The organism is Bradyrhizobium sp. 17 (assembly GCF_023073515.1).
GTDB lineage: Bacteria > Pseudomonadota > Alphaproteobacteria > Rhizobiales > Xanthobacteraceae > Bradyrhizobium > Bradyrhizobium canariense_D.
In genome coordinates this window covers 113,889-303,034 of sequence record NZ_JADPJQ010000065.1, presented here as the reverse complement: position 1 = coordinate 303,034, position 189,146 = coordinate 113,889, and the positions used below count along the sequence as shown (strand labels likewise).

General features: G+C 64.0%; 169 protein-coding genes, 1 tRNA gene, 5 pseudogenes and 1 riboswitch (1 of these 176 only partly in view). Of the genes and pseudogenes, 93 read left to right on the top strand and 82 right to left on the bottom strand.

Going from position 1 to position 189,146, the window contains the following annotated elements:
* The first annotated feature begins 117 nt into the window (after positions 1–117).
* Positions 118–1,308, top strand: a complete 1,191-nt coding sequence (locus tag IVB13_RS11190; RefSeq protein ID WP_247488911.1) for an adenylate/guanylate cyclase domain-containing protein — start codon at positions 118–120, stop codon at positions 1,306–1,308.
* Between the two features lie 47 nt (positions 1,309–1,355).
* Here IVB13_RS11190 and IVB13_RS11185 read toward each other — a convergent pair whose 3' ends face one another.
* The 8 genes from IVB13_RS11185 to IVB13_RS11150 all read right to left on the bottom strand — a co-directional run bounded on the left by IVB13_RS11185 (position 1,356) and on the right by IVB13_RS11150 (position 6,162).
* Entirely contained in the window at positions 1,356–2,525 is a 1,170-nt protein-coding gene (locus tag IVB13_RS11185; protein ID WP_256467688.1) for an HWE histidine kinase domain-containing protein, read from the bottom strand.
* 61 nt (positions 2,526–2,586) lie between these two features.
* A complete protein-coding gene (locus tag IVB13_RS11180; RefSeq protein WP_247488907.1) occupies positions 2,587–2,853 on the bottom strand; it encodes a hypothetical protein in 267 nt (88 codons plus the stop codon).
* A gap of 190 nt (positions 2,854–3,043) precedes the next feature.
* Entirely contained in the window at positions 3,044–3,238 is a 195-nt protein-coding gene (locus IVB13_RS11175; RefSeq protein WP_247369219.1) for a hypothetical protein, read from the bottom strand.
* Positions 3,239–3,416: 178 nt separating this feature from the next.
* Positions 3,417–3,722 carry an ATP-dependent Clp protease adapter ClpS gene (clpS, locus tag IVB13_RS11170; RefSeq protein ID WP_007594672.1) on the bottom strand — a complete coding sequence of 102 codons (306 nt, stop codon included), beginning with the start codon at positions 3,720–3,722 and terminating at the stop codon, positions 3,417–3,419.
* Positions 3,723–3,765: 43 nt separating this feature from the next.
* The gene (locus tag IVB13_RS11165; RefSeq protein WP_247488905.1) at positions 3,766–4,107 is read right to left on the bottom strand and encodes a DUF190 domain-containing protein; all 342 of its coding nucleotides are present in this window, start codon (positions 4,105–4,107) and stop codon (positions 3,766–3,768) included.
* A 2-nt stretch (positions 4,108–4,109) separates the two neighbouring features.
* Positions 4,110–4,538, bottom strand: a complete 429-nt coding sequence (gene crcB, locus IVB13_RS11160) for a fluoride efflux transporter CrcB (protein ID WP_247488903.1) — start codon at positions 4,536–4,538, stop codon at positions 4,110–4,112.
* 6 nt (positions 4,539–4,544) lie between these two features.
* On the bottom strand, positions 4,545–4,943 hold the full coding sequence (gene crcB, locus IVB13_RS11155; RefSeq protein WP_249810704.1) for a fluoride efflux transporter CrcB: 399 nt from the start codon (positions 4,941–4,943) through the stop codon (positions 4,545–4,547).
* Between the two features lie 7 nt (positions 4,944–4,950).
* The gene (locus IVB13_RS11150; protein ID WP_247488900.1) at positions 4,951–6,162 is read right to left on the bottom strand and encodes an MFS transporter; all 1,212 of its coding nucleotides are present in this window, start codon (positions 6,160–6,162) and stop codon (positions 4,951–4,953) included.
* A 124-nt stretch (positions 6,163–6,286) separates the two neighbouring features.
* A riboswitch (Fluoride riboswitch) is annotated at positions 6,287–6,364 on the bottom strand.
* A 284-nt stretch (positions 6,365–6,648) separates the two neighbouring features.
* Here IVB13_RS11150 and IVB13_RS11145 point away from each other — a divergent pair.
* Together IVB13_RS11145 and IVB13_RS11140 are read left to right on the top strand one after the other, a co-directional pair.
* The gene (locus tag IVB13_RS11145) at positions 6,649–7,533 is read left to right on the top strand and encodes a DUF1194 domain-containing protein (RefSeq protein ID WP_247488898.1); all 885 of its coding nucleotides are present in this window, start codon (positions 6,649–6,651) and stop codon (positions 7,531–7,533) included.
* A 175-nt stretch (positions 7,534–7,708) separates the two neighbouring features.
* The gene (locus IVB13_RS11140; RefSeq protein ID WP_018456252.1) at positions 7,709–8,341 is read left to right on the top strand and encodes a hypothetical protein; all 633 of its coding nucleotides are present in this window, start codon (positions 7,709–7,711) and stop codon (positions 8,339–8,341) included.
* A gap of 39 nt (positions 8,342–8,380) precedes the next feature.
* Here IVB13_RS11140 and IVB13_RS11135 read toward each other — a convergent pair whose 3' ends face one another.
* The 3 genes from IVB13_RS11135 to IVB13_RS11125 all read right to left on the bottom strand — a co-directional run bounded on the left by IVB13_RS11135 (position 8,381) and on the right by IVB13_RS11125 (position 10,246).
* Positions 8,381–8,557 carry a hypothetical protein gene (locus IVB13_RS11135; RefSeq protein WP_247488896.1) on the bottom strand — a complete coding sequence of 59 codons (177 nt, stop codon included), beginning with the start codon at positions 8,555–8,557 and terminating at the stop codon, positions 8,381–8,383.
* Positions 8,545–8,862, bottom strand: coding sequence for a hypothetical protein (locus IVB13_RS11130; RefSeq protein WP_247488894.1), 318 nt, complete (start codon positions 8,860–8,862; stop codon positions 8,545–8,547). The genes IVB13_RS11135 and IVB13_RS11130 overlap by 13 nt, the downstream gene beginning before the upstream one ends.
* A gap of 325 nt (positions 8,863–9,187) precedes the next feature.
* Entirely contained in the window at positions 9,188–10,246 is a 1,059-nt protein-coding gene (locus IVB13_RS11125; protein WP_018456255.1) for a class I SAM-dependent methyltransferase, read from the bottom strand.
* 168 nt (positions 10,247–10,414) lie between these two features.
* On the opposite strand from IVB13_RS11125, the gene IVB13_RS11120 reads away from it, so the two are divergent.
* A complete protein-coding gene (locus tag IVB13_RS11120; protein ID WP_247488892.1) occupies positions 10,415–11,017 on the top strand; it encodes a hypothetical protein in 603 nt (200 codons plus the stop codon).
* Here the strand turns inward: IVB13_RS11120 and IVB13_RS11115 are convergent, their stop codons facing one another.
* The 8 genes and pseudogenes from IVB13_RS11115 to IVB13_RS11080 all read right to left on the bottom strand — a co-directional run bounded on the left by IVB13_RS11115 (position 11,018) and on the right by IVB13_RS11080 (position 20,140).
* On the bottom strand, positions 11,018–12,265 hold the full coding sequence (locus IVB13_RS11115; RefSeq protein ID WP_247488890.1) for a methyltransferase: 1,248 nt from the start codon (positions 12,263–12,265) through the stop codon (positions 11,018–11,020).
* On the bottom strand, positions 12,258–12,992 hold the full coding sequence (locus IVB13_RS11110; protein ID WP_247488888.1) for a TlyA family RNA methyltransferase: 735 nt from the start codon (positions 12,990–12,992) through the stop codon (positions 12,258–12,260). Before IVB13_RS11110 ends, IVB13_RS11115 begins: the two co-directional genes overlap by 8 nt.
* Positions 12,993–13,084: 92 nt before the next feature.
* Positions 13,085–13,573: pseudogene (locus tag IVB13_RS11105) on the bottom strand (nucleoside 2-deoxyribosyltransferase); the annotation flags it as partial.
* Positions 13,574–13,606: 33 nt separating this feature from the next.
* A complete protein-coding gene (gene dxs / locus IVB13_RS11100; protein ID WP_247488885.1) occupies positions 13,607–15,535 on the bottom strand; it encodes a 1-deoxy-D-xylulose-5-phosphate synthase in 1,929 nt (642 codons plus the stop codon).
* 598 nt (positions 15,536–16,133) lie between these two features.
* Complete coding sequence (locus IVB13_RS11095; protein WP_007594646.1) at positions 16,134–16,385, bottom strand: exodeoxyribonuclease VII small subunit; 252 nt, start codon at positions 16,383–16,385, stop codon at positions 16,134–16,136.
* Between the two features lie 73 nt (positions 16,386–16,458).
* Complete coding sequence (locus tag IVB13_RS11090) at positions 16,459–17,388, bottom strand: histone deacetylase family protein (protein WP_247488883.1); 930 nt, start codon at positions 17,386–17,388, stop codon at positions 16,459–16,461.
* 134 nt (positions 17,389–17,522) lie between these two features.
* Positions 17,523–19,181: a bifunctional metallophosphatase/5'-nucleotidase gene (locus tag IVB13_RS11085; protein ID WP_247488881.1), complete on the bottom strand. Its 1,659-nt coding sequence runs from the start codon at positions 19,179–19,181 to the stop codon at positions 17,523–17,525.
* Between the two features lie 200 nt (positions 19,182–19,381).
* A complete protein-coding gene (locus tag IVB13_RS11080) occupies positions 19,382–20,140 on the bottom strand; it encodes an enoyl-CoA hydratase-related protein (RefSeq protein WP_018456264.1) in 759 nt (252 codons plus the stop codon).
* 246 nt (positions 20,141–20,386) lie between these two features.
* Between IVB13_RS11080 and IVB13_RS11075 the strand changes: the two genes are divergently transcribed.
* A complete protein-coding gene (locus IVB13_RS11075; protein WP_085395572.1) occupies positions 20,387–21,628 on the top strand; it encodes an MFS transporter in 1,242 nt (413 codons plus the stop codon).
* 91 nt (positions 21,629–21,719) lie between these two features.
* Here IVB13_RS11075 and IVB13_RS11070 read toward each other — a convergent pair whose 3' ends face one another.
* Positions 21,720–23,498: an acyl-CoA dehydrogenase gene (locus tag IVB13_RS11070; RefSeq protein WP_247488879.1), complete on the bottom strand. Its 1,779-nt coding sequence runs from the start codon at positions 23,496–23,498 to the stop codon at positions 21,720–21,722.
* A 254-nt stretch (positions 23,499–23,752) separates the two neighbouring features.
* On the opposite strand from IVB13_RS11070, the gene IVB13_RS11065 reads away from it, so the two are divergent.
* Positions 23,753–23,827: transfer RNA gene (locus IVB13_RS11065), tRNA-Gln, on the top strand.
* Positions 23,828–23,849: 22 nt separating this feature from the next.
* Here the strand turns inward: IVB13_RS11065 and IVB13_RS11060 are convergent.
* On the bottom strand, positions 23,850–25,112 hold the full coding sequence (locus IVB13_RS11060) for an ROK family protein (RefSeq protein ID WP_247488878.1): 1,263 nt from the start codon (positions 25,110–25,112) through the stop codon (positions 23,850–23,852).
* 257 nt (positions 25,113–25,369) lie between these two features.
* Between IVB13_RS11060 and IVB13_RS11055 the strand changes: the two genes are divergently transcribed.
* From IVB13_RS11055 to IVB13_RS11040, 4 genes are all read left to right on the top strand, one after another.
* Entirely contained in the window at positions 25,370–26,335 is a 966-nt protein-coding gene (locus IVB13_RS11055) for a sugar-binding protein (RefSeq protein ID WP_085352214.1), read from the top strand.
* Between the two features lie 65 nt (positions 26,336–26,400).
* On the top strand, positions 26,401–27,927 hold the full coding sequence (locus tag IVB13_RS11050) for a sugar ABC transporter ATP-binding protein (protein ID WP_085352050.1): 1,527 nt from the start codon (positions 26,401–26,403) through the stop codon (positions 27,925–27,927).
* The gene (locus IVB13_RS11045) at positions 27,924–28,985 is read left to right on the top strand and encodes an ABC transporter permease (RefSeq protein ID WP_204510524.1); all 1,062 of its coding nucleotides are present in this window, start codon (positions 27,924–27,926) and stop codon (positions 28,983–28,985) included. The genes IVB13_RS11050 and IVB13_RS11045 overlap by 4 nt, the downstream gene beginning before the upstream one ends.
* A 136-nt stretch (positions 28,986–29,121) precedes the next feature.
* Positions 29,122–30,471, top strand: coding sequence for a carbohydrate porin (locus tag IVB13_RS11040; protein WP_247488875.1), 1,350 nt, complete (start codon positions 29,122–29,124; stop codon positions 30,469–30,471).
* 109 nt (positions 30,472–30,580) lie between these two features.
* On the opposite strand, the gene IVB13_RS11035 is transcribed toward IVB13_RS11040, so the two are convergent.
* Complete coding sequence (locus IVB13_RS11035; RefSeq protein ID WP_018458262.1) at positions 30,581–31,468, bottom strand: hypothetical protein; 888 nt, start codon at positions 31,466–31,468, stop codon at positions 30,581–30,583.
* A gap of 166 nt (positions 31,469–31,634) precedes the next feature.
* On the opposite strand from IVB13_RS11035, the gene IVB13_RS11030 reads away from it, so the two are divergent.
* On the top strand, positions 31,635–32,822 hold the full coding sequence (locus tag IVB13_RS11030) for a CoA transferase (protein WP_018458263.1): 1,188 nt from the start codon (positions 31,635–31,637) through the stop codon (positions 32,820–32,822).
* On the opposite strand, the gene IVB13_RS11025 is transcribed toward IVB13_RS11030, so the two are convergent.
* Entirely contained in the window at positions 32,819–33,604 is a 786-nt protein-coding gene (locus tag IVB13_RS11025; protein WP_018458264.1) for a DUF72 domain-containing protein, read from the bottom strand. The genes IVB13_RS11030 and IVB13_RS11025 overlap by 4 nt on opposite strands.
* Between IVB13_RS11025 and IVB13_RS11020 the strand changes: the two genes are divergently transcribed.
* Complete coding sequence (locus tag IVB13_RS11020; RefSeq protein ID WP_018458265.1) at positions 33,603–33,914, top strand: hypothetical protein; 312 nt, start codon at positions 33,603–33,605, stop codon at positions 33,912–33,914. The genes IVB13_RS11025 and IVB13_RS11020 overlap by 2 nt on opposite strands.
* A gap of 6 nt (positions 33,915–33,920) precedes the next feature.
* Here the strand turns inward: IVB13_RS11020 and IVB13_RS11015 are convergent, their stop codons facing one another.
* From IVB13_RS11015 to IVB13_RS11000, 4 genes are all read right to left on the bottom strand, one after another.
* Complete coding sequence (locus IVB13_RS11015; protein WP_204510527.1) at positions 33,921–35,069, bottom strand: amidohydrolase; 1,149 nt, start codon at positions 35,067–35,069, stop codon at positions 33,921–33,923.
* Between the two features lie 105 nt (positions 35,070–35,174).
* On the bottom strand, positions 35,175–36,263 hold the full coding sequence (locus IVB13_RS11010; RefSeq protein WP_085352056.1) for a mandelate racemase/muconate lactonizing enzyme family protein: 1,089 nt from the start codon (positions 36,261–36,263) through the stop codon (positions 35,175–35,177).
* A 74-nt stretch (positions 36,264–36,337) separates the two neighbouring features.
* Positions 36,338–37,531 (bottom strand): M20/M25/M40 family metallo-hydrolase, encoded by a 1,194-nt coding sequence (locus tag IVB13_RS11005; RefSeq protein WP_247488873.1) that lies wholly within the window; start codon positions 37,529–37,531, stop codon positions 36,338–36,340.
* A gap of 24 nt (positions 37,532–37,555) precedes the next feature.
* Positions 37,556–38,809 (bottom strand): MFS transporter, encoded by a 1,254-nt coding sequence (locus tag IVB13_RS11000; protein WP_247488871.1) that lies wholly within the window; start codon positions 38,807–38,809, stop codon positions 37,556–37,558.
* 143 nt (positions 38,810–38,952) lie between these two features.
* Between IVB13_RS11000 and xylB the strand changes: the two genes are divergently transcribed.
* The 7 genes from xylB to IVB13_RS10965 all read left to right on the top strand — a co-directional run bounded on the left by xylB (position 38,953) and on the right by IVB13_RS10965 (position 48,651).
* Positions 38,953–40,398: a xylulokinase gene (xylB, locus tag IVB13_RS10995; RefSeq protein ID WP_247488869.1), complete on the top strand. Its 1,446-nt coding sequence runs from the start codon at positions 38,953–38,955 to the stop codon at positions 40,396–40,398.
* 210 nt (positions 40,399–40,608) lie between these two features.
* Positions 40,609–42,144 carry a sugar ABC transporter ATP-binding protein gene (locus IVB13_RS10990; RefSeq protein ID WP_247488867.1) on the top strand — a complete coding sequence of 512 codons (1,536 nt, stop codon included), beginning with the start codon at positions 40,609–40,611 and terminating at the stop codon, positions 42,142–42,144.
* The gene (locus IVB13_RS10985) at positions 42,137–43,192 is read left to right on the top strand and encodes a ribose ABC transporter permease (RefSeq protein WP_018458272.1); all 1,056 of its coding nucleotides are present in this window, start codon (positions 42,137–42,139) and stop codon (positions 43,190–43,192) included. Before IVB13_RS10990 ends, IVB13_RS10985 begins: the two co-directional genes overlap by 8 nt.
* Before the next feature lie 153 nt (positions 43,193–43,345).
* The gene (locus tag IVB13_RS10980; RefSeq protein WP_247488865.1) at positions 43,346–44,293 is read left to right on the top strand and encodes an ABC transporter substrate-binding protein; all 948 of its coding nucleotides are present in this window, start codon (positions 43,346–43,348) and stop codon (positions 44,291–44,293) included.
* Between the two features lie 247 nt (positions 44,294–44,540).
* Positions 44,541–45,920, top strand: coding sequence for a TadE/TadG family type IV pilus assembly protein (locus tag IVB13_RS10975; protein ID WP_247454674.1), 1,380 nt, complete (start codon positions 44,541–44,543; stop codon positions 45,918–45,920).
* A 349-nt stretch (positions 45,921–46,269) separates the two neighbouring features.
* Positions 46,270–47,217: a phosphatase PAP2 family protein gene (locus tag IVB13_RS10970; protein ID WP_085352062.1), complete on the top strand. Its 948-nt coding sequence runs from the start codon at positions 46,270–46,272 to the stop codon at positions 47,215–47,217.
* A gap of 387 nt (positions 47,218–47,604) precedes the next feature.
* On the top strand, positions 47,605–48,651 hold the full coding sequence (locus IVB13_RS10965; protein WP_240544099.1) for a PAS domain-containing sensor histidine kinase: 1,047 nt from the start codon (positions 47,605–47,607) through the stop codon (positions 48,649–48,651).
* A gap of 9 nt (positions 48,652–48,660) precedes the next feature.
* Here the strand turns inward: IVB13_RS10965 and IVB13_RS10960 are convergent, their stop codons facing one another.
* From IVB13_RS10960 to IVB13_RS10925, 7 genes are all read right to left on the bottom strand, one after another.
* Positions 48,661–49,080: an adenylate/guanylate cyclase domain-containing protein gene (locus tag IVB13_RS10960; protein WP_247488863.1), complete on the bottom strand. Its 420-nt coding sequence runs from the start codon at positions 49,078–49,080 to the stop codon at positions 48,661–48,663.
* Positions 49,037–49,360 (bottom strand): HAMP domain-containing protein, encoded by a 324-nt coding sequence (locus tag IVB13_RS10955; RefSeq protein ID WP_247488861.1) that lies wholly within the window; start codon positions 49,358–49,360, stop codon positions 49,037–49,039. The genes IVB13_RS10960 and IVB13_RS10955 overlap by 44 nt, the downstream gene beginning before the upstream one ends.
* A gap of 103 nt (positions 49,361–49,463) precedes the next feature.
* A complete protein-coding gene (locus IVB13_RS10950; protein ID WP_247488859.1) occupies positions 49,464–49,808 on the bottom strand; it encodes a hypothetical protein in 345 nt (114 codons plus the stop codon).
* A 335-nt stretch (positions 49,809–50,143) separates the two neighbouring features.
* Positions 50,144–51,550: an invasion associated locus B family protein gene (locus tag IVB13_RS40400; RefSeq protein ID WP_204510535.1), complete on the bottom strand. Its 1,407-nt coding sequence runs from the start codon at positions 51,548–51,550 to the stop codon at positions 50,144–50,146.
* Between the two features lie 358 nt (positions 51,551–51,908).
* Complete coding sequence (locus IVB13_RS10935) at positions 51,909–52,259, bottom strand: hypothetical protein (protein ID WP_231188750.1); 351 nt, start codon at positions 52,257–52,259, stop codon at positions 51,909–51,911.
* A 406-nt stretch (positions 52,260–52,665) separates the two neighbouring features.
* Positions 52,666–52,947, bottom strand: coding sequence for an HGGxSTG domain-containing protein (locus IVB13_RS10930; protein ID WP_204510536.1), 282 nt, complete (start codon positions 52,945–52,947; stop codon positions 52,666–52,668).
* Positions 52,944–53,600: a hypothetical protein gene (locus IVB13_RS10925; RefSeq protein WP_247488857.1), complete on the bottom strand. Its 657-nt coding sequence runs from the start codon at positions 53,598–53,600 to the stop codon at positions 52,944–52,946. Before IVB13_RS10925 ends, IVB13_RS10930 begins: the two co-directional genes overlap by 4 nt.
* Before the next feature lie 441 nt (positions 53,601–54,041).
* Between IVB13_RS10925 and IVB13_RS10920 the strand changes: the two genes are divergently transcribed.
* Entirely contained in the window at positions 54,042–55,016 is a 975-nt protein-coding gene (locus tag IVB13_RS10920) for a tripartite tricarboxylate transporter substrate binding protein (RefSeq protein ID WP_026233321.1), read from the top strand.
* Here the strand turns inward: IVB13_RS10920 and IVB13_RS10915 are convergent.
* Positions 55,003–55,485: an NUDIX domain-containing protein gene (locus IVB13_RS10915; protein ID WP_085352065.1), complete on the bottom strand. Its 483-nt coding sequence runs from the start codon at positions 55,483–55,485 to the stop codon at positions 55,003–55,005. The genes IVB13_RS10920 and IVB13_RS10915 overlap by 14 nt on opposite strands.
* 102 nt (positions 55,486–55,587) lie before the next feature.
* On the opposite strand from IVB13_RS10915, the gene IVB13_RS10910 reads away from it, so the two are divergent.
* Positions 55,588–56,712, top strand: a complete 1,125-nt coding sequence (locus IVB13_RS10910) for a DUF1236 domain-containing protein (RefSeq protein ID WP_018457184.1) — start codon at positions 55,588–55,590, stop codon at positions 56,710–56,712.
* Between the two features lie 49 nt (positions 56,713–56,761).
* Here IVB13_RS10910 and IVB13_RS10905 read toward each other — a convergent pair whose 3' ends face one another.
* Positions 56,762–57,718 carry a lytic transglycosylase domain-containing protein gene (locus IVB13_RS10905; protein ID WP_018457183.1) on the bottom strand — a complete coding sequence of 319 codons (957 nt, stop codon included), beginning with the start codon at positions 57,716–57,718 and terminating at the stop codon, positions 56,762–56,764.
* 179 nt (positions 57,719–57,897) lie between these two features.
* Between IVB13_RS10905 and IVB13_RS10900 the strand changes: the two genes are divergently transcribed.
* Positions 57,898–58,932 (top strand): L,D-transpeptidase, encoded by a 1,035-nt coding sequence (locus tag IVB13_RS10900; protein ID WP_026233320.1) that lies wholly within the window; start codon positions 57,898–57,900, stop codon positions 58,930–58,932.
* Between the two features lie 346 nt (positions 58,933–59,278).
* On the opposite strand, the gene IVB13_RS10895 is transcribed toward IVB13_RS10900, so the two are convergent.
* Together IVB13_RS10895 and IVB13_RS10890 are read right to left on the bottom strand one after the other, a co-directional pair.
* A complete protein-coding gene (locus IVB13_RS10895; protein WP_018457181.1) occupies positions 59,279–60,136 on the bottom strand; it encodes a VOC family protein in 858 nt (285 codons plus the stop codon).
* A gap of 147 nt (positions 60,137–60,283) precedes the next feature.
* A complete protein-coding gene (locus IVB13_RS10890; RefSeq protein ID WP_247488855.1) occupies positions 60,284–61,474 on the bottom strand; it encodes a urate hydroxylase PuuD in 1,191 nt (396 codons plus the stop codon).
* 234 nt (positions 61,475–61,708) lie between these two features.
* Here IVB13_RS10890 and IVB13_RS10885 point away from each other — a divergent pair, with 234 nt between their 5' ends.
* Positions 61,709–63,049, top strand: coding sequence for a sorbosone dehydrogenase family protein (locus IVB13_RS10885; protein ID WP_247488853.1), 1,341 nt, complete (start codon positions 61,709–61,711; stop codon positions 63,047–63,049).
* A 168-nt stretch (positions 63,050–63,217) separates the two neighbouring features.
* Here the strand turns inward: IVB13_RS10885 and IVB13_RS10880 are convergent.
* The 3 genes and pseudogenes from IVB13_RS10880 to IVB13_RS10870 form a co-directional block, all read right to left on the bottom strand.
* A pseudogene (locus tag IVB13_RS10880) lies at positions 63,218–64,018 on the bottom strand (SDR family oxidoreductase).
* 1 nt (position 64,019) lies between these two features.
* A complete protein-coding gene (locus IVB13_RS10875; RefSeq protein ID WP_018457177.1) occupies positions 64,020–64,574 on the bottom strand; it encodes a carboxymuconolactone decarboxylase family protein in 555 nt (184 codons plus the stop codon).
* Positions 64,575–64,588: 14 nt separating this feature from the next.
* A complete protein-coding gene (locus IVB13_RS10870; protein WP_247488851.1) occupies positions 64,589–65,401 on the bottom strand; it encodes an SDR family oxidoreductase in 813 nt (270 codons plus the stop codon).
* Positions 65,402–65,632: 231 nt separating this feature from the next.
* On the opposite strand from IVB13_RS10870, the gene IVB13_RS10865 reads away from it, so the two are divergent.
* The 4 genes from IVB13_RS10865 to cyoD are packed head-to-tail and all read left to right on the top strand — an operon-like array spanning position 65,633 to position 69,483.
* Complete coding sequence (locus IVB13_RS10865; protein ID WP_018457175.1) at positions 65,633–66,466, top strand: ubiquinol oxidase polypeptide II; 834 nt, start codon at positions 65,633–65,635, stop codon at positions 66,464–66,466.
* Positions 66,456–68,456, top strand: a complete 2,001-nt coding sequence (gene cyoB, locus IVB13_RS10860) for a cytochrome o ubiquinol oxidase subunit I (RefSeq protein ID WP_247488929.1) — start codon at positions 66,456–66,458, stop codon at positions 68,454–68,456. Before IVB13_RS10865 ends, cyoB begins: the two co-directional genes overlap by 11 nt.
* Complete coding sequence (locus IVB13_RS10855; protein ID WP_018457173.1) at positions 68,456–69,097, top strand: cytochrome (ubi)quinol oxidase subunit III; 642 nt, start codon at positions 68,456–68,458, stop codon at positions 69,095–69,097. Before cyoB ends, IVB13_RS10855 begins: the two co-directional genes overlap by 1 nt.
* Positions 69,094–69,483, top strand: coding sequence for a cytochrome o ubiquinol oxidase subunit IV (cyoD, locus tag IVB13_RS10850; protein WP_247367096.1), 390 nt, complete (start codon positions 69,094–69,096; stop codon positions 69,481–69,483). Before IVB13_RS10855 ends, cyoD begins: the two co-directional genes overlap by 4 nt.
* Positions 69,484–69,702: 219 nt before the next feature.
* Here the strand turns inward: cyoD and IVB13_RS10845 are convergent, their stop codons facing one another.
* Positions 69,703–70,491 carry a thermonuclease family protein gene (locus tag IVB13_RS10845; protein WP_247488849.1) on the bottom strand — a complete coding sequence of 263 codons (789 nt, stop codon included), beginning with the start codon at positions 70,489–70,491 and terminating at the stop codon, positions 69,703–69,705.
* 196 nt (positions 70,492–70,687) lie between these two features.
* On the opposite strand from IVB13_RS10845, the gene IVB13_RS10840 reads away from it, so the two are divergent.
* From IVB13_RS10840 to IVB13_RS10825, 4 genes and pseudogenes are all read left to right on the top strand, one after another.
* On the top strand, positions 70,688–72,286 hold the full coding sequence (locus IVB13_RS10840; RefSeq protein WP_247367093.1) for a GMC family oxidoreductase: 1,599 nt from the start codon (positions 70,688–70,690) through the stop codon (positions 72,284–72,286).
* Between the two features lie 7 nt (positions 72,287–72,293).
* Positions 72,294–72,743 (top strand): hypothetical protein, encoded by a 450-nt coding sequence (locus IVB13_RS10835; RefSeq protein WP_018457169.1) that lies wholly within the window; start codon positions 72,294–72,296, stop codon positions 72,741–72,743.
* A gap of 91 nt (positions 72,744–72,834) precedes the next feature.
* Entirely contained in the window at positions 72,835–73,854 is a 1,020-nt protein-coding gene (locus IVB13_RS10830) for a trypsin-like peptidase domain-containing protein (RefSeq protein WP_247478924.1), read from the top strand.
* A 59-nt stretch (positions 73,855–73,913) separates the two neighbouring features.
* A pseudogene (locus IVB13_RS10825) lies at positions 73,914–75,635 on the top strand (FAD-dependent oxidoreductase).
* Between the two features lie 205 nt (positions 75,636–75,840).
* On the opposite strand, the gene IVB13_RS10815 reads toward IVB13_RS10825, so the two are convergent.
* Positions 75,841–79,317 carry an indolepyruvate ferredoxin oxidoreductase family protein gene (locus IVB13_RS10815; RefSeq protein ID WP_247363501.1) on the bottom strand — a complete coding sequence of 1,159 codons (3,477 nt, stop codon included), beginning with the start codon at positions 79,315–79,317 and terminating at the stop codon, positions 75,841–75,843.
* A gap of 176 nt (positions 79,318–79,493) precedes the next feature.
* Between IVB13_RS10815 and IVB13_RS10810 the strand changes: the two genes are divergently transcribed.
* The 3 genes from IVB13_RS10810 to IVB13_RS10800 all read left to right on the top strand — a co-directional run bounded on the left by IVB13_RS10810 (position 79,494) and on the right by IVB13_RS10800 (position 83,035).
* Entirely contained in the window at positions 79,494–80,462 is a 969-nt protein-coding gene (locus tag IVB13_RS10810) for a hypothetical protein (RefSeq protein ID WP_247367091.1), read from the top strand.
* Positions 80,463–80,667: 205 nt separating this feature from the next.
* The gene (locus IVB13_RS10805; protein ID WP_018457164.1) at positions 80,668–81,369 is read left to right on the top strand and encodes an isochorismatase family cysteine hydrolase; all 702 of its coding nucleotides are present in this window, start codon (positions 80,668–80,670) and stop codon (positions 81,367–81,369) included.
* A 10-nt stretch (positions 81,370–81,379) separates the two neighbouring features.
* Positions 81,380–83,035, top strand: coding sequence for a regulator (locus IVB13_RS10800; RefSeq protein ID WP_247488846.1), 1,656 nt, complete (start codon positions 81,380–81,382; stop codon positions 83,033–83,035).
* On the opposite strand, the gene IVB13_RS10795 is transcribed toward IVB13_RS10800, so the two are convergent.
* From IVB13_RS10795 to IVB13_RS10750, 10 genes are all read right to left on the bottom strand, one after another.
* Complete coding sequence (locus IVB13_RS10795) at positions 83,036–83,860, bottom strand: carbohydrate ABC transporter permease (RefSeq protein ID WP_247488844.1); 825 nt, start codon at positions 83,858–83,860, stop codon at positions 83,036–83,038.
* Positions 83,857–84,795, bottom strand: a complete 939-nt coding sequence (locus IVB13_RS10790) for a sugar ABC transporter permease (RefSeq protein WP_247367088.1) — start codon at positions 84,793–84,795, stop codon at positions 83,857–83,859. The genes IVB13_RS10795 and IVB13_RS10790 overlap by 4 nt, the downstream gene beginning before the upstream one ends.
* Positions 84,792–86,114, bottom strand: coding sequence for an extracellular solute-binding protein (locus tag IVB13_RS10785; protein ID WP_247296350.1), 1,323 nt, complete (start codon positions 86,112–86,114; stop codon positions 84,792–84,794). Before IVB13_RS10785 ends, IVB13_RS10790 begins: the two co-directional genes overlap by 4 nt.
* 78 nt (positions 86,115–86,192) lie before the next feature.
* Positions 86,193–86,972 carry a sulfur oxidation c-type cytochrome SoxA gene (soxA, locus tag IVB13_RS10780; protein WP_247488842.1) on the bottom strand — a complete coding sequence of 260 codons (780 nt, stop codon included), beginning with the start codon at positions 86,970–86,972 and terminating at the stop codon, positions 86,193–86,195.
* Positions 86,969–87,286 carry a thiosulfate oxidation carrier complex protein SoxZ gene (gene soxZ, locus IVB13_RS10775; RefSeq protein ID WP_018457158.1) on the bottom strand — a complete coding sequence of 106 codons (318 nt, stop codon included), beginning with the start codon at positions 87,284–87,286 and terminating at the stop codon, positions 86,969–86,971. Before soxZ ends, soxA begins: the two co-directional genes overlap by 4 nt.
* Entirely contained in the window at positions 87,286–87,753 is a 468-nt protein-coding gene (locus tag IVB13_RS10770; RefSeq protein WP_026233314.1) for a SoxY-related AACIE arm protein, read from the bottom strand. The genes soxZ and IVB13_RS10770 overlap by 1 nt, the downstream gene beginning before the upstream one ends.
* 8 nt (positions 87,754–87,761) lie before the next feature.
* The gene (gene soxX / locus IVB13_RS10765) at positions 87,762–88,214 is read right to left on the bottom strand and encodes a sulfur oxidation c-type cytochrome SoxX (RefSeq protein ID WP_247367075.1); all 453 of its coding nucleotides are present in this window, start codon (positions 88,212–88,214) and stop codon (positions 87,762–87,764) included.
* Positions 88,207–89,478, bottom strand: coding sequence for an NAD(P)/FAD-dependent oxidoreductase (locus IVB13_RS10760; RefSeq protein ID WP_247367074.1), 1,272 nt, complete (start codon positions 89,476–89,478; stop codon positions 88,207–88,209). Before IVB13_RS10760 ends, soxX begins: the two co-directional genes overlap by 8 nt.
* Positions 89,479–89,532: 54 nt before the next feature.
* Positions 89,533–91,719 carry a molybdopterin cofactor-binding domain-containing protein gene (locus IVB13_RS10755; protein WP_247488840.1) on the bottom strand — a complete coding sequence of 729 codons (2,187 nt, stop codon included), beginning with the start codon at positions 91,717–91,719 and terminating at the stop codon, positions 89,533–89,535.
* 11 nt (positions 91,720–91,730) lie between these two features.
* Complete coding sequence (locus IVB13_RS10750) at positions 91,731–92,180, bottom strand: (2Fe-2S)-binding protein (RefSeq protein WP_007594050.1); 450 nt, start codon at positions 92,178–92,180, stop codon at positions 91,731–91,733.
* A gap of 257 nt (positions 92,181–92,437) precedes the next feature.
* Here IVB13_RS10750 and IVB13_RS10745 point away from each other — a divergent pair, with 257 nt between their 5' ends.
* The gene (locus IVB13_RS10745) at positions 92,438–94,057 is read left to right on the top strand and encodes a B12-binding domain-containing radical SAM protein (protein ID WP_018457153.1); all 1,620 of its coding nucleotides are present in this window, start codon (positions 92,438–92,440) and stop codon (positions 94,055–94,057) included.
* Positions 94,058–94,061: 4 nt separating this feature from the next.
* On the opposite strand, the gene IVB13_RS10740 is transcribed toward IVB13_RS10745, so the two are convergent.
* Entirely contained in the window at positions 94,062–95,450 is a 1,389-nt protein-coding gene (locus IVB13_RS10740) for an MFS transporter (RefSeq protein ID WP_247488837.1), read from the bottom strand.
* A gap of 169 nt (positions 95,451–95,619) precedes the next feature.
* On the opposite strand from IVB13_RS10740, the gene IVB13_RS10735 reads away from it, so the two are divergent.
* Both IVB13_RS10735 and IVB13_RS10730 read left to right on the top strand, forming a co-directional pair.
* On the top strand, positions 95,620–96,681 hold the full coding sequence (locus tag IVB13_RS10735; protein WP_247300302.1) for an isocitrate/isopropylmalate family dehydrogenase: 1,062 nt from the start codon (positions 95,620–95,622) through the stop codon (positions 96,679–96,681).
* Between the two features lie 237 nt (positions 96,682–96,918).
* Positions 96,919–97,272: a UBP-type zinc finger domain-containing protein gene (locus IVB13_RS10730; protein ID WP_081747934.1), complete on the top strand. Its 354-nt coding sequence runs from the start codon at positions 96,919–96,921 to the stop codon at positions 97,270–97,272.
* Positions 97,273–97,382: 110 nt separating this feature from the next.
* Here the strand turns inward: IVB13_RS10730 and IVB13_RS10725 are convergent, their stop codons facing one another.
* Positions 97,383–98,126, bottom strand: a complete 744-nt coding sequence (locus IVB13_RS10725) for an SDR family oxidoreductase (RefSeq protein WP_085352088.1) — start codon at positions 98,124–98,126, stop codon at positions 97,383–97,385.
* A gap of 162 nt (positions 98,127–98,288) precedes the next feature.
* On the opposite strand from IVB13_RS10725, the gene IVB13_RS10720 reads away from it, so the two are divergent.
* The 5 genes and pseudogenes from IVB13_RS10720 (at position 98,289) to IVB13_RS10700 (ending at position 104,426) form a co-directional block, all read left to right on the top strand.
* On the top strand, positions 98,289–99,059 hold the full coding sequence (locus IVB13_RS10720; RefSeq protein ID WP_247488836.1) for a methyltransferase domain-containing protein: 771 nt from the start codon (positions 98,289–98,291) through the stop codon (positions 99,057–99,059).
* A 184-nt stretch (positions 99,060–99,243) separates the two neighbouring features.
* The gene (locus IVB13_RS10715; RefSeq protein WP_247488834.1) at positions 99,244–100,245 is read left to right on the top strand and encodes a DctP family TRAP transporter solute-binding subunit; all 1,002 of its coding nucleotides are present in this window, start codon (positions 99,244–99,246) and stop codon (positions 100,243–100,245) included.
* Between the two features lie 67 nt (positions 100,246–100,312).
* A pseudogene (locus IVB13_RS40395) lies at positions 100,313–100,870 on the top strand (TRAP transporter small permease); the annotation flags it as partial.
* A gap of 222 nt (positions 100,871–101,092) precedes the next feature.
* Positions 101,093–102,373, top strand: coding sequence for a TRAP transporter large permease subunit (locus IVB13_RS40390; protein ID WP_247488927.1), 1,281 nt, complete (start codon positions 101,093–101,095; stop codon positions 102,371–102,373).
* Between the two features lie 121 nt (positions 102,374–102,494).
* Entirely contained in the window at positions 102,495–104,426 is a 1,932-nt protein-coding gene (locus tag IVB13_RS10700) for an alkyl sulfatase dimerization domain-containing protein (protein ID WP_247488832.1), read from the top strand.
* A gap of 175 nt (positions 104,427–104,601) precedes the next feature.
* Here the strand turns inward: IVB13_RS10700 and IVB13_RS10695 are convergent, their stop codons facing one another.
* Positions 104,602–105,672 (bottom strand): glycosyltransferase family 4 protein, encoded by a 1,071-nt coding sequence (locus tag IVB13_RS10695; protein WP_027516640.1) that lies wholly within the window; start codon positions 105,670–105,672, stop codon positions 104,602–104,604.
* 277 nt (positions 105,673–105,949) lie between these two features.
* Here IVB13_RS10695 and IVB13_RS10690 point away from each other — a divergent pair, with 277 nt between their 5' ends.
* Genes IVB13_RS10690 through IVB13_RS10675 form a run of 4 tightly spaced genes read left to right on the top strand, consistent with a single transcriptional unit; the run spans position 105,950 to position 111,855 of the window.
* Positions 105,950–107,713 carry an ABC transporter ATP-binding protein gene (locus IVB13_RS10690; RefSeq protein WP_247488925.1) on the top strand — a complete coding sequence of 588 codons (1,764 nt, stop codon included), beginning with the start codon at positions 105,950–105,952 and terminating at the stop codon, positions 107,711–107,713.
* A 56-nt stretch (positions 107,714–107,769) separates the two neighbouring features.
* Positions 107,770–109,974: an amylo-alpha-1,6-glucosidase gene (locus IVB13_RS10685; RefSeq protein ID WP_247488830.1), complete on the top strand. Its 2,205-nt coding sequence runs from the start codon at positions 107,770–107,772 to the stop codon at positions 109,972–109,974.
* Between the two features lie 22 nt (positions 109,975–109,996).
* Positions 109,997–110,518: a PRC-barrel domain-containing protein gene (locus IVB13_RS10680; protein WP_026233310.1), complete on the top strand. Its 522-nt coding sequence runs from the start codon at positions 109,997–109,999 to the stop codon at positions 110,516–110,518.
* A 23-nt stretch (positions 110,519–110,541) separates the two neighbouring features.
* Positions 110,542–111,855, top strand: a complete 1,314-nt coding sequence (locus IVB13_RS10675; protein WP_166517750.1) for an MFS transporter — start codon at positions 110,542–110,544, stop codon at positions 111,853–111,855.
* A gap of 38 nt (positions 111,856–111,893) precedes the next feature.
* Here IVB13_RS10675 and IVB13_RS10670 read toward each other — a convergent pair whose 3' ends face one another.
* The 4 genes from IVB13_RS10670 to fixL form a co-directional block, all read right to left on the bottom strand.
* Positions 111,894–112,595: a helix-turn-helix domain-containing protein gene (locus IVB13_RS10670; RefSeq protein ID WP_247488828.1), complete on the bottom strand. Its 702-nt coding sequence runs from the start codon at positions 112,593–112,595 to the stop codon at positions 111,894–111,896.
* Positions 112,596–112,698: 103 nt separating this feature from the next.
* Complete coding sequence (locus IVB13_RS10665; RefSeq protein WP_018457138.1) at positions 112,699–113,121, bottom strand: response regulator; 423 nt, start codon at positions 113,119–113,121, stop codon at positions 112,699–112,701.
* A 59-nt stretch (positions 113,122–113,180) separates the two neighbouring features.
* Positions 113,181–113,798: a response regulator FixJ gene (gene fixJ, locus IVB13_RS10660; protein WP_018457137.1), complete on the bottom strand. Its 618-nt coding sequence runs from the start codon at positions 113,796–113,798 to the stop codon at positions 113,181–113,183.
* 3 nt (positions 113,799–113,801) lie between these two features.
* Entirely contained in the window at positions 113,802–115,319 is a 1,518-nt protein-coding gene (gene fixL / locus IVB13_RS10655) for a sensor protein FixL (protein WP_085362240.1), read from the bottom strand.
* 205 nt (positions 115,320–115,524) lie between these two features.
* Between fixL and IVB13_RS10650 the strand changes: the two genes are divergently transcribed.
* The 10 genes from IVB13_RS10650 to ccoS all read left to right on the top strand — a co-directional run bounded on the left by IVB13_RS10650 (position 115,525) and on the right by ccoS (position 124,936).
* On the top strand, positions 115,525–116,358 hold the full coding sequence (locus IVB13_RS10650) for a universal stress protein (protein WP_247394561.1): 834 nt from the start codon (positions 115,525–115,527) through the stop codon (positions 116,356–116,358).
* A 38-nt stretch (positions 116,359–116,396) separates the two neighbouring features.
* Complete coding sequence (locus tag IVB13_RS10645; protein WP_085362242.1) at positions 116,397–116,822, top strand: CBS domain-containing protein; 426 nt, start codon at positions 116,397–116,399, stop codon at positions 116,820–116,822.
* Between the two features lie 210 nt (positions 116,823–117,032).
* A complete protein-coding gene (ccoN, locus tag IVB13_RS10640) occupies positions 117,033–118,682 on the top strand; it encodes a cytochrome-c oxidase, cbb3-type subunit I (RefSeq protein ID WP_007607681.1) in 1,650 nt (549 codons plus the stop codon).
* A 10-nt stretch (positions 118,683–118,692) separates the two neighbouring features.
* The gene (gene ccoO, locus IVB13_RS10635) at positions 118,693–119,427 is read left to right on the top strand and encodes a cytochrome-c oxidase, cbb3-type subunit II (protein ID WP_247300297.1); all 735 of its coding nucleotides are present in this window, start codon (positions 118,693–118,695) and stop codon (positions 119,425–119,427) included.
* Between the two features lie 13 nt (positions 119,428–119,440).
* Complete coding sequence (locus tag IVB13_RS10630) at positions 119,441–119,605, top strand: CcoQ/FixQ family Cbb3-type cytochrome c oxidase assembly chaperone (protein WP_018457132.1); 165 nt, start codon at positions 119,441–119,443, stop codon at positions 119,603–119,605.
* Positions 119,606–119,611: 6 nt separating this feature from the next.
* Positions 119,612–120,487, top strand: a complete 876-nt coding sequence (gene ccoP / locus IVB13_RS10625) for a cytochrome-c oxidase, cbb3-type subunit III (RefSeq protein WP_247488826.1) — start codon at positions 119,612–119,614, stop codon at positions 120,485–120,487.
* Between the two features lie 110 nt (positions 120,488–120,597).
* The gene (gene ccoG / locus IVB13_RS10620) at positions 120,598–122,064 is read left to right on the top strand and encodes a cytochrome c oxidase accessory protein CcoG (protein ID WP_247488824.1); all 1,467 of its coding nucleotides are present in this window, start codon (positions 120,598–120,600) and stop codon (positions 122,062–122,064) included.
* A gap of 15 nt (positions 122,065–122,079) precedes the next feature.
* Positions 122,080–122,565 carry a FixH family protein gene (locus tag IVB13_RS10615; RefSeq protein WP_247488821.1) on the top strand — a complete coding sequence of 162 codons (486 nt, stop codon included), beginning with the start codon at positions 122,080–122,082 and terminating at the stop codon, positions 122,563–122,565.
* Between the two features lie 11 nt (positions 122,566–122,576).
* Positions 122,577–124,769: a cation-translocating P-type ATPase gene (locus IVB13_RS10610; protein ID WP_247488819.1), complete on the top strand. Its 2,193-nt coding sequence runs from the start codon at positions 122,577–122,579 to the stop codon at positions 124,767–124,769.
* Positions 124,769–124,936: a cbb3-type cytochrome oxidase assembly protein CcoS gene (gene ccoS, locus IVB13_RS10605; protein ID WP_007594007.1), complete on the top strand. Its 168-nt coding sequence runs from the start codon at positions 124,769–124,771 to the stop codon at positions 124,934–124,936. The genes IVB13_RS10610 and ccoS overlap by 1 nt, the downstream gene beginning before the upstream one ends.
* Here the strand turns inward: ccoS and IVB13_RS10600 are convergent.
* Entirely contained in the window at positions 124,933–126,135 is a 1,203-nt protein-coding gene (locus IVB13_RS10600; RefSeq protein WP_247488817.1) for an MFS transporter, read from the bottom strand. The two genes, ccoS and IVB13_RS10600, sit on opposite strands and share 4 nt — an antisense overlap.
* A 100-nt stretch (positions 126,136–126,235) precedes the next feature.
* Positions 126,236–126,718, bottom strand: a complete 483-nt coding sequence (locus IVB13_RS10595) for a cupin (RefSeq protein ID WP_247488815.1) — start codon at positions 126,716–126,718, stop codon at positions 126,236–126,238.
* 242 nt (positions 126,719–126,960) lie between these two features.
* Between IVB13_RS10595 and IVB13_RS10590 the strand changes: the two genes are divergently transcribed.
* Both IVB13_RS10590 and IVB13_RS10585 read left to right on the top strand, forming a co-directional pair.
* Positions 126,961–127,245 (top strand): hypothetical protein, encoded by a 285-nt coding sequence (locus IVB13_RS10590; RefSeq protein WP_247394530.1) that lies wholly within the window; start codon positions 126,961–126,963, stop codon positions 127,243–127,245.
* A gap of 80 nt (positions 127,246–127,325) precedes the next feature.
* Positions 127,326–128,042 (top strand): peroxiredoxin-like family protein, encoded by a 717-nt coding sequence (locus tag IVB13_RS10585; RefSeq protein WP_085362251.1) that lies wholly within the window; start codon positions 127,326–127,328, stop codon positions 128,040–128,042.
* 24 nt (positions 128,043–128,066) lie between these two features.
* On the opposite strand, the gene IVB13_RS10580 is transcribed toward IVB13_RS10585, so the two are convergent.
* Complete coding sequence (locus IVB13_RS10580; RefSeq protein WP_247488812.1) at positions 128,067–128,954, bottom strand: LysR family transcriptional regulator; 888 nt, start codon at positions 128,952–128,954, stop codon at positions 128,067–128,069.
* Positions 128,955–129,131: 177 nt separating this feature from the next.
* Between IVB13_RS10580 and IVB13_RS10575 the strand changes: the two genes are divergently transcribed.
* The 3 genes from IVB13_RS10575 to IVB13_RS10565 all read left to right on the top strand — a co-directional run bounded on the left by IVB13_RS10575 (position 129,132) and on the right by IVB13_RS10565 (position 132,196).
* Positions 129,132–129,947 (top strand): 3-hydroxybutyrate dehydrogenase, encoded by an 816-nt coding sequence (locus tag IVB13_RS10575; RefSeq protein WP_247488923.1) that lies wholly within the window; start codon positions 129,132–129,134, stop codon positions 129,945–129,947.
* 68 nt (positions 129,948–130,015) lie between these two features.
* Positions 130,016–131,161: a patatin-like phospholipase family protein gene (locus tag IVB13_RS10570; protein WP_018457121.1), complete on the top strand. Its 1,146-nt coding sequence runs from the start codon at positions 130,016–130,018 to the stop codon at positions 131,159–131,161.
* An 84-nt stretch (positions 131,162–131,245) separates the two neighbouring features.
* Entirely contained in the window at positions 131,246–132,196 is a 951-nt protein-coding gene (locus IVB13_RS10565) for an oxygenase MpaB family protein (RefSeq protein ID WP_247488921.1), read from the top strand.
* Between the two features lie 128 nt (positions 132,197–132,324).
* Here the strand turns inward: IVB13_RS10565 and glgA are convergent, their stop codons facing one another.
* Positions 132,325–133,740 carry a glycogen synthase GlgA gene (gene glgA / locus IVB13_RS10560; protein WP_256467287.1) on the bottom strand — a complete coding sequence of 472 codons (1,416 nt, stop codon included), beginning with the start codon at positions 133,738–133,740 and terminating at the stop codon, positions 132,325–132,327.
* Positions 133,741–133,935: 195 nt separating this feature from the next.
* Here glgA and IVB13_RS10555 point away from each other — a divergent pair, with 195 nt between their 5' ends.
* From IVB13_RS10555 to IVB13_RS10545, 3 genes are all read left to right on the top strand, one after another.
* A complete protein-coding gene (locus tag IVB13_RS10555) occupies positions 133,936–135,132 on the top strand; it encodes a CoA transferase (protein ID WP_247488808.1) in 1,197 nt (398 codons plus the stop codon).
* A gap of 184 nt (positions 135,133–135,316) precedes the next feature.
* Positions 135,317–136,384: an alcohol dehydrogenase gene (locus IVB13_RS10550; RefSeq protein ID WP_018457117.1), complete on the top strand. Its 1,068-nt coding sequence runs from the start codon at positions 135,317–135,319 to the stop codon at positions 136,382–136,384.
* A 127-nt stretch (positions 136,385–136,511) separates the two neighbouring features.
* The gene (locus tag IVB13_RS10545; RefSeq protein WP_085362255.1) at positions 136,512–137,591 is read left to right on the top strand and encodes an isocitrate/isopropylmalate dehydrogenase family protein; all 1,080 of its coding nucleotides are present in this window, start codon (positions 136,512–136,514) and stop codon (positions 137,589–137,591) included.
* 33 nt (positions 137,592–137,624) lie between these two features.
* On the opposite strand, the gene IVB13_RS10540 is transcribed toward IVB13_RS10545, so the two are convergent.
* The 5 genes from IVB13_RS10540 to IVB13_RS10520 form a co-directional block, all read right to left on the bottom strand.
* Complete coding sequence (locus IVB13_RS10540; protein WP_085352111.1) at positions 137,625–137,909, bottom strand: hypothetical protein; 285 nt, start codon at positions 137,907–137,909, stop codon at positions 137,625–137,627.
* Positions 137,910–138,090: 181 nt separating this feature from the next.
* The gene (locus tag IVB13_RS10535; RefSeq protein WP_018457114.1) at positions 138,091–138,912 is read right to left on the bottom strand and encodes an enoyl-CoA hydratase; all 822 of its coding nucleotides are present in this window, start codon (positions 138,910–138,912) and stop codon (positions 138,091–138,093) included.
* 111 nt (positions 138,913–139,023) lie between these two features.
* Positions 139,024–140,373 carry a L,D-transpeptidase family protein gene (locus IVB13_RS10530; RefSeq protein ID WP_247488806.1) on the bottom strand — a complete coding sequence of 450 codons (1,350 nt, stop codon included), beginning with the start codon at positions 140,371–140,373 and terminating at the stop codon, positions 139,024–139,026.
* 374 nt (positions 140,374–140,747) lie between these two features.
* A complete protein-coding gene (locus IVB13_RS10525; RefSeq protein ID WP_026233304.1) occupies positions 140,748–141,119 on the bottom strand; it encodes a helix-turn-helix transcriptional regulator in 372 nt (123 codons plus the stop codon).
* A gap of 29 nt (positions 141,120–141,148) precedes the next feature.
* Complete coding sequence (locus IVB13_RS10520; protein ID WP_018457111.1) at positions 141,149–142,195, bottom strand: LysR family transcriptional regulator; 1,047 nt, start codon at positions 142,193–142,195, stop codon at positions 141,149–141,151.
* Positions 142,196–142,711: 516 nt separating this feature from the next.
* On the opposite strand from IVB13_RS10520, the gene IVB13_RS10515 reads away from it, so the two are divergent.
* Positions 142,712–142,978: a hypothetical protein gene (locus tag IVB13_RS10515; protein ID WP_018457109.1), complete on the top strand. Its 267-nt coding sequence runs from the start codon at positions 142,712–142,714 to the stop codon at positions 142,976–142,978.
* A gap of 202 nt (positions 142,979–143,180) precedes the next feature.
* Positions 143,181–143,912 (top strand): cytochrome c biogenesis protein CcdA, encoded by a 732-nt coding sequence (locus IVB13_RS10510; protein WP_247488804.1) that lies wholly within the window; start codon positions 143,181–143,183, stop codon positions 143,910–143,912.
* Here the strand turns inward: IVB13_RS10510 and IVB13_RS10505 are convergent.
* From IVB13_RS10505 to IVB13_RS10495, 3 genes and pseudogenes are all read right to left on the bottom strand, one after another.
* Positions 143,909–145,044, bottom strand: a pseudogene (locus tag IVB13_RS10505) (mandelate racemase/muconate lactonizing enzyme family protein). The gene IVB13_RS10510 and the pseudogene IVB13_RS10505 overlap by 4 nt on opposite strands.
* Positions 145,045–145,057: 13 nt before the next feature.
* Positions 145,058–146,515 (bottom strand): sensor histidine kinase, encoded by a 1,458-nt coding sequence (locus IVB13_RS10500; RefSeq protein WP_247488919.1) that lies wholly within the window; start codon positions 146,513–146,515, stop codon positions 145,058–145,060.
* Positions 146,516–146,861: 346 nt separating this feature from the next.
* Positions 146,862–147,206: a DUF1236 domain-containing protein gene (locus IVB13_RS10495; RefSeq protein ID WP_018457104.1), complete on the bottom strand. Its 345-nt coding sequence runs from the start codon at positions 147,204–147,206 to the stop codon at positions 146,862–146,864.
* Positions 147,207–147,343: 137 nt separating this feature from the next.
* Here IVB13_RS10495 and IVB13_RS10490 point away from each other — a divergent pair, with 137 nt between their 5' ends.
* The 4 genes from IVB13_RS10490 to IVB13_RS10475 all read left to right on the top strand — a co-directional run bounded on the left by IVB13_RS10490 (position 147,344) and on the right by IVB13_RS10475 (position 150,866).
* Complete coding sequence (locus tag IVB13_RS10490; protein WP_026233301.1) at positions 147,344–147,577, top strand: hypothetical protein; 234 nt, start codon at positions 147,344–147,346, stop codon at positions 147,575–147,577.
* Between the two features lie 374 nt (positions 147,578–147,951).
* On the top strand, positions 147,952–148,950 hold the full coding sequence (locus IVB13_RS10485; RefSeq protein WP_018457102.1) for a TRAP transporter substrate-binding protein: 999 nt from the start codon (positions 147,952–147,954) through the stop codon (positions 148,948–148,950).
* A gap of 84 nt (positions 148,951–149,034) precedes the next feature.
* Positions 149,035–149,550: a TRAP transporter small permease gene (locus tag IVB13_RS10480; RefSeq protein ID WP_085352116.1), complete on the top strand. Its 516-nt coding sequence runs from the start codon at positions 149,035–149,037 to the stop codon at positions 149,548–149,550.
* Positions 149,547–150,866: a TRAP transporter large permease gene (locus IVB13_RS10475; RefSeq protein ID WP_018457100.1), complete on the top strand. Its 1,320-nt coding sequence runs from the start codon at positions 149,547–149,549 to the stop codon at positions 150,864–150,866. Before IVB13_RS10480 ends, IVB13_RS10475 begins: the two co-directional genes overlap by 4 nt.
* Positions 150,867–150,915: 49 nt before the next feature.
* Here IVB13_RS10475 and IVB13_RS10470 read toward each other — a convergent pair whose 3' ends face one another.
* Positions 150,916–152,190, bottom strand: a complete 1,275-nt coding sequence (locus IVB13_RS10470) for a serine hydrolase domain-containing protein (protein ID WP_247488802.1) — start codon at positions 152,188–152,190, stop codon at positions 150,916–150,918.
* A 169-nt stretch (positions 152,191–152,359) separates the two neighbouring features.
* Between IVB13_RS10470 and IVB13_RS10465 the strand changes: the two genes are divergently transcribed.
* On the top strand, positions 152,360–153,277 hold the full coding sequence (locus IVB13_RS10465; RefSeq protein ID WP_247394474.1) for an intradiol ring-cleavage dioxygenase: 918 nt from the start codon (positions 152,360–152,362) through the stop codon (positions 153,275–153,277).
* 31 nt (positions 153,278–153,308) lie between these two features.
* Here IVB13_RS10465 and IVB13_RS10460 read toward each other — a convergent pair whose 3' ends face one another.
* Positions 153,309–154,202: a LysR family transcriptional regulator gene (locus tag IVB13_RS10460; protein WP_247488800.1), complete on the bottom strand. Its 894-nt coding sequence runs from the start codon at positions 154,200–154,202 to the stop codon at positions 153,309–153,311.
* 100 nt (positions 154,203–154,302) lie between these two features.
* Between IVB13_RS10460 and IVB13_RS10455 the strand changes: the two genes are divergently transcribed.
* The gene (locus IVB13_RS10455; RefSeq protein ID WP_247488798.1) at positions 154,303–155,172 is read left to right on the top strand and encodes an NmrA/HSCARG family protein; all 870 of its coding nucleotides are present in this window, start codon (positions 154,303–154,305) and stop codon (positions 155,170–155,172) included.
* Between the two features lie 42 nt (positions 155,173–155,214).
* A complete protein-coding gene (locus IVB13_RS10450) occupies positions 155,215–155,889 on the top strand; it encodes an SDR family oxidoreductase (RefSeq protein ID WP_247300278.1) in 675 nt (224 codons plus the stop codon).
* A gap of 23 nt (positions 155,890–155,912) precedes the next feature.
* Here IVB13_RS10450 and IVB13_RS10445 read toward each other — a convergent pair whose 3' ends face one another.
* Complete coding sequence (locus tag IVB13_RS10445; RefSeq protein WP_247488916.1) at positions 155,913–157,649, bottom strand: bifunctional protein-serine/threonine kinase/phosphatase; 1,737 nt, start codon at positions 157,647–157,649, stop codon at positions 155,913–155,915.
* Between the two features lie 55 nt (positions 157,650–157,704).
* A complete protein-coding gene (locus IVB13_RS10440) occupies positions 157,705–158,544 on the bottom strand; it encodes a formate/nitrite transporter family protein (protein WP_018457093.1) in 840 nt (279 codons plus the stop codon).
* 675 nt (positions 158,545–159,219) lie between these two features.
* Between IVB13_RS10440 and IVB13_RS10435 the strand changes: the two genes are divergently transcribed.
* The 11 genes from IVB13_RS10435 to IVB13_RS10385 all read left to right on the top strand — a co-directional run bounded on the left by IVB13_RS10435 (position 159,220) and on the right by IVB13_RS10385 (position 172,806).
* Entirely contained in the window at positions 159,220–160,539 is a 1,320-nt protein-coding gene (locus IVB13_RS10435; protein WP_085352121.1) for a CmpA/NrtA family ABC transporter substrate-binding protein, read from the top strand.
* Between the two features lie 60 nt (positions 160,540–160,599).
* Positions 160,600–161,496 (top strand): nitrate ABC transporter permease, encoded by an 897-nt coding sequence (gene ntrB / locus IVB13_RS10430; RefSeq protein ID WP_085352122.1) that lies wholly within the window; start codon positions 160,600–160,602, stop codon positions 161,494–161,496.
* Positions 161,497–161,508: 12 nt separating this feature from the next.
* Entirely contained in the window at positions 161,509–162,303 is a 795-nt protein-coding gene (locus IVB13_RS10425; RefSeq protein WP_085362269.1) for an ABC transporter ATP-binding protein, read from the top strand.
* Between the two features lie 338 nt (positions 162,304–162,641).
* Positions 162,642–164,021, top strand: coding sequence for an MFS transporter (locus tag IVB13_RS10420; protein WP_018457089.1), 1,380 nt, complete (start codon positions 162,642–162,644; stop codon positions 164,019–164,021).
* A gap of 119 nt (positions 164,022–164,140) precedes the next feature.
* Entirely contained in the window at positions 164,141–164,569 is a 429-nt protein-coding gene (locus IVB13_RS10415) for a globin family protein (protein ID WP_026233298.1), read from the top strand.
* 10 nt (positions 164,570–164,579) lie between these two features.
* Positions 164,580–165,797, top strand: a complete 1,218-nt coding sequence (locus IVB13_RS10410; protein ID WP_085385885.1) for an FAD-dependent oxidoreductase — start codon at positions 164,580–164,582, stop codon at positions 165,795–165,797.
* A gap of 15 nt (positions 165,798–165,812) precedes the next feature.
* Positions 165,813–168,518, top strand: coding sequence for a nitrate reductase (locus tag IVB13_RS10405; protein WP_247488796.1), 2,706 nt, complete (start codon positions 165,813–165,815; stop codon positions 168,516–168,518).
* A 234-nt stretch (positions 168,519–168,752) separates the two neighbouring features.
* Positions 168,753–169,655 (top strand): SMP-30/gluconolactonase/LRE family protein, encoded by a 903-nt coding sequence (locus IVB13_RS10400; protein ID WP_247488914.1) that lies wholly within the window; start codon positions 168,753–168,755, stop codon positions 169,653–169,655.
* Positions 169,656–169,700: 45 nt separating this feature from the next.
* On the top strand, positions 169,701–170,540 hold the full coding sequence (locus IVB13_RS10395) for an aldo/keto reductase (protein WP_247488795.1): 840 nt from the start codon (positions 169,701–169,703) through the stop codon (positions 170,538–170,540).
* A gap of 185 nt (positions 170,541–170,725) precedes the next feature.
* Positions 170,726–171,667 carry a DMT family transporter gene (locus IVB13_RS10390; RefSeq protein ID WP_018457082.1) on the top strand — a complete coding sequence of 314 codons (942 nt, stop codon included), beginning with the start codon at positions 170,726–170,728 and terminating at the stop codon, positions 171,665–171,667.
* A gap of 59 nt (positions 171,668–171,726) precedes the next feature.
* A complete protein-coding gene (locus IVB13_RS10385) occupies positions 171,727–172,806 on the top strand; it encodes a zinc-binding dehydrogenase (RefSeq protein ID WP_085352129.1) in 1,080 nt (359 codons plus the stop codon).
* A gap of 4 nt (positions 172,807–172,810) precedes the next feature.
* On the opposite strand, the gene IVB13_RS10380 is transcribed toward IVB13_RS10385, so the two are convergent.
* Positions 172,811–173,272 carry an Lrp/AsnC family transcriptional regulator gene (locus IVB13_RS10380; RefSeq protein ID WP_014497003.1) on the bottom strand — a complete coding sequence of 154 codons (462 nt, stop codon included), beginning with the start codon at positions 173,270–173,272 and terminating at the stop codon, positions 172,811–172,813.
* A gap of 133 nt (positions 173,273–173,405) precedes the next feature.
* Between IVB13_RS10380 and IVB13_RS10375 the strand changes: the two genes are divergently transcribed.
* Together IVB13_RS10375 and IVB13_RS10370 are read left to right on the top strand one after the other, a co-directional pair.
* Entirely contained in the window at positions 173,406–175,769 is a 2,364-nt protein-coding gene (locus IVB13_RS10375) for a transketolase (RefSeq protein ID WP_247488793.1), read from the top strand.
* A 208-nt stretch (positions 175,770–175,977) separates the two neighbouring features.
* Positions 175,978–177,408, top strand: a complete 1,431-nt coding sequence (locus tag IVB13_RS10370; protein ID WP_247488791.1) for an aldehyde dehydrogenase family protein — start codon at positions 175,978–175,980, stop codon at positions 177,406–177,408.
* 168 nt (positions 177,409–177,576) lie between these two features.
* Here the strand turns inward: IVB13_RS10370 and IVB13_RS10365 are convergent, their stop codons facing one another.
* Positions 177,577–178,554: an SMP-30/gluconolactonase/LRE family protein gene (locus IVB13_RS10365; RefSeq protein WP_247488790.1), complete on the bottom strand. Its 978-nt coding sequence runs from the start codon at positions 178,552–178,554 to the stop codon at positions 177,577–177,579.
* A gap of 89 nt (positions 178,555–178,643) precedes the next feature.
* Here IVB13_RS10365 and IVB13_RS10360 point away from each other — a divergent pair, with 89 nt between their 5' ends.
* Positions 178,644–179,468, top strand: coding sequence for an NAD(P)-dependent oxidoreductase (locus tag IVB13_RS10360; protein ID WP_085362272.1), 825 nt, complete (start codon positions 178,644–178,646; stop codon positions 179,466–179,468).
* Positions 179,469–179,506: 38 nt separating this feature from the next.
* On the opposite strand, the gene IVB13_RS10355 is transcribed toward IVB13_RS10360, so the two are convergent.
* On the bottom strand, positions 179,507–180,778 hold the full coding sequence (locus IVB13_RS10355; protein ID WP_085362273.1) for an MFS transporter: 1,272 nt from the start codon (positions 180,776–180,778) through the stop codon (positions 179,507–179,509).
* A gap of 298 nt (positions 180,779–181,076) precedes the next feature.
* Here IVB13_RS10355 and IVB13_RS10350 point away from each other — a divergent pair, with 298 nt between their 5' ends.
* Entirely contained in the window at positions 181,077–181,490 is a 414-nt protein-coding gene (locus tag IVB13_RS10350) for a hypothetical protein (RefSeq protein ID WP_247488788.1), read from the top strand.
* 66 nt (positions 181,491–181,556) lie between these two features.
* Here IVB13_RS10350 and IVB13_RS10345 read toward each other — a convergent pair whose 3' ends face one another.
* A complete protein-coding gene (locus tag IVB13_RS10345; protein WP_247488786.1) occupies positions 181,557–181,973 on the bottom strand; it encodes a DUF1236 domain-containing protein in 417 nt (138 codons plus the stop codon).
* A gap of 180 nt (positions 181,974–182,153) precedes the next feature.
* Positions 182,154–182,855 carry a GntR family transcriptional regulator gene (locus tag IVB13_RS10340; RefSeq protein ID WP_085352224.1) on the bottom strand — a complete coding sequence of 234 codons (702 nt, stop codon included), beginning with the start codon at positions 182,853–182,855 and terminating at the stop codon, positions 182,154–182,156.
* A gap of 175 nt (positions 182,856–183,030) precedes the next feature.
* Here IVB13_RS10340 and IVB13_RS10335 point away from each other — a divergent pair, with 175 nt between their 5' ends.
* From IVB13_RS10335 to IVB13_RS10320, 4 genes are all read left to right on the top strand, one after another.
* Positions 183,031–184,761 (top strand): IlvD/Edd family dehydratase, encoded by a 1,731-nt coding sequence (locus IVB13_RS10335; RefSeq protein ID WP_247488784.1) that lies wholly within the window; start codon positions 183,031–183,033, stop codon positions 184,759–184,761.
* Between the two features lie 62 nt (positions 184,762–184,823).
* On the top strand, positions 184,824–185,831 hold the full coding sequence (locus IVB13_RS10330) for a TRAP transporter substrate-binding protein (RefSeq protein ID WP_204510592.1): 1,008 nt from the start codon (positions 184,824–184,826) through the stop codon (positions 185,829–185,831).
* Positions 185,832–185,980: 149 nt separating this feature from the next.
* Positions 185,981–186,562, top strand: coding sequence for a TRAP transporter small permease (locus tag IVB13_RS10325; RefSeq protein ID WP_247488782.1), 582 nt, complete (start codon positions 185,981–185,983; stop codon positions 186,560–186,562).
* Positions 186,559–187,899 (top strand): TRAP transporter large permease, encoded by a 1,341-nt coding sequence (locus tag IVB13_RS10320; RefSeq protein WP_204510594.1) that lies wholly within the window; start codon positions 186,559–186,561, stop codon positions 187,897–187,899. The genes IVB13_RS10325 and IVB13_RS10320 overlap by 4 nt, the downstream gene beginning before the upstream one ends.
* Before the next feature lie 17 nt (positions 187,900–187,916).
* On the opposite strand, the gene IVB13_RS10315 is transcribed toward IVB13_RS10320, so the two are convergent.
* On the bottom strand, positions 187,917–188,711 hold the full coding sequence (locus IVB13_RS10315; RefSeq protein ID WP_247488780.1) for an enoyl-CoA hydratase/isomerase family protein: 795 nt from the start codon (positions 188,709–188,711) through the stop codon (positions 187,917–187,919).
* 225 nt (positions 188,712–188,936) lie between these two features.
* Between IVB13_RS10315 and IVB13_RS10310 the strand changes: the two genes are divergently transcribed.
* Positions 188,937–189,146, top strand: partial view of an FAD-dependent oxidoreductase gene (locus tag IVB13_RS10310; RefSeq protein WP_247488778.1) — the beginning only. It continues 1,011 nt past the right edge of the window; 210 of the gene's 1,221 nt are visible here — the first part of the coding sequence; it begins with the start codon at positions 188,937–188,939; its stop codon lies beyond the right edge, outside the window.

Here is a 189,146-nt window from a genome sequence, read left to right as displayed (position 1 = left end):
GAAACTTCTTGGCCGCCGTCCACCTCGCCGCTCTCGTCGCTTATTGGATCAATTGAGTCTGAACCCTAGCCCACCGCGCAGCTTGACGATCCCACAACTTCTTCCGCAAATGCGCGCATGGAAAGCTCCGAGCTCCAACGTATCACCAACTGGCTGATCAACGGCGCCTGGTCGTCGAAGGCCCCGGCCGAGATGACGGCGGAAGCCTGCGAACGGATGGTTGCAGCCGGTCTGCCGCTATGGCGGTTCGGCATCTTCATCCGCACGCTGCATCCCGAAATTTTCGGCCGCAACTTCATCTGGCGGGAGGGCGAGGAGGTCGAGATCGGCACGGTCGATTTCGAGATCCTGGAGACGCCGGAATTCGCCAGAAGTCCGCTGCGGGTCGTGTTCGAGCAGGGACTTGAGGTGCGGGGGCGCATGGACGATCCCGGCAGCAAGCATTTTCCGTTTCTCGACGACATGCGGGCCGAAGGCGTAACCGACTACGTCGCGATGCCAATGCAGTTTCTCGACGGTTCGGTCCACGCGACGAGCTGGACCACGCGCCATCCAGGCGGCTTCACCGATGAACATATCGCGGCGATTCACACCATCGTCAAACCGCTCGCGCGCATCACCGAGATCATCAGCCTGCGCCGCACCGCCGAGATGCTGCTCGACACCTATGTCGGCAATCGCGCCGGCGCGCGCATCCTTGGCGGTCAGATCCGCCGCGGCCACAACGACACCATGCAGGCTGCGATCTGGCTCTCCGATCTGCGCGGCTTCACCGCACTGTCGGACCGGCTGCCGGCCGAGACCGTGGTCGAGATCCTCAACCATTATTTCGACTGCCAGGTCACTGCGATCCGCGGCCATGGCGGCGAGGTGCTGAAATTCATGGGCGACGGTCTGCTCGCGGTATTCCCGATCGACGAATATGTCGGCGATGCCGCGCATGTCTGCACGCGGGTGCTGGAGGCAGCGCGCGAATCCCGCGCCAGCGTCAATGCGCTCGCGTATCCTGTCGGCGACGTCGTCGAGCGCTTCCGCTTCGGCGTGGCGCTCCACGTCGGGAATATCCTCTACGGCAATATCGGCGGCGGCAACCGCCTCGACTTCACCTGCATCGGCCCCGCCGTGAACCTTGCCGCCAGGCTCGAGAAGATCACGGGTCGCCTGGGGCGGACCGTCGTGGCTTCAGAAGGCTTTGCCAATGTTTGCCGCCACGACTGGCACGAGCTCGGCGAATTCCCGATCGCGGGCTTTTCCAAGGCGCAGCGCGTGTACGGGCTGACGGAGGAGGCGCCGGTGGTGATGGCCTGAGGTCGTCGTCCTCGGATGTCCACCGCCGTCAACCCGGTGAGCAGAATTCAGGCGTTCGACGCCATCACCGACTTCAGCGGTACATCCAGCTGATAGACAAATCCGGACGGTTCGTAGGCCAGCCGCACCTGCCCGTTCAGTTGCTGGCCGAGCGACTCGATCATCCGGGTGCCATAGCTCCGTCGTGTTGGCGGCGCCACCATGGGGCCGCCGCTTTCGCTCCACTTCAGGCGCAGCCTTTGCTCGATCTCGTCCACCGTCCACGCGATCTCGACATGCCCGGAGGAACTGGACAGCGCGCCGAACTTCGTGGTGTTGGTGCAGAGCTCGTTGAACGTCATCGCGAGCGCTATCACGGCACCGGACGTGATCCGGAGGTCCGGCCCATTGAAATGGAATCGTCGGCCCCCCTGACTGTCAAAGGGATCTGTGGCGCCGCTCAGGGTATGAGTGAGGCTCGCATTTGACCAGCTGACCTGTATCAACAGGTCGTGGGCACGCCCCAACGCCAGCAAGCGGCCATCCATGGCTTTTTGGCCTTGCTCGAGATTGATTGCGGCCCGGAAGCTCTGGGCTGCGATTGCGCTCACTGTCGCAAGCGTATTCTTGATGCGATGATGCAGCTCTCCGAGGATCAGCTTTTGCAACTTGTCGGCCGCCTCGCGTTCGTGGGCTTCGATGCCGGCTTGAGCGAGCAGGACCTTGGCGTCGGTGTCGGCCTGCTCCAGCAACAGGCGCAGATTGTCGTTCTCCGCCACCAGAACCGATTCCTGTGGGGATCGAGCAACCCCAAGGTTTTCCCCGGGATCTGTCGTTGTGTTCGGAAGGATTTTTAGCGCGCCCGCTCCGATCATCGTCTGCAACTGCGAGATCATTTCGTCGACGGCGAGCGGCTTGCGAAAGAAGCGGCTGTCCGCCGGCGTTTCGGTTTCAGACGGCTTTACCTGACCCGAAACCAGCACGATCTTGATGGCAGGCCAGCGATCGTGCACCGCGTGGGCCAGCTTCAAGCCGTCCATGGTCCCGGGCATCTGGATGTCGCTGAACAGGAGCGAGATGTCCGACCGCGACTCGAGGATCGAGATGGCTTCGTCGGCGTTGACGGCCTCAACAGGGCAGAAGCCTGCATCCTCTACGATGTCGACCGCGCGCATGCGCAGGATCATCTCGTCTTCGACGACGAGAACGTTCGGCAAGGAGGTTGGGGGCGTTGACATCTGTGCACGACACTTTCCTGGATCATCCGACAAGCTCGGCCGGCGCTTTGCGATTGTTGGTCTAGCGGCGCGCAGTGACCAAACGAGCTTCATGAACCCCGGCATCGGATTCACCTCGGCGCAGACACGATGCTTCGAAATCCGGCCAGACCTGGCCCAGGCAATTCCTGGCCGCCGGATGGCTCGCCAGCCGGTCCGCCTTCGCCAAAGCAACGGTTTCGCGCGCTTTCACTGGTGGAGCAAAACCGGGCAACGCAATTGCGGTTACTCCCAGCAGCGCGAAGATCGCCAGGCCCGTCAGGGATTTGGCTGTCAGTGATTTCATCATCGGGGGCTGCTTTGCTGTTGGCTGCTCCCGCTGCGTTCGGGGAACGCTATCTCAACAATCAAAACAAGATATCGTTCACCATGTGCAACTTATATTTGAGTCCGGTTTGCCGGCAATGCGGCGCCGGCGCTCAACTGGCACTGCTGCCTTGGGCTTCCGCTCGATCGGTAGCCCGGTGCCGCCTTCGCGACTAGCGCGGCGCCTTCAGACCGGGCGAACTGAGCCAATCATGAATGTGCGAGGCCGTTTCACTCAATCGCGCCGCCTTGAGCAGCGATTCGCGCTGAACGCCGGGCGGGGCAATCTCTGCGCGACGGCGAGCCTCGGCTGCCAATTGGGCAAGGCGATTGCTCAGCGGGATGGTGCGCTTGGTGGGGTCTTGCATAGGACGCTCCGCATTGGGCGGGAGCGCAAAGACTCTCTCAGTCACCGATGGATGCCGTGATGAGCCGGTGATGGCTCACCATGCGCCTGTTGACGGCCAATAGATACACTTTCGGCAGAGCAGATTCGGCGCCGACATCGAAAGCGGGCGCCAAAGTACCAAAGCCGGACCGGTGCCGCTATTCCTCCGGCTCCGTGGTGAACAGCAGGGGATAGCCCTTGGTGCGGCCGGCATCCGTTGCGCGGGTAGCCTTGGTCTCGGCGACGTCCTTGGTGAAGACCGCGACCACGCAGGCGCCGAGCTTGTGGGCGGTGATCATCACCTTGTAGGCCTGATCCTCGGTCATGCGGAACTCGGCCTTGAGGATCATCGTGACGAATTCGCGGGGCGTAAAGTCGTCGTTGATCAGGATGACCTTATGCAGCTTCGGCCGCTCGACCTTGGTCTTCGTCCTGGTTTTCGGTTTGGCAACGGTGTCGTTCATTCCGCCTCCCGGATATGGCGGGCTCGGGTTCCTGCCGGCGCGCTCAGCGCGCGGCCTTCTCACCATATTGCAGGACCTGCACCTTCTCCAAGGTGATCAGGCCGCTCGACATCATGCCATCCAGGATGGGCAGGAATGCATTGATGTTGTCCTCGCTGTCGACGATCTCGATCAGCAACGGCAAGTCTTCCGAGAGCCGCAGAATCTTGGAAGTGTGGAGCCGGCTCGACTTGCCAAAGCCCATCGGGCCGCGCAGCACGGTGGCGCCGGCCAAATGCCGCTCGCGCGCCGTCATCACGATCGCTTCATAGAGTGGCTTGCCGTCGAATAGGTCGTTCTCGCCAATGAAGATCCGGAGCGAAACTGCCTGATTGGGGATTTGCATGGTCAGCTCCTTCGCAAGCGGTTGGTGCCGCTGGCCATCATATGGCCTGTCCATACCGACACCAGCCAGCAAATGACGGATGCCGCGATATAGGCGAGTGCCGTATATTTCATGCCGCCGTGGAACAGGCGGAAGGTCTCCAGGCTGAAGGTCGAAAAGGTCGTGTAGCCGCCGCAGAACCCGGTCATGACGAACTGCCGGTGCTCGGGCCGCGCCAGCAGGCGGCCGTCGGGCCCGGTCAGCGTTGCGTAGAAGCCGATGATCAGTGAGCCCGTGGCGTTGATGAACAGCGTCGCGACCGGGAAGCCGGAGCCGGTGTCGAGCGCAAGCCCGACCAGATAGCGCGTCAGCCCGCCGACCATGCTGCCGGCGGCAATCCAGGCATAGAGCGTCGCGGTGCGCCAGCGATCGGCAGAGGAGGGGGACTTCATCTGCCTCTAGCCCCCCAGAGTGTCCGCGAGAAGGAAGCCGCAACTGACGGCTGCGAGGCAGAGCACGACCGAGACCGCGACATTCCCGAGCGCGTGCATCGCCTCGCCGTTGCGCGCCAGCGTCAGCGTTTGCAGGCTGAACGAGGACACCGTGGTGTAGCAGCCAAGAAAGCCGGTGACCGCGAACAGCCATGGATCTGGCGCGGCGAAGACCGAGCCGGGATGGGTCGCCAATGCGCCAAAAATGCCGATCAGGAAGGCGCCGGTGACGTTGATGGTCACGGTGCCCCACGGAAACGTCTCGCCCAGCCGCCGCGCGATCGCGCCGGAGATGAAATAGCGCGCACAGCCGCCCAGCACGCTGCCCATCATAATCGCAAGCACTCCGCTCAGCACGGCGAACAGCCCTCCGTCATCGTTTCTCCTCCGTTGCCAGCCCGTTACCGACGGCAAATAGTCCCATGAGCGCGACCAGCGCGAAGCCGAGCCCCGCCAGGAACGTGCCGGCCGGACCATAGGCATCCCACAAGGCGCCGGCGATCACGCTTGCGGCCAGCAAGGCAAGGCCGGTGAACAGGTTGAAATAGCCGAACGCGGTGCCGCGCAAGCTCGGTGGCGCTGCGTCGGCGACCAGGGCCGAGAGCAGGCCTTGCGTCAATCCCATATGCAGTCCCCACAGCACGACGCCCAGGGCGAGGCCGCCAAGGTTTGGCAGCAGCGCGAGCGCGAGATCGGCGCCGGCGAGGAAGACGAGGCCGAGCGCGAGCAGGCCGGTGCGGTTGATCCGGTCCGAGAGCACGCCGGCCGGATAGGCCGACAACGCATAGACGATGTTCATCAGCACCAGCACGGCCGGCACCCACATCGCATTGAGCCCGATATTCTGCGCACGCAGGATCAGGAAGGCCTCGCTGAAACGTGCCAGCGTGAACACGACGCCAACCGCGACCACGCGCCAGTACACGGACCCGAGCTGGCGCATCGCAGCGGTATTCAGTGGATTCCTTGACGGCTCCCGGCCGGGGTCCGGCTCCGGCTCGCTCACCGCGAACGCGATCAGTCCGAACGACAGGAAGCCCGGCAGCACGGCCACCCAGAACACCATCGTAAAATTGTCCGCCGTCCACCACATCAGGCCGATCGCCATCAGCGACCCGACGAACGCACCGATGGTGTCGAGCGACTGCCGCAGGCCGAAGCTCGCGCCGCGCAGGCCGATAGGTGCGATATCGGCGATCAGCGCATCGCGCGGCGCGCCGCGAATGCCCTTGCCGACGCGATCGATGAAGCGCGCGGCAACCAGCCATTCGACGCTAGGGGCAAGCGGGAACAGCGGTTTTGTCAGCGCGGCCAGCCCGTAGCCGAGCGCAGCGAGCAATTTGCGCCGACCGAGCCAGTCGGACAACGCGCCGGAGAAGATCTTCGTGATCGAGGCGGTCGCCTCGGCAATGCCCTCGATGAAGCCGACGGTGAGCGTGGAGGCGCCGAGCACGGTGACGAGATAGACCGGGAGCAGTGCGTGGATCATCTCGGAAGAGACGTCCATCAGCATCGAGACGAAACCGAGCACCCAGATCCCCCTGGGCAGCCCCGCACGTGCAGCATTCGGTGTTGTCGTCGTCACGTCCAGGATTTCTCCTCGGCCTTCCTTGACCTCTCCTCGGCCATCGCGTCCAGGCAACAAAAAACCCGCCGGCGGCGGGTTCGTCCATGCTCCCGCCGAAGGCAGAGGCCTAGAAATTGCCCCTCCTCAAGCAGGAGTCATCAGCCCACTACGGTCACAGACCGCCGGGCGGTTGTCGGGGGACTCCATCCCCATCTGTCCGGCCAGCCTAACATGGAAATCGCGCCGGACAAGTGGGCGAGGTGCTCTGTCCAGTGGCCCGTCAGTCCGGGAGCACACCGCACTAGTGTATGCCTGTGCCCACGATCGCGCAGTCAGCGGCGCGAGCGCGGCAACATGGCGGCAGCTTTGCGTAACGCTTCGCAATTCCCGCCTGCAAATGCCTAACTGGCAAATGCCTAACCGGAATGTGAAGCGCGAGCGATCTTCGGACTTTGCGGCAAGGCGATTGCATGTCACCATCAGGTCATACGACGGGAGGCTGCGATGCGCTTGCTGTTCTCGATCGGGGCTGTGCTGGTGACCGGCATGTTCGCCGGAGGGGACGTCGCGGGCATCGCGGCACCAGGACCCAAGTTTGAGTCGCCCAGACTGGGGCTACTCAAAAATCAGCCGCAGCGGCAAGCAGCCGACAGAGACGCGCAGACGGTCGATGTCGAGCTGATCCTCGCCGTCGACGTCTCCTACTCCATGGACATGGACGAGCTCGCGGTCCAGCGTGAAGGCTATGCGCAGGCGATCCAGTCGAAGGAATTCCTGCAGGCGCTGAAGCTGGGCCCGAACGGCCGGATCGCGGTGACCTATTTCGAGTGGGCCGCCTCGACCGACCAGAAGATCATCATTCCGTGGCGGCTGGTCGACGGACCGGAGACCGCCGATGCCGTCGCCGCCGAAATCCTGAAGACGCCGATCCGGCGTGCCTCGCGCACCTCGATCTCCGGCGCGATCAGTTTCGCGATGCCGCTGTTCGACGAGGATCCCTATCGGGGCTTGCGCCGCGTGATCGACATTTCCGGCGACGGTCCCAACAACAATGGCACTCCGGTCACGATTGCGCGCGACGCAGCGATCGAGAAGGGTATCGTCATCAACGGCCTGCCGATCATGGTCAAGGAACCCTCCTATTCGACCATGGATATCGACAATCTCGATTTCTACTATGAGGATTGCGTCATCGGCGGCCCCGGTTCCTTCGTCATCACGATCAAGGACCGCGATAAGTTCAAGGAAGCCATCCGCACCAAGCTCTTGATGGAGGTTGCGGGCCGTATGCCGGAGCGTCCCGTGATGCGGGTTGCGGAGAAGGACAAGGAGCCGCGTGTGAACTGCATGATCGGCGAGAAGATCTGGTCAGACCGCTGGGGTCGCTGAGCGCGGCCACCGGACGAGACCTTTTGCCCTATTTGCCGGCGATGGAATTTTAACCATGCGTTAACCGTTGCGTGGCCCTAATCGGCTGCTTTCATTTGTTTCCGGATAAGGTTCTGACGTTGCTGTCGGGGCGCGAAAGAAGCGGGCCTGTCAGACACATCCGCCGAGCAACCCAATGGCCATCGTCACCTCGAGCACCAGCCAGATTTCTCCCGCTCTCGAGCGAGTGTATCACCAGAGCTCCCTGCTCGGTGAGTGGAAGGGCAATTGGGCTGGCAACAACCAGCCCGTCAGCTTCAAGGTCGTGAACATCCGCGGGGCCCGGGCGCAAGTCGAGTACACCCATAACGGGCGCACCGAGCGCGGCTTTGGCGAGGTCGCCGGTTCGCTTCTCACCTTCGGCACGGTCACGGTCGGCACCAAGGACGGCAAGAGTCTGGTGCTGTTGTCATCTGCAGGCGCGGGCAAGCAGACCGCGACTCTCGAGAAGCAGGCGCCGCCGGCCTCCGACAGCCGCCTGATGGGAAGCTGGGGCGGCTATTCCAGTGACAATGGCAAGAGCGCGAGCTTCAGGGTGCTCGCTGTCAACGGCAACGAAGCGCAGGTCAGCGTCACCACCGATGGCGTCACCCGTCAGGGCACCGGCACCGTCTACAAGAACGTCATCATGTTCGGGCAGGCGCAGATTGCGACCGATGACGGGCAGAACGGCAAGATCATCTACCAGGTCCGCAACAAGTCCTTCGTGGTGCCCGTGACGAAATATCCGCCGTCGGATACATCGTCCTCGGTGGACAGGACGGCGTAGCAGATCACGGCTGCTGCTCGCTGGACCGCGTCAGCGCCTTCAATTGCCGGTCGATCTGACGCAAGACGTCGCAGCGGTCGCCAAAGCGCCATTGCCGATCAGTCGCCAGATCTCCGTCGCCTGCTCGTCCAGATGCGGAATTGTCAGCGGTAACCGCGCTGCTTCCAATAGCGCACCCTTCTCGTTGATGAGATAGCGCTCGTTCAGTGCGAACACGATCTGCGCAATGCAGGCCAGCGACCGGTAGCCGCATCCGGCGATATGGTCTGCTCGTTACGTGCGGCCGCAAGCTCCGCATTCTCGATGCCGAAGAGGATTTCCCACTGGAAGCGCCGGATCAGGGCATCCCGCAACGGTTGCGGGTAGGGCAGCGCGATCGATTTCAACCGGTTGATCAGGTCTTGCGGATCGCGCAGTGGTTGGCAATAGGCGATCTCGCCCATCCAGCTCGCCGAGCAGAAGCCGTGTGGATGGCCGGGCTGGTAGTCCATGGTGATGATGCCGGCCCGACAGGATTCCATGACGACACAGCGTCGGCGTTGCGATAGAGCAGGTCGACCCTTTGTCCGCCAACGGACAGCCAGGCACCTCCGATGATCCACGGCCCCCATTCCCCTATCTTCGTCACCGCCGTGACGGCAGAATTGTCGGCGATTTCCTTTGCGGCGGCCAGCAAGCGTTCGGTCTCCAGCGGAAGCGCTGCTTTGAAGTACAGCCCGATGTCATAGTCGGACGCGGCGTGCCCGCTGCCTTACGTTGCGGCGCGAGCGAGGGAGGGTATCGGCGCCGGGCGTGGCTGCAGCATCGGCATGGCATATGCCGCGGCCACGCGCCGGAATCGGAAGATCAGATCCGCGCCTCCAGAATCAGATTGAAGGGCGTTTCAGCGGCGCGGCGGAAGCGCGTCAGTCCGCCCTCTCGCGCGACCTTGCGCAGCCTTGCCTCGCCCGCTTGCGCGCCCAGTGCGAGGCCCACCTCCTGGTCGAGCGAGGCCGGCGTGCAGATCATGGTCGACGCCGCATAATAGACCCGCCCGACCGGGTTGAGATTGTCCTCGAGGCGGTCGCCTGCGAACGGCTCGACCAGCATGCAGGTGCCGTCCTTTGCCATGGTCTCGCGCACGTGGCCGATGGCGCCGACGGGATCGCCCATGTCATGCAGGCAATCGAAGAAGCAGACGAGATCATAGCCCTCGGCCGGATAGGTCTTGGCGGAATGAACAGCGAAGCTGACCCGGTCGCCCAATCCGGCTTCGGTGGCCGCCTTTCGCGCGGCCTCGATCGAACCCTCGTGATAGTCGAAGCCGTAGAAGCGGGAGTTCGGGAAGGCTTCCGCCATCAGCCGTGTCGAGACGCCGTGCCCGCAGCCGACATCGGCGACCTTGGCGCCGCGCTTCAGCTTGTCCACGACGCCGTCGAGCGCGGGCAGCCATTCCTGCACCAGATGATGCATGTACCCGGTCCTGAAGAAGCGGGCGGTGCCGCAGAACAGGCACTCGCTGCGCCGGTTCCAGCCGACGCCCTTGCCGGATTTGAATGCGTCCGAGATCTTCGGCTCGTCGAGAAACGCCGAGGCAATGACATTGCCGAACGCGCCGAGGAACACCGGACTGTCCTCATCGGCAAGCGCCATCGCCTGCTCCGGTAGCATCGAGAATTTTGCCGAAGCGGAATCGTATTCGATGTAGCCGGACGCCGCCTGACTCGCGAGCCATTCGCGGACGTAGCGCTCCGCCGTCCCGGTGGCGCTTGCGAGCTCGGACGAGTTCATCGGTCCCTTGGCGGCAAGGGTACGGTAGAGACCGAGCTTGTCCCCGAGCAGGACCAGCGACGCATTCATCGCCGCCCCGAATTCGGTGACCATCTTGCCCATAAAGGCATTCAACTTGTCGGAATTGACCTCCATGACAGCCTCCGTGCTGACGCGCCCCCTTAGGTGGGTCAATCCGGCATGCGGGAAGTTCAAATTGGCAGAAAAACGTGATCCCGGAACTCAGGGGAAGAATGGTGTCGTTATGCTGGCATTCATGATGTCTGGTGGATATAATTCGCAAGCTTTTCGACGGTTATTTGAATGTTCAGGCTTACACCCTCTTGCGGTCTCGCGGTTTTTCTTGCCCTGCTCTGCCTCGGCGAAGCGCCGGCTCATGCGCAAGCCGCACCCCTGCAATATTGGATCCCCGGCGGACCTTTTGGATTCGGCGGTGTTGCCGGCCAGAGCGCCGATAGCTACGGCATTTTCCCGAGCTTCAATGGCGGCGACGCAAGCGGCCGCAGCGGTTCTGCGAACGGCTTCTTTGTCGGCAGCCAGCATGGCAATCTCAATTGGAGCGGCCTCAGCCCGGCCGGACTGAGCGGCAATTTCAGCGCGCTCTCCTACGACAGCACGCAGTTCGGCTACAACACCAAGACCGCGGGCGGCATGCCCATCACGTTCTTTGCCGGTTTCGACACCCTGAAATACGGCGGCGGCATTGGCAGCTCGCTTGCGCCGCTCACGTCCAGCGCCTCGCCCGGCTACGGCGCATTTGCGGGTGTCGAGTTCAAGCCGACCTCCAACCTCAGCCTGTCGTTTGGGGCCGGGTTCACCCAGCAGGACTCGGGCCGCATGGATAGCGATCTCAGATCGAACATGCTGCCCGGCGAGTCGCCGGCGTTGAGTGGCCTTCGGCGCTAACTAGCGCGTGAACTTCGCAACGAGCTCGACATGCGGCGTGTGGCGGAACTGATCCACCGGCACGACTACGTCGATCTTGTACCCGCCATCGATCAGCAGCCGCGCGTCGCGGGCAAAGGTCGCGACGTTGCAGGAGACCGCGACCACCACCGGCCCCTTGCTCGCGGCGAGCTTCAAGGCCTGCGCCTGCGCGCCCTGACGCGGCGGGTCGAACACGACGGCGTCGAAATCGCGCAGCTCCGGTGCCACCAGGGGACGGCGAAACAGATCGCGCGGCTCGGCCTTGATCGGCTTGAGACCCGGCGTGCGCGCGGCTTTTTCGAGCGCTGCAATGGCGCCGGCGTCGTTGTCATGGGCGGTGACGCGGGCCTTCTCGGCGAGCCGCAATGCAAACGGCCCGACGCCGCAGAAGAGATCGAGAACGTTCTTCGCCTTGCCGATGCGCTCGGCGACAAGCGACGCGAGCGTCTCTTCGCCGGCGACGGTCGCCTGCAGGAACGAGCCCGGCGGCAGCGTCACCTCGGCGCGGCCCATCTGCAGGGTCGGTGGCAGGCGTTGCAGCACCAGTTCGCCGTGCCGTGTCAGCCGCGCCAGGCGGTGCTGCTCGGCGACGCGCGACAGCGCCGTCACGAGCGACGTGGGCAGCGGGCCGGAGCCGCGCACGTCGACATCGAGACCGTTGGCGGTCGCGGTGACCTGAATGTCCAGCGGTTTCGTCACCGGCATTTTGGACGTCAGCAGCTCGGCGAGCGCCCAACCGGCATCGAGTGCACCCTCGAGCCCGGGATCGAGGATCGGGCAGCGATCAATCGGGATGACGTCGTGCGCGCTGGCAGCCGAAAAGCCGACCTTGAGGATGTCATGGGTGCCGAACCGGCCGTGCAGCGTGATGCGTCTGCGTCCCGCACCGTGGGCATCAACCAGCGAGGCTACCTCGCAGTCGATGCCGGCCTGGGCCAGGGTCTGGACCACGATGCCGCGCTTCCAGGCGTGATACGGTTCGGCCGCCCAGTGCTGGATCGCGCAGCCGCCACAGACGCCGAAATGCGGACAGAACGGCGCGACGCGCTCGGGGCTGGCGACGTCCACCGCCAGCAGCTTGCGGCGGTCGGGATGATTGCCGACGACATGATCGACCTCGACGGTCTCGCCACCGAGCGTGTAGGGCACATAGATGGCATCGCCAGCATCGAGCGAGACGCCGTCGCCGCGATGGCCGACGTGATCGATCGTCACGCGCTCAACCACGGCGCGCGCCCAGGAAGAATTCGATGTTGCCGTCGCCGCCGGTGATCGCCGACGGGAACACCTCGATATCGGTGCAGCCGAGCGAGGCCGCAAAGGCTGCGATGTCGTCGCAGATCTCGCGGTGCACGGCGGCGTCGCGGACGATGCCCTTCTTGTTGTGCTTCCGGTCTGCCTCGAATTGCGGCTTGATCAGCGCTAGCAGGCTCATCGGCGCCGCCGCCAGCGACAGCGCGATGGGCAGCACCGTCTTGAGCGAGATGAAGCTGACGTCGATCACGACGACATCGGGCCGCGCCGGCAGGCGCTTGCCGTCATAGGCGCGGATGTCGGTCTCTTCCATCGACACGATCTTGGAGTGACCGCGCAGCGAGGGATGCAACTGGCTGGTGCCGACATCGATGGCAAAGACGAGGCTCGCGCCGTTCGCCAGCAGCACCTCGGTGAATCCGCCGGTGGAGGCGCCGACGTCAAGGCAGACATGGTCCTCGATCTCGATCGGGTAGCGCTCCAGCGCGCCGGCGAGCTTGACGCCGCCGCGGGAGACGTAGGGATGCGCGGGCTCGGCCTGGATCACGGCGTCCTCGGCGATCGTCTCCGACGGCTTTGCGACCTGCTTGTCGTCGGCGGTGACGAGCCCGGCCTCGATCGCCGCGCGCGCCCGCGCCCGGCTCTCGAACAGGCCGCGCTCGACCAGCAGAACATCCGCGCGCTTGCGGGCAGGGGACATCATCTCTCCGAAGAGGCCTAAGACGCTTATGTAGCGATCAATCGCGCGGCCGCCATCCGGACGCAAGCCTCGAACGTGGCCAGATCGTGCTAGACGTCGATCGGCATCTGCGCCGGCGTCACCAGCGGGCAGCCATGCAGCTCCAGCGCGTGGATCATCATGAGATTGTCGACGAGGCCAAAATCCTCGACCGTCAGCCCCTGCGCGTCGACCAGCCGTCCGTCTTCGGACGTCACGTCCATGAAGCGACTGACACGGTCGGCATAGGCGGCACCGTCATTGGAATAGGCGAGGCAGAACTTGCGGCGGCCGGCCATGTAGCCGAGCTCGTAGACGGTGCCGGGATCGGCGCCGGCGCCGCGGAACGGCGTGAGGTTGGCGATGATCGCATCGGCCGCGTCCATCATCGCCTCGTTGCCGCAAAAGATCTGCCGCGAGGCGTCGGGGGCGGCGAGGTCGATTTCGTTGTCGAGGGGATAGAGGCCGCTGAAGCCGTGCGCGGCACAGACCGCGACCTTTAGCCGGCCGATCTCAACCGCATCTGGCAGGAACACGTCGGGGCCTGCCAGATAGATTTTCATCACAGCTGCTTCGCGGAAGGTCGAAGCTCGCTATCAGGCGAGCTTAACCGTCTCAGCCTTGACGTCCTTGCCGAGCGCCTCGAACACCTTGGCGACGATGCCCTTGGCGTCGAGACCGGCGCGACCGTACATCGCCGCCGGGGTGTCGTGGTCCTGGAACACGTCGGGCAGCACCATGGAGCGGAACCGCACCAGGCCGCTGTCGAGCGCGCCCTGGTCGGTCAGGTATTGCGCGACATGCGAGCCGAAACCGCCGACCGAGCCTTCCTCGATCGTGATCAGGATCTCGTGGTCGCGCGCGAGCTTGAGCACCAGCTCGGTGTCCAGCGGCTTCATGAAGCGCGCATCCGCGATCGTGGTCGAAAGGCCGTGGGCTGCGAGCTCGTCGGCGGCCTTCTCGCATTCGGCGAGGCGCGTGCCGAAGGAGAGCAGGGCGATCTTGCTGCCCTGGCGGACGATGCGGCCCTTGCCGATCTCGAGCGGAATGCCGACTTCGGGCATCTCGATGCCTCGGCCTTCGCCGCGCGGATAGCGCAGCGAGCTCGGACGATCATTGATCGCGACCTGGGTTGCAACCATGTGCACCAGCTCGGCTTCATCGGACGCGGCCATGATCACCATGTTCGGCAGACAACCGAGATAGGCGTTGTCGAACGAACCGGCATGGGTGGCGCCGTCGGCGCCGACGAGGCCGGCGCGGTCGATGGCGAAGCGCACGGGCAGGCTCTGGATCGCGACGTCATGCACGATCTGGTCGTAGCCGCGCTGCAGGAAGGTCGAGTAGATCGCGCAGAACGGCTTGTAGCCTTCGGTGGCGAGACCGGCGGCGAACGTCACTGCGTGCTGCTCGGCGATGCCGACGTCGAAGGTGCGGTCCGGGAACGCCTTGTTGAAGATGTCGACGCCGGTGCCGGAAGGCATGGCCGCGGTGATGGCGACGATCTTGTCGTCCTTCTCCGCTTCCTTGACGAGGCTCTGGCCGAATACGTTCTGATAGGCCGGCGCGTTCGGCTTGGACTTGGCCTGGGTGCCGGTCGCGACGTCGAACTTGACGACCGCGTGGTACTTGTCGGCGGAGGCTTCCGCCGGGCCGTAGCCCTTGCCCTTCTGCGTCACGACGTGGAGCAGGATCGGGCCGGTCTCCATGTCGCGCACGTTCTTCAGCACGGGCAGAAGATGGTCGAGGTTGTGGCCGTCGATCGGGCCCACGTAATAGAAGCCGAGCTCCTCGAACAGCGTGCCGCCATCCATCATGAAGCCGCGGGAATATTCCTCGACGCGGTTGGCTCGGTTGGCGAGGATCTTGGGCAGGCGCTGGTTGATCTGCTTGGCCACATCGCGCAGCGTGCGATAGGTCTTGCCCGAGTAGAGCCGCGACAGATAGGCGCTCATCGCGCCGACCGGCGGCGCGATCGACATGTCGTTGTCGTTGAGGATGACGATCAGGCGCGAGTTCATTGCCCCCGCATTGTTCATGGCCTCATAGGCCATGCCCGCCGACATCGCGCCGTCACCGATGACGGCGATAACGTTGTTCTTGCCGCCGGAGAGGTCGCGCGCGACCGCCATGCCGAGGCCGGCGGAGATCGAGGTCGAGGAATGCGCGGCGCCGAACGGATCGTAATCGCTCTCGCTGCGCTTGGTGAAGCCGGACAGGCCGCCGCCGGTGCGCAGCGTGCGGATGCGATCGCGCCGGCCGGTGAGGATCTTGTGCGGATAGGCCTGGTGGCCGACGTCCCAGATCAGCCGGTCGCGCGGGGTGTCGAAGACGTAATGGATCGCAGTGGTGAGCTCGACCACACCGAGGCCTGCGCCGAAGTGACCGCCGGTCACCGAGACGGCATCGATGGTCTCCTGACGCAGCTCGTCGGCGACCTGGCGAACCTGCTCGACCTTGAGCTTGCGCAGGTCGTCCGGCGTCCGGATGGTGTCGAGAAGCGGCGTTTTACTATATGCGTTCACGGCGATTTCCAATTTGTCAGCGCCGGAAGATCGTTCCGGCGCGCGATGGGTTTGCTCAATATCGGCGCAGCGCGAGTCCTTAAACCGTCGGAGCCACCTGCATGGGGCAAAGCCCCGTCTTCAAGCTTAGGTGAGCTTAAGTGCTCTCCGGTTCAGTCTCTGTGATCCCTGTCACTTAGATCGGCTTCGTCCATCCCAGCCAATTCATCAGCAGTTTGAAGCGCTTGTCGTCGGTAATCAGTGCCCACGCAAGGCTTACAAAAAGCCACACTCCGCGCAGCTTTACACCAAAGCTTGGGCCAAAGCCAACCCGCGGGCCCGATTACGGGCATGCACCTGCAACCCGCGGGCCAGAGTGGTTAATCCTGGCGCCATCGCAAGGGTTCCAAGCTAGCCCGGTTCCTCGGCAAGGTTTTCCGCGTGGGGAAGCTATTTTTCGGCGGATTCGGGAGGGTGAGGGCCCTGTGAGGGAGGTTCCGTGATCTCCAGCGCGCGCGGGTTCCCTGGAATCAAAGCAGCAGCAACGCCGACGGCGGCGTGCGATCATGAAAAATTGCCGGTGCGCGCTGCGTGAGATAGGCGGCTTTGAAGGCGGCCCTTACTGGACGTCGAGCGGCGCGGTGCCGGTCGCCTGGCCGCTGGCGTCGGTGGTGATCTTGTCGACGCGCGCCTCGGCCTGGCGCAGCAACTCCTCGCAGCGGCGCTTCAGGGCCTCGCCGCGCTCGTAGATCGTCACGGATTCCTCGAGCGGCACCTTGCCGTCCTCGAGCCGTTTCACGATCGTTTCGAGCTCCTCGATGGCGCGTTCGAAGGTCAGCCTGGAGATGTCGATTTGGGTATTTTCGGCCATATAAGTTTCCGATTGCCCGATTCGCTTCACGTCGGAGAAAGCAAAGTTTTGCGGGCGCAATGTGGCGGGTGTGTCAGGCGCCCATCAGGGCGCCGACATGCGCCGTAACAGATTCTTTCAGTCCTTGCAGGTCGTAGCCGCCCTCGAGCACAGAAACAACGCGCCCCCCGGCGGTCTTGTCGGCGAGGTCCATCAGCTTGCGCGTCACCCAGGCATAATCCTCCGCGCGCAAATTCAGCGACGCCAGCGGATCGCGATAATGCGCGTCGAAGCCGGCAGAAATGACGAGCAGTTCCGGGCTGAATTTTTCGAGCTGCGGCAGGATCAAATTCTCGAATGCGATGCGGAATTCCGGCCCACCGTCCTCGGAGGCGAGCGGCGCGTTGACGATGGTGTCGTGGTCGCCGCGCTCGCTCTTGGCACCGGTGCCCGGAAACAGCGGCATCTGGTGCGTCGAGCAGTACATCACGGTCGGGTCCGACCAGAAGATGTCCTGCGTGCCGTTGCCGTGATGAACGTCGAAATCGACGATGGCCGCGCGCTTGATGCCGTATTTGCGCTGCGCGTGGCGCGCGGCGATCGCGACGTTGTCGAAGAAGCAGAAGCCCATCGGCTTGCCGATCTCGGCGTGGTGGCCGGGCGGGCGCACCGCGACGAAGGCGTTGCGATGCTCGCCCGCCATCACCGCTTCGGTTGCCGCGACCGCGCCGCCGACGCCGCGCATCACCGCTTCCCACGTGCCCGGCGACATCGAGGTGTCGCCATCGATATAGACCTGTCCGCTGGTCGGCGCGATGTGGCGCAGCTCCGTGACGTAGTGCTCGTTGTGGCAGAGCGTGACGAGATCGAGATCGCCCTCCGGCGCCTGGTCGCGCGCCAGGAACTGGAAGCGCTCATGCGACAGCGCCTCCTCCACCGCGCGCAGGCGGTCCGGCCTTTCAGGGTGTCCCGGCGGCGTGACGTGGTCGAGGCAGGCCTTGTGGGAGAGGAGAAGCGTACTCATCAGTCGGCCTCATGGGATGCGGGCTCTCGACGTCGCTTGGCGCATCCGGCGCCAAAACGCAAATGCAAAACCCAATCTATGCGTTCCCCCGGGAATGGCAAAGGGTGGCCCCGGACCGGCCCGTTTGATCCGGATCAATTCACGCGCAGGATGCGGCTCAGCGGCAACGGCCCGATCGGTCCGTGCGCCCTGAAGAACGCAAACAGCGCGTCGGCGTCGTAGCCGCCATATTGCGGCCCCGTGCCTTGTTTGGCGGCCGTAAAGCCGTCGCCACCGACTGCGAGGTAATCGTTGAGGGTGACGCGGTAGCCGCTTCCGGCTTCGATCGGCCTGCCATTGAGCGTCATCTTCTCGTTGATCACGCGCTCGCCGAATGGCTTCGCCGCATCCCAGGCGTAACTGAACCCGTTCGAGACCTGGAGTATCCGCGGCCGCTTCGGATCGAGCCATTGCTGCTCCAGCATATCCTTGAGCTGGCTGCCCGTGAGCGTCATGGTGACGAGCCGGTTGCGGAACGGCTGGCTGGCGAAAACGTCGCCGAAGGTGATCGCGCCGTTCTCCTTTGGAACGATGTCGGTGCGGATGCCGCCGGGATTGGTGAGCGCGATGACGGAGCCGCCGTCCTTGGCGTCCCTGGTCGCGGCGAGCTGCGCGTCCGCAATGACGTCACCGAGCGGGCTTTCGCCGGCCTCGTTCGGCACGCGTGACAGCGTCTGCGTCACCGATCCAGCCGGGCGATCGGCGATCGGCGCCGAAAGCCTGTCGTACGCGTCAATCAGTGCGGTCTGCTCGGGATCCCTAGGCAGCGAGGCATTGGCGACGAGGACGTTCTCGGCCCTGGCGCTGACGATGTCGCGCGTTGCCGGATCGAGCTTGAGGTCGATCGCGGTGACCAGAGTACCGTATTTGTCGCCGCTGGTGACGAGCCGCCCGTCAATATCGCAGACATAAGCACGATGGGTGTGGCCGCTGACGACGAGGTCGACGGCGCGATCGAATTTTTTCACGATGTCGACGATCGGCCCCGTGATGGCAGGGCATTCATTGTAGTCGCCGGCCGGCTCGCCGCCCTGGTGGATCAGCACCACGATCGCCTCGACCCCACGCGCTTTCAGCTGCGGCACCAGCGCGTTCACCGTCTCGGCTTCGTCGCGGAATTCGAGGCTGGTGATGCCCGATGGCGAGACGATGCCCGCGGTGTCCTTCAAGGTCAGCCCGATGAAGGCGATGGGGATGCCTTCGAATTCCCTGATCTCGTAAGGCGGCAGCACGCTCTTGCCCGTCGCCGTCTCGATGGTGGACGCCGCTAGATAGCGGAATTTGGCGCCCGTAAAGGAATGCGGCCCCTGACAGCCGTCGACGGGATGACAGCCCCCGTTCTGCATCCGCAGGAGCTCGGTCTTGCCTTCGTCGAATTCGTGATTGCCGACCGAGCTGATCGCGAGCCCCATCATCGAGAGCGACTCGATCGAAGGTTCGTCGTGGAACATCGCCGACAGGAACGGGCTCGCGCCGATCAGGTCGCCGGCGGCGACGAAGATCGTGTTCTTGTGGCCCTCGCGCAGCTGCTTCACCAGCGTCGCCATGTATTCGGCACCGCCGGCCGCCACCATCACCTTCCTGGACTTGTCCTCGGGATCGCTGATCCGGATGCCGCCCGGCGGCGGGCGCAGACTGCCGTGGAAATCGTTGATCGCCAGGATGCGCAGCTCGACGGGTGCGGCGGTTTGGGCGGACGCGGGCAGGGCGGCGAGCGCGAGCGAGAAGACGGTCAGCCGGAGAACATGTTGCATGAAACCAGACTAGTCGTTCCGCACGAAGATTTCACGAAGCTTTCTTCCTTCTCCCCTTCCGGAGAAGGTGGCGCGAAGCGCCGGATGAGGGGGTGCCTCCGCAAATTAAAATGTGAGTTCGACTCGCGGATAGAACCCGTCACCCGTCTCGCCGCTTTGCGGCGAGCCAGGCTCTCCCGCCATGGGAGAGGGAAGACAGCCTACCGCTTCTTCCTGTTCATAAACGCGTTGAACGCGGCGGTGGCTTCTTCCGACTTCAGCCGCTCGCCGAACAGATGGGCCTCCTGATCGATGCGGCGGGTGAGCTCCTCGGATGCGACGCGGAGCAGTTTGCGCGAGATCGCGACCGCTTCGGCGGGAAGCCGGCAGATATCGCGCGCCACCTTGCGTGCCTCGACCTCGGTATGACCCGGCGAGACCACGGTGTTGACGAAGCCGGCGGCATGCGCTTCCGCGGCCGTAAAAGTCCGTCCCATCACCAGCATGGCGAAGGCGCGCTGGTAGCCCATCGTGTTCGGCATCAAGAGGCTGGACGCGCCGACCGGCACGAGCCCGAGATGGATGTAGGGCGCGGAGAAGGTCGCCGCGTTCGAGGCCAGCACATAGTCGCAATGGAACAGCATCACGGTGCCCATGCCGATCGACGCGCCGTCCACGGCCGCGATCACCGGCTTGGCGTTGAGAGCTAGCGAATAGAGAAACTTGGCGCCGTCGGACAGCGTCTCGGGACGCGACGTGTCGGCGTGCATGAAATCGTCGATGTCGTCGCCGGCGGTGAACACGCCGGAGCCCCCGGTGATGATCATGCAGCGGATGTCGGGATTGTTCTGCGCGGTGTCGATCGCGCGGCTCATCTCCCGATACATGTCCTGCGTGATCGCGTTCTTCTTGCTCGGGCGGCGCAGGGTGATCACGCGCGTTCCGCGCTCTTCGCTGACGACGATATTGCCATTCGGCATGAGGGGCCCCTGCGGTCGCCGCGATACTGACATTGGCTAGACTCGCGAAACGTCAGCCTACATCATCTTGCAGGCGTGCCAATGCGCTAGCGCGACCTTTTGGAGACCGAATTCGCCCGAGACGGGCGCATCACGCTCGCCGCCGTGTTCCGCGTTGCAATGATCAACCGCCATTTTCGATTGAAAAACCACTGGTTGTGGTGCACGATCGCCTCGCGCCGTTCCATTTGGCCGATTGCCCGATTGATGATTGCCGCCACTCGTGTTGACGAATCCTCGCTGCACTATCGCGGCTGGCGCGTCGTGCTGGCCTGCTTCCTGATGGCCTTCTTCATGTTCGGCTTCGGCCTGTACGGTCAGGGCGTCTATCTCGCGGAACTGCAGCGCGCCCATGGCTGGCCGGGCACGCTGGTCTCCGCGGCCAGCACCTTCTCCTTTCTCCTGACTGCCGTCCTCGTCATCTTCACCGACGATCTGCTCGCCCGCATCGGGCTGCGGTCGCTGATCCTGTGCGGCCTGTCGGCGCTCGGCGCTTCGACGGTGCTGCTGGCGCTGCTGCAGACGCCGTGGCAGCTCTATCTTGCTTATGCGCTGATGTCGGTCGGCTGGACCGGCATGGGCACGGTGGTGATCGCGACCGTGCTGAACTCCTGGTTCGAACGGCGCCGCGGGCTCGCGCTCAGCCTCGCCTACAACGGCGCGACCTGCGGGGGCATCGTGCTCGTGCCGCTGCTGCTGTCGCTGAGCGGCAGCATCGGCTTTCGTTCCGCGATGCTGGCGGCCACGCTGGCGATGGTGGTGCTGGTGCTGCCGGTGGTGGTCATCTTCACCGGGTGGCGAACCGAAATGCCGCCGACGTCGGGTGGGAATCCATCCACTGGCGGCACTGCCTTGCCTTCGGTTCACTCACGCAAGACGCTGCTCGCCAACGCGGCGTTCTGGACCATGGTGCTGCCGATCGCGGTCGCGCTGCTGGCGCAGATGGGATTCATCATCCATCAGGTGACGTTCCTCGAACCGCTGATCGGCCGCGCCAGTGCGGGCCTTGCCGTCACCGTCATGGCGGCGATGGCGGTGGTCGGGCGCCTGTCGCTCGGCCTGTTCGTGGACCGGCTCGATCCGCGGCTCGCCTGCGCGGCATCGATGACGAGCCAGGCGGCGGCGCTGTTCGTGCTTCTGCAAAGCACGAACCCGACCGTGCTGCTCGTGTGCTGCGCCGTCTACGGTTTCTCGATCGGCAACATGATCACGTTCCCGCCTTTGATCATCCAGCGCGAGATCGGCGCGAGCGCCTTCGCCGCTGCGATGGGGCTGGGCACCTCGATCAGCGGCATCGTCAGCGCCTTCGGCCCCGGCATCGTCGGTCTCGTGCGCAGCGTAACCGGCGACTACACGAGCGCGTTTGCGATGTGCGTGGTGCTCGACGTGGTGGCGGCGAGCGTCGTACTATGGCGGCCGGGGCGACGTACGAAGCTCGCGGCTTCGTAGCCCGGATGGAGCGCAGCGCAATCCGGAATTCGTGTCACCAGCAATGATGGCCCCGGATTGCGCTGCGTTCCATCCGGGCTACGCGTCCCAGCTACCCCAACAGCACCGCATCCGCTGCCGCGACCGACTCCGCACTCTCCGTCACGGTGCGCTCGAGCGCGCCGGCCTGCACCGCGATGTTCTCGGCGAAGAAGCGCGCCAGCGAGACGTAGCGCGCGGCGTCCGCGATGCCGTCGGATTTCGCGGCGAGCGCTTCAGACGCCAGCATGCAGCCGCCGAGCGTGGCGCCGAACTGTTGCAGATACGGCGTCGCGCCGGCCAGCGCCTCGTTCGGCGCGGAAGGAAGGCGCTCCAGCAGCCATTTGCTGGTGCGCGTCAGCGCCTCCAGTGCCTCACGCAATTTCACGCCCGTGGTGCCGAAGGCGGGATCGTTGGAGGCTTCGACCTGCTTCACGATTGCGGAGAGTTCGTCGAGCAGCGCCCACACCGACGCGCCGCCGTTGGCCGCGAGCTTTCGCGTGACGAGGTCGATGGCCTGGATGCCGTTGGTGCCCTCGTAGATCGCGGTGATGCGGGCATCGCGATAGTGCTGCGCCGCGCCGGTCTCCTCGATGAAGCCCATGCCGCCATGCACCTGCACGCCGAGATAGGCGACCTCGTTGCCGATGTCGGTCGAATAGCCCTTGGCCATCGGCGTCAGCAATGCCGCACGCGCGGCAGCGTCGGCGCGGACCTTCGGATCCCTGGCACGCGTCGAGACGTCGATCGCCACCGCGGTCGCATAGCAGATGGTGCGCGCCGCAGCGGTCTGCGCCCGCATCCGCATCAGCATGCGCTTGACGTCGGGATGCACGAAGATCGCATCGGAACCGTCACCCTTGTTGCCGAGGGCGCGGCCCTGCTTGCGCTCTTGTGCGTACGACAATGCCTGCTGATAGGCACGGTCGGCAACACCGACGCCTTCGAGGCCGACGCCGAGGCGGGCCTGGTTCATCATCGTGAACATGCAGCGCATGCCCTGGTTCTCTTCGCCGACCAGGAAGCCGATCGCGCCGCCATGATCGCCCATGGTCATGGTGCAGGTGGGGGAGGCATGCATGCCAAGCTTGTGCTCGACGCCGGAGGCAAAGATGTCGTTGCGCGCACCCAGCGAGCCGTCTTCGTTGACCATGAATTTCGGCACGAGGAACAGCGATATCCCCTTGGTCCCTGCGGGCGCGTCCGGCAGGCGCGCCAGCACGAAATGCACGATGTTGTCGGTCATGTCGTGCTCGCCGTAGGTGATGAAGATCTTCGTCCCCTTGATGCGATAGGTGCCGTCGGCCTGCTTCTCGGCGCGGGTGCGCAACGCGCCGACATCGGAGCCGGCCTGCGGCTCGGTCAGCTGCATCGTGCCGGTCCATTCGCCGGAGACGAGCTTCTCGAGATAGATTTTCTTCAGCTCGTCGCTGCCATGCGCGTCCAGCGCCTCCATCGCCGACGCCGTCAGCAGCGGGCAGAGGCCGAAGGCGACGTTGGCGGCGCTCCAGATCTCGGTGCAGGCGGCGTTGATCGCGAGCGGCAGGCCCTGGCCGCCGAAATCCTCGGGGCCGGAGACCGCGTTCCAGCCGCCCTCGGTCCAGCGCTTGTAGGCATCCGGCCAGCCCGGCGCGGTCGTGACCTTGCCGTCGCTGAGCTTGATGCCGTGCTCGTCGCCGACCCTGTTGAGCGGCGCCAGCACGTCGGTTGCGAACTTGCCGGCTTCCTCCAGCACGGCGCTCACGATATCGCCGTCGAAATCGCCGTAATGGCCGGCCTCCATGGCAGCTTTCAGGCCGGCGCCGTGGTTGAGCGACAGCAGCATGTCAGAGATCGGCGCGCGGTAGGTCATGGCTCACTCCCGTGGACAGTTCTTGGCGCCGTATTCCCATGAAACGGGGGAGGTCTCAACTGTCAGAAGGGGTGGCAGAACGCCCGTCGGGAACGGGGCGGCGTAGCGCTGATATTAGGCATGGCGCGACGCCACCGGCGCTTGTGGTATTTTGCCCCTCCGGGCGGTTGAAATGCCGCGCCTCTCCCTATAGACCGGCACCACTCGAGGGAATCCGCGGACGCTCCTGTCGCCGCCGTTTCCCGAGGGCCTGATGGGGCGTAGCCAAGTGGTAAGGCAGCGGATTTTGATTCCGCCATTCGGAGGTTCGATCCCTCCCGCCCCAGCCAGCGCGCAAGCTGCTCGCGGCGCTTACTCCGTCGCTTCCATGTGGTTTTGGTCCACCACCCGCAGCGTCCGTCGCACCATGCCCTCGACAATGACCGCCGATTCGCTTGGACGCAGATGGATCGCCGTGGACCTGAGCAGCCATGGCAACACCGCCTGCTCAAGCCGCTCTTCATAGGCGTGGCGCATCATGTCGAATGCCATCAGGCCCGGACCCGCCAGGATGACATGGTGCGGCCGCAGCACGGATATCGTTGCTGCGACCGCCTCGGCGAGCGCGCGACCCGCCTGCAGGAATAGGTGCTCGAGACGCGGATCGCCGCCCAGCGCGCGCTCGCGCAACAGGGCCATCTGTCCCTCCGATGGCTGCTGCGAGTCCGCCGGCGGCAGATCGAGAAAGGTGCGGGCGTCGCGGTAGAGCGCGTAATCGGCAAGATAGGCCTCGATACAGCCGCGCTGGCCGCAGCGGCATTGCGGCCCGTCCGGCGCCAGCTTGACATGGCCGATCTCGCTGCCGGCGCCCCAGCGTGCTTCACCATCGGCAACGACGCCCATCCCGATGCCGTGACCGACCATGATCGTGGCCGAGAGGCCTTGCGCCAATGCCGGTTCGGCGGCCGTGAGGGCGAGCGCGACCGCGACAGCGTCGTTCGCCATGACGACATCGACGCCGAACGCCTGACGTATCGGCGTCGCCAGATCGACTTCGGTGATCGACAGTGCGGGACTCCACAGTGTCGTGCCGGTGTCGACGTTCACGATGCCTTGCAGCGCAATCCCGATTCCTAACAGCCGATGGCGCGGCGTCGCCGTCGCATCGAGCAGCGCATTGATCTGCGCAATCACGAGATCGCGCAGCGCGCCTGCATCGAGCGCGCGGGTCGACAGTGCAAGTCGCGACTGCGCCACGCCGGAGCCCCGGAAATCCGCGATCAGCGTCTCGATCAGGTTCATGCGCACGGAGACCGCGGCGATGCGCCCGAACTCCGGATTCAGGGTCAGCAGCACGGCCGGCCGGCCGCGGCGGCGGCCATTCAGCGCGTCCGCATCTTCTTCCTCGCCGTCCTCGGACCACGGCGTTGCCGCCGTCTCGGTCTCACAGAGCAGCTCTTCTGCGATCAGCCGCGACGTCAGGCCGGAAACGGCCGGGAAGCTCAGCCCTGTACTCCGGGCGAGCGCCACGCGCGGCAGCGGCCCTTGGCGTCGCAAGACATCGACGAGACGGCCGCGGTTGGATTCACGGGCGGTGTTTGACACGCGTCTGGACGGCTCAATTTGGTCAACCATGCTGCTTCTTTAATTCATCAGGTAAATTTAATGGAGGGGAATGGGATGCGTGTGTGACCGGAAAAGCACAATCGGATTCGGTTTTCAGCAGCCATATTTACTATTATCGTACCATCTGTACTATTTAGACTTGAAGAAGGGGCAAGTACATCCTGATCCGGCTGGTTTGCCCTGCGGCATTTGTTCGCGACGTAAATAAAAGATAGCGCATAAGCGCTGTGAAACCCCTGAACGGGGGTGACCCAAGGGAGGTGTACATGAACGAATCGCTGAAGAAACTGATGGTGTCGCTGTTTGCGACCGCAGCTGCGCTGGCCATTGCCACGGGGGCGGCGCAGGCCCAGCAGAAAAAGACCATCGCGCTGGTCACCAATGCCGCGGCCGATTTCTGGACGATCGCCGGCCGCGGGCTCGAAAAGGCTCAGAAGGAGCACCCGGAATACGACATCCAGTTGATCGTCACCAACGAAGCGACGGCGGCGGGCCAGCGGCGCGAGCTGGACGACCTGCTGGTGCGCGGCGTCGCCGGCATCTCCATCTCGGTCGACGATGCGCCGCACGCAACCGAAGAGCTCAACAAGGTTGCGGCCAAGACCGTGTTGATCACGACGGATAGCGACGCGCCGCAGAGCAAGCGTCTCGCCTATATCGGCACCGACAACGTCGCGGCCGGGCGCCAGGCAGGCGAGGAGATCAAGAAGGCGTTGCCGAACGGTGGCAAGATCGCGCTGTTCGTCGGCACGATGGACGCGGACAACGCCCGCGAGCGGGTGCAGGGTATCAAGGACGCGATCGCCGGCACCAAGGTCGAGCTGGTCGACGTGTTCACCGACCAGGTGGACTTCGCCAAGGCCAAGGCGAACATGGAGAACGTGCTGGTCAAATATCCCGACATCGCGCTGTTGTCCGGCCTCTGGAGCTACGAGACTCCGCTGATCTATGACGCAGTCAAGGCGGCTGGCAAGGCCGGCAAGGTGAAGATCGTCGGCTTCGACGAGGATCAGCGCACGCTGCGGGGAATATCCGACGGGACGATCGAGTCCACTGTCGTGCAGCAGCCGTACGAGTTCGGGTATCTCTCCGCCATCAACATCATCAAGACGCTGAACGGCGACAAGTCCTGGATTCCGGCCGACAGCAAGCTGATCGTGCCGACCCAGGTGGTCAGCAAGTCCAACGTTGCGGAGTTTACCGCTCATCTGAAGGAGCTGCTGAAGAAGTGACTTCAGCGTGCTTCACGGCCCGGCCGCCGCGGTGGCCGGGCTTTGGGCGGGAGGGAAGCGGAGAGATGGCAGAGACACTGCTGGAGCTCAGCGGGATCAGCAAGACCTATCCCGGGGTCAGGGCGCTCGACGACGTCAATCTGCGCGTCTATCGCGGCGAAGTGTTGGGTTTGATCGGCGAGAACGGCGCCGGCAAATCGACGCTGATGCGCGTGCTGGGTGGCGTGATCGCGCCGAGCGAAGGCGTGATCCGCATCGGCACCAGCGAGTATGCCCGAACCACGGTGACCGAGGCGACGCGGGCCGGCATCGCCTTCGTGCACCAGGAGCTGAACTTGTTCGAGAATCTCGACGTCGCAGCCAACGTGTTCATCGGGCGCGAGAAGCTGATGGGCGGGCCGCTGAAGCTGGTGGACAATGCCGAGATGCGTGCTCGCGTGACCCCGCTGCTGGAGCGGCTGGGTGCCGATTTCGCGCCGGACACGCTGGTCGAAGACCTCTCCATCGCCGAGCGGCAAATGGTGGAGATCGCCAAGGCGCTCTCGATCGACGCCCGCGTGATCATCATGGACGAGCCGACCTCAAGCCTGACGATCTCGGAGACCGAACGGCTGCTGGAGGTGATTGCCGATCTGAAGGCGCACGGCATTTCGGTGATCTATATCTCTCACCGGCTCGGAGAGATCATGACCTGCGCTGACCGCGTCGTGGTGCTGCGTGACGGTCGCACCGTGGGAGAGCTGGCGCGGAACGAGCTAAGCCATGCCGCGCTGATCCGGTTGATGATCGGTCGCGACCTCAAAGCGCTGCATACCCCGCCGAAACAGGCGCCGCGGCCGGGCGGCTGCGATATCGTCGGCGCCGTGACATCGGCCTTTCCCGACCGGCAGGTTGATCTTTCCGTGCGGCATGGCGAGATCCTGGGACTGGCGGGGCTCGTGGGCGCTGGCCGCACTTCTCTTGCCCGCGCCGCCTTCGGCATTGACCCGCTGCTGGGCGGCGAGATCAGGATCGACAACGCACCGGTCGCTGTCGCATCGCCGCGCGACGCGATCAGCCAAGGCATCTATCTGGTGCCGGAGGACCGCAAGAAATCCGGGCTCGTGCTGGAGCTGCCGATCCGCGAGAACATGACGCTGGCGAGCCTATTGGATCACGCGCGGATGTGGCTGGTCAGCGGCGCGGCCGAGCGCAAGGTCGCTAAAGAGCAGGTCAGGCGCCTCTCCATCAAGGCGCCAAGCATCGATATGGAGGCCGTGACGCTCTCCGGCGGCAACCAGCAGAAGGTCGTGCTCGGCAAATGGCTGTCCATGCAGCCGCGCGTGATGTTCTTCGACGAGCCGACCCGCGGCATCGACGTCGGCGCCAAGGGCGAGATCTACGCGTTGATGCGCGAGCTTGCCGACCAGGGCGTCGCGATCGTGATGATCTCCTCGGACATGGAGGAGGTCATCGGCGTCTCCGACCGCGTGGCGGTCATGCATGAAGGCGGCGTCAGCGGCGTGCTCGAGCGGGAGCAGTTCAGCGAATACAACGTGTTGCGACTGGCCATGGGCCAGGCGCTGGAAACCGCGGAAGCGGCCGCGCCATGATCAGGAAAGAGCTCGGTCTGGCATTGCTGCTGGTGGTGATCGCCGCCATCACGGGCGCGATCAATCCCGCCTTCCTGTCGCTGGTGAACCTCTTGAACATGGCCAATCTGATCGGCCTCTTCGGTGTGTTCGCGCTCGGCGAAGGGCTCGTGATCATCACCGGCGGCATCGACCTGTCGCTCGGCTCGATGTTTGCGCTGCTCGGCGTCGTGTTCGTCGATCTTCTGACGACCTACCAGGTGCCGTGGCCCCTGGCGCTGCTGGCAGTGCTGCTGGGCGGGCTGGTGCTCGGCGGCATCCAGGGGTTCCTGATCACCCGCCTGAAGATGCAGCCCTTCATCGTGACGCTGTGTGGGTTGCTGATCTATCGCGGCGCCGCGCGCTATTACACGAGCGATTCGACCCGTGGCTTCGGTTACGGCGACGAGGCGGCGACACTGAGCAACATCGCCTCGGGCAATTTGGCGGGAATCCCGAACACCTTCATCCTCCTGATCATCCTTGCGCTGATCCTTGGCGTGCTGCTGCACCGCTCGGTCTACGGGCGCTGGCTTTATGCCGTCGGCAAGAACGAGGAGGCGGCACGCTTCTCGGGCATCAACACCAATATCGTGATCGCAACCGCCTATATCATCAGCGGCGGACTCGCCGGAGTTTCGACGGTCTTGTTCGTGTTCTACACGAACTCGGTGTCGCCGAGCTCCTTCGGAAATTTCTACGAGCTCTACGCGATTGCGGCCGCCGTGCTGGGCGGGTGCAGCCTGCGCGGCGGCGAGGGGTCCATTCTCGGTATCGTGCTGGGCACGGCGCTGCTGCAGGTGCTGCAGAACCTGGTGAATATCCTGGGCATTCCGAATTCGCTGAACTTCGCGGTGATGGGGACGGTCATTCTGATCGGCGTGTTGGCGGATCAGCAATTGCAGGCGCGACGGCGGCGCAAGCTGGCACTGGCCGGCGTCGCCCGCACTGCGCCGAAATCGACATTGGCGGAGCAAGTCCAGGGCACGTCACCGCGCGCCGCGGATGCATTGCCGGCGAGAACGGTTGATCGGGCATGACAGATCCACGCCCAGTTGACACAAGGCTGCCTGGTCGGCGGCCGCTGGGGGAGGGAGCGCGTTCCAGGCTCGAGGGCTTTGGGCAGGGGCGTGAGGCGAAACAAGCAAAGCCTGAGACGGCGGGAGGACGAGTAAAATGTTGCGCAGGTTTATGAACACCGCAGGGGTGTGCGGTGTGGGGATTGCTTTCTCATCGCTGTTTTGCGGTGGAGTGTATGCGGCCGACTTTTCGACGAAAGCTGCGCCTGTTCCGTATGCTACGGCTGACGACTTCTGGACGAGACCGTATCTGTTCGGCGATCTCGGCAGGACCAGGCTGAAGGAGCAGGGCATCGACATCGGCCTGACGCTCGGCAACGAATCCGTCGGCAACGTCTCGGGTGGAAGCAGGAACACCGCAGCCAACGCCGGCCAGTTGTGGTTCGGCGCGAAGCTGGACATGGGAAAACTCGCCGTCATTCCCGGCGGCACCGTCGGTCTCACGCTGGTCGACCGCTTCGGCAAGAATCTGAATACCGAAGCGGACATTCCCGCCCTGCAGCTGACCAACGAAGTGTTCGGCCGCGGCAATATTCTGCGCCTGACGCAGCTCTATTACTCGCAGAAGCTTTTCGATGACCGCCTTGAACTCAAGGGCGGCCGTCTTCCGGTCGGCTCCGACTTCTTCTTCGGCCTGTGCGAGTTCATCAACCTGACCTTCTGCGGCGGTCAGCCCGGCAACATCCAGGGCGGCTACATCTACAATTGGCCGGTGAGCCAGTGGGCCGGTGTCGTCCACTATAAGATCGCGCCGGAATTCACGGTGTCGGTCGGTGTCTACGATGCCAATCCGGGTTACCTGACGACGTCAGACCCGGGCGTCTACTTCTTGCCCGGCATTCCCGCCTCGAACCCCGCCAGTGGCGTGATGGTGCCGGTGGAGTTGGTCTGGACGCCGAAGGGGCCCTTGACCGGGACCTGGAGACTTGGCGGCTGGTACGACAGCGCCTCGTCCATTGATGGCGGTCTTCCGGGTGTTATCGGCACCATCCCGGGCGTCGGTGGTGTGCCCGATCAAAATATCAGCGATCAACGCGGCCGCTTCGGCGTCTACGAGTCGATCCTGCAGCGGTTGACTGTTGACGGCCCGGGTTCGGTAGGCTGGTACACCTTCCTCAATACCACCGTCGCCGATCACCGGACGTCGTACCAGGATTACCAGATCGCCCTCGGCTTCAGGCATACCGGAACATTCTCCTGGCGTCCCCAGGACGAAGTCGGCTTCGCGGTCGGCACGACGCACGTGAACACGGCTGCCCTCAGTCCGAACGCCGGCGGCAACGAAGTGCCGCTTGAAGTCTGGTACGGATGGCAGGCGACCGGCTGGCTGAACCTCAAGTTCGACGCTCAGTATGTCATCAATCCCGGTGGGCGCGGCTATAACGCGGCGGGCGTGAAGACCGACAACGCCGTGGTTCTTGGCATGCGCACCGAGGTCCACTTCTGACGGGACGCTCACCCGTCTGATGCGAAAGGTGGGGCATGCCCGTCCCACCGGAGCGCACGTAACGTGTGGCGGCTCCACTCAGCGGAGCCGCCCGGGACTTGGTTATCACCTATCCCTCGTATTGATCCGGTCCCATCGCCCAAGACGCCTGATCGTGACCGAACGCGTAATTGCGGTTGTTGATCGCCGGATTGCGATTGACCATCGGCCGCATGAACATCGGGTGGGTGGCGCTGCGCACCTCGTGCTCGACCGTGAACAGCGGCTTGCCGCTGTCGAGATCGACGATGTCGCAGAAGCGGTACTGGTACTGATTGTCCTCGCGCGAGATCAAATCGCGCGCCAGCAGCTTGCGGTAAGGGCCGGAAAAATCGGTGATGTACATCTGCACATGGTGGCCGTCATAGTCGCCTTGCGGCCGATCGGTCTCGCGAAACAACAGATGCTGGTCGCGGCCGGTCTTCACGGCGGCAACCGTACCGTCGCCGTTCCGTAACTCGGATGGCATGCCCATGATCTCGGGGTAGAAGGCGCAGATGCGAGCGGCCGATCCCACCGGCACGTCGAACTCGACATAGGGAACGCCGAGCGCGACACGGCCGAAGCGCGCGGCGTCGGGCTCGTAGCAGCGCAGGCGGTTGCCCCACGGACAAATCGCCTCGACATGGTCGTTATGCTCGGCGAAGGCGAACGCGGTGCCCTCGAGCTTTTTGGCGACCGACGCCAATCGCGCCAGCAGCGCCTCGCGGCCCGCGATGACGAGTCCGACATGACCGCGCAGCACCTGCGGCCGGCCGCTCGGCAAATGAAACTGGCTCCGTCCGGCGTTGATCCACATGTTGGTGTCGGACACCATCAGATACGGATCGCGGGTGAGCCCGAGACCTGCGACATAGAACAGCGTGGCGAGGCGCTGGTCCGGGACCTGGATGTTGACGTGCTCGAAATGGATCGCGTTGCCGAGATCTTCTTTGGATCGATCGAATTGTTGCGGCATGGACGGGGCTCTGATGGGCGAGGGACAGGTCCATACTAGAGCACAATTTCCGCCAGTCGAAATGATTCGCCGATCACATCTCGAGGGTGGGGCATGGCGTCCATTGCCACCTTGCCGCAAATGCCAATCCCTGTAAGCTGACAAAAAGCACAAAGGAAAGAGATCGATGGGAGGGGTTCTGGCGGGCGTCCGCGTTCTTGATTTCGGGCGCTATATCGCGGGGCCCTATTGCGCGACCTTGCTGGCCGAATTCGGCGCCGAGGTCATTCGCGTGGAGAAGCGCGACGGCAGCGAGGATCGTTTCGTGGCGCCGGTCGGCGAAACTGGCGAAGGCGCGCTGTTTCTTCAAGTCAACCGCAACAAGAAGTGCCTCACGCTCGATCCGATGAAGCCGGAAGGACAGGAGGTGATGCGCCGCCTGATTGCGACCGCGGACGTGGTCGTCGCCAATTTGCCGCCGCAGACCTTGGGCGCGATGAAGCTCGACTACGATTCGCTCAAGGCGATCAAGCCGGACATCATCCTGACGACGGCCACCGCGTTTGGCGGGCCGGGGCCATGGTCCGACCGTGTCGGCTTCGATGGTGTCGGCCAGGTCATGTCGGGCTCGGTGTACATGACGGGCGCCGGCGATCCACCCTACCGGGCCGCGGTCAACTGGGTCGATTTCGGGACCGCGCTACATTGCGCGTTCGGCACGCTCGCCGCACTGATCGAGCGCGGCAAATCCGGGCGCGGGCAGATCGTCGAGGGCGCGTTGCTCGCAACCGCCTTGTCCTTCACCAACGCGACGCTGATCGAGCAGGCCGTCATCAACGTCAATCGCGTGCCGACAGGCAATCTCGGCCAGACCGCGGCGCCTGCCGACATCTACCGCACCAGGGACGGCTGGGTGCTGTGCCAGGTCACGGGGCATCCGCTGTTCAAGCGCTGGGCGAAACTGATGGGCGAGGAGGAGGTCTGGCTGAACGATCCGCGCTTTGCCGACGACATCAGCCGCGGCAACAATGGCCCTGTCATCAGCGAGCGCATGGCGCGCTGGTGCGCCGAGCGCACCACGCAGGAAGCCGTCGACACCCTGGGCAAGGCCATGATTCCGACCGGCCCCGTGCTGAGCCCGCAGCAGGCGCTGGATCATCCGCACGTCCGCGCCGCCGGATTCATGCAGGACGTCGACTATCCAGGTCTGCCGAAGCCCGCACCGGTGGCACGCGCCGCCGTCCGCCTGTCGGAAACGCCCGGCGAAATCGCGATGCGCCCGCCCACGCTCGGCGAGCATACCGATCTTATCCTGACCGAGCTCGGCTACGACAAGGCCGCGATCGCGGCGCTCCGGCAAGGCGGCATCGTCTAGCGGTGAACAACGGCACCTGCACGGCGGCTTGCCGTCGTGATCGCCGCGCTTTGCCGCACGTTGAGCAATTGCTTCAACGCCTGTGCATCGGCCGGCGCCGCGCTCTTCTGGTCGTTGTCGAAATAGACGTAGACGTCGCAGCCCTGCCGCTTCCAGGATTTGATGCGCCGCGCCCATTGCGCCAGCGTGGGTTTCGTATAGTGCCCGTGATAGCGCCCGCTGGGCCCGTGCCCGCGCACATAGACGAAATCCGCCGTGCGCTTCCATGGCGCGGGCGCGTCGTGATGATCGGACAGGCACAGCGAGATGTTCTCGTCGGCCAGCATCCGCAAGATGCGCGGCTGATACCAGCTCGGATGACGGAATTCGAAACTGTAACGCCGCTTCCGCGACAACAGCTTGAAGAAGCCGGCGAGGCGGTCCGCGTCGGCCTCGAATTGCGGCGGGAGCTGGAACAGGATCGGGCCGGCCTTGCCGCCGAGCCGTGAGATGCGATCCTCCAGCAGTTCGAGGCTGTTCACCGAGCGATCCGACAGGCGCTTCCAGTGCGTGATGAATTTCGAGGCCTTCCAGGCAAAGACGAAATCGCGGCCGGTCTGCTCCCGCCAACCCTCGACGGCCTCCGGCGTCGGGGTGCGGTAGAACACCCCGTTCAGCTCGGTGGTGTCGAACTGTCCGGCGTAGTAGCTCAGCTGCTGCTTCAGCGTCACGCCCTTGGGAAAGAACGGGCCTCGCCAGGAGGCGTAATGCCAGCCGGAAGTTCCGATCAGAACGCGCGCCATGTTCGACGTGTCCATCCATTGCGATTTGCCGGATGGGAACGTCCGTGCGGCCGATACGTTGCTCGTGAGCTTGATCAACGCAGGACCGGAACCGATGTACGCGCTGTTCGAAGGCAACAAGCAGATCGGCGATCCCTTTCCGACGGAGAAGGAGGTGTGGGAAGCCGCCTTGATCGAGGGGCTGGTAACCGACGTACCGGTCGCGGACGAGGAGGGCGGCCGCCTTCTGCCCGCCGGCTATCACGTCGCGCAGGTCGAGGAGACGTTCGAGCCGAAGCCCGGCTGGAAGTTGCCGCGCGAGATCTCGTGAGCGGGCCTAGTTCGAGGCCAGCGCCGCCTTGGCGAGTTCCGCCATCCAGCTCGATGCCACCGGTAGGATCGCGTCGTTGAAATCATAGCGCGGGCCGTGCAGCTCGGCGCCATCCCGCAATTCGCCATTGCCGATCCAGACGAAGGCGCCCGGACGCCGCGAGAGATAGTGGGCAAAATCCTCGCCGGCCATGCTGGGCGCGAGGTCGCGCCGCAACTCGGCCCGTACCGTGTCCGCCGCGAGGCGCGCGAGATCCGCTTCTGCCGGCGTGTTGATGACCACGCCGACGCCAATGACGATCTCGGGCGTGACCTTGACGCCGAAGCTCGTGGCAATCCCGGCGCAGATCTGTTCGATCCGCGCCAAAACGGTGTCCTTCACCGCATCGCGATGGTAGCGCAGCGTGCCGCCGATCGAGACGCGTCCGGCGATTTGGTTGCGTGCCGTGCCGCCTTCGAGCGTGCAGAGCGAGAGCACGGCGGTGTCGAGCGGATCGACGCTGCGCGAGACGATCGATTGCAGCGCCACGATCAAATGGCCGGCCGCCATCACCGGATCGCGCGTCAGATGCGGCATGCCGGCGTGACCGGCATGGCCATCGATGGTGATGGTGATGCGCCCGCCGGAGGCCATGACGACGCCGTCATGGACCGCGATGGTGCCGGCGGCGAGCCCCGGCCAGTTGTGAAAGCCGAACACCCGTTGCATCGGAAAGCGGTCGAACAGCCCGGCCGCGACCATCGCGCGCGAGCCGCCATAACCTTCCTCGGCCGGCTGGAAGATGAAATCGACCGTCCCGCTCCAGCTGGTGTCGGCGGCGAGCAGCGCGGCCGCGCCGAGCAGCGAAGCGGTATGCCCGTCATGGCCGCAGGCATGCATCACACCGGGGTTTTGCGAAGCGTAAGCTAGCCCCGTATCTTCGGTGATCGGCAGCGCATCCATGTCGGCCCGCAGGCCGACGCGGCCCTGGGCGTGGCCGCGCGTCAGGGTCGCGACGATGCCGTGACCGCCGATGTTGGCCTCGAAGGAAATGCCGAGCTCGGTGAGCTTGTCCTGCACGAAGGCCGCGGTGGCTTTCTCCTGGAGGGACAGTTCGGGATGCGCATGCAAATGCCGGCGCCACGCGGTCAGTTTCTGGTGCAGCTCGGGGGTCAAGGCGGGAATCTCTCGGCTTGTGTGTCGGCGTCGACACCATAGCCGAATAACCGCAGCTTGCATCAAGCCTCAGCGAATGCCTCGCGTGCAGCAACGCGCTCCCGTCTACGCCGACAGCTTCGCCAGCCCGTCCCAATCGAAGCTGATGCCGTGGCCGATACGGTCCGGCGCGAGCGCAAGCCCGTCCTGCAGCACCAGTGGATGCTCGATAAATTTGTCGAGCCCAAAACCGTGCGCCTCCAGATACGACCGGTTCGGGCAGGCCGCGAGCAGGTGCACGGTGACGTCATGCGCGCCATGGCTGGTGACGGGCAGGTTGAACGCCTCCGACAGCCGCCCGATCTTCATGAAGGCGGAGACGCCGCCGCAATTGGTGACGTCAGGCTCGGGATAGGACACCGCGCCCGCGACGATGTAGTTCTTGAACTCCCAAAGCGAACGTAAATTCTCGCCCGCCGCGATCGGCACGCCGCCGGCCTGCATGATGCGAGTGTGGCCCGCGACGTCGTCGGGAATGATCGGCTCCTCGAGCCAGGTGAGGTCATACGGTTGGAACGCGCGGGCGGCGCGGATCGCTTCCTCGACCGTCCATTTCATGTTGGCATCCACCATCAACGGAAAGCCGTCACCGAGATGCTGTCGCATCGCCGCGACCCGCGCCACATCCGATTTGAGATCGGGGCGGCCGGCCTTCATCTTGATGGCGCGAAAGCCCTTGCTGAGATTGCCGTCAGTCTGCGCGAGCAGTGCATCGACGGAGAGATCGAGATCGATGCCGCCCGCATAACACGGCACGCGCGCGTCGAATCCGCCGAGCAACTGATACAGCGGCAATTGCGCGCGCCGCGCCTTCAAATCCCACAGCGCGATGTCGAGTGCCGAGAGCGCCAGCACCGCTGGCCCGCCGCGCCCGCCATAATGCAGTGCCCACCAGACCTGGTGCCAGATCGCCTCGGTATCATCGGCCTCGCGGCCTTCGACGAGCGGCGGGATCTCGCGCTTGAGGATGTCGGCGACGGCGCCGCCATTGCGTCCGACCGTGTAAGTGTAGCCGACCCCCTCGGCGCCATCGGCATCCCGGATGCGGCAGGTGATCAGCTCGAACGCCGCCATGTCGCCATGCATCGAGTCCGACAGCGTGACGGGAAGGGGGATCCGGTAGAATCCGGTCTCGATGGTCGAAATGCGCGGCATGCGGCCTCCCTGCGTTTTCTTTGCAGGCTAGGCCGACGCGCACCGCCCGGCAAGCGCGCGCCATGCAAGGCAGCTCACCGCATCGTCGCGAGCTGCACGGCCAGCGCGCAGGCGCGGTCGTATTCGTCGAGATTGATCCACTCGTCGATCGTGTGCACCTCGTTCTGGCCGGCGCCGAAGGTCACGGTCGGAACGCCGTGGCGGACCATCCAGTTGGCATCGAGGCCGCCATTGGCGGTGCGCACGTTCGGGGTGCCGCCGACGGCGGACACGGCCTCCACCGCGCGTTTGACGACAGGAAGGTTGTCCTTCATGCGGAACGGGAAATAGTCGGTCTCGGCCTTGAACTTGACCTTGCCGGACTTGCCTTGCGCGTTGGTGACTTTCTTGGCCGCCTTCTCGAACGCGGCCTTGTAGGCTTTTGTGATCTCCTTGAAGAACTTTCCGTCATGGCTGCGGCTTTCGCCGCGCACATGGACGTAGTCGGTGACGACGTTGGTGGCGTCGCCCGCAGGCCTTCCCTCGCCGCCGGTGACGGGGCCGACATTGCTGGTGCCTTGCTGCTTGCGCTTGACCACCTTGCCGAACCAGCCGCCGGCCTTCACGTCGGCGAGCGCAAGCGCGAGGATCATGGTCGAGGAGATGCCGCGCTCCGGCGCGACGCCGGCATGCGAGGCGCGGCCGAAGATTTCCACGGTCCAGCGGTCGGCACCCACGGCGCCGATGACGACGTTGGAGGCCGAGCCGCCGTCATAGTTGAAGGCCATCACCGGCGAGCCGAGCTCGTCCAGCTTGACGTGGCGCGCGCCATAGAGCCCGCTCTCCTCGCGCACGCAGAACAGCAGCGTGATCGGCGGATGATCGAGTTGCTGCTTTTCGAGCTCGACCGCCAGCGTCACCAGCACGCCGCAGCCGCAGCGATTGTCGCCGCCGAGCGCGGTCTTCGCATCATTGACGATCTTGCGACCCGACTTTTTCGGCTTGGCGCCGGCGCATAGCGGCACGGTATCCATGTGGGTCATGAACATGATGCGCGGCTGGTTGTTCAGCGCGCCGCGGCCGGGCAGGTCGACGATGAGGTTGCCGGTCTCGGTCGGCACCGGAATGCGGGTATTGGCGTCGTCGAGCCGGATCGCTTTCGCCGGCACGCCGCTCTCCTTCAGCGCAGCCGTGAGCTCACGCCCGATTGCGGCCTCCTGTCCGGTGACGCCCTCGACGGCGAGAAAGCGCAAGAGGCGGTCGGTGGCGGCTTTGGTGTCGACAGGCATGAGATGTCCCCTTGATGCAGGGCTCTACTCTATCGTCGGTCTTGGCGAGGTATAGACCAAAAAGATCAGCGCGCCGATGCCAAGCATGGCTGCCATGAAAAGCAGCACCGCCGGCAACCCTGCAAAGGCCGCCACCGCACCGGTGATCGATTGCATCAGCGCCGCGCCGAGGAAGAAGGCGAGGTTGATCGCCGCGAGCGCCTTGCCCGCAACTTGGGCGTCGACCAGCTGCCGCGACATGCCGAACAGCAGCGGCTGTGCGGAAGTGGCAAGCCCGATGAGCACGAACAGCACGAGGTCGTATTGCGGCGGCATCACCGCAACACCACACAACACGGAAATGGCATAGCGCGGGGCCCCTAACGCCATCAGCGCCAGCAGCAACGCGCCGACGAGGTGCGTTCCCGCCACCAGCGCGCGGCGGCGTGCCAGCCTGCGGTCGATCATGCCGATGACAAGCGGACCTGCGATCATGGCCAGCGTGAACGCGCCGAGCTGGTTGCCGGCCTCGACCCGCGACAATCCCTTGACCTGCATCAGCCACGGTCCGCCCCACAGGCCGCGCAGCACCAGCGAGGTCGCAAGCGACACCAGCGCCAGCGCGATCAGGCCGCGCAAGGGCCGCGACAGTCCGAGCCTGAGCACCTCGATCATCTGCGACAGCGGCGAGGACTCGTCCTTGTGCTCGGCCGGCTGGCTCGGCACCAGCAGGAACACCGCGAGCGCCACGGCGACGCCGCCGAGCGCCGAGATCCAGAACCCGGCGCGCCAGCCGCAAGTGTCGACCACGAAGGCGAGCGGACTCGACGACAACAGCATGCCGATATTGCCGATCGAGAGGATCGCGCCCGACCACAGCCCAAAGCGCGCGGCCGACAATTGCTTGGCCGCCAACGTCATCGGGCACATCAGCATGCCGGAGGTGGCAATGCCCAGCAGCACCTGCCCGATGGCGAAGCTTTCGGGTCCCGTTGCGAACCCGGACGCGATGGCGCCGACCACGGTTCCCGCGAGCAGGCTCAGCGACACCGGCCGCACGCCAAAGCGGTCCATCGCCGCACCGACCGGGATCTGCGCGGCCGCAAACGCGAACGGGTAGACCGAGGTGAGGCTCGCCAGCGCCTGCGGTTCGATGCCGAAATCCGCCGCCATCAGGTCGAGGCTGACCGCCGGAATGGTGCGCAGCAAGGTCGAGAGCATGTGCCCGCAGGCCAGCGCAAGCAGCGCAAAGATCAGCGCGCGGGTGGCTCCCGCGTCGTGGGTGGCGGCGGTGGTCATGGGCGTTGCGTCCCGGCAAGGTTTCGGGTGGGGTTACATGATTGACGGGTGCATGCCAACATCGGGACCGCCATGGCCGCAATGTCGTGGATGCACAAGGCAACGGACGCGCAAGATCCTAAACGTGCAAGGCTAGTGACATCATGTATCTCGGCATCGACCTCGGCACCTCCGCCGTCAAAATCGTTCTGGTCGACGACGCGCAGCGCGTGGTGGCGAGCCGCAGCCGGTCACTGACGGTCTCCTCGCCGCGTCCCGGCCATTGCGAGCAGGACCCGGCACAGTGGATCGAGGCGACGTTCGCGACGCTGGACGCGCTGAAGGCGGATCACGCGCGCGAGCTGTCCGAGGTCGAGGGCATCGGCCTGTCCGGCCAGATGCACGGCGCGACGCTGCTCGACGCCAGCCACAGGCCGTTGCGGCCCTGCATTCTCTGGAATGACGGACGGTCCTTTGCGGAATGCGCCGAGCTGGAGCGGCGCTGGCCCGCCTTGCGGACCACGACAGGCAACAAGGCGATGCCGGGATTCACCGCGCCAAAATTGCTGTGGGTCGCTAGGCACGAACCGGAGATCTTCGCGGCGACAAAACTCGTGCTGCAACCAAAGGCCTATCTGCGCCTGGTGCTGACCGGCGAGGCGATCGAGGATGTCTCGGACGCCTCGGGTTCGCTGTGGCTCGATGTTAGCAGCCGCGATTGGTCGGATGAAGGACTCGCCGCGACCGCGCTATCGCGCCGGCAGATGCCCCGTCTGGTCGAGGGCTGCGCGCCGGCTGCACGGCTGCGGAGCGAGTTGGCGCAGCGCTGGGGCATGACCGGGCGGCCGATGATCGCGGGCGGGGCCGGCGACAATCCGGCGGGAGCCATCGGCATCGGCGCCATCAATCCCGGGGCAGCCTTCATTTCGCTCGGAACCTCCGGCGCATTGCTGGTGCCGACCGAGACGATCGCGGCCAATCCGGAGCGGGTCGTGCACACGTTCTGTCACGCCGTCCCCGACAGGTGGATTCAAGCCGGCGCGATCCTCTCGGCGGCATCGTGCCTGGCCTGGATCGCGCGGCTGTTGGGGATCCCTGAGACTGAGCTGCTGGCGCCGCTCGGGTTGCGCCCGCGGGCGCCGTCGCCGATCAGCTTCCTGCCGTACCTCTCCGGCGAACGCACCCCGCACGATGACCCCGACGTGCGCGGCATGCTCGATGGGATCAGTCACGCCACCGATCGTGACGCGATCGTGCAAGCCGTGCTCGAAGGCGTCGCCTTCGCGCTTGCGGATTGCCGGGACGTGCTGGCCGAGACCGGATTGGTGATCGCGGAGGCGGATGTCATCGGCGGCGGCTCACGGTCGCGGTTTTGGCTTTCGGTGCTGGCCAATGTCCTGAACGTGCCGGTGCATCGCTTTGCCGACGGCGAGACGGGCGCGGCGTTCGGTGCGGCGCGGCTTGGCCGCCTCGCCGTCACCGGTGAGGCGATCGACGCCGTCTGCACCGCGCCACAGCGCGTCGAGACCTTCGAGCCCGACGGCGCGCTTGCGCAGGCCTATGCCGAGCGGCTGCCGCAATGGCGCCGCCTGTACCGGCCGCGGCGCTGATCGCGATACGCGATGATGTGGCGAAGAAAAGGCATCACGCGCGGGATCGGTTCCGTCTGCAAAAGATAAAAGCAGCGCCGGACCGTTGGTCGGTATGCCGGAGGTATTGCCCTGCGCCACAACCTTTTGTTTAATGCTTGCGCGCGCGCCAGGGACCAACGAGACGCGGGTGAGATTGCGATGCCGCCGTCGGCGCATCGGGGAGGTGTGATGAGCGAGCCCATCCTCGAGATGCGCCGGGTCTCTAAATCGTTCTTCAGCATCAAGGCGCTGCGCGACGTCGACCTCACCGTCTACGCGGGCGAAATCCACGCTTTGATGGGCGAGAACGGCGCCGGCAAATCCACCCTGATGAAGATCCTGTCGGGCGCCTACCGGCCGGACCCGGGCAGCGAAATCCGCATCGACGGCCAGCCCGTGCAGATCAGCGGTCCGCTCGGCGGCCGCGCAGCCGGCATCGCGATCATCTATCAGGAACTCTCGCTCGCCCCCAACCTGAGCGTTGCGGAGAATATCTATCTCGGTCGCGAGGTCTCCCGCGGCGGCTTGCTGGCGCGCGAGGCGATGCAGGCCGGCGTCGGTCCGATCCTGGCGCGGCTCGGCGCGGATTTCACGCCGCAGACGCAGGTCGCCAATCTCTCGATGGGCCAGCGCCAACTGGTCGAGATCGCGCGCGCGCTGCACGCCCGCTCCAGGATCCTGATCATGGACGAGCCGACCACCGCGTTGTCGGCCGGTGAGAGCGAAAGGCTGTTCGCGCTGATCCGCCAGCTGCGCGCCGAAGGTCTCGCCATCATCTACATCTCGCATCGCATGGACGAGGTCTATGCGCTCGGCGACCGCGTCACGGTGCTGCGCGACGGCACGCTGGTCGGCTCGCTCGACAAGGCAGACATCCGTGCCGACACCATCGTCCGGATGATGGTGGGACGCGACGTCTCGTCCTTCTACAAGAAGGAGCATGATCCCAGGAACGATCCCAACGCGCGGTCGGGAGCTCCCGTGCTTGCGGCCGTCGACATCGCCGACGGCAGGCGCGTCAAGGGATGTTCGCTGGCGGTGCATGCGGGCGAGGTGGTAGGGCTTGCCGGCCTGGTCGGCGCCGGCCGCACCGAGCTTGCGCACCTCATCATCGGCGCCGCGCCCATGATCTCCGGCCATGTCGAGATTGACGGGCGCGAGGTCTCCATCCGCACGCCCGGCGAGGCGCTGGACGCCGGCATCGCCTATCTCACCGAGGACAGGAAGGCGCTCGGCCTGTTCCTCGACATGCCCTGTCTCGACAACATCAATCTCGCGGTGCTCGGCCGCGACGCGAAATTCGGCGGCATCCTCGATCGCGACAAGGCCCGCGACCGCGCCAAGCGCGCGTTCGCGGGGCTCGGCATCCGCGCTGCGAATGTCGGTGTTCCCGCTGGCGGGCTCTCGGGCGGCAACCAGCAGAAAGTGCTGCTGTCGCGGCTGCTCGCGATCGGCCCGAAAATCCTGATCCTCGACGAGCCGACGCGCGGCGTCGACGTCGGCGCCAAGTCCGAGATCTATTCGATCATCGACAATCTCGCGAAGTCGGGCACCGCGGTTCTCGTCATCTCGTCCGACCTGCCCGAGATCATCGGCATCTGCGACCGCGTCATCGTGATGCGTGCAGGACATATCGCCGGGCAGATCCGGCGCGACGCGACATCGCCGCTCAATCAGGAGGAGATCATGGCCCTCGCCACCGGAACGGAGCAGCTCGATGCCTGAGAACGGCGCTTCCGCCAACACCGCCCCCGCCAAAGCCGTCCCCGTCGCGCCCGGTCTTGCCGCCGCGCAGGAGACGAAGCGGCAGCGGACGCGGATGATCATTCGCGCGGTCGGCATGCTGCCGGTGCTGCTGCTCTTGTGCATCGGCTTTCACGTGCTGTCGGACGGCCGCTTCTTCACCGGCCAGAACATCGGCATCGTGGTGCAGCAGTCCGCGGTCAATACCGTGCTGGCCGCAGGCATGACCTTCGTCATCCTCACCGGCGGCATCGACCTGTCGGTCGGCTCCATCTTGGCGGCGGCGGCGATGGCCGGGCTGATCATCTCCAAATTTCCCGATCTCGGGGCGCTGTGGTTGCCGGCCGCGGTGCTCACCGGCACCGTCTTCGGCATTCTCAACGGCGGCTTGATCGCGCTGTTGCGCCTGCCGCCCTTCATCGTCACGCTGGGATCGTTGACCGCCGTGCGCGGCGCGGCGCGCCTGCTCGGCGCCGACACCACGGTGTTCAATCCGTCGATCCCCTATGCCTTCATCGGCAACGGTGCTCTGACCCTCATTCCCGGCGTATTGTCGATTCCCTGGCTCTGGGTGATCGCGTTGCTGGTCATCCTGGTGTCGTGGCTGGTGCTCAAGCGCACCGTGCTCGGGGTGCACATCTACGCGGTCGGCGGCAATGAGAGCGCGGCGCGGCTCGCCGGCATCAAGGTCTGGGCCGTGTTGATTTTCGTCTACGGCGTGTCCGGCCTGCTCGCGGGCCTCGGCGGCGCGATGCAGGCAGCGCGCCTCTACGCCGCCAATGGCCTGCAGCTCGGCCAGTCCTACGAACTCGACGCCATCACCGCCGTGATCCTGGGCGGCACCTCCTTTGTCGGCGGCATCGGCTCGATCTGGGGAACGCTGGTCGGCGCGCTGATCATTGCCGTGTTGTCGAACGGCCTGATCCTGATCGGCGTGTCCGACGTCTGGCAATATGTGATCAAGGGTCTGGTCATCATCGGCGCGGTGGCGCTGGACCGCTATCGGCTGCAGGGCTCGGCTCGGACTTGAGAGCATGATCCGAAAAAGTGCGAAGCGGTTTTTCGAAAGGATCATGCTCAAACAAGGAGCATGAAAATGCAGCCGGCACCGCGCCGTCATGTTCATTCCGTCACGGCAACTGGTCGCCGCGCCGGAGCTTCAAACAGACCAGGGAGGAAGCCAATGTTGAAGTCGATCTCGCTTGCCGGCGCCGCGATGGCGCTCGTCCTGAGCTCCGCGCCGTCCTACGCCAAGGAGCTTAAGTCGATCGGCATTTCGCTGGGCTCGCTCGGCAATCCATTCTTCGTCGCGTTGTCGAAGGGCGCCGAGTTCGAGGCCAAGAAGACCAACCCCAACGTGAAGATCACGACGGTGGGCTTCGAATATGATCTCGGCAAGCAGGTCACCCAGATCGACAATTTCATCGCCGCCGGCGTCGACCTGATCCTGCTCAACCCTGGCGATCCCAAGGCGATCGGACCAGCGATCAAGAAGGCGCAGGCCGCCGGCATCGTCGTCGTTGCCGTCGACACCGCGGCCGAAGGCGCCGACGCCACGGTGACCACCAACAACTTCCAGGCCGGCGAGATCTCCTGCCAGTACATCGTCGACAAGCTGGGAGGCAAGGGCGACGTGATCATCGAGAACGGCCCGCAGGTCTCCGCGGTGATCGATCGCGTGGTCGGCTGCAAGAACGTGCTCGGCAAGAATCCCGGCATCAAGGTCCTGTCCAGCGACCAGGACGGCAAGGGCTCGCGCGAAGGCGGCCTCACGGTGGCGCAGGGCTATCTGACCCGCTTCGCCAAGATCGACGCCATCTTCGCCATCAACGACCCGCAGGCGATCGGCACCGACCTCGCCGCGCGCCAGCAGCAGCGCACCGGCATCGTCATCACCGCGGTCGACGGCGCCCCCGACATCGAAGCGGCCCTCAAGGACCCGCAGGCGACGCAGATTCAGGCCTCCGCCTCGCAGGACCCGTTCTTCATGGCCCGCCGCGCCGTGCAGGTCGGCGTCAGCATTCTCAACGGCCAGAAGCCGGCGTCCACGGTCGAGCTGCTGCCGTCGAAACTCGTGACGCGCGACAATGTCGGCGAGTACAAAGGCTGGACCTCGGATCGGTCGCAGTAGCGGGCGAGAGGCGGCCGGCGCCGGATGCGGCGCTGGTCGGCTCGCGTGGCACCAGCGGAAGATGTGGCAGCGATCCCTGCAGGATGGCCCCGTTCGCATATCACCAAAGCGGCCTGCGGAACCCGCAGGAGGTCCGGGTCTCCTTGGCGGCGCCGCGCATGCGGAAGGCGGTTTGCCAGCATTTTCGCGCGTAACTTAACGTATACTTTAGAGTCCACTGCCTATTGGAGGTTGCAGAGGATTCCCGATGACCTTGAGCCCTTCTTCCGCCGCCACCACGTTGGGTCGCCTAGCCCGGGACGAGCGCGGCAATATCGCCGTCATCTTCGCCATCGCCTTGTTGCCGGTCTTGTCATTCGTCGGCGCTGCGATCGACTACAGCCGCGCCGCCCACGCCCGCACCGCGATGCAGGGTGCGCTCGATTCGGCCGCGCTGATGGTCGCCAAGAACCTGTCCGATGGGAAGATCACGGCTGACCAGGTTCCGACCGCTGGCGCCGCTTACTTCGCCGCACTCTATACCCACACCGGCAGCCAGAACGTCAAGGCGTCCGCCACCTACACCGCCAACAATGGCGGCAAGGGATCGACGGTGACGATGGCGGCGTCGGGCGAAATCAAGAGCCAGTTCATGCAGATTGCCGGCTTTCCAACCCTCGACTTCAGCGTCGGCTCGACCTCGACCTGGGGGAACAACCTGCTGCGCATCGCGCTGGTGCTCGACAACACCGGTTCCATGGGGGGCACCAAGATCAGCAACCTGAAGACCGCATCCAAGAACCTTGTCGACAAGCTCGGGGCGCTGGCGAAGACCCCGGGCGATGTCATGTTCTCCGTGATTCCGTTCGCGAGCGCCGTCAACGTCGGCATCGACAAGGTCTCGGCCACGTGGCTGCGCTGGGATCTATGGGACCCCAGGTCGGAGGATTCCTCCAGCAACTCCTATTGCAGCAGCGGACGGAGCTCCTGGTACACGATGGCGATGTGCAAGGGGCATGGCTACACCTGGAGCCATTCCGTAGGCTCGCCTTCAACTTCGAACTGGAACGGCTGTGTGACCGACCGCGATCAGAGCTACGACGTCTCCGACGCATTGCCATCGGCGCTGACAACGCAATTTGTCGCCGACCAAGACCCGTACTGCCCGGCCAAATTGCTGGCGCTGACCAGCACAGCCAGCACCGTCAAGAGCACCATCGACGCGATGTCGGCGAACGGCGGCACCAATCAGACCATCGGGCTGCACTGGGGCTGGCTGTCGCTGCTGCAGCAAGCGCCGCTGAACGCGCCGGCCGAGGACGTCAACAACGTGTACCAGCACGTGATCATCCTGTTCACCGACGGCCAGAACACGGTCAATCGGTGGAACGGCGACGGGTCCATGACCTCGTCCTCGACTGAACGCGGCAAGATCGACACGCGAATGGAGGCTCTGTGCACCGCCGTCAAGGCCAAGAACACGACCATCTACACGGTCCAGCTCGACGACGGCACCGGGGTGTCGCCCGTGCTTCCCAAATGTGCGAGCGGCTCGGCAAACTTCTTCATGCTGAGCAACCCCAGCGAAATCGACGCCGCCTTCACCCAGATCGGCACATCCATTTCCAAGCTGCGCGTTTCGAAGTAGCCCCACATATCCATTTTGCTTGATATTGGCCCGGGGAAGCAAAGGCTGAAACAGCAGGCAGAGCCCGCCAAGGGCGAAATCGCATCCTCACGTGAGCGCCAACGCGCGTCATATGTTGGCTCGGCGGCTGACCTTCGCGCGAGCGATCGTGACGTCCGTTCGCGAGCTAGACCGGACCGTCGCTCATGCAAAGCGGAGTCGCAGTTTGACCCGAAGCAGATTTGATGAGCAGCGCGGAACCCATCGAGTTCAACACGCGGAAATTGTGTGAGCCAAATTAAACAATCATTAGATGAGCACCGGATATTGATGCTCCAGAAGGGGTCAGGGATCCCGAACGATGCGATAGATGGACAGAGTGATGCGAAATGAAGGCTTTGTCTTTGCCGTCCTCAATGCTTATCGGTTCAGCGAAATTCTGCGCTTGTGGATCGCAATTGCGATTGTTGCAGCCGTTGACCTCGTATGGCTTCGCGCCGCTGGGATGACGATGGCTATCGATCCGACGCAAGCGATTGCGTTCTGTGCTGCTGCTCTTCTCTCCTTTGTTTACACGAGGTTGAGGCCGGATCGGCGTATCGCTGAGCTTGCCACGGCTTTGGCTCAGATCATTGCCTTTACGGTCGTGGGCGCGATCCTGAGTTATCTAACCATCACGGCAAAGTTTCCGTTGGTCGATTCCCAGCTGGCCGGTGTCGACACCCTGCTGAGACTGAATTGGCTGGCTTTCTTTGAGTGGGTTGAGGTCAGACCAATTATCAAAGCGGTCCTCGCAGTCGCGTATCACAGCTGTATGCTGCAGGTCGCCATCTTGTTGGTGTGGCTGAGTGCGTGCGGGCGATTTGAAAGGATGCGAGAGTTTGTTTGGCTGTTCGTAACATCGCTCCTCGTGATTCTTCCGATCTCATGGAGACTGCCGGCAGCGAGCGCATGGGTCTACTTTGGCGTCGTCGAACGCGTCGACGCGTATCATTTGATCGATTTCAACGCACTCCGAAGCGGCGAGATGACACGCATTTCGTTGACGCACGTGAATGGTCTGATCACATTTCCTTCGTTCCACGCTGCGCTGGCCACAATACTTATATACGCCAGCCGAGGCGTGAAGATGCTTTTCCCACTATACCTTGTCTTGAACTTGCTGATGCTTGCTGCAACACCTACTGTAGGCGGCCACTATTTCATCGATATTATCGCCGGTGCGGGCATCGTTCTCTGCCTCGCTTGCCTTCGACAGCTTCGCTGGGGCGTTTTGTTTGCGCGATGGAACACCTCGCCATCGCACGCGGCCGGATAGTCATCCACGCTCTGCAAGCGACAGAGCGATTTGTCTTGGCAGAGGTCATCAAACGACAAACAGATTGAAGTTCGCTTGTGGCCCGAAGGCGAAGGTCGCCATCGCCTGCGGTACACCGGAGCGGGGGCCAGCCGACATCGAGAACACGCGGGCAAACTGACCCGGAACGGACATCGCCAGGGTCTGGTCGATGTCGCCGGCGCGCCCGGTGTAGTGGCACCCCCATCTGGCCCGAAACTGATCTATCGCAGCGCCCGGCGTGGACCGCTTTGACCAACCATCGACATTGCATTGCCGAGAATTTTGGCTTTACGCTTGGGCAACGTGTCAGGAGTTGCGCGCATGGGCGGGGACACAGGTAGCCTTTTCTTGTCGGGGGGCGGCGAGATGGGCGCTCTCACAAGAGCGTTTGACTGGTCAAAAACATCGCTCGGCTCGCCGGAAGCGTGGCCGCAAAGTCTTCGGGTCACGGTGCGGCTCGTTCTTACCTCACGCCACCCGATGTTCATTTGGTGGGGACCGGACCTCATCCAGTTCTATAACGATGCGTATCGCGAAACGATGGGTCCCGAGCGGCATCCGAGCGCCTTGGGCGCGGGCGGCCGTGAATGCTGGGATGAAATATGGGACATCATTGGTCCCCAGATTGAATACGTCATGGCAGGTAAGGGGGCGACGTGGCATGAGGATCAATTGGTGCCTGTAACCCGCCACGGTCGGCGCGAGGATGTCTGGTGGACGTACAGCTTCGGTCCAATTGACCTTGAAGATAAAGTCGGCGGCGTACTCGTTGTCTGTAAAGACGTCACCTCCGAGCACATGGCAAGGGAAGCCCTGAGGCTTATCAACGAAGAGCTAAAGCACCGGTTCAAGAACACCTTTGCTGTGCTTGGTGCTGTTGCCAGCCAAACATTTCGTGACGTATCGAGCCGCGCCGATCTTGAAAAGTATAAGGCACGACTTGCCGCGTTCGGACGAGCACACGCCTTGCTGACTGCGGCGAATTGGGCTGCTGCCCCACTTCGAGATGTCGTCAACACGGCCCTGAGCCCTTACAGAACAGGCGAAGGCCGGATTACGACGTCCGGTCCTCCGCTTGTTCTCAGATCGCAACAGGCTCTCGCCCTTTCCTTAGCGGTTCACGAGCTCGCCACCAATGCAGTAAAGTATGGCGCTCTGAGCGTGACAGGCGGCCGGGTGTCCATCGTGTGGTCAACCGAAGATCAGGCGGGTGATCAAAAATTCGTCTTCGTCTGGCAAGAATTCGGCGGTCCATCTGTGTCGGAGCCCGCCGATAAAGGCTTCGGTTCGCAACTCATTTCGGGGGCGCTGGAATACGACTTCAGAGGGTCGGTTGCGGTGTCCTATGAATCGACCGGACTCACTTGCCGCCTCACGGCTCCGCTCGAAAATCTGGAAATGTCACCACAATAGTGGGAGCTTTTACCCGACCCATGTTGACTGCCGCGAGGACGAGGAGCCCCTCACGGGCCCGCCGTCATGTCGTGTCCTGTCCACCGGCGCCTCGCCGGTCGCGATCCCGATCCTTAGATCGCATTGCTCCATTGGAGTTGCGCGAACGCCAAGTAGCTCAGGAATCTCCTCGCGCAATTCTCCGATACGTTCGATCATTTCCAGGGAGGCGAGGCATGCAAGGCGGGCATGATCGGCCTCATCGACGAAAGGTGGGTCCCAATAAGCCATGATGCCGTCGCCGATATACTTGTCGATGATCCCTCGGTTGTTCCGGATTGGTTCGGACATGACCGAAAGGTAGTGGTTCATGACCTTGACGAGACCTTGCGGGGTCATGCCTTCGCTAAGGCTGGTGAAGCCCTTCAAGTCGCAGAACAACACAGTCATCACCCGGCGCTGGCCTTCGGCGGCCCTCAAATTTGGGTGATCGATCAGCCCCTTCAACGACGCGCGGATCGATGTATTTTCCGAATGTTTCCTTGATGCGTTGGTTGTTGCGCAATTGCACAACCATTCGATTGAAGGCGGCAGCCAGTTGTCCGATTTCGTCAGTCGCCCTTACATCGATTGATTGATCGAGCTGACCCGCTTCCACCGGGCGGGCACCTTCAAGCAATAGTCGGACAGAGCGAATGATGCCGCCGCTGCCCAGATTGGCGAAGATCAATCGACGATCGCGGCAAGCAGCGTCACGATGGCCGAGGTCAGCGCCACCTGGGTCTGTTCCGACCTCACTTTTGCGATAGCCCCCTCGCTGACGGTCAGCATACTCAATCGAATAGCACTGACCTTCTCATCCAGTCGTCGCGAACAGCGTCTGCTCGCGCAAGGCTGCGTCTCGCCGCTGGAAAGTCTCTCGCCTCAAGGTGTGAAAGTAGCTCTCTGGTCTCCTGCTTCAGCTGGCGGCGAGTATCGTCCAGATTTTCAATCCGGTTGTCGATGCGCGCCAGGGCTGCGTTGTCCGATGGTGTACTTGTGTCTTCAATGATCGAATTGATCAGTGTCCGCGCGGCTTGCGCTTCGCTTTCGACCTCGGCTCCCTTCTCGTTGTAGAACTTCAAGCGGGCTCTATATCCGAGCACATCGGGAGGCTCCTGCATCTTCGCGATCACCATGCGGCGGAGCCCGAGGCCTCGTTCGAGCGATAGAGTATTGATCCGTGTCAGACGGGGCGTTGATAGGTGCGTAACGTGCAGAGAGCTCATCAAGCAGGTAGCCGACTCGCCTGACCATCGCGATCGATAGGACCGACGTCACGAGCATGAGGATGATCAGTCCGACAGCGATTGCTACAATTCGCTGCCGGATTGACTGCTTGATCGTCGATCCGAAGAATTTTTTCAGTCCGTTAAGAGCGAGGATCCGTTGTCTCGTGCTCCGTAGAGGCATATCCGACGTACTCACAGTCGAGCTTCCTTTCGGTCAGCCCCGTCAGGCGGTCCAACTCCATTCATTCTTCAGTCAGGCTGAAATCGAAAGTTTCGGCAGGCGGGTCTTGGTGAACAGCCCCGAACTGGCTCAGCGGCAACTTTATCGTCACCGAAGAGGAGTAAAGGTCTGTGAGTTCGAGTTTGAGCTGTTGGCCGGCTTCCATTTGAGCCGCCACCGTTGGTTCAATTCCACGTGCTGCGATGCAGATGTTGGTGAGACACCAGGTGAAAGGAACCTGGACAGGACTGCCTTGATCTACCGTCACCTTGACTCCCTGCTGCAGATTTGCCCCTTGCGGAACGAACAGCTGCAGGCGAGCGGGACCGTCAGCTCGTTCGATCAGATCGACACGGGCCACGATCTGATCGAGATCGTCCGTGGCGGTTGACGTCGATCGGCATATGTTGGTTCGATCGGATGAGGCGAAACAAAGCTTTTTCCAGGTTGAGAAATGGATGTTCTCAGGCAGCCGCAATCGTGGCGGCTTCGACGGAGGCTCCCGCTGGGCAGAAGGGCCGTTGACTGGCTGCCCAAGCGGCGGAGCGGTCGCTGAATGCTTCTCCAGAAATTGCGATACCAAGGGCGACCAGATCGGCACCGCGTCGGCGAAATCGATCATGAAGTGCCCGTCGGTCCCAAAGGACGGGAGCATACGATAATCGGCATTTCCGCCCGCTTCGACAAAGGCCTGATGCATCCTCATCGTCAATTCCGGACCGAAGTAGCTGTCGTTTTCCGCGTAGATCCAAAGCATCGGTACGCGTGCGGTGCGGCCGAATTCGCTGGTGGCGGCAACGAGCTTGTCGGGAGCACAATTGTTGTTGGGTTTGCCGTCAACTCGGCCTCCGCGTCCCGCTGCAAAGGTAATGATGGCCTGAACTGATGACGGGTTTAGGCTCCCAAGAGCAATCGAGCCCCATCCGCCGCCCGACTGGCCAACGACGATGACCTTACCCGGCTGGATCATCTTCTTCTTGCTCATGTAGTCGATGACCCACTCGTTCAGAGTGGCGATGGCGAGCCCGGGACCACGGAAGTTTGGGTTGTCGCAGCTACCGACGTGGGCAAAGACGGCTCCGTAGAGACCCTGATCTTTATCATCGAGACTGCTGGCCCCGTACCTGACGGGCGAGATGACCACATAACCGCGACGTGCAAACCAACGTGCCGCGTCCCGATACTCGATCGCCGGAAACATCGTCCGCTGGTTGGCTTCCAGCGAAATTCCATGGTTCATAACCACTAGCGGAAACGGACCATCTCCGACCGGCCGTACCAGGAAGGCAAGCACCGGCAGCGGAAACGGCAGCGCCCAAATTTCCTCTTGGATTACTTGTCCCGCAGTTCGGTCATCTGCCGCGGCTGGGGAATGGACTGCCGAGGGGAAAGCCAGCAAAAGAAGAATGGCCAGCAAGTGCTTCAGCATCTTCTTTCTCCGACGATCTGGTCTGGGTCTGACGCTAGGTCTCGGAGGCAGGAATCCGTTGATTTGGATCAAAGCGACCAACCGCAAGTTCCCGACGTCGTGCGGCTTAGTGGCCTAGCAAAAAAAGCGTCGTCGGAAACTCGGATGAGCGTGCACGGCCTTTCATGCGGCTCCTGGCTTTTTGACGGCCTTAGGGCCTGTTTCGAGCTTTAACCCCGCCGCCGCTATCGTCGTTGGTCTGCTTGTGGGCCTGAAGGCGAAATATCCGGCACGCCGGCAGCTAGGGCCATAGCGGACATCGAGAATACGCGGGCAAATCGGTGCGAATGACCCGAAGCGGAGCACCTTGAAAGTGAGGTCAAGTCATGAATCCGGGCATGAAGCATCGGACGCGCGGATGGCCGTCTATGTAATGCCTCCAGACCATTGTACGGCCGAAGCGGTTTGGTTCTGTGACAACCGCACCGTCAGGTACGAGCACCCATTCGCCGTCGATGAGGACGCGGTAACGGCCCCGACTGGACTCCCAATCGGCATCGGACACTATGTATCCGTCGGCATCAGTACAGCACTTTCCAAATTCGCTCTGCAAGCTTTCAAACCAAGACTTCAGCGCAGAGTGGTCGTATCGGCCATCGTCGCGTGCAAGGACCGGCGTCAGTAGCAACGCTGAACCCAGCAACGATGCCGCAAGTTTCGCTGGAAACATCTGTTTGCCTCCGCGATATTCGCCGGCCGATCCGCTGGCTTGGTGCGGCTTAGGCTGGCAACCCGGAAACTAAATCCGTTGCAACTTCCGCTGACGATCGCTCGATGCTGTGATGGGACAGTTCATTCCCATCCCCACTGAGGTGAGTCCGGAAATTCGAGCGAAGGTTCAAATACGACAACGCTTCAACTAAAGGTCAGTGCAGCTGCTTCTTTGGCCTAGCCTGCCCTTAGCCGACCTCTGGGCTGGCGCCGAGCTTGTCCGCTCATGACGGCGTAGCCGACCAAAGCCCTCACAGACTTAAGGAAATGACCCAGGTGCATGAGTCTGCACGGCATCTGTTGCGGATCTCCACAACCGCGTTCGTCAACGACGATTGCGATCTACGGTGCGTCGCCTTTATGGCCTATTCGGCAACTCGCGACAGCTCCGCAAGGAGCTTCAACGCATCATTCAGCACGGCCCGATCCTGCGCTCGTTCAGCGGCCGCATCACCCGTGAATTCGCCATGCGTCCGCGCATTCTGATTTCCCTTCGGCGCGCCTGATCTCCGTGCGCCGCCGTGCATGCGGCAGCGAGACTTGCCGTGCACTGCAGGCGCGCGGCAGGCGAGGCCGCTGCGCGTCCCGGCGCCGCAGCGCGGGCTCGTCCACATCGCGCCGGTGTTGCGGATGTGATCGCCGCTCATGCATTGCTGCCCTGTCTGGATTCGGCCCGTTCGTATTCGCCGGCCTCACGCGGCGGGACCAGTCCTGCGGCTGCCGCAGCGTGCGGCTCCGCGACGATCATGCTGGCGTGCTGGGTCACGTTGCCCACGATCGCCCTGCCGCCGTCCTGCACCGAAAAGTTCCGGACCGTGATCGCGCGCTCGCCGTTGTTGCGGTGGCGGCTGAGTGCCTCGATCTGGCTTGCGAAGGTGCGGGCCAGCCGGGTCAGCGCGCGTGTGAGGCTCTCCTGTTGCGGAATGTCGTCGGTGAGGGCGAGGCGGCAGGCAGAACGCATCGTTGCGGCGTGAACGGACACCATCTGCACTGCGAGCATGGCCTCGATCGAGTCCTTCGGCGCGATGCTCTTCACCAGCGAGATCATGAAGGCAAGATTGGCTTCATCGGGCTTCCGTCCGGTCACGCTGGCCTTCACCAATTGCTTGAGGAGACCATGCAGCGCGTCGCGGTCGGCGGCACCGAGCGCCTCGGCCAGCAGCCGTTCGCCGGCTTGCGGGTCCGCGTGGAGGATCGCAATTCCCCGCTTGTAGAGCTTGATCCGCGGGCTCGCGTCGGGGCCGCTGCGATCGTTTGCCGCAACCGGCAGCGTGCCGTGGCGTTTGGCAGATGTCGTCATGTGCTGTGTCCTTTGCCCGCGCGGGCTCATTGCGCGCGACATCGATCGCTCGGCTTGCGCGCCTGTGGGATTTTCGGGATGTTGATGAAGGGCTTACGTGCAATCGCAGCGCGACGCCCCGTGGTCGGGCGGCGTGGACGCTGACGATTGTTGCGATGATGGCATTCTGCCGGTGTTTTGCCCGACGTGTCAAACGAAGATTGCGAAGCGCGCAATCCTCGTTCGTGCAAATCGTCGTTCGTGCAAGTCCTTGATCTCGCAAGCGTCGGCTACTGTGCATGGGGTTGTTTTTGCGTTTTTTGTTTCGAACCGGCTCCGACCTGCCGCGCGACGGAATGCCGGCCTGCAAACGCGATTGCGAAATCCGGCGCGGCCGCTCATCATGATCCGCGAATGCGCCGCGACCTGCAAAAGCGGCGAGAACTTCTGGGGAGAGAACGAATGCAACGAACGCTTCGCCTGCTGGCGATCGTCGCCGGATTGTGCGTGACGACGGAGGCCTTCGCGCAAAAATATCCGGTGCGGCCGGTCAAGATCATGGTCGGCTTCAGCGCGGGCGGCCCGGTCGACGTCGTCGCGCGCATCGTCGCCGATCGGCTGAGCAACAAGCTCGGACAAGCTTTCGTGGTCGAGAACCGCGCCGGCGCCAACGGCATGATCGCGGCCGAAGGCGTCGCGCGTGCGGAAGGCGACGGCTACACGATGCTGGCCTGCAACTCCTCCACCATCACGCTCAACAAGACGCTGTTCAAGGATATCCGCTACGACCCCGAAAAGGACTTCGCGCCGCTCACCACCGTCGTGTCGGCGCCGCTCGTGCTGGTGGTCAATCCGGAGAATTCCAAGACGGCCAACATCAACACCGTCGCCGATCTCGTCGCCGCGGCAAAGGCTGCGCCCGGCGCGCTTGCCTACGGCTCGGGCGGCAACGGCAACCTTGCCCATCTCGCCATGGAGCTGCTCAGCGAGAGGGCCGGCGTCAAGATGATCCACGTGCCCTATCGCGGTGGTGCTGCGTCCGAGGTCGGTATCCTCGCGCAGGAGGTCCTGGCAGTGTTCGATCCCTTATCCGCCGTGCCGCTGGTGAAGGCCGGCAAGCTGCGCGCGCTCGCGGTGTCCTCCGCCGAGCGGCTGCCGGCGTTGCCTGATGTGCCGACCGTCGCGGAAGCCGGCTATCCCGGCTTCGACATCTCGTTCTGGGTCGGCTTCTTCATGCCGAAGGCAACCCCCGCGCCGACGCTCGAGATGCTGCACCGGGAGATCGTCGCCGCAGCCAACGATCCGCTGTTACGGGAGCGGCTGGAGACGCAGGGCGTCGTCAGCGTGCTGAGTTCGGCCGACTACGCCGCCAAGATCGCGAAGGAGATCAAGGAACTCGCCGAAGTGGTGGCGGCGGCGAACATCAAGGCGGAGTAGGGCGTCTGCTTGGCGTGCTGCCGGCCACCTGAGCCAGCCGCTCGAGCAGCGGGCGCTGTCCTGCGTTGATCTTCTCGTGCGCTGCTGCGAGCGTGAACCATTCGGCACGATCGACCTCCGGGAAGGTCTGACGTTTGCCGCTGCGTGGCGGCCATTCCATCTCGAATGTGTTGCTGCGAATGCTGCGCAAATCGACGTCGAACTCGGCCGCGAACGCGGTGACGATCTTGCCGCCGCGCTGCCTGACCTGGCCAAGCGAAGTCAGCGGCGTGGACAGCTCAAGCCCAAGCTCCTCGGCAAACTCCCGTCGCGCGGCGGTTTCTGCGTCTTCGTCTGCGTACTCGCCCTTCGGAATCGACCATGCCCCGAGGTCCTTGTTGCGCCAGAACGGTCCTCCGGGATGAACGAGCAGAACCTCGAGCTCCCCACGTTTGCGATAGGCAATGATCCCGGCGCTTTTCGATGGCATCGCAGGTTCCGTTCAGGCGGCGCATTCGGCCGGGAAAAAGTGGAACAGACGCTTTTAGCGCAGGTTAATAGCCAACGCTTTGACCGAACAAGGGAGTGAACCATGATCCGCCTGTTGGCAACGACCGCCTTAGGGCTGGTGCTGGCGAACGCCGCCTTTGCGCAATCGCCAAGCAGCAACACCAAGTCTGAGCAAACGCCGCAATCCCAGTCCAATTCCGCAGCTCCGTCCAACACGTCGCCGTCTGGCGCGGCACAAACACAGCAGTCGCGATCGCAGCCGCAGCAATCATCAACGCCCGGAGCGTCGACACAGAATACCCAGGCGACCACTCCGTCTTCCGGATCGGCCAATTCCGGCTCCGGGACCAACGCCACCAACAGCGCGGACACGTCCTCGCGGCCGCCCAGTGGTACGGCAAACTCCAACGCGGCCGGTAACCAGCCCGCCTCGCAGCAGAGCGCCAATCCGCCGGCGGCGAACTCGAACCAGACGCAGGATCGCTCCAACCCTCCGTCGAACAATACCAATCAGGCGCAGCAGGCGCCTGGTTCATCTGGTACCAACCAGGCCCAGCAATCGCCAAACACGCCGAGCAGCAATCAGGCGCAAGACCAGCGGACCGGTGCCAATTCACAGGCCGCCGCCCGCACTGACGTCAACCTCAACAAGCAGCAGGAGACCAAGATCAGCGCGTCCATCTCGCATCTCAACGTGCGGCCGCTGACCAGCGTCAATTTCTCGCTCAACGTCGGCACGGTGGTGCCGCGCGATGTCCAGCTATCGACGCTGCCACCCGATGTGGTCGAGATCGTGCCGCAATATCGCGGCTACAGCTTTGCGCTGGTGAAGGATGAAATCGTCGTGGTCGATCCGGCGACATACAAGATCGTAACCGTGCTGCCGTACTCGGGACAATCCACCGCGACAACGACGACCACGCGTGAGCGCAGCGCCAGCAAGTTTTCGGATCGCGATCGCGAAGTGATCCGCAAGCATGCGAAGACCCGCACCGAGGGACGGAGCGAACGACAGACCACCGGCAGCACCGCGCGGTCCGAGATCCATGTTGGTGACCGCGTTCCCGAGAGTGTCGAGGTCGAGGAATTCCCGAGCACCGTCTATCGGGACGCGCCCGACCTGCGCGAGTACCGCTACATCCACCGCGATACGCGGACCTATGTCGTCGAGCCCCGCGAACGCCGCATCATCGAGGAGATCGACTAGTTCGCGGCCACTGGAAGCCGCTCCATCGAGCGGCTTCCGGATTTGCGCATCAGCCCGAAGATCGTTCGCGCGCTGCAAAACGGATGGCGCGGGCCTTCGCGCTCTTTCCCGCCGCACGCGCGGCGATCATGCTGCGTGCCTTGCCGTGGGTGTTCTTCCGGATCAGAGACGCGAGCCGCTTGCGTGCGTGGCTGGCGGTCAATCGCGCCGCCAGTTGCTCGGCCTTGCGAATGATGGTGGCGACCGAGGGCGTCAGGTTCACCGGAACCCAGGCGACGTCCTTCGTCTTGGACAGGCTGCCGATGCCCTCGCAGGGTGCTTCGCGCGGCAGGTCGATCCGGATCGCGAGGGCTTCCGCGCGTTCGGTCCAGTCCTCGGCCCTGGTGCCGGTGATGATGCGGACATAGTCGCGTGTCTCACGCGGCAGCTCGCTCTCTTTGGCGAGCCATTTCTGGATTCGGCCGGGACCTGCGTTGTAGGCGGCTGCGGCAAGGCCGAGATTGCCGAAATCGTCGCGCAGCTTGCGCAGGAACTTGGCCGATGCCGGCAGCGCCTTCATCGCATCGAACGGATCATCTAGCCCGACCTCCGCTGCCGTTTCCGGCATGAACTGCGCGACGCCCTGCGCGCCGGCCTGGCTGACCTCGTTGGACTTGAAGCGGCTCTCCTGCCAGATCAAACGCGCGAAGAACGGCACGGGAATGCCGCTGGCTTCGGCAGCTCCGCGAAGCGCGTGGCAGAAGCGTTCCGTCGGCGAAACCGGCGCCTGCGCGACGGGTTCGACCGTATCCGGCGGCTCGGGGGTCTCCTCATAGGCCGCACGCGCATTGGCGAGCTCGAGGGCCTGCACGCTTGCAAGGAACAGCTCGACCACCGGAACAAGTGACGAGGCCTGAGTGTTTTGAAGAACGGCGTGATCGAAAGCTGATGGTTGGCGGGACGCCGACGGATCGAAGTCGCACATCAGAATCATGAACGCGGCGCACGCCGCGACGACAAATCGCATTGCTGGAGCAACCTCGAACTGTGGGTGAACGGCCAGCGATGCGCCGGCGATAAGGAGTTATTAACCGAGCGATTGCGGCAAAGCTGCGGTCTCGTCGGTTCCCACGGTGTTACTACGGTGTTCCGCGGGAAACTCTCTTCTCCGCGATTTTGCGGGGTGGGCGAATTGGGACGAGCGAGATGATGCGGTGGATGCTTGGCGCGGTGATTTCGCTGGCGGCGATCTCTTCGGCGCTTGCGGGCAATCTCGATGCGGCAGCGGTAAACGATGCTGCGCGTCCCGCAAAGCAACCTGCTAGCGACAAGCTCAACGCCGCGATCGTGAAGCTTCAGATTCTGCTCGACCGTGCGCGGTTCTCGCCCGGGGAGATCGACGGCAAGCTCGGAGAGAACGCGCAGAAGGCACTGAAAGCATTCGCCGAGCAGAACGGCGTTGCATCGGATAAAACGATCGCGCCCGAGCTTTGGGACAAGTTGAACGCCGCGAGCGAAGGCGCCGTCCTCGTCGAATACAAGATCACGGACGCGGATGTGAAGGGCCCGTTTCTGAAGGAGCTGCCCGGCAAGCTTGATGACATGAAGCCGCTGAAGGCGCTGAGCTACACCAGCCCGCTCGAAGGGCTTGCCGAGAAATTCCACATGAGCGCCGATCTGCTCAAGGCGCTCAACCCGGACAAGGCCTTCGACAAGGTGGGAGCGACCATCGTCGTTGCAAACGTTCCGGCGCGGCGAGAGCTTCCGAACATCGCGCGGCTCGACGTCGACAAAAGGAACGGGACGCTGAAAGCATTCGACCAGGGCGCCACCCTGATCGCGTTCTATCCCGCGTCAATCGGAAGTCCGGATCGTCCGACGCCGAGCGGTACGCTCAAGGTCACCAGCACCCACGAGAATCCGGTTTATCACTACAACCCTGACTACAAGTTCAGAAGCGTCAAATCGAAACAGCCGTTCGATGTTCAGCCGGGCCCGAACAATCCGGTGGGAGCATACTGGATCGGCTTGTCCGCACAGGGGTACGGCATCCACGGAACGGCGGAGCCCGACAGGGTCAGCAAGTCCGCGTCGCATGGCTGCGTCAGGTTGACCAATTGGGACGTGCGCGCGCTGGGCGAGCACGTCAAGCGCGGCACACCGGTGGTCTTTCTGGATGCGCCGACGGACTCCTCGTCCGAGCAGCGGCGGAAGTCCGGCGGTAGGCGCGCCTCGAACTAGTCTTTGGGAAAGTCCTTGCGCATCGCGATTTCGGCGGCATCACCGGGCGACAGCACGGTCTGGTCGAACGCTGCTTGCCCTCGTCATGATATCGTAGAGCGAGATGCCCTTGATGGCTTGCCCATGAGCTCGCGGACGCAGTCGGCGAGCGTGCCGTTGTAGACGGGATAGGGCGGACCTCGATCCTTTTGCCTCTGGCCCTTCAGCGACGGTCACTTCTTCAGTTCGGCCGGCGCGTCATAGGCGACCGGCGATATCTCTTTGAACATGCGCTTGGCCCTGAAGGCGCGGGTAGCCCCGAAGCCTGGGGCCGCCCTGTAGACGCTCGTTGAAGAATTAGTTCAAATCAGCCGGCAACAAAGGCGAGCAGGGTGCCGTTCGCCTTGGCCGGCGGCACGCAGATCGCAGGTCCGCTGCGCACGGCTGCCGAACCAAGCGCCTTGTCGGTGGCAGCGAGATCGCCGCTGACAAGCACCAGGGCAGCGCCACCGCGTTCGGAAAGACCCGCGAGCGGCACGCCGGGATAACGTTTGCCGAGCTGCTCCAGCGTCAAGTAAACGAAATCGGCACGATCGCCACCGGAGGGCACGGTCACTGCGCCGTCGGCTTCAGCCTTCGGCTCGCGGTCGATCAGCTGTCCCAGATCCGCGGCTTCCTTCGCGGGCTCGGGCGTCGCGATCAATGTCTGCTTGATCCGCTTGGCCGCATTGGCGTGCTTCATCAGCTCGGGAATCCACACCGTCTCTGGCGTCTTGTGCTGGCAGGCAAAAATGCGCACGCCGCCGGGCGCTTCTGCGGTCGGCCACATGAAGGTGCGGAATTTCGCCGCCGAGATCGTGCCATCAGGCAGCGTCACGGGCCGTTCGAAATCGGTCGGGCCGATCGGCTCCAGGCCACGCGCGCGGATTTCCTCCGCGCCGGCGGTGGAATCGACCGCTGTGAAGGCGATGCGCTCGATGCCTTCGCCGCGCTGGTCGAGGAAGGCACGCGCCGGCGCGTTGTGCTCGGTCGCCGCGAGCACGCCGAGCAGCTCCATATAATCCGGGTCGAACATGATCGTGTAGTTGCCGGTGCCCATATGTGCGCTGTGGGTGCCGCGCGGCGAGATGGTGAAGCCGAGCTGCCGGTAGTTTTCGGCGGCTTTGTCGAGGTCCTGCACCATGACCACGGCGTGGTCGATACCGATGACGTTCTTGAGGGCCACTGTTCTTTCCCCGAGTGCAAACTGACTGGACCGCCGTCGGCGGCCGCAAATCCTGTCTACGCCGGATAGGCGGTCAAGTCATTTTCAAATCGGTGGGACATGCGGAAATTTCATTCCGTGAAGCGCGATATCTGACACTTGATGGCGTCAGCGCGCCTGCTCGATATAGGCGGCGAGGATGGCGCGCTCCTCGCTGGTCATTTCGGTGATGTTGCCCGGCGGCATTGCATTGGACCAGGCGGCGACGCGGCCGATCAGGCGGATGTTGCGATGGATGTGCTCGGGCGCGTCCAGCAATATGCCCTTCGGCGCGGTGACGATGCCGGCCCAGACCGGTTCGGCGGCGTGGCACATGCTGCAGCGGGACATCACGATCTCCTCGACATTGGCAAGCGTCGGCTGCGCCGACAGCGCGCTTGTCTTGACCTGGCGCGGGCCGGCCGCCGAGAGGAACAGGATCGCGATCACGCCGACCGCTGCGACGCCCCACACCCACCACGGCGATTTGCGCCCGGCGTGCCGCTCGTTGAAGAAATGGCGGATCACGGGGCCGAGCGCCAGGATGATTGCGACGATGATCCAGTTGAAGCGGGTGGCATAGAGCAGGGGATAGTGGTTGCTGATCATCAGCACGACGACAGGCAGCGTCAGATAGTTGTTGTGGACCGAGCGCTCCTTGCTGGTCTTGCCGAGCTTCGGATCGGGCGCCTGCCCTGCGAGAAGGGCGGCTACGATCTTCTTCTGGTTCGGGATGATCAGCGCGAAGACGTTGGCAACCATGATGGTGCCGATGATCGCCCCGATCTGGTTGAAGGCACCGCGCCCGCTCAGCACGTGGGTGAAAGCATAGGTCAACGCGACCAGGAACAGATAGCCGCCGATCGCGAAGGGCAGCTCGCGCTGCGCCAGCCCGGTACGGCAGGCGCCTTCATAGAGCAGCCACGCCAGCGCGAGGCTGCAGAGGCTGAACAGGCCGGCCTGGAATGGCGTGAGATCGAGGATCGACTTGTCGACCAGGAACAAATCGGCCTCGAGATAATACACCACCACCATCAGCGCGAAGCCGGACAGCCAGGTGGTGTAGGCCTCCCATTTGAACCACGTCAGCTCGTCCGGCATCTGGGCGGGCGCGACCAGATATTTCATGATCCGGTAGAAGCCGCCGCCATGGACCTGCCAGGCCTCGCCTTGCACGCCGTCCGGCAGATCGCGCCTGGGCCTAAGGCTGAGGTCGAGGGCGATGAAATAGAAGGAACTGCCGATCCAGGCGATCGCGGCGACCACGTGTAGCCAGCGGAGCAGCAGGCTCGCCCATTCCGATATGATGGATCCCCACATGATCACCCCAACGGATGCGACTCCAATGCCGCAGCTTCATGACCGCTACCGGCGGTGCCGCCCTTACAATGTGTCGCACCGATCAGCCGCATTTTCCAGTACGATGGGCTGCGGCTGATGCACATCGTGCGGGCATGAGCTGACGTGGGATTCGGCAGGCATTTGACCTGTCGCAGAACGTTTGCGCGTCGATCGGCGTTGATGCGCAATACGTGAAGGCCGGGAGGAAACGATTTGAAGAACAGGATTTCATTCGCGGCGATGTCCGCGGGATGGCTGGCCGCGGTCGCGACCTGCGCACAGGCTGAGGCGGTGCTGCAAGGCAAGGACGCCTACGGCGATTGGCAGGCCGACAAGCCCGGCACGGTCAGGTTGATCCGGCCGCAGGATCTGGTCAGGCCCGGCGCCACGCGGTCGGTTGCGAGTTCGTCGCGCGTGGTGCCGCGCCCACCGGAGGGGGCGCTTCAGGTACCGGCCGGCTTCAAGATCGAGCTGTTCGCCGAGGGCCTGCGCGCCCCGCGCATCGTGCGCGTGGCGCCGAACGGCGATGTCTACGTCGCCGAGACGCGCGCGGGCAACATCCGCGTGTTGCGCGCCGGCGAAGGCGGCAAGGCCGCGACCAACGAGGTGTTCGCTGCCGGACTGCGGCAGCCGTTCGGCATCGCCTTCTTCCCAAACGGCGACAATCCGCAGTGGGTCTATGTGGCCAACACCGACAGCGTCGTCCGCTTTCCCTACCAGGCCGGCGATCTCAAGGCGCGCGGCAAGGCGGAGACGATCGTGGCAAGCCTGCCCCACGACGGCGGTCATTCCACCCGCGACATCGTCTTTACGCCCGACAACAAGCGCATGCTGGTGTCGGTCGGCTCGCTCAGCAACGTCGCCGAGGGCATGGGCACGCCGCCGGGTGGCGTGGAAGCCTGGTCGAAAGCGCAACCGCTCGGTGCGGCCTGGGCCAGCGAGACCGAACGCGCCACCGTGCTCGCCTTCACCCCCGAGGGCAAGGAGCGGAAGATCTACGCCAGCGGCATCCGCAACTGCGTCGGACTTGCGATCCAGCCGCAGACCGGGCTGCCCTGGTGCTCGACCAACGAACGCGACGGGCTCGGCGACGATCTCGTGCCTGACTACGTCACCAGCGTGAAGGAAGGCGCGTTCTACGGCTGGCCGTGGTTCTATATCGGCGACAACGAAGACCCGCGTCACGCCGGAGCGCGGCCGGACCTCAAGGGCAAGGTGACGGTGCCCGATGTGCTGGTGCAGCCGCACTCGGCCTCGCTCGGCATGGCCTTCTATCAGGGGACGCAGTTTCCGTCAGAGTATCAGGGCGATGCTTTCGTGGCCGAGCACGGCTCCTGGAACCGGTCGAAGCGCACCGGCTACAAGGTGATCCGCATCCGGATGAAGGACGGCAAGCCGACCGGCGAGTACGAGGATTTCGTCACGGGGTTTGTGGTGAGCGATACCGAGGTGTGGGGGCGGCCGGTCGGTGTGGCCGTGGCAAAGGACGGGGCGCTGCTGGTGTCGGAGGACGGCAACGGGACGATCTGGCGGGTGACAAGCGTGCCGCGATGAAGGTGTACCCTCGCCCCTTGCGGGAGAGGGTGGCTCGCCGCGCAGCGGCGGGACGAGTGAGGTTCTATCGGCGAACTCCTCTGCGTGTGCGGAGAGAAACCCCTCATCCGGCGCCTCGCGCCACCTTCTCCCGCAAGGGGAGAAGGAAGAGCAGCGTGCTTAGGATGTCTACCCCCGTCTCACACTCGCTCCGCCATCCACCGGCAACGTCACACCGGTGATGAAATTCGCCTCGTCCGAGGCCAGGAACAGCGCGGCATTCGCGACGTCCCACCCCGTGCCCATCTTCTTGCGCAGCGGCACCTTGCTGTCGCGCTCGGCTTCGACTTCGGCGCGGGTCTTGTGCCATTCGCGGGCCCGGGTGTCGACGGCCATCGGCGTGTTCATCAGGCCCGGCAGGATGACGTTGGCGCGGATGCCGTATTCCGCATTCTGGTAGGCGAGCTGTTCGGTGAAGGCGATCATCGCCGATTTCGTCGCCTTGTAGGCGACGTAAGGCTAGGTGGTGATCGCCGCCATCGAGGAGATGTTGATGATCACGCCGCTTCCTTGCGCGCGCATGATCGGGATCACCTCTTTCGCCGCCAGAATGCAGCTCTTCAGATTGATCGCGACGACGCGGTCGAACGCCTCCTCGGTGATTTGCAGCAGCTCGGCGTCGCCGCCGGACAGGCTGACGCCCACATTGTTGTGCAGCACGTCGATCCGGCCCCAGCGCGCCTGTGCCTCCGCGACCATTGCCTTGATGTCGGCAGACTTTGTGACGTCGGCCCTGAACGCCGCTGCCGTGCCATGCTGCGCGGCGATCATGGCGGCGGTTTCCTGCGCTGATTCCAGATGATGATCGACGCACAACACCTTGGCGCCCTCGCGCGCGAAGGTCAGCGCCGTGGCGCGGCCGTTGCCCATGCCTTCGCCCGGGCTCTGCCCGGCGCCCACAACGACCGCAACCTTGTCCTTCAAGCGCATGTTAGTTCACTCCCGGAATCGGGTACTGCTGGAGTACCTCTTTGTAATATGGCTCGTTGTCGATCTTCATGGTGGCGAGCACGCGCACCACGCCGCAATAGAAGGCGATGGTCAGCACGAGGTCGACCATATGTTCGTCCGAGAGATGCTGCTTGATCTCGGCAAAGGTCACATCCGAGATCGCGAGTTCGCGTACCATCTCGCGGGCACCTTTCAGGATCGCCTTGGCCTGTGGCTCGAGCGTCGAGGGCTTGCCCTCGGTCTCAGCCATCAGGCCGGCGATGTCATCATCGGTGACGCCGAACTCTCTGCCGATCTTCACGTGATGAGTGAACTCGTATTCCGACTTCTCCATCCAGCCGACCTGGAGGATTGCAAGCTCCCGCAGGCGCGGGTCGAGCTTGCTCTTGAAGCGGATGTAGCCGCCGATGCCGTTGAAGGCGCGCGCCATATCCGGCGAATTGATCAGCAGCTTGTGCAGATTGGTGTTGCGCTTGAGCATGTCGCGATATTCGGGCGCGACCTGGTCGGCCTCGAGATAGGGCAGGCGAGCCATCCCTGATGTTCCTTTCAGTGTTCTTGTGATTCACGTTCGGCGGCTTGTAGCGGCACGCCGCCGTCGACCACCAGCACCTGGCCGGTGATGTAGCGCGCAAAATTGCTGAGCAGGAATTTGACGGCATGGCCGACGTCCCAGCCGGTGCCTTCCGTTTTCAGCAAGGATGCCTTTTCCCGCTGGGCGCGGGCCTGCTCACTCATGCCGCGGGCATAGACCATCGGCGTGTACATCGGCCCGGGACAGATGCAGTTGACGCGGATGTTGTCGCGGCCGTGATCGACCGCCATCGCGCGGGTGAGACCGATGATGGCGGCCTTCGAGGTCGTATAGCTCGTGAGCCCGCGTGGCCGCAGCGCCGAGATCGAGGAGATGTTGACGATCGCACCGCCCTGCGCGGTCCGGATCATCGCAGGGATCGCGTGCTTGGAGAGCAGGAACATGCTTTCGACATTGACCTGCATGACGCGGCGATATTGCTCGGGCGCTTCGTCGACCACGCTGCCGCGGCTCCCGATGCCGACATTGTTGTCGAGGAAATCGAGCCGGCCCCAGCGGTCGAGCGCGGCTTCGACCAGTGTCTTGCAATCGCTCTCGCTGGTGACGTCACCGCCATGCGCCGCGGCCGTGCCACCTTCGGCTGCGATCATCTCCACGGTGCGTTCGGCGAGCTTGAGGTCGCGATCGGCCACCAGCACTTTGGCGCTGGCGCGAGCCAGTAGAAGTGCGGCGGCGCGGCCGTTGCCTATGCCGTCGCCCGCAGCACCCCCGCCGCTGACCAGCGCCACCTTGCCGGCGAGACCGGGATCGTCCTCGGGCCCCTGCATGTCGTTTCATCCCAAATATTTTCGTGCAGTCTAGCAATCGCGCGGAGCGGCGAGAAGGGCCGGCTCCCGCTTTCATGTCATTGACATCGCATGGAATTGCATGCCGCCGCGCGAGAAGGGCGAACGATCGACCGCGCCGTTAGGAACCGATCTCACGCAATCGCGTTTGTTGCGGAGCCTTTCCCGCGCTAGGCTCTGCCCCGGGGCTTTCCAACCGTCATTGGCCTGCCGATGAATCTGCTCGATCCACAAGGGCCTGTGGCTGCGGCCAACAGCACCATCCTGGTCGATTCCGTCTTCATCATGCTCGCGATCGTGGTGCCGACCATTTTCGCGATTTTGGCCTTTGCGTTCTGGTTTCGCGCCTCGAATCCCAAAGCAAAGTTTCAGCCCGACTTCGTCTATTCCGGGCGCGTCGAGATGGTGGTGTGGGCGATCCCCGCGCTCACCGTGATCCTGCTCGGCGGCGTCGCCTGGATCGGCTCGCACCAGCTCGATCCCGCGGCACCCGTGCCCGGCACCGGCAGCCCGGTTCGCATTCAGGCCGTCTCGCTCGATTGGAAATGGCTCTTCATCTATCCGGACCAGCGCATCGCCACCGTCAATACGCTGACGGTGCCGGCAGGCGCCGAGCTGAATTTCCAGCTGACGTCCTCGAGCGTGATGAACACCTTCTTCATCCCGCAGCTCGGCAGCATGATCTACACCATGAACGGCATGGTGACGAAGCTGAACCTACGCGCCGACAACGAAGGCAAGCTGCAGGGACTGTCGGCGCATTTTTCCGGCGACGGATTTCCGGACATGATGTTCGACGTCAACGTGGTCTCGCCGCTCGCCTTTCCGGACTGGGTCGCGACCACGGCGAAGAGCGATGCTGTCCTCAATGAGGACAGCTACAAGAAGCTGATGCAGCAGGGCGTCGAAAAGGGCAGGCCAAGCTACAGGCTCGACGATCCCCGACTGTTCGACCTGATCGCGACCCAGCACATTCCGCCGGGACCGGGGCCGGAACTCGCATCCGAAGCAGGCCGGTCGCACAGTGGAGGCCATGATGCTCGGTAAGCTCGATTGGTCGGCCATTCCGTTCGATCAGCCGATACCGCTGATCGCAGGCGCCGTGGTGTTGGTCGGGATTCTCGGCGTGCTGGCCTGGGTCGTGGTGAAGGGGCATCTGCCCTATCTCTGGCACGAGTGGATCACCAGCGTCGACCACAAGCGGATCGGCGTGATGTACATCCTGCTGGCCTCGGTGATGCTGCTGCGCGGCGGCAGCGACGCCATCATGATGCGGATTCAGCAGGCGGTCGCCTACCAGTCGCAAGGCTATCTGCCGCCGGAGCACTACAACCAGATATTCTCCGCGCACGGCACCATCATGATCTTTTTCGTGGCGATGCCGTTCGTGATCGGACTGATGAATCTCATCGTGCCGCTCCAGCTTGGCGTACGAGATGTCGCTTTCCCGACGCTCAATTCGGTCGGCTTCTGGCTGACCGCGACCGGTGCGCTGCTGGTCAATCTCTCGCTCGCGATCGGCGAGTTCGCCCGCACCGGCTGGCTCGCCTTTCCGCCGCTGTCGGAACTGTCCTACTCGCCGGGCGTCGGCGTCGATTATTACGCATGGTCGCTGCAGATCTCCGGCGTCGGCACGTTGGTGGCCGGCATCAATCTCGTGACGACGGTGCTGAAGCTGCGCACCAAAGGCATGAACTATCTGCGCATGCCGATGTTCTGCTGGACCACACTGGCCTCGAACCTCCTCATCGTCGCGGCCTTCCCGATTCTGACCGCCACCCTCGCGATGCTGCTGCTCGACCGCTATCTCGGCTTCCACTTCTTCACCAACGAGGCCGGCGGCAACGTCATGATGTTCATGAACCTGATCTGGGCCTGGGGGCATCCGGAGGTCTACATCCTGGTGCTGCCGGCCTTCGGCATCTTCTCGGAGGTGGTCTCGACCTTCTCGGGCAAGGCGCTGTTCGGCTATCGCTCGATGGTGCTGGCGACCATGGCGATCTGCATCATCTCCTTCATGGTCTGGCTGCATCACTTCTTCACGATGGGCGCAGGCCCCGACGTCAACGCCATCTTCGGCATCGCCAGCATGATCATCGCGATACCGACGGGAGTGAAGATCTACAACTGGCTGTTCACGATGTATGGCGGACGCATCCGCTTCGAGACGCCGATGCTGTGGTCGATAGGCTTCATGGTCACCTTCATCATCGGCGGATTGACGGGCGTGCTGGTCGCGGTGCCGCCGGCCGATTTCATTCTCCACAATAGCATGTTTCTGGTCGCGCACTTCCACAACGTCATCATCGGCGGCGTGCTGTTCGGCGCCTTCGCCGGCTTCGAGTACTGGTTCCCGAAGGCGTTCGGCTTTCGCCTCAACGACCGCTGGGGCAAGCTCGCATTCTGGTTCACTTTCCTCGGCTTCTACGTCACCTTCATCCCGCTCTACGTCGCCGGCATGCTGGGCATGACGCGGCGCATGCAGCACTATGACGTCGCGGCGTGGCGGCCATGGATGCTGGTTGCAGCGGTCGGCATGGCCGTGCTGACGATCGGCGTGATCTGCCAGATCGTGCAGCTCGTGGTCAGCATCCGCAACCGCGAGGCCCTGCGCGACCGCACTGGCGATCCCTGGGACGGCCGCTCGCTGGAATGGGCGACGTCGTCGCCGCCACCCGTTTTCAACTTCGCTTTCAATCCCGATGTGCGCGGCGAGGATGCCTATTGGGACATGAAGGCTCATGCCAAGCAGCAATCGCTCGATCATGATGCGCCCGAGTATCATGACATCGAGATGCCCAGGAACTCGCCGACCGGGTTCGTCTGCGCGTTCTTCGCCACCGTCATGGGCTTTGCGCTGATCTGGCACATCTGGTGGATGGTGATTTTGGGCGGTATCGGAGCGTTCGCGACATTCGTCGTGTTCGCCTGGCGCGACCATGACGAATACGTCATTCCGGCCGAGGAGGTCGCGGCGGTAGACCGCGTCAACCTCGAGGAGCGGCGCAGCCTCGTCAGCATGGCGGGGACAGTCTGATGTCAATGACCGCGACCGCCGGCCGTGCGCACGCCGATCCCCATCACATCGGCCTCGTTATCGAGCATCCCGGGCCGGCGCCGAAGCGCATCGTGACCGCCTATGGCTTCTGGATCTTCCTGCTCTCCGACATCGTGATGTTCTCCTGCTTCTTTGCGGCCTACGCGGTGCTGGCCGACCAGACCGCCGGCGGCCCGAAGGGTTCGGAGATATTCGAGCCGCGAAACGTCGCGATCGAGACGGTCTGCCTGCTGCTGTCAAGCTTCACGTGTGGCATGGCGAGCATCGCGGCCGATGTGCGCAACCGGCTGTGGTTCTATCTCGGGATGGCCGTGACGTGTTTGCTCGGCCTCATCTTTCTGGTCATTGAGTTTCGCGAATTCGCTGATCTCGTTGCCCGCGGCTATGGCCCATCGCGCAGCGCTTTCCTGACCTCGTTCTTCTCCCTCGTCGGCTGCCATGGCCTCCACGTCTCCGCCGGCATATTGTGGCTCCTCACCATGATGGCCCAGGTCTTCGCAAAGGGTTTTCGTGCCGATGTCTTGCGCCGGATGATGTGCTTTGCGCTGTTCTGGCACGCGCTCGACATCGTCTGGGTCGGGGTATTCTCCGTCGTCTATTTGCTTGGGAGTGGCGTATGAGCGATCAGACGCATATGCCGGCCGGCCATGATCTTGCGCCGGGCGATGAGGAGCAACACAGTGTCGGGACGCGCATCCTCGGCTACGTGGTCGGTCTTGTTCTCGCGTTGCTGCTGACGGCGACGTCATTCTTCATCGCCGGCACGGATCTGGTCTGGCAGCCTTCGATTCCCGTCGCGCTGATCGTGCTGGCGATCGCGCAGATGGGCGTGCACCTCGTGTTCTTCCTGCACATCACCACCGGCCCCGATAATACCAACAACGTGCTGGCGCTCGCTTTCGGGCTGCTGGTGGTGTTCCTGGTGGTCGGTGGCACCGTCTGGATCATGGCGCATCTGAATGCGAACATGCCGGCCATGGATCAGATCATGCCAATGCGCCACTAGCGCGTTGTGCAAAAAGGAAGAGCCGCTTGTTGTGACAAGCGGCCCAAGTCTAGGGAGGAAACGCCCGAGCAAAGCAATCGGGCCGGAGCCGGATTGCCGCCAAGGAAACGCTCGCGCAAAGCGCTCGCGTACGCTTACAAATGCAGCAACTCCCGATAGAGTTCAATTCCGGATGAATACTGTCTCCGGCTGCCGCTCACGGCTGCGTGATGAGCTTCGCTATTTTGGCCGCCGGCAATTGTAGGCCTTGCGGAAGCCCGCAGCCTGGGCGTCGTCCTCAGAGCAGAACCAACGGTCCGGCTTGGTGGTCGCTGGGTAGCTCGGACAGCCTCGTAAATGGTAGATGCCGATATTGCCGGTCACGCGCGCGCGCACCGCAAGCTTGCCCTTGATGCCACAGCTCGGCGGCATCGTCAGATCCTCGGGAAACAACACCGCGCGAATCTCCTTGTCGCGGTCGGCGCGGCAGGCGGCGCCCAGGAGCGCGCCGTCCTTCTTGCCGGTGCGGAATTCTTGCGGTGCAACAAAGCAGCCCTTCCAAATTCCGGCCGAGGTTGATTTCGCGTCGGCGGCGGCCGACTTGACGTTCGCCTTGGCCGGCTCGCGAGCAATGGCATAGCCGAGCTTGACGAGCTGCTCGTTCAAGCTGGTCTTGTCGCCCTCGGCCGTGCAGATCGCGCGGTGCCGCTTGCCAAAACTCTTTTCCGGTCCGACATCGTCGCAACGCACCGATCGCTTGCCAATCAGCTTGGCGAGCTGGTCGCGGGCCTCGATGCCGCAGGTCCAGGGATCGGCGTGATCGTCGATGCAGACCTGATCCAGCTCGGGTGCGTCGATGCCGTCGAGGCGGTAGGTGACGTCGCCGAGCTGAATGGCGTTGCCGTCGCGGACCGTCGCGGTGGCCGTCAACGCGGAGCCGGGGCCGGTGGTGCCCAGAAATCCGGACAGGGCGAGAAAGCAAACGAACGCAAAAGCGCGGGCGCTGGCAAAGGATTTTCGGAAGGACATAAGGTCTCGCTATCGATGGCTCGTGCGCCTTGTTCCTAGCATCCGGATGTGGCGATACCAATGGTCTGCGCCCCGCGAAGTGCGACATTCCGGCCCCGCGGCTTTACTCGGCCGCAGCTCTGATCCTATCGTTCGCCGGCCTCGCGGAGCGGAGGCCGAATCGCCCGGGAAGCGGCGAAGGGAGGAAAAATTTGCGATGAATGACCCCGTGGACGTCCTGATCATCGGCGCCGGCGCTTCAGGCGCGGCGGTGGCGTGGTCGCTGGCCGAGACCAAAATGCATATTCTCTGCCTGGAGCAGGGCGGCTGGATGAACCCGGCGGAATATCCCAGCACGGGCCGGGACTGGGAGGCCAAGTTCTACGGCGAGTGGTCGTCAAGCCCCAACGTCCGCGGCCGGCCCGAGGACTATCCGATCAACGACGACAATTCGCCGATCAAGGTCGTCAACTACAATGCGGTCGGTGGCTCGACGGTGATGTACACCGCGCACTGGCCGCGGTTGCATCCCTCCGATTTCAAGGTGAGGACGTTCGACGGCGTCGCCGAAGACTGGCCGATCGAATACGAGGCGCTGACCCCGTTCTTCGAAGAGAACGACCGGATGATGGGCACGTCCGGCCTGTCGGGCGACCCGCTCTCGCCGCTGACGCATCCGCCGATGCCGCCACAGCCGATGGGATTGTCCGGTGCGATCATCGGCAAGACCATGAACAAGCTTGGCTGGCACTGGTGGCCGTCGGATACGACGGTCGCGACCATGGACTACGAGGGCCGCGCGCGCTGCATCAATCTCGGCCATTGCACGCCGGCCTGCGCGCAAGGCGCCAAATCCTCGACCGACATCACCTATTGGCCGCACGCGGTCCGCGCCGGCGTCGAGCTGCGGACTCACTGCCGTGTGCGCGAGATTACCACCGACGAGAGCGGCATGGCCACCGGCGTGGTCTATTACGACAAGGACGGCGTCGAGCAGTTTCAGCCGGCGCATGTCGTTATCGTCGCCTGCAACGGAGTCGGCACGCCGCGGCTGCTGCTGAATTCGGCATCGAACCGCTTTCCGAACGGGCTTGCCAATTCGTCCGGCCTCGTCGGCAAGAACCTGATGTTCCATCCCTATGCGCAGATCTACGGCTATGTGAAGGAGCCGACCGATAGCAACCGCGCGCCGCCGACCTGCCTGTGGAGCAAGGAATGGTATGACACGGACCTGTCGCGCGGCTTCGTGCGCGGCTATGGCGTTCAGTTCGTGCGCGGCGCGGGGCCGGTGTTCGAGGCTGTCGTCAGCGAGCAGAAGGGCATTCTGCCGTGGGGCGCCGATCATCACCGCGTCTTCCGCAAGCTCAACGGCCACCGGATCGGGTTTTCCGCGATCTGCGAGGACCTGCCGGAGGAGCATAACCAGGTCACGCTCGATCCGGTCTTGAAGGACAGCCACGGCATTCCCGCGCCGAAGATCGACTACACGATCAGCGAGAACAGCCGGAAGATGATGGAGCATGCGCTGGCGCGCGGGCGGGAGATTCTCGAAACCGCGGGGGCGAGCGACATCTGCGTCAACTCGCCGATCCCGTGGGGCGGCTGGCACCTGCTCGGCTCGGCACGCATGGGCACCGACCCCGAACGCTCCGTCGTCAACGAATGGGGCCGCTCGCACGATGTGAAGAACCTCTTCATCGTTGACGGCAGCATCTTCGTCACCTCAGGAGGCGTGAACCCAACGTCCACCATCCAGGCCCTCGCGCTCTACATCGCCGACCAGATGAAGCAGCGCCTCGCCAATCTCTTCGACTGAGGCCATCATGTCCGCAGACAACCAACTGACACGCGCCCAGCGCGACGACCTCCGAGCCATCGCCGCGATGATCGTTCCCGCCAGCGAAGAGTACAAGGTGCCCGGCGCCGACGATCCCGCGATCCAGGCTGACATGCTGGCGACGTTGGGACGGGACAGCAAACTGGTGGTGGCGGCGCTCGACCATCTGGCGCGGCTTGCTGGCCAACCGTTGGCCGAGCTCGATGCTGCCAGGCGCGATGCGGTGGCGCAGGAGTTTCGCAGGCATGGCGGCCCGGCTGCCGCGACGCTCGTCCGTGTGGTGCTGCAATGCTACTACCGCGACGACCGTGTGCTGGGCTCGCTCGGGATCGAGCCGCGCGCACCTTTTCCCAAGGGCCATGTGCTGCCGGATGGCGACTGGTCGCTGCTCGACCCGGTCAAGGCAAGGGCCGGCACGCTGCGACGGGCGCCCTAGCCACCTGGGCAGTCCAGCCTTGCGCCTTGGACGGGTCCCTTGCGCCTCACGGAGCAGGCCACCATCTGTGTGAGCCCCAAGGACTCTTGCCATGTTGGATTTTACCTCAGATATCGCCGATGACGGATCGTCATCGCGAGCGACAGCGGCTGTCCCGGGCAACGACCGGGCCCTGCTGGACGCCTATTCCAATGCCGTGATCGACGTGACCGACCGCGTTGGTCCCGCCGTCGTGCGCGTCGAGACCGGACCAAAAGTGCCGAACGGCCGCGAGCGCGGCGGGCTCGGCTCGGGCATCGTGATCTCGCCGGACGGGCTCGTGCTCACCAATAGCCACGTGGTCGGCTCGTCGAAGGAGATCCGGCTGCGCGACGTCGAGGGCCATGTCGGCGACGCCCGGGTGCTCGGCGTCGATCCCGACACTGATCTTGCGCTGCTTCGCGCCAATGGCGTGAGGAACTTGCCCTATGCGGCGCTCGGCAACTCCAAGACCTTGCGGCGGGGCCAGCTCGTGATCGCGATCGGCAATCCGCTCGGCTTTGAATCGACCGTCACCGCCGGCGTGGTCTCGGCGCTCGGGCGTTCGATCCGCTCGGTCAGTGGCCGCACCATCGAGGACGTGATCCAGACCGACGCTGCGCTCAACCCCGGCAATTCCGGTGGCCCGCTGGTATCGTCGAATGCCGAGGTGATCGGCATCAACACCGCCATCATTAACGGCGCGCAAGGCATCTGCTTTGCGGTCGCCAGCAACACCGCGCAATTCGTGCTGTCGGAGATCATCCGCCACGGCTATGTCCGCCGCGCCTATATCGGCGTGGCCGGCCAGACCGCGCCGATCCCGCGGCGGCACGCGGTGCTGGCGGGGGTCGAGAACAAGATGGGCGCGCTGCTGGCTCAGATCGAGCCGGACGGGCCGGCCGCGAAGGCGGGCCTGTTGTCAGGCGATGTCGTGATCGGCCTCGACGGCGTCGAGATCAACGGCGTCGACGATCTGATCCGTGTGCTCGATCGCGACCGGATCGGCCGGCGGCTGGCGATGGACGTGCTCCGGCTCGGCCGCCTGCGGGCGTTCGACATCGACCCGGTCGAGCGCAAGCCGGCGCGCTAGCGTGTGGGCGCCGAAGCGAGGTATGACGGTGTCATGCCTCGCTTCGGGAACCCCGCCGCATGATGCCGGCGCATGAGACCTACGACGTCATTGTCGTCGGCGCCGGCGCGGGTGGCATGACGGCCGCGGCCGTCGCCGCCGCCGAAGGCCTGCGCGTGCTGGTGATCGAGAAGACCGCTTTCGTCGGCGGCACCACCGCATGGTCTGATGGCATGGTCTGGATCCCCGCCAATGCCAAAATGAAAGAGGCGGGGCTCTCCGATAGCATCACGGACGCCGTGCAATATTTGTCGAGCACAGTGCCCGAGCCCGCCAATGCCGGTCTCCGCGCCGCTTTCCTCGCGCGCGGACCGGAGGCGGTCGCCTATCTCGAAGCCAACACGCAAGTTCGCCTCCAGCCGGTGAAAGCCTGTCCGGACTATTATCCGGAGCGGCTGGGCGCGACGCCGGGTGGGCGCGTGCTCGAGCCGGTCGTCTTCGACGGCACGCGGCTGGGCGCGCATTTCGCGCGGCTGCGCGCGCCGCTGCCGGAGTTCACGTTGTTCGGCGGGATGATGATCAACCGCCTCGACATCCCGCATCTGCGGCGGGTCGGAAAATCGCTGCGCTCGGCTGTTCGCGCGGCGCGGCTGGTCTCGGAGTATGCGTGGCAGCGCCTGCGCAGCCCGCGCGGCACAACGCTGCATCTCGGCAACGCGCTCGCCGCGCGGCTGTATGCCTCGCTGCTGGCCCGGCAGGTCGAGATCCTCTTTAGTGCGGACGTCGAAGGCCTGTCCACGCAGGGCGAGCGGGTCGGCGGGGTAATTATCCGTCATGGCTCGCGCGATCGCCTGATCGCCGCGCGGCGCGGTGTGGTGCTGGCGACCGGCGGCTTTTCGCACGACGCAACCTTGCGCAAGCGCTTCTTCCCACCCGCTGCCGGATTCATCTCGGCGACCCACCCGTCCGCCACGGGTGACGGGCTCCGCCTCGCGACTGTAACCGGCGCAGCGCTCAATACGGATGCGACGAGCCCGGCCTATTGGGTGCCGGCCTCGCTGTTCCGGCGTGCCGATGGAAGCCGTGGTGTTTTCCCGCATACAGCGACCGACCGCGCCAAGCCCGGCGTGATCGCGGTCAATGCGGCCGGCCGGCGCTTCGCCAACGAGGCGCTGTCCTACCACGAGTTCGTGCTCGCGATGCTGCGTGACGGTGACGGCGAATCGGACCGGCCGTTCTCTGATCTGCGACCGTCCGTTCCTGTGGAGTTACGGCCTAGGCCGCATCAAGCCGTTCACCCGCAATATCAGACGCTATGTGGCGAGCGGCGAGTTGGTCGAGGCCGCTGATATCGCGCAGGTCGCAGCGAAGATCGGCATCAAGCCGTCGATACTCGCGGCGACGATCGCAAACTACAATTCCGATGCGAAGGACGGTCGCGATCCCGAGTTCGGTCGCGGCAGCACCATCTCTCAGCGACACCTTGGTGATATCAGCCACAAGCCGAACCCTTGCGTCGCGCCCATCCTCTACGCGCCGTTCTTTGCGATGCGGATTTATCCGGCCGATCTCGGCACGGCGATCGGCATGAAGGTGGATGCCCAGGCGCGGTATTGCGCGAGGACGGCACGCCGGTTGCGGGCCTCTACGCCTGCGGCAACGACATGGGCTCGATCATGAACGGCAATTGTCCCGGGCCGGGGATCGCGTTGGGACCGGCACTGACGTTCGGGTACATCGCAGGAAGGCATCTGGCGGAGGGGAGTGTGGCCGGGGCGAGTGCGGCCACAGCGTTGGTCTAGCCATTTCCACCGCTGTCATGCCCCGCGACCCGGCTACGCCAAGGCTTCGCCGAGGTCGAAGTCTGGGCGCGCCGAAGCTTTAGCGTAGGCGGCAGGCGGGGCATCCAGTACGCCGCAGCCCATCGGACTAATCACAACCGCCTCGGAGTACTGGATCGCCCGCCTTTGCGGGCGATGACACCGAGAATGTAGCGCCAGTCTACCGCTACTCCGCAGCCGCAGCAAAGCGGCTGTTCTCCAGTTCTGCTTCCAGCCGCGCCTTCTCCGCCGCCGCCAGTTTGATGTTGGCTTCCTTGACATGCCCGAAGCCGCGGATCGTCTCCGGCAGCCGCGCGAGCCTCGTCAGCAGCGGGATCTGCTCCGCTTTCAGCCCGGCGATGCGCTGATCGATCATGTCGAAATAATCCGCGACCAGCTTCCGCTCGGTGCGGCGCTCCTCGGTGCGGCCGAACGGGTCGAACGCGCCGCCACGCAGGAACTTCAGCCCGGCGAGGAGGCGGAAGGCGTGAATCATCCAGCCGCCGAATTCCTTCTTCTGGAGGTGTCCCGTCGTCTTGTCGCGCTGCGCGAAGATCGGCGGGGCCAGATAGAACTTCAGCTTGAAGTCGCCGTCGAATTTCTCCGAGACTTTCTTGGAGAAGCTGCCATCGGTGTAAAGCCGCGCGACTTCGTATTCGTCCTTATAGGACATCAGCTTGAACAGGTTTTTCGCGACAGCCTCGGTCAGCTCCGTGCTAGCAGGCGAGGTTGCTGCTTCCGCCTTGCGCACCTTGGCGACGGCGGCGAGGTAGCGATCGGCGTAGGCCCTGTCCTGATAGCCGGTCAAAAACTCCGCGCGCGTTGCGATAATGTCGTCGAGCGACTTTGTCGGCGCGGAGGTTCGGCTCCTGAATTGCAGCACGCTCCGCACCCGCGACATGTCGTGGGCGGCGAGGCGTCCCCAGGTGAAGGCGAGCTTGTTCATTTCGATCGCGGCGCCGTTGATCTCGATGGCGCGAAGCAGCGCTTCCAGCGACAGCGGGATTGCGCCCTTCTGGAAGGCGAAGCCGAGCATGAAGGGATTTGTCGCGATCGAATCGCCCATCAGTGCCGAGGCAATGCCGGTGGCATCGATGATGTCGAGGTTCTTGTCGCCGACGGCGTCGCGCAGCACGGTCTGCATCGTCCCCATCTCGAAATCGAGGTCGGGGTTTTGCACGAAGCTCGCGGTCGGCTGCAGGTCGGCGTTGATATACGCTTTCGTCGTTCCGCGCTCGGCGCGACTGAGCGCGGAGGGACCGGCCGAGACGATCATGTCGCAGCCGAGGATGACGTCGGCGCCGCCCGTCGTGATCCGGACCGCGGAGATGTCTTCCGGCTTCGCGGCGATGCGCACATGGCTCATCACCGCGCCGTTCTTCTGCGACAGGCCGGTGAAGTCCAGCGCCGAGCAGCCGCGGCCGTCGACATGGGCGGCCATGCCGAGCAGCGCGCCGATGGTGATGACGCCGGTGCCGCCGATGCCGGTGACGAGGATGTTGTAGGATGCGTCCAGCTCACGCGCGGGTGGCAGCGGCAGGTCGGCAAACAACTGGCCTGAATCCACCGCCGAGGTCTTGATCCGCTTGAGCGTGCCGCCGTGCACGGTGACGAAGCTCGGGCAAAAACCCTCGACGCAGGAGAAGTCCTTGTTGCAGTTCGACTGGTCGATCTGGCGCTTGCGGCCGAACTCGGTCTCCAGCGGCTGCACCGAGACGCAGTTCGACGCTTGCGAGCAATCGCCGCAACCTTCGCAGACGAGCTCGTTGATGAAAGCGCGCTTGGCGGGATCCGGATAGAGCCCGCGCTTGCGGCGGCGGCGCTTTTCCGCGGCGCAGGTCTGGTCGTAGATCACGACCGTAAGACCCTGGATGTCGCGCAGCTCGCGCTGCACGGCGTCGAGCTCGCGGCGATGATGGACGGTCGCGCCTTGCGGGAAGTAGTTGGTGTCAGGGTATTTGGTCGGATCGTCCGAGACGATCGCGAGCCGTTTGACGCCCTCGGCCCAGACCTGATGCGCGATCTGGGCGACGTTGAAGCCGCCCTCGGCCGGCTGGCCGCCGGTCATCGCGACGGCGTCGTTGTAGAGGATCTTGTAGGTGATGCTGATGCCGGCGGCCGATGCCGCGCGAAGGGCGAGCAGCCCGGAATGGGTGTAGGTGCCGTCGCCGAGATTCTGGAAAATGTGCTGCTCGGTCGTGAAGGGCGCTTGTCCTATCCAGTTCACGCCCTCGGCGCCCATATGCGAGATCAGATCGGTGCGGCGCGTCGGCATGCTCAGAGCCATGCCGTGGCAACCGATGCCGGCCATGGCTCGGCTTCCCTCGGGCACGCGCGTGGAGGTGTTGTGCGGGCAACCCGAGCAGAAGAACGGCGTGCGCGCGAGCTTGATTTGCCCGGAGGCCGGAACAGGAGTGTCGAAGGCCTCGAGCCGGGCGAGGCGCTGCTCCAGCACTGGGCTGTGGTGGCCGAGCTTGCGCAGCCGCGCCACCAGTGCGGATGCAACGATGGTCGGCGTCAGCTCGCCCTCGCTCGGCAATAGCGGCGCGCCGCGTTCGTCGCGCTTCCCGGTAACGGTTGGGCGCCTGGACGCATCGATATTGTAGAGGATGCGCATCAGCTGGTCTTCGATGAAACCGCGCTTCTCCTCGACCACCAGCACGTCCTGAAGCCCTTCGGCGAAGCGCTTGGCCCCGCTTTCTTCCAGCGGCCAGGTCATCGCGACCTTGTAGATGCGCAGGCCAAGGTCCTCCGCGTCCTTGTCGGAAATGCCCAGATCGGCCAGCGCCTGCCGCAGATCAAGATAAGCCTTACCGGTCGCGACGATGCCGAGCCGTGCCGGCCTGGAGTCGAGCACGATGCGGTCGAGCTGGTTGGCGCGCGCAAAGGCCTGCACCGCCGCCATCTTCGGGCCGAACAGGCGCCTCTCTGCGTCCAGCGGCGGATCGGGCCAGCGGATGTTGAGGCCGCCGGGCGGCATCTCGAAATCGTCGGGGAGCTTAATCTGGATGCGTTCGGGATCACTGTAGATCGAGGCCGAACTCTCCACGGTTTCGCTGATCGCCTTGAAGCCGACCCAGCAGCCGGAGAAGCGCGACAGCGCAAAACCGTAAAGGCCGAGGTCGAGATAATCCTGCAGCGTCGCCGGGTTGATCACGGGGATCAGCGCCGCTGCGAAGACCTGCTCGCTCTGGTGTGCCAGTGTCGAGGATTGGCAGCCATGGTCGTCGCCGGCAAGCGCGAGTACGCCGCCATTCAGCGAGGTGCCGGCGGCATTCGCATGCTTGAGCGCGTCAACCGAGCGATCGACGCCGGGCCCCTTGCCGTACCAGATGCCGAACACGCCATCGACCTTGGCGCCGGGAAACAGGCCGACCTGCTGGCTGCCCCAGACGGCGGTCGCCGCTAGGTCCTCATTAAGGCCGGGGACGAAGGCAATGTCGTGCTGCTGGAGGTATGACTTCGCGCGCCACAGCGCGTGGTCGTACATGCCGAGCGGGGAGCCGCGATAGCCCGAGATGAAGCCGCCGGTGTTGAGGCCCTGAAGTCGATCGCGTTCGCGCTGCAACATGGGCAACCGGACCAGCGCCTGCGTGCCGGACAGGAAGATCCGCTTCGATTCGAGCCGGTATTTGTCGTCCAGCTCGACCTGCATCAGCGTCATTTCGGAAGTCCTCGTCTCTTGGTCGGCTCATATTCGACTTGGGGTTTGCGCTGCGGGAGGGAGGAGCGGCTGCGCGACGCGAATTGTGACAGTCAAGGGCATGCACAGGCGAAGTCAATATCGCTGGCCGCATCCGTGGCGCTCCTGCTAGTCATGGCTTGCTTGCGGAGGACACCATGACGGCACAAGTGTTCGATACCGAGATCACGGAGACCGACGGCGCTCTGATCGGGCCGTGGCGTCAGCCGCGTCAGATGCTGCAATCCCAAACCTACGACGCGCACGCCTCGATCCACGACGACGCCACCGCGCAGAAGCTCGGCTTCAAGGGCGGCACCATCGAGGGCCCGACCCATTTCAGCCAGTTTGCTCCGCTCGGCGCGCGTTTGTGGGGACAGGTCTGGTTCGAGAGCGGCTGTCTCTCCGCGCATTACCGCAGCGTCTGTTACGAAGGCGAGGAGGTGCAGGCGATCCTGTCGAAGCCGCTGCCCGGCACCAGCCAGTGCCAGATCCAGATGGTCAAACGTGACGGCACCGAGGTGCTGCGTGGCACGGCCTTGGTCGGAGAACCGCAGGCCGCAACCGCGCTGGAGGCGCGTCTTGGCGAACTCAAGCCGCTCACTGATCCCGTGATCCTGCGCGACGTGAAGGTGGCGCAGACGAGCCGGCGCCAGGCGGTGCGGATGGCGTTCGACCAGATCATGGGCGAGCTCTATCCGTTCTCGCTGCGGCAGAAGCTCGCCGTCATCACCGAGACCTCGCCGTATTATTCAGGCGCCGGCAATCCTTCTGCGAATCCGTGGGGCAGGGCGATCATCCCGATGGAGATGCTGAGCGTGCTGTTCCAGTACCGCTCCAAGGACGATCCTCTCCCGGCCAAGGGCCCGGCCGTCGGCCTGTTCGCCGACCAGGAGATCAGGCTGGTGAAGGGCCCGCTGTTTGTGGACGAGGACTACGAAGTCGAGCGCGAGGTCGTCGCGCTCTCCGGCAGCCGACGCACCGAGAGCGCCTGGGTGAAGACGCGCGTGTTCGACAAGACGAATTCGGTGGTGGCGACCATGCTGCTGAACATGGCGACGCTGAAGGATTCTTACGCGCCGTATGAGGAAGAATATCGACGGCTGTACGGAGATACTGCCCGGTAGAAGCGAGCTTCGTTGTCGCTCATCCTTTGGGCAAATGCACGTCGCAAAAGCCGCCGCACAGCGAATAAGCAGACCCCGGCTTTCCTCATAACATTCTGACGGCGCAGCAAATTTTCCCGCGCTGTCCGCCCGATTGCCATTGTACACAATGGCACGGCGCTTGCAGAACTCCGGGCAACGAGAGTTCTCGCGGGGGCCTTGAGTCATGTTGAACTCAACCAAGCCGACATTGGGTGTCATCATCGCCGAACCGGAGCCGGTCAAGCTCGACTGGTCGGCTACCGCGCTCCTCATCATCGACATGCAGCGCGACTTCATGGAGCCTGGCGGCTTCGGCGAGACGCTCGGCAACGACGTCAGCCAGCTCGCGCGCGCGGTGAAGCCGATCGGTGCGGTGCTGAAGGCCGCGCGGGAGACAGGCATGCTGGTGATCCACACGCGCGAGGGCCATCTGCCCGATCTCTCCGACGCGCCGCCGGCGAAAGTCGAGCGCGGCGCGCCATCGCTTCGCATCGGGGACCCCGGTCCTATGGGCCGCATTCTCATTCGCGGCGAGGCGGGCCACGACATCATCCCGGAGCTCTATCCGCTCGACAGCGAGATCGTGATCGACAAGCCCGGCAAGGGCGCGTTCTACGCCACCGAGCTCACCGACGTGCTGGAGAAATACGGCATCGAGAATCTGCTGGTGTGCGGCGTCACCACCGAGGTGTGCGTCAACACCACCGTGCGCGAGGCCAATGACCGCGGCTATCGCTGCATCGTCATCTCGGACGGCTGCGCATCCTACTTCCCCGAATTTCACGAGATGGGCTTGAAGATGATCAAGGCCCAGGGCGGCATCTTCGGCTGGGTCGCAAGCTCAGCCGCAGTACTGGAGGCGATGAAGATTTCCACATCAGCGTAGGGGCATCACGATGAGCACAGGCACGACAGGGACGGCCGGCACCTCCGAGTTCAAGCCGGCACTATGGACACCGGGCGACTGGAACGCGTTTTTCGGCTTCGGCACCAACATCCTCGTCAACATGCTTGTGCTCACGGGCATGTTGCGCTTCGTGTTGAAGATGCCTGACAGTCTTGTGTTCGGCCGTATCCTGCCCGCGCTCGGGTTGATGATGTGTCTCTCCACCTTCTACTACGCATACCTCGCCTATCGGCTGGCGCAGAAGACCGGCCGCAACGACGTCTGTGCGCTGCCCTCGGGCGTTAGCGTGCCGCACATATTCATCGTCACCTTCGTGATCATGCTGCCGATCACGATCAAGACCGGCGATCCGCTCAAGGGCTGGTCGGCGGGCCTGGTCTGGGTGTTCTTCCAGAGTTTTATCCTGATGATCGGCGGTTTCATCGCGCCCTTCATTCGAAAGATCACGCCGCGCGCGGCGCTGCTCGGTACGCTCGCCGGCGTATCCGTCACCTTCATCTCGATGCGGCCGGCGCTCGAAATGTACATGACTCCGCAGATTGGCCTAGTCTGCTTCGCCATCATTCTGGTGAGCTGGTTCGGTGGCGTGAAATATTGGCGCGGCATTCCCGCCGGTCTCGTCGCGATCGCGGTGGGCATGGTCATCGCATGGGGTTCGAACCTGTTCGGCCTCGGTCTCGGTGGACTGAGCGTCAAAGGCGTCGGTGATGCCTTTGCCAATTTCGGCTTCTCGGTGCCGATCCCGGCGGTAGGCTACGTTTTCTCCGGTTTCGAATTCCTCGGAATCATTCTGGTTACCGCCATTCCGTTCGGCATCTATGATCTCGTCGAGGCCATGGACAATGTCGAGAGCGCGGAGGCCGCCGGCGACGAATATCCGACCACGCGCGTGCTCACCGCCGACGGAATCGTCAGCCTGATTGGCTGCCTGATGGGCAATCCCTTCATCAACGCCGTCTATATCGGCCATCCCGGCTGGAAGGCCATGGGCGGCCGCATTGGTTACTCGGCCGCGACCGGCATCATGGTGGTGGTGCTGGCCTGGTTCGGCATCATCTCGGTGCTGCTGGCGCTGGTGCCGGTCGTCGCGATCTCGCCGATCCTGCTCTATATCGGCATGCTCATTGGCGCGCAGGCGTTCCAGACCACGCCGGTCAAGCACGCGCCCGCCATCGTGCTGGCACTGACGCCGCATTTGGCCGCCTGGGCCAAGCTCCAGATCGACACCATGCTGGGCTCGACCATGAACGCGGCTGCGACTGTCGGCGGAATGGCCGCCGACAAGGCCGACGCGGTCAAGGCTGCCGCGATCGCCGCGTTGCCGCAGCAGGGCGTGTTCTATCACGGGTTAGAAGTGATGGGCGGCGGCTCCATCCTCGGCGGCTTGATCCTGGGTGCGATCGGCGTCTTCATCATCGAGCGCGACTTCGAGAAAGCCTCGGCATTCGCGCTGGTTGGTGCAGTCCTGACCTACTTTGGCTTCATGCACGGCGAAGCCGTCGGCATCGGCGGCGGATTTGGCGTCACGCCCGCGGTCGCGTTCGCCTATGCCGTGATGGCCGCCGGTCTGTTCGCGGCCAGCAGGCTCGGCGCGAGCGAGCCTTACATGCCGCACGCGGACATGCACGCGGCACCGGCGGAGTAGCTACCCGCCCTTGACGGCACCAGCGGTGAGCCCGGCGACGATCTGTCGCTGGGCGAACACCGTGAGCAGCAGCACCGGGAGCGTGACGATCAGCGCGGCGGCCGCGAGCGGTCCCCAGCTCAACTGGTCGAACGAGATCATGTTGTAGACGGCGACCGGAAGGGTGCGGGTCTCGCGTCCAGCCAGCACGATGCCGAACACAAAATTGTTCCAGGAGAAGATCACGGCCAGGATGAAGGCGACCGCGATGCCGGGCTTGGCGATCGGCAGCGCGACATGGTGGAAGACCTGCCAGCGCGTGGCGCCGTCGATGAGGGCTGCTTCTTCCAGCTCCATCGGCGTCGTTTCGAAATAGCCGATCATGATCCAGATCACGATCGGCACCGTGACCACGAGGTGGATGATGATCTGCGGCACCAGCGTGCCGAGCAGTCCCAGCCACTGGAACATGAGAAACAGCGGGATCAGATAGGACAGGCCCGGCGTGATGCGGGCGATCAGGATCACGATCGCGGATTTGTGCGCGGCCATCCGCGCAATCCCGTAGCCGGCGGGAACGCCGACGAGCAACGCAAGCAGCGTCGCGCTCCCTGTCACGATCAGGCTGTTGATGAAATAGGTCAGGAAGCGGTTGGAGGCGAGCACTTCGGCATAGTTCTTCCAGGCGACATGCTCGGGAAAGAACACCGGCGGGTAGGCGGCGTTGTCGATCTCGAATTTGAGCGACAGCGACAGCATCCAGAGAAAGAACAGGATCGCCGGCGATACGATGACGAACACCGAGAACCACAGGCCGATCTTGCCGATGATTTGCCTTGGCCTCATGTGCCGCTCGCGATCTCGGTCCACAGCATGCGCTGGCGCGCGTAGAGCATCACCGCCGCAAGCAGAACGATCAGCAGGAAGAACACGACCGCAATCGCCGAGCCGTAGCCGAGGTCGTAATAGGAGAAGGCGACGCTGTAGAGATAGATGTTGATGGTCTCCGACGCCGATCCCGGTCCGCCCTGCGTGATCGCGAAAATGATGTCGAAGCTCTTCACGGCGTCGATCATGCGGATCATACCGGCGATGAACAGGAACGGCATGATCAGCGGCAGGGTGATGAAGCGGAACACCTGCCAGACGCTGGCGCCATCGATCTGTGCACTTTCATAAGGCTCGGTCGGGATCGCGGCCAGGCCGCCGAGCACGATCAGCATGACCAGCGGCGTCCATTGCCAGGTCTCGACCAGCACCAGCGAGGGAATGACGGTCGCGGGATGAAACACCCAGAGCTGCGCAGGAATTCCGACCAGTGACAGCAGATAGTTCAGCACGCCGAGCTGCGGGTGGAACATCATTGTCCAGACCAGCGCGATCGCCACCGGCGTCGCCATCATCGGCATGATGAAGACGCCGCGCAGAAAGCCGCGGCCGGGGAATTTCTGGTGAAACACGACGGCCGCAAACGTGCCGAGCACGAGCGGCAGCAGCACGGACAGTATGGTGTAGACCAGTGTATGCCCGACGGCCTCGATGAAGCGGGGGTCGCTCGTCAGCCGCAGATAATTGGACAATCCGACGAAGGTGGTCGACGAGCCGACCTTCCACTCGTTCAGGCTCATCCAGATCGTGAAGACCCACGGAAAGATGATGATCGCGATCACGACGACCAGCGCCGGCACCACGAACGGCCAGTAGGACGGCGGCCGCAACTCCTTCTCCGGCGCGGCATCAGACTGTGCCGCGCCCGGAGTCGATTGTGTCAACGCACTCACGCCTTCTCGCTACGCTCCAGGATCGGCCGGTACTGATCGTTGGCCTTCTTCAGCTCGGCGGCAGGATCGGCGCCGGACAGGGTCGCGGTGACCGCGGCGCCGACGATGTCGCGGAATTCGGCGACCGGAATCACGACGGGCAGGCCCAGCTTGCTGATCTTGCCGGAATCGATCACCGATTGCAGCCACTCCTTGGTCTTGACGCCCTTCTGGACCTCGGGATCGCCAAGGATCGAGTTGCGGAACGGCACGCCGCCGCCGGCCTGCAGCAGCCGCGCGCCCTGGGTTTTCGAGACCACCCATTGGCAGAGCAGATAGGCGGCTTCCTTGTTCTTGCTCGCAGCGGCAACGCCGATGCCGTCGCCATAGGTCGAGGAATATTGTCCCTTCGGGCCGGCGGGCACGACGGTGTAGCCGACCTTGCCGACGACGCGCGAGGCGGCCGGATCTTCCAGCGGCGGCGCCCAGCCGACGCCGTCGATCCACATCGCGGATCGGCCTTGGGTGAACGAGGCCATCGACTCCATCCAGTTGAAGCCGGCGACGCCTGGGGGTGCCGATTTCGTCAGGAGCGTCTGATACAGCTTGGTCGCCGCAATGGCTTCCGGACCGTCGGTCAGGATGTTGCCCTTGGCGTCGAGGAATTCTCCGCCATAGTTGAGGAAGAAGTTGCTCCACATCGCCATGTTGGCGTTGCGCAAGCCGCGCCCAACAAAGCCGTAGATGCCTTCCTTGGTATCGGTGAGCTTCTCGGCCGCCGCAGCCATCTCGTCGAGGGTCTTGGGAACGGTGACGCCCTTCTTCTCGAACAGCTCCTTGTTGTAGTAGAGGATGAAATAATCGACCGACCACGGCAGCGACAGCATCTGGCCCTTGTCGTTCCTGGCGTATTGCAGGCCGGCTGCCGAGAAGTCGCCCTCGACGAGATCGGGCGCGGTGAGCGCCGGGTCCTTCATGAAGGGCGTCAAGTCGGCGAGCCAGCCGGCCTTCTCGAATTGCCGCTTCTGCACATGGTAGCTGAGATGGACGACGTCGAAGCTCGGCCGTCCCGAGGTGAACTCGATCACCACCTTTTGGCGCTGCTGCTGCTCGGGAATCTGCTCCGCTTCGACCTGGATGCCGGTGAGTTCGGTGAACTCCTTCACGTATTTTTGCAGGTTGTCGCCGCGGGGGCCCTTGGCGAGGATCACCTCGAGCTTGGTCCCCGCGTATTTCTTCCAGTTCACCTCGGCACGCGCCGGCAATCCCGTCAGGCTGAGCGCGCCAGCTGCGGCAGTGCCCGTCAAGAGCGTACGACGCGAGATTTTGTGGTTGACCACTTGAGGTCCCTCCCTGTGACTCAATTTGGGCGGATACTAGCGGCCGTTCTGCTTCTGCCTAGTCCTAATCTGCGGAATTCAGGGCCGCACGGCCGGCGTCTCCATCGGCAAGCCATGCGCTCGCGACATCAGATAGAGTTCGAGCGCGACCAACTCGGGCGCGCCGAAATCATAGGCCTGGGCGCGGACACCCGTCATGCAACTGCGTAGCCGCCGCTCCAGCGATCCCAGCGTCTGCCATTCTAGGCGATAAAGCGGATAGCCGGTCGGCTGTCCCTGCGTGACCGGCGCGCCGGCAAGCCGCTTGTTGAAATTGTCGTCGTGGCAATTGGTGCAGGCAAGATTGAGCTGGCCTTCGCGCTGCATGAAGAGGGCGCGGCCCTGTTCGACGAATGGCTTCAGTTGCGGATCGTCGCCCGCGGTGATCGCGGTGCCGCGCGATTGGTGCGCGACGAAGGCGGACAGGGCCAGCAAATCGCTGCTCTCGTAGGGGAGCGGCCTCGCCTGCTGATGATTGCTGCGGCACAGATTGATGCGCTGGTCGAGCGTGACGGGCCGCGCCAGCGCCTTGTCGAAGGCCGGATAGCGCGCCGCGACGCCTTTCATGCTGCCGCGTGCATCGCCATGGCAATCCGCACAGGCCTTGTCGGCGCTGCCGGTCTTCTTCGTCCACAACGCCTCGCCGTCGAGCACGAACAGCATGCCGGGATTTGAGGTGTCGTCATCCTGCATCGCGCGGCTGTCGGGCCCCATGAACGAATAGCCGGAGCGGCGCGCGTCCGGCGGAATCTCGCCGGCGAGCAGGGCAGGGGCCGTGGCGAGGAACGCCGCGGCCGATATCGCGCGCCAAAAACTCATTCGACCGTGATTGACGCCGATGCGCTGGACAAATAGCCGTTGTCGCCGATCCATTCGAACTCGAACTTGCCGCTCTCCTTCGCGACCGTGAAGAACGACAGATAGGGATTGGCCGCGATCGCGGGGAAGAGATCGGCGCGAAAAATCTCGGTACCGTTGTAGCGGCACGTGAAGCTCGTGATGATGTCGCGCGGCACCAGCGCGCCGTCCGCCGTATGGCGGAAGCCGGTTTCCATGATGTGCGAGGTCAACGTGCGGATCTCGACGATTTCGCCGCGTCTGGCTTTCGCGGGAACGTTGATGAGCGCGGCCATCAGTTCATCTCCTCGGTGCAGGCGGCCAGCGTCACGACGATTTCCGTCGTGACCTGCCAGAACGTGTCGTCGGAAAGACGCGCGATCGCCACCACCTTCTGGGTATCCGCGAGCCGAATCCGGGTCGAGATCTGGGCGCGGCCGGAGGAGGGGCCGAGATGGAAGTTGCCGATGTTCGGCTGCGGGTTCTTCTCGTTGAAGACGTGGATGCTCTTGACGTAGTCGTCCGCCGTCATCGGGCTCGCGACGCTCACGGTCAGCGGCACCGTGTTGCCGTTCTCGACCAGCGGCGGAATGTCGAGCTTCACCTTGCCGGAGCGTACAGGTGCTTCGCCGACGACGTTGCGGATCGCGGCGGTGAGCATCGCCGGTGTCGCCTCGAGCGGCCGCAGCGTGACGATCGGGAGCGTCCCGGCGACCGTCACGCTTCCAGCAAGGTTCAGGAATTGTCGTCGCGTGGTCGGCATGAACAGTCCTAGTCCCGAAGCGTTGCAAGGAAAGCCACGATGTCCTCGATCTCGGCGGCGGACAAGATCGGTTTGCCGACGAAGTTTCGCCCGACCCGCACGAGGTGATCGGTGCGATAATAGGACGGCATGATGGTCTTCGGGTTGAAGCGCGCCGCATCGACCAGTCGAAGCCGCAACTGGCTCACCGTCCAGCGGTTCCCCGCACCCGAGAGGTCAGGCGCGAGGTCGCCCTGGAACCGGGTCTCCGGGAAGGGGCCGGAATGGCACAGGATGCAGGTCGTCGTGCGCGCGAGCACCAGCGCGCGCCCGCGCGCGGCATCGCCGGGCGCGCCGGTGAGCGATTCCGCGATGCCGTCGCCGGCGACGTTGTAGGGCAGGAGCTCCTCGGCTCCCGCGTGGCAGGCGAAGGCGACACTGGCGGCGATCAGCGCTGCGATATGGACCAATGCTCTAGCCAAAGGTATCTGCCGTGATGGTTTGAAACCAGTGCTCGGCTTCGGTCGCCTCGCGGGCGCGCAATTCGCGCGGCGCATCGACCGGGCTGGACGTGCCGCCCTCGACCTCGGCGAAGATGTCGCCCCTGGGCTGGTAATTGCCCGCGAGTGAAAAGCCGTAGCCGGGTGCGACAATGTTGTAGCAGACGCCTGTTAATCGCGGCGTTTCTGGTGCGCGGCCGGCAAGGAGGTTCACGATTACGGAAGCGCAGGCCTTGCCCTGTGCGCTTGCCGCGGATGCCGATTTGGGAATGCCCCCGCCCAGGCAGGCATCGCCGATGACGTGGATGTTCTGGACGAGTTTCGATTCGAAGGTGACGGGATCGATCGGGCACCAGCCGGTGGCATCCGCAGCGCCCGCGACCTCGGCGATGCGTCCCGCTCGCTGCGGCGGGATGACGTTGGCGACGTCAGGGGTGTAATTGCCGAACTCGGTGACGATGGTCCTGGTCGCGGGGTCGACCGAGGTCACGCGGCCGCCTTGCGACAGCCCGATGCGTTCGATCATATCGCCGTAAAGCTCCTTCCACGCCTTCTCGAACAGTCGCTGCTGGGAGAAATTGTCCTTGGCATCGAGGATCAAGACCTTTGAGCGCGGCTTCTTCGTTTTCAGGTAATGCGCGATCAGGCTGGCGCGCTCGTAAGGCGCCGGCGGACAGCGCGAGGGATTGGCGGGGATCGCAATGGCGACGGTGCCGCCGTCCGGCATGGCCTCCAGCTGCCGACGCAGCAACAGCGTCTGCGCGCCGGCCTTCCAGGCGTGCGGCATCTTTTCGGATGTGGCGTCGTCGTAGCCAGGCAGAGCTTCGAAATGGAAGTCGATGCCGGGAGAGAGGACGAGACGATCATAGGGCAGCGCAACGCCATCGGCCGTCACGACGCTGCGTAGTTGCGGCTCGATTGTGGTCACGGCCTGGCTGATCACGGTGACACCCTCGGCGGCGATCTTGTCATAGCCAAACTGCTGCGTGTCGATCTCGCGCAGACCGGCGATCACCTCGTTGCTGAACGGACAGGAGGTGAAGACGGTACTGGGTTCGATCAGGATGACTTGCAAGTTTGCCTCCGCGCGCTTCAGCGCGCGCGCGCACGCGGCGCCGCCAAAGCCGCCGCCGACCACGACGACGCGGCCCGCCGATTGCGCGCGCAGGATCGAAGGAACGGCGAATGATGTAGCCGCGGCGGCGATGCCGAGGACGGCGTCCCGCCGTGTCACCGACGCATTCATGAGTCTTGTCCGGAAAGGGTGCCGCGGCGAGCGTTACGGCCGCCGCGGCATTTTTCAGGCGAAGGTGATGTTCTGATCGCGTAGCGGTACCGAGCGGATGCGTTTGCCCGTCGCCGCGAAGTATGCGTTGAGCACCGCCGGTGCCGCGACGCCGATGGTCGGCTCGCCGACACCGCCCCAGAACCCGCCGCTCGGCACCATCACCGATTCGACCTTCGGCATCTCGTTGATGCGCATCGAATTGTAGGTGTCGAAGTTGGTCTGCTCGATCTTGCCGTCCTTGACGGTGCAGCCGCCGTAGAACAGCGCGGAGAGGCCATAGACGAAGGAGCCCGCGATCTGCCGCTCCACCTGGGCCGGATTGACGACGTAGCCGGGATCGGTGGAGGCGACGATACGATGCACCTTGATCTTGTTGCCGTCGGTCACCGAGATTTCGGCGGCGCCGGCGACATAGCTGCCATAGCCCATCACCTGCGCGATGCCGCGATAGATGCCCTGTGGCGCCGGAGTGCTCCAGCCGATCTTCTCGGCCACGGCATTGAGCACCGCCAGATGCTTGGGGTGATTGCCCATCAGCTTGCGGCGGAATTCGAGCGGGTCCTGGCCTGCGGCCTGGGCCAGCTCGTCCATGAAGCATTCCATGTAGATCGCGTTGTGATTGACGTTGACGCCGCGCCAGAAGCCCGGCGGAACGTGCGGGTTGCGCATCGCATGCTCGACCAGGAGGTTCGGCACGGAGTAACCGAACGCGGCTTCGCCGGACTGGGCGACGCCCTGGAATGCGGCCGGATCCATGCCGTTCTGCAGCGCTTCGGGGCGGAGCGAGAACAGGATCGATTGCCCGGACAGGCGGTAGTGCAGCGCGACCAGATTGTTGTCGGCATCGAACGCGCCGGTCATCTTGCACTGGGTGATCGGGTGATATCTGCCGTGCGCCATGTCCTCTTCGCGCGACCACAACAGCTTGATCGGCGTGCCCGGCATCTCCTTGGCGATCAAGACGGCCTGGCGGACATAGTCGGTCTGGCCGCGCCGGCCGAAGCCGCCGCCCGGCATCACCTTGTGCACGTCGCACTTCTCCGCCGGCAGGCCCGACGCTTCCAACGTGGCCGCGAAGGCTGCCTCGCCATTCTGCGTGCCGCACCAGACCTCGCATTTGTCCGCCGTGTAGACCGCCGTGGCGTTCATTGGCTCCATGGTGGCGTGGTTCTGGTAGGGATAGCTGTAGACGGCCTCGATTTTCTTGGCGGCACCGGCAATCGCCGCCTTCGCGTCGCCGTTCTTGTTGCCGACATAGGCCGGCTGCCCGTTGTCGAGGCCCTCGGTCAGCCATTTCGCGATCGACTCGCTCGAGACCTTGGCGTTGTCGCCCTCGTCCCAGACGATCGGCAGCGCCTCCAGTGCGGTCTTGGCGTGCCACCAGGTGTCGGCAACGACGGCGACCGCGGTGTCGCCGACCTTGACGACCTTCTTGACTCCTTTCATGGCGGTGATCTTGGCTTCGTCATAGCTTTTCAGCTTGCCGCCGAACACCGGGCAATCCTTGATCGCGGCGTTCAGCATGCCCGGCAGCTTGACGTCGATGCCGTAGACCATGGTGCCGGTGGTCTTCTCGGCGGTGTCCAGCCGCTTCACGCCCTTGCCGATCAGCTTCCAGTCCTTGGGGTCCTTCAGCTTGACCTCGGCCGGCGGCGTCAGCTTGGCCGCGGCCTCGGCGACCTTGCCGTAGGTCGTGGTCTTGCCGGACGGCGTGTGGGTAATGACGCTGTTGGCGGCCGTGCATTCGGACGCCGGCACTTTCCACGCCTCGGCGGCGGCCTGGATCAGCATCACGCGTGCGGTGGCACCGCCCTTGCGGACATAGTCTTGCGAAGAGCGGATGCCGCGGCTGCCGCCGGTCGAGAAATCGCCCCAGACGCGCTTGCGGGCGACGCTCTGGCCCGGTGTCGGATATTCGGTCGAGACCTTCGACCAGTCGCATTCGAGTTCCTCGGCGACGAGCTGGGCAAGGCCGGTGAGGGAGCCCTGGCCCATTTCGGAGCGGGCGATGCGGATGACGACGGTGTCGTCGGGCCTGACCACGACCCAGGCGCCGATCTCCGGGGAGCCGTCGGCCGCGCGGACCACGGCGGGACCGCCGAAGGGGATATCGAGGCCGATTGCGAGACCTGCGCCGACCGCGGCGGTGCCGATGACGAAGGCACGGCGGTTCATCCTGGGAGAGACATGCTTGTTCATGTGGCGGCTCCTTACGCGCTTGCGATCGTGTGGATCGCTTCGCGCACCTGCTGGAAGGTGCCGCAGCGGCAGATATTGGTGATGGCCTCGTCGATGTCGGCGTCGGTCGGCTTCGGCTTCTCGCTCAGCAGCGCCGCCACCGCCATGATCATGCCGCTCTGGCAATAGCCGCATTGCGGAACGTCCTGGGCAATCCAGGCTTCCTGCACCTTGTGCAGCGCGTTGCCGGAGGCGAGCCCTTCGATGGTCGTGATCTTCTTGCCTGCGGCTTCGCCGACCGAAACCCCGCAGGAGCGGGTGGCGACGCCGTCGATGTGAACGGTGCAGGCGCCGCATTGTGCAATGCCGCAGCCATATTTGGTGCCGGTGAGGCCGGCATTCTCGCGGATCGCCCAGAGCAGGGGCGTATCCGGCTCGACGTCGAGCGTGAAGGTTTTTCCGTTGATTGTTAGGTTTGCCATCGCAGTCCCCTGATTGGCCCAATCCACCGACTGGACTCAGCGGCGCAATGTGTCCGGCAAATTGGAAACGTTCAAATCAATAGTCCGAGGGGTAACCGGCGGGGATTCCTTCCCCGGGCGCCCGCGGCACGGCTTGAAGCGACGTCTACTGGCTTCCGCGCCGACGCCCCCGGAACCGAGAGCGACAGTTTGTCCCTTTTGGCAGGGTGCAAGTCGAGAATGCTCTGCTACAGTGGAATCAGCCAAAAAGGGGTTCCATGAACGTACCGCAGCCTTGCAAAGTCCTGATGCTCTATCCGCTGTTCTCGGCAGAGTCCTTCTGGAGCTTTGGCGAATCCTGCAAAGTGTTGGGTGTGAAGCGGCCCGCGGCCCCTTTGGGGCTGATCACCGTTGCCGCGATGCTGCCCGAGAGCTGGACGGTCCGGCTGATCGATTGCAACACGGAATCCTTCAGCGACGAGGATCTTTCCTGGGCCGACGTCGTCTTCACCGGCGGAATGATGCCGCAGCAGGCCGACACGCTGCGCCTGATCGAAATTTGCCGTGCCGCGGGCAAGCCGGTGGTCGTGGGCGGTCCCGATCCCACCTCGAGCCCCCATATCTATGAGAGGGCCGACTTCCAGGTGCTCGGAGAGGCCGAAAGCGTTCTCCACGAATTCGTCGCGGCCTGGGACAGTGGCGCACGCTCCGGCGTCTTCATTGCGCCGAAATTCCAGGCCGACGTCACCAAGACGCCGGTTCCGCGCTTCGATCTGCTGAAGTTCGAGGACTACCTTTATCTCGGTGTGCAGTATTCCCGCGGCTGCCCGTTCACCTGCGAGTTCTGCGATATCATCGAGCTCTATGGCCGGGTGCCGCGAACCAAGACGAACGAGCAAATGCTGGTCGAGCTCGACAGGCTCTATGCCATGGGCTACCGCGGCCATCTCGACTTCGTCGACGACAATTTCATCGGCAACAAGAAGTCGTTGCGGCTGTTCCTGCCCCAGCTGGCCGAATGGCAACGTGCTCACGGCTATCCCTTTGAATTGTCGACTGAGGCCTCGGTCAATCTGGCCGACGATCCCGAGCTCCTGAACCTGATGGGCCAGGCGAATTTCTTCGCCATCTTCGTCGGTATCGAAAGTCCGGATCCGGCGACGCTGGTCGCCATGCGGAAGAAGCAGAACACGCGGCGCAACATCGCCGAGAGCATCCACAAGATCTACGCCGCGGGCATGCTCGTCACCGCGGGTTTCATCGTCGGCTTCGACAATGAGAAGCTCTCGATGGCGGATGCCATGATCGACTTCATCGAAGAGGCGGCGATCCCGGTCAGCATGGTCGGCCTGCTCTATGCCTTGCCGAACACGCAGCTGACGCGCCGCCTGGAGCGCGAAGGCCGGTTGCATCCGGGCCACGACCTGGCGCCGACCATCGGCGCGGATCAGTGCACCGCCGGGATCAATTTCGATCCGGTGCGTCCATTGCGCGACATTCTGACGGACTACAAGCGCGTGCTGGAGCACATCTACAGCCCGGCCGCCTATGCAAGGCGTATCGACCGACTGATGACGCTGCTCGACCGCTCTCGCCAGCGCCAGGAGCTCGCGGAAGGCGATATCCGTGCCCGGATCGGCGCGATGGAAACGGTGCACAAGGTGGTCACAGCCCTTCCCGAGGCGCGCGGGCCGCTGTGGCAGACCTTCATGAACTGCGCCAAGCGCGACACAACATCGGCGCGGATCGCCGTGCAGATGATCGCTGCCTATGCGCATCTCGGGCCGTTCTCGCGCAAGGTCATCGCTGCCATCGATGAGCGCCTCGCTGCGCTCGACGAGGAGACTGTCATTCCGGCCGCGACAGTCGAGGTGACGGCGGCCCGACATCTGGCTTGACCGTCTACTCCACCGCCAGCCGCAAAAAGCTCATCACGCTGCCGAGTACGGCGAAGCCGGCGCCGAGTGCCAATGCCACGACTGCGCCGTCGTGACCGGCCAGCGAGAAGCAGAGCGCGGCCAGCGCCGCCCCTGTCGTCTGCCCCGTCAGGCGCGCGGTGGCGACGATGCCGGAGGCGCTGCCGCTGCGATGCGGCGGCGCGCTCGACATCACCGCTTTCATGTTCGGCGCCTGGAAGAAGCCGAATCCCATGCCGCAGATCACCATCCGCCAGATAATGTCGGGAATCGCAGGATTGGCCGGCAGCATCGCCAGCAGCGCCATGCCGAGGCCGAGCAGCACGAGCCCGATGCCGCCGAGCAATCCGACCGCGTGCCGGTCGGAGAGGCGCCCGGCGATCGGCGCCATGATGCCGACCACCAGCGGCCATGGCGTCATGAAGAAGCCGGTCTCGACCTGCGAACGCCCCAGCACGTCTTCGAAATAGAACGGCAGCGAGACGAAGGCGAGGCCCTGCACCGCGAACGAGCACACGGCCGTCGCGGCCGACAGCGCGAACATTGGCCGGCTGAACAGGTCGATCGGCAGCATCGGCGCCGGATGGTCGGCGTGGCGGCGCGTCAGGATGAAGCCGAGCGCGAGGGCAGTGACCAGCTCGATGCCCACGACCATCGGTGAGAGATTGTGCGCGGCACTGCCGATGCCCGTGATGAACAGCCCGAGACAGGCCGACGCCAGGGCCGCGCCGAGAAAATCGAAGCCGTGATCGGCGCGCGGCGTCTTCGGCAGCATCGCAAAGCCGATGCCGATCGCGACCAGGCCGAACGGGATGTTGACGGCGAACAGCCATGGCCACGGGCCGAGCGCGAGGATAGCGGAAGCGATCGAGGGACCAAAGGTGAAGGCGGTCGCGACCACCAGCGCGTTGTGGCCGAAGCCGCGGCCGAGCATCCGGCCGGGATAGACGAAGCGCACCAGCGCCGTGTTGACGCTCATGATGCCGCTCGCACCTAACCCTTGCAGCGTGCGCGCAACCAGCAGGCTGTCCAGCGACCAGGCCACCGCGCAGAACAGCGAGGCGATGGTGAACAGGATCAGGCCGCCGAGATAGATGCGCTGGTGCCCGACGATCTCGCCGAGTGCTCCCAACGGCAGCAACGTCGCCACCAGCGCGATCTGGTAGACGTTGACCACCCAGACCGATTGCTCCGGGCTCACATGCAGGTCGCCGGCAATGGCGGGCAGCGCGATGTTGGCGATCGCGGTGTCGAGCGACGCCATCGCCAGCGCGGTGAAGATCGCGGCAATGGCCCAGCGCCGCTGTGCGGCTGGAAGGCCGTCGGAAATGGTGTGGTCGGGCTCGCGCGCGCCGGCGGGTAACGTGATTGTCATTGCGTTAGCGCGTTGCTCCGGCGGCCGGCTCCAGGGGACTCGGCATGTACTACGGCGCGGCCGCCTTCCACAGGCATATGCTTGCATGCTGTGTATGCGCGAAGGCTGGGCGATGAACCTGCGCGCCGGCGTATGATCGCGCGAACTGCTGCAATGTCAGGGGACCGCCATGCACATCGTCGTTTTGCCCGGTGACGGCATCGGGCCCGAGATCACGGCCGCAACATCAGGCGTGTTGCGCGCGGCCTCCGAACGCTTCCAGCTCAATCTGCAGCTGGAGGAGCACGCGGTCGGGCATGCGAGCCTCAAACAATTTGGCACGACGGTGCGCCCCGAGCTGCTCGACATCGTCCGCGCCGCCGACGGCCTGATCCTCGGGCCGACCGCGACCTTCGACTTCAAGGACGAGGCCCATGGCGAGATCAACCCGTCGCGATATTTTCGCAAGAACCTCGACCTCTACGCCAATGTCAGGCCGGCACGCACCTATGCGGGGCTGTCCGGCCGGGTCGGCGATTTCGACCTCGTCGTGGTGCGCGAAAATACGGAAGGGTTTTACGCCGACCGCAACATGGAGCAGGGCAACGGCGAGATGCTGGTCACATCGGACGTCGTGATCTCGCTGCGCCGGATCACGCGCCTGTGCTGCGAGCGCATCGCGCATGCGGCGTGCCGGCTGGCGATGAAGCGGCGCAAGCATCTCACCATCGTGCACAAGGCCAATGTGCTCAAGCTCGGTGACGGCATGTTCCTCGAGATCTGCCGCGAGGCGGCGAAGGCCTATCCCGGCCTTGAGGTCGACGACATCCTCGTCGACGCCATGATGGCGCATGTGGTGCGCAACCCCGACCGCTTCGACGTCATCGTCGCCACCAACATGTTTGGCGACATCCTGTCCGATCTCACCGCCGAACTCTCCGGCAGCCTCGGTCTCGGCGGCTCGCTCAATGTCGGCGACAGCTTCGCCATGGCGCAGGCCGCGCATGGCTCGGCGCCTGACATAGCCGGACAGGATGTTGCCAATCCAGTCTCGCTGATCCTGTCCACGGCCCTGCTGCTCGGATGGCACGGCGAGAATAGCGGCGCGGTGCGCTACGAGGAAGCCGCACGTGCGATCGAGGCGGCGGTGGCAAAAGCGATCGGCGAGGGCAGGGCAACGCGCGATGTCGGCGGAAAGCTCGGCACGATCGCCGCGGGGGCGGCGATTGCGGAAATCCTGCAGGCCGGGTGAGTGGTTATGCGGGGCCTTGTTTTTTTTAAGGGCTCAAAACAAAAAAGCGCGAAAACAACCCCATGCACAGTAGAAGGCCCCTTGATTAATAAGGGATTTCCGAACCGCGCAGCGGCGGCATTCGCCGCTGCCATGACGTTGACCCGTCGGGCAAAACACTGGCAAAATGCGATCGTGGCGGAGATCGCGGCGTGAATGCATCGGTGGTGGCTGCGGGCAATTTCAGTGAGCTGACCTATGAAGTCTGAGAGGGGTGGCATCAATCTCGCGGCCAAACCAAGCGGAACGGGGTGCGTGGAATGCTCGGCTGCGGGCGGGTGGTGGTTTCACCTTCGCAGATGTGTCGAATGCGGTCACATCGGCTGCTGTGATGCGTCACCAAATCAGCACGCAACGAAACACAGCGCGGCGACAGGTCATCCGATCATCACGAGCTTCGAGCCGGGCGAACGATGGTTTTACGACTATCGCACGGGAGAGGCTTTCGCCGGCCCGAAGCTTCAAGGTCCTCACGCGCATCCGTTGGATCAGCCGGTGCCCGGACCGGACGGCGCGGTGCCTCCGGACTGGCAAACGCTGCTGCATGAGTAAGGCGGTAGGCCGTAGGATGGGTAGAGCACTTGCGAAACCCATCAGGTTCACGTCGTATGCTGTCGATGGGTTTCGCTGCGCTCTACCCATCCTACGAAGTCCAATCGGTTCTAGAACTGATACCTCCGCAACCCCCCATCCACCGGGATCACCGTGCCCGTGATGTAGCGCGCCACGGGTGATGCCAGGAACACCGCGAGCGCGGCGAGGTCTTCCGGCTCGCCCCAATAGCCGACCGGGATCTCTTCTTCCGCGAAGCGCTCGCGATAATCAGGCGCGTAGTTGCGGCGGATCTGTTCGCTCATGATGCGGCCGGGCGGGATGCAGTTGATGGTGATGCCGTGCTCGCCGATCTCGCGCGACAGGCCTTTGGCCCAGGCGTGCACGGCGGCTTTGGCGGCAAACGCGGCGTTGAGGCCTTCCGGCTCGGACTTGCCGGTGATGTTGACGATGCGGCCCCATTTGCGCTCGATCATCTGCGGCAGCAGCGCATGCGCGATGCGGCGGTAGCTGGTGAAATTCAGCGCGATCGCCTCGTCCCATTGGCTGTCAGGCGCATCGACGGGGAGGGGGCGGCTTCCGCCGGCATTGTTGATCAGGATGTCGACATGGCCGAGCTCTTTGAGCGCGAACGCCGAAATCTTCTCGGCCGCGTCCTTGGCCATCACGTCCTGCTCGAATGGCGTGATCAGACCGGAGCCGACTTCCGTTACCAGCTCGGCGAGCAGGTCGGTGCGCCGTGCCACGCCGACGACGCGCACGCCTTCGGCAGCCAAGCCCTTGGCGATGGCACGGCCGATGCCGACGCTCGCTCCGGTGACGACGGCGGTTTTCGATTTGAGCCCGAGATCCATGGTGACACGCCCTCTTGTTCGCTTTTCTGCTTGTCGCTGGGCTGTTCGTTTTTCTGTTCGTTTCCTGCCCTGTCTCCGTCAGCCTGATTTGCCCGACCGGGACGAGCAGTGGTAACCAAGAGCCGCGTTGAAGGAAACACGAAAAAGAAAAGGCGCCGAGCGATGGTCTGGGATCCGCAGCAATATCTGAAATTCTCCGGCCACCGGCTCCGGCCCGCCGTCGACCTCTTGATGCGGATTCCGGATTCTGGTCCGCGTGCGGTTGCCGATCTCGGCGCCGGCGCCGGCAACGTCACCAAGCTGATCAAGGAGCGTTGGCCGGACGCGACGGTGACCGGTGTCGAGGGTTCGGCCGAGATGGTCGCCGCCGGCCGCAAGGCGGCGCCGGACGTGGAATGGTCACACGAGGACCTCGGTCACTGGCGCCCGACGAAGCAGTATGACGTTGTCTATTCCAATGCCGCGCTGCACTGGCTGCCCAATCATGCGGCACTGTTTCCGTCGATCATGGAGAAGGTGACGCCTGGCGGAATGCTCGCGGTGCAGATGCCGCGCAATTTTCTGGCGCCCTCGCATGTGCTGATCGGCGAGACCGCGCTGAACGGTCCCTGGCGGTCCAAGGTCGAGCATCTCGTTACGCCGCCGCCGGTCGAAGGGCCGGCCTATTATCACGGTCTTCTTGCTCCGATGTCGGCCAATATCGACATCTGGGAGACCGAATATCTGCAGGTGCTGGAAGGCGAGAACCCCGTGAAGGAGTGGACCAAGGGGACCTGGTTGACGCGCTATCTCGACATCTTGCAGGGCGACGAGAAGGCCGCGTTCGAAGCCGCCTATGGGATGCGGGTCGCGAAAGCCTATCCGAAGAACGCCGCGGGGCAGACGCTGTTTCCGTTCCGGCGTCTGTTCATGGTCGCTCAGCGCAGCGGCTGATCGCACTGCCGCAATGCGACATAAGCGCTCGCTTCGGGAACGGCAGCAGGAGCCGGGTTGCGCAAGATACCTGGGCTGCGGCAAATTGGGCTTAGGTCTAGTTGTTCGGGTGGCGGATTGCTGTCAGTACTGAAATCGGAAAACAAAAAAGACCCGGTTTTAGAGGTTGTTGGGAGGTTCGTTCATGCGCAAGCTGCTTCTTGCTGTCGCGGCCGCAGCCATTCTTATGGCGCCCGCCGTTGTCGAGGCCCAGAGCCCGATCGTCATCAAATTCAGCCACGTCGTCGCTAACGACACGCCCAAAGGCAAGGGCGCCCTGAAGTTCAAGGAACTTGCGGAGAAGTACACCGACGGCAAGGTCAAGGTCGAAATCTACCCGAACTCCACGCTGTACAAGGACAAGGAGGAGATCGAGGCGCTGCAGCTCGGCTCGGTGCACATGCTCGCCCCTTCGACCGCGAAGTTCGCACCGCTCGGTATCAAGGAGTTCGAGGCGCTCGACCTGCCCTGGCTGTTCAAGGACGACCAGACCTATTCCAACGCGATGAAGGGTACGATCGGCAAGTGGCTGTTCGATAAGCTCGAGACCAAGGGCATCACCGGGCTCGCTTATTGGGACAACGGCTTCCACATGCTCTCCGCCAACCGTGCCCTGATGAAGCCGGCCGATTTCCAGGGTCTCAAATTCCGCATCTCCGGATCGAAGGTCGCCGACCAATATCTCCGGATCATGGGCTCGATCCCCCAGATCATGGCGTTTTCCGAAGTCTACCAGGCTTTGCAGACGGGCGTGGTCGACGGCTGCGAGAACACCGCGTCCAACTACCTGACGCAGAAGTTCTACGAGGTGCAGAAGGACATCACCGTGTCCTATCACGCGCACCTGCAATATGCCGTCATCGTCAATTCGAAATTCTGGTCCAGCCTGCCGCCCGATATCCGCGCCCAGCTCGAGAAGGCGATGAACGAGGCGACCGACTACACCAACCAGATCGCGCACCAGGAGAACGAGGACGCGCTGGCCGAGATCAAGAAGACGGGCAAGACCACGCTGCATTATCTGACTGACGCCGATCGCAAGGCGTGGCAGGAAGCGATGCAGCCGACCTACAAATGGGCGAAGGGGCGGGTCGGGCAGGAGGTGCTCGATCTCCTCGCCAAGGAACTCGACGTCAAGATGAACTGACGTCGGCGCGTTATAAGAACAACCATGAACGGTCGGGGGTGATCGCACTCCCGGCCGTTGCTCTTGAATGATGAGCCAAGCTGAGGGGACCAAGTTGCTGCGTGCATTAAATCGTGTGCTCAATCATCTCGAGGAATGGCTGATCGCGACGATGATCGCGGCCGCGACATCGCTCATCTTCGTTGCCGTGCTGCATCGATATGGCGCCGGGCTGTCGATCGACATCGCCAAATGGGCGGAGGCGCGCAACCTGGCCTTGCTCGCCGTCCCCGCGCGGGCCGCGTTCGTCTGGCTTGCCGCTCTCGACTTGTCCTGGGCGCAGGAACTCTGCATCTACATGTTCATCTGGATGGCGAAGTTCGGTGCGGCCTACGGGGTGCGCACCGGCATCCATGTCGGCGTCGACGTCCTGGTCAATATCCTTCCCGGCGGATCGCGCCGCCGCGTCATCACGTTCGGCCTGATGTGCGGCGCCCTTTTCACTGCCATCGTATGCTATTTCGGGGCCGCGTTCGTCGGCCAGATGTGGCAGACCGGCCAGCAATCCAACGACTTGGAAGCGCCGATGTGGCTGGTGTATCTCACCATCCCGCTCGGCTCCGGGCTGATGTGCTTCCGCTTCCTGCAGGTCGCCTGGTCGTTCTATCACACCGGCGAGCTGCCGCATCACGACATGGCCGGCGTCGAGGGCGTCGAAATAGACCCGGTCCATCCGGCCCCGGTCACGCGCAGTCAGGTCGTCCGCGACGAACGCAGTCCGCTCGGCTGGATCCTGATGTTGTTGCCGGTCCTGATCGTGGCCGTGTGCTTCGCCCATTCGGCGCACGTGATCACGCTGCCGCAGGGCCTGCGTGTCGCCGTCGTCTTCGGCCTCCTGCTGTCATTGATGCTCACGGGTATGCCGATCTCGATCGCGCTCGGTCTGACCGTGCTCAGCTTCATGTTCACGCTGACCGACGTGCGAACGGAATCGGTGGCGCTGAAGCTGTTTACCGGCATCGAGAGCTTCGAGATCATGGCGATCCCGTTCTTCATCCTTGCCGGCAACTTCCTGACCCATGGCGGCGTGGCGCGCCGGATGATCACGTTCGCGACTTCACTGGTCGGCCATTGGTACGGCGGCCTTGCGCTCTCGGGCGTGGTCGCCTGTGCGCTGTTCGCCGCGATTTCCGGCTCGTCGCCGGCCACCGTGGTGGCGATCGGATCGGTGATCCTGCCCGCGATGGTCGCGCAGGGATTCCCGAAGAGGTTCGGGGCGGGCGTGATCACAACCTCCGGCTCGCTGGGAATTCTCATTCCACCCTCGATTCCCATGGTGCTTTTTGCCGTCTCCACCAACACCTCCGTCGGCAAGCTGTTCATCGCCGGCATCGTGCCGGGAATGGTGCTCGCCATGCTGCTTGGCGCCACGACGTTCTATCGGGCCTGGCGTAACGACTATCCGAGGATGCCGAAAGCAACCCTCTACGAGCGCTTCGATGCGTTCCGCAAGTCGATCTGGGGTATCCTGCTGATCGTGATCGTGATCGGCGGCATCTACAGCGGCCTGTTCACCCCGACCGAAGCTGCCGCCGTCAGTGCGGTGTACGCCTTCATCGTCGCCGTGTTCATCTACAAGGATCTGAAGCTGCGAGACGTGCCGCGGGTGTTGCTGTCGTCGGCAAATCTTTCGGCGATGCTGCTCTACATCATCACCAACGCCGTCCTGTTCTCGTTCCTGATGACTTACGAGAACGTGCCGCAAGCGCTGGCGCAATGGATGATCGACCAGGGCCTCGGCTGGATCGGCTTCCTGCTCGTCGTCAATCTCCTGCTGCTATTGGCAGGCAATGTGATGGAGCCGTCCTCGATCATCCTGATCATGGCGCCGATCCTGTTTCCGGTTGCGATCAAGCTCGGCATCGATCCGATCCATTTCGGCATCCTGATGACGGTCAACATGGAGGTCGGGCTGTGCCATCCGCCGGTCGGCCTCAATCTCTACGTCGCCTCGGGCATCGCCAAGATGGGAATCACCGAGCTCACGGTGGCGGTGTGGCCATGGCTCCTGACCATGCTGTCTTTCCTCGTGGTCGTGACCTATTGGCCGGGTCTGTCGTTGTGGCTGCCGAGATTGCTGGGCATGTAGCTGCGAACACGCTGCTTCTCTCCACCTGTGGGCACGGGGAAACGCATCACTCCGTCCCCACCATGGCAATCGACCGCGAGATGCGGTTAGATGCCGCGCAATAGGCGGGGAGGAGATCGAGATGACGGACACGTCCAGCAACGAGCCGAAGGGCGCAACACCGTCCGTCATCGCGCAGCAAACGGCGATGCTGAATGCGTTGCCGTTCGCCGACACACGGGATTTCGACGACGCCGCCCGCGGCTTCCTCAGCACCATCGAGAACGCGGAGATCACCAATCCGCAAGGGCGGACGGTCTGGAGCCTCGAGCCTTACGGCTTCCTGTCGACTGAAGAGGCGCCGACTACGGTCAATCCGAGCCTGTGGCGGCAGTCGCGGCTCAACATGCAGCACGGCCTGTTCGAGGTCGTGCCCGGCGTTTACCAGGTGCGCGGGCTCGACATCGCCAACATGACGCTGATCGAAGGCGACAGCGGCGTCATCGTCGTCGACACCCTGACCTCGATCGAGGGGGCGCGCGCCGCGCTCGACCTCTACTACAAGCATCGCGGCCAGCGGCCGGTCGCGGCCGTGATTTTCACCCACACCCACACCGACCATTGGGGCGGCGCGCGCGGCGTGCTGGAGGAGGATGCGCTCGCGAGCAGCCGCGTGCCGATCATCGCGCCGAACTTGTTCATGGAGCATGCCGTCTCCGAGAACATCATCGCGGGACCTGCGATGCTGCGGCGGGCGCAGTACCAGTTCGGGCCTCTCCTCGCCAAGGGCGCGCGTGGGCAGGTCGATTGCGGCCTCGGCAAGTCGATGGCAGCAGGTTCAGTGGCGCTGCTGCGGCCGACCGATCTGATCATGGCGACCGGTGACCGGCGCGTGATCGACGGCGTCGAATTCGAATTCCAGATGGCGCCGAACAGCGAAGCGCCGGCGGAGATGCATTTCTTCATCCCGCGCTACAAGCTGTTGAACCTCGCCGAGAACTGCACCCACAATTTTCACAATCTGCTGCCGTTCCGCGGCGCCGACGTACGCGATGCGCTGGCCTGGTCGAAATATCTGGGCGAGGCCTTGCAGCTCTGGGATGGCAAGGCGGAGGCGATGTGCGGCCAGCATCACTGGCCGGTATGGGGACACGAACGCATCGGCACGATGATCCGGCAGCAGCGCGACCTCTATAAGTTCGCGCATGACCAGACCATCCGCCTGATGAACCACGGCCTCACCGCGGCCGAGATCGCCGAAACGATCCAGCTGCCCGAGAGCCTGGAGGGCGCCTGGCACGGCCGCGGCTATTACGGCCACATCCGGCACAATGTGAAGGCGATCTATCAAAAGTACCTGGGCTGGTACGACGCCAATCCGGTCAATCTCGATCCGCTGCCGCCGGTGGAGTCGGGCAAGAAATATGTCGAGTACATGGGCGGCGCCGACGCCATCCTCGCGCGGGCGCGTGTCGATTTTGACAAGGGCGAATTCCGCTTCGTGGCGCAGGCGCTCGGCCATCTCGTCTTTGCCGAGCCGGACAATCAGGCTGCGCGTGCGTTGCTGGCGGATACGCTGGAGCAGCTCGGCTACGCCGCCGAAAGCGCGACTTGGCGCAATGCCTATCTGTTCGGCGCGCAGGAATTGCGCCAGGGCATGCCGAAAGTGCCGGCGCGGCCGCCGATGCCGCGCGAGACGCTGGCGGCGCTGCGCACCTCACAGCTCTGGGACGTGCTCGGCATCCGCCTCAACGGACCGAAGGCGGAAGGAAAGCACATCGTGCTGAACTGGAGCTTTTCCGACACCGGTGAGACCTTCGTGCTCAATCTGGAGAACTGCGCGCTGACTTACACAGAGGGCATGCAGGCGGAAAGCGCCGATGCCAGCTTCACGCTCGCGCGGTCGACGCTCGACGAGGTGATCGCAAAACTGACCAGCTTCCCGGAGGCCGTGGCCGCCGGCAAGGTCAAATTCGCCGGCAACCCGATGCGCCTCGCCGAGCTGATGGGCCTGATGGACGAATTCCCGCGCATGTTCGAGATCGTCGAGCCGAAGCGGGCAGTGGTGAGGTAGGCTACCGCCTTCTCCGTCATTGCGAGCGCAGCGAAGCAATCCAGAATCTCTCCGCGGGGACGGTCTGGATTGCTTCGCTACGCTCGCAATGACGTGTTGATAGAGCAGGGCGCAAATGTCGATGGCCGGGACATGCCCGGCCATGACGGTCGCTATGGGATGGCCGCCGCTACAGCTACTCCGCGCTGCTCACCAGCTTGATCCGCGGCGCCTGTTCCTCGCCAAGGCTGCGATAGGCCGCGAGATAATCCAGCGCCATGCGCCGCGCCGTGAAGCGCGTCTCGAACTGCTTGCGGATGACGGAGCGGTCGAGTTGCGGCAGGCGGCCGACGACGCCGGCTGCGCTGAGGACGTCCTCGACGACGAAGCCGGTGAGGCCCTCGTCAATGATCTCCGGCACCGAGCCGCGGTTGAAGGCGATGACCGGCGTTCCGCAAGCCATGGCTTCGATCATCACCAAGCCAAACGGCTCCGGCCAGTCGATCGGCAGCAACAAGCCGAGCGCGCCGCTCAAGAAGTCCGACTTCTCGTGATCGCTGATCTCGCCGATGAATTCCACCAGCGGATTGTTCTCGATCATCGGCCGGATCAGCTCGTCATAGTAATCCTGGTCGGCACGATCGACCTTGGCGGCGATCTTGAGCGGAATGCCGCAATGCGTCGCGATCTTGATGGCGCGGTCGACGCCCTTTTCCGGCGCGATGCGGCCGAGCACGGCGAGGTATTCCTGTTTCGCCGGCTTCGGCGTCAGCAGGTTCTCCGGCAGGCCGTGGTGGATCGTCCTCACCCAGTTCGCCTGCGGCACCGGCCGGCGCTGCGCGTTCGAGATCGAAATGACGGGGACCTTCGAGAAGGTGTTGAAGACCGGTTGATGCTCCGGCAGGTCGAGCCGGCCGTGCAGCGTGGTCAGGAACGGCGTCGGCTGCCGGTAGAACAGCGACCACGGATAATAATCGAGATGGAAGTGGAGGAAGTCGAACTCCTCGTCGTCACATTTCTGCCGCACCCGCTCCAGCATCACCATGTGCAGCGCATTGGGATCGCGCACGGAACCGTCGAGGCGGAGCGCCCGCGGCCACAGCGCATCCAGCTTTGCCGAGGTTTGCGAGTCGCCGCTCGCGAACAGCGTCACATCGTGCCCAAGGGCCACCAGCTCTTCCGTCAACCAATGCACCACCCGCTCGGTGCCGCCATAAAGCTTGGGTGGAACAGCCTCCGTCAACGGAGCTACCTGCGCGATGCGCATCTCACCATCTCCTCTGTGCGATCATGATTGTAGAAAGCCCCCGCCTGTTCAGCACCGGCACGCCAGACAAGGGAACGTTCCCGCACTTGCGAAGTTCCTCCTTCCGAACGTTACTTATTCGACACGTCGGATGCCCGTCGCGATGCTGCCATCACATCATCGCAGAACGCCCGCATCCGCGTGTCGTGATGAGTGTGCCCGGGAACCGAGGCGAAGTGTCGATGTTCAGTCGACTAACAATAAAAGTTTGAATCATCACGACGGGGTCGATAGTCACATGGATCATCTTTCTGGGTATGCGCACCGGCCGTTTGCCTTTGTTTTGCGCTATCTTCGGCGTCGGCTCGCGTCGCATCTCGTGATCCTGACGGCTGTGGTGGCGGCCGTTGCCTGCTCCGTAGGCACGCAGTACGGCGTCAAATCCCTCGTCGACAGCTTGTCGGCCGGCGCTTCGCATGGTGGGAACGTATGGCTGGCATTCATTTTCCTCATGACGCTGATCGCCGCCGACAATTTCCTTTGGCGGATCGCGAGCTGGACGGCCAGCTTCACCTTCGTCCGTGTCACGGGTGACCTGCGCCGTGACATCTTTCGTCATCTTACCGGCCACGCGCCGAGCTACTTCTCCGACCGCATGCCCGGCATGCTGACGAGCCGCATCACGGCGACGTCGAATGCGGTGTTCACGGTCGAGAACATGTTCGTCTGGAATGTGTTGCCGCCGTGCATCGCAACGGTTGCGGCAATCGCGCTGATTGGAACCGTCAGCCCTTACATGGCACTCGGCCTGATGGTGATTGCCGGCGGCATGGTGCTTGCGATGTTCCGCCTCGCTGCCGCAGGGAAACCGCTGCATGACGACTTCGCCGACAAGGCCGCCGTCGTCGACGGCGAGATGATCGACGTTATCAGCAACATGCCGCTGGTGCGTGCCTTCTGCGGCATCGGGCACGAGCATGAGCGGTTCGACGCGACTGTGAACCGGGAGCTCACCGCGCGCGGCCGCAGCCTGCGCTATCTGGAGAAGCTGCGGCTTATCCATGCCGGCGTCACTGTCGTGCTCACGATCGCCCTGATGGCCTGGGCGATCATGCTCTGGCAGGATGGCCGGGCGACCACCGGCGACGTCGTGCTGGTCTGCACTCTCGGTCTCTCCATTCTGAATGCGACGCGCGATCTCGCGGTGGCGCTGGTCGACGTCACCCAGCACGTTGCCCGGCTGACCGAGGCGATCGCCACGCTGCTGGTGCCGCATGAATTGCGCGACCACCCCGAGGCCGAGCCGCTGGTGAAGAGCGGCGCCGCGATCGCGTTCAACAATGTCACCTTCGGCTATCCGGGCGGCGAAAAGATCTTCGAGCGCTTCAGCCTGCGCCTGCAACCCGGCCAGCGCGTCGGCCTGGTCGGCCAGTCCGGCGGCGGCAAGTCGACGCTGTTCACGCTGCTCCAACGCTTCTACGATACCAACGAGGGCAGTATCACCATCGACGGCCAGGACATTTCCAAGGTGACGCAGCAGAGCCTGCGCGAGGCGATCTCCGTCGTGCCGCAGGACATCTCGCTGTTCCACCGCTCGATTCGCGAGAACATCCGCTATGGTCGCCCGAACGCGACCGACGACGAGGTGCTGCGTGCCGCCATTGCGGCGCGCTGCGATTTCGTCGAAAGCCTGCCCGGTGGTCTCGACACCATGGTCGGCGACCGCGGCGTCAAGATGTCCGGCGGTCAGCGCCAGCGTATCGCGATTGCGCGCGCCTTCCTGAAGGACGCGCCGATCCTGCTGCTGGACGAGGCGACCGCCGCGCTCGACAGCGAATCCGAGGAGGCGATCCGCGAGGCGTTGTCGCGGCTGATGCGCGGCCGCACGGTGATCGCGATTGCGCATCGCCTCGCGACCCTGCGCAATTTCGATCGCGTGGTCGTGTTGAGGGGTGGTAAGATCATCGAGGACGGGTCGCCCGAGCGTCTGATGCAGGGCCACGGGCCCTATCGTGAGCTGGTCACGCAGGAAATGAGCCGGCTCGCCCAAGCCGCCGCGTAAACCAACAGTCGCGTTCGAGTCGGTTGCGTGTCGAAACAAGCGCAGGGGAGCTGCTGATGTCGGCTGAAGCCGTTACCCAATTCGTCTCCGTGACGCGGACCGTGGACCAGGTCGCGGAGCAGCCTTTCTATATTCCGATGACGGGACCGTCGGCGCGGCCGCGGCGTTCGCTCAAGCACGACGACACTTTTATCGTGCTCGACAGCCATGGTGACATCGGCGCTTCGGCCGGCGGGCCCGATGGCCTGTTCCATCACGATACGCGCTATCTTGCCAGGCTCGAGCTCGTGCTCGACGATCTCCAGCCGTTGCTGCTGGGCTCCAACCTGCGCGACGACAATTCAGCCCTGACCGTCGATCTCACCAATCCGGACATCTACCGGCAGGGCAGCCTCGTGCTGCAAAAGGACCTGCTGCACATCGTGCGCACGATCTTCCTGTGGCGCGGCACCGCCTATCAGCGCATCGGCGTGCAGAACCACGGCGACCGCCCGGCCGGCTTCGCGCTGACGCTATTGTTCGACAACGATTTCGCCGATCTTTTCGAGGTCCGCGGCGAGCGGCGCCCGCGCCGCGGCATCGGCTCGAGCCGGCTGTTGGGACCGACCGACGTGCTGTTCGACTACCGCGGTCTTGATGACGCCGAGCGCACCACGGGCCTGCATTTCGATCCGCGCCCGACCAAGTTGTCGGTGAATGCCGCGACCTGGCAGCTCGAACTCGACCCTCATGAGTCGAAATCCCTGTTCGTGGCCGTGTCCTGCAACCGGCCGATCGCGGAGAAGCCGGCGCGCTTTTTCCAGAGTTTGCTCGCCCATCGCCGAGAGATGCGGCAATCGACGATGGGGGCCGCCAGCATCGAGACCTCCAACAACATCTTCAACGAGGTGCTGTGCCAGGCCATGGCCGACCTCAACATGCTGATGACGGAGACGCCGCAGGGCCGCTATCCCTATGCAGGAATTCCCTGGTACTCGACGACGTTCGGCCGTGACGGGCTGATCACCGCGTTGCAGATGCTGTGGGTCGATCCGCGAATCGCCAAGGGCGTGCTGCGGCGGCTCGCCCATTTCCAAGCCAAGGCGGTCGACCCGCTCGCCGATGCCGCGCCGGGCAAGATCCTGCATGAGATGCGCGGCGGCGAGATGGCGGCGCTGCGGGAGGTACCGTTCGCGCAATATTACGGCAGCGTCGATTCCACGGCCTTGTTCGTCCTGCTGGCAGGAAGCTATTTCGAACGCACCGGCGACGAGGCGACATTGACCGAGCTGTGGCCGGCGATCGAGGCGGGGCTGGCCTGGATCGACGGCCCCGGTGATCCCGACAAGGACGGCTTCGTCGAATATCAGCGCGCCACGGAAAAGGGCCTCGCCAACCAGGGCTGGAAGGATTCCTACGACGCGATCTTCCATGCTGATGGCCAGCTCGCGGAAGGCAATCTCGCGCTGGCCGAAGTGCAAGGTTACGTCTTTGCGGCCAAGCGGCTCGCCGCGCGCTGCGCGCTCCGCCTGGGCAAGCCTGATCTCGCCAAGAAGCTCGAGGCCGAGGCCAAGACGCTGGCCGAGCGTTTCGAGGCCGCGTTCTGGTGCGAGGAACTCGGTACCTATGCGCTTGCGCTCGACGGCAAGAAGCGGCCCTGCAAGGTGCGGACCTCCAACGCCGGCCAGGTCCTGTTCAGCGGCATGATCCGCGAGGACCGCGCGCGCCTCGTCGCCGCCGATTTGATGCGGCCGCATTTCTTCTCGGGCTGGGGCATCCGCACCGTCGCGCAAGGCGAGGTGCGTTACAATCCGATGTCCTATCATGACGGGTCGATCTGGCCGCACGACAATGCGCTGATCGCGCTCGGGCTCGCGCGTTATGGGCTCAAGCATTCGGTCGCGCATGTCTTCAAGGGATTGTTCGACGCCGCGACCTACATGGACCTGCGCCGGTTGCCCGAATTGTTCTGCGGTTTCCGGCGCGAAAAGCGGCGCGGCCCGACGCTCTATCCGGTCGCCTGCGCGCCGCAGGCCTGGGCCAGCGCAACGGCGTTCACGCTATTGGAGGCGGCGCTGGGCATCGAGTTCGACGTGGCGCGCGGCGAGATCCGGCTGCGCAATCCGCATCTGCCGGCGTTCCTGCACGAGGTGATCTTGCGCGATCTGCGTCTGGGCGAGTCCAGCGTGGACCTGCGCGTCAGCCGCCATGGCGACGACGTGGCGCTGGAGGTGTTGCGCACGCGTGGCCAGATTCAGGTCTCGATCGTGCTGGCGCGCTAGCGGCGCGCCGGAAGGAGGGTGCATGCGTACCGCCGGATGGTTGGCTCTGGGCGTCGTGATCGTCTGCGGAACGACTCTCGCCGTGTCACGCGCCGCGGAGGAGTCGCCCGCACCCTCGACGGAAGCGAATGCACCGCCGACGGCGCAGCCGCCGGCGTCATCGGTCCCCGTCACGCCAAAGAATGCCGCGCCACCGCCGTCGGTCACGATCATCGGCGCGAGCGATGCGCACGGTGTGCTTGGCCGTGACGTGCTCAGCGCGGCGAACGAAGACATGGGCCGCATCGTCGACGTCATCGTCGATCGGAGCGGGCACGTGCGCGCCGCCGTGATCGATTTCGGCGGCTTCCTCGGCGTCGGCAGCCGCAAGATCGTGGTGGACTGGAACGCGCTCCGATTCGGCAAGATCACCAACAAGAAGGACAGCATCACGCTGGAATTGACCAAGGCACAGGTCGCAGCCGCGCCGGAATACAAGGAGGACACGCCGATGGTGGTACTCGGCGCGTCCGGCAGCCTGCAGCCGCTGCAAGCCGTTCAGTGAGGCGCGGGGAGGGATGGCCGCCGGTGCTGTTGTCGAGGAAGCCGAATGATGCAGACCGCGAGGGCCGCGTTGAGCAGGATAAATTCTCGGCGCCGTCGCCTGCCGGCATTCCGGCTCCGTCGCGCCAGAGCCTGCGTGGCCTCGACTGGTTCATCTTCTTCCTCGCCGACGTGCAGACCGGATTCGGGCCGTTCATCGCAGTTTATCTGACGACCCAGAAATGGACCCAGGTCGAGATCGGCCTCGTGCTGTCGATCGGCGGCATCGTTGCCCTGATCGGCCAGATGCCAGGCGGCGCCATCATCGATGCCGCCAAATCCGAACGACTGGTCGCAGGCCTCGCCATCGCCACCATCGGCTGCTGCGCGCTCGCCTATGCGGCGATGCCAGTCTTCCCCGTGGTGGTGGCTGCGGCCACCCTGCACGCGGCTGCGAGCTGCGTGCTCGGACCGGCGATCGCGGCGATCAGCCTCGGTCTGGTCGGCCCGCTCGCGATCGGCGAGCGTCTCGGCCGCAACGCGCGCTTTGCTTCGCTTGGCAACGGCGTTGCGGCCGCCGTGATGGGAACGGCCGGCTATCTGCTGTCGAGCCGCTCGGTATTCCTGGTCACCTTTCTGCTCGCAATCCCCACCTTGATCGCGCTCTCTCGCATCCGCGAGCATGAGGTCGACATCGCGCGCTGTCACGGCGAGATGCCGCGCGAGGCGGAGGATCGCGGCGACACCAATATCTGGCATCTGATCCGGCAGCGGCCGCTCATTGTCTTTGCGCTCAGCGTGCTCTTGTTGCAGCTCGCGAACGCCTCGATGATGCCGCTGATGGCAAGCGCGGTGACAGCGCGATCGAGCGAGTGGGCGACGGTGCTCGTCGCTTTTTGCATTGTCGTGCCGCAGGCGATCGTGGCGCTGCTGTCGCCGAGCGTCGGGCGCAAGGCGCAAGTATGGGGCCGCAGGCCGCTGCTGCTGATCGGATTCGCGGCGCTGACGATTCGCGGTCTGCTGTTCGCGACAGTGCGCGATCCGTATCTGCTGGTGCTGGTGCAGGTGTTCGACGGCCTCACAGCGGCGGTGTTCGCGGTGATGATCCCGCTGATCGTGGCCGACGTCGCCTTCGGCAGCGGCCATTTCAACCTCGCGCAGGGCATTGTCGGCACGGCAATGGGCATCGGCGCGTCGCTGAGCACCGCGCTTGGCGGCTATGTCAGCGATAAATTCGGCAATGCCATGGCGTTCACCGGACTGTCCGGCGTCGCGGCGACGGGACTTCTGCTTATTCTGCTTGTCATGCCGGAGACGCGGCGCAAGGGCATGATCGCAGCAAAAGAAATGGCCGGCTGAATCAATCAGCCGGCCATGAGGGGGTGGGAGAGGGGAGATCAGGCGTCGAGATTGTGCAGGCGTGCGCGGTTGTGCAGCACGATATGGCGGGCGCCGGAGAAGCCGAGAATGCCCTGGGCGTGAAGCTGCGACAGCGCGCGCGAGACGGTCTCGAGCGTGAGACCGAGATAGTCGCCGATGTCGCGGCGGCACATCGGCAGCGCCATCATGCCTGCAACCGCGAGGCGGCGGTCCATTTCGAGCAGGAAGGTTGCGACGCGCTCCATCGCGGTCTTGCGGCCCAGCAGCAGCATGTGGTCCTCGGCGTGGCGAAGCTCACCGGCGGTCATCGCCCAAAGCTTGCGGGCGACCTGGACGTCGGTGGCTGCGGCCTTCTCGAGGCTCGCGCGCTTCACGAGGCGCACCGTGGTGTCGATGATGGCTTCAGCAGCAAGGCGGTGGGTGGTGCCGGATTCGAAGCCGAATACGTCGCCGGGAAGGTGGAAGGAGCCGATCTGGCGGCGGCCGTCGGAGAGAAGCTTGTAGCTGCGCACGGCGCCGGTGACGACCTGATAGACATACTCGGCCGGCTCGTCCTCGCCATAGATCTCCTCTTCCTTGCGGTAGGAGAACTCGGTGGCAACGAGGCCGACATGGCCGGCAATCGCGCCGAACTGGTCGGAGACGGGATGGCCCGGGGCGATCTTGCTGCCGTTGATCTGGGTCTTGATCGCCTGGGTGTTGATCGTCTGGGTCAGCATCTGCGCCATCTCCGTTGTGATGACGCTTTGGTACGCGGTATCGGGTGCCTCGAAAATTTCGCGAGATATCTTAAGGAGATTGCCTTACGTAGAATCCCGTAGGTCAGCTATGGACCCGGTTCTGGATGGCGTGGCGAATGCGTTTGACCAGGTTTTCGTCCAGAAGCGGCTTCAGAATCACTTCATTCACGCCTGCGGCCGCCGCCCGGGCCGAGATATTCGAGTCGGGATAGCCGGTGATCAGGATCACGGGGGTATCGCCCTCGGACTGGCGCAGTCGCCCGGCCAGCTCGATGCCGTTGATGTCAGGCATTTTGTAGTCGATCACGTAACAGTCTGCACCGGACGGGCGCGCCGCATTGAGCAGCGCCGTGGCGTTCCTGAAGGTCCGTACGGCAAAACCGTCGGTTTCCAGCAAAAACCTCAGCGAGCCAAGCACAGCGGCATCGTCGTCGACCACATAGACAGTTGGCTTTGCGGGTGACGACATCTGGAGCCGCTCGGGATGGGAGCTGATCGCAATCATTCCGATCTGGTAGCACAGGGCGAGCGGAGGGTTTTGACTTGCCTCAACTCCTGTTGACTTCAATCATTGAGCATTCCGGCGCGCATCGCTAGCCGGACCAGCTCCGACAGGCTGTTGGCCTGCATCTTGGTCATTACGTTGGCCCGGTAGACCTCGATGGTGCGCGGGCTGATGTCGTACTCGCGAGCGATCAGCTTGTTGGAGAGGCCCGCGATCAGCCCCTCCATGACCTGTCGTTCTCTGGGGCTCAGGGACGCGACGCGAGCGGCGACGTCCTGGCCCATGGCCTCGTTCCTGGCGGCCGGCTCGCCCTCGCGGATCGCGGATTCGATCATGGCGACGAGGCGGTCATCCTCGAACGGCTTTTCCAGGAAATCCATCGCACCGAGCTTCATCGCCTCGACCGCGAGCGGCACGTCGCCATGACCGGTCATGATCAGGATCGGAAACCGGCTGCGCTGCGCCTTCAGGCGCTTCAGAAGCTCGATCCCATCGATGCCGGGCATCCGCACGTCGGAGACGACGCAGCCGAAGGCGAGGCCGGGCAGGGCATCGAGAAAACTCTGCGCGTTGTCGAACAGTGTGACGCCGAAGCCGGCTGAATCCAGCAGGAAGTTCAGCGAATCCCGCATCGCCTCGTCGTCGTCAATGACGTAGATGGTTCCTTTGGTCGTCATGGATCAGTTCTCGTCGGCTGCCGGCAAGGTGAAGCGGAATGTCGCCCCACCCGATGCATTGCTCTCGGCCCACATCCGGCCGCCGTGAGCCTCGATGATCGAGCGGCTGATGGACAGTCCCACGCCCATGCCGGTGTCTTTGGTGGTGAAGAAAGTCTGAAACAGGTTTGGCATGACGTCGTCCTGGAAGCCGGAGCCGGAGTCGGAGACCTCGATCTCGATCATGTCGTCGGCGGCGCGGGTGTTGGTGACGACGAGCTCGCGCCGTGGCGACTTCGCCATCGCTTCCAGCGCGTTGCGGAAGAGGTTGACCAGCACCTGCTGGATTTGCACCCGGTCGGCGAGCACGAGATCAGCATTTGGATTGAGGCTGAACCGAAGCTGCACGTCCTGCTCGCGCGCGCCGGCGAGCCCGAGCGCGCCGGCCTCCTCGATCAGCTTGGACAGGCTCTCGACCCTTTTCTCCGATTCGCCGCGGGAGACGAAGTCGCGCAAGCGGCGGATGATCTGGCCGGCGCGCAGCGCCTGCTCGGCGGCGCGGTCCAGCGCGCTCTCGATCTTCGGCGTATTCGGATCCTGGCTTCCGGCGAGGAGCCGCCGCGACCCCTTCATGTAGTTGCTGATCGCTGCCAGCGGCTGGTTGAGCTCGTGAGCGAGCGCGGACGCCATTTCGCCCATCGCGCTCAGCCGCGAGACGTGGACAAGTTCGGACTGCAGTTCCTGGAGCCGCGCCTGGGTTTTCTGATGCTCGGTCAGATCGCGGACGAAACCGGTGAAATAGGGCTCGCCGCCCGACTGCATCTCGCCGATCGACAGGTGCATCGGAAAGGTCGTGCCGTCGCGGCGCTTGCCGGTCACGATGCGGCCGATGCCGATGATGTGTGGGTCGCTGGTGGTCCGGTAGCGCGCGATGTAGCCGTCGTGACGTGAGCTGTCGGGCTCCGGCATCAGGATGCGGACGTTCTGGCCGATCGCCTCCGACTCGACCCAGCCGAACAGGCGCTCGGCCGCCGCGCTGAAGAGCTGGATGACGCCGTGGCCGTCGATGACGATCATGGCGTCTGGAATCGTCTGGAGGATCGAGCGGAGGTGACTCTCGCGCGTGCGCAGGGTTTCCTCGACCTGCTTCTCTTCATCGACGTCAAGAAAGATGCCGCTGAGATGTCGGGCGGCGCCGGCGTCGTCCCGAATCAGCCCCGCGCGCGCACGGATCCACTGCGCTCTGCCCAACGCCCCCGCGACCCTGAACGACACGTCGAAGCTGCCGCCCCGTTCGGAGACGTGTCGGATCGCACTCTCGATCCGCTCGCGGTCGTTCGGCTCCAGCCGGGACAGGAACAGCGCGTAACTCACCGATTGGCCAGATTCGATTCCGAACAGGATCCTGGCCGTCTCCGACCACTCCAACTCCAGTGTCTTGAGATCGAGGTCCCAGGTCCCGACGCCAAATCCTTCGATTCGAACGCGGAAATGTTCGCCCCGGCCGTCATCTTGCGGATGAATCACGCGGGTCGGCGCCAAACGATCACTCCCATTCTGATGCGGGGAACCGCACAGCGTTACCGTTGGCAATGTACCCAAGGAGGGGCCAGAGGCAAGTTCCGATGTCTTATACCATCGGCAGATTTCCGGCCGGCGCGGTGATCCAAGGTTTTGATCTATCTCATCCTGCCCCGGCGGCGGTGGGCTTACGATCGGATCAAAGCTCATTGCCCCGGAGACTCCGATGACATACGCGACCGTGATGGTCAGCCTGGCGCTCGATCAGCCCAACGAGGCGCGGCTTCAGGTCGCGGGCGAGCTTGCCGAACGATTTGAGGCGTCGATCATCGGCGTTGCTGCGGCGCAGTTCGCCCCGCCGCTCTACTACAGCGATGGCGCCGCAGCGCAGGGACTGATCGATGAGGGAGAAGCCTCGGTCAAGCGACGCCTGAGCAGGCTCGAGGCGCAATTCCGCGCCGCGATCAGGAATCGCGGCGGGCATGTGGAATGGCGCAGCGCCATGGATTTCCCGGCGCGCTTTACGTTCGCTCAGGCACGTTGCGCCGACATCGTCGTCGCCGGCGGGCAGAGCCCGGCCTTCTCCGACGCCTTCGCGCTCGCGAGCCCAAAGGATCTGGTGATGCAAGCCGGCCGACCGATCCTGGTCGTGCCTGACGGGATCAACTGGCTCGATCTGCGCAGCGTCCTGGTGACGTGGAAGGATACGCCGGAAGCGCGGCGGGCGCTCGCCGATGCGCTGCCATTACTGCGCAAGGCCAGGGATGTCACCGTCCTCGCAATTCCCGAAGGTGACGACGACCGCACTGCCGCGGTCGCTGGCGCGACCGACGTGACGGCGTGGCTTGCCCGCCACGGCGTGACCGCGATCACGCGCGTTTCCGAAGCGGCCCGGAACGAAACCGTCGTCGGGCAACTGGAGAAAATTGCCGGCGACGTCGGCGCCAGCATGATCGTCGCCGGTGCCTACGGTCATTCGCGCTTCCGCGAACTGATCCTCGGCGGCGTCACCCAATATCTGGTCACTCAATCTGCCCGCTGCGTGCTGCTGTCGCACTGACGCTGGAGCGATACAAGACCAATCAAAGAGGACGCGCCGTGTACAGATTCCTTGAACAGACCGTCGAAAGCTACATGACGCAGGACGTCAGGACAGTGAGGCGCGACCTCGACCTGCTCGCGCTGAGCGAGATGTTCGAGCGCGATGATTTCAATTCCTATCCGGTCGAGGACGACGGACAGGTCGTCGGTATCGTCACCAAGTTCGACATCCTGAAGTGCTTCGCCTTCACGCCGAGCCAGATGCTGCCGCGCTACCACGACCTGATGACCCGCAAAATCGGCGACGTCATGACGCCCGACTTTATCTATGTCAGCCCCGACACGCGGCTGACGCGCGTGCTCCAGATCATGGTCGAGCACCGCATCAGGAGCATCATCGTGCTCGACGGCGCGCAGAAGCTGATCGGAATCGTCGCGCGCGAGGACGTCATCGCGGCGCTCAAGGCGACGGCACGCGACTGAGGAGGCGGCTGCAGATTCGCAATTCTCGACTCCGCCATGTCACGCAGGCGGTGGGCTGCCGTTTATGCTCTGCGGTGCCCAAGCGACTGATATCGCTCTGCGATCTACATCGGTCTCACATTAACAGAAATCCACATAGCTTGATTTCAATCAATTCCCCGCGAGGGCGAATGTGGTTTCTGGCCCTGTGTTCTTTCAGAGAGAGTCCGCATGAGCCAGCCCTCCATCTCCAAGTCCATGACGTCAGGTGAAAGCGGCCTGGCTGTCGTGTTCGCGGTCACCGCCTTCCTCTGCGTGATTGCCTCGGCCAAGGCGCTCGATGCGCCCTTCGCCTTCCATGCCGCGCTGAGCGCGGCGGCGAGCCTGGCCGCGGTCTTCTGCATCATCAACCGTTACCTCGACCGACCGGCGGCGCTGCCGCCTGCGGAGATCAACGGCCGGCCCAACTACAACATGGGGCCGATCAAGTTCTCCTCCGTCATGGCGATGTTCTGGGGCATTGCCGGCTTTCTCGTCGGCCTCATCATCGCCTCGCAACTGGCGTGGCCGGCGCTGAACTTCGATCTGCCCTGGACCAGCTTCGGCCGCCTGCGTCCGCTGCACACGTCCGCAGTGATCTTCGCCTTCGGCGGCAACGTCCTGATCGCGACGTCGTTCTACGTCGTCCAGAAGAGCTGCCGCGTGCGCCTTGCAGGCGATCTCGCGCCCTGGTTCGTCGTCGTAGGCTACAATTTCTTCATCCTGATCGCCGGCACCGGCTATCTGCTCGGCGTCACCCAGTCGAAGGAATATGCCGAGCCGGAATGGTACGCCGATCTGTGGCTGACCATCGTCTGGGTCACCTATCTGCTGGTCTTCCTTGCCACGATCATCAAGCGCAAGGAGCCGCACATCTTTGTCGCGAACTGGTTCTATCTCGCCTTCATCGTGACGATCGCGGTCTTGCATCTCGGCAACAACCCGGCGCTGCCGGTCTCGGTGTTCGGCTCGAAATCCTACATCGCCTGGGGCGGCATCCAGGATGCCATGTTCCAGTGGTGGTACGGCCACAACGCGGTCGGCTTCTTCCTGACCGCCGGCTTCCTCGCCATCATGTATTACTTCATCCCGAAGCGGGCCGAGCGGCCGATCTATTCCTACCGTCTCTCGATCATCCACTTCTGGGCGCTGATCTTCCTGTACATCTGGGCCGGCCCACACCATCTGCACTACACGGCGCTGCCGGACTGGACCCAGACGCTCGGCATGACCTTCTCTATCATGCTGTGGATGCCGTCCTGGGGCGGCATGATCAACGGCCTGATGACGCTGTCGGGCGCCTGGGACAAGCTGCGCACCGATCCCGTGCTGCGCATGCTCGTGGTCTCCGTCGCCTTCTACGGCATGTCGACCTTCGAAGGCCCGATGATGTCGATCAAGGTGGTCAACTCGCTCAGCCACTACACCGACTGGACCATCGGCCACGTGCACTCCGGCGCGCTCGGCTGGGTTGGTTTCGTCTCCTTCGGCGCGCTCTACTGCCTCGTGCCCTGGATCTGGAATCGGAAGGGCCTCTACAGCCTCAAGCTCGTCAACTGGCACTTCTGGATCGCGACGCTTGGCATCGTCCTCTACATCTCGGCGATGTGGGTGTCCGGCATCCTCCAGGGCCTGATGTGGCGCGCCTACACCTCGCTCGGCTTCCTCGAATATTCCTTCATCGAGACCGTCGAGGCGATGCATCCCTTCTACATCATCCGCGCCGCCGGCGGCGGGCTGTTCCTGATCGGCGCGCTGATCATGGCCTATAATCTCTGGATGACGGTTCGCGTCGGCGAACAGGAAGTCCAGATGCCCGTCGCTCTTCAGCCGGCGGAATGAGGAGTCTTCCATGTCGTTCTGGACACGCCACCAAATCTTCGAAAAGAACTCGATCATCCTCATCGTCGGCATCCTGCTGGTGATCGCGATCGGCGGTCTCGTCGAGATCACCCCGCTGTTCTACCTCAAGAGCACGATCGAGGCGGTCGACGGGATCAGGCCGTATACGCCGCTGGAGCTCGCCGGGCGCAACGTCTACATCCGCGAGGGCTGCTATCTCTGCCATTCGCAGATGATCCGGCCCTTGCGCGACGAGGTCGAGCGCTACGGACATTTCTCGTTGGCCGCCGAGAGCATGTACGACCATCCGTTCCAGTGGGGCTCGAAGCGCACCGGTCCCGACCTTGCCCGCGTCGGCGCCAAATATTCCGACGACTGGCATGTGACCCATCTGGCCAATCCGCGCGCGATCGTGCCGCAGTCGGTGATGCCAGGCTATCCGTTCCTCAGCCAGACCGAGGTCGATCCGGACACGATCGCCGACCACATGCGCACGCTGCGGACCGTCGGCACGCCCTACACCGACGACCAGATCGCCAATGCGGGCGCCGACATGAAGGCCCAGGCCGATCCTGACAATGCCGGCTCCGACGCTTTCACCAAGCGCTACGCCAAGGCCGTGGTGCGCAACTTCGACGGCAAGGCCGGCACGCCGACCGAGATGGACGCGCTGATCGCCTATCTCCAGATGCTCGGCACGCTGGTCGATTTCAAGATCTACAACGAGAAAGCCAATCTTCGCTGAGAAGGCACCCACGATGAAAGCCATCCTGACACTCGACAATCTCGCGTCCGGTCTCGTGACCACGATCTGGACGCCGGTGTTCGTCGCGATCTTTCTCGCGATCATCGCCTACGCATTATGGCCCCGTAACAAGGCTGCGTTCGACGAAGCAGCACACCTGCCGTTGCGGGAGGAGTGAGAGACCATGACCGATCATCATAGCGACATCGATTCCGTCACCGGCAAGTCCACGACCGGACATGAATGGGACGGCATCAAGGAGCTCAACACGCCGCTGCCGCGCTGGTGGGTGATCAGCTTCTACCTCACCATCGTCTGGTCGATCGGCTACTGGATCGTGTATCCGGCCTGGCCGCTGATCTCCAGCAATACCACGGGCCTGTTCGGCTACTCGACACGCGCCGATGTCGCGGTCGAGCTCGCCAATCTCGAGAAGATCCGCGGAGCCAAGATGGTTGCGCTGGGCGCGGCCTCGCTCGCCGACATCGAGAAGGACCCGGCGCTGCTGGCGCTCGCGCGCGCCAAGGGCAAGACCGTGTTCGGCGACAATTGCTCGCCATGTCACGGCTCAGGCGGCGCGGGTGCCAAGGGCTATCCGAATCTGAACGACGACGACTGGCTGTGGGGCGGTTCGCTCGACCAGATCATGCAGACCATCCAGTTCGGCGCACGTTCCGGCCACGCCAAGACGCATGAAGGCCAGATGCTCGCATTCGGCAAGGACGGCGTGCTGAAGCCGGATGAGATCGTCACGGCCGCCAACTATGTCCGGGCACTGTCGGGCCTTCCGACCCGCAAGGGCTATGACGCGGCCAAGGGCGAGAAGATCTTCGCGGAGAATTGCGTCGCCTGCCATGGCGGCGGCGGCAAGGGCAACCCGGAGATGGGTGCCCCCAACCTGACCGATAAGATCTGGCTCTATGGTTCGGACGAGGCGACGCTGATCGAGACCATCAGCCAGGGCCGCGCGGGCGTGATGCCGGCCTGGGAAGGGCGGCTCGATCCCGCCACCATCAAGGCGATGGCAGTTTACGTCCACTCGCTGGGCGGCGGAAAATAGCCAATCCGGGACACGCGGGGGCGAACAAAAAAGCCCCCGCTTGCGCTGGATCAACTGACGCGGCGGCGTCGGGTCTAGGTTTTATCGCACCTCTCGAAAAGCTGCAGGCGATGAACAGGACCGCGAACCCAAAAGAGCTCCCATTAGACGATGACAACGGGCCGCTCTATGTGGCCCAGAAGAAAGTCTATCCCCAGAGCACCTCCGGCACCTTCCGCCGGATCAAATGGGGCCTGATGGCCTTCTGCCTCGGCGTCTACTACTTCCTGCCGTTCGTGCGCTGGAACCGCGGACTCGGCGCTCCCAGCCAAGCGGTGCTGATCGATCTTCCCAACAGTCGCTTCTATTTCTTCTTCATCGAGCTGTGGCCGCAGGAGGTCTACTACTTCACCGGCCTGCTGATCGTCGCCGCGGTGGCGCTATTCCTGATGAACTCGGTCGGCGGCCGTATCTGGTGCGGCTATCTCTGTCCGCAGACGGTGTGGACCGACCTGTTCTATGCGGTCGAGCGTCTGATCGAGGGTGACCGGCGCGAGCGGATGAAGAAGGACAAATCGTCCGACCCGATGAAGCTGGAGCGGATCTCCGAGATCGTGCTCAAGCATTCGATCTGGCTCTTGATCGGGTGGTGGACCGGCGGCGCCTGGGTGCTCTATTTCAACGACGCAGCGACGCTGGTCAAGGAACTCGTCACGTTCCAGGCGCCGATGCTCGCCTATGTCTGGATCGGCATTCTCACCGCGACGACCTATCTGCTCGCCGGCTACATGCGCGAGCAGGTCTGCACCTATATGTGCCCGTGGCCGCGCATCCAGGCGGCGCTGACCGATGAATGGGCGCTCAACGTCACCTACCGCTACGACCGCGGCGAGAAGCGTACGTCGGTGAAGAAGGCGGCCGAGCTGCGCGCGCTCGGGCAGCAGGTTGGTGATTGCGTCGATTGCTACCAGTGCGTGGCGGTCTGCCCGACCGGCATCGACATCCGCAACGGACCGCAGATGGAATGCATCCAGTGCGGGCTCTGCATTGATGCCTGCGACAATGTGATGACGAAAATCGGCCGGCCGAAGCGGCTGATCGGCTATGACAACGACGTCAACATCCAGCGCCGCCAGGAAGGCAAGGCGCCGATCTACCGCATCGTCCGGGCCCGCACCGTCTCCTACAGCGCGATCATCGCGGCGGTCGGCGGCATCATGATCTATACGCTGGCGACTCGCAGCCTGCTCGACGTCAACGTGCTGCACGACCGCAACCCGGTCGCGGTCAGGCTCAGCGACGGCTCGATCCGCAATGCCTACACGGTGCGGCTGCTCAACAAGAGCGGTTACGACCGGGTCATCGCGATCGACGCGAGCGGCCCGGTCAATGCGACAATCCATGTCATCGGAATCGATTCTGTGACGCCGGACCGGCCGATGATCGTGGTTCCGCGCGACTCCACCAGCGAGCTGCGGCTGCTCGTGACCGCTCCGGTGGAGGGCAATCCGGAAAAGTCCATCCCGGTTCACTTTCACGTCACCGATATCGGCCTCGGCGAAGTCGCCAGCGCCACCGACAATTTCGTCGCGCCCTAGGATCAGGAGTTCGCCATGGCAACCAAGCCGCTGACCGGATCAAAAGTGTTTCTGATGCTGGTCGCCTTCTTCGGCGTCGTGATCGGCGTCAACGCGACCATGATGAAGCTCGCGATCGCGACGCTGCCAGGAACGGACGTCGACAGCCCCTATGCCGCGGGCCTCACCTATGACCGCGAAATTTCGGCGGCGCAGGACCAGGCCGCGCGCAAATGGAAGGTCAACGCCCATGTCGAGCGCCGCGCCGATGGCGGCGCCGTGCTTCAGGTCGAGGCGCGCGACGCGAGCGGCCATCCGATCGCCGGACTGAAATTCGGCGGCCGCCTGGAGCGGCCGACCGACAAGCGCGCCGATCTCGCCATCGAGCTCTCGGAGGCCGGCATCGGCCTCTATCGCGGCAATGTCGCATCGGTCGCGCCGGGCCAATGGGACCTGGTGATCGAGGGCGAGGCGCGGGGAACGCGCGTGTTCATGTCCCGCAACCGCGTGATCCTGAACTGAAGGATTTTGCCATGCACGTCTCGCGGGACTTTTCGCATTACGTCCGGACTGCGGGCGAGGGCGTCCAGCACATCGATCTCGCGGTCGAGGGCGTGCACTGCGCCGGCTGCATGGCCAAGATCGAGCGCGGGCTATCCGCGATTCCCGACGTCATGCTGGCGCGCGTGAACCTCACCGACCGGCGCGTTGCACTGGAATGGAAGGCGGGCACGCTCGATCCGGCTCGCTTCATCGACCGCCTCGAAGAGCTCGGCTATAAGGCCTATCCTTACGAGACCGAGAGCGCGGAGGCGACCGAGGTCGCCGAATCGCGCTTCCTGCTGCGCTGCCTCGGCGTCGCCGCGTTCGCCACCATGAACGTGATGATGCTGTCGATCCCGGTGTGGTCCGGCAACGTCTCGGACATGCTGCCGGAGCAGCGCGATTTCTTCCACTGGCTGTCGGCGCTGATCGCGCTGCCGGCGGCGGCCTATGCCGGCCAGCCGTTCTTCCGCTCGGCCTGGCGCGCGCTGTCGGCCAGGACCACCAACATGGACGTGCCGATCTCGATCGGCGTGACGCTGGCGCTCGGCATGTCCGTGGTCGAGACCATCAACCACGCCGAGCACGCCTATTTCGACGCGGCGATCATGCTGCTCACTTTCCTCCTGGTCGGTCGCTTCCTCGACCAGAACATGCGGCGGCGGACCCGCGCGGTCGCGGGCAATCTCGCCGCGCTTAAGGCGGAGACCGCGGCCAAGTTCGTCGGGCCCGACGAGATATCCCAAGTGCCGGTGGCCGCGATCTATCCCGGCGACATCGTGCTGCTGCGGCCCGGCGAGCGCTGCGCGGTCGACGGCACTGTGATCGAGGGCCGTTCCGAGATCGACCAGAGCCTGATCACCGGCGAGACGCTCTATGTCACGGCCGAGCAGGGCACGCCGGTCTATGCGGGATCGATGAACATCTCGGGGACCTTGCGGGTGCGGGTCTCGGTGGCCTCCGAGGCGACGCTGCTCGCCGAGATCACGCGGCTGCTCGACAATGCGCTGCAGGCGCGCTCGCGCTACATGCGGCTCGCAGACCGCGCTTCGCGACTCTACGCGCCGGTGGTGCATGCCACCGCGCTCGTCACCATCCTCGGCTGGGTCATCGCGGGCGCCGGCTGGCATGATGCCATCGTGACCGGCGTCGCGGTGCTGATCATCACCTGTCCCTGCGCGCTCGGGCTCGCCATTCCGACGGTACAGACCGTGGCCTCTGGCGCGATGTTCAAGGCTGGTGTCCTGCTGAATTCCGGCGATGCCATCGAGCGTCTCGCGGAAGCCGATCACGTCGTCTTCGACAAGACCGGCACGCTGACGCTGCCCGATCTCGAAGTGATGAATGCGGCCGATATTCCCGCTGATATCTTCGAGCTTGCCGGACGGCTTGCGCTGTCGAGCCATCATCCAGTCGCCGCCGCGGTCGCGCAGGCCTCTGACGCCAGATCGCCGATCGTCGGCGCGGTCGAGGAGGCCGGCCAGGGCGTGCGTGCTGTGGTCGATGGCATCGAGGTTCGCCTCGGCCGTCCGTCTTTCTGCGGCGCCGAGACGCTGGTCTCGGACGTGACAAATCTGGATCCCGAAGCCTCGGTCGTCGGTTTCAGCAAGGGCAGCGAAAAATTCATCCTCTCCGTGCGCCAGGGCCTCCGCCCCGATGCGCAAGCTGTGATCGCGGCGCTGAAGGCGCGCAAAATCGGCATCGAGATTCTCTCCGGCGACCGTGAACCGGCGGTGATCGCGGCGGCCCATGCGCTGGGCATCTCCGAATGGCGCGCCGGGGTGACCCCGGCCGACAAGATCGCGCGGATCGAGGTCCTGAAGCAGCGGGGCATGAAGGTCCTGATGGTCGGCGACGGCATGAACGATGCGCCGTCGCTGGCGGCAGCGCACGTCTCGATGTCGCCGATCTCGGCCGCGCATTTGAGCCAGGCGACCGCCGATCTCGTCTTTCTCGGCCGGCCGCTGGCCCCGGTCGTCGCCGCCATCGATGCTTCGCGCAAGGCGCTGCACCTGATGCGGCAGAATCTCTGGCTGGCGATCGGCTACAATTTCCTCGCGGTGCCGGTCGCGATCAGCGGCGTCGTCACTCCGCTGATCGCGGCTGCCGCCATGAGCGGATCGTCGATCCTGGTGATGCTGAATTCGCTGCGTGCGCGCGGCGCCCCGCGGGAGATCGTGTGATGGAAATCCTGGTCATCCTGGTGCCGCTGGCGCTGATGCTCGGTCTCGCCGGTCTGGCCGCTTTCCTTTGGTCGCTTCGAAGCGGCCAGTACGACGATCTCGACGGCGCCGCTTGGCGCGCCATCGCCGACGACGAGCCGCCGCAGGAGGCGCCGGCCAAGCGCTAGCGCTTCAAGGCGAGCGTCAGCAGGGCCGCGACAGCGAGCGCCAGGCCCACCCCGGCCACGCAGGCATGCCAGCCATACGCGTCGAACAGCCGGCCGAGGACGGCGGTGCCGACGAGCCCACCGCAGAAATAGCAGGCGAGATAGGTGCCGCTGGCGATGCCGCGGTTTACAGCCGCAGCCTGTCCGACGAATCCTGTCGCAGCCGCTTGCGCGGAAAAGGTGCCGCTTCCGACCAGAACCATCCCGGCGAGGACCGCGCCCAGGTGCGGGACCAACATCAGCGGCAAGCCGACCCCGGCAATGGCGAGCGAGCCCCAGATCGTCGGACGCGTTCCGAGGCGCGACGCCACTTTGCCAGCCAGCAACGTGGTGACCACCGACGGCAGGAAGACGAAGTAAACGAAGCCGAGATCCATCATACCCAGCGACAGCGGTGGTCGAACCAGAACGAAATTGACGAATGTGAAGGTGCCGATGAATGCGAACAGGATGCAGAAGCCGATGCCGCAGGCGGCACGCAGCCGTGCATCCTGCCACTGCGCGATCGTCGCGGCAAACGCCGATGCCGTCGACGTCGTTGCACGCGTCGGCTGTACGCGCGCAATGGTGAAATAGACCAGGGCGGCACCGGCCAGATTGAGGGCCGCGAAGAAGTAGAAATTCCATGCCAAGCCAAGGCTATCGGCGATCGCGGCCGAGACCAGCCGGCCGACGAGATTGCTGGCGACGTTTCCTGTGATGTAGGCGGCAAAGGCGCCGCCGGAATCCATTGCGCTGCATTGCTCGCCGAGATGAGCCAATGTCAACGCGAAGGCGGATGCCATGCAGAGGCCCTGCGCGACCCGCAGGCCGGTGAAGACGGCAAGATTGGGCGCAGTCGCCAGCAGGCTCGTCGGAATCGCGAGCAGGGTCAGGCTGAGCAGGATGCCGGTCCGCCTGTCGATGTGCGGGCTGAGAAAGCCGACGACGAGGCCTGCGACGGCCATGCCGAAGGTGCTGGCATTGACGGCAAAGCCCATCGCCGCCGGTGTGACGCCGTAATGGCGCGTCAGCGAAGGCAGGATCGCCTGCGTCGCGAACAGGTCGACGACAGTGAGGAAGGCAGTGAGGCCGATCACGAGAGAGCGAAGCGCGAGAGCTGGCGAATGCGCGTCCATCGTCATCGCGGTCGGTTTGATCGGCGCGGAAAGATCGGTCATGGCAGGCCTCCTTTGTGATGAATGTGGCGCCCGCATGCGGGCCAGCATGGGGATCGCGGGCGCCACATTCCGTCACGCGTGCGTTGGGGTCGCGCACCCGTTACATGTTGTGGTCGTGCGGGTCCTTGCGGACGTCGCCGACATAGAGAATGACCGTTTCCTTGCCGAGATTCTTCCACCAGTGCGAGGTACCGTAGACCTCGGGGCGGATGTCACCGGCCTTGTGAAAGATCGGATCGACGCAGTTGGAGGCGTGTTCGACGATTTCGCCTTGCTGCACGAAGATCAGGGCAGGGCGGTCGTCATGGCTGTGCCAGGGCACGATGCCGCCGGGCTCGATGGTCAGCTTGCGGAAGCGCAGCTCGCGGCCTTCGATGTGTGCCGGCTGCTTGCCGAGGTCGATGGCGCCGAGCGTGACGTCGGTGACGCCGACCGGCTTGTAGTCGACCATCTGCTGCGCGTTCGGCTTGATCTTGTCGGCCGGACATTCCCCGGCTGAGACTGGCTGCGCCGAGAGTGTCAATACGCCGAGGATGGCCAAGCCGGGCCAGACCGCACGCGACAATGTGTGATGCTTGAACATCGGGACGTCTCCTGTGTTGGCCGCAACCGCAATGGTCGCTGGCTATGTTGGGACTTTCGTCGAGAGAGCGCTCGTTCTGAAATGCTCTTTCGCTCTCGCTGCGATAGACCGGCGCTATCGGGCCCGATAGGCGCTCGCTATCGAACCGATTGGGGATTGGCATTTCCGCTTCCCGAGCGACTGGCGTTCGATGGTGGGGCGCCCGGTTGGCGGGCGTTCACGTCACTCCGGAGGAACATCTCATGACGAAATTGTCCAAGACCTTGATTGCCACGGCTGCGTTCGTGGTCATCGCCACATCGGCCTTCTCGGAAGCCACATGGGACTTCAAGGCCGGCATGGCCTACATGTATGGCGGACCCGGCAAGATGTCGGCGATGGCCATGGCCCCGGCGGAGAAGAACCACGAGGCCATGATGAAGAACGCCAAGAAAGTCCCCGACAACACCGTCTTCTTCATGGACAACGGATCGCTGTATTCCACCTCGGGGCGCCTGGACCCGACCGGCAATTTCTACGTGAACTGATCGCGTGCGCATGACGGCCGCCCCTTGCGGGCGGCCGGATCGGGCACCTAATATTCGTCCCCTGAACGCTGGAGCGCAAGATGACCTCTCTCTCGCCGGCCGATGCCGAGCGGCTTAAACACGCCTTCCAGCGCTGCCGTGACATGGATGGCACGCTGAACGAGCAGCTCCGCGCCTATGCCGACGCCAGCCGCGACGTGTTCCCGGCCTATGGCGAGGCAGTCGACAATCTGGTGACCAGATTGAATGGAAACGGCGGCGGCGAGACCGCGCCGCGTCCGGGCGAGTCGATGCCGCCGTTCATGTTGCCGGACGAGAGCGGGCGTCTCGTCGCGCTGTCCTCACTGCTGGAGAGCGGCCCGGTCGCCGTGATGTTTTTCCGCGGCCATTGGTGTCCCTATTGCCGGCTCAATGTCCGCGCGGTGGTCCAGGCGCTGGACCGCGTCGAGTCCATGGGTGCGCGCATAGTCGCGATCATGCCGGAGACGCAGGAATACACCCAGCAGCTCAAGGCGGAAGCTGGTGCCCCATTTCCGATCCTGACCGACCTCGACAACGGCTATGCGTTGTCGCTCAATCTCGCGATCTGGCTCGGTGCCGAGATCCAGCACCTGTTGTCCTATCAGGACATGGCGAAATTCCACGGCAATGATGGCTGGATGCTGCCGATCCCGGCCGTGTTCGTCGTTGGTCGCGACGGTCTCGTGAAAGCCCGCTTCGTCGATCCGGATTTCCGCAAGCGAATCGAGATCGATGATCTGCTTGAAGCGTTGGAAGGCGCGAGCAGGGAGGCCTGAAAGAGTGAGGAGCGAGCGTGGCTGCTACCCCGCAATCTCCCGCCAATCCGCACCGCGCAACATGCGCATAACGGCATTGGCCACCGCCGTGCGCTGCCGGCCGGCCACCCCGTAGAGGCTGACGGTGCGACGGGCGTCCAGCCCGGCGACCGCAGCGCGCGTCAACGTCTCCGGCACGGGCGAGGTGTGCGGCAGCATGGCGACGCCGATGTCGGCCTCGACCAGCTCGATCAAATCGCGCTCGTTCGAGATTTCGTGACCCTGCTCGATCGCGATGCCGTGCTCGCGCAGGCTCGCCGAGATACGGGCGGAATGCTCGCAAAACGTCCGGCTCAGCAGCTGCTCCGCGCGCAGATCGTCCAGTGCGATGCTGCTGCGGCCGGCTAGGCGATGTCCGTCGCTGACCACGAGCTCGAAGCTCTCGGTGAACAGCGGCCAGACATCGAGCCGCTCCCAGGCGTCGTCGATGTCCGCGGCAATCCCTAGCTCGGCCTCGCCCTTCTTCAGGAACTCGGCCACTTCACGACTCGAGCCGCGCAGGAAGCGGAATTCGAGCCGGTTGAACTGCCGCTTGATCTGGTTGAGATGCGGAATGAGGAGCGACAGGTCGATCGCATGCGTCAGCGCGACGCGGAGCGCGCCGATCTCGCCGCTTCGGAACGAGGAGGCCAGCGATCGGGCGCCGGTGGCCGCTTCGAAACACTGCTTCAGCAGCGGATGCATGCGCTGGCCGAGCTCGGTCAATTGCGCCGCGGGCCGTTCGCGGCGAAACAGATCGCCGCCGAGCTCGGCCTCGAGCTGCTTGATCGCGCGCGTCAGCGAAGGCTGCGTCACGTTGCATTCCTCGGCGGCACGCGTGAAGTTCAAAAGTTGCGCCACCGCGAGGAAATAGCGGACCTGGTGCATTTCCATGGATCGGCTCCCGGCAAGATCAGCCGGAAGCTAGCCGATCGGCGCGGAGAATGACATCCCGACCGCAATAGCGCACAGGCATGGTTTCGGAAGCCAACGGGCATTTCCGTCAAACCCGGCGATGCTTCACAGTCGGCTCAGCACAAGTCGTCATGTCAAAGGAGTTTGCCCGTGAATATGTCCGTCAAGCCGCAGACGTCCGCCTCCCGGGCGCTCGCGGGCAAGGTTGCGCTGGTCACGGGCTCAACCAGTGGCATCGGCCTCGGTATCGCGCGGGCACTTGCCGCGGCCGGCGCCGACATCGTGCTGAACGGCCTTGGTGTGGCGGCCGAGCTCGACCGGACGCGCGAGCAGATCGCGGCGGAGTTCGGCGTCAAGGCAAGGTTTTCGCCGGCCGACATGACCAGACCGAATTCGATCGCCGAAATGATCGCGGGGACGGTTGCGCAGGCCGGCCGCCTTGATATCCTGATCAACAATGCCGGCATCCAGCACGTTGCGCCGCTGGAGCAGTTTCCGGTCGAGAAATGGGACCAGATCCTCGCGATCAATCTGTCGTCGGCCTTCCACACCACGCGGCTCGCGCTGCCCGCAATGCGACAGAACGGGTTCGGGCGGATCATCAACATCGCCTCCGCGCACGGCCTGGTCGCCTCGCCGTTCAAGGCGGCCTACGTCGCCGCCAAGCACGGCATCGTCGGGCTCACCAAGGTGACCGCGCTGGAGACGGCAGAAGAGGGCATTACCTGCAACGCGATCTGTCCCGGCTATGTCTATACGCCACTGGTCGAGGCGCAGATCGATGGGCAGGCCAAGGCGCATGGAATCTCGCGTGACCAGGTGATCCGTGACGTGCTGCTGGCGCAACAGCCGAACAAGCGCTTCTCGACCGTCGAGGAGCTCGGTGCGCTCGGCGTATTTCTGTCCACCAACGCAGCGGCCACGATCACCGGGATTGCGTTGCCCGTGGACGGAGGCTGGACCGCGCATTGAGGCGAGCGCGTAACATAGGATCGCTAGGAGCGAACATGGCAAGGGTACGGGCTCTCAGGGAGCAGAATATGAACGATGTGAAGCGCGATACCAGCGTGTCGAAGGATCTGCCCGGCCAGGTGGTGCTGGTGCTTCAGGGCGGCGGTGCACTCGGATCCTATCAGGCCGGGGTGTACCAGGCGCTGCACGAGGCCGGCATCGAGCCGGACTGGATCATCGGCACCTCGATCGGCGCCATCAATGCGTGGCTCATTGCGGGCAACGCGCCTGACCAGCGGCTGCTGCGCCTGAAGCAGTTCTGGAAACGGATGGAGCAGAATCCGGTCTGGAATCTGCGCACCCCGTTTGCCGGCTTCAATGAAAAGCTCGCCTATTGGTCGACCTTGACCCACGGCATTCCCGGCTTCTTCCGTCCCAATCCATTGGCGCATGCGGGCGATTCCTATCCGCTCGGAGCCGATCACGCCGGCTTCTATTCGACGGCGCCGCTGGAGCGGACGCTGCTCGAGCTTGTCGATTTCGGCCGGATCAACCGCTGCGCGCCACGGTTGACGGTCGGCGCCGCTCACGTCCGCAGCAGCCAGATGCGCTATTTCGACAGCCGCGACGGCGAGCTGACGGTGAAGCATGTCATGGCTTCGGGCGCGCTGCCGCCGGCGTTTCCGGCGGTACGCATCGACGGCGAGCTCTATTGGGACGGCGGCATTCTGTCGAACACGCCGACCGAGGCCGTCTTCGACGACAATCCGCGCAAAAATTCGCTGATCCTCGCCGTGCATTTGTGGAATCCGGCCGGCGCCGAGCCGACCACAATGGCGGAGGTGCTGAACCGGCACAAGGATGTGCAATATTCCAGCCGGATCGCGAGCCAGATCACGCGCCAGCAGCAAACCCATCGCCTGCGCCACGTCATTAGCCAGCTCGCCGCGCGACTGCCTGAAAGCGAGCGCAGCAATCCGGCGGTGAGGGAATTGATCGATTACGGCTGCCCGACCAGGATGCATGTCGTGCGCCTGCTTGCGCCGCAGCTCGACCGCGAGAGCCACACCAAGGATATCGACTTCAGTCCGTCCGGCATCATGCGGCGCTGGGATGCCGGCTATTCGCACACAAAGTCAGTGCTTGAGCGAAGGCCGTGGGTTGGCGAGTTCGATCCGCTCGCGAGCGTGGTGCTGCACGAACATATGGACGAGATGCCGATGGCGGCGGAGTAGGGCCGCAAGCGATCGTCCCCTTCATCGAATTGCCACATGCCTTGCGGATTGTCGGTCCTGGTCCGCAATCGAAAGTCCCTGCAGGTGGTGTCCGGGAGCGAACTTGAATCTGCCCTTGATACCGTCCGCGCCAACGCGGCGGGACCGGTCGCCGGCGTGTTCGGCCCTGACACGGTGACCTGGCAAATCGACCGCGAGGCCGTGATCTTTCTCGGCGCCGGCCGGGCGCTGCTCCTTCAACTCGCGCATCCCTGGGTCGCCGCCGCCATCGCCGAGCATTCGAAAACCCTCGCTGATCCGATCGGACGATTTCACCGCACCTTCGACATCGTCTTTGCCATGGTGTTCGGTTCGCTTGACCGCGCGCTGTTGTCGTCGCGGCAATTGCACCGGCGCCACAGCATGATCGTCGGCGAGATGCCCGAGAACGTCGGTCCGTTCGCGGCAGGCTCGCGCTACTGTGCCAACGACATCCCGTCGCTGCGCTGGGTTCATGCCACGCTGGTCGAGACCGCGCTGATGGCGCATGATCTGGTCTTGCCGCCTCTCTCGGCGGACGAACGCGAACGCTACTGGGCCGAGAGTCGGTTGTTCGGTGCGTTGTTCGGGTTGACGGCGCACGATCTGCCGGCGGACTGGTCCGGCTTTGCGGCCTACACCGCGGCAATGACGCAGTCGGATACGCTGACCGTCAGCCCGGCCGCGCGCGATATCGCCGCGCAGATCTTTGGTGGAGCGCGCCCGTGGTTGCGTCCGCCGCGCTGGTATCGCGCGCTCACCGCGAGCCTGCTGCCGGAAAGCTTGCGTGTGGGATTCGGGTTCGAGCTTGACGAGCGTGACACCAGATCCGCCGAGAAGGCGCTGCGATGGATACGGCGGGTCTATCCAAGGTTGCCAGACCGGCTGCGCTATGTCGGTCCCTACCAGGAAGCGCAAGCGCGGCTGCGCGGAGAGCCGCAGCCCGACTGGATGACGCGGTGCCTCAACCGTGCCTGGATCGGACGGTCGCAGATGGATGTGCGCGGGAGGGGGTGAAGTCCTCCGCCGTTGCCACAAACCACCGTCATTGCGAGGAGCTCTTGCGACGAAGCAATCCAGGCTGCTGCCACGGAAAACAGTCTGGATTGCTTCGCTACGCTCGCAATGACGAGGACACGCAGGCCTCACACCGCCGCCAGCTTCCGGTACAGCGCGTTGTAGCTGCCGGCCGGGATGCTCCAGGAGAACGACCGTCCCATCGCACTGCGACGCATGGTGTCGAGCTGGTCCTGCGCCATGAAGGCGGAGAACGCACGGCGGACGCCGCCGAGGAAGGATTCATGCGAAGGTTTTGAGAACAGGAAGCCGGTTTCGCCGTCGGTAATGGTCTCGGCGAGGCCGCCGGTCTGGTGGCCGATCGGCAGCGAGCCGAAGCGCTGGGCGTACATCTGGCTGAGCCCGCAGGGCTCGAAGCGTGACGGCATCAATGTGAAGTCGCTACCGGCGAAGATGCGGCGCGCCTGGGCCTCGTTGAAGCCGATCACGACCCCGATCGCGTTAGGCCGCCGGCGATGCGCGTCGATTAGCGCCTGCTCGAGCGCCGGCTCGCCGGAGCCGGTGACCACGATCTGCCCGCCGGCATCGACGATCTCGTCGGCCGCCGCCAGCACGAGGTCGATGCCCTTCTGGTGCACCAGCCGGGCGACGATGCCGAACATCGGGCCGCGCGACACCGCAAGCCCGAACTGCTTGCGCACGTAATCCGCATTGGCCTTCTTGCCGACCCAGTCGCCGGCGCCGAACTGCTGGGCAAGCTGGGCGCAGGAACGCGGGTCCCAGCTCTCGTCGATGCCGTTGAGGATGCCGGTGAGCTCGGCCGCGTCGGAGCGGACTCGAAGCAGGCCCTCGAGACCGCAGCCGAATTCATCCGTGGTGATCTCCCGCGCATAGGTGCCGCTGACTGTGGTGAGATGCGAGGCGTAGACCAGCCCGGCCTTGAGGAAGGAGAGCTGGTCGTAGAACTCGACGCCGTCGATGTGGAAGGAGCTCTCCGGCGCGCCGATCCGCCGCAGCGAGTCCTTCGGGAAGAGGCCCTGATAGGCGAGGTTGTGAATGGTCAGGATCGACGGCAGCTTGGAGCCGCGCCAGGCGAGGTAGGCCGGCACGAGCGAAGCCTGCCAGTCATTGGCGTGGATCAGGTCTGCTGCCCAATCCTTGTCCAGCGTGCCCATCGCCAGCTCAGCGGCGGCCGAGGCAAAGCGCGCGAAACGGATGTCGTTGTCGGGCCAGTCGCGCCCGGACTCGTCACCATAGGGGTTGCCGGGCCGGTCGTAGAGTTGCGAGCACAACAGCACATAGACCGGCAGGCCGTCCTTGGTCGCGGCGCGGCCGAGCGAGCAGGCCGGCATTTCCGCGAACGCCGGACAGCGGCCAACGACCTGGATATGCGTGAGTTGTTCGATGATGTCGCGATAGCCGGGCAACATGACCCGGATGTCGGCGAAAGGACGAAGGGCTCGGGGGAGTGCAGCGGAAACGGCTCCAAGTCCGCCGACGCGGACAAAGTCGTCCATTTCTGTCGTAACGAACAAGACCCTCAAGAACTGCTGCCCTCTGCCGGAGCCCGATTGCTGCTATGCAAGAACGGGTCCAGTTGCCCTGGAATTCCCAAGCCCGCCCGCGAGACGTGTCTGTTCGGTAAAGACTTTCCTACTCAGCCGCCGCCCTCTAGGGTCGGCGCACCAACAACAGAGAACTTCGATAAGTTCCTAAGTGACTCAAGGACGCAAGCAGGCATGCAGCTATCAGATAAGCATGAGGGGACCACGACAAAGGCCTTCGCCGGCCTCAGGGTCCTGGATTTTTCGACCACCATCGCCGGTCCCCATTGTGCGCGGATGCTCGCCGACATGGGCGCCGAGGTCATCAAGATCGAGACCGACGGCGGTGAGACGATGCGGACCCGGCCGCCGCTGCGCAAGGGCTGCAGCACCGTGTTCGGCCAGCTCAACGTCGGCAAGAAGAGCGTCGTGCTCGACCTCAAGTCCGAGGACGGCAAGGAGGCGGTCCGCCGGCTGGCCGCGACTGCCGACATCCTGGTCGAGAACTTCCGCCCGGGCGTGATGCATCGGCTGCGGCTCGACTATGACAGAATACGCACGGTCAACCCGAAGCTGATCTACTGCTCGATCTCCGGCTACGGCCAGAGCGGCCCGTCGGCCGAGCTGCCGGCCTATGCGCCGGTGATCCATGCAGCCTCGGGCTACGACATGGCGCATCTCGCCTATCAGCCCGGCCGCAGCCGCCCGGATTATTGCGGCATCTACCATGCCGACGTCGTCACCGGCACCTACGGGTTCGGCGCGATCGCGTCGGCGCTCTACCAGCGCACCCTGACTGGGCTCGGCCAGCATATCGACGTTTCCATGCTGGAATCGATGCTGACGCTGACATTGATCGAGTTGCAGAACTCGCAGTTCACCGTGAAGCCGCCGCCGCGCCCGATGTTCGGGCCGACCGAGACGGCGAGCGGTTATGTCATGATCACGGTTGCCAGCGAGAAGACGTTTCAGGGACTGATGGGAGTGATCGGCCGCCCCGAATGGATCTCCGATCCGCGCTTCTCCACCTACGCCGCGCGTCGCGATCATTGGGCCGACTTGATGGACGGTGTAGAGGCCTGGTCGCGGCAGCTCTCGACCGATGTCTGTCTTGTCGCGTTAGGTGCGGCCGGCGTGCCGGCCTCGGCCTACCGCACTGTGTGCGAAGCACTGGCCGATCCGCAGCTCGCGCACCGAGAGGCGCTCTCGTCTGTCGAGGATGAAGGCGGCTCGTTCCAGGTCCTCAATCTGCCGTTCCGGATGACCGGTGCTGATACAACACCGGGCAAGACGATAGCCGTTCTTGGCGAGCACACGGACGGACTGCGCGCGGAGATCGGGCTCACCGACAATGCGCCAATTCCGTCAGGCAAAACAGCCGTGCAAGGCTGAGGGCAAGGCTGACGGCAAGTCTCACGGGAAGTCTGACGGATACCACGCTGTGGCAAGCAATGCGGCGTTGCGCGTGGCCGGCTTGCCATCATCCGTCAGCCTAAATTAGACAGGTCCGAGTTTGTCTCGTCCTGCCGCCCATGCCATGGTGGCGACGACAAGAAAAATATCCGGGAGGACGCCAATGAAAAGTTTCAAGGTCGCCGATTTCAAGGCGCCGCTGCAGGAGTTCGACGAGGCCACGCCGCAACCGTCCGGCACGCAGGTGCTGATCAAGGTGAAGGCCGCCGGCGTCTGCCATAGCGACCTTCACATTTGGGAAGGCGGCTACGATCTCGGCCACGGCCGCAAGCCGCTCTCGCTGAAGGACCGCGGCATCAACCTGCCGCTGACCATGGGGCACGAGACGGTCGGCGAGGTGCTCGCCTTCGGCCCGGACGTGAAGTCGTCGGACCAGGGCGACGTGAAGATCGGCGATGTCGGGTTGGTCTATCCCTGGATCGGTTGCGGCAAATGCGCGACCTGTCTCGCCGGTGACGAGAACATGTGCCTGACGCCGCGCTCGCTCGGCGTCTATTGCGACGGCGGCTATTCCGACCACATGCTGGTGCCGCATCCGCGCTATTTGCTCAACCTCAAAGGCCTCGATCCCGCGTCGGCTGCACCCTACGCCTGCTCGGGCGTCACGACCTACAGCGCGCTGAAGAAGCTCGAGCAGCACTTCGACACGCCGATCGTGATGTTCGGCGCCGGCGGACTTGGCCTGATGGCACTGTCGCTGCTGAAGGCGATGGGCGGCAAGGGCGCGATCATGGTCGACATCGACGCGAAGAAACGCGAAGCGGCGGAGCAAGCCGGCGCGCTCGCGACCGTCGATCCCAAGGCGCCCGACGCGCTGGAGCAGCTTGCCAAGAAAGCCGGTGGTCCCATCCGCGCCGTGCTCGATCTCGTCGGAAACGCCGCCACCACGCAACTCGGCTTCGACTGCCTGACCAAGGGCGGCAAGCTCGTCCTCGTCGGCCTGTTCGGCGGCGGTGCGACCTGGGCGCTGCCGCTGATTCCGATCAAGGCGGTGACGATCCAGGGCAGCTATGTCGGCAATTTGCGCGAGACGCAGGAGCTGCTCGACCTCGTGCGAGCGAAGAACATAGCGCCGATCCCCGTGACGCGGCAGCCGCTCGCCAAGGCCAACGACGCGCTGGTGCAGCTGCAGCAGGGCGCGGTGGTTGGCCGCACGGTGCTGACGCCGTAACCAACGCTGCTAGTTTGTCGTCATGGTCGGGCTTGACCCGACCATCCACGTCTTGCCATGGAGTTGGTATCGAGGCGTGGATGCCCGGGACGATCCCGGGCATGACGTTGGAGAGAGTAGGAAACCGATGTCCGCAAATAACGCCTTCCACATTGCCGTGCTTGCCGGTGACGGCATCGGTCCCGAAGTCATGGCGCCGGCCATCGAAGTCCTGCGCAAGATCGAGACGAAATCCGGCCTGAGCTTTCGCTTCACTGAGGCGCCGGCGGGCGCCAATCATTATCTCGCCGCCGGCAAGTCGATGCCGGACACCACCATCAAGCTGTGCGAGGAGGCGGACGCGATCCTGCTCGGCGCCTGCGGCCTGCCGTCGGTGCGCTATCCTGACAACACCGAGATCGCGCCGCAGATCGAGCTGCGCTTCATCTTCGATCTCTATGCCGGTGTGCGCCCGGCGCGGCTCATTCCGGGCGTGCCGAGCCCGATCGTCGGCGCCGACCAGCGCGGCATCGATCTCGTCGTGATCAGGGAGTCCACCGAAGGCCTGTTCGCCTCGATGGGCAAGGGCGTCGTCACCCATGAGGAGGCGCGCGAGACCATGCTGATCACGCGCAAGACGTCCGAGCGCCTGTTCGAGTTCTCGTTTCGTCTCGCCGAGCGGCGCAAGGCGCGCGGCAAGCCCGGCGCGCTGGCCTGCGTCGACAAGGCGAACGTGTTCAAGGCCTTTGCGTTCTTCCGCGGCATCTTCGACGAGATCGCCAAGCGTCATCCGGAGGTGAAGACCGACCGGCTCTATGTCGACGCCTGCTCGGCGATGCTGGTGAAGCGTCCCTGGGATTTCGACGTGATGGTGATGGAGAACATGTTCGGCGACATCGTCTCCGACATCACCGCGAGCCTGATCGGCGGCCTCGGCATGGCGCCGTCGGCCGACATCGGCGACAAATACGCCGTGTTCCAGCCGTGCCACGGCACCGCGCCCGACATCATGGGGCAGGGCAAAGCCAATCCCACCGGGATGATCCTGTCGGCTGCAATGATGCTGGACTGGCTCGCCGACAAGCACGGCGTCGAAGGAGCGGCCGAGGCCGGCGAGACCATCGAGCGTGCGGTGGACAAGGTCTATGCCGACGGTCTCAAGCCGATGGAATTTGGTGGCCGCAACGGAACCGCCGACATCACGAAGGCGGTGCTTGCGGCGCTGTAGTCAAGGAAGAGAGGCCTCGCGGCCCCTCGCAATTCACCAGCGACGCCAGTGGCGGTGGCCGCCCCAGCCCCACGGACGGCCGCCGTAGAAGCGTCGCGGGCCGCCGTAAAAACCGTAGGCGCCGTAATAATTCGGACGCCAGAAGCAGCGACCCCAGGGGTTGCAGACCCAGCGCACCTGATCGACGTCGGCTGCCGGGCCGCTCGCGATACGGTCGGCCTGCGGAATGCCGTTCGGCATCGCTGCGAGTGCCTGTCCTGATGCGAGAGCGGCGCCGCCCAGGGCAGCCAGACCAACAACAGCAAATTTCAGTTTCATCGCAATCTCCCTCGTTTGATGGCGAGAGAACTTCCAGCAAATCAGCTGGTTGCTATGGTGTTGCGGGGCCGTGGGAATTTAATCTTCCTGAATGCATGTTCAGTTTGCCCGCCGTCATCGCGAAGAGCCAAGCAGGCAGAGGCACTCTGGATTGTTTTCATTTTGCTCGCTGGCGACGGAATCACTGTCCCTGGAACTGCGGCTTGCGCTTCTCCATGAAGGCCTGCCGGCCCTCGCGAAAATCCACGCTGTCCATACAGGCCGTGCCGACCGCCCTGATCGCGTCCATGTCGCGCGCGCTTTCGTCCTTCAACACTTGCGCGATGGTGAGCTTGGCGGCCTTGATCGCGAGCGGCGCATTTTGCGAGATCGTCTCGGCGATGGCCATGGTCTCGCCCCAGAGCTGATCCTCCGGAAGCACGCGCTCGACCAACCCGATGCGCAGCGCTTCCGACGCATCGATGCGCATGCCCGTATACATCAGGAGCCGTGCCCAGGACGGGCCAACCAGCGACACCAGGTGCCGCAAGCCGTCATAGCCATAAGCGATGCCGAGCTTCGCCGCGGGAATGCCGAACTGGCTGCCATGGGAGGCGATGCGGATGTCGGCGAGCATCGCCACCTGCATGCCGCCGCCGAGACAAAAACCCTGGATGCAGGCAATCGTTGGCTTGGGATAATCGGCGAGCAGCGCGCGCTGGGCGGCGCTGCGTTTTGCGTATTCCTCGGAAGCGGCGGCGTTATGGCGCGTCTTCTCGAACTGGCTGATGTCGGCGCCCGACACGAATGCCTTGCCACCGCCGCCGCGCAGGATCACGACGCGCACGGCAGCGTCATCGCGTAAGGCGGTCAGCGCCTCGCCAAATCCCTCCCACATCTCCAGCGACATCGCGTTGCGCTTGTCGGGATTGTTGAACGTGATCACGCCGACGCCACTGGCTGTGTGCTTGAGGATCTTGCCGTCGGCGTAGGGAATTTCGGTCGTGCTGGACATGTCGGACATCGCGGGCGCTTTCGTTGGCGAGGCGCAATGTTCGGCCGGGGCGAGGCCAGGGTCAACCGCGGCAATGGACCTGGCTTTGCAGCCGCCTGTGCCGCGATTGCATGGCGCGATCTATCGCGTCATGTGCGCGGTCAGCGGATGGCTGCCGGCATTGCTGAAGAAGGCCGCCTCCTCGGCAGTCGCCTCCAGCAGCTGCTCGTCCTGGTTATAGACGTCGTTGCGGAACTGGACGGTCTGGTCCTTGGTCATCCACGCCGTGAGGTAGATCCAGGCCACCGGCACCTTCTTCGCCATGGCGACGTCGAGATGCTGGCCGCTGGCGATCTCCGCGTCGATCGCGGCGCGGCTCCATTTCGGCTGGTCCTTCAGTAGCCAGGCGGCGAGATCGCGCACATTGTCGACGCGCGAGCAGCCGTGGGAATCGAAGCGGTAATCATCGCTGAACAGATTGCGCTGGTTGGTGTCGTGCATGTAGACCGAATAGGAATTCGGCATGTCGATCTTGACCGCGCCGAGCGCGTTGAACGTGCCGTTGTGCTGGCGCACGGTGAAATTCGGCGTATGCGTGCCCGACCAGTCAACCGAATTCGGGTCGATCGGATTGTCGTGAGCGTCGAGCACCTCCATGTGCATGCGCGACAGATAGGTGGGATCCTTGCGCATATGCGCGGAGATCTCGGTCTTGGCGATCGAGGAGGGCACCGTCCAGGTGGGATTGAGGACGACGCTGCTGATCTGGGCGGTGAGCGTTGGCGAGGGCTTTTCGGTCTTGCCGACGATCACGCGATAGCGCCTTACCACGACGTCGTTCTCGACCGCTTCGGCAAAGGCGGCGGGGATGTTGACCACGACATAGCGCTGGCCGAAGCCGAAATTCATGTTCTCGAGCCGCTGCAGCGAAGCCTCGAGCTGCCGGATGCGCTTCTGCACCGGCACGTTCATCGCCGCGATCGTGCGCGGCGTCATCGTTCCGGTCGGCGCGAGGCCGTGGCGGGCCTGGAAGCGTTTCACGGCGTCGGCGAGATCCTGGTCGAAGGCGCCGCTCGCCTTGTCGGCGGAAAAATCGCCGGAGACGATCAGCCGCTTGCGCAGGAGATCGTCATTGGCGCCCTGGGCGCCGGGCGCGAATTTGGCGTCCGCCGGGATCGTCGGCCAGCCGCCGCGCACGGCCAGATCGGAATAGCTCAGCGCCGCATCCTTGATGCGCTGGGCGGAGCCTTCGTCATAGGTCGGCTCATGCGTCAGCGCGAGCGCTGCGGCCGAACGGCTCTCCGCCGTAGATGCGGCCGCCGGCGCGGCGGTTTTCGGTGCGGCTGCGTGGGCCGGATTGGCGATGGCCGGCACCGTGCCAGCCGCAGTCGCCGGCTTGGGCCCGGCCTGTCCAATGGTCTCGGTCTGAGCAAGCGCAGAGGCGCTCGCAAGCATGCCGACGGCAATGATTATCGCATGGCGCTTCGACATGTGTCCCATCGTCCCTATGAGAGCGAGGCCCGGACGGGCGCTCGCATCGGCAATTCCCGGTTCGTCGGGCTGATTCGAGAAATCGGCGGGAGGCTAGCGCCTCCCGGTTGCGGCTCCCTTAAGCACGGCGCATCGCGAGCCCCATGCGCAAGGCACGCGGTCTCTGGATTGGGTCGCGACAGGGCCGGAATGGGTTCGCGCAAACCGCGGGCGACGGCGGGAAAAATGGTCAACAAAAAGGGGCGGTCATGCCGCCCCGAGAAGTCCGCGCAAGCGCGGGCCGGATATATCTCGTCCGGGTCTCGTTCAATCCAGCCGCGCCCCGTGACGCGGCGGATTGAACATCGGGCGGAAAGGCACGAACGCCGATCGGCTCAGGCTTCGTTCGCTGCGATCGATTCCATCAGCGAGACGAGCTGACGCTGCACCGTCTGGTCCTTGATCTTGCTGTAGGCGCGCAGCAGGCGGAGGCTGAAGGCCGAGTCCAGGAAGAGCAGGCTCTCGACTTCGCGCGCCTTGTTGTCGCCGTCATAGAAGAAGGTCACGGGCACATCGAGGGCGGTGGCGATCTGCTGAAGCCGGGCCGCGCCGACGCGATTGACGCCCTTCTCGTACTTCTGGACCTGCTGGAAACTGACGCCGAGCTTCTCGCCGAGCTCGGCCTGCGAGACCTTCATCTCGACGCGCCGTAGACGGATTCGCTTGCCCAGCTCAATGTCCGGCTTGCCGGCACTGCGCTGCTTCATTCTCTTCGCCGCTGTCTTCATCTTTTTTCTCATCGGTCTTCGGTTGAAAACCCCCCGAAGAGCTGGGTCAGGGGTTCGCCCATATACTCGTCCTTGAATTCATGCGGGTGCACGAACTCTTCCTTAAACCACGGGAAACGCGCCGGATTGAAGGCTTCGATCAGCCAGTCAATCATGTGCCGTACGCGCGGAATCCGGCCGCTACCAGGATGGTAGGACAACCAGATATCCAGCGGTCTGTTCAGCTCGACCTCCAGTGGAATCAACTTCCCGCCAAGCGCAATGGCGTAGCTCGGGAACACGCCGATTCCGGCGCCATTCGCGACCGCCCAGTAGTTGGCGCTCGAGACGTTGGTCTTCATGACCAGAAGGTCACGTTCCGGAACGCCGGGGAAGAAGCTCTCGAAAGTTTGCTTGGCGGCGAGTTGGTCCGCGAACTGCAGCACCAGGCGGTGCTTGATCAACTCCGCCGCCGAGCGCGGCGCGCCATGTTTTGAAATGTATTTCTCGGAGGCCCAGAACATCAGATGCATGCGGCCGAGCCGCACCAGCTTGACGTCGAGTGCCGAAGGCCGCGACAGGTGAATGGCGACGTCGGCCTCGTGGCGGGAGACGTCGGCCGAACGCATCGCGCAATGCAGATCGACCAGGATCTTCGGATAGGTCTGCTGGAATTCGACCAGCCGCGGGGCGAGCCAGAATGTGCCCAGTCCCTCGGTGACGGCGACGCGGACCTCGCCGGACAGGGCGTTCGCCGTCGAATCGCTGGTGCGCAGCACGTCGAAGGCAGCAGCCTCCATTTGCTCGACGGCGGAGACCACCAGCGCGCCTTCGTCGGTCAGACGGGTGCCGTGGACGTCGCGGGTGAACAACGTGGTGCCGGTCTGGCGTTCGAAATCATCGATCCGGCGGCGAACGGCGTTGATCGACAGCGACAGGCGCTCGGCCGCCGAGCGGAAACTTCCGCATCGGACAACTTCCAGGAAAATGCGCGCCGCATCCCAGTCCGAGAGGCCGCTGACGTTTGTCTTTGGGCGTTCCTCCAGAGGAACGCCCCTTTCCGCCAAGGAGTGCATACAAGTCCCTTCGGGTCGCTAAACTGGCAGAATCTCGGGCAAACCACAACCACGGCGGGTTGGGGAACGACGAGTTTTGAACGTCATCCTTACTACGCCGCAGGTGGTATTCGGGTGCTGCCAGGCCTAGGAACAAGGGCTAGGAATCGGGCAAACCATCGCCCGTACGAGGGGGTGTGGCGTGAGTTCCGTTGTGAGCCGTGACTTGGCTGCGGGATTGTCGGCATTGTCCGCAATGAACGTCCTTGCGCGAGAGCAGGTGCCTTCCGCGATGGATCAATTGCAGCACGCCAGGCGTTTTACGAGCGAGCGTTTTACGATCGAGCGCTTTACGACTGAGCGTTTCGACGGCCGGCGGCGCGACGCGATACGCGCCGGAACCGCGGTTTCAAGGCAGAAACACACTGAAATCATGTTCGGGGGCGTAGCGGCCTCGTGTTATCCTCGACGCTCCATTGGGGGCCAAAGGGGTCGTCACAACCACGTCTCACAGGCCGAATTAGCGGAAAGAACGCCGTGTCGCATTCAGACGAACAGTTGCAGTCGGTGCTGGAAACGCTCGAAGAGTGCCGCAGGGTGCTCAACGAGAGCAATAGCCGTGAGTCGGCCGAGCTGCTGTCCATTGTCATCCTGGACGTGCGGATGAAGCTCAAAGGAATTGACAGTGCCGATCTCAAGGCACTGTGCGACGAAATGCTGCGGACGGCCACGAGCGAACCGCAGCCCCCTTCCAAGCAGACGCAGGACCAGCCCCGGCGTCCGCTGCTCCGCGTGGTGAAGTAGCCGCGCCGCCGAGTTTCGCTTTTTGGCGAGATTTGTGCGTGTCCCGGTGCCGCATCTGTGATCACAGACCGGCATCGGGAGGAGCCCTGGTTTTGAGCGCCCCTGTTGCGCATTCGGTGGCATCGGCTACATCTGGGCCGGCTCCGCGCCGCGCGCGCTCCCCGCGCGCCGCGCCGGCGCCTGAGATGGCTCCGACTGCATCATGCAAAATGTTTCGATCCCGGCGGCGCTGATTGCCGGCCTCGTCAGCTTCCTCTCCCCGTGCGTCCTGCCGCTGGTCCCGCCCTACCTGATCTATCTGACGGGCGCGACGATCGAGCATGTCGAAAGCGAAGAGCCCGCATCAGTCTCCAAACGCGCCATCATGATGTCGGCACTCCTGTTCGTGCTCGGCTTCTCCACGGTGTTCGTGGCGCTCGGCGCCAGCGCCTCGCTGATCGGGGCGCTGATCCGGGCCTGGTCGGCCGAACTCTCGATCCTCGCCGGCATCGTCATCATCGTCATGGGCCTGCACTTCCTCGGCCTGACGCGCATCGGCCTGTTGATGCGCGAGGGACGCTTGACCGCGCCCAAGCCCGTCGGCCTCTGGGGCGCTTATGTGATGGGGCTGGCCTTTGCCTTTGGCTGGACACCCTGTATCGGCCCGATCCTCGCCGCGATCCTCTCGGTCGCCGCCGCCGAAGCGACGGTGACGAGAGGCGCCGGCCTGCTCGCGGTCTATTCGGCCGGGCTCGGCATTCCCTTCCTGATCGCTGCCCTGATGATCGAGCAGTTTTCCACCCTGTTCGCGCGCATGAAGGGCCATCTCGTCAATGTCGAGCGTGCCATGGGCGTCCTGATGGTGATCACCGGTATTGGATTCCTCACCGGCGCGGTCTCGAACGTGAGCATCTGGCTGCTGGAGACGTTTCCGACGTTGCAGACGATCGGTTAGGCCTCCGCATCAAAGCGCGCTAGCGCGGCGCGGTCGATCTCGATACCGAGGCCCGGCCCCTCGGGCACCCGCACGACGCCGCTCGCATGCTCGATCGGCTCCTGCAAAATCGCCTGCCGGATCGGATGTTCAGTGCGGTCGAATTCCAGCATCGGCTCGAGCGGTGACAGCGAAGTCGGCGTTTGCGAGGGCAGCACCGCGAGGAGCTGGAGCGACGCGGCGATCGCGATACCGGTGCCCCAGACATGCGGATTGTAGCGGATGCCGAACGCCTCGCTCATGTCGGCGATCTTCTTGCATTCGGAGAGACCACCTGCCGCGCAGGTGTCGGGCTGGGCGATGTCAAGTGCGTGCGAGACGAACAACTCGCGGAAGCCGAAGCGCGTGAATTCGCACTCGCCGCCGGCGACCGGAATCGTAAGCGCGGATTTCACCGCGCGATAGCCCGCGATGTCCTCCGGCGGCACCGGCTCCTCGAACCATCCGATGTCATGGCGCTCGATCAGGCGGCCGAACCGGATCGCCGCGACCGCGTCATAGGCGTGGTTCGCATCGACCATCAGCGCGACATCGGGGCCGATCGCCTCGCGCACCGCGCGGGTGACCGCGGCATCCTCCGCGATGCCGAAACCGACCTTCAGCTTCACGGCGCGGAATCCTTCGGCGGCATAACCCGCCGCTTCCTCCGCCAGATAGTTCAGCGGATCGCCTGACTTGCGCCGGTAGAGACCGGTCGCATAGGCCGCAACCTGCTTGCGCGCGCCGCCGCCGAGAAGCTGATGCACGGGTACGCCGAAATGCTTGCCCTTGATGTCCCATAGCGCGATGTCGATGCCGCTCATCCCCTGGATCACGAGCCCTTCTGGCCGTGATCCCGCAGGCGCGCATAGACCATCTGCCACAGCACGTCGGTGCGCAACGGATCCTCGCCGATCAGCCACGGAGCGATACTCTGCACCACTGCCGCCGTGATGCGCGCCGGGCCGTAGCATTCACCCCATCCGACAAGACCATTGTCGGTCTCGATCTCGACCAGCATTGCGGTGCGCGTGTCGTACCAGGCGCGCGAATAGGCAAAGGGCTGCGACAGCTTTGCTTCGAGAATGTGCGTGCGAACCCTAGTGATCTTCATTGCCGGCCTCCGTTCATCGCGCCTCGTCCAGCGCGCAAATCACCGTGCAGACCACGCCGCGGGGCAGGAAGTCGACCGTTGCCTCGCCGCCGAGCTGGTCGCGCGCGCTGCGCTCGATCAGGCGCGAGCCGAAGCCGCGTTGCACCGGCGCCGTCACCGGCGGTCCGCCGATCTCGGTCCAGATCAGGCGCAGCCGCGGCTTCGGCGCATCGGCGACGACCTGCCACTCCAGCGTCACCCGGCCGGTCTCGTTGGATAGCCCGCCGTACTTCGCCGCGTTGGTGGCGATCTCGTGCACGATCATCGACAGCACCACGGCGAGCCGCGGCGACAGCGGCACCGCGGGTCCGGCCATGCGGATGCGCTCCGGATTATTCAGCAGGAACGGCTGGAGCGCGCGGGCGATCACGTCCCGCAGCTCGGAGCCCGCCCATTTCTCCTGGCTGAGCAAATTATGCGCCTCGGCCAGCGCGCCGAGCCGGCCCTCGAATTTTACCCGCTCGTCCCGGCTGGCGCTGCGGAAGGTCTGCACCGCGATCGCCTGCATCAACGCGAGCGTGTTCTTGACGCGATGGTTGAGCTCGTCGATCAGGAGATCGTGCAGCATCTCGCCGCGCGCGATCGTGGTCGCCATCCGGACCGCGAAGGTCAGGCCGGTCAGCAGCAGGACGCCGCCGATAAAACTGGTGATCGCGATGTTGCGCCAGAGCGGAGCGATTAGCGAGCTCTCGGCGACGCCGGCCACGATGGTCCAGCCGGTCAGCCGCGACCTCGTATAGACGGTGGACAACGCGACGCCGTCGAGCGAAACCGTCGAGAGTGCGGCTTCCGGCGTGCGCAACATACTCTCGTACAGTGCGCCGGTAGCCCGTTTGCCAAAGATCTCCGTAGGGTTCGGCGTGCGCGCGAACACGATAGCCTTGGTGTCGAGCAGGGAGACCGTCCAATCCCGGTCGGGCCGTTGCTTTTCCACCAGGTCCTGAAAGGTGCTGACCGGCGGGCTGAAGCAGAGGTCGTAGATCACTTCGCCGTCGCGGAGCACCGGAACCTCGACCGTAAGCACCTGCCGGCCGTTGATCGCGCCGGTGAACAGGTCGGAATATTGCGGCGACCTGGTCGCAAACACCTTCTCGATGATCTCAAGATGACCGCGTGGCGGCAGGCTTGCGGTGTCCTCGGTCGCGGAGGAAAACAACAGCCGGCCCTTGCGATCGGAGATCAGCACGAGGCCGCCTTTGCCGTACTGGTCGACGAAGCCGAGCGCGATGCGGCGGAAGCTCTGGAAGTCGTCGTTGCGCAGCGAATTCGTCAGTGCAAGCACCTGCAGGCCGCCGGTCATCCGCTGCACCTCGGAGTCCAGCACGAGGCGCATGCTGCGCACATTCTCCAGCACGCGGCGGGTCGCGTCGTTGCGGTCCTGTTTGTAATTGTAGACGGCAATGCCGACCGCGAAGACGATCAGCGGCAACATCGTTCCCGTCACCAGAAGAGCGAGCCGGACCGGCAAAGTGAGCTTTGACAAACGCGGGCGTCCCGGTTCCAGCGCAGGGGAGCGCCGGATTTATGATTTTGGGAGACCATAGGGGCGGGATTTGCGCTACGCCAATAATTTTTGCGTTCGGACGCGCCGCCCAGGAAGAAGATTTTGCAGCGCGGTCCGCGGCTGCGCCTCAGCTCATGCTGATTGCGGTCAGTAGGAGACACATGGCGTACACGGCCGCCAGGCTGAGCCCGGCGATCCGGGCCTCTCGATGCGATTTCATAATGTCAACTCCCAGAGAGGGAGGCCGCCTCAAGGCGGCCCCCTTACACCTGGATCAATCAATTTCCTGAACGACCGTGCGCGTACCGGGATCGACGAGCATCACGCGATCGCCGGAGTAGACGTAGCGATACTTCGTCAGCGACGGACCCCAGTCTGCGGGAACGGCCTCAAGCTCGACGTCGCTCGGCACCGCCGCACCGACAACGATCTTTTCCTTCGTGGTCACCGGGCGAATGCGATGCTCGGTGACGTAGGATTTGATCTTGGTTCGGTACTGCGGCTCGATCTGGACGGCCGCCGCGTGGCCCGTCCCGGTCGTCGTCACGACGGTCGATTGCGCGAAAGCACCGGTCGACATCAGGACCGCCGCGGCGGAAAGCAGGAACAACTTCTTCATCTCGTTCTCCTCGTTTGAACATGCGCCGCAACAACCCCTCATTGCGGACAGCGTTCCCGGCTCAGGGAACTAATTGCCGCTTTTTCCCGTTTGTAGATGACCGGGCTGACGGCTCGGGCTCTGGAGGAGGACTACAAATGAAGTTGAAGATAGTAACTGCAGCATTGATGCTTTCCGCAATATCCCTGCCGGCGTTCGCAGCCGACGAGTTCTATGTCGTGCAGGACGTCAAGACGAAGAAGTGCACAATCGTCGACAAGAAGCCGACGGACACGTCCATGACCGTCGTCAGCCCATCGGGCGCGATCTACAAATCGCGCACCGAAGCTGAAGCCGGCATGAAGACCGTCAAGGTCTGCACGTCCAACTGAGGAGGATGACAAATGCCAGTTCTGATTCTCTGGGCCGTGCCGGCCGTGCTGGTGATCGGCGGCGGCATCTATCTGATCGGCCACATGCACTAAGCGGCAGTGGAAGGCGGGTCTGTGCGTGCAGCGCACGGGCCCGCACGCCGTCTGTCTGCTAAGAGAGGCTGCTCCCCTCGGCCTGCCACGCACCGGCAGGAGCGCAAGTTGCAGTGCAGCAGTTAGCGAAAGGGGTGGCCCTGCGACGAAGAGGGCCTCCCGCGCGCGTGAAATGACTTCCGTCCCGCCGAGGTTTTCCATACGCTTCCCACTCGCAAGCCGCATACCGGCTGCGCTCACGGCCCGGCGACAGGGCCGGAGCATCAAAAGGAGGGGAGACGATGAAGCGAAGATCATTTCTCGCTGGGCTCGGCGCGACCACTGCGGCGGCTGCGATGGGCATGCCGTCAATCGTCAGGGCACAGTCGCCGATCACATTGAACGGCGCGGTCCAGTTCAACGACGACCACGCCTTCAACCGGGCCCTGCTCCGGTTCGAAGAGCTGGTCAAGAAGTACTACGGCAAGCCCGTCAACTTCACACTGCACAGGAATTCCTCGCTTGGCCTCGAAAAGCAATATTTCGAGTACATGTCGCAGGGCAAAGCCGTCGATTACGGCATCGTCTCGCCGGCTCACATGTCGACCTTCGCCAAGGCGGCCCCGTTCATCGACGCGCCCTTCGTGTTCAAGGGCATCGACCACATGAACAAGGTCGTCGAAGCCAATATCCTGGCGCCGATCGCCGACGAAGTCGCGTCCAAGGCCGAGGTCGTTCTGATCGGCTATTCCGGCGGTGGCATCCGCAATATCTTCGCCAACAAGCCGCTCAAGACTCTCGCCGACCTTAGGGGACTCAAGGTGCGCGTACAGGGCGCGCCGATCTGGTCGAAGACCTTTGCGGCCGTGGGCATGAGCCCGACGGTGATCGCCTACAACGAAATCTACAACGCGATCCAGAACGGCGTGATTGCGGCCGGCGAGAACGAGGCGGCCGGCGTCGAGGCGATGAAGTTCTACGAAGTGGCTCCGCATCTCAACCTGACCCAACACGCCGTGTCGATCCGGCCGATCTGCTTCTCGGTGAAGACGCTAAAGACCTTGCCGAAGGAGTTGCAGGACGCGATCATGAAGGCCGGCAAGGAGGCCGGCGACTACGGCCGACAACTGGAGTCGAGTGAAGAAGTCGTCAAGCTCGACACGCTGGAGAAGGCCGGGAAGCTCAAGCGCGTTCCCTTCGAAGAACGGGACGCCATGAAGAAGCTCGCCGATCCCGTGATGGCCACCTACGCCAAGGAAATTGGCGCGGAAGGCATTTTCGAGAAGATCAACGTCGTCTGAAAACTGTCGCCGCCCACGCGACAGGACGTCGGGGCAAGCCAGACGGCTTGCCCCATTGCGTGATTGTGATCCCCCGGAGTCGTGATGACTGAAATATCGATGCCACCGAACCCGTCGCCATGGCGCCGAGCAACGGCGGCCTATGCAAAACTGCTGGAAATCCTGCTCGCCGCCTCCGTCGGCATGCTGGTCATTCCGGTCACGTTGCAGATCCTCTCGCGCTACACGCCTTTGATTCCGTCCTACATCTGGACCGAGGAGATGGCGCGGTTCATGTTCATCTGGACGATCATGATTGGCGCCATGGTTGGCATCAGAGAGTCGCAGCATTTTGAAGTCGACGTCTGGCCTGACCTGTCACGCCGAAGCGAAGCCATGGTCCGGATTCTCGCGCGGCTCGGCGTGCTGGCGCTGGCACTGGTGTTCGTAACCGCCGGAATCGAGTTCACCCGCTTTGCCTGGAACAGAACTTCGGAGCTGGCCGATCTGCCGCTTTGGCTGATCCACGTCGCCTGGCCGATTTCCGGCGTGACCTGGATCGTGTTCGCCGGTGAACAGATCGTCGACGAGATGCGGATTTTGTTTGGGGCAAATCAATGAGCGGCAATGTTCTTTCTGCCGGGCAGGCCGCAATGGTCCTGTTCGGTACTTTCGTTGGCCTGCTCATCATCCGCGTCCCGGTCGCCTTCGCGCTTGGCCTTGCCTGCGTGCCGATCCTGCTGATCGAGCCGCATCTGTCGCTGATGACGCTCGCGCAGGAAACCTTCAACGCCTACAATTCGTTCATCCTGCTGGCGGTGCCGTTCTTCCTGCTCACCGCCAATCTGATGAGCATCGGCGGCATCACCGACCGGCTGGTCGCGCTGTCCCGCTCGATGGTCGGGCACTGGCCGGGGTCGCTGGCGCAGATCAACGTGGTGCTGTCGGTGTTCTTTGCCGGCATCTCCGGGTCCTCCACCGCGGACGCGGCGAGCCAGTCCAAGATATTCATCGATGCCCAGACCAAGGAGGGCTACGACCTCTCGTTCTCGATCGCCATCACCGCGGTCTCGGCCGTGCTCGCCGTCATCATCCCACCCTCGATCCTGATGATCGTGTGGGGCGGACTGATCTCGACCTCGATCGCCGCGATGTACCTCGCAGGCATCGTGCCGGGATTGCTGATCGCGGGCGCGCAGATGGCGACCGTGCATATCTATGCCGTGCGCCGCGGCTATCCGACCTATCCGAAGGACACCTGGAGGGAGATGTGCTGCGCCATCTGGCGCTCGATACCGGCGCTGATGACGCCGTTCATCATTGTCGGCGGCATCCTGCTGGGGTGGTTCACCGCGACCGAATCCGCCTGCGTCGCAGTGCTCTATTCCGTGGCGCTGTCGACGTTCTTCTACCGTGAAACCGGCGCGCGCGAACTCTACAAGGCGCTGCTCGATACCGGGCGCCTTGCCGGCGTGGCGCTGTTCTGCGTCGGTACCGCGAGCGCGTTCGGCTGGCTGCTGGCCTATTACAGGATTCCGCAGGAACTGCTGGCTAACGTCTCGACCTGGGGCATGGGCGCGATCGGGGCCGGCTTCTTCATCGCGTTCTGCTTTCTGGTGGTGGGCTGCTTCCTCGACGCCATTCCGGCGATCATCATCGTCGGCACCGTTCTCGAACCGCTGGCGAAATCGGTCGACCTTCATCCGGTGCAGTTTGCGATCATCTCGATCGTCTCGCTCGCCTTCGGATTGGTGACGCCGCCTTATGGCCTCTGCTTGATGATCGCCTGCTCGATCGCCGGGGTACGGCTGCGCTATGCGCTTAAGGACACGGTGATCATGCTGATCCCCATGCTGCTCGTGCTGGCGGCGCTCATTATTTGGCCCAGCGTTTCCCTGTTCCTGCCGCGCCTGATCGTGCCGGAGATGTTGAAATGAGCGGGGCTTGATCCCGCGGCTCTGATGCCGCGGAATCGGTGCATTTTTCTCAGAGATTGCTCTCGGTGATCGCAGCGTAGACCATGCTGCGCAGCTCGCGCCGGAGCGGGTAGGCGCTCGACGGCAGCACCTGCGTCATGAAGATGGTGATCAATTCTTCGGCCGGGTCGATCCAGAACGAAGTCGTGGCCGCGCCGCCCCAATTGTATTCACCGGGGCTGCCGGCGACCAGCGTCTCGGCCGGGCGCATCGTCACGGCGAAGCCGAGGCCGAAGCCGATGCCGTTGTAGGCGGCTTCCGCGAACAGCGAGCGCGACACTTCCGGCAGCGAGCGTCCACCCGGTATGTGGTTGGTCGTCATCAGCGCCAGCGTCTTCGGCCCGATCAACCTGACGCCGCCGAGTTCGCCGCCATTGAGCAGCGCACGGCAGAAGGTGAGATAGTCGGCCGTCGTCGAGCACAGCCCGCCGCCACCTGAGATCAGGGACGGCGGCGACAGGAACGAGCTCTTGGTTGGATCATCCTGCAACGTCAGGCCCTCGCGGCGCTGGCCGGCATGGAAGGTCATGCCGCCACCCGGGTCGGCCGAGTAACAGGCAGCGAACCGGTGGGCCTTGGAAGCCGGCACGTGGAAATCAGTGTCGGTCATGCCGAGTGGATCGAGGATGCGTTGTTTCAGGAACTGCTCGAAGGGGATGCCGGAGATCTTGCCGACGAGGTAGCCGAGCACGTCGGTCGAAACCGAGTAGTTCCAGGCCTCGCCCGGCGAGAACTCCAGCGGAATTTTTGCGAGGCTCTCGATCATGGTCTGGAGCGTGCCCGATTTCTCGACCTCGCCGATCTTTTCAGCGCGGTAAGCGGCATCGACGTTCGAGCGCTGCTGGAAGCCATAGGTGAGGCCGGAGGTGTGGCGCAGGAGATCGACGATCAGCATCGGCCGCGACGGCGGACGGGTCAGGAAGGATGGCGCGGTGCCGGCGACGAACACGCCGAGATCCTTCCATTCCGGAATGTACTTGGCGACGGGCTCATCGATCGCGACGAGGCCTTGCTCGACCAGCATCATGAAGGCGACGCTGGTGAGCGGCTTGGTCATGGAATAGATGCGGTAGATGGTGTCGTCCTTGACGGGCAGCTTGCGCTCGACGTCGGAAAATCCCTGCACCGAGCTGTGGGCGATCGTGCCACGGCGATAGACCAGGAGATGCGTGCCCGGGAAGCGGCCGGCATCGATGTACCGGCTCTTCAGATGCGCGTCGACGCGGTCGAGCGCGGCCTTGGACATGCCGACGGATTCGGGCGAGGCGGGGGTGGGAGCAAGCATCAGTTCCTCCGGGCAGTTTGTCCGACGTTGATAGCCGATATGGCGGTCTCATTCCAACCCGGTCGCGCTTAACCCCGGCCGCCTGTTTGGTGTAGGCTCCAGCGTGGACGCCTCCAAGCAGCCCAAGAGATCCCTAACGGGCCAATGAGAAAACGCAGGCAAACGCACCATGACCCAGTTCAACGAGACCGAACTCACCGAAGCCGTCGTCCGGAGTTTTGACCAGACACCCGATCCGCGCGCGAAATTCCTGCTCCAGGAATTGGTGAAGTCGCTGCACGATTACGTGAGCAAGACCGGCCTCACCTTCGAGGAGTGGGAATACGCCATCGATTTCCTGACCCGCACCGGCCAGAAATGCACGGACACCCGGCAGGAATTCATCCTGCTGTCCGACGTGCTCGGCGTCTCCATGCTGGTCGACGCGGTCAACCACCGCGAGCGCGAGGGCGCCACCCAGACCACCGTGCTCGGGCCGTTTTATGTCGGCGAGCACAAGGTGACCGCGCACGGCACCGACATCTCTCCGAACAATCAAACCGGCGAACGGATGTTCGTGCAGAGCCGTGTCACCGATCTCAAGGGCAAGCCGCTCGCGAATGTCCCCGTCGACGTCTGGCACGCCGACGATGACGGCTTCTACGACTCGCAGAAGCCGAACTATGACGAGGTCGGCGCCTCGGCGCGGGCGCGCTTCATCACCGACAGCGATGGCCGCTTCTTCTTCCGCACCATCTTGCCGTGCAGCTACCCGATCCCGACCGACGGCCCGGTCGGCGAGATGATCGTGCAGACCAACCGTCACCCGATGCGCCCGGCGCATGTGCACTTCCTGGTCAATGCCAAGGGCTACGAGCCGCTGATCACCCACGTCTTCATGGACGGCGACAAATATCTGGATTCCGACGTGGTGTTCGGCGTGAAGGACGACCTCGTCGCCAAGGTCGAGCCGCGCAACGATCTCGAGCTGCCCGACGGCACCAAGGCGAACGGGCGATGGCACCTGATGACCTACGAATTCCACCTCAAGCCCGGCGGCGGCATGGCGCCGAAGCCGCTGGGGACGAAGGCGGAGGAGCACGCCTGACCGTCAGGCGCGAGCAGCGCGCGCCGCCCGCTCATCTCCCGATAAACGCCGCCAGCTCGTCAGGCGTCCCCATCGGAAAGGCTTCTTTCATGAAGTCGAGGAAGGCGGAGACGCGCGCGCTCAACAGCCGGCGCGATGGATAGAGCGTCCATAACGCGATCTCTGGTCCGTCGATGTCGCCCCAATGCACCAGCGTGCCGGCAGCCAGGTCGTGACTGACCAGTGATACCGGAAGGCGTGCGGCGCCGACGCCCGCCCGGACCGCGTCGCGAACCATGACGAGCGATGACAGGCGCAGGACCGGATCAATCGCGATGCGCGACCTTCCACTGGGCATCGTGACTTCCCAGCTTGTCAGCTGGTCGCCCGCTCCGCGCATGACAGCCGGCACAGCGATGCCGTCCCTCGGTCGTTTCAGGTCCGGGCTTGCCACGACCACCAGCCGATCGCGCAGAAAGATTCGTCCGACAAGGCTGTCATCCGGATCGGGATTGACCCGAATGACGAGGTCATACCCTTCCTCCACCATGTCGACGGAGCGATCTTCCGTCGTGACCTCAAGACGGATCTCCGGATATCTGAGCGCGAACCCAGCCGCGAGGTTTCCCATTGCAGTCTGCGAGAACAGCAAGGGCGCGCTGATCCGCAAGCGCCCCCGCGGCCTGTCCCCACCCGACGCGATCGCTGTCGCCGTCTCGTCGAGCTCTGTGAGCAAGGCTCCCGTCCGCTCGTAAAGGGCACGTCCTTCCTGCGTGAGTTTCAGGGCCCGCGCGCCACGCTCGAACAGGCGGAGGTCAAGCGCGGCTTCCAGCTCGGCGACCCGCCGGGACAGGGTGGCTTTCGGGCGTCCGGTGGCGCGTGCGGCCCGTCCGAAGCCGCCGTGCCGGGCGACGAGATTGAAGTCGGTCAGTGCGAGCAGGTACATCGTTCCACCAGTGAGACAGTCCGTCCAAATATAGCGGCTATCGGTTCGTTTGTGGATCGCTAATTTCCGGGTGTCTTCTGACCAACCCGGAGTAATCCCCATGACCATCCTCGCTACCGGTGCAACAGGCACCGTCGGCCGCCACGTCGTCGAACAGCTCGCCAAACGCGGCGCCGATGTCCGCGCTCTCGCCCGCGATCCAGCCAAGGCAAACCTCCCGGCAGGCGTCACCGTCGTGCAGGGCGACCTGCTCGACGTCGACTCGATCCGCAGCGCATTCAAGGGCGTCTCGACCCTGTTCCTGCTCAACGCAGTGGTGCCGGATGAATTCACGCAAGCGCTGATCGCGCTCAACGTCGCCCGCGAGGCTGGTGTCGAGCGGGTCGTATACCTCTCGGTGATCCACAGCGATCGCTACGTGAACGTCCCGCACTTTGCCGGCAAGTTCGGCGTCGAGCGGATGATCGAGCAGATGGGCTTCAACGCCACCATCCTGCGCCCGGCGTACTTCATGAACAACGACGTCACGATCAAGGACGTGGTGACCGGATACGGCATCTATCCGATGCCGATCGGGAGCAAGGGGCTCGCCATGATCGATGCGCGCGACATCGGTGAGATATCGGCCCTCGAGCTCATCCGTCGTGAGCGCGCCGCAACGCCGCTTGCGCTCGACCGCGTCAATCTCGTCGGTCCTGATACGCTGACCGGCGCGAAAGCCGCCGCGGTCTGGTCGGAGGTGCTGGGCTGCACGGTCGCCTATCCCGGTGACGATACCGCCGGCTTCGAGAAGAATCTCCGGCAGTTCATGCCGAGCTGGATGGCCTACGACATGCGGCTGATGAGCGAGCGTTTCCTCACCGAGGGAATGGTCCCCGAAGCCGGCGACGTCGAGCGTCTGACCGCGTTGTTGGGCCGTCCCCTGCGCTCCTATCGCGACTTCGTCTCCGAAATCGCGGCCTCTGCCTGACGGCATGGGCACGTCCCCATCACGACAACGAGGACTCCCATCATGACCTCTTCAATCGCCACTGTTCCGGCGGATCCGCAAGGTGCGACGAAGATATTGGTGCTTGGAGCGACCGGTGCCACCGGTCGCCTGATCGTCAACCAGGCGGTGGCGCGAGGCTACGACGTCACCGTGCTGGTGCGTTCCGCCGAGAAGGCACGTGACATCACGGGGGCGAAGCTTATCGTCGGAGACGCCCGCGATGAAACAGCCCTGCGCGCAGCCCTCAAAGGCCGTGAGGCCGTGGTCAGTGCGCTGGGTACACCGGTAAGCCCGTTCCGCGAGGTGACGCTTCTCTCGACCGCGACGCGCGCACTCGTGAGCGCGATGAAGGCCGAGCAGGTCTCGCGGCTGGTTTGCATCACCGGAATGGGCGCCGGCGACAGTGCCGGGCACGGCGGCTTTGTCGCCGACAATGTGATCTTTCCGCTTCTCCTGAAGAAGGTGTACACCGACAAGGACCGGCAGGAAGCAATCGTCAAAGACAGCGGGCTGGACTGGGTCCTGGTTCGCCCCTCGATCCTGAACAACAAGCCTGGCCGCGGCTCGGTCCGGGCCCTGACGGATCTTTCGGGCTTCCACGGCGGTAGCATCGCGCGCGAAGACGTTGCGACATTCGTGCTGGATCAAGTGCGCGCCGATACCTGGCTGCATCGGTCTCCGCTGATCACGTGGTGATGCTTTGCGTGGCGACACCCGGATCAGCGCGCGTGCAACATCGCAAGCAGGACCACGACGACGCAGGCGAGCGCCGCCGTGGTCAATTTCCAGAACATCAGCGGGCTGCGCTCCAAGAGCGGCGTGATCCGCGTGTCGAGATAGGCCGGATTGGGTGTGCGAAGCTCGAAGACGAATTCGGACAGATCCTCGTGCCGCTTGTAGGGATCCGGATGCAGCGCACGTCTGAGCGCGCCGTCGACCCAGGCGGGCACGTTGCTGTCGTCATCGGCCGGGCGGTATTTGAGCCTCCGCACGTCCGCCTTGCGCCGGATCCTGCCGATTTGGGTGCCATAGGGAAGCTTTCCCGTCAGCATCTGGTAACAGATCACGGCGAGCGAAAACATGTCGGAGCGCGGCGAGCCGCCTTGCCCAAGAAAATATTCCGGCGCCGTGTACTGGACCGTTCCCAGAATTTCGTCGGTCTCGTCCTGCGGGGCGGCTTCCGCGACGCCTGCCACCTTGACCGATCCGAAGTCGATGATCTTCGCGGTGCCGGTCTTGTCGATCAGGATGTTGTCGGGCCTGAGGTCCTGATGCAGCATTTCCATGCGGTGGAAGGCGCGCAGGCCCGCGGCGATTTGCTCGACCAGTCCGCGCACGGTTTCGAGATCGGGGCGCGGATTGTCCGTCATCCATTGCCGCAAGGTCTGACCTTCGACGAATTCGGTCGCGACGTAGAGGTAACCGCGCCGTTTCGACTGCGACAGCGGCTTCAGCACGTGCGGGCTGTCGATCCGGCGCGCGATCCACTCCTCCATCAGGAAGCGCTTCAGGTAGGCGGCATTGTCGCGCAAATCGATCGACGGAAGCTTCAGCGCGACCGGCTCCTCGGTCACTGCGTCGACGGCAAGGTAGATATGGCTGCGGCTGCTGGCGTGGATTTCGCGGACGATTCTGTAGCCGTCGAAGATGGCCCGCGGCTCCGGCAGCGGGGGAAGCGGCAGCTGGGAGGTCTGGTTGAAGATGCCGGCCGGCTCGCGCTGCGGCACCGCATCGATGCGGAGGATCTGGACTGTGATGTTGTCGTCGCTGCCGCGCCGGTAGGCTTCCTCGACGATCGCCTTCGCCGCTCCGTCGAGCTCGGCTGCATGGTCGCTGAGCGCACTCGTGACAAAACGCGCGTCGACGAATTCATAGGCGCCGTCGGTCGCCAGCAGGAACGTGTCGCCAGTCTCGATCTCGAAACTCTGGTAGTCGATCTCGAGCTGCGGATTGATCCCGAGCGCACGGCCGAGATAGGTCTGCTCCGAGGACACGATGATCCGGTGATCGTCGGTCAGCTGTTCGAGCGCCTTGCCGGCCACGCGGTAGACGCGACAGTCGCCGACGTGGAAGATGTGCGCGGTGGTCGCCTTGATGACCATGGCGCTCAGCGTGCAGACATAACCCTTGTCACGGTCATAGGCATATTGGCTCTTGCGCGTCTGCGCGTGGAGCCAGGAATTGGTCGCGTCCAGCACGCGGCGGGCGGAGGTCTTCACCGTCCAGGATTCCGACGTGCAATAATAGTCCATCAGGAAGCTCTTGACCGCCGACTCGCTGGCGATCTGGCTCACCGTGCTGCTGGAGATGCCGTCGGCGAGGACGGCCGCAATGCCCTTCAGGCTGAGCATCGGCTCGTCCGGAACGAGGACGCCGTGAAAATCCTGGTTGATGGGCTTGCGACCCTTGTCGGAATGCTGGCCGACCGAGATCTGAAGTCCGCGGGTCATCGTCATCACCGGCAAAGGGGAGCCTCACCCTGATCGGGCGAGGCTCTCCTGTCGAGACGTATCAGGCCGCGACGCGGGGCGACGTGGCCTTGCCGGCCTGGCGCTTCGGCTTGGTCATGACGTGCGTGGCGTAGAGGGTCATGCCGGTGAAGGCGAGGCCGCCGACGAGGTTGCCGAGCACGGTCGGGATCTCGTTCCAGATCAGGTAATCCATGATCGAGAATTTTGCGTGCAGCATCAGGCCCGACGGGAACAGGAACATGTTCACGACGGAATGCTCGAACACCATGTAGAAGAACACCAGGATCGGCATCCACATCGCGATGACCTTGCCGGGGACCGAGGTCGAGATCATGGCGCCGACCACGCCGGTCGAGACCATCCAGTTGCAAAGCATGCCGCGCAGGAACAGCGTCGCCATGCCGGCCGCGCCATGCGCAGCGTAGCCCAGCGTTCGGCCTTCGCCGATATTGCCGATCGCGGTGCCGATCTTGTCGGGGTCCTGCGTGAAGCCGAAGGTCGTGACGAAAGCCATCATGAAGGCCACGGTGAAGGCGCCGGCGAAGTTGCCGACGAAGACGAGGCCCCAGTTGCGCAAGACGCCACCGATGGTGACGCCGGGGCGTTTGTCGATCAGGGCGAGCGGGGAGAGCACGAACACGCCGGTCAGGAGGTCGAAGCCCAGCAGATACAGCATGACGAAGCCGACCGGGAACAGCAGCGCGCCGATCAGCGGCTGCCCCGTGTTCACGTTGATCGTGACGGCGAACCATGCCGCGAGCGCCAGGATGGCGCCGGCCATGTAGGCGCGGATGATGGTATCCCGGGTGGACATGAAGACTTTGGACTCGCCCGCATCCACCATCTTGGTGACGAATTCCGAAGGCGCGAGATACGACATCGATGGTTCCTTTTGCTTCCTAAGAAAGAGATCTCGCCCTCCTGCGAGAGCGATTGAACGTCACTGCCCGTGCGGGCTGACCTGCCGCGCACGAGGCGATGGAGAGTTGGAAGCCTTTGGGATTGCGTCACGACGACCGAGCCGAGGAGGGCCGCGAAGCAGTTGAGCTTCCGGGATGCAGCCGCCAGCGCCTGCATCAATGCGGCAAAGCCGCAGTCTTCATTGACGTAAATGGAGAAGCAAGTTGCGTGCCGCGTGCTGGGCTCATAAAAAGCAAGCAACATCAATCTGATAGAGCTTTGGCTGCCCCGGCTTTTGCGCTTGATGCGGCCTTTTGCTTGAGCTGCTGCACAACTGTTGTGCGCCGCACAAATATTGAGCAGGCCGCAAATTTCGCGAGCGGAACGGGCCTGCGACAGACTGGCGCGCTGCCTGTAGCGTATTGATCTTTCGAGATTTTCTGCGTTGTGGCGCTTGGCATGAAGCTTGAATAGTTCCAGGCCGACGCCATTGAAGCCGTCCCGCGAGACTTCTCATCCGAATTGCCGACGTCACCAGACGGGGGTCTCCCCGTCGCGCGTTCGCATGCGCTGCTTCAGGCGTCACCGGACCGGATGGGCTGCTCGTGTGCACTGACGCAATCATTCTGCAACGACGCAAAGGACGATATCGCCTATGACCAAGCGCACCCGCCGGCCGTCGGACACTGGCCTCAGCCGCCGTCAATTGTTGAAGGCCGCCGGCTCGACCGCCGCACTCCTGGCCGCCGTAAAACTCAATTTCCCCGCTGGCGCCTTCGCGCAGGACGCCGGCCCCGAGGTCAAGGGTGCCAAGCTCGGCTTCATCGCGCTGAGCGATGCCGGCCCCTTGTTCGTCGCCAAGGACAAGGGCCTGTTCGCCAAATACGGCATGCCTGACACCGACGTGCAGAAGCAGGCCTCCTGGGGCACCACGCGGGACAATCTCGTGCTCGGCTCAGAAGGCAACGGCATCGACGGTGCGCACATCCTCACCCCGATGCCGTATCTGATCTCGGCCGGCAAGGTGACGCAGAACAATCAGCCGACGCCGATGTACATCCTGGCGCGGCTCAATCTCGACAGCCAGTGCATCTCCGTCGCCAACGAATATGCCGACCTGAAGCTCGGCGTCGACGCCACGCCCTTCAAGGCGGCGCTGGAGAAGAAGAAGGCCTCAGGCAAGGCCGTGAAGGCCGCGATGACCTTCCCCGGCGGCACGCATGACCTCTGGATCCGTTACTGGCTCGCCGCCGGCGGGATCGATCCCGACAAGGACATCGAGACCATCGTGGTGCCGCCGCCGCAGATGGTGGCCAACATGAAGGTCGGCACCATGGATTGCTTCTGCGTCGGCGAGCCCTGGAATCTGCAATTGATCCATCAGAACATCGGCTACACCGCCATCAACACCGGCGAACTCTGGAACAAGCATCCGGAAAAATCCTTCGGCATGCGCGCCGCCTTCGTCGATAAATATCCAAAGGCCTCGAAGGCGCTGCTGATGGCGGTGATGGAAGCGCAGCAATGGTCGGACAAGGCCGAGAACAAGGCCGAGCTTGCCGCCATCATGGGCAAGCGGCAGTGGATGAACTGCCCCGTCGAAGACGTGCTCGACCGCACCGCTGGCAAGTTCGACTACGGCATCCCGGGCAAGGTGGTCGAGAACTCCCCGCACATCATGAAGTATTGGCGCGACTTCGCCTCCTATCCGTTCCAGAGCCACGACCTCTGGTTCCTCACGGAGGACATCCGCTGGGGCAAGTACGAGGCGAATTTCGACACCAAGGCGCTGATCGCCAAGGTCAACCGCGAGGACATGTGGCGCGATGCGGCCAAGACGCTCGGCGTCGCAAGTGCGGAGATCCCGGCCTCTACGTCGCGCGGCAAGGAGACCTTCTTCGACGGCAAGGTGTTCGATCCGGAAAATCCCGCTGCCTATCTGAAGTCGCTCGCGATCAAGCGCGTCGAAGTCTGATGGAGCCAGCGGCCGCCTCCGGGCGGCCGCATCGTCTTTTGCAGCCGGAGAGATATTGCGATGAACATGCCCGCCACGAAGATCGAGGTTGAGACCGCGAAGCCTGCGAGCGCTGCCGCGCCGGTCGTCGCGATGACACCGAAGCGGCCGCCGCGATCGGAGACTTACGCGCGGATGGCGCGGGAGACCGCCGTGCGCGTTATCCCGCCGCTCGTCGTGGTCGCGTTGCTCATGCTGATATGGGAGCTGGTCTGCCGTCGCGCCGGCTCGGCGCTGCCGCCGCCGTCAAAAGTCTTCAAGGACACCAAGGAGCTGATCCTCGATCCGTTCTTCGACCATGGCGGCATCGACAAGGGTCTGTTCTGGCATCTCTCCGCCAGTCTCCAGCGCGTCGCGCTCGGCTATTCGCTCTCCGCCATCGCCGGCATCGCGCTCGGCGTCCTGGTCGGCCAGTCGGTCTGGGCCATGCGCGGGCTCGATCCGCTGTTCCAGGTCTTGCGCACGATCCCACCGCTGGCCTGGCTGCCGCTTTCGCTCGCGGCCTTCCGTGACGGCCAGCCGTCGGCGATCTTCGTCATCTTCATTACCTCGGTCTGGCCGATCATCATCAACACCGCGGTCGGCATCCGCAACATTCCGCAGGACTATCGCAACGTCGCCGCAGTGGTGCAGCTCAACCCGCTCGAGTTCTTTGCCAAGATCATGATCCCTGCCGCCGCGCCCTACATCTTCACGGGACTTCGCATCGGCATCGGCCTGTCATGGCTCGCGATCGTCGCCGCGGAAATGCTGATCGGCGGCGTCGGCATCGGCTTCTTCATCTGGGACGCCTGGAACTCCTCGCATATCAGCGAAATCATCCTGGCGCTGTTCTATGTCGGCATCATCGGCTTCGTGCTCGACCGCCTGATCGCGGGCGCCGGCAAGATCGTCACCCGAGGCACCGCGCTGAACTAAAAGGGGAAGCACATGACCGCTTATCTGAAGCTCGACCATATCGACAAGATTTTCACCCGCGGCGCAGCCTCCACGGAGGTGCTGAAGGATATCAATCTCACCATCGACAAGGGCGAATACGTCTCGATCATCGGCCATTCCGGTTGCGGCAAGTCGACCCTGCTCAACATCATCGCAGGCCTGACCAACGCCACCATGGGCGGCGTGCTGCTCGAGAACCGCGAGGTGAACTCGCCGGGACCGGATCGCGCGGTGGTGTTCCAGAACCACAGCCTGTTGCCATGGCTGACCGTGTACGAGAACGTCCGGCTCGGCGTCGACAAGGTCTTCGCCAAGACCAAGAAGCGCGCCGAACGCGACGCCTGGGTCATGCACAATCTCAACCTCGTGCAGATGGCCCATGCCAAGGACAAGCGGCCCTCGGAAATCTCCGGCGGCATGAAGCAACGCGTCGGCATTGCCCGCGCGCTTGCCATGGAGCCGAAAGTATTGCTGCTCGACGAGCCTTTCGGCGCGCTCGACGCACTGACCCGCGCGCATTTGCAGGATTCGGTGATGGCGCTGCATCAGAAGCTCGGCAACACCATTCTGATGATCACCCACGACGTCGACGAGGCGGTGCTGCTGTCCGATCGCATCGTCATGATGACGAATGGGCCGAGCGCGCGCATCGGCGAGGTGCTGGAGGTGCCGCTGGCGCGGCCGCGCAAGCGGCTCGAACTCGCGACCAACGTCACTTACCTGAAGTGCCGGCAGCGCGTGCTCGAATTCCTCTATGAGCGTCATCGCTTCGTCGAAGCCGCGTAGGCGCGTCACCAACAGATGCTCACGCAACGCCTAATTTTGAATCATCAAGCTCAATCCTTGTGCGGCGCACAGGGATTGAGCGAATCGCAAAATTTGCGTGCGAAATAGTGCTGCAAGAATTTGGGGCACGAAGAACAAGCTCCTGAATTTCCTGCGTTTCCGGAATGCGCGCAGTTGGCACGGAAATTGAAACACCGACCGCGACGCCAACGACGACGTCCCTCAACATCATCAATCAGCATCGTGAACTCGCCACCGGGGCTTGGCCTCGGCGCGCGCCTCCGTGGCCGGAGGCTGAGCCTGCAACGACGCAGCGGTGAGGCAAGAAGGGATACTCAATGACGAAGAATCCAACCTGGATTTCAGACTGGCGCCCCGAAGATGAGGCGTTCTGGAATGCGACTGGCAAGACTATCGCGCGACGCAACCTGATCTGGTCGATCGTGGCCGAACATATCGGCTTCTCGGTCTGGCTGATCTGGAGCATCGTCACCACCAAGCTGCCGCAGGCGGGCTTCCACTACACCACCGACCAGCTGTTCCAGCTCGTCGCGGTGCCCGGGCTGATCGGCGCGTTGATGCGCTTTCCCTACACCTTCGCGGTGACGACCTTCGGCGGGCGCAACTGGACCATCTTCAGCGCGGCGATCCTGCTTATTCCGACGCTTTCGCTGGCTTATTTCGTCGGCCAGCCCGACACGCCGTTCTGGCTGATGCTGCTGATTGCCTCGACCGCCGGTCTCGGCGGCGGCAATTTTGCCTCCAGCATGACGAACATCTCGTTCTTCTTCCCCGACCGGATGAAGGGGTGGGCGCTCGGACTGAATGCGGCCGGCGGCAATATCGGCGTCTCCAGCGTGCAGCTCCTGACCCCGATCCTGATGACGCTCGCCGTCATCAACCTGTTCCAGGCATCGCCCGTCGACGGCGTCTTCCTCCAGAACGCCGGCCTGATGTGGGTGCTGCCGATCGCGATCGCGGTGTTCGGCGCAGTGTTCTTCATGAACAACCTGACCACGGCCAAGTCGTCGATCAAGAACCAGCTCGCCGTGGTCAGGCGCAAGCACACCTGGATCATGGCGTATCTCTATATCGGCACGTTCGGCTCCTTCATCGGCTACTCGGCTGCATTTCCGCTGTTGATCAAGACCCAGTTCCCGCAAGTCACCATTGCGATCGCGTTCCTGGGGCCGCTGGTCGGCTCGCTGTCGCGGCCGCTCGGCGGCTGGCTTGCCGACAGGATCGGCGGCTCGGTGATCACGTTCTGGAATTTCATCGTGATGGCAGGCGCGACGATCGGCGTGCTCTACTTCGTCGGGCACAAGGATTTCATCGGCTTTCTGTCGATGTTCCTGGTCCTGTTCGTGACGACGGGCATCGGCAACGGCTCGACCTACCGCATGATCCCCTCGATCTTCCGCGAGCAGAATTTGTTCAGGGTGCGCGGCAAGGGCGATGCGGAGCGCGCGGTCGCCTTGAAGACGGCGAGCATCGAGAGCGGTGCTGCGGTCGGCTTCATCGGCGCGGTCGGCGCCGTTGGCGGCTATCTGATCCCGACCGGGTTCGGCAAGTCGATCGCGCTGACCGGCGGGCCGCAGCTCGCGCTCGCGATCTATCTCGGCTTCTACGCCTCCTGCCTCGCGCTGACCTGGTGGTTCTATCTGCGTCGCAGCCCGCAGGGCGAAGGCGCGTCAAGCCTCGCCGGCGCGCGTGTCTAATACTTGGTACGAATCTCGCTTCTCCCCATACGCGGGGAGAAGCATTGCCCGACAGTTTGACAATGAACCTGGTTCGCAATGGCGCGCACCAAGGCAAACCCAACAGGCAGGAGAACATCATGACGCCGGAACAGATCACCCTCGTGCAGCAGAGCTTTGCCAAGGTCGCGCCGATTTCCGCGCAGGCCGCGGTGCTGTTCTACGATCGCCTGTTCGAGGTGGCGCCATCCGTGCGCGCGATGTTCCCCGAGGACATGACCGAGCAGCGCAAGAAGCTGATGGGCATGCTCGCCGCCGTCGTCGGCGGTCTGTCGAATCTGGACTCGATTCTTCCGGCGGCCTCCGCGCTTGCGAAGCGTCACGTCGGCTACGGCGCCAAGGCCGAGCACTACCCCGTGGTCGGCGCGACCTTGCTGTGGACCCTGGAGAAGGGCCTTGGCGAGGCCTGGACGCCCGAACTCGCTACCGCCTGGACCGACGCCTACGGCGTGTTGTCCGGCTACATGATGTCCGAGGCCTACGGCGCACAGTCGCAGGCCGCTGAATAGGAGATGCGTTGTGAGTGAACCGCTGGTCATTGTCGGAAACGGTATGGCGGCCGCGCGTCTGGTCGACGAGCTCGCCAAGACCGCACTCGGCCGCTACGCGGTCGCCGTCATCGGCGAAGAGCCGCGGCTCGCTTACAACCGTGTTCTGCTCTCCTCCGTGCTGGCCGGCGAGACCGGCTCGCACGAGATCGAGCTCCGACCCGCCGACTGGTGGCGCCATCGCGGTGTCACGGTGCGCTACGGCTATCGGGTCACCGAGATCGACACCGGCCGACGCGAGCTCAAGATCGAAGGCGAAGAGAGCATGGAATATTCCAAGCTCGTGCTCGCCGTCGGCTCGACGCCGCTACGGCTCAACGTGCCCGGCGCCGATCTCGCCGGCGTGCACACCTTTCGCGATACCCGCGACGTCGACCTGCTGCTGACGCTCGCGGCCGCCAGGAAGCGCGTCGTCGTGGTCGGCGGTGGTCTGCTCGGACTCGAAGCGGCCTACGGCCTCGCCAAGGCCGGAGCGCCGGTGACGCTGCTGCACCTGATGGACCGGCTGATGGAGCGCCAGCTCGATGCCTCCGCCGCGGACCTGCTCAAGACACTGGTCGAGCGCAAGGGCATTCGTATCCTGCTCAATGCATCCACAGCGCGCATCCACGGCGAAGGTCATGTCCAAGCGGTCGAGCTTGCCGACGGCAGCCGCATCGAGGCCGATGCGGTGATCTTCGCCGCCGGCATCAGGCCCAACATTGCGCTCGCAAAGGACGCCGGCATCGCAGTCAACCGCGGCATCGTCGTCAACGACGAGATGCAGACGGCGTCACCCGATATCTACGCGCTTGGCGAATGCGCCGAGCATCGCGGCACCTGCTACGGCCTCGTCGAGCCTGCCTACGAGCAGGCGCGCGTGCTGGCGCGGCATCTCGCGGGCCGTCCCGCGGCCTATCAGGGCAGCGTGGTCTCGACCAATCTGAAGGTGTCGGGCGTCAGCGTATTCTCCGCGGGCGACTTCATGGGCGGGGAGGGCAGCGAGAGCCTCGTGCTGTCAGACCGCAGGCGCGGCACCTACAAGAAGCTCGTCATCTCCGACGGCCGGCTCACCGGCGCGGTGCTGATCGGCGATACCGTCGATGCGCTCTGGTATCTCGAGCTGATCCGCAATCGTGACAAGGTGGCGGCGATCCGCACCGACATGATGTTCGGCCGCGCGCTCGCGCGTCCCTCCAAAGCGGCTTGATTGAGGCGGCTCGATATGACGGCGATCGATCCCACGCTCCGCGCTACCAAAACGACCTGTCCGTATTGCGGCGTCGGCTGCGGCGTGCTGGCGACGCCAGACGGCAAGGGCGGCGCGGCGATCGCGGGCGATCCCGATCATCCTGCCAATTTCGGCCGGCTGTGCTCCAAGGGCTCGGCGCTCGGCGAGACGGTCGGGCTCGAAAGCCGGCTGCTCTATCCGATGATCCGCTGCAAGGGCGTGCTCGAACGCGTCGCCTGGAGCGATGCGCTCGATCACGTCGCCCACCGCATGCAGCACATCGTCGCGCGCGACGGCGCCGACGCGGTCGCATTCTATCTCTCGGGCCAGCTGCTGACCGAGGACTATTACGTCGCCAACAAGCTGATGAAGGGCTTTGTCGGCACTGCGAACGTCGACACCAATTCGCGGCTCTGCATGTCGTCATCGGTCGCCGGTCACCGCCGCGCCTTCGGCGCCGACACCGTGCCCGGCTGCTACGAGGATCTCGACCAGGCCGATCTTCTGGTGTTCGTCGGCTCGAATGCCGCCTGGTGCCATCCCGTGCTGTTCCAGCGCATGCTGAAGAACCGGCAGGAGCGCGGCGCGCGCATGATCGTGATCGATCCGCGCCGCACCGACACCGCGACCGACGTCGATCTGTTCCTCGGCCTCAAGCCCGGCACCGACACGGCGTTGTTCTCCGGCCTGTGCGTTCACCTCGCCGACAATGGTGCCCTGGATCAGGACTACATCGGGCAAAACACGTCGGGCTTTGACGACGCGCTGGCGCGCGCACGCAGCATCGCCGGCAGCATCACCGCGACCGCACTGGCGACCGGCCTCTCCGAGCAGGACGTTGCCACCTTCTTCAAGATGTTCCGTGACACGCCCCGCGTCGTCACGCTGTACTCGCAGGGTGTCAATCAGTCGGCGCAGGGCACCGACAAGGTCAACGCGATCCTGAACTGCCATCTCGCCACGGGGCGCATCGGCAAGCCCGGTGCCTCGCCGTTCTCGCTCACCGGCCAGCCCAACGCGATGGGCGGCCGCGAGGTCGGCGGCCTCGCCAACCAGCTCGCCGCACACATGAACTTCACGGCGCCGGACATCGATCGCGTGCGGCGGTTCTGGAAGGCGCCGCGTATCGCGACCCATGAAGGGTTGAAGGCGGTGCAGCTGTTCGAAGCCATCAACCGCGGCGAGGTCAAGGCGCTGTGGGTGATGGGCACCAACCCCGCGGTGTCGCTGCCCGACGCGGACTTCGTGCGCGAGGCGCTGAAGAAGCTCGAGCTGTTCGTGGTCTCCGAGAACGTGCTCTCCAACGACACGGTCGATGCCGGGCCGCACGTGCTGCTGCCCGCGCTGGCCTGGGGCGAGAAGTCGGGCACCGTGACCAATTCCGAGCGCCGGATCTCGCGCCAGCGTTCGTTCCTGCCGGCGCCCGGCGAGGCACGGCCGGACTGGTGGATCCTGAGCGAAACCGCAAAACGCCTCGGCTTCGGCGACAGTTTTAATTACAAATCCGCAGCCGACATCTTTCGCGAGCACGCCGCGCTCTCGGCGTTCGAGAACGATGGCAGCCGCGACTTCGACATCGGCGCGCTGACCTCGCTGTCCGACGAGGGCTTCGACGCGTTGAAGCCCGTGCAGTGGCCCGCGCGCGAAGGCGAGGCGCCCGGCGAGCGCTTCTTCGCGGCCGGCGGGTTCTTCACCAATGACGGCAAGGGCCGCTTCGTCGCGCCGGAGGTGCCGGCGCTGCGCGGCGAGACCGGGCCGTCGCGGCCGCTGCGGCTCAACACCGGGCGCATCCGCGACCAGTGGCACACCATGACGCGCACGGGCCTCAGCCCGCGGCTCGGCGCGCATCTGCCCGAGCCGTTCGTCGAGATTCATCCCGATGACGCCGGCAGATACAACATCGTCCACGACGGCTATGCCCGCATCACCACCGACTACGGCCAGTGCACCCTCAAGGTCGTCGTCAGCGACCGCCAGCAGCGCGGCACGCTGTTCGCGCCGATCCACTGGAGTGCGATGAACGCCTCGCACGGTCGCGTCGGGGCGCTGGTCGCACCGTTCACCGATCCGTTCTCGGGGCAGCCGGAGTCCAAGGCGACACCAGCCGCGATCGTGCCTTGTGAATACGTCTTCCGCGGCTTTGCGTTGTCGCGCAAGCAGCTGGAGCTGCCGCCGAACCTGATGTGGACCCGCGTCACTGTTACCGGCGGCTTCGGCTACCACTTCGCCGACAATGCGGACCTGTCGCGCTGGCCGGCCTGGCTCGGTGGCGTTGCCGGCGAGGACGTCGCCGACTATCGCGACCTCGGCGGCGGCGTTTATCGCGCGGCCTCGTTTGCCGGCGACCGCATCGAAACCTGCCTGTTCGTCGGCCCCGCGCATGATGCCGGGGACTGGGAGGTGGTGAAGAGCCTGTTCGTGGCCGACCACGTCACCGATGAGCAGCGGCGCATGCTGCTGTCCGGCAAGTCGAGCGAGGGCGCGGCTTCGACCGGTCCTGTCGTCTGTGCCTGCTTCGGCGTCGGCCGCGGCACCATCTGCGACACCATCGCCGCAGGCGCGCGCACAGCCGCCGAGATCGGCGCAAAGCTCAAGGCCGGCACCAATTGCGGCTCCTGCATCCCCGAGCTGAAGCGCCTGATCGCGACGACCGAGGTGGCTCCGGCGATGCGGGCGAAGGTCGCGGGCGCTGCCGGGTAGCCGCGACTTTCTCGGTCGCCGCTGCATGCTCCGCCGTCATCGCCGGGCTTGACCGGGCGATCCAGTACACCGAGCCGCCTGTGATCAAGCGGTGAGGCTGCGGCGTACTGGATTCCCCGCTTTCGCGGGGAATGACAGCGATGGCGGCGCGCTATGCCTCAGCCTAATCGACGCACGCCCCATTATGCCCTATGGTGCCGCGCTCTCCCATCAACAACGACAAAAACAACAATGATGTACCTGGAAACGCCGCCGCGCCTGATCGAGACCAGGCTCTTTTCCGCCATGCCCGACAAATTCCGCCGTAAAGGCGAGCGGACGGATTGGGCCGATGCCAACCGGCCGGGTGTGCCGACGGACTCCTTCATCGAGGGCCCGTCGTTCGACAAGGATGCCAATCTCTACATCGTCGACATTCCCTTCGGCCGCATCTTCCGCATTGCGCCCGACGGTGAGTGGTCGCTGGCGATTGAATATGAGGGCTGGCCGAACGGGTTGAAGATCGCAGCCGACGGCCGCATCCTGGTCGCCGACTACAGGCACGGCATCATGGAGTTCGTCGCCCGGGCAGGCCGCATCAAGCCGGTTCTGACGGCGCGCAACTCGGAGTCTTTCCGGGGCTGCAACGATCTGCATCTCGCGTCCAACGGCGACATCTATTTCACCGACCAGGGACAGACCGGCCTGCATGACCCCAGCGGCCGTGTCTATCGCCTGACGCCGGGCGGCCGACTGGATTGCCTGATCGACACCGGTATCAGCCCGAATGGCCTGGTGCTCGATCCAACCGAGACGGTGCTGTTCGTCGCGATGACGCGCGACAACGCGGTGTGGCGGCTGCCGTTCATGAAGGACGGCAGCGTGTCGAAGGTTGGCCGCTTCTGCTCGCTGTTCGGCACCAGCGGCCCTGATGGCATGACAATGGATGCCAAGGGCCGCCTGTTCGTCGGTCACGCCTCACTCGGCCATGTCTTCGTGTTCGCGCCCAACGGCGAATTGATTGCGCGGGTCAAGTCGTGTGCAGGTCCGAATTGCACCAATGTCGCCATTGGTGGCGCGAAGAAGGATCGACTCTACATCACGGAGTCCGCAACCGGTAGCGTATTGGTCGCTGACATCGGCGTATTGAACTCTTGAGCGCGACGGCGGTTGCCTCAGCGAACGAGTGGTATCGGAGCAAATATGAACACGAAACCCTTCGGCAAAACGGGTGCCAGCGTCTCCGTCATCGGGCAGGGCACATGGTATCTCGACCAAGGCGATCGCAAGCGCGCGATCGCGGCGCTTCAGCGCGGGCTCGACCTCGGCATGACCCACATCGATACCGCCGAGATGTATGGCGATGCCGAACTCGTCATTGCGGATGCGATCGCGGGCCGACGCGACGAGGTTTTCTTGGTGTCAAAGGTGCTGCCGAGCAACGCCTCGCGCCGCGGAACCATCACCGCCTGTGAGCGCTCGCTGAAGCGGCTGAAAACCGATCGGCTCGACTGCTATCTGCTGCATTGGCGCGGCTCGTATCCGCTGGAGGACACCGTCGCCGCATTCGAGGAACTGGTGAAGGCCGGCAAGATCAAATCCTGGGGCGTCTCCAATTTCGATGCCGATGATCTCGACGAGATCCTCGACGCCGCCGGCGAACACCGCATCGCCTGCAATCAGGTGCTCTATCATCTGAAGGAACGCGCGATCGAGCACGCGGTGATCCCGTGGTGCGAACGGCATGGTGTCGCCGTCGTCGCCTATTCGCCATTCGGCCACGATGATTTCCCTGCGAGCAACAGCAAGGGCGGCGCGGTGCTGGCGCGCATCGCGGAGGCGCGTCGCGCGACGCCGCGCCAGGTCGCACTGAGCTTCCTCACCCGTGCAACTACGGTGTTCGCGATCCCGAAGGCGTCGTCCGCGGAACATGCCGGCGACAATGCTGCGGCCGGCGATCTGGTGCTGACGAAAGACGAGATCGCGGCGCTCGATGCGGCGTTTCCGCGCGGTCCGAAGCCGCGCGGCCTGCCCATGCTGTAGTGCACAAACGCCCGTTATTAATGGAGTCTTGACGTGCGCGGACGTGAGCGCATATCGGCATCCTGTTTTCGGAAGTTGTGAAAGCGGCGCAATTATCGTTTTTTACGATCATTCCCGATTCGCATTCCTAGGTTCCAGCCGTGACCCCGCCGCCCGCCGCAGCCGCAAGGCTCGACAGTATTCCCATGCCCATGCCGGAAAAGAAGCCGCAGGCGCGACGGGCGCCGGCGCGCGTCGATCACCCGTTCAAAGGCATCGCGCTGGTGCTGCTGTCGACGATCTTTCTCGGCTGCTCCGATGTTACCGCGAAATATCTGTCGTCGAGCCTGCCGTCGATCGAGATCACCTGGATCCGCTTCGTGACGTTTGCGCTGATGTTCACGCCGGTGATGCTGCCGGGCTCGCCGCTCCATGCGATGCGCACCGAGCGCCTCGGCCTGCAGTTGATGCGCGGCGCGGCATTGCTCGGCTCTTCGCTGTTCTTCATCACCGGCCTGAGCTTCCTGCCGATCGCAGAAGCGTCCGCGACCGGCTTCGTCTCGCCGCTGTTCGTCACCGCGCTCTCGATCGTCTTCCTGAGCGAGAAGGTCGGCATGCGCCGTTGGATCGCGACCGCGATCGGCCTGACCGGCGTGCTGATCATCCTGCGCCCGGGCTCCAGCGCGTTTCACGCCGCCGCCTTCTTCCCGATCGTCTCGGCGTTCTGCTGGGCCGCGGCGCTGATCCTGACGCGCATGATGAGCGGGCGTGAAGCCGTCCTCACCACGATGGCCTATTCGGCGCTGACGGGCGTTGCGATCCTCTCCCTGATGGTACCGTTCGTCTGGGTCACGCCGACCTGGACGGCGATCGGGCTTGGCATCGTGATCGGCGTCGCCTCCACCGTCGGCCAGTGGATCATCGTGCTGGCCTATCGCTACGGCGATGCCTCGGTACTGGCGCCGTTCTCCTACACGCAGTTGCTGTGGGTGAGCATCCTCGGCTTCTTCCTGTTCGGCGAAGTGCCTGATGTCTGGACCGTCACCGGTGCGGCCTTCATCGTCGCCAGCGGCCTCTACATCGCCCATCGCGAGCGCATCCGCCGCGCCCAGCTCCTGATCCTGGAAGAGCGTTCCCCGAACCCCTGACGCAAGATCGCGCGTCCGCTTCGTGCTATCGACGGCTCCAACAAGACGGGAGGAGCCGGATGCGCGCTGCGATTTTCAGGAACGGTGAGATTGTCGTCGACCGGATGGCCGAGCCAAAGCCCGGCCCCGGCCAGGTGCTGGTCAAGACGCTCGCCTGCGGCATCTGCGGCTCCGATCTGCACGCGCGCCAGCACGCCCACCGCATGGTGGAGATGGCGCGAAAGACCGGCCGCAAGCCGATGGATCTCGCCCGCGACGTCGTGTTCGGCCACGAGTTCTGCTGCGAGATCGTCGACTTCGGCCCGGGGACCGTGCGCAAGCTCAAGTCGGGCACGCGCGTCTGCTCGCTGCCAGCCCTCGTAACGCCGCAGGGCATCGAAGGTATCGGTTACTCCAACGACAATATTGGCGGCTATGCCGAGGCGATGCTGCTGAGCGAAGCGCTGCTGCTCGAGGTGCCCAACGGTCTCGCGCCGGAGCATGCCGCGCTCACCGAACCGCTCGCGGTCGGCGTTCACGCCGTCGCCAAGGCCAACATCCGAGGCGGCGAAGTGCCGCTCGTGATCGGCTGCGGTCCGGTTGGGCTCGCGGTGATTGCGGCGCTAAAGCTCAAGGGCCTGCATCCGATCGTCGCGGCCGACTATTCGCCGGCGCGGCGCGCGCTTGCGGCAAAACTCGGCGCCGATGTCGTCGTGGATCCACGGGTGTCGCAGCCCTATGCCACCTGGGCCGAGCATGCGCAGATGTCCGATGCCGAAAAGGCGGCCCGGCCGCCGTTCCAGGCGATGCTGCCCGCGCTGAAGCCCGCGATCATCTTCGAATGCGTCGGCGTGCCCGGTCTGTTGCAGCAGGTGTTCGAAGGCGCGCCGCGCGATGCGAGGATCGTCGTGGTCGGTGTGTGCATGGAGACCGACAGGAGCGAGCCCATGCTCGGCATCATGAAAGAGCTCAACGTCCAGTATGTGCTCGGCTACACGCCGGACGAATTCGCGGCGTCACTGCGCCTGATCGCGGAGGGGCAGGTGGATGCGGCGGCAATGGTGACGGCGGAAGTCGGCATCGACGGTGTCGCAAAGGCTTTCGCAGATCTCGCCAACCCTGAGGCTCACACCAAGATCATCGTGCAGCCGTGGCGGTGATGCCTTACACCGGCAGCGCGATCGAATATTTCACCTGGCTGAGCGCAAAGCTGGACTCGATCGAGGCGATGCCGTCGAGCCGGGTCAGCTTGGTCTTCAGGAAAGTCTCGTAGGAGGCGAGGTCGGCGGCGACCACGCGCAAGAGATAGTCGCGATTGCCGGTCATCAGATAGCATTCCAGCACCTCGTCCCATTTCGAGATCGCGCGCGCGAAGCGGTTGAGGTCCTCCTCCTTCTGCCGGGCCAGCTTGATCGAGATGAAGACGCTGACATGCAGCCCCAGCGCCTTCTGGTCCACGGTCGCGATGTAGCGCGAGATGACGCCGCGTTCCTCGAGCAGCTTGACCCGGCGATGGCATGGCGACACCGAAAGCCCGACCTTGTCGGCGAGTTCCTGCATGGTCAGTCGGCTGTCGTTCTGGAGCAGAGCGAGGATTTTTCGGTCAATGGCGTCGAGGTCGGGCATTGGGATGAACCTGTCGTTTTTTCCTGCTGATTGGTAAGCTATCCCAATATTGGCTGGTATTGCGCGAAAAATTGAGAAGTTTGGCGCTTCCTGCAGGGGTATCATCGGGCACCTGTTTTCCGGGAGCATTGCCATGCCCGTTGATACCGCCCGCCTCGACACACTGACCGCGCTGGCTCGCAAGGCGCTGTGGCTGTCGTCATGGACCATCCATCACGCCAACCACATCCGCCCGAATGCGGACGGCCTGAAGGTCGGGGGACATCAGGCCTCGTCGGCCTCGCTCGCCACCATCATGTCGGCGCTGTATTTCCACGTGCTGAAACCCGAAGATCGCGTCGCGGTGAAGCCGCATGCGAGCCCGGTGTTCCACGCCATCCAGTATCTGTTCGGCCGGCAGAGCCGCGAGAAGCTGGAGAACTTTCGCGGCTTCAAGGGCGCGCAGTCCTATCCCTCGCGCACCAAGGACGTCGACGACGTCGATTTTTCCACCGGCTCGGTCGGCCTCGGCGTTGCGCAGACGCTGTTCGCCTCGCTGGTGCAGGACTACGTCAAGGCGCATGGCTGGATGAAGGATCGCCGCGAGGGGCGGATGATTGCGCTGGTCGGCGATGCCGAGATGGACGAGGGCAACATCTTCGAGGCGCTGGCGGAAGGCTGGAAGCACGGCCTGCGCAACACCTGGTGGGTGGTCGACTACAACAGGCAGTCGCTCGATGCCGTCGTCCGCGAAGGTCTCTGGGAAAAGTTCGAGACCGTATTCCGCAATTTCGGTTGGGACGTGGTGATCGTGAAATACGGCCGCCTGATGCGCGAGGCCTTTGCCGAGCCCGGCGGCGAGGCGCTGAAGCGCTGGATCGACAATTGCCCGAACGCACTCTACGCCGCACTGTGTTTTCAGGGCGGCGCGGCGTTCCGCAAACATTTGCACGACGAGATCGGCGATCAGGGCCCCATCACCAAACTGATCGACAAGCGCAGCGACGACGAGCTACTGGCGCTGATGTCGAACCTCGGCGGCCATGACATGGCGAGCATGCTGGACGCCTTTGAATCCATCGATCACGATCGCCCGGTCTGCTTCATCGCCTACACCATCAAGGGCGTCGGCCTGCCGTTCCAGGGCCACAAGGACAATCATGCCGGCCTGATGACGGTCGCGCAGATGGAGAAATATCGCGACAGCCAGAACATCCGGCCCGGACACGAATGGGACAGATACGAGGGTCTCGCGCAAGGTGCCGCCGAGCTCGACGCCTTCCTCGCGGGCGTGCCGTTCAACCAGGACGGCCGCCGGCTCACCGCGCCTGTTATCGAGGTGCCGTCGCAGCTTGCCTTCAAGCCGGCGCCGCAGATGTCGACCCAGCAGGGTTTTGGGCTGGTGCTGAACGAGATCGCGCGCGGCGACAGCGAGCTCGCCAAGCGCATCGTGACGACATCGCCTGACGTCACCGTCTCGACCAATCTCGGTCCGTGGGTGAACCGGCGCGGCCTGTTTGCGCTCGGCGAGAAGGCGGACTTATTCCGCAGCGAGAAAATTCCATCCACCTTCAACTGGGACTTCTCGCCCAAGGGCCAGCATCTCGAACTCGGCATCGCCGAGATGAACCTGTTCATCATGCTCTCGGCGCTCGGCCTGTCGCACCAGATCAACGGCGAGCGGCTGCTGCCGGTCGGCACGCTCTACGATCCCTTCATCGAGCGCGGTCTCGATGCGCTGAACTATGCCTGTTACCAGGATGCGCGCTTCATGGTGGCGGCGACCCCCTCAGGTATCACGCTCGCGCCCGAAGGCGGCGCGCATCAGTCGATCGCAACCCCTTTGATCGGCATGGCGCAGGATGGCCTTGCCTCGTTCGAGCCGGCCTTTGTCGACGAGCTCGCCGTGATCATGGGGTGGGGCTTCAATCACATGCAGCGCGATCCGGGTGAGGGCGGCTCGGTCTATCTGCGGCTCTCGACGCGCTCGATCGAGCAGGCGCAGCGGATCATGACGCCCGAGCTCGCACAGGGCATCACCGACGGCGCGTATTGGTTGCGCAAGCCGGGCCCCAATGCCGAAGCCGTCATCGCCTATACCGGCGCCGTTGCGCCAGAAGCGATCGAAGCGACCGGCTTCATCGGCGAGAGCCGGCGCGACATCGGCCTGCTCGCGATCACGTCCGCAGATCGTCTGCATGCGGGATGGACCGCCGCACGGAAATTGCGCCGTGATCGGCGCGGCGTGCAGCATCTCAGCCACATCGAAAAACTGCTCGCACCGCTGCCGCGCGACTGCGGCATCGTGACCGTGATCGACGGCCATCCGGCGGCGCTCGGCTGGCTCGGCAGCGTCCGCGGCCATCGCGTCGAGGCGCTCGGCGTCGAGCAATTCGGCCAGACCGGCACCATCGCCGACCTCTACCGCCACCACGGCATCGACGCCAACGCCATCATCGATGCGGCCGAAAGCCTCACCACCGGCGCGCCGGTGTTGCATCGGAAGATGGCGGTGTAGTTCTCCGTCGTCGTCCTAGCCCCCGTGCGCAATTGCGCACTAGGCCAGGACGAGGGCAATCGAGACCTTGCCACCCCTCCGCCATCGGCTCATATAACCTCCGTCCGCCGCAATGCTGGCCCCGCACATGGCGGGTTCAATTGCCGGCGCTTTCGTGCAAGGATGCCTGCCGAAACGCCCCCTCCAAGCCCCCAAGAAGAGGTTCACTATGGTCAATCGCATGCAATTCTACATCGACGGCGCCTGGGTCGATCCCGCCGTCAAGAAGTCCACCGCCGTGGTCAATCCGGCGACGGAAGAGGCGATGTACGAGGTTGCGCTGGGCTCCAAGGCCGACGTTGACAAAGCCGTTGCCGCGGCCAAGCGCGCGTTCGTGACGTTCTCTCAGACCAGCCGTGACGAGCGCGTCGCGCTGCTCACCAAGGTCATCGAGATCTACAAGGGCCGCCTTAAGGAGATCGGTGCCGCCGTCTCGGACGAGATGGGTGCGCCGCTGCCGATGGCCGAAAAGCTGCAGGCCGGCGCCGGCCTCGGCCACCTCATGACCACGCTCGACGTGCTCAAGAACTATCATTTCGAGGAACCGGTCGGCACCGCCATGGTGCTGCGCGAGCCGGTCGGCGTGGTCGGCATGATCACGCCCTGGAACTGGCCGCTCAACCAGATCGCCTGCAAGGTCGCGCCCGCGCTCGCCGCCGGCTGCACCATGATCCTGAAGCCGTCGGAGTTCACCCCGACCTCGGCGCTGATCTTCGCGGAAATCCTTCACGAAGCCGGCGTGCCGAAGGGCGTGTTCAACCTCGTCAACGGTCTCGGCCCCGAGGTTGGCGCCGCCATGAGCGAGCACCCCGACATCGACATGATCTCGTTCACCGGCTCAACCCGCGCCGGCATCGACGTGGCCAAGCGTGCGGCACCGACCGTGAAGCGCGTCAGCCAGGAGCTTGGCGGCAAGTCACCGAACGTCATCCTCGAAGGCGCCGACCTCACGAAGGCGGTGACGGGCGGCGTGATGCACATGTTCAACAACTCCGGCCAGTCCTGCAACGCGCCCTCGCGCATGATCGTGCCGGCCTCGAAGATGAAGGAAGTCGCCGCGATCGCGAAGGCTGTCGCCGACAAGACCAAGGCAGGCGATCCGCGCGCCGAAGGCACCACCATCGGTCCCGTGGTCAACCGCGGCCAGTGGGACAAGATCCAGGATCTGATCAAGAAGGGCATCGACGAGGGCGCAACGCTCGTCGCCGGCGGTCCGGGCCTGCCCGAAGGCGTTAACAAGGGCTTCTATGTCCGTCCGACCATCTTCGCCGACGTCACGCCCGACATGACCATCGCCCGCGAAGAGATATTCGGACCGGTGCTGACCATCATCGGCGCCAAGGACGAAGCCGAAGCGGTGCACATCGCCAACGACACGCCCTATGGGCTTGCCGGCTACGTCACGGGCGCTTCCGTCGAGGACGCCAAGCGCGTCGGCCGGCAGATCCGCGCCGGCAACGTCAACCTGCAGGGTGTGCCCAACGACCGCTCCGCACCGTTCGGCGGCTACAAGCAGTCCGGCAACGGCCGCGAGTGGGGCAAGTACGGCCTCGAGGACTTCCTCGAAGTGAAGGCCGTCGCCGGCTTCAACGCGGCGTAAGCGTTAGCGCCTGGGTGAATATGACGCCGGAGCGGCCAACTGCTCCGGCGTTTTTGTTTGTTCGTCATTGCGAGCGAAGCGAAGCAATCCAGAAATCTTTCTGCGGAGACAGTCTGGATTGCTTCGTCGCAAGAGCTCCTCGCAATGACGAGGAGAGAGTTGGGAAGACTATCCCCCGACCGCGCCCTGCGTGTTCACATACAACGCGTAGATCGACTGGCTCGCGGCCATGAACAGGCGGTTGCGCTTGACGCCGCCAAAGCAGAGATTGGCGCAGCGTTCGGGCAGCGCGATGCGGCCGATCATGACGCCGTCGGGCGCGAACACCACCACGCCGTCGAGCTCGGGATCGCCCATGCCCCAGCCGCACCAGAGATTGCCGTCGATGTCGCAGCGCATGCCGTCCGGCGTGCCGGGGCCGGCGTCGATGTGGACGCGCTTGTTCGAGATCGTGGTGCCGTCCGCCGAGACGTCATAGGCGAGGATCTTGCGGTTCGGCACGCCGCGTGATTCCACGACGTAGAGGATTTTCTCGTCCGGCGAGAAGCACAGGCCGTTCGGCCCGAGCACGCCTTCGGCAACGATGGTCGCCTTGCCGGTCGCGGGATCGAACCTGTAGACGTTCGGCTCGATCTCGGGCTCGGCCTTGTAGCCCTCGTAATTGCCGAGCAGGCCGAAGGTGGGATCGGTGAACCAAACCGCGCCGTCGGACTTCACCACGACGTCGTTCGGCGAGTTGAGCTTCTTGCCGCCGAACGAGTCCATCAGCACGGTGATACTGCCGTCATATTCGGTTCGGGTGACGCGTCGCCCGCCATGCTCGCAGGTGACGAGCCGGCCCTGGCGATCCCTGGTGTTGCCGTTCGCAAAATTGGAGGGCTTGCGGAACACGCTGACGGCGCCGGTCTCCTCTTCCCATTTGACGATGCGCTGGTTCGGAATGTCGCTGCACAGGAGATAGCGCCCGTCGCCGAACCACACCGGACCCTCGGCCCAGCGCAGGCCGGTCGTCAGCCGCTCCACCGCCGAGAGTTTCAGCCAGTATTTTTCGAAGCGGGGATCGAGTGCCTTTATCGCCGGATCGGGATAGTAGCTCGCCGGCCGCCAGTCTGGCCGCTCCTGGGGATGGGACGATGCCTCATTCATGTCGGTTCTCTCGTTTCGTTCCCTCTGGACAATCCTGCTATCATTAGAGACATGTGACCGCAAATTGGTTGCCAAAGGCGAGGAAAGACATGGCGCGCATCTTGATGACGGGAGCTTCGGGCGGGATAGGAACGCGTCTGCGAAAACTGTTGCCGCCGATCTATCCGGACCTGTTGCTCAGCGACATCCGCCCGCCCGCCGATCTCGGCCCCAACGAACAATTCAAGGCGGCGGACCTCTCTGACCTGGCGCAGTGCGAGGCGATCTGCGAGGGCGTCGACGGCATCATCCATTTCGGCGGCTATTCGGTCGAAGGTCCCTGGAACGACATCCTCCAGGCCAACATCATCGGCGGCTACAATCTGTTCGAGGCCGCGTATCGCAAGGGCGTCAAGCGTGTGGTGTTCGCCTCCTCGAACCATGCCGTCGGATTCTATCCCCGCCACCACAAGATCGGCACCGACGTGACCCCGCGCCCCGACGGCCGCTATGGCGTCAGCAAGGTATTCGGCGAAGCGGTCGGCGCGCTCTATGCTGACAAGCATGGCCTGAAGGTGACTTGCCTTCGCATTGGCAATTTCGGCGACGTGCCGCTGGACCATCGCCGGATCTCGATCTGGCTGAAGCCGGAAGATCTGGTGCAGCTCTGCCGGATCGGGCTCGAGCATCCCGACATTCATTTCGAGATCTTCTACGGCGTGTCCCTGAACGAGCGTGCCTGGTGGGACAACCACCGCGCCTACGAGTTCGGTTACCGTCCGACGGGGCGCTCCGAGGATCATGTGGCACATGCGATGGCCGAGCAGGCCAAGCTGAAGCCCGATCCGGTCGGCGATCACTATCAGGGCGGCGCGTTCTGCAGCAACGAGTTCGACGGCGACACAAGTCGCATCATCGATTGGACCAAGCGGTAGGAGCGCATTCGCAAATCCAGGGCGTCGGAATCGACGCGCTAAACAACGCGTTTGCCGGCCTGGGCCGCGATGGGCCTCTGTACAAAGTACATCAGGATCAGGGAAATCACCGCCGTCGTCACGACGACGTATCCCAGCCGGTCGAAATGCCGGAGCGTACCGTCGGCGTCCTGCGCGATGAGTGCGGCGGCGAGCACGGAGCCGAGCCCGCCGGAGAGCTGTTGCAGCGACGCGCCGACCGCGCTGAAGGAGCCGCGTTGCGCCGGCTCGGGGATTGCCGAAATCAACGCCTGCGAAGGAATCATGCGGGAGAAGATGCCGACGAACATCAGGACGTTGACCAGGATCGCGACCGTCAGGCTCACCTCGCCGAGATGGGTGTAGATCAGCACCATCACGATGGACATGGCGCTGCCGAAGACGAAGGTGGGGTATTTGCCGAAGGCATCGCTCGCGCGTCCCACCAGCGGGCCGATGACAATGCTGAACAGGCCGGAGACGAGATAGATCGTCGGCAGATGCACGATGTCGATGCCGAGATTGTGCACGGTGTAGGCGCTGCCGAACGGCATCAGCATGTAGCCGCCGGTCGCCAGCAGGGTCGTTACCGAAAACGCCATCCAATAACGCGGCTGCGAGACCGTGGCGATCAGATGCCGGAACGGATTTCGATCCTGCTTCAGCCCGAGATGGCCGTTCACCGGCTTCATCAGGAGCATCACTGCGGTCATCCCGATCACCGACAGTCCGACCAGCGCGCCGAACGCGACGTGCCAGTTCCACTGGTTGGCGAGGAAAAGACCGGCCGGGATGCCCAGCACCTGGCTTGCAGCGAAGGCGGTTTGCACGAAACCCATGACGCGGCCGCGCAATTGCAGCGTGAACAAATCGGTGACGATGGCGAGCACGACCGAGCCGATCACGCCGCCGAACAGGCCGGTCACGATCCGCCCCAGCAGCAACAGATGATAGTTGGGCGCGATCGCGCACAGCATCGTGCCAAGGGTGAAGCCGGCGTAGAAGAACAACAGCAGCCGCTTGCGATCAAACCGGTCGGCAAAGCCGGCCGCCAGGATGCCGGAAATCCCCGCGCTGAACGCATAGGCCGAGACCGCCACGCCGAACTGAGCGGCCGAAATATCGAGCGCCGGCATCATGATGGCGCCGAGCGGCGACATGATCATGAAATCGATGATGATCGTGAACTGGACCAGCGCCAGCAGCGCAACGAGGATCGCCTGGTAGCGCGAGAAGCCTCGGGATGGCGCTTGCCGCTCGGCGATCGGCTCCGTCAGGGTTTGTTCGGTCATGGCATTCATTTGGGAGGGAGTGGAGGAGGACGCGCGACGTGGCGCCGGAGCCCGGCCATATTTATTTCCGGCTCTGCGAAATTTCGATGGCTTGACAAACAGTTTTAGTGCCCGTCCCGCCGTGGTGCCTCGATTCACACAGGGCGAGCGACGCAAAGGCCTGAGCCTCGCTTTGGTCGTTCCGGCCATTGATCCAGATCAACGTTGCTCTGGCCGTCTGGCTCTCGATTTTGCGAGACCGCAATTCGGCAATCGGTGCCTCGATCACGGCTCAACGGCGGCAGCGCGAGTCAGGACAATGAAAATCGAATTGCCAGCCGCCGTACTGCTCACGCTGTTCATGTCGGGACCGGCGCGGGCCGCGATGCTCGGCGACGCCGAGGCGACGTTTCTCGACCAGCTCGTCACCGCATCCGCGGTGCTCGAACAACGATGTGTCGGCTACGAGGTCGATGGTGCCGGCAGTGTACAGTTCGGCGCCCGACTTCTCGGCAGCACGGATGCCGCGATGGCGATGATCGACGCCTATGCTGCAGCCATCAAGGCCCGCGATGGCGAGAGCTCCGATCCCGGTAAATTCCGCCCCGAAGTGTCCGACGCTGACGGCAAAACGTTCAGGCGCGTCCGGACCGATCTGATCAGAAACCCGAAGAGAGCCTGCGCCGACTATGGCGATGCCAGCGTGGATCGCGGTCTGCTGAGGCGGTACTGAACCGGGACTTGAGGGATTCAGATCTGCGCAAACGAAAGGGCCGTCTCGAAAGACGGCCCTTGGTTGTTATTCGACGATCTCAACGATCCGGTGGGTTCGCGGTTCGACCAGAACCGTGCGACCGTTCACCACCGTGTAACGATACTCACGGGCGCCGTACTCGGGCGGCACCTCGTAATAGGTCACGCCCTCTTCCGGAAGAACCGCCCCGACTCTCACATCCTCGCGGTACTGATATGAGGGCCGCCGCTGTTCGACGACGTAGGAGTGAAAGCGAGGACGTTGATCGACACCAAGGACTCCCGCCACGCCGCCAACGACGCCGCCGACGACGCCACCCACAACTGCACCGACAGGCCCTGCCGCTCGCTCACCATCCCGCGCACCGCGTTCGACGCCTCCGGGAACGCCCTGGGCCTGGGTCGTTGCGGGAAGCAGGACGGCGACGGCAACAGCGGCGGCTCCGACTAAACGGCAAATCATGGCAGCTCCTATGGTGGGGGATTGGTGCAAGACCAAGTACCAAGCCGACCATAGGTTCCCCAGAAGTTGTGGACTGCGGGCGTTATTGCCCGAATGGGCTCGTGCGGCCTGCAATTGCGGGCAATCCAGCGCGCCCGTACCGCGTGAACTGCACCACCGCGCGAAGCGAACGTCTTCCATCTATGAACGCGGGCCCTGCTGTTCGGCTTGCTCACCCCCAATCCGCGCCAGATAGTCCGACTTGCTGAACTGCATATGATCGACGCACAGCTGGGCCAGCGCCCAGCTGTCACGGCCTTTCAACAGCTCGATCATCAGCTCGTGCTGGCGCCTTGATTGCGCGAGGCCGTCTCGGTCGGCGAGGTTCTTGGCGCGCATCGGCAGCGTCAGGTTCATGTAGTCCTGCAGCGAGCGCACCAGATAGGGATTGCCGCAGGCCGAGAACAGCGCGAGGTGGAAGGCGTCGTTGGCCTCGTGGATACCGCGCAGGTCCTGCAAATCCGCTCTCGCGCAATATTGCCGTTGCAATGCGGAGAGCTCGTCGATCAGGCCTTGTTGCGCGGGCAGGGGAATCATCAGCGCCGCCTGCCGCGTCAGCATCTCCCGGACCTCGTAGATCTGCCGGACCTCTTCGGCCGAGTAAAACCGCACGGTGGCGCCGACATTCTTCTCGCGGCGGACGATGCCCCGGCGCTCCGCATCCACCAAGGCCTGCCGCACGAAATGGCGCGAAGTGCCGTAAGCCGACATCAGCGCGTCCTCTGTGAGGCGCGCGCCTGGCGCAAGTCGGCCGAAGATGATGTCCTCTTCGAGCCGCGCGACGATGTCGTCCGGATCGTCGCGCCGGACCATCGTGGCGTCTGCGATGTGAATGTCGGACATGCCCTCGGCCTCCCGGCGCTTGGCCGGTCGTCCTGTGGAGCAGGGAAGGCCCTGATTGTCAATAATCTGGTCTCCCACCAGCGCGCAATACGGGTAAATGGCAGGTTTGACGTCTGTCTTATTGACAATCAAGGGGCAGTCTGTAGGACAATGACCCGGTAATGGGAGTGGTATGATGACGAGTGGGTTGCGCAAAGGGCTGACGAGCTATGGCGATGCCGGCTTCTCGCTGTTCTTGCGCAAGGCGTTCATCAAGGCCATGGGCTATTCCGACGACGCGCTGGAGCGTCCGATCGTCGGCATCACCAACACCTATAGCGACTACAATCCCTGCCACGGCAACGTCCCGCAGATCATCGAGGCCGCCAAGCGCGGCGTGATGCTGTCGGGCGCGATGCCGTTCGTGTTCCCGACGATCTCGATCGCGGAGAGTTTTGCGCATCCGACCTCGATGTATCTGCGCAATCTGATGGCGATGGACACCGAGGAGATGATCCGCGCGCAGCCGATGGATTCGGTGATCGTCATCGGCGGCTGCGACAAGACTCTTCCTGCGCAGGTGATGGCGGCGATCAGCGCCGACCTGCCGACGGTGGTCATCCCCGTTGGCCCCATGGTGGTTGGTCATCACAAGGGCGAGGTGCTGGGCGCCTGCACCGATTGCCGTCGCCTCTGGGGCAAGTATCGCGCCGGCGAAATGGATGATGTCGAGATCGAGGCGGTCAACGGCCGCCTTGCGCCGTCGGTCGGCACCTGCATGGTGATGGGCACCGCCTCCACCATGGCCTGCATGATCGAGGCCATGGGTCTGTCGCTGCCGATGAGCGCGACGATTCCCGCCCCGCATGCGGAGCGCTTTCGGCTTGCCGAGGCGAGCGGCAGGGTGGCGGCCGAGATGGCCAAGACCAAGGGGCCGAAGCCGAGCGAATTGCTGACGCCGGCATCTTTCAAGAATGCGCAGGTTGTGCTCCAGGCGATCGGCGGCTCGACCAACGGCCTGATCCATTTGACCGCGATGGCACATCGTTCGCCACACCGGCTCGACCTCGGGGTGTTCGACCAGATCGGCCGCGAGGTGCCGGTGCTGATCGATCTGAAGCCGTCGGGCGAGCATTACATGGAGCATTTCCATCACGCCGGCGGCGTGCCGAAACTGCTGGCGCAGCTCGGCGATCTCATCGATCTCGATGCCAAGACGATCACCGGCCAGACGCTGCGCGATATCGCGGCGAACGCGGAAGACGTGCCCGGCCAGGACGCGATCCGTCCGCGGGACAATCCGATCAAGAAGGAAGGCGGCCTCGCCGTCCTGCACGGCAATCTCGCGCCGCGCGGCGCAGTCATCAAGCAGTCGGCTGCAAGCCCAAAGCTGCTGCAACACACGGGCCGTGCGGTGGTGTTCGAATCCGTCGAGGATATGACGCTGCGGGTGGACGATCCCGATCTCGACGTCACGGCCGATGACGTGCTGGTGATGCGCAACGCCGGCCCCAAGGGCGCGCCCGGCATGCCGGAGGCGGGCTATCTGCCGATCCCGAAGAAGCTCGCGCGCGCTGGGACCAAGGACATGGTGCGCATTTCGGATGCGCGCATGAGCGGCACCGCATTCGGCACCATCGTGCTGCACATCACGCCGGAATCCGCCGTCGGCGGCCCGCTGGCGCTGGTGAAGAACGGCGACATGATCCGGCTCGACGTCGCCAAGCGCAGCATCGAGCTTCTGGTGGATGCTACCGAGCTGGAACGGCGGCGTACGGCATTGAAGCCCGCGGCTGCGCCGGATGAGGCGCGGCGCGGCTATGCGTGGCTGTTCAACGAAACCATCATGCAGGCCGACGAGGGCTGCGACTTCGATTTCATGCAGAGGACTGGGAAGAAGACTGAGCAGAAAAATAAAAGTGGGTGACCAACCACCCGGAAGCGTAGCCCAGACCGCTAAAGCGGCGGGCGTTAAAACAGGGGGAAACGATGATTGCACGATCCATGCCAAGATTCTTACATCGGCTGGCGGCAACGGCCGCAATCCTGTTCGTCACGGGCGCATCGGCGCAGGAGGTGAAGCATTATCGCTTCGCCTACGACCAGCCGCGCAATACCGGCTACTCCATCGCGGGCGACCTCTTTGCCGAAAAGCTCAAGGAATTGAGCAAAGGCACCATGATCATCGATCAATATCCGGGCGCGCAGCTCGGGCAGGAGCCGCAGGTGCTCCAGCTCGTGAAGGCGGGCGACGTCGAGTTCTCGATCATCTCCTCGGCGAACACCGCGACGATCTCGCCGCAAGCGGGCGTGATGTCGTTGCACTTCCTGTTCCGCGACGAGAACCACGTGGTCAAGGGTCTGGCCGATCCAAAAGTGTTCGAGGCGCTCAAGACCATGATCGACGAGACCACACAGGGTCTGCACGTCATCGCGACCGGCTCGCAGGGCGTGCGCCACATGTACTCGAAGAGGGAGATCCACAATGTCGGCGACATCAAGGGCCTGAAGATCCGGGTGCAGGCGACTGCGACCGAGGACACCATGTTCCCGGCCTACGGCGCCCAGACCGTGCACATGCCGTTCGGCAGCGTCTACACGAGCCTGCAGACCGGCGTCGTCGACGTCGCCGAGAACAGCATCAACGTCTACCTCGTCAACAAGCACTACGAGGTCGCGCCGGTCCTGAACATCACCGAGCACGAAGCCAACAACGCGCTGGTGTTCATCTCGGACAAGCTCTGGCAGAGCCTGTCGGCCGAGCAGAAGAGATGGGTCCAGGCGGCGGGGAACGAGGTCAGCTCCAAGGAGCCGCAGAAGGCCTTCGACCTCGAACGCACCGCGGCAGAGAAGCTGAAGAAGATGGGCGTGAAGATCGTCGACAACGTCGACAAGAAGACCTTCACGGCGATCGCCGATCCCTATCTCGACAAGCTCGCCAAGGAGCTCGGCCCGCACGCCGAGAAGATCAAGGATTTGATCCGCTCGATCAACTAGGCCGCGTACCGTTGCCTCCGCGTCGTCCCGGCGAAAGCCGGGACCCATACGCCGCGGCGGAGCTTGGGGCAGGATAGCCGCCAGCTTGCTTTGACCACACGCAGCTGGGGATATGGGTCGCGGCTTTCGCCGGGACGACGGGGATAGTGATGACAATCGCCGACAAACTGCTGGTGCAACGCCAACGGCACCTCAAATGGCGCGGGCTGGACTGGCTCGAGCTCGCCTTGATGATCCTCTGCGGCGTGCTCTGCTTCGGCTTCTCGCTGTCGGTGACCGCCGACATCGTCACCCGTACCATCGGCCATCCCTGGCTCTGGCTCCAGGAAGTGACCTCGACGCTGTTCATCTATGCGATTTTCGTCGGCACCGCGGCCGCGACCCGGCGCAACGACCACCTCTATCTCACCGCGATCTCCGAGGCGATGCACGGCACGCCGCGTCTGATCGTCGAAGTCATCATCCGGATCGTGGTGCTCGGCGTCGCCTTCTGCCTGATCTTGTACGGATATCAGAACTATCTCCGCGGCTTCGGCAGTTTTCGCCTGCCGTCGGGCACGCCGATCGCCTCGCTCTACGCGATCATCCCGCTGTCGGGCGTGCTGGTCGGCCTGTTCACCATCGAGCAGCTCGTCAACGGTCTGCGCAACGGCTTTGACCACCCCGAGCCGCCCGAAGAGGACGACGGGGCGCCTGTCATCAGCGACGTACAGATGAGGGCGCAGCCGTGAGCGCACCCATTGTTCTGGCGTTGATGACGGTCTGCTTCCTGTCGTTCGGCTATCTCGGCGTGCCCGTGCCGTTCTCGCTGATGGCCGGTGTCTTCATCGGCGCGCTGCTGTCGGACGTCTCGCTCGCCGCAATCATCCAGAAAATCTTCGACGGCGTCGATTCCGAGGCGCTGCTGGCGATCCCCTTTTTCCTGCTGGTCGGCGAGCTCATGAGCTCGGCCAATGTGGTGGTCCGGATAGCCAACCTCTCGGTGTCGCTGGTGGGGCACATCAGAGGTGGCCTGTCGCAGGTCGTGGTGGTCTTCAGCATGTTCTTCTCGGAAATGTCGGGTTCGACCACCGCCGACGTCGCCGTGATGAGCCGCGCTCTGGGCGGCCCGATGAAGCGCGAGGGTTACGAGCCCGCCTTCATCGCCGCGATCATCGCATCCGCATCGACCATCGCGGCGCTGGTGCCGCCGAGCATCACCGCGGTGGTCTATGGCGCCGTCGGCAATGTCTCGATCGCCGGCCTGTTCATGGCAGGCGTCGTGCCGGGCCTGATGATCGGCTTCGGGTTGATGATCTATTGCTATTTCTTCGGCCCGTCCGGCCTGCGCAAGCCGCGCGCGCCGCTGCGGCAGGTGGTGTTCGCGGCCGGCGATGCGGCGCTGCCGCTGATGATTCCGGTGATCCTGTTGGGGGGCATCCTGACCGGCTGGTTCACGCCGACGGAAGCCGGTGTCGTCGCCGTGGTCTGGATTGTCGTCGTCGTGATCCCAGCGCTCAACCGCGGGCATATCAGGAAGATTCCGTACGATTTCTGTCTCGCCGGCCTGATCTTCTCGCTGCCGCTGATCACGATCGGCGCCGCCAATGCGTTCGGCTGGATGCTCGCCTATTTGCGCGGTGCAAGCTACATCGCCGAAGTCATCACCTCGCTCGCCGGCAACGACCCGCATCTGATCATGCTGCTGATGGTGCTGCTGTTCACGGTCGTCGGCGATTTCATCGAGCCGGTGCCGACCATCATCATTTTCATGCCGCTGGTCAACACACTGACGGAAGCCGGCGACATCAACGCCGTGCATATGGGCGTGGTGCTGATCGCCACGCTCGCCTTCGGCCTGATCACGCCGCCTTACGGCTTGGTGCTGCTGATGGCCTCGAAATTCGTCGGCGTCAGTTTCGCAAAGGCGCTACGCGCCGCTTTGCCGATCTATCTGGTGTTCCTCGGGACGATCGCGTTTGCGATCTATTTCCCGAGTGTGGTGCTGTGGCTGCCGCAGAAAGTGCTGCCGGAATCGGTCGGATGCTTCAAGTCGCCGGCGGGCACGGGCTATATCTGTCCCAAGTAAGCCTGCTCGAGTGAACGCTACTTGCTCTTGCTGGTGAATTTCTTCACGGCGGTTCGAAACTCCGCAGTGTTCATCGCCATGATGATCTTGTGCTCCTCGGCATCGAGTTGCTGTTTCACCGGCGTGGTGGCGGCCTGGTAGACCAGCGACTTGGTGTCGGCAATCGCGGCGAGCGGGTTCTGCGCCAGCCGCTCGGCGAGGGTTCGCGTTGCCGCCTTCAGCTCGGCGGCCGGAACGAGCTTCGCAACCAGACCCCATTCATGGGCCTGCTGCGCGGTAAAATTATCCTCTGCCAGGAAAATCTGCAGCGCGCGGCGGGAACCGACCGTGTTGACGATGCCGACCGTAGATCCGCCATCCGGCGACACGCCGATCTTGGCATAGGCCGGCGTGAATTTGGCATCCTCCGCGGCGATGCAGAGATCGGTGACGAACGCGAGGCCCATGCCGGCGCCGGCCGCCGAGCCGTGCACGCTGGACAGCGAGACCTTCGGCATGCGCCGGAGGATCTCGATGAAGGCGTGATAGTGCTTCAACAGCTCGCCGACGACCGGTGTCACCGTGCCCGCTTCGGCGGCGGCGCCGATCGTCTGCAGATCGCCGCCAGCCGAGAAGGCGCGGCCTTCGCCTTCGAGGACCACGACCCTGATGTCGTCGGCGCCCTCAATGTAAGCCGCGAGCTGTTCGAGCTGTTGTGCAATCGCCAGATTGATCGAGTTGAACGCGGCGGGCCGGTTGAGCGTGATGGTCGCGATCGGGCCATCGATCCGCAGCAAGGCGGGATCGTCGGGTCGGGAAACGGGAGCGGTCATCGGAAATCCCCGGCATGAGGTCGATGCACGAACTAAATCGCAGAAGGCGAGGAGTGACAATCCCCGCCTGGTGCTCTTGCGCAAGCCGGAACGATAGGCTCAAATGGGCCGGCCTTCGTTTAGGGACGGACACGAGCGCCGGCTCCTCCTAGGCTAGCAAGCCAAAATCAGCGCGAGAGGAGACGACATGGGTGACGCTCGTGTCTTGCGGAAATGGGCTGTCCAATGACGGACGGTCCGGTGATCATTGTCGGTGCCGGCCATGGCGGCTATCAGGTCGCGGCATCGCTGCGTCAGGCGGGATTTTCCGCTGCTATCTGCCTGATCAACGACGAGGCGCATCTGCCCTATCAGCGGCCGCCTTTGTCCAAGGCTTACATCAAGGGGACCGCCGGGCCGGAGAGCCTGATGTTCCGGCCGGGGAAATTCTACCAG

Bases quoted from the DNA above. Each gene is read 5' to 3' on its own strand.
- IVB13_RS10865 (WP_018457175.1), top strand. From the start codon at position 65,633: ATGAATCTGCTCGATCCACAAGGGCCTGTGGCTGCGGCCAACAGCACC.
- IVB13_RS10610 (WP_247488819.1), top strand. From the start codon at position 122,577: ATGCACGTCTCGCGGGACTTTTCGCATTACGTCCGGACTGCGGGCGAG.
- soxA (WP_247488842.1), bottom strand. From the start codon at position 86,972: ATGAGTTTTTGGCGCGCGATATCGGCCGCGGCGTTCCTCGCCACGGCC.
- IVB13_RS10750 (WP_007594050.1), bottom strand. From the start codon at position 92,180: ATGGCAAACCTAACAATCAACGGAAAAACCTTCACGCTCGACGTCGAG.
- IVB13_RS40400 (WP_204510535.1), bottom strand. From the start codon at position 51,550: ATGCTGAAGCACTTGCTGGCCATTCTTCTTTTGCTGGCTTTCCCCTCG.
- IVB13_RS10445 (WP_247488916.1), bottom strand. From the start codon at position 157,649: ATGACGATGACCCGCGGACTTCAGATCTCGGTCGGCCAGCATTCCGAC.
- IVB13_RS11070 (WP_247488879.1), bottom strand. From the start codon at position 23,498: ATGACCTACCGCGCGCCGATCTCTGACATGCTGCTGTCGCTCAACCAC.
- IVB13_RS10400 (WP_247488914.1), top strand. From the start codon at position 168,753: ATGTACCTGGAAACGCCGCCGCGCCTGATCGAGACCAGGCTCTTTTCC.
- IVB13_RS10365 (WP_247488790.1), bottom strand. From the start codon at position 178,554: ATGAATGAGGCATCGTCCCATCCCCAGGAGCGGCCAGACTGGCGGCCG.
- ntrB (WP_085352122.1), top strand. From the start codon at position 160,600: ATGAACATGCCCGCCACGAAGATCGAGGTTGAGACCGCGAAGCCTGCG.
- IVB13_RS10435 (WP_085352121.1), top strand. From the start codon at position 159,220: ATGACCAAGCGCACCCGCCGGCCGTCGGACACTGGCCTCAGCCGCCGT.
- IVB13_RS10480 (WP_085352116.1), top strand. From the start codon at position 149,035: ATGACTGAAATATCGATGCCACCGAACCCGTCGCCATGGCGCCGAGCA.
- IVB13_RS10540 (WP_085352111.1), bottom strand. From the start codon at position 137,909: ATGAAACTGAAATTTGCTGTTGTTGGTCTGGCTGCCCTGGGCGGCGCC.
- IVB13_RS10800 (WP_247488846.1), top strand. From the start codon at position 81,380: ATGAGCACAGGCACGACAGGGACGGCCGGCACCTCCGAGTTCAAGCCG.
- IVB13_RS10460 (WP_247488800.1), bottom strand. From the start codon at position 154,202: ATGTACCTGCTCGCACTGACCGACTTCAATCTCGTCGCCCGGCACGGC.
- IVB13_RS10725 (WP_085352088.1), bottom strand. From the start codon at position 98,126: ATGGATCTCGGGCTCAAATCGAAAACCGCCGTCGTCACCGGAGCGAGC.
- IVB13_RS10715 (WP_247488834.1), top strand. From the start codon at position 99,244: ATGCGCAAGCTGCTTCTTGCTGTCGCGGCCGCAGCCATTCTTATGGCG.
- IVB13_RS10425 (WP_085362269.1), top strand. From the start codon at position 161,509: ATGACCGCTTATCTGAAGCTCGACCATATCGACAAGATTTTCACCCGC.
- IVB13_RS10360 (WP_085362272.1), top strand. From the start codon at position 178,644: ATGGCGCGCATCTTGATGACGGGAGCTTCGGGCGGGATAGGAACGCGT.
- fixJ (WP_018457137.1), bottom strand. From the start codon at position 113,798: ATGACGACCAAAGGAACCATCTACGTCATTGACGACGACGAGGCGATG.
- IVB13_RS10595 (WP_247488815.1), bottom strand. From the start codon at position 126,718: ATGTTCAAGCATCACACATTGTCGCGTGCGGTCTGGCCCGGCTTGGCC.
- IVB13_RS11030 (WP_018458263.1), top strand. From the start codon at position 31,635: ATGGGAGGGGTTCTGGCGGGCGTCCGCGTTCTTGATTTCGGGCGCTAT.
- IVB13_RS10395 (WP_247488795.1), top strand. From the start codon at position 169,701: ATGAACACGAAACCCTTCGGCAAAACGGGTGCCAGCGTCTCCGTCATC.
- IVB13_RS11140 (WP_018456252.1), top strand. From the start codon at position 7,709: ATGGCCATCGTCACCTCGAGCACCAGCCAGATTTCTCCCGCTCTCGAG.
- IVB13_RS10350 (WP_247488788.1), top strand. From the start codon at position 181,077: ATGAAAATCGAATTGCCAGCCGCCGTACTGCTCACGCTGTTCATGTCG.
- IVB13_RS10815 (WP_247363501.1), bottom strand. From the start codon at position 79,317: ATGACGCTGATGCAGGTCGAGCTGGACGACAAATACCGGCTCGAATCG.
- IVB13_RS10535 (WP_018457114.1), bottom strand. From the start codon at position 138,912: ATGTCCGACATGTCCAGCACGACCGAAATTCCCTACGCCGACGGCAAG.
- IVB13_RS11185 (WP_256467688.1), bottom strand. From the start codon at position 2,525: ATGTCAACGCCCCCAACCTCCTTGCCGAACGTTCTCGTCGTCGAAGAC.
- IVB13_RS10630 (WP_018457132.1), top strand. From the start codon at position 119,441: ATGAAAGCCATCCTGACACTCGACAATCTCGCGTCCGGTCTCGTGACC.
- IVB13_RS10680 (WP_026233310.1), top strand. From the start codon at position 109,997: ATGCGTACCGCCGGATGGTTGGCTCTGGGCGTCGTGATCGTCTGCGGA.
- IVB13_RS10330 (WP_204510592.1), top strand. From the start codon at position 184,824: ATGATTGCACGATCCATGCCAAGATTCTTACATCGGCTGGCGGCAACG.
- IVB13_RS11040 (WP_247488875.1), top strand. From the start codon at position 29,122: ATGTTGCGCAGGTTTATGAACACCGCAGGGGTGTGCGGTGTGGGGATT.
- IVB13_RS10770 (WP_026233314.1), bottom strand. From the start codon at position 87,753: ATGCCGACCACGCGACGACAATTCCTGAACCTTGCTGGAAGCGTGACG.
- IVB13_RS10760 (WP_247367074.1), bottom strand. From the start codon at position 89,478: ATGAATGCGTCGGTGACACGGCGGGACGCCGTCCTCGGCATCGCCGCC.
- IVB13_RS10690 (WP_247488925.1), top strand. From the start codon at position 105,950: ATGGATCATCTTTCTGGGTATGCGCACCGGCCGTTTGCCTTTGTTTTG.
- cyoD (WP_247367096.1), top strand. From the start codon at position 69,094: ATGAGCGATCAGACGCATATGCCGGCCGGCCATGATCTTGCGCCGGGC.
- IVB13_RS10465 (WP_247394474.1), top strand. From the start codon at position 152,360: ATGACCCAGTTCAACGAGACCGAACTCACCGAAGCCGTCGTCCGGAGT.
- IVB13_RS11035 (WP_018458262.1), bottom strand. From the start codon at position 31,468: ATGCCGCAACAATTCGATCGATCCAAAGAAGATCTCGGCAACGCGATC.
- IVB13_RS11090 (WP_247488883.1), bottom strand. From the start codon at position 17,388: ATGAGTACGCTTCTCCTCTCCCACAAGGCCTGCCTCGACCACGTCACG.
- ccoP (WP_247488826.1), top strand. From the start codon at position 119,612: ATGACCGATCATCATAGCGACATCGATTCCGTCACCGGCAAGTCCACG.
- IVB13_RS10930 (WP_204510536.1), bottom strand. From the start codon at position 52,947: ATGAGCGGCGATCACATCCGCAACACCGGCGCGATGTGGACGAGCCCG.
- IVB13_RS10980 (WP_247488865.1), top strand. From the start codon at position 43,346: ATGTTGAAGTCGATCTCGCTTGCCGGCGCCGCGATGGCGCTCGTCCTG.
- IVB13_RS10470 (WP_247488802.1), bottom strand. From the start codon at position 152,190: ATGCTTGCTCCCACCCCCGCCTCGCCCGAATCCGTCGGCATGTCCAAG.
- IVB13_RS10530 (WP_247488806.1), bottom strand. From the start codon at position 140,373: ATGTCGAAGCGCCATGCGATAATCATTGCCGTCGGCATGCTTGCGAGC.
- IVB13_RS10965 (WP_240544099.1), top strand. From the start codon at position 47,605: ATGGGCGCTCTCACAAGAGCGTTTGACTGGTCAAAAACATCGCTCGGC.
- IVB13_RS11120 (WP_247488892.1), top strand. From the start codon at position 10,415: ATGTTCAGGCTTACACCCTCTTGCGGTCTCGCGGTTTTTCTTGCCCTG.
- IVB13_RS10845 (WP_247488849.1), bottom strand. From the start codon at position 70,491: ATGTCCTTCCGAAAATCCTTTGCCAGCGCCCGCGCTTTTGCGTTCGTT.
- IVB13_RS10585 (WP_085362251.1), top strand. From the start codon at position 127,326: ATGACCTCTCTCTCGCCGGCCGATGCCGAGCGGCTTAAACACGCCTTC.
- IVB13_RS11145 (WP_247488898.1), top strand. From the start codon at position 6,649: ATGCGCTTGCTGTTCTCGATCGGGGCTGTGCTGGTGACCGGCATGTTC.
- IVB13_RS10730 (WP_081747934.1), top strand. From the start codon at position 96,919: ATGAAGTCTGAGAGGGGTGGCATCAATCTCGCGGCCAAACCAAGCGGA.
- IVB13_RS11085 (WP_247488881.1), bottom strand. From the start codon at position 19,181: ATGCAACATGTTCTCCGGCTGACCGTCTTCTCGCTCGCGCTCGCCGCC.
- IVB13_RS11020 (WP_018458265.1), top strand. From the start codon at position 33,603: ATGTTCGACGTGTCCATCCATTGCGATTTGCCGGATGGGAACGTCCGT.
- IVB13_RS10900 (WP_026233320.1), top strand. From the start codon at position 57,898: ATGATGCGGTGGATGCTTGGCGCGGTGATTTCGCTGGCGGCGATCTCT.
- IVB13_RS10755 (WP_247488840.1), bottom strand. From the start codon at position 91,719: ATGAACAAGCATGTCTCTCCCAGGATGAACCGCCGTGCCTTCGTCATC.
- IVB13_RS10495 (WP_018457104.1), bottom strand. From the start codon at position 147,206: ATGAAGAAGTTGTTCCTGCTTTCCGCCGCGGCGGTCCTGATGTCGACC.
- IVB13_RS10315 (WP_247488780.1), bottom strand. From the start codon at position 188,711: ATGACCGCTCCCGTTTCCCGACCCGACGATCCCGCCTTGCTGCGGATC.
- IVB13_RS10325 (WP_247488782.1), top strand. From the start codon at position 185,981: ATGACAATCGCCGACAAACTGCTGGTGCAACGCCAACGGCACCTCAAA.
- IVB13_RS11080 (WP_018456264.1), bottom strand. From the start codon at position 20,140: ATGCCGAATGGCAATATCGTCGTCAGCGAAGAGCGCGGAACGCGCGTG.
- IVB13_RS10990 (WP_247488867.1), top strand. From the start codon at position 40,609: ATGAGCGAGCCCATCCTCGAGATGCGCCGGGTCTCTAAATCGTTCTTC.
- IVB13_RS10450 (WP_247300278.1), top strand. From the start codon at position 155,215: ATGACCTCTTCAATCGCCACTGTTCCGGCGGATCCGCAAGGTGCGACG.
- soxZ (WP_018457158.1), bottom strand. From the start codon at position 87,286: ATGGCCGCGCTCATCAACGTTCCCGCGAAAGCCAGACGCGGCGAAATC.
- cyoB (WP_247488929.1), top strand. From the start codon at position 66,456: ATGCTCGGTAAGCTCGATTGGTCGGCCATTCCGTTCGATCAGCCGATA.
- IVB13_RS10340 (WP_085352224.1), bottom strand. From the start codon at position 182,855: ATGTCCGACATTCACATCGCAGACGCCACGATGGTCCGGCGCGACGAT.
- IVB13_RS10345 (WP_247488786.1), bottom strand. From the start codon at position 181,973: ATGATTTGCCGTTTAGTCGGAGCCGCCGCTGTTGCCGTCGCCGTCCTG.
- IVB13_RS11095 (WP_007594646.1), bottom strand. From the start codon at position 16,385: ATGGCCGAAAATACCCAAATCGACATCTCCAGGCTGACCTTCGAACGC.
- IVB13_RS10355 (WP_085362273.1), bottom strand. From the start codon at position 180,778: ATGACCGAACAAACCCTGACGGAGCCGATCGCCGAGCGGCAAGCGCCA.
- IVB13_RS10695 (WP_027516640.1), bottom strand. From the start codon at position 105,672: ATGCGCATCGCGCAGGTAGCTCCGTTGACGGAGGCTGTTCCACCCAAG.
- IVB13_RS10670 (WP_247488828.1), bottom strand. From the start codon at position 112,595: ATGCTGACCCAGACGATCAACACCCAGGCGATCAAGACCCAGATCAAC.
- IVB13_RS10830 (WP_247478924.1), top strand. From the start codon at position 72,835: ATGTTGGATTTTACCTCAGATATCGCCGATGACGGATCGTCATCGCGA.
- IVB13_RS10570 (WP_018457121.1), top strand. From the start codon at position 130,016: ATGAACGATGTGAAGCGCGATACCAGCGTGTCGAAGGATCTGCCCGGC.
- IVB13_RS10525 (WP_026233304.1), bottom strand. From the start codon at position 141,119: ATGAAGCAGCGCAGTGCCGGCAAGCCGGACATTGAGCTGGGCAAGCGA.
- IVB13_RS11060 (WP_247488878.1), bottom strand. From the start codon at position 25,112: ATGGTTGACCAAATTGAGCCGTCCAGACGCGTGTCAAACACCGCCCGT.
- ccoS (WP_007594007.1), top strand. From the start codon at position 124,769: ATGGAAATCCTGGTCATCCTGGTGCCGCTGGCGCTGATGCTCGGTCTC.
- IVB13_RS10500 (WP_247488919.1), bottom strand. From the start codon at position 146,515: ATGTTGCCGCTGATCGTCTTCGCGGTCGGCATTGCCGTCTACAATTAC.
- IVB13_RS10950 (WP_247488859.1), bottom strand. From the start codon at position 49,808: ATGGTGATCGCGAAGATGCAGGAGCCTCCCGATGTGCTCGGATATAGA.
- IVB13_RS11110 (WP_247488888.1), bottom strand. From the start codon at position 12,992: ATGTCCCCTGCCCGCAAGCGCGCGGATGTTCTGCTGGTCGAGCGCGGC.
- IVB13_RS10960 (WP_247488863.1), bottom strand. From the start codon at position 49,080: ATGACTGTGTTGTTCTGCGACTTGAAGGGCTTCACCAGCCTTAGCGAA.
- IVB13_RS10745 (WP_018457153.1), top strand. From the start codon at position 92,438: ATGAACGTACCGCAGCCTTGCAAAGTCCTGATGCTCTATCCGCTGTTC.
- IVB13_RS10700 (WP_247488832.1), top strand. From the start codon at position 102,495: ATGACGGACACGTCCAGCAACGAGCCGAAGGGCGCAACACCGTCCGTC.
- IVB13_RS10580 (WP_247488812.1), bottom strand. From the start codon at position 128,954: ATGGAAATGCACCAGGTCCGCTATTTCCTCGCGGTGGCGCAACTTTTG.
- IVB13_RS10685 (WP_247488830.1), top strand. From the start codon at position 107,770: ATGTCGGCTGAAGCCGTTACCCAATTCGTCTCCGTGACGCGGACCGTG.
- crcB (WP_247488903.1), bottom strand. From the start codon at position 4,538: ATGAAGTCCCCCTCCTCTGCCGATCGCTGGCGCACCGCGACGCTCTAT.
- IVB13_RS10840 (WP_247367093.1), top strand. From the start codon at position 70,688: ATGAATGACCCCGTGGACGTCCTGATCATCGGCGCCGGCGCTTCAGGC.
- IVB13_RS10970 (WP_085352062.1), top strand. From the start codon at position 46,270: ATGGACAGAGTGATGCGAAATGAAGGCTTTGTCTTTGCCGTCCTCAAT.
- IVB13_RS11125 (WP_018456255.1), bottom strand. From the start codon at position 10,246: ATGGAGGTCAATTCCGACAAGTTGAATGCCTTTATGGGCAAGATGGTC.
- IVB13_RS10510 (WP_247488804.1), top strand. From the start codon at position 143,181: ATGCAAAATGTTTCGATCCCGGCGGCGCTGATTGCCGGCCTCGTCAGC.
- IVB13_RS10575 (WP_247488923.1), top strand. From the start codon at position 129,132: ATGTCCGTCAAGCCGCAGACGTCCGCCTCCCGGGCGCTCGCGGGCAAG.
- IVB13_RS10870 (WP_247488851.1), bottom strand. From the start codon at position 65,401: ATGCAGGGGCCCGAGGACGATCCCGGTCTCGCCGGCAAGGTGGCGCTG.
- IVB13_RS10380 (WP_014497003.1), bottom strand. From the start codon at position 173,272: ATGCCCGACCTCGACGCCATTGACCGAAAAATCCTCGCTCTGCTCCAG.
- IVB13_RS10855 (WP_018457173.1), top strand. From the start codon at position 68,456: ATGTCAATGACCGCGACCGCCGGCCGTGCGCACGCCGATCCCCATCAC.
- IVB13_RS10440 (WP_018457093.1), bottom strand. From the start codon at position 158,544: ATGTCGTATCTCGCGCCTTCGGAATTCGTCACCAAGATGGTGGATGCG.
- IVB13_RS10985 (WP_018458272.1), top strand. From the start codon at position 42,137: ATGCCTGAGAACGGCGCTTCCGCCAACACCGCCCCCGCCAAAGCCGTC.
- ccoN (WP_007607681.1), top strand. From the start codon at position 117,033: ATGAGCCAGCCCTCCATCTCCAAGTCCATGACGTCAGGTGAAAGCGGC.
- IVB13_RS10490 (WP_026233301.1), top strand. From the start codon at position 147,344: ATGAAGTTGAAGATAGTAACTGCAGCATTGATGCTTTCCGCAATATCC.
- IVB13_RS10835 (WP_018457169.1), top strand. From the start codon at position 72,294: ATGTCCGCAGACAACCAACTGACACGCGCCCAGCGCGACGACCTCCGA.
- IVB13_RS10545 (WP_085362255.1), top strand. From the start codon at position 136,512: ATGTCCGCAAATAACGCCTTCCACATTGCCGTGCTTGCCGGTGACGGC.
- IVB13_RS10665 (WP_018457138.1), bottom strand. From the start codon at position 113,121: ATGATTGCGATCAGCTCCCATCCCGAGCGGCTCCAGATGTCGTCACCC.
- IVB13_RS10590 (WP_247394530.1), top strand. From the start codon at position 126,961: ATGACGAAATTGTCCAAGACCTTGATTGCCACGGCTGCGTTCGTGGTC.
- IVB13_RS10910 (WP_018457184.1), top strand. From the start codon at position 55,588: ATGATCCGCCTGTTGGCAACGACCGCCTTAGGGCTGGTGCTGGCGAAC.
- IVB13_RS10795 (WP_247488844.1), bottom strand. From the start codon at position 83,860: ATGAGGCCAAGGCAAATCATCGGCAAGATCGGCCTGTGGTTCTCGGTG.
- IVB13_RS10720 (WP_247488836.1), top strand. From the start codon at position 98,289: ATGGTCTGGGATCCGCAGCAATATCTGAAATTCTCCGGCCACCGGCTC.
- IVB13_RS10520 (WP_018457111.1), bottom strand. From the start codon at position 142,195: ATGCACTCCTTGGCGGAAAGGGGCGTTCCTCTGGAGGAACGCCCAAAG.
- IVB13_RS10405 (WP_247488796.1), top strand. From the start codon at position 165,813: ATGACGGCGATCGATCCCACGCTCCGCGCTACCAAAACGACCTGTCCG.
- IVB13_RS11075 (WP_085395572.1), top strand. From the start codon at position 20,387: ATGATTGCCGCCACTCGTGTTGACGAATCCTCGCTGCACTATCGCGGC.
- IVB13_RS10390 (WP_018457082.1), top strand. From the start codon at position 170,726: ATGCCCATGCCGGAAAAGAAGCCGCAGGCGCGACGGGCGCCGGCGCGC.
- IVB13_RS11055 (WP_085352214.1), top strand. From the start codon at position 25,370: ATGAACGAATCGCTGAAGAAACTGATGGTGTCGCTGTTTGCGACCGCA.
- xylB (WP_247488869.1), top strand. From the start codon at position 38,953: ATGTATCTCGGCATCGACCTCGGCACCTCCGCCGTCAAAATCGTTCTG.
- IVB13_RS11180 (WP_247488907.1), bottom strand. From the start codon at position 2,853: ATGATGAAATCACTGACAGCCAAATCCCTGACGGGCCTGGCGATCTTC.
- IVB13_RS10915 (WP_085352065.1), bottom strand. From the start codon at position 55,485: ATGCCATCGAAAAGCGCCGGGATCATTGCCTATCGCAAACGTGGGGAG.
- IVB13_RS11175 (WP_247369219.1), bottom strand. From the start codon at position 3,238: ATGCAAGACCCCACCAAGCGCACCATCCCGCTGAGCAATCGCCTTGCC.
- IVB13_RS10375 (WP_247488793.1), top strand. From the start codon at position 173,406: ATGCCCGTTGATACCGCCCGCCTCGACACACTGACCGCGCTGGCTCGC.
- IVB13_RS10600 (WP_247488817.1), bottom strand. From the start codon at position 126,135: ATGACCGATCTTTCCGCGCCGATCAAACCGACCGCGATGACGATGGAC.
- IVB13_RS10550 (WP_018457117.1), top strand. From the start codon at position 135,317: ATGAAAAGTTTCAAGGTCGCCGATTTCAAGGCGCCGCTGCAGGAGTTC.
- IVB13_RS10975 (WP_247454674.1), top strand. From the start codon at position 44,541: ATGACCTTGAGCCCTTCTTCCGCCGCCACCACGTTGGGTCGCCTAGCC.
- IVB13_RS10385 (WP_085352129.1), top strand. From the start codon at position 171,727: ATGCGCGCTGCGATTTTCAGGAACGGTGAGATTGTCGTCGACCGGATG.
- IVB13_RS10805 (WP_018457164.1), top strand. From the start codon at position 80,668: ATGTTGAACTCAACCAAGCCGACATTGGGTGTCATCATCGCCGAACCG.
- IVB13_RS11010 (WP_085352056.1), bottom strand. From the start codon at position 36,263: ATGCCGCGCATTTCGACCATCGAGACCGGATTCTACCGGATCCCCCTT.
- IVB13_RS10890 (WP_247488855.1), bottom strand. From the start codon at position 61,474: ATGTGGGGATCCATCATATCGGAATGGGCGAGCCTGCTGCTCCGCTGG.
- IVB13_RS10905 (WP_018457183.1), bottom strand. From the start codon at position 57,718: ATGCGATTTGTCGTCGCGGCGTGCGCCGCGTTCATGATTCTGATGTGC.
- IVB13_RS10650 (WP_247394561.1), top strand. From the start codon at position 115,525: ATGACATACGCGACCGTGATGGTCAGCCTGGCGCTCGATCAGCCCAAC.
- IVB13_RS10615 (WP_247488821.1), top strand. From the start codon at position 122,080: ATGGCAACCAAGCCGCTGACCGGATCAAAAGTGTTTCTGATGCTGGTC.
- IVB13_RS11130 (WP_247488894.1), bottom strand. From the start codon at position 8,862: ATGGAATCCTGTCGGGCCGGCATCATCACCATGGACTACCAGCCCGGC.
- IVB13_RS10925 (WP_247488857.1), bottom strand. From the start codon at position 53,600: ATGACGACATCTGCCAAACGCCACGGCACGCTGCCGGTTGCGGCAAAC.
- IVB13_RS10415 (WP_026233298.1), top strand. From the start codon at position 164,141: ATGACGCCGGAACAGATCACCCTCGTGCAGCAGAGCTTTGCCAAGGTC.
- IVB13_RS11025 (WP_018458264.1), bottom strand. From the start codon at position 33,604: ATGGCGCGCGTTCTGATCGGAACTTCCGGCTGGCATTACGCCTCCTGG.
- IVB13_RS10935 (WP_231188750.1), bottom strand. From the start codon at position 52,259: ATGTTTCCAGCGAAACTTGCGGCATCGTTGCTGGGTTCAGCGTTGCTA.
- IVB13_RS10920 (WP_026233321.1), top strand. From the start codon at position 54,042: ATGCAACGAACGCTTCGCCTGCTGGCGATCGTCGCCGGATTGTGCGTG.
- IVB13_RS10455 (WP_247488798.1), top strand. From the start codon at position 154,303: ATGACCATCCTCGCTACCGGTGCAACAGGCACCGTCGGCCGCCACGTC.
- IVB13_RS10875 (WP_018457177.1), bottom strand. From the start codon at position 64,574: ATGGCTCGCCTGCCCTATCTCGAGGCCGACCAGGTCGCGCCCGAATAT.
- IVB13_RS10735 (WP_247300302.1), top strand. From the start codon at position 95,620: ATGCACATCGTCGTTTTGCCCGGTGACGGCATCGGGCCCGAGATCACG.
- IVB13_RS10475 (WP_018457100.1), top strand. From the start codon at position 149,547: ATGAGCGGCAATGTTCTTTCTGCCGGGCAGGCCGCAATGGTCCTGTTC.
- ccoO (WP_247300297.1), top strand. From the start codon at position 118,693: ATGTCGTTCTGGACACGCCACCAAATCTTCGAAAAGAACTCGATCATC.
- IVB13_RS10555 (WP_247488808.1), top strand. From the start codon at position 133,936: ATGCAGCTATCAGATAAGCATGAGGGGACCACGACAAAGGCCTTCGCC.
- IVB13_RS10810 (WP_247367091.1), top strand. From the start codon at position 79,494: ATGACGGCACAAGTGTTCGATACCGAGATCACGGAGACCGACGGCGCT.
- ccoG (WP_247488824.1), top strand. From the start codon at position 120,598: ATGAACAGGACCGCGAACCCAAAAGAGCTCCCATTAGACGATGACAAC.
- clpS (WP_007594672.1), bottom strand. From the start codon at position 3,722: ATGAACGACACCGTTGCCAAACCGAAAACCAGGACGAAGACCAAGGTC.
- IVB13_RS10485 (WP_018457102.1), top strand. From the start codon at position 147,952: ATGAAGCGAAGATCATTTCTCGCTGGGCTCGGCGCGACCACTGCGGCG.
- IVB13_RS10420 (WP_018457089.1), top strand. From the start codon at position 162,642: ATGACGAAGAATCCAACCTGGATTTCAGACTGGCGCCCCGAAGATGAG.
- IVB13_RS11045 (WP_204510524.1), top strand. From the start codon at position 27,924: ATGATCAGGAAAGAGCTCGGTCTGGCATTGCTGCTGGTGGTGATCGCC.
- IVB13_RS11190 (WP_247488911.1), top strand. From the start codon at position 118: ATGGAAAGCTCCGAGCTCCAACGTATCACCAACTGGCTGATCAACGGC.
- IVB13_RS11005 (WP_247488873.1), bottom strand. From the start codon at position 37,531: ATGCCTGTCGACACCAAAGCCGCCACCGACCGCCTCTTGCGCTTTCTC.
- IVB13_RS11050 (WP_085352050.1), top strand. From the start codon at position 26,401: ATGGCAGAGACACTGCTGGAGCTCAGCGGGATCAGCAAGACCTATCCC.
- IVB13_RS10740 (WP_247488837.1), bottom strand. From the start codon at position 95,450: ATGACAATCACGTTACCCGCCGGCGCGCGCGAGCCCGACCACACCATT.
- IVB13_RS10370 (WP_247488791.1), top strand. From the start codon at position 175,978: ATGGTCAATCGCATGCAATTCTACATCGACGGCGCCTGGGTCGATCCC.
- IVB13_RS11000 (WP_247488871.1), bottom strand. From the start codon at position 38,809: ATGACCACCGCCGCCACCCACGACGCGGGAGCCACCCGCGCGCTGATC.
- IVB13_RS11165 (WP_247488905.1), bottom strand. From the start codon at position 4,107: ATGCAAATCCCCAATCAGGCAGTTTCGCTCCGGATCTTCATTGGCGAG.
- IVB13_RS10335 (WP_247488784.1), top strand. From the start codon at position 183,031: ATGACGAGTGGGTTGCGCAAAGGGCTGACGAGCTATGGCGATGCCGGC.